185 protein-coding genes, 3 tRNA genes and 4 pseudogenes (1 of these 192 cut by a window edge) are annotated in these 230686 nt (G+C 67.5%); 113 read left to right on the plus strand and 79 right to left on the minus strand.

Annotation, left to right across the window (positions count from 1 at the left end; translation table 11 throughout):
* The 9 genes from dnaA to GAA2_RS00045 all read left to right on the plus strand — a co-directional run bounded on the left by dnaA (position 1) and on the right by GAA2_RS00045 (position 11437).
* Positions 1-1536 carry a chromosomal replication initiator protein DnaA gene (gene dnaA, locus GAA2_RS00005; protein WP_024497931.1) on the plus strand — a complete coding sequence of 512 codons (1536 nt, stop codon included), beginning with the start codon at positions 1-3 and terminating at the stop codon, positions 1534-1536.
* A 667-nt stretch (positions 1537-2203) separates the two neighbouring features.
* On the plus strand, positions 2204-3373 hold the full coding sequence (dnaN, locus tag GAA2_RS00010; RefSeq protein ID WP_006437505.1) for a DNA polymerase III subunit beta: 1170 nt from the start codon (positions 2204-2206) through the stop codon (positions 3371-3373).
* 37 nt (positions 3374-3410) lie between these two features.
* A complete protein-coding gene (gene recF, locus GAA2_RS00015) occupies positions 3411-4625 on the plus strand; it encodes a DNA replication/repair protein RecF (RefSeq protein ID WP_024497930.1) in 1215 nt (404 codons plus the stop codon).
* Positions 4618-5205 carry a DUF721 family protein gene (locus GAA2_RS00020; RefSeq protein WP_006437503.1) on the plus strand — a complete coding sequence of 196 codons (588 nt, stop codon included), beginning with the start codon at positions 4618-4620 and terminating at the stop codon, positions 5203-5205. Before recF ends, GAA2_RS00020 begins: the two co-directional genes overlap by 8 nt.
* A gap of 344 nt (positions 5206-5549) precedes the next feature.
* Positions 5550-7616: a DNA topoisomerase (ATP-hydrolyzing) subunit B gene (gyrB, locus tag GAA2_RS00025; RefSeq protein ID WP_024497929.1), complete on the plus strand. Its 2067-nt coding sequence runs from the start codon at positions 5550-5552 to the stop codon at positions 7614-7616.
* A gap of 44 nt (positions 7617-7660) precedes the next feature.
* Positions 7661-10150 (plus strand): DNA gyrase subunit A, encoded by a 2490-nt coding sequence (gene gyrA, locus GAA2_RS00030; RefSeq protein ID WP_024497928.1) that lies wholly within the window; start codon positions 7661-7663, stop codon positions 10148-10150.
* 103 nt (positions 10151-10253) lie between these two features.
* Entirely contained in the window at positions 10254-11159 is a 906-nt protein-coding gene (locus GAA2_RS00035; protein WP_024497927.1) for a DUF3566 domain-containing protein, read from the plus strand.
* Positions 11160-11226: 67 nt separating this feature from the next.
* A tRNA-Ile gene (locus GAA2_RS00040) sits at positions 11227-11300 on the plus strand.
* A 61-nt stretch (positions 11301-11361) separates the two neighbouring features.
* Positions 11362-11437, plus strand: a tRNA-Ala gene (locus GAA2_RS00045).
* 74 nt (positions 11438-11511) lie between these two features.
* Here GAA2_RS00045 and GAA2_RS00050 read toward each other — a convergent pair.
* Positions 11512-12078, minus strand: a complete 567-nt coding sequence (locus tag GAA2_RS00050; RefSeq protein ID WP_024497926.1) for a dihydrofolate reductase family protein — start codon at positions 12076-12078, stop codon at positions 11512-11514.
* Between the two features lie 75 nt (positions 12079-12153).
* On the opposite strand from GAA2_RS00050, the gene GAA2_RS00055 reads away from it, so the two are divergent.
* Positions 12154-12723 (plus strand): TetR/AcrR family transcriptional regulator, encoded by a 570-nt coding sequence (locus tag GAA2_RS00055; RefSeq protein WP_024497925.1) that lies wholly within the window; start codon positions 12154-12156, stop codon positions 12721-12723.
* 6 nt (positions 12724-12729) lie between these two features.
* Here GAA2_RS00055 and GAA2_RS00060 read toward each other — a convergent pair whose 3' ends face one another.
* The 5 genes from GAA2_RS00060 to mrf are packed head-to-tail and all read right to left on the minus strand — an operon-like array spanning position 12730 to position 16068.
* The gene (locus GAA2_RS00060) at positions 12730-13449 is read right to left on the minus strand and encodes a type 1 glutamine amidotransferase domain-containing protein (protein ID WP_024497924.1); all 720 of its coding nucleotides are present in this window, start codon (positions 13447-13449) and stop codon (positions 12730-12732) included.
* Between the two features lie 36 nt (positions 13450-13485).
* The gene (locus GAA2_RS00065; RefSeq protein WP_024497923.1) at positions 13486-14319 is read right to left on the minus strand and encodes an SDR family NAD(P)-dependent oxidoreductase; all 834 of its coding nucleotides are present in this window, start codon (positions 14317-14319) and stop codon (positions 13486-13488) included.
* The gene (locus GAA2_RS00070; RefSeq protein WP_024497922.1) at positions 14309-14557 is read right to left on the minus strand and encodes a hypothetical protein; all 249 of its coding nucleotides are present in this window, start codon (positions 14555-14557) and stop codon (positions 14309-14311) included. Before GAA2_RS00070 ends, GAA2_RS00065 begins: the two co-directional genes overlap by 11 nt.
* 31 nt (positions 14558-14588) lie before the next feature.
* Positions 14589-14768: a 50S ribosomal protein L31 gene (locus GAA2_RS00075; RefSeq protein ID WP_081712389.1), complete on the minus strand. Its 180-nt coding sequence runs from the start codon at positions 14766-14768 to the stop codon at positions 14589-14591.
* Positions 14752-16068 carry a ribosome hibernation factor-recruiting GTPase MRF gene (gene mrf, locus GAA2_RS00080; RefSeq protein ID WP_191834958.1) on the minus strand — a complete coding sequence of 439 codons (1317 nt, stop codon included), beginning with the start codon at positions 16066-16068 and terminating at the stop codon, positions 14752-14754. The genes GAA2_RS00075 and mrf overlap by 17 nt, the downstream gene beginning before the upstream one ends.
* Before the next feature lie 130 nt (positions 16069-16198).
* Here mrf and rpmB point away from each other — a divergent pair, with 130 nt between their 5' ends.
* The 3 genes and pseudogenes from rpmB to GAA2_RS00095 form a co-directional block, all read left to right on the plus strand.
* Positions 16199-16435, plus strand: coding sequence for a 50S ribosomal protein L28 (gene rpmB, locus GAA2_RS00085; RefSeq protein ID WP_191834624.1), 237 nt, complete (start codon positions 16199-16201; stop codon positions 16433-16435).
* The gene (rpmG, locus tag GAA2_RS00090) at positions 16435-16599 is read left to right on the plus strand and encodes a 50S ribosomal protein L33 (RefSeq protein ID WP_024497920.1); all 165 of its coding nucleotides are present in this window, start codon (positions 16435-16437) and stop codon (positions 16597-16599) included. The genes rpmB and rpmG overlap by 1 nt, the downstream gene beginning before the upstream one ends.
* Positions 16595-16696 (plus strand): annotated as a pseudogene (locus tag GAA2_RS00095) (30S ribosomal protein S14); the annotation flags it as partial. The gene rpmG and the pseudogene GAA2_RS00095, both read left to right, overlap by 5 nt.
* 185 nt (positions 16697-16881) lie before the next feature.
* On the opposite strand, the gene GAA2_RS00100 reads toward GAA2_RS00095, so the two are convergent.
* The 3 genes from GAA2_RS00100 to GAA2_RS00110 form a co-directional block, all read right to left on the minus strand.
* Positions 16882-22365, minus strand: coding sequence for a carboxyl transferase domain-containing protein (locus GAA2_RS00100; RefSeq protein ID WP_191834625.1), 5484 nt, complete (start codon positions 22363-22365; stop codon positions 16882-16884).
* A gap of 295 nt (positions 22366-22660) precedes the next feature.
* Entirely contained in the window at positions 22661-22900 is a 240-nt protein-coding gene (locus tag GAA2_RS00105; protein ID WP_096272625.1) for a DUF4190 domain-containing protein, read from the minus strand.
* A 900-nt stretch (positions 22901-23800) separates the two neighbouring features.
* Positions 23801-23980, minus strand: coding sequence for a hypothetical protein (locus GAA2_RS00110; protein WP_096272627.1), 180 nt, complete (start codon positions 23978-23980; stop codon positions 23801-23803).
* Between the two features lie 147 nt (positions 23981-24127).
* Between GAA2_RS00110 and GAA2_RS00115 the strand changes: the two genes are divergently transcribed.
* Together GAA2_RS00115 and GAA2_RS00120 are read left to right on the plus strand one after the other, a co-directional pair.
* Positions 24128-24649 carry a peptidylprolyl isomerase gene (locus GAA2_RS00115; protein WP_096272629.1) on the plus strand — a complete coding sequence of 174 codons (522 nt, stop codon included), beginning with the start codon at positions 24128-24130 and terminating at the stop codon, positions 24647-24649.
* A gap of 203 nt (positions 24650-24852) precedes the next feature.
* The gene (locus GAA2_RS00120) at positions 24853-25566 is read left to right on the plus strand and encodes a rhomboid family intramembrane serine protease (RefSeq protein WP_159404600.1); all 714 of its coding nucleotides are present in this window, start codon (positions 24853-24855) and stop codon (positions 25564-25566) included.
* A gap of 10 nt (positions 25567-25576) precedes the next feature.
* Here GAA2_RS00120 and GAA2_RS00125 read toward each other — a convergent pair whose 3' ends face one another.
* Both GAA2_RS00125 and crgA read right to left on the minus strand, forming a co-directional pair.
* The gene (locus tag GAA2_RS00125; protein ID WP_159404599.1) at positions 25577-26089 is read right to left on the minus strand and encodes a PH domain-containing protein; all 513 of its coding nucleotides are present in this window, start codon (positions 26087-26089) and stop codon (positions 25577-25579) included.
* 118 nt (positions 26090-26207) lie between these two features.
* Positions 26208-26498 carry a cell division protein CrgA gene (gene crgA / locus GAA2_RS00130; protein ID WP_096272635.1) on the minus strand — a complete coding sequence of 97 codons (291 nt, stop codon included), beginning with the start codon at positions 26496-26498 and terminating at the stop codon, positions 26208-26210.
* A gap of 161 nt (positions 26499-26659) precedes the next feature.
* Here crgA and GAA2_RS00135 point away from each other — a divergent pair, with 161 nt between their 5' ends.
* Positions 26660-27319: an aminodeoxychorismate/anthranilate synthase component II gene (locus GAA2_RS00135; RefSeq protein WP_159404598.1), complete on the plus strand. Its 660-nt coding sequence runs from the start codon at positions 26660-26662 to the stop codon at positions 27317-27319.
* 30 nt (positions 27320-27349) lie between these two features.
* Here the strand turns inward: GAA2_RS00135 and pknB are convergent, their stop codons facing one another.
* The 7 genes from pknB to GAA2_RS00170 all read right to left on the minus strand — a co-directional run bounded on the left by pknB (position 27350) and on the right by GAA2_RS00170 (position 37211).
* Complete coding sequence (pknB, locus tag GAA2_RS00140; protein WP_159404597.1) at positions 27350-29299, minus strand: Stk1 family PASTA domain-containing Ser/Thr kinase; 1950 nt, start codon at positions 29297-29299, stop codon at positions 27350-27352.
* A gap of 71 nt (positions 29300-29370) precedes the next feature.
* The gene (locus GAA2_RS00145) at positions 29371-30732 is read right to left on the minus strand and encodes a protein kinase domain-containing protein (RefSeq protein ID WP_159404596.1); all 1362 of its coding nucleotides are present in this window, start codon (positions 30730-30732) and stop codon (positions 29371-29373) included.
* Positions 30729-32228 (minus strand): peptidoglycan D,D-transpeptidase FtsI family protein, encoded by a 1500-nt coding sequence (locus tag GAA2_RS00150; RefSeq protein WP_191834626.1) that lies wholly within the window; start codon positions 32226-32228, stop codon positions 30729-30731. The genes GAA2_RS00145 and GAA2_RS00150 overlap by 4 nt, the downstream gene beginning before the upstream one ends.
* Positions 32225-33658, minus strand: coding sequence for an FtsW/RodA/SpoVE family cell cycle protein (locus GAA2_RS00155; RefSeq protein ID WP_024497913.1), 1434 nt, complete (start codon positions 33656-33658; stop codon positions 32225-32227). Before GAA2_RS00155 ends, GAA2_RS00150 begins: the two co-directional genes overlap by 4 nt.
* Entirely contained in the window at positions 33655-35151 is a 1497-nt protein-coding gene (locus tag GAA2_RS00160) for a PP2C family protein-serine/threonine phosphatase (protein WP_191834627.1), read from the minus strand. Before GAA2_RS00160 ends, GAA2_RS00155 begins: the two co-directional genes overlap by 4 nt.
* Positions 35148-35612: an FHA domain-containing protein gene (locus GAA2_RS00165; RefSeq protein WP_006437475.1), complete on the minus strand. Its 465-nt coding sequence runs from the start codon at positions 35610-35612 to the stop codon at positions 35148-35150. Before GAA2_RS00165 ends, GAA2_RS00160 begins: the two co-directional genes overlap by 4 nt.
* A 252-nt stretch (positions 35613-35864) precedes the next feature.
* A complete protein-coding gene (locus GAA2_RS00170) occupies positions 35865-37211 on the minus strand; it encodes a DUF3662 and FHA domain-containing protein (RefSeq protein WP_262411002.1) in 1347 nt (448 codons plus the stop codon).
* 276 nt (positions 37212-37487) lie between these two features.
* Between GAA2_RS00170 and GAA2_RS00175 the strand changes: the two genes are divergently transcribed.
* The 4 genes from GAA2_RS00175 to GAA2_RS00190 all read left to right on the plus strand — a co-directional run bounded on the left by GAA2_RS00175 (position 37488) and on the right by GAA2_RS00190 (position 44082).
* A tRNA-Leu gene (locus GAA2_RS00175) sits at positions 37488-37573 on the plus strand.
* A gap of 358 nt (positions 37574-37931) precedes the next feature.
* Complete coding sequence (locus GAA2_RS00180; protein WP_248664682.1) at positions 37932-39485, plus strand: class I SAM-dependent DNA methyltransferase; 1554 nt, start codon at positions 37932-37934, stop codon at positions 39483-39485.
* A gap of 11 nt (positions 39486-39496) precedes the next feature.
* Positions 39497-40753, plus strand: a complete 1257-nt coding sequence (locus GAA2_RS00185) for a restriction endonuclease subunit S (protein ID WP_191834629.1) — start codon at positions 39497-39499, stop codon at positions 40751-40753.
* 44 nt (positions 40754-40797) lie between these two features.
* Positions 40798-44082, plus strand: a complete 3285-nt coding sequence (locus tag GAA2_RS00190; RefSeq protein WP_248664683.1) for a type I restriction endonuclease subunit R — start codon at positions 40798-40800, stop codon at positions 44080-44082.
* Between the two features lie 72 nt (positions 44083-44154).
* Here GAA2_RS00190 and GAA2_RS00195 read toward each other — a convergent pair whose 3' ends face one another.
* Positions 44155-44835, minus strand: a complete 681-nt coding sequence (locus GAA2_RS00195; RefSeq protein WP_024500025.1) for a TIR domain-containing protein — start codon at positions 44833-44835, stop codon at positions 44155-44157.
* A 521-nt stretch (positions 44836-45356) separates the two neighbouring features.
* Entirely contained in the window at positions 45357-47024 is a 1668-nt protein-coding gene (locus tag GAA2_RS00200; RefSeq protein WP_191834630.1) for a RecQ family ATP-dependent DNA helicase, read from the minus strand.
* A gap of 147 nt (positions 47025-47171) precedes the next feature.
* On the opposite strand from GAA2_RS00200, the gene GAA2_RS00205 reads away from it, so the two are divergent.
* Both GAA2_RS00205 and GAA2_RS00210 read left to right on the plus strand, forming a co-directional pair.
* On the plus strand, positions 47172-48521 hold the full coding sequence (locus GAA2_RS00205; protein ID WP_191834631.1) for a lipase family protein: 1350 nt from the start codon (positions 47172-47174) through the stop codon (positions 48519-48521).
* 236 nt (positions 48522-48757) lie between these two features.
* Positions 48758-49411 (plus strand): hypothetical protein, encoded by a 654-nt coding sequence (locus tag GAA2_RS00210; RefSeq protein ID WP_191834632.1) that lies wholly within the window; start codon positions 48758-48760, stop codon positions 49409-49411.
* Positions 49412-49504: 93 nt separating this feature from the next.
* On the opposite strand, the gene GAA2_RS00215 is transcribed toward GAA2_RS00210, so the two are convergent.
* Positions 49505-49999, minus strand: a complete 495-nt coding sequence (locus GAA2_RS00215) for an FBP domain-containing protein (protein WP_191834633.1) — start codon at positions 49997-49999, stop codon at positions 49505-49507.
* A 369-nt stretch (positions 50000-50368) separates the two neighbouring features.
* Between GAA2_RS00215 and GAA2_RS00220 the strand changes: the two genes are divergently transcribed.
* The 4 genes from GAA2_RS00220 (at position 50369) to GAA2_RS00235 (ending at position 53324) form a co-directional block, all read left to right on the plus strand.
* On the plus strand, positions 50369-51124 hold the full coding sequence (locus tag GAA2_RS00220) for a DUF72 domain-containing protein (protein ID WP_191834634.1): 756 nt from the start codon (positions 50369-50371) through the stop codon (positions 51122-51124).
* Between the two features lie 66 nt (positions 51125-51190).
* The gene (locus GAA2_RS00225; protein ID WP_191834635.1) at positions 51191-51697 is read left to right on the plus strand and encodes an RrF2 family transcriptional regulator; all 507 of its coding nucleotides are present in this window, start codon (positions 51191-51193) and stop codon (positions 51695-51697) included.
* A gap of 14 nt (positions 51698-51711) precedes the next feature.
* Positions 51712-52893 carry a globin domain-containing protein gene (locus GAA2_RS00230; protein ID WP_191834636.1) on the plus strand — a complete coding sequence of 394 codons (1182 nt, stop codon included), beginning with the start codon at positions 51712-51714 and terminating at the stop codon, positions 52891-52893.
* Positions 52890-53324: a hypothetical protein gene (locus tag GAA2_RS00235; RefSeq protein WP_191834637.1), complete on the plus strand. Its 435-nt coding sequence runs from the start codon at positions 52890-52892 to the stop codon at positions 53322-53324. Before GAA2_RS00230 ends, GAA2_RS00235 begins: the two co-directional genes overlap by 4 nt.
* A gap of 37 nt (positions 53325-53361) precedes the next feature.
* Here the strand turns inward: GAA2_RS00235 and GAA2_RS00240 are convergent, their stop codons facing one another.
* Entirely contained in the window at positions 53362-54717 is a 1356-nt protein-coding gene (locus GAA2_RS00240) for an FAD/NAD(P)-binding protein (protein WP_191834638.1), read from the minus strand.
* Positions 54718-55135: 418 nt separating this feature from the next.
* On the opposite strand from GAA2_RS00240, the gene GAA2_RS00245 reads away from it, so the two are divergent.
* The 3 genes from GAA2_RS00245 (at position 55136) to GAA2_RS00260 (ending at position 58423) form a co-directional block, all read left to right on the plus strand.
* Positions 55136-56455 (plus strand): IS256 family transposase, encoded by a 1320-nt coding sequence (locus tag GAA2_RS00245; RefSeq protein WP_159405108.1) that lies wholly within the window; start codon positions 55136-55138, stop codon positions 56453-56455.
* 104 nt (positions 56456-56559) lie between these two features.
* The gene (locus GAA2_RS00250) at positions 56560-57075 is read left to right on the plus strand and encodes a hypothetical protein (RefSeq protein ID WP_191834639.1); all 516 of its coding nucleotides are present in this window, start codon (positions 56560-56562) and stop codon (positions 57073-57075) included.
* Positions 57076-57697: 622 nt separating this feature from the next.
* A complete protein-coding gene (locus tag GAA2_RS00260; protein WP_024500035.1) occupies positions 57698-58423 on the plus strand; it encodes a FadR/GntR family transcriptional regulator in 726 nt (241 codons plus the stop codon).
* On the opposite strand, the gene GAA2_RS00265 is transcribed toward GAA2_RS00260, so the two are convergent.
* The 3 genes from GAA2_RS00265 to GAA2_RS00275 all read right to left on the minus strand — a co-directional run bounded on the left by GAA2_RS00265 (position 58407) and on the right by GAA2_RS00275 (position 63650).
* Positions 58407-59621 carry an amidase gene (locus tag GAA2_RS00265; protein WP_191834641.1) on the minus strand — a complete coding sequence of 405 codons (1215 nt, stop codon included), beginning with the start codon at positions 59619-59621 and terminating at the stop codon, positions 58407-58409. The two genes, GAA2_RS00260 and GAA2_RS00265, sit on opposite strands and share 17 nt — an antisense overlap.
* A 128-nt stretch (positions 59622-59749) precedes the next feature.
* Entirely contained in the window at positions 59750-61570 is a 1821-nt protein-coding gene (locus GAA2_RS00270) for a hydantoinase B/oxoprolinase family protein (RefSeq protein ID WP_191834642.1), read from the minus strand.
* A gap of 1 nt (position 61571) precedes the next feature.
* Entirely contained in the window at positions 61572-63650 is a 2079-nt protein-coding gene (locus GAA2_RS00275) for a hydantoinase/oxoprolinase family protein (RefSeq protein ID WP_024500038.1), read from the minus strand.
* A 258-nt stretch (positions 63651-63908) separates the two neighbouring features.
* Between GAA2_RS00275 and GAA2_RS00280 the strand changes: the two genes are divergently transcribed.
* The 7 genes from GAA2_RS00280 to GAA2_RS00310 all read left to right on the plus strand — a co-directional run bounded on the left by GAA2_RS00280 (position 63909) and on the right by GAA2_RS00310 (position 71961).
* Entirely contained in the window at positions 63909-64469 is a 561-nt protein-coding gene (locus tag GAA2_RS00280) for a MaoC family dehydratase (protein WP_024500039.1), read from the plus strand.
* Positions 64466-65677 carry a CaiB/BaiF CoA transferase family protein gene (locus GAA2_RS00285; RefSeq protein ID WP_191834643.1) on the plus strand — a complete coding sequence of 404 codons (1212 nt, stop codon included), beginning with the start codon at positions 64466-64468 and terminating at the stop codon, positions 65675-65677. Before GAA2_RS00280 ends, GAA2_RS00285 begins: the two co-directional genes overlap by 4 nt.
* Complete coding sequence (locus GAA2_RS00290; protein ID WP_024500041.1) at positions 65674-67053, plus strand: MmgE/PrpD family protein; 1380 nt, start codon at positions 65674-65676, stop codon at positions 67051-67053. The genes GAA2_RS00285 and GAA2_RS00290 overlap by 4 nt, the downstream gene beginning before the upstream one ends.
* Positions 67054-67123: 70 nt before the next feature.
* Complete coding sequence (locus GAA2_RS00295; RefSeq protein WP_024500042.1) at positions 67124-68287, plus strand: acyl-CoA dehydrogenase family protein; 1164 nt, start codon at positions 67124-67126, stop codon at positions 68285-68287.
* Positions 68284-69120, plus strand: a complete 837-nt coding sequence (locus GAA2_RS00300) for an HpcH/HpaI aldolase/citrate lyase family protein (RefSeq protein WP_024500043.1) — start codon at positions 68284-68286, stop codon at positions 69118-69120. Before GAA2_RS00295 ends, GAA2_RS00300 begins: the two co-directional genes overlap by 4 nt.
* Positions 69121-69220: 100 nt before the next feature.
* Positions 69221-70792: a hypothetical protein gene (locus tag GAA2_RS00305; protein WP_024500044.1), complete on the plus strand. Its 1572-nt coding sequence runs from the start codon at positions 69221-69223 to the stop codon at positions 70790-70792.
* Between the two features lie 263 nt (positions 70793-71055).
* Complete coding sequence (locus tag GAA2_RS00310; RefSeq protein ID WP_024500045.1) at positions 71056-71961, plus strand: alpha/beta hydrolase family protein; 906 nt, start codon at positions 71056-71058, stop codon at positions 71959-71961.
* A gap of 335 nt (positions 71962-72296) precedes the next feature.
* Here the strand turns inward: GAA2_RS00310 and GAA2_RS00315 are convergent, their stop codons facing one another.
* The 3 genes from GAA2_RS00315 to GAA2_RS22980 all read right to left on the minus strand — a co-directional run bounded on the left by GAA2_RS00315 (position 72297) and on the right by GAA2_RS22980 (position 75734).
* A complete protein-coding gene (locus GAA2_RS00315; RefSeq protein ID WP_410471361.1) occupies positions 72297-73850 on the minus strand; it encodes a DUF222 domain-containing protein in 1554 nt (517 codons plus the stop codon).
* Between the two features lie 184 nt (positions 73851-74034).
* Entirely contained in the window at positions 74035-75198 is a 1164-nt protein-coding gene (locus GAA2_RS00320; protein ID WP_236577730.1) for an aldehyde dehydrogenase family protein, read from the minus strand.
* A gap of 14 nt (positions 75199-75212) precedes the next feature.
* Positions 75213-75734, minus strand: coding sequence for a hypothetical protein (locus GAA2_RS22980; protein WP_236577731.1), 522 nt, complete (start codon positions 75732-75734; stop codon positions 75213-75215).
* Positions 75735-75867: 133 nt separating this feature from the next.
* On the opposite strand from GAA2_RS22980, the gene GAA2_RS00325 reads away from it, so the two are divergent.
* On the plus strand, positions 75868-76665 hold the full coding sequence (locus GAA2_RS00325; RefSeq protein WP_024498923.1) for an SDR family oxidoreductase: 798 nt from the start codon (positions 75868-75870) through the stop codon (positions 76663-76665).
* A 4-nt stretch (positions 76666-76669) separates the two neighbouring features.
* Here the strand turns inward: GAA2_RS00325 and GAA2_RS00330 are convergent, their stop codons facing one another.
* Positions 76670-77629 (minus strand): phosphotriesterase, encoded by a 960-nt coding sequence (locus GAA2_RS00330; RefSeq protein WP_024498924.1) that lies wholly within the window; start codon positions 77627-77629, stop codon positions 76670-76672.
* Between the two features lie 177 nt (positions 77630-77806).
* Between GAA2_RS00330 and GAA2_RS00335 the strand changes: the two genes are divergently transcribed.
* Positions 77807-78361: a dihydrofolate reductase family protein gene (locus GAA2_RS00335; RefSeq protein WP_024498925.1), complete on the plus strand. Its 555-nt coding sequence runs from the start codon at positions 77807-77809 to the stop codon at positions 78359-78361.
* Here GAA2_RS00335 and GAA2_RS00340 read toward each other — a convergent pair.
* From GAA2_RS00340 to GAA2_RS00360, 5 genes are all read right to left on the minus strand, one after another.
* The gene (locus GAA2_RS00340) at positions 78354-79631 is read right to left on the minus strand and encodes a TY-Chap domain-containing protein (protein WP_024498926.1); all 1278 of its coding nucleotides are present in this window, start codon (positions 79629-79631) and stop codon (positions 78354-78356) included. The two genes, GAA2_RS00335 and GAA2_RS00340, sit on opposite strands and share 8 nt — an antisense overlap.
* Positions 79632-79726: 95 nt before the next feature.
* On the minus strand, positions 79727-80551 hold the full coding sequence (locus GAA2_RS00345; protein ID WP_024498927.1) for a hypothetical protein: 825 nt from the start codon (positions 80549-80551) through the stop codon (positions 79727-79729).
* Positions 80552-80706: 155 nt separating this feature from the next.
* Positions 80707-81879: a TY-Chap domain-containing protein gene (locus tag GAA2_RS00350; protein WP_191834645.1), complete on the minus strand. Its 1173-nt coding sequence runs from the start codon at positions 81877-81879 to the stop codon at positions 80707-80709.
* Between the two features lie 289 nt (positions 81880-82168).
* Positions 82169-83554, minus strand: a complete 1386-nt coding sequence (locus tag GAA2_RS00355; RefSeq protein WP_006438449.1) for a DUF6777 domain-containing protein — start codon at positions 83552-83554, stop codon at positions 82169-82171.
* 226 nt (positions 83555-83780) lie between these two features.
* A complete protein-coding gene (locus GAA2_RS00360) occupies positions 83781-85286 on the minus strand; it encodes a flavin-containing monooxygenase (protein WP_006438450.1) in 1506 nt (501 codons plus the stop codon).
* A 130-nt stretch (positions 85287-85416) separates the two neighbouring features.
* Between GAA2_RS00360 and GAA2_RS00365 the strand changes: the two genes are divergently transcribed.
* On the plus strand, positions 85417-87645 hold the full coding sequence (locus GAA2_RS00365; protein WP_006438451.1) for a molybdopterin-dependent oxidoreductase: 2229 nt from the start codon (positions 85417-85419) through the stop codon (positions 87643-87645).
* 89 nt (positions 87646-87734) lie between these two features.
* On the opposite strand, the gene GAA2_RS00370 is transcribed toward GAA2_RS00365, so the two are convergent.
* Entirely contained in the window at positions 87735-88394 is a 660-nt protein-coding gene (locus tag GAA2_RS00370; RefSeq protein ID WP_006438452.1) for a fasciclin domain-containing protein, read from the minus strand.
* 154 nt (positions 88395-88548) lie between these two features.
* Here GAA2_RS00370 and GAA2_RS00375 point away from each other — a divergent pair, with 154 nt between their 5' ends.
* A complete protein-coding gene (locus tag GAA2_RS00375) occupies positions 88549-90093 on the plus strand; it encodes a molybdopterin-dependent oxidoreductase (RefSeq protein WP_191834646.1) in 1545 nt (514 codons plus the stop codon).
* Between the two features lies 1 nt (position 90094).
* Here the strand turns inward: GAA2_RS00375 and GAA2_RS00380 are convergent.
* A pseudogene (locus GAA2_RS00380) lies at positions 90095-90665 on the minus strand (DUF664 domain-containing protein).
* Between the two features lie 159 nt (positions 90666-90824).
* Between GAA2_RS00380 and GAA2_RS00385 the strand changes: the two are divergent.
* Both GAA2_RS00385 and GAA2_RS00390 read left to right on the plus strand, forming a co-directional pair.
* Entirely contained in the window at positions 90825-91445 is a 621-nt protein-coding gene (locus GAA2_RS00385) for a pyridoxamine 5'-phosphate oxidase family protein (protein WP_006438456.1), read from the plus strand.
* The gene (locus GAA2_RS00390; RefSeq protein ID WP_006438457.1) at positions 91442-91966 is read left to right on the plus strand and encodes a hypothetical protein; all 525 of its coding nucleotides are present in this window, start codon (positions 91442-91444) and stop codon (positions 91964-91966) included. Before GAA2_RS00385 ends, GAA2_RS00390 begins: the two co-directional genes overlap by 4 nt.
* A 176-nt stretch (positions 91967-92142) precedes the next feature.
* On the opposite strand, the pseudogene GAA2_RS00395 reads toward GAA2_RS00390, so the two are convergent.
* Positions 92143-93717, minus strand: a pseudogene (locus tag GAA2_RS00395) (AMP-binding protein).
* Between the two features lie 96 nt (positions 93718-93813).
* Here GAA2_RS00395 and GAA2_RS00400 point away from each other — a divergent pair.
* Positions 93814-94617 carry a LuxR C-terminal-related transcriptional regulator gene (locus GAA2_RS00400; protein WP_006438460.1) on the plus strand — a complete coding sequence of 268 codons (804 nt, stop codon included), beginning with the start codon at positions 93814-93816 and terminating at the stop codon, positions 94615-94617.
* 88 nt (positions 94618-94705) lie between these two features.
* Entirely contained in the window at positions 94706-94837 is a 132-nt protein-coding gene (locus tag GAA2_RS22985) for a hypothetical protein (RefSeq protein WP_255219210.1), read from the plus strand.
* Between the two features lie 337 nt (positions 94838-95174).
* Here the strand turns inward: GAA2_RS22985 and GAA2_RS00410 are convergent, their stop codons facing one another.
* Complete coding sequence (locus GAA2_RS00410) at positions 95175-95474, minus strand: hypothetical protein (RefSeq protein ID WP_006438461.1); 300 nt, start codon at positions 95472-95474, stop codon at positions 95175-95177.
* 362 nt (positions 95475-95836) lie between these two features.
* On the opposite strand from GAA2_RS00410, the gene GAA2_RS00415 reads away from it, so the two are divergent.
* Positions 95837-96505 carry an MspA family porin gene (locus GAA2_RS00415; protein WP_006438462.1) on the plus strand — a complete coding sequence of 223 codons (669 nt, stop codon included), beginning with the start codon at positions 95837-95839 and terminating at the stop codon, positions 96503-96505.
* 5 nt (positions 96506-96510) lie between these two features.
* On the plus strand, positions 96511-96918 hold the full coding sequence (locus tag GAA2_RS00420; RefSeq protein WP_006438463.1) for a hypothetical protein: 408 nt from the start codon (positions 96511-96513) through the stop codon (positions 96916-96918).
* Between the two features lie 471 nt (positions 96919-97389).
* Here GAA2_RS00420 and GAA2_RS00425 read toward each other — a convergent pair whose 3' ends face one another.
* Positions 97390-97665: a Rho termination factor N-terminal domain-containing protein gene (locus GAA2_RS00425; protein ID WP_006438464.1), complete on the minus strand. Its 276-nt coding sequence runs from the start codon at positions 97663-97665 to the stop codon at positions 97390-97392.
* A gap of 256 nt (positions 97666-97921) precedes the next feature.
* On the opposite strand from GAA2_RS00425, the gene GAA2_RS00430 reads away from it, so the two are divergent.
* Both GAA2_RS00430 and GAA2_RS00435 read left to right on the plus strand, forming a co-directional pair.
* Positions 97922-99010 (plus strand): S-(hydroxymethyl)mycothiol dehydrogenase, encoded by a 1089-nt coding sequence (locus GAA2_RS00430; RefSeq protein WP_006438465.1) that lies wholly within the window; start codon positions 97922-97924, stop codon positions 99008-99010.
* A complete protein-coding gene (locus GAA2_RS00435) occupies positions 99010-99639 on the plus strand; it encodes an MBL fold metallo-hydrolase (RefSeq protein WP_006438467.1) in 630 nt (209 codons plus the stop codon). Before GAA2_RS00430 ends, GAA2_RS00435 begins: the two co-directional genes overlap by 1 nt.
* A gap of 63 nt (positions 99640-99702) precedes the next feature.
* Here the strand turns inward: GAA2_RS00435 and GAA2_RS00440 are convergent, their stop codons facing one another.
* Positions 99703-100230 (minus strand): hypothetical protein, encoded by a 528-nt coding sequence (locus GAA2_RS00440; protein ID WP_006438469.1) that lies wholly within the window; start codon positions 100228-100230, stop codon positions 99703-99705.
* A 111-nt stretch (positions 100231-100341) separates the two neighbouring features.
* On the opposite strand from GAA2_RS00440, the gene GAA2_RS00445 reads away from it, so the two are divergent.
* The 3 genes and pseudogenes from GAA2_RS00445 (at position 100342) to GAA2_RS00455 (ending at position 105126) form a co-directional block, all read left to right on the plus strand.
* Positions 100342-102120, plus strand: coding sequence for a SulP family inorganic anion transporter (locus GAA2_RS00445; protein ID WP_191834647.1), 1779 nt, complete (start codon positions 100342-100344; stop codon positions 102118-102120).
* A gap of 60 nt (positions 102121-102180) precedes the next feature.
* A pseudogene (locus GAA2_RS00450) lies at positions 102181-103546 on the plus strand (MFS transporter).
* Between the two features lie 62 nt (positions 103547-103608).
* Complete coding sequence (locus GAA2_RS00455) at positions 103609-105126, plus strand: ATP-dependent DNA ligase (protein ID WP_024498944.1); 1518 nt, start codon at positions 103609-103611, stop codon at positions 105124-105126.
* Positions 105127-105129: 3 nt separating this feature from the next.
* On the opposite strand, the gene GAA2_RS00460 is transcribed toward GAA2_RS00455, so the two are convergent.
* Both GAA2_RS00460 and GAA2_RS00465 read right to left on the minus strand, forming a co-directional pair.
* Complete coding sequence (locus GAA2_RS00460) at positions 105130-105984, minus strand: anti-sigma factor (RefSeq protein ID WP_024498945.1); 855 nt, start codon at positions 105982-105984, stop codon at positions 105130-105132.
* Between the two features lie 176 nt (positions 105985-106160).
* Positions 106161-106568, minus strand: a complete 408-nt coding sequence (locus tag GAA2_RS00465) for a YccF domain-containing protein (RefSeq protein WP_024498946.1) — start codon at positions 106566-106568, stop codon at positions 106161-106163.
* A 106-nt stretch (positions 106569-106674) separates the two neighbouring features.
* On the opposite strand from GAA2_RS00465, the gene GAA2_RS00470 reads away from it, so the two are divergent.
* Both GAA2_RS00470 and GAA2_RS00475 read left to right on the plus strand, forming a co-directional pair.
* A complete protein-coding gene (locus GAA2_RS00470) occupies positions 106675-106929 on the plus strand; it encodes a hypothetical protein (protein WP_024498947.1) in 255 nt (84 codons plus the stop codon).
* A gap of 38 nt (positions 106930-106967) precedes the next feature.
* The gene (locus tag GAA2_RS00475) at positions 106968-107618 is read left to right on the plus strand and encodes a hypothetical protein (RefSeq protein WP_035760483.1); all 651 of its coding nucleotides are present in this window, start codon (positions 106968-106970) and stop codon (positions 107616-107618) included.
* 112 nt (positions 107619-107730) lie between these two features.
* Here the strand turns inward: GAA2_RS00475 and GAA2_RS00480 are convergent, their stop codons facing one another.
* On the minus strand, positions 107731-108291 hold the full coding sequence (locus GAA2_RS00480; RefSeq protein WP_024498949.1) for a TIGR03086 family metal-binding protein: 561 nt from the start codon (positions 108289-108291) through the stop codon (positions 107731-107733).
* Positions 108292-108328: 37 nt separating this feature from the next.
* On the opposite strand from GAA2_RS00480, the gene GAA2_RS00485 reads away from it, so the two are divergent.
* The 5 genes from GAA2_RS00485 to GAA2_RS00505 all read left to right on the plus strand — a co-directional run bounded on the left by GAA2_RS00485 (position 108329) and on the right by GAA2_RS00505 (position 113576).
* Complete coding sequence (locus tag GAA2_RS00485) at positions 108329-109165, plus strand: helix-turn-helix domain-containing protein (protein WP_024498950.1); 837 nt, start codon at positions 108329-108331, stop codon at positions 109163-109165.
* 100 nt (positions 109166-109265) lie between these two features.
* Complete coding sequence (locus GAA2_RS00490) at positions 109266-110573, plus strand: GAF domain-containing protein (protein ID WP_024498951.1); 1308 nt, start codon at positions 109266-109268, stop codon at positions 110571-110573.
* 143 nt (positions 110574-110716) lie between these two features.
* A complete protein-coding gene (locus GAA2_RS00495) occupies positions 110717-112240 on the plus strand; it encodes an aldehyde dehydrogenase family protein (protein ID WP_024498952.1) in 1524 nt (507 codons plus the stop codon).
* A 269-nt stretch (positions 112241-112509) separates the two neighbouring features.
* Positions 112510-112935: a DUF779 domain-containing protein gene (locus tag GAA2_RS00500; RefSeq protein WP_024498953.1), complete on the plus strand. Its 426-nt coding sequence runs from the start codon at positions 112510-112512 to the stop codon at positions 112933-112935.
* A gap of 104 nt (positions 112936-113039) precedes the next feature.
* A complete protein-coding gene (locus GAA2_RS00505; protein ID WP_238064115.1) occupies positions 113040-113576 on the plus strand; it encodes a hypothetical protein in 537 nt (178 codons plus the stop codon).
* Here GAA2_RS00505 and GAA2_RS00510 read toward each other — a convergent pair.
* The 3 genes from GAA2_RS00510 to GAA2_RS00520 all read right to left on the minus strand — a co-directional run bounded on the left by GAA2_RS00510 (position 113545) and on the right by GAA2_RS00520 (position 120305).
* Positions 113545-115089 (minus strand): dynamin family protein, encoded by a 1545-nt coding sequence (locus tag GAA2_RS00510; RefSeq protein WP_024498955.1) that lies wholly within the window; start codon positions 115087-115089, stop codon positions 113545-113547. The two genes, GAA2_RS00505 and GAA2_RS00510, sit on opposite strands and share 32 nt — an antisense overlap.
* Positions 115089-117014 (minus strand): dynamin family protein, encoded by a 1926-nt coding sequence (locus tag GAA2_RS00515; protein WP_096272705.1) that lies wholly within the window; start codon positions 117012-117014, stop codon positions 115089-115091. Before GAA2_RS00515 ends, GAA2_RS00510 begins: the two co-directional genes overlap by 1 nt.
* A gap of 156 nt (positions 117015-117170) precedes the next feature.
* Positions 117171-120305, minus strand: a complete 3135-nt coding sequence (locus tag GAA2_RS00520; RefSeq protein ID WP_096274878.1) for an IniB N-terminal domain-containing protein — start codon at positions 120303-120305, stop codon at positions 117171-117173.
* A gap of 356 nt (positions 120306-120661) precedes the next feature.
* Here GAA2_RS00520 and GAA2_RS00525 point away from each other — a divergent pair, with 356 nt between their 5' ends.
* The 3 genes from GAA2_RS00525 to GAA2_RS00535 all read left to right on the plus strand — a co-directional run bounded on the left by GAA2_RS00525 (position 120662) and on the right by GAA2_RS00535 (position 125786).
* On the plus strand, positions 120662-122368 hold the full coding sequence (locus GAA2_RS00525) for an Hsp70 family protein (protein ID WP_096272707.1): 1707 nt from the start codon (positions 120662-120664) through the stop codon (positions 122366-122368).
* The gene (locus GAA2_RS00530) at positions 122355-124862 is read left to right on the plus strand and encodes a helix-turn-helix transcriptional regulator (RefSeq protein WP_232513044.1); all 2508 of its coding nucleotides are present in this window, start codon (positions 122355-122357) and stop codon (positions 124860-124862) included. The genes GAA2_RS00525 and GAA2_RS00530 overlap by 14 nt, the downstream gene beginning before the upstream one ends.
* 195 nt (positions 124863-125057) lie before the next feature.
* A complete protein-coding gene (locus GAA2_RS00535; RefSeq protein ID WP_407043417.1) occupies positions 125058-125786 on the plus strand; it encodes a hypothetical protein in 729 nt (242 codons plus the stop codon).
* A 189-nt stretch (positions 125787-125975) separates the two neighbouring features.
* Here GAA2_RS00535 and GAA2_RS00540 read toward each other — a convergent pair whose 3' ends face one another.
* From GAA2_RS00540 to GAA2_RS00555, 4 genes are all read right to left on the minus strand, one after another.
* The gene (locus tag GAA2_RS00540; RefSeq protein ID WP_024498961.1) at positions 125976-126440 is read right to left on the minus strand and encodes a hypothetical protein; all 465 of its coding nucleotides are present in this window, start codon (positions 126438-126440) and stop codon (positions 125976-125978) included.
* Between the two features lie 255 nt (positions 126441-126695).
* Complete coding sequence (locus GAA2_RS00545; RefSeq protein ID WP_096274879.1) at positions 126696-128012, minus strand: sensor histidine kinase; 1317 nt, start codon at positions 128010-128012, stop codon at positions 126696-126698.
* Between the two features lie 10 nt (positions 128013-128022).
* Positions 128023-128661, minus strand: coding sequence for a response regulator (locus GAA2_RS00550; protein WP_096272711.1), 639 nt, complete (start codon positions 128659-128661; stop codon positions 128023-128025).
* 2 nt (positions 128662-128663) lie between these two features.
* Positions 128664-129725 (minus strand): alpha/beta hydrolase fold domain-containing protein, encoded by a 1062-nt coding sequence (locus GAA2_RS00555; RefSeq protein ID WP_096274880.1) that lies wholly within the window; start codon positions 129723-129725, stop codon positions 128664-128666.
* A gap of 559 nt (positions 129726-130284) precedes the next feature.
* Between GAA2_RS00555 and gltB the strand changes: the two genes are divergently transcribed.
* From gltB to GAA2_RS00575, 4 genes are all read left to right on the plus strand, one after another.
* Complete coding sequence (gene gltB, locus GAA2_RS00560; RefSeq protein ID WP_006438791.1) at positions 130285-134868, plus strand: glutamate synthase large subunit; 4584 nt, start codon at positions 130285-130287, stop codon at positions 134866-134868.
* Positions 134861-136315, plus strand: coding sequence for a glutamate synthase subunit beta (locus GAA2_RS00565; protein ID WP_006438790.1), 1455 nt, complete (start codon positions 134861-134863; stop codon positions 136313-136315). Before gltB ends, GAA2_RS00565 begins: the two co-directional genes overlap by 8 nt.
* Before the next feature lie 134 nt (positions 136316-136449).
* On the plus strand, positions 136450-137337 hold the full coding sequence (locus tag GAA2_RS00570; RefSeq protein ID WP_006438789.1) for a cutinase family protein: 888 nt from the start codon (positions 136450-136452) through the stop codon (positions 137335-137337).
* A gap of 193 nt (positions 137338-137530) precedes the next feature.
* A complete protein-coding gene (locus GAA2_RS00575; RefSeq protein WP_159406073.1) occupies positions 137531-137872 on the plus strand; it encodes a hypothetical protein in 342 nt (113 codons plus the stop codon).
* A gap of 506 nt (positions 137873-138378) precedes the next feature.
* Here the strand turns inward: GAA2_RS00575 and GAA2_RS00580 are convergent.
* Positions 138379-138606, minus strand: a complete 228-nt coding sequence (locus tag GAA2_RS00580; RefSeq protein ID WP_006438786.1) for an RNA-binding S4 domain-containing protein — start codon at positions 138604-138606, stop codon at positions 138379-138381.
* Positions 138607-138732: 126 nt separating this feature from the next.
* On the opposite strand from GAA2_RS00580, the gene lysX reads away from it, so the two are divergent.
* The 8 genes from lysX to GAA2_RS00620 all read left to right on the plus strand — a co-directional run bounded on the left by lysX (position 138733) and on the right by GAA2_RS00620 (position 150430).
* The gene (gene lysX / locus GAA2_RS00585) at positions 138733-142167 is read left to right on the plus strand and encodes a bifunctional lysylphosphatidylglycerol synthetase/lysine--tRNA ligase LysX (RefSeq protein ID WP_159406074.1); all 3435 of its coding nucleotides are present in this window, start codon (positions 138733-138735) and stop codon (positions 142165-142167) included.
* 244 nt (positions 142168-142411) lie between these two features.
* A complete protein-coding gene (locus GAA2_RS00590) occupies positions 142412-143335 on the plus strand; it encodes an alpha/beta fold hydrolase (RefSeq protein WP_159406075.1) in 924 nt (307 codons plus the stop codon).
* Positions 143336-143369: 34 nt separating this feature from the next.
* Positions 143370-143858 (plus strand): ribonuclease E activity regulator RraA, encoded by a 489-nt coding sequence (gene rraA, locus GAA2_RS00595; protein ID WP_006437731.1) that lies wholly within the window; start codon positions 143370-143372, stop codon positions 143856-143858.
* A 65-nt stretch (positions 143859-143923) separates the two neighbouring features.
* On the plus strand, positions 143924-145477 hold the full coding sequence (locus GAA2_RS00600) for a succinic semialdehyde dehydrogenase (protein WP_159406076.1): 1554 nt from the start codon (positions 143924-143926) through the stop codon (positions 145475-145477).
* A 58-nt stretch (positions 145478-145535) separates the two neighbouring features.
* On the plus strand, positions 145536-146756 hold the full coding sequence (locus GAA2_RS00605) for a PQQ-dependent sugar dehydrogenase (protein ID WP_159406077.1): 1221 nt from the start codon (positions 145536-145538) through the stop codon (positions 146754-146756).
* 18 nt (positions 146757-146774) lie between these two features.
* Complete coding sequence (locus tag GAA2_RS00610; protein ID WP_236577734.1) at positions 146775-147620, plus strand: alpha/beta fold hydrolase; 846 nt, start codon at positions 146775-146777, stop codon at positions 147618-147620.
* Positions 147621-147873: 253 nt separating this feature from the next.
* Positions 147874-148971, plus strand: a complete 1098-nt coding sequence (locus GAA2_RS00615) for a ferredoxin reductase (protein WP_159406079.1) — start codon at positions 147874-147876, stop codon at positions 148969-148971.
* A gap of 58 nt (positions 148972-149029) precedes the next feature.
* Positions 149030-150430: a fatty acid desaturase family protein gene (locus GAA2_RS00620; RefSeq protein ID WP_159406080.1), complete on the plus strand. Its 1401-nt coding sequence runs from the start codon at positions 149030-149032 to the stop codon at positions 150428-150430.
* Between the two features lie 79 nt (positions 150431-150509).
* Here GAA2_RS00620 and GAA2_RS00625 read toward each other — a convergent pair whose 3' ends face one another.
* Together GAA2_RS00625 and GAA2_RS00630 are read right to left on the minus strand one after the other, a co-directional pair.
* On the minus strand, positions 150510-151130 hold the full coding sequence (locus tag GAA2_RS00625) for a hypothetical protein (protein WP_159406081.1): 621 nt from the start codon (positions 151128-151130) through the stop codon (positions 150510-150512).
* Between the two features lie 146 nt (positions 151131-151276).
* On the minus strand, positions 151277-151969 hold the full coding sequence (locus tag GAA2_RS00630; RefSeq protein WP_159406082.1) for a DUF6474 family protein: 693 nt from the start codon (positions 151967-151969) through the stop codon (positions 151277-151279).
* A 116-nt stretch (positions 151970-152085) separates the two neighbouring features.
* On the opposite strand from GAA2_RS00630, the gene GAA2_RS00635 reads away from it, so the two are divergent.
* Positions 152086-153726, plus strand: a complete 1641-nt coding sequence (locus GAA2_RS00635) for a TM0106 family RecB-like putative nuclease (RefSeq protein ID WP_159406083.1) — start codon at positions 152086-152088, stop codon at positions 153724-153726.
* A gap of 27 nt (positions 153727-153753) precedes the next feature.
* Here GAA2_RS00635 and GAA2_RS22990 read toward each other — a convergent pair whose 3' ends face one another.
* Positions 153754-154794, minus strand: coding sequence for a hypothetical protein (locus GAA2_RS22990; RefSeq protein ID WP_236577736.1), 1041 nt, complete (start codon positions 154792-154794; stop codon positions 153754-153756).
* 295 nt (positions 154795-155089) lie between these two features.
* On the opposite strand from GAA2_RS22990, the gene GAA2_RS00645 reads away from it, so the two are divergent.
* The 3 genes from GAA2_RS00645 to GAA2_RS00655 all read left to right on the plus strand — a co-directional run bounded on the left by GAA2_RS00645 (position 155090) and on the right by GAA2_RS00655 (position 157552).
* Positions 155090-155665 (plus strand): helix-turn-helix transcriptional regulator, encoded by a 576-nt coding sequence (locus GAA2_RS00645; RefSeq protein WP_006437721.1) that lies wholly within the window; start codon positions 155090-155092, stop codon positions 155663-155665.
* 181 nt (positions 155666-155846) lie between these two features.
* Positions 155847-156359, plus strand: coding sequence for a hypothetical protein (locus GAA2_RS00650; RefSeq protein WP_159406084.1), 513 nt, complete (start codon positions 155847-155849; stop codon positions 156357-156359).
* A 20-nt stretch (positions 156360-156379) separates the two neighbouring features.
* The gene (locus GAA2_RS00655; RefSeq protein WP_159406085.1) at positions 156380-157552 is read left to right on the plus strand and encodes an MAB_1171c family putative transporter; all 1173 of its coding nucleotides are present in this window, start codon (positions 156380-156382) and stop codon (positions 157550-157552) included.
* A 15-nt stretch (positions 157553-157567) separates the two neighbouring features.
* On the opposite strand, the gene GAA2_RS00660 is transcribed toward GAA2_RS00655, so the two are convergent.
* The 3 genes from GAA2_RS00660 to GAA2_RS00670 all read right to left on the minus strand — a co-directional run bounded on the left by GAA2_RS00660 (position 157568) and on the right by GAA2_RS00670 (position 159849).
* On the minus strand, positions 157568-158329 hold the full coding sequence (locus GAA2_RS00660; RefSeq protein WP_006437718.1) for an SDR family NAD(P)-dependent oxidoreductase: 762 nt from the start codon (positions 158327-158329) through the stop codon (positions 157568-157570).
* Positions 158330-158448: 119 nt separating this feature from the next.
* Complete coding sequence (locus tag GAA2_RS00665; protein WP_159406086.1) at positions 158449-159177, minus strand: TMEM165/GDT1 family protein; 729 nt, start codon at positions 159175-159177, stop codon at positions 158449-158451.
* A gap of 150 nt (positions 159178-159327) precedes the next feature.
* Positions 159328-159849 (minus strand): peptidase, encoded by a 522-nt coding sequence (locus GAA2_RS00670; protein WP_159406087.1) that lies wholly within the window; start codon positions 159847-159849, stop codon positions 159328-159330.
* 213 nt (positions 159850-160062) lie between these two features.
* Between GAA2_RS00670 and GAA2_RS00675 the strand changes: the two genes are divergently transcribed.
* Together GAA2_RS00675 and GAA2_RS00680 are read left to right on the plus strand one after the other, a co-directional pair.
* Positions 160063-162183 (plus strand): DUF2232 domain-containing protein, encoded by a 2121-nt coding sequence (locus GAA2_RS00675; RefSeq protein ID WP_223121896.1) that lies wholly within the window; start codon positions 160063-160065, stop codon positions 162181-162183.
* On the plus strand, positions 162180-162932 hold the full coding sequence (locus GAA2_RS00680; protein ID WP_159406089.1) for an energy-coupling factor transporter transmembrane component T family protein: 753 nt from the start codon (positions 162180-162182) through the stop codon (positions 162930-162932). Before GAA2_RS00675 ends, GAA2_RS00680 begins: the two co-directional genes overlap by 4 nt.
* A 258-nt stretch (positions 162933-163190) precedes the next feature.
* On the opposite strand, the gene GAA2_RS00685 is transcribed toward GAA2_RS00680, so the two are convergent.
* From GAA2_RS00685 to GAA2_RS00700, 4 genes are all read right to left on the minus strand, one after another.
* Positions 163191-164579: an IS1380 family transposase gene (locus GAA2_RS00685; RefSeq protein ID WP_191834648.1), complete on the minus strand. Its 1389-nt coding sequence runs from the start codon at positions 164577-164579 to the stop codon at positions 163191-163193.
* A gap of 136 nt (positions 164580-164715) precedes the next feature.
* Positions 164716-165792: an IS110 family transposase gene (locus tag GAA2_RS00690; RefSeq protein ID WP_159405075.1), complete on the minus strand. Its 1077-nt coding sequence runs from the start codon at positions 165790-165792 to the stop codon at positions 164716-164718.
* 321 nt (positions 165793-166113) lie between these two features.
* Entirely contained in the window at positions 166114-166743 is a 630-nt protein-coding gene (locus GAA2_RS00695; RefSeq protein ID WP_006437713.1) for a superoxide dismutase, read from the minus strand.
* 199 nt (positions 166744-166942) lie between these two features.
* Entirely contained in the window at positions 166943-167095 is a 153-nt protein-coding gene (locus GAA2_RS00700) for a hypothetical protein (protein WP_191834649.1), read from the minus strand.
* Between the two features lie 175 nt (positions 167096-167270).
* On the opposite strand from GAA2_RS00700, the gene msrA reads away from it, so the two are divergent.
* The gene (msrA, locus tag GAA2_RS00705) at positions 167271-167984 is read left to right on the plus strand and encodes a peptide-methionine (S)-S-oxide reductase MsrA (protein ID WP_159405201.1); all 714 of its coding nucleotides are present in this window, start codon (positions 167271-167273) and stop codon (positions 167982-167984) included.
* A gap of 1 nt (position 167985) precedes the next feature.
* Positions 167986-169080: a winged helix DNA-binding domain-containing protein gene (locus GAA2_RS00710; RefSeq protein ID WP_236577650.1), complete on the plus strand. Its 1095-nt coding sequence runs from the start codon at positions 167986-167988 to the stop codon at positions 169078-169080.
* On the opposite strand, the gene GAA2_RS00715 is transcribed toward GAA2_RS00710, so the two are convergent.
* Entirely contained in the window at positions 169049-169804 is a 756-nt protein-coding gene (locus tag GAA2_RS00715; RefSeq protein ID WP_159405203.1) for a VOC family protein, read from the minus strand. The two genes, GAA2_RS00710 and GAA2_RS00715, sit on opposite strands and share 32 nt — an antisense overlap.
* A 100-nt stretch (positions 169805-169904) precedes the next feature.
* Here GAA2_RS00715 and GAA2_RS00720 point away from each other — a divergent pair, with 100 nt between their 5' ends.
* The 5 genes from GAA2_RS00720 to GAA2_RS00740 all read left to right on the plus strand — a co-directional run bounded on the left by GAA2_RS00720 (position 169905) and on the right by GAA2_RS00740 (position 174349).
* A complete protein-coding gene (locus GAA2_RS00720; RefSeq protein WP_159405204.1) occupies positions 169905-170768 on the plus strand; it encodes a S49 family peptidase in 864 nt (287 codons plus the stop codon).
* A 390-nt stretch (positions 170769-171158) separates the two neighbouring features.
* Positions 171159-171536, plus strand: a complete 378-nt coding sequence (locus GAA2_RS00725) for a rhodanese-like domain-containing protein (RefSeq protein WP_236577651.1) — start codon at positions 171159-171161, stop codon at positions 171534-171536.
* A 341-nt stretch (positions 171537-171877) separates the two neighbouring features.
* The gene (locus tag GAA2_RS00730) at positions 171878-172558 is read left to right on the plus strand and encodes a DUF4328 domain-containing protein (protein WP_262411004.1); all 681 of its coding nucleotides are present in this window, start codon (positions 171878-171880) and stop codon (positions 172556-172558) included.
* Positions 172555-173364 carry a glycerophosphodiester phosphodiesterase gene (locus GAA2_RS00735; RefSeq protein ID WP_006437705.1) on the plus strand — a complete coding sequence of 270 codons (810 nt, stop codon included), beginning with the start codon at positions 172555-172557 and terminating at the stop codon, positions 173362-173364. The genes GAA2_RS00730 and GAA2_RS00735 overlap by 4 nt, the downstream gene beginning before the upstream one ends.
* A 61-nt stretch (positions 173365-173425) precedes the next feature.
* Positions 173426-174349, plus strand: coding sequence for a DUF5926 family protein (locus tag GAA2_RS00740; protein WP_159405206.1), 924 nt, complete (start codon positions 173426-173428; stop codon positions 174347-174349).
* Positions 174350-174426: 77 nt separating this feature from the next.
* On the opposite strand, the gene GAA2_RS00745 is transcribed toward GAA2_RS00740, so the two are convergent.
* Complete coding sequence (locus GAA2_RS00745) at positions 174427-174963, minus strand: ferritin (RefSeq protein WP_096272734.1); 537 nt, start codon at positions 174961-174963, stop codon at positions 174427-174429.
* A gap of 94 nt (positions 174964-175057) precedes the next feature.
* Complete coding sequence (locus tag GAA2_RS00750; RefSeq protein WP_096274882.1) at positions 175058-175957, minus strand: LCP family protein; 900 nt, start codon at positions 175955-175957, stop codon at positions 175058-175060.
* Between the two features lie 535 nt (positions 175958-176492).
* Here GAA2_RS00750 and GAA2_RS00755 point away from each other — a divergent pair.
* Positions 176493-177851, plus strand: coding sequence for an APC family permease (locus GAA2_RS00755; RefSeq protein WP_096272736.1), 1359 nt, complete (start codon positions 176493-176495; stop codon positions 177849-177851).
* Positions 177852-177863: 12 nt separating this feature from the next.
* Here GAA2_RS00755 and GAA2_RS00760 read toward each other — a convergent pair whose 3' ends face one another.
* Both GAA2_RS00760 and GAA2_RS00765 read right to left on the minus strand, forming a co-directional pair.
* Positions 177864-178661 (minus strand): CPBP family intramembrane glutamic endopeptidase, encoded by a 798-nt coding sequence (locus tag GAA2_RS00760; protein ID WP_096272739.1) that lies wholly within the window; start codon positions 178659-178661, stop codon positions 177864-177866.
* 44 nt (positions 178662-178705) lie between these two features.
* Positions 178706-179458, minus strand: coding sequence for a DUF2470 domain-containing protein (locus GAA2_RS00765; RefSeq protein WP_006437699.1), 753 nt, complete (start codon positions 179456-179458; stop codon positions 178706-178708).
* Between the two features lie 155 nt (positions 179459-179613).
* Here GAA2_RS00765 and pheA point away from each other — a divergent pair, with 155 nt between their 5' ends.
* Together pheA and GAA2_RS00775 are read left to right on the plus strand one after the other, a co-directional pair.
* Positions 179614-180585: a prephenate dehydratase gene (pheA, locus tag GAA2_RS00770; protein WP_006437698.1), complete on the plus strand. Its 972-nt coding sequence runs from the start codon at positions 179614-179616 to the stop codon at positions 180583-180585.
* Positions 180585-181244: a histidine phosphatase family protein gene (locus GAA2_RS00775; protein WP_006437697.1), complete on the plus strand. Its 660-nt coding sequence runs from the start codon at positions 180585-180587 to the stop codon at positions 181242-181244. The genes pheA and GAA2_RS00775 overlap by 1 nt, the downstream gene beginning before the upstream one ends.
* Positions 181245-181253: 9 nt before the next feature.
* Here the strand turns inward: GAA2_RS00775 and GAA2_RS00780 are convergent, their stop codons facing one another.
* From GAA2_RS00780 to GAA2_RS00790, 3 genes are all read right to left on the minus strand, one after another.
* Complete coding sequence (locus GAA2_RS00780; RefSeq protein WP_006437696.1) at positions 181254-181754, minus strand: hemerythrin domain-containing protein; 501 nt, start codon at positions 181752-181754, stop codon at positions 181254-181256.
* 95 nt (positions 181755-181849) lie between these two features.
* Positions 181850-182200: a metallopeptidase family protein gene (locus GAA2_RS00785; RefSeq protein ID WP_006437695.1), complete on the minus strand. Its 351-nt coding sequence runs from the start codon at positions 182198-182200 to the stop codon at positions 181850-181852.
* A gap of 3 nt (positions 182201-182203) precedes the next feature.
* Entirely contained in the window at positions 182204-183388 is a 1185-nt protein-coding gene (locus GAA2_RS00790; protein ID WP_006437694.1) for a septum formation family protein, read from the minus strand.
* 97 nt (positions 183389-183485) lie between these two features.
* Between GAA2_RS00790 and GAA2_RS00795 the strand changes: the two genes are divergently transcribed.
* The 4 genes from GAA2_RS00795 (at position 183486) to GAA2_RS22995 (ending at position 186443) form a co-directional block, all read left to right on the plus strand.
* The gene (locus GAA2_RS00795) at positions 183486-183905 is read left to right on the plus strand and encodes an ankyrin repeat domain-containing protein (RefSeq protein ID WP_096272741.1); all 420 of its coding nucleotides are present in this window, start codon (positions 183486-183488) and stop codon (positions 183903-183905) included.
* Positions 183906-183980: 75 nt separating this feature from the next.
* A complete protein-coding gene (gene serS / locus GAA2_RS00800) occupies positions 183981-185240 on the plus strand; it encodes a serine--tRNA ligase (RefSeq protein ID WP_159406046.1) in 1260 nt (419 codons plus the stop codon).
* A gap of 14 nt (positions 185241-185254) precedes the next feature.
* Positions 185255-186190 (plus strand): hypothetical protein, encoded by a 936-nt coding sequence (locus GAA2_RS00805; RefSeq protein ID WP_006437691.1) that lies wholly within the window; start codon positions 185255-185257, stop codon positions 186188-186190.
* A 124-nt stretch (positions 186191-186314) separates the two neighbouring features.
* Positions 186315-186443 carry an Rv1535 domain-containing protein gene (locus GAA2_RS22995; RefSeq protein ID WP_243828617.1) on the plus strand — a complete coding sequence of 43 codons (129 nt, stop codon included), beginning with the start codon at positions 186315-186317 and terminating at the stop codon, positions 186441-186443.
* A gap of 22 nt (positions 186444-186465) precedes the next feature.
* On the opposite strand, the gene GAA2_RS00810 is transcribed toward GAA2_RS22995, so the two are convergent.
* Positions 186466-191550, minus strand: coding sequence for a cation-translocating P-type ATPase (locus tag GAA2_RS00810; protein ID WP_191834650.1), 5085 nt, complete (start codon positions 191548-191550; stop codon positions 186466-186468).
* Positions 191551-191709: 159 nt separating this feature from the next.
* Between GAA2_RS00810 and GAA2_RS00815 the strand changes: the two genes are divergently transcribed.
* On the plus strand, positions 191710-192588 hold the full coding sequence (locus GAA2_RS00815; RefSeq protein WP_006437689.1) for a DMT family transporter: 879 nt from the start codon (positions 191710-191712) through the stop codon (positions 192586-192588).
* Between the two features lie 79 nt (positions 192589-192667).
* On the plus strand, positions 192668-193900 hold the full coding sequence (locus tag GAA2_RS00820; protein WP_191834651.1) for a lipase family protein: 1233 nt from the start codon (positions 192668-192670) through the stop codon (positions 193898-193900).
* Here GAA2_RS00820 and GAA2_RS00825 read toward each other — a convergent pair.
* From GAA2_RS00825 to GAA2_RS00845, 5 genes are all read right to left on the minus strand, one after another.
* Positions 193897-194106: a hypothetical protein gene (locus GAA2_RS00825; RefSeq protein WP_006437687.1), complete on the minus strand. Its 210-nt coding sequence runs from the start codon at positions 194104-194106 to the stop codon at positions 193897-193899. The genes GAA2_RS00820 and GAA2_RS00825 overlap by 4 nt on opposite strands.
* A gap of 74 nt (positions 194107-194180) precedes the next feature.
* A complete protein-coding gene (locus tag GAA2_RS00830; RefSeq protein ID WP_006437686.1) occupies positions 194181-194585 on the minus strand; it encodes a four-helix bundle copper-binding protein in 405 nt (134 codons plus the stop codon).
* Between the two features lie 104 nt (positions 194586-194689).
* Positions 194690-194833 carry a hypothetical protein gene (locus tag GAA2_RS00835; protein ID WP_157228335.1) on the minus strand — a complete coding sequence of 48 codons (144 nt, stop codon included), beginning with the start codon at positions 194831-194833 and terminating at the stop codon, positions 194690-194692.
* Positions 194834-194924: 91 nt separating this feature from the next.
* On the minus strand, positions 194925-196529 hold the full coding sequence (locus tag GAA2_RS00840) for a Rieske 2Fe-2S domain-containing protein (protein WP_006437685.1): 1605 nt from the start codon (positions 196527-196529) through the stop codon (positions 194925-194927).
* Positions 196530-196672: 143 nt separating this feature from the next.
* Positions 196673-197398, minus strand: a complete 726-nt coding sequence (locus GAA2_RS00845; protein ID WP_040004927.1) for a nuclear transport factor 2 family protein — start codon at positions 197396-197398, stop codon at positions 196673-196675.
* A gap of 70 nt (positions 197399-197468) precedes the next feature.
* On the opposite strand from GAA2_RS00845, the gene GAA2_RS00850 reads away from it, so the two are divergent.
* From GAA2_RS00850 to GAA2_RS00865, 4 genes are read left to right on the plus strand one after another with little or no spacing between them, the layout of a single operon-like run.
* Positions 197469-198083 carry a TetR/AcrR family transcriptional regulator gene (locus GAA2_RS00850; protein WP_006437683.1) on the plus strand — a complete coding sequence of 205 codons (615 nt, stop codon included), beginning with the start codon at positions 197469-197471 and terminating at the stop codon, positions 198081-198083.
* A gap of 35 nt (positions 198084-198118) precedes the next feature.
* Complete coding sequence (locus tag GAA2_RS00855) at positions 198119-198877, plus strand: lysophospholipid acyltransferase family protein (protein WP_006437682.1); 759 nt, start codon at positions 198119-198121, stop codon at positions 198875-198877.
* A 17-nt stretch (positions 198878-198894) separates the two neighbouring features.
* Positions 198895-199722 carry a lysophospholipid acyltransferase family protein gene (locus tag GAA2_RS00860; RefSeq protein WP_024498805.1) on the plus strand — a complete coding sequence of 276 codons (828 nt, stop codon included), beginning with the start codon at positions 198895-198897 and terminating at the stop codon, positions 199720-199722.
* Positions 199719-200552: a Cof-type HAD-IIB family hydrolase gene (locus GAA2_RS00865; protein WP_006437680.1), complete on the plus strand. Its 834-nt coding sequence runs from the start codon at positions 199719-199721 to the stop codon at positions 200550-200552. Before GAA2_RS00860 ends, GAA2_RS00865 begins: the two co-directional genes overlap by 4 nt.
* A gap of 19 nt (positions 200553-200571) precedes the next feature.
* On the opposite strand, the gene GAA2_RS00870 is transcribed toward GAA2_RS00865, so the two are convergent.
* Positions 200572-202197 (minus strand): peptidoglycan recognition protein, encoded by a 1626-nt coding sequence (locus GAA2_RS00870; protein WP_006437679.1) that lies wholly within the window; start codon positions 202195-202197, stop codon positions 200572-200574.
* A gap of 456 nt (positions 202198-202653) precedes the next feature.
* Between GAA2_RS00870 and GAA2_RS00875 the strand changes: the two genes are divergently transcribed.
* Positions 202654-204141, plus strand: a complete 1488-nt coding sequence (locus GAA2_RS00875; RefSeq protein WP_191834962.1) for a SpoIID/LytB domain-containing protein — start codon at positions 202654-202656, stop codon at positions 204139-204141.
* Here GAA2_RS00875 and GAA2_RS00880 read toward each other — a convergent pair.
* Both GAA2_RS00880 and GAA2_RS23335 read right to left on the minus strand, forming a co-directional pair.
* Positions 204138-204824, minus strand: coding sequence for a GAF and ANTAR domain-containing protein (locus GAA2_RS00880; RefSeq protein WP_191834652.1), 687 nt, complete (start codon positions 204822-204824; stop codon positions 204138-204140). The two genes, GAA2_RS00875 and GAA2_RS00880, sit on opposite strands and share 4 nt — an antisense overlap.
* Positions 204825-205134: 310 nt before the next feature.
* Complete coding sequence (locus tag GAA2_RS23335; protein WP_316249311.1) at positions 205135-205503, minus strand: hypothetical protein; 369 nt, start codon at positions 205501-205503, stop codon at positions 205135-205137.
* A gap of 86 nt (positions 205504-205589) precedes the next feature.
* Here GAA2_RS23335 and glf point away from each other — a divergent pair, with 86 nt between their 5' ends.
* The 13 genes from glf to GAA2_RS00950 all read left to right on the plus strand — a co-directional run bounded on the left by glf (position 205590) and on the right by GAA2_RS00950 (position 227838).
* Positions 205590-206798 (plus strand): UDP-galactopyranose mutase, encoded by a 1209-nt coding sequence (gene glf / locus GAA2_RS00890; RefSeq protein ID WP_006437672.1) that lies wholly within the window; start codon positions 205590-205592, stop codon positions 206796-206798.
* Positions 206799-208742: a glycosyltransferase gene (locus tag GAA2_RS00895; protein ID WP_191834653.1), complete on the plus strand. Its 1944-nt coding sequence runs from the start codon at positions 206799-206801 to the stop codon at positions 208740-208742. It abuts the gene before it with no gap.
* On the plus strand, positions 208723-209481 hold the full coding sequence (locus tag GAA2_RS00900) for a phosphatase PAP2 family protein (protein ID WP_191834654.1): 759 nt from the start codon (positions 208723-208725) through the stop codon (positions 209479-209481). The genes GAA2_RS00895 and GAA2_RS00900 overlap by 20 nt, the downstream gene beginning before the upstream one ends.
* Positions 209478-210404: a decaprenyl-phosphate phosphoribosyltransferase gene (locus GAA2_RS00905; protein ID WP_024498801.1), complete on the plus strand. Its 927-nt coding sequence runs from the start codon at positions 209478-209480 to the stop codon at positions 210402-210404. Before GAA2_RS00900 ends, GAA2_RS00905 begins: the two co-directional genes overlap by 4 nt.
* Positions 210391-212508, plus strand: coding sequence for a flagellar motor control protein ZomB (zomB, locus tag GAA2_RS00910; RefSeq protein WP_191834655.1), 2118 nt, complete (start codon positions 210391-210393; stop codon positions 212506-212508). The genes GAA2_RS00905 and zomB overlap by 14 nt, the downstream gene beginning before the upstream one ends.
* A gap of 395 nt (positions 212509-212903) precedes the next feature.
* Positions 212904-213893 (plus strand): alpha/beta hydrolase, encoded by a 990-nt coding sequence (locus GAA2_RS00915; RefSeq protein ID WP_191834656.1) that lies wholly within the window; start codon positions 212904-212906, stop codon positions 213891-213893.
* Positions 213894-214164: 271 nt separating this feature from the next.
* The gene (locus GAA2_RS00920) at positions 214165-215634 is read left to right on the plus strand and encodes an alpha/beta hydrolase-fold protein (protein WP_191834657.1); all 1470 of its coding nucleotides are present in this window, start codon (positions 214165-214167) and stop codon (positions 215632-215634) included.
* A gap of 230 nt (positions 215635-215864) precedes the next feature.
* Positions 215865-216413: a DUF732 domain-containing protein gene (locus tag GAA2_RS00925; protein WP_006438282.1), complete on the plus strand. Its 549-nt coding sequence runs from the start codon at positions 215865-215867 to the stop codon at positions 216411-216413.
* A 1-nt stretch (position 216414) separates the two neighbouring features.
* Positions 216415-217422 (plus strand): cutinase family protein, encoded by a 1008-nt coding sequence (locus GAA2_RS00930; RefSeq protein WP_006438283.1) that lies wholly within the window; start codon positions 216415-216417, stop codon positions 217420-217422.
* A 181-nt stretch (positions 217423-217603) separates the two neighbouring features.
* Entirely contained in the window at positions 217604-218614 is a 1011-nt protein-coding gene (locus tag GAA2_RS00935; RefSeq protein ID WP_006438284.1) for an LLM class F420-dependent oxidoreductase, read from the plus strand.
* 261 nt (positions 218615-218875) lie between these two features.
* Positions 218876-220780 (plus strand): long-chain-fatty-acid--AMP ligase FadD32, encoded by a 1905-nt coding sequence (fadD32, locus tag GAA2_RS00940; RefSeq protein WP_006438285.1) that lies wholly within the window; start codon positions 218876-218878, stop codon positions 220778-220780.
* A 100-nt stretch (positions 220781-220880) separates the two neighbouring features.
* Positions 220881-226247 (plus strand): polyketide synthase Pks13, encoded by a 5367-nt coding sequence (gene pks13 / locus GAA2_RS00945; RefSeq protein ID WP_191834658.1) that lies wholly within the window; start codon positions 220881-220883, stop codon positions 226245-226247.
* Between the two features lie 40 nt (positions 226248-226287).
* Positions 226288-227838, plus strand: a complete 1551-nt coding sequence (locus GAA2_RS00950) for an acyl-CoA carboxylase subunit beta (protein WP_006438287.1) — start codon at positions 226288-226290, stop codon at positions 227836-227838.
* A 79-nt stretch (positions 227839-227917) separates the two neighbouring features.
* Here the strand turns inward: GAA2_RS00950 and GAA2_RS00955 are convergent, their stop codons facing one another.
* On the minus strand, positions 227918-230686 hold the 3' portion of the coding sequence (locus tag GAA2_RS00955) for an arabinosyltransferase domain-containing protein (RefSeq protein WP_006438288.1). It continues 597 nt past the right edge of the window; only the last 2769 of its 3366 coding nucleotides appear in the window; its start codon lies off the right edge, out of view — the gene reads right to left on this strand; it ends in the stop codon at positions 227918-227920.

Below are 230686 nucleotides of genomic sequence, written 5' to 3' on the forward strand. Positions count from 1 at the left end.
GTGACTTCAGACCGCGACACATTCGGTGAGGTGTGGCAGCAGGTCGTCGCCGAACTCAACGACGACGAAGCCGCACGTGACCATGAACCACTGACACGCCAGCAGAAGGCGTGGCTGTCACTGGTTCGTCCCCTCACACTCACTGAGGGTTTCGCTCTTCTCACCGTGCCGACCGCTCTGGTCCAGGAGCAGATCGAGCGGAATCTGCGGGAGACCATCCGTTCGGTCCTGAGTCGTCACCTCAATGAGCCGGTCGATCTCGGTGTCCGCATCGCGACCCCGCGCAACGACGAACCCGTACCGGATCCGGCCGCTCCCGAACCCCGCGCGGTCAACGGCGCGGCGGTCGCGTCCGACTACTCCGCGGTGCCGGGTGCGGCCATCGGTGCCGGATTCCCGGCCACTCCCGGTACCGGACAGACACCGGGCGCCGACACCGGGAGGCCGTCGGGCGACTGGGCCTCGTACTTCGCCGAGCGGCCGACGACCACGCCGTCTCCCTCCGGCGCAAACCTGAACCCCAAGTACACCTTTGACACTTTCGTCATCGGTGCGTCGAACCGCTTCGCGCATGCGTCGGCGGTCGCGGTGTCCGAGGCCCCGGCCCGGGCGTACAACCCGCTGTTCATCTGGGGAGAGTCGGGGCTGGGCAAGACCCACCTGCTCCACGCGGCCGGGCACTACGCCCAGCGTCTGTTCCCCGGGATGCGCGTCAAGTACGTCTCGACCGAGGAATTCACCAACGACTTCATCAACTCGCTGCGCGACGACCGACGGGTGGCGTTCAAGCGTCGCTATCGCGACGTCGACGTGCTGCTCGTCGACGACATCCAGTTCCTGGTCGGAAAAGAAGGTATCCAGGAAGAGTTCTTCCACACCTTCAACACGCTCCACAACGCCAGCAAGCAGATTGTCATCTCGTCCGACCGTCCGCCGAAACAGCTTGCAACACTTGAAGATCGGCTACGGACCCGGTTCGAGTGGGGGCTGATCACCGACGTTCAGCCGCCGGATCTGGAGACCCGTATCGCCATCCTGCGCAAGAAGGCGCAGATGGACAACATCGCCGTGCCCGACGACGTTCTCGAGCTCATCGCGTCGAAGATCGAACGCAACATCCGCGAACTCGAGGGTGCGCTGATCCGCGTGACGGCCTTCGCCTCGCTCAACGACGCCGCTCTCGACAAGTCCCTCGCGGACGTCGTTCTCCAGGCACTGCTGCCGAACTCGGGCACCCTCGAGGTCAGTGCCGCCAGCATCCTGGCGATCACCGCCGAGTACTTCGACGTCTCGCTCGAGGAACTGCGCGGCCCCGGCAAGACCCGGTCCATCGCCCAGGCACGTCAGATCTCGATGTACCTGTGCCGCGAGCTGACCGACCTGTCGTTGCCCAAGATCGGTGAGACCTTCGACCGGGACCACACGACCGTCATGTACGCCGAGCGCAAGATCCGCAAGGAGATGGCCGAGCGGCGCAAGGTCTACGACCACGTCCAGGAGCTCACCGCGCGTATCAAGCAGCGTGCGGTGGGCTGAGCGGGCTCCTTCTCTTCTCCGCTTTCCACGCGCCTCTCGTGCCCTCGGGCCCGGGAGGCGCGTGTCGTCTGTCGGCACATGCCGAGGACTGCCCGCGAGGGATCTGTCGCCGGCTGCGTATCGAGGTCACCCCCGGCCGCTCGGAACCCCAACTCTGCTCCCCGGGTCGAGACTCGCGCGTCGTAGTTTCTGTGTCCTCCCGCACTCGACAGGCCATCACGAACGACAGATTTCGGCGTCCGAAGGCTGTGCACCGGCTTGGGATAACAGGGGCAGACTTGTGCACTGTCGGTGGACGCCGCGCGAACAACAAGTTTTCTCCACAAACTCTTGGGATTCGGCTCAACGACAGTCCACCGGTCATACACACCCGCGTACCCCGTCCGACTGGCCCGATGGCACGGTTGTCCACAGATTCCACAGTTCCTATTACTGAGATGGATCCCTCTCTAAAGAGAAATCTTTTGTAAGAAGGGCTGTGCACAACACCCATCCGCGGGCCGAGCGCCCCCGCCGTCGCGGACGGACTGACTTGGCCCCAACCATCCCGGCATCGGCGGTGGCGTTCTACAGTGGGATTCCCGGAAGTGGGACGTGATCGACCATGCCGCCGTTTCGGCTTCGGCATGCCGACGATCCGCACGAGAGAGAAGGGCAACCTCCCAGCATGAAGTTCCGTGTCGCACGTGACGAGTTCGCTGATTCCGTCGCCTGGGTCGCTCGAAGCCTGCCCTCTCGTCCGCCGGTACCGGTCCTGGGTTGCGTGGTGCTCAACGTCGGCGAGACCGGTCTGACCGTCTCCGGATTCGACTACGAGGTCTCGGCCCAGGAGAACCTGGGCGCCGAGGTCGCCGAGCCCGGCCAGGTGCTGGTGTCCGGTCGTCTGCTGGCCGACATCACCAAGGCGCTGCCCAACAAGCCCGTCGACGTGACCCTCGACGGTTCCCGCGTCGCGATCACCTGCGGTAGCGCCAAGTTCTCCCTGCCGACGATGCCGGTCGAGGACTACCCGCAGCTGCCCGACGTCCCGTCGATCACCGGCACCATCCCGTCGCAGCTGTTCGCCGAGGCGATCTCCCAGGTGGCCGTCGCGGCCGGCAAGGACGACACCCTGCCGATGCTGACCGGCGTGCGAGTGGAGATCGAGGGCAACTCAGTGGTCCTCGCGGCCACCGACCGTTTCCGCCTCGCGGTGCGCGAATTGCAGTGGGAGCCTTCGGACCCCGATACCAAGGGCGCGGTTCTCGTCCCGGCCAAGACGCTTTCGGAGAGTGCCAAGACCGCCGGCGCGGAGGGTACCGGCGTGGTCTCGCTGGCTTTCGGCGCCGGTGCCGCCATCGGATCCGACGGCATCCTGGGCATTCTGGGCGAGACCAAGAAGACCACCACGCGTCTGCTCGACGCAGAGTTCCCGAAGTTCCGTCAGCTGCTGCCCGCCAGCCACACCGCGGTGGCGACCATCGACAGCGCTCCGCTGATCGAGGCGATCCGCCGTGTCGCGTTGGTCGCCGAGCGGGGCGCCCAGGTCCGGATGGAGTTCACCGAGGGATCCGTGCTGCTCACCGCCGGTGGCGACGAAGCGGGCAAGGCCGAGGAAGAGTTGCCGGTGTCGTTCCGCGGCGAGCCGCTGACCATTGCGTTCAACCCGGGTTACCTGCAGGACGGGCTGTCGGCGATCAACGCCGACAGCGTCGACTTCGGTTTCACCACCCCGAGCCGTCCGGCGGTTCTGCGCCCGGCCAGCGGCGAGGATCCGGTCGCCGACGAATCCGGCGCCTTCGTGGCCCCCGAGAGCGCGTTCAGCTACCTGCTGATGCCGGTCCGCCTGCCGGGCTGACCCGCACCACGCACCCAGCCGATCACCGCAACCGACAGTGTTCGTTCGTGAGCTGCACCTGAGGGATTTCCGCTCGTGGCGGGCTGTGGACCTCGATCTGCGGCCCGGCCCGACGGTCTTCACCGGCCGGAACGGCTTCGGCAAGACCAACCTGCTCGAGGCGTTGTTCTACCTGGCGACCCTGCGGTCCCATCGGGTGAGTTCCGACGCCCCGCTGGTGCACTCCGGATCCGCGTCGGCTCTGGTCACCGCCACCGTCGAGAACGACGGCCGGGAACTGACGGTGGAGCTGCGCATCAACGCCGAAGGCGCCAACAAGGCGTCGATCAACCGCAGTCCGGCCCGTCGCTCCCGCGATCTGCTCGGGATCCTGCGCACCGTGCTGTTCGCCCCGGAAGATCTGTCGCTGGTCCGTGGGGATCCGAGCGATCGTCGACGCTTCATCGACGAACTCGTGGCGCAGCGCGGTCCCCGCTGGGTGGCCGCGCGTGCCGACTACGACCGGGTGCTGCGACAGCGGTCGGCACTGCTCAAGACGGCGGCCGCGGCCCTGCGTCGAGGCGGGGACCAGGCCGACTCGGTCATCAGCACCCTCGATGTCTGGGACGGCCAGCTCGCGGATCTCGGCGGTCAGGTGACCGCCGCACGGTTGCAGGTCCTGGCCGAACTGGAACCTCATTTCACCCGGTCCTACGCCTCGATCGCGCCGCATTCACGGCCGGCGACGCTGCGCTACCGGCCTGCCGGCGGGGTCGAGTTCGACACCGCCACGGCCGAGTCGATCAGTGAGGTCCTCGCCGCGCGACTGGGCGAACTGCGCGACAAAGAGATCGAGCGAGGTATGTGCCTGGTTGGACCACACCGCGACGACATCGACATCGTCCTCGGCGCTGATGTGGCGAAAGGCTTTGCCTCCCACGGTGAATCGTGGTCGTTGGCGCTGGCGTTGCGGCTCGGATCCGTCGAGTTGACGCGCGCCGAGGGCATCGAGCCGGTCATCATGCTCGACGACGTCTTCGCCGAACTCGACGTGAAGCGTCGGGAGAAGCTCGTGGAGTTCACCGCCGGCGCGGAGCAGTTGCTGATCACCGCCGCCGTCGCCGATGACATCCCGACCGAGATCGGTGGTCGCCGCATCTTCGTCGACGTCCTCGACGACGAGGACGGTCGTCGCTCCACGATCGTCGGGGACGACACGGATGCGGTGACCGAGCGGGTCGAGGAACCGGTGAGTGGGGTCTCCGATGAGTGACGAAACACACGGGTCGCGTCCCGACGCGGCGGGGGAGCCGTCGAACCGGCCGATCGAGCCGGGCGAACTCGGCGGATACGAACGTGCCCGCAAGGCCCTCGAGGAGGCGCGCGCCGCGGCGCGCGCGGCCGGGAAGTCGGTGGGACGCGGTCGAGCGTCTCCGGTCCGCCGGACACCCAGGGGTGCGCAGAGCCGTAAGCGATGGTCGGGGTCGGGGCCGGACGCGCGGGATCCCCAGCCGTTCGGTCGTCTCGTCGGCGGCCTGGCCAAGGACCGCGGCTGGCAGGAGAAGATCGGCGAGGGCACCCTGTTCGGGATGTGGGATACGATCGTGGGCGCCGACATCGCCGCACATGCGAAGCCGATTGAATTGCGGGACAACGTACTTCACGTGCAGGCCGAGTCCACCGCGTGGGCGACGCAGCTGCGGTACGTGCAGTCGCAGATCCTGGCGAAGATCGCGGCGGCGGTCGGCGACGGCGTGGTGAAGTCCCTGCGCATCAGCGGGCCCAAGGGGCCGTCGTGGCGAAAAGGCGAGCGACATGTGCGGGGGAGGGGCCCCCGTGACACCTACGGGTGAGCCGGGCCTAGCAGACTCGACCGCACATTACTAGTCGATGCGCCCCGTGAGCCGATTTTCCTCCCCAGGCCACGATCGAACCGGGCTCTGTCCAAAATAATCGATCTGAGGGCCTGTTAGCGGCCCCGGATGCACGTTCCTGGGCAAGTCAGGCAGTACACTGTGAGGAGTTGTCCCGACAGGGGACCACAAACGGCAGATCGACCGTCGCCTTCAGGCAACCCGGGAAGTCCCGGGCATTCCTGTGTGCGCATCGCCCTGCCCGCCCCCTGGTCGAGTAGATCGACGACGGATACCGGGTACCTGGGATCCGCCGATGAGCAGAACAGGAGCGGACGCACCTCGTGGCCGACACCAACGACACCGGACCCAAGAAGAGCAAGAAGAAGCCGTCAGAGTACGGCGCCGACTCGATCAACATCCTCGAAGGTTTGGAAGCCGTCCGCAAACGGCCCGGCATGTACATCGGTTCCACCGGTGAACGCGGCCTGCACCATCTGATCTGGGAGGTCGTCGACAACTCGGTCGACGAGGCGATGGCCGGCTTCGCAAGCCGCGTCGACGTCACGCTCCTCGAGGACGGCGGCGTCCAGGTCGTCGACGACGGTCGTGGCATCCCGACCGGCATGCACCGGACCGGCGTTCCCACCGTCGAGGTCGTCATGACCCAGCTGCACGCCGGCGGCAAGTTCGACTCCGATGCCTACGCGGTGTCCGGTGGTCTGCACGGCGTCGGCATCTCGGTGGTCAACGCGCTGTCGACCAAGGTCGAGCTCGAGATCGCGAACGACGGCTTCAACTGGGAGCAGACCTACTCCTACGCCAAGCCGGGTCCCCTGGAGAAGGGCGACGCCACCCGTAAGACCGGTACGACGGTGCGGTTCTGGCCGGACCCGGAGATCTTCACCGAGACCACCCGGTTCAACGCCGAGACCGTGGCGCGGCGTCTGCAGGAGATGGCCTTCCTCAACAAGGGTCTGACCATCACGCTGACCGACCAGCGACCCCAGGCCGTCGAGGCGCCGGGCGATGCCAACGGCGACGACGAGGCCGCCCCGACCACCGAGGTCGCCGAGACGGTCAAGACCGAGACCGAGAAGGCCGCGGCCGCGGCGAAGCCGAAGACGCGCACGTACCACTACCCGGACGGGCTCGTCGACTACATCAAGCACCTCAACCGCACCAAGCAGTCGATCCACACCACCGTCATCGGGTTCAACGCCAAGGGCGAGGGGCACGAGGTCGAGATCGCGATGCAGTGGAACGCCGGTTACTCGGAGTCGGTGCACACCTTCGCCAACACGATCAACACCCATGAGGGCGGCACCCACGAAGAGGGCTTCCGTGCGGCGCTGACCAGCACGGTCAACAAGTACGCGCTCGAGAAGAAGCTGATCAAGGAGAAGGACGGCAAGCTCACCGGCGACGACATCCGCGAGGGTCTCGCCGCGGTGATCTCGGTGAAGGTCGCCGATCCGCAGTTCGAGGGCCAGACGAAGACCAAGCTCGGCAACACCGAGATCAAGGGCTTCGTCCAGCGCACCTGCAACGAGCACCTGGGTCACTGGTTCGAGGCGAATCCCGCCGAGGCCAAGATCATCATCAAGAAGGCCGCCGACTCCGCACAGGCCCGCATGGCGGCGCGTCGTGCACGAGAGATGGTGCGCCGCAAGACCGCAACCGACATCGGCGGCCTCCCCGGCAAGCTCGCCGACTGCCGCAGCAACGACCCGACCAAGTGCGAGGTCTACATCGTGGAGGGCGACTCGGCCGGCGGTAGCGCCAAGTCCGGTCGCGATTCGATGTACCAGGCGATCCTCCCGCTGCGCGGCAAGATCATCAACGTCGAGAAGGCCCGTATCGATCGCGTCCTCAAGAACGCCGAGGTCCAGTCGATCATCACCGCCTTCGGCACCGGCATCCACGACGAATTCGACATCTCCAAGCTGCGCTATCACAAGATCGTGCTGATGGCCGACGCCGACGTGGACGGCCAGCACATCTCGACGCTGCTGCTGACGCTGCTGTTCCGTTTCATGCGTCCGCTCATCGAGCACGGTCACGTGTTCCTGGCGCAGCCGCCGCTGTACAAGCTCAAGTGGCAGAAGTCGGCTCCGGAGTTCGCCTACTCCGATCGCGAGCGCGACGGCCTGCTCGAGGCGGGCCGTGCGGCCGGAAAGAAGATCAACAGCGACGACGGCATCCAGCGCTACAAGGGTCTCGGCGAGATGAATGCCAAGGAACTGTGGGAGACCACCATGGATCCGGCGGTGCGCGTCCTCCGCCAGGTGACGCTCGACGACGCCGCTGCCGCCGACGAACTGTTCTCCATCCTCATGGGTGAGGACGTCGCCGCACGTCGAAGCTTCATCGCCCGTAACGCGAAAGACGTTCGTTTCCTTGATGTCTGATCACGGATCGATTGAGTTCGCAGTGATCGGAGAAAGAAACCACAATGACTGACACCACCCTGCCGCCCGCCGGCGGTGAAGGCGACCGCATCGAACCTGTCGATCTCGGCCAGGAGATGCAGAAGAGCTACATCGATTACGCGATGAGCGTGATCGTGGGCCGCGCGCTCCCCGAGGTGCGCGACGGCCTGAAGCCGGTGCATCGCCGACTTCTGTACGCATCCTTCGATGCCGGTTTCCGACCCGACCGCAGCTACGTGAAGTCGGCGAAACCCGTTGCGGAGACGATGGGTAACTACCATCCCCACGGCGACACGGCGATCTATGACGCCCTGGTGCGTCTCGCCCAGCCGTGGTCGATGCGTTATCCGCTCATCGACGGACAGGGCAACTTCGGTTCCCGCGGCAACGACGGCGCGGCCGCCATGCGTTACACCGAGGCCCGCCTGACCCCGCTCGCCATGGAGATGCTGCGTGACATCGGCGAGGAGACAGTCGATTTCACGCCGAACTATGACGGCAAGACCAATGAGCCGACGGTCCTGCCCGCGCGGATCCCCAACCTGCTGATCAATGGATCCGGCGGTATCGCCGTCGGTATGGCCACCAACATGCCGCCGCACAACCTCAATGAGGTTGCCGACGCGGTGTTCTGGGCCCTGGAGAACCACGACGCCGACGACGAGACCACCCTCGCCGCCTGCATGGAATGCATCAAGGGACCCGATTTCCCCACGGCCGGACTGATTGTCGGCAGCCAGGGGATCAAGGACGCCTACACCACCGGTCGCGGCAGCATCCGCATGCGCAGCGTCGTCGACATCGAGGAGAACAAGGGCACCACCACGCTGGTGGTCACCGAGTTGCCCTACCAGGTCAACCCGGACAACCTCATCCAGTCGATCGCCGAGCAGGTCAACGAAGGAAAGCTCAAGGGCATCAGCCGGATCGAGGACCAGTCCTCGGACCGCGTCGGCATGCGCATCGTGGTCACGCTGCGTCGTGACGCGGTGGCCAAGGTCGTGCTGAACAACCTGTACAAGCACAGCCAGCTGCAGACCAGCTTCGGCGCCAACATGCTGTCCATCGTCGACGGGGTGCCGCGCACCCTTCGTCTCGACCAGATGATCCGCTACTACGTGGCGCACCAGATCGACGTCATAGTACGGCGCACGCGGTACCGGTTGCGCAAGGCCGAGGAACGCGCACACATCCTGCGCGGTCTGGTGAAAGCCCTTGACGCGCTTGACGAAGTGATCGCCTTGATCCGCCGGTCGGCCAACACCGACACCGCGCGCACCGGCCTCATCGAGCTGCTCGACATCGACGAGATCCAGGCCGACGCCATCCTGGCGATGCAGCTGCGTCGCCTGTCGGCGTTGGAACGTCAGAAGATCGTCGACGAACTCGCCGAGATCGAGCTCGAGATCGCCGATTACAAGGACATCCTCGACAAGCCGGAGCGTCAGCGCGCCATCGTGCGTGACGAGCTCAAGGAGGTCGTGGAGAAGTACGGCGACGAGCGCCGCACCAAGATCATCGCCGCCGACGGTGATGTCAGCGACGAGGATCTGATCGCGCGCGAGGACGTCGTCGTCACGATCACCGAGACCGGCTACGCCAAGCGCACCAAGACCGACCTCTACCGCAGCCAGCGTCGCGGCGGCAAGGGCGTCCAGGGCGCGGGTCTCAAGCAGGACGACATCGTCAAGCACTTCTTCGTGTGCTCGACACACGACTGGATCCTGTTCTTCACCACCAAGGGCCGGGTCTATCGGGCGAAGGCCTACGAGCTGCCCGAGGCCAACCGCACCGCACGCGGCCAGCACGTCGCCAACCTGCTGGCCTTCCAGCCGGAGGAACGCATCGCGCAGGTCATCCAGCTCAAGACCTACGAGGACGCGCCGTACCTGGTGCTCGCCACCCGCAACGGTCTGGTGAAGAAGTCCAAGCTCGTCGACTTCGACTCCAACCGCTCCGGCGGCATCGCCGCGATCAACCTGCGCGGTGAGGACGAACTGGTCGGCGCCCAGCTGTGCAGTGCCGACGACGATCTGCTGCTCGTGTCGCAGAAGGGTCAGTCGATCCGCTTCCACGCCGACGACGAGGCCTTGCGTCCGATGGGCCGGCAGACGTCGGGTGTCCAGGGCATGCGGTTCAACGCCGACGACACCCTGTTGTCGCTCAACGTGGTTCGCGAGGACACCTACCTGCTCGTCGCGACGTCGGGTGGTTACGCCAAGCGCACCGGTATGGACGACTACCCCGTCCAGGGCCGTGGCGGCAAGGGTGTGCTCACCATCGCCCACGACCGTCGGCGCGGTGAACTCATCGGCGCGCTCATCGTCGACGACGACTCGGAGCTGTACGCGATCACCTCGGGCGGCGGTGTCATCCGCACCGCGGCGAAGCAGGTCCGCAAGGCGGGACGCCAGACCAAGGGTGTGCGTCTGATGAACCTCGACGAGGGCACCACCGTCATCGCGATCGCCCGCAACGCCGACGAGCCGGAGGAGACGGACGCCTCGGAGTAGGCGTTAGGGTTGAGAACACGTGCAGCCGACCAGTCGGTGACGGTAGAAAGTGACCCGACGCGTCGATGTCCATCGGCAGTGACGCCAGAGTGAGGGATTGCCTGTGAGCACACCGAACGAGCCGAACCAGGAAAAGAACGGGCGCCCGTCCGGTCCCGGTTCGGGCACACCGACCGGTGGGCTGGTGCCGCCGTGGCAGCGTGGACCGGTCGAGGATTCGTCGGGCTCCGCGCCGACCGAGGCGTTCGGGCGTGAGGACGACTCGCGCCCGAACGCACAGGACAATCGCGACGGCCGGCCGCAGGAGAATCGAAGCGGCCCGCCGCAGGATCACCGTGGCGGCCCGCCGCCGCGCGGCATCGTGACCAACAGCGGCACCGCCGCCGCCAGCATGAGCGGCCAGCAGGCTCCCGTCACCAAGCTCGACAGTCCACGGCGACCGGGTTCGGCCGTCGCGACCGACGAGCCCGGTTTCGTCGAGTCGCCGACGAGCACGATCGACCGGGAGAACCTGCCCGGACAGGATCTGCCCGATCTCGATCAGATCCACCACACGGCCGATCTGAAGCGTCCGCCGGAGGCGCCGCCGGCCGTTGCGCCGGCGAAGGTTCCTCCGCGGTCGGCTCCGCGTCAGGTCGGAGCCGGCACGGCTCTGCGCGCGGCGGTGCAACTGCGCCGGATCGATCCGTGGGCGACCTTCAAGATCGCCGCGGTGCTGTCGTTCGTCGGGTTCTTCATCTGGATGATCGCCATCGCCGTGCTGTACCTGATCTTCGACGGCATGGGTATCTGGGATCAGGTCAACAACAGCTTCGGAACGCTCGTGGCGGACGAATCGAGCTCCGCCGGGGATGTCATCGGAGCCGGCACCGTTTTCGGCGTGGCGGCCCTGCTGGGGGCCATCAACGCCATCCTGCTGACAGCCATCGCGACGGTCGGCAGCTACATCTACAACATCTGTGCCGACCTCGTCGGCGGCGCCGAGGTGACCCTCGCGGACCTCGACTGAGTCGAGCCCCTGACCAGCCGTTTTGGCTGGTCGGGGATCCGTCGGGTAACCTCACTTCTCGGTTCAAGGGCCTATAGCTCAGGCGGTTAGAGCGCTTCGCTGATAACGAAGAGGTCGGAGGTTCAAGTCCTCCTAGGCCCACTGCGACACCGAAGTTTTCGGACTTCCGATTCGCACCCGTCGACCTGTTCTCGGTCGGCACGGGGCCTTAGCTCAGTTGGTAGAGCGCTGCCTTTGCAAGGCAGATGTCAGGAGTTCGAATCTCCTAGGCTCCACCACTGAAAGAACCGCAACGCACCACCGGACCCCGGTGGTGCGTTTTGGTTTCGCGCACACGGAGAATGTGAGCGGGTCACGCGCGGACGTACTCCGTGAACGTCACCCCGGTCTCGAACTCCCGGCTGCTGACCCGTTCGAACCGACCCGGCGCATACGACCCCGGCGCGAACAACGGGGTGCCGTTGCCGAACAGCAGCGGTTGCTGCTTGAGCACCAGTCGGTCGATCTCGGCGGCCAACTGCGTCGCCAGGGATCCGCCGCCGCACAACCAGATGTCCTTGCCCTCCCGGGGCTTGAGTTCCCGCACCAGCTCGACGGGATCCCGGTCCGTGAATGTCACCCCGTCGACCGGTTGCATCGGGTGATGGGTGAACACGTACTGGTCGAGGTGCCGGTACGGACTCGGAGCTTCCGGCAGTCCGACGGCGTAGGTGTTGGCTCCCATGAGGACGGTGTCGAAGCCACCGCCGCTCTGGTCGATGCCGAGGGCTGATGCGTAGTCGGTGGGGATCGTGTCGGGGAAGCGCTCGTTGATGCCGGTCATGTGGTCGCCCTCGACGAGGAAGGCGTCGAACTGTCCGTCCGGTCCCGCGATGTACCCGTCGAGGCTCACCGCCACGTAGTACACGAGTTCTCGCATGCTCACTCCAATCACTTCAGATGTAGTGGTTAGGAATGTACAACAGCTGTAGTGGTTCGCGCTATCGTTTTTGCCATGGCCCGAAACGACGAACGACGCCGCGCACTCGCCGACGCCGGACTGACGGTGCTCGCGACAGCGGGCGCACGGGGACTCACGCACCGTGCAGTGGATCGGGAGGCGGGCGTTCCGCAGGGCACGACGACGAACTACTTCCGGAACCGGGCAGCGCTCCTCCACGGGCTGGTCGAGCGCATCGGTGAGCGTCTCGCGCCCAGTGACGAATTCATTGCCGAGCGCGCCGGCCGGCCGCCGAGTCAGAAGCTCTTCGCCGAGTATCTGCGCAACATCGTCGAACGGCTTCTTGCCAATCGCGACGTGACGATCGCGCTGATCGAACTACGGCTCGAGGGCATCCGACGACCCGAGGTCGCCGAGATCATCGGCACGTGGCGTCATACCGGGTTCGCCGGTGACGTGGCCTTCAACGAGCAGGCCGGCCTGCCCGGATCGGCGCGGGAGATCGCGCTCTTTCACTACGCGGTGGACGGGCTGATCCTCGATCAGCTCACCGGACCGCTCTTGCCCGACGAGCGCATCGACGACATCGTCGATGCGCTCGTCACGGGGCTGTTACCGGCCTGACCGGCGCTACGCCGACTCCTCCGCCATCTTTTTCACCCGCTGCACGACCTCGTGCGCCAGCTTCTCCGACGACGCCGGGTTCTGCCCGGTGAGCAGGTTGCCGTCGGCCTGGGTGTGCACGGTCCACGGCAGTCCGAGGGTGACCTTGAAGCCCTCGTGCGTGAGCCGGTCCTCGAGCAGCCAGGGTGCCTTGTCGGCCAACCCGGCCTGCTGCTCCTCGGCATTGCCGAAGCATGTGACGGTGCGGCCGGAGAAGACGTTCGCGCCGTCCTCGCCCTTCGCGGCCAGCAGGACCGCGGGTCCGTGACAGACGATGCCGATCGTCTTCTTGGCCTGGTCGGCGGCGATGAGGAGCGCGCCGGCATCGGCGTCCACTGCGAGATCCTCCATCGGTCCGTGGCCGCCGGGCACGAATACGGCGTCGTAATCGGCGATCTTCACGTCGGACAGCGCGATGGGTTTTTGGAGTTCGGGCGCGGTCTCGACCACATTCCGGATCTCGTCGGCGCGTTCCGCGGAGCCGACCGCGTCGGGACTGAGGCTGCCCTCGTCGACCGGTGGACGCACGCCGCCCGGCGTTGCGACGGTCACCGAGTAGCCGGCCTTGCGGAAGACCTCGAGGGGCGCCGCCGCCTCCTCGGCCCAGAATCCGGTCTTGTGACTCGATCCGTCGTTCAGCGTCCACGCATCGGCGCCGGTCATGACGAAGAGAATGTTGTGTGTCATCTTGCTCTCCTTCGGTTGGGATGACCCGTCAGCGGGTCAGGTGAGCCCGGTCAGTTCCGCCGACTTCTCCCACAGGCCGTCGATGAGCCTCTGGTCGTGTGCCTGACGGTTCTCGCGTCCGTTCGGCTTGTGGCGGCTGAAATAGACGCCGTTGACCGACGGATCCGCGCCGCGCTCGGCGAGTGCGATGAGTGGTGCGGCGCCCTGCTCCGGTGTGATGGTCACCAGCTTGGCAAGCGGGGATCGGTAGGCCAGGCCGACGAGTCGCGAGTCCCGACCGAAACTGGTCGCCGCCGGACCGGGATGCACTGCGGCGGAATAGATCTTGTCATCTGTCCAGCGCTGCGCGATGCCGCGGGTGAACAGGATGTTCATCAGCTTCGCGGTGCCGTAGGTTCGTCCGCCGAATGCCCTGCGTCGCTCGAAGTCCAGGTCGTCGAGATCCACACTCCCGGCGAGATTGCCGACGCTCGAGGTGTTCAGGACCAGCGACGGACCGCCGGCGGCCAGTCGGTCGCGCAGCAGATTGGTCAGCAGGAACGGCGCGAGGTGATTGATCTGGAAGTTCGGCTCGTGTCCGTCTGCGGTCCGCATCGACGGCGAGAACGTCCCACCGGCGTTGTTCATCAGGACGTCGATGGAGTCGACGGTGCCGACGATCTGAGTGGCCAGCTCACGCACCTCGGAGAGATCGGCGAAGTCGGCGGTGAACGGAGTCGCACCGGTTTCGGCGGCGATCGGCGCGAGTTTCCGTGGGGACCGTCCGACGATCACCAGATTCGTCGAGGGCCCGGCCAGCGCGCGGGCCGCGACGGCACCGATCCCGTCGCTGGCACCTGTCAGCACGATGGTGCGTCGTTCACTGGCCATCGGCAGTCCCCTCCGATCCGCCGACCGCATGATCCCTGCTCGAATCGGCATCGGCTGGCGCCGCGTCGTAGGTGGCCTTCTCCTCCGCGATGCGCTTGGTCTCACCGATCGGGGTGTCGTCGGCCGAGGGGAACACCGACCCCGGGCCGTCTCGTTCGCCGGGCTGCTCGGGCATGTCGGGGTCGGCCTTCAGGTCGGCTTCGGTGGTCGTCCAGTCGGGCTGCTCGTTGTCCGCCATCTCTCCACCATGCCTGAGGATCGGCGATACGTCACCGGTCCAGATGTGGATACCGGCGCCGGAACTTCTCGGCCCGCCCCCGCGACGTCGGGGATGGTGGACACCCGGTGTAGAAGGGGTGCGAGTCGCTGGTGACGTCGATGACGATGAGCGGGTACACATTTCCGTCGCTCCACGTGGTCGTGGTCGCCGGGTCAGTTGTCGGATGGATCCCCGGTCATGGGACTGTCGGCCATCGGGACAACGATGTCGTCGACGTCGTCGCAGGGGTCTGCGTGGAACCGTCCGAAAGGATCGTCGAACGTTGACCAGAACTCCTGTCCGGCAGCGAATTCGACGTCGTTCACGCAGGCGTTGCGTAATGCATCGGCGATGTCGTCCGGGACGCCGCGGTGGACGAGCACGACCAACGACGAATGGCGATCGCCGTGGTCGTCGTCCCAGCGCAGCGCGCCGAGTGCGCGCCGCTCAGGTGTGACCTGCGTGAGTTCGTCGTCGTCCATCTCGGCCAGCCAGCGTCCTCCGGGTGCGACGCGCAGACCGCCGCCGGCCGACTCCAGCCACAACGCCTCGCCGGATTGCGTGGCGAGCCACAGCCGCCCACGGGCGCAGACCACGCCGTCGAGAAGGGAATCGATCGCGTCGTGCAGGCGACCGGGATGGAGTGGCCGGTCGGCGGTGAACTCCATCCAGGTGACACCGCAATCAGGGTCGAGGGAGGGCTGATCGGCGAGGAGCGGGTCGTGTGGTCCGTCGATGCGCCCCCGGCGCGAGGATCGCGGGATCGCGGTGACCAGCTGCTCCATCAGCAGGGGACTGACCGGGCGTTCCGGCAGCTCGAACATCATCGGCGCCTGCGGTGCCAGCCGCTTGAGGACGGCCATGAGACGAGCGGATTCCCAGGCGTCCCGAGTGCTGGGATCCGTTCCGGCGACGACGAGGGCGTCCGCGAAGGCGACTTGACCGACCGCGACCTGTGCCAGTGTGCGCTCGTCGTCGGGCGGGACGGGCAATACCTCGCCGAGGATGCGGTCGCCCGTCGCGGAATCCAGCCAATCCTGTTCTGCCACAGCGGTGATCGTGGAATCGCCCCGTACGTCCAGTGCTGCCGGTGCCGCCGGGATGCCGGACATGCCGTCGACGATGACGTGCTCGATGGACCAGGCCACCCGTTCGGGCTCCAGAATCGGGTCGAGCGTGAGCACGATGCGCCGCACCGACGATCGCCGATGAAGACGCCGAAGCAGGGGAAGCAGGTCCTCCCGCAGCGTGCACGACACACAGCCGTGGGCGAGTTCGATCACGGTGACCCCGTCGCGCCGCCGACCATCGGCCTCCCGCCAGCTCAGTGTTCGCACCACCCGGCCCTCGCCGACGTGTCGCAGATCGTGATGGACCTGCACCGTTCCGGCGTCGGCCTCCAGCGCGTCGCCGATCCGCGAGAGGACGGGCCGGTCGAGGCCGGTCACCAGGACGACTGGCGTCCGGATGTCGGCCGGCAGGTGGCGCATCTGACCGTCGGCGGCGTCGGGCTCGAACACGGCAACACTCCTGGCTATTGAGAATCATTTCCATTTACGTGAGGTCGACGGTACCGTGGCCGCGACACTAATGCCAATCATTGTCAATAAGGAGGACGTCATGTCTCGACGGTGCCAGGTCACCGGCCGTGAACCGGGCTTCGGCAAACAGGTCTCGCACTCCCATCGACGTACGTCGCGTTGCTGGGACCCGAACATCCAGCGCAAGCGGTACTTCGTCCCCAGCGAGGGCCGGTACATCACCCTCCGGGTGAGTACGAAGGGGATCTCGACCATCGACAGGTACGGCATCGAGTCCGTGTTGCGCACGATGCGCGCTCGAGGAGAGAAGATCTGATGGCGCGCAACGAGATCCGGCCCATCGTCAAGCTCCGGTCCACGGCCGGTACCGGATACACCTACGTGACCCGGAAGAACCGCCGCAACGACCCGGACCGCTTGGTGCTCCGCAAGTACGACCCGATCGCCCGCGCCCACGTCGATTTCCAGGAGGACCGGTAGAACGCGCGGATACATCGGAGCCGGTCTCTCCCGTGTGCGGTTCCGCGAACTCGCTCATCGCGGAGAGTTGCCCGGTATCCACAAGTCCAGCTGGTGAACCACGACCTCAGGAGACATCCATGGCACGCAGAACACGCCGGGAGGACGAACGTCCCGCCCGCAAGAAGAACCAACTGATCACACGCCCACATACGACAATCGCCACCCCCGGGCGGTTCGCCGTCTACTGATGGCGAGTCCGCCGGAGGTGGCGATTGTGCTGAGAGTTCAGGACTCAGAGGGTCAGGAACTCACGGCATGCGAGTCCGTCTTGCCCCACGCCGGGGAGTTCTCGATCGCCCCGATGATCCGCGGACGCAGCTCCTCGGCACCGATGACCGCGTCGACCGAACCGACCTCGACGGCCCGCTGGATGCTGTGCACCTTGTCGAACTCGGCGGCGATCTCGCTGATCTTCTCGGCACGAACGGACTGCCGGATGTCGGCGAGTTCCGCGTTCAGGCTCGAGCGATCGGTACCGGACGACTCGGCGACGCTCGCCTCGAGCTCGCGGACGCGAGGATCGGCGGCGACGCGCTTGGCGACCTCACCGGCGAACACGACCGCGGCCGCGGGCGCACCGCCGAGCACGGACGCGAACGAACCGTCGATGGCCAGCACGGTCATGTTCGGGTTCAACGCCTTCGAGAACACCACGAACGCACCGCCGTGATAGCGCGAGATCACGCAGAACACGATCGGGCCGCGGAAGTTGACGATCGCTCGGCCGATCTCGGCGCCGTACTCGAGCTGCAGTTTGCGCATCGACTCCGGCGAACCGTCGAAGCCCGACAGGTTCGCGAGAACGACGAGCGGACGGTTGCCGCTGGCCACGTTGATCGCGCGGGCCGCCTTCTTCGACGACTGCGGGAACAGCGTGCCCGCGGTGTACGTGTCGGGTCCGTCGGTCGGCTTGTAGCCACGACGCGCGACCTCACGCGACTCGATGCCCAGCATGCACACCGGGATGCCGCCCAGGTGGACGTCACACACGACGGCCGTCTCGGCGTCGGCCATGCCGGCCCAGCGTTCGAGGACGACGTGATCCTGGTCGGCGACGGCGCGCATCACGGTGCGGATGTCGAAGGGCTTCTTGCGATCCGGGTTGTGTTCCCGCGAGAAGACCTGACCCACCGTGGTGAAGTCGCTGCCGGCGAGCACGTGCGGGTAATCGGAGACGTCCCGGTCCGACGGATCGGTCGTGATCGCACGACGCGGGGTGCGCTCGCCCGGAAGCACGTAGGTGTGCTCGTAGTGGGACATCAGGACATCGCGTGCCGCACCGAGATTCGGTGCCCAGTACTGCGCCTGGCCGTTCGGGCCCATCACGCGGTCGTAACCACCGATGCCGAAGTTGTCCTCGGCCGAGACACCGCCGGAGAAGTCCAGCGACTGCTTGCCGGTGAGGACCATCGCCGAATCCGGGGTCATGACCAGGATGCCCTTGGTGTGCATGAGCATCGTCGCCTCGGCGTTCCAGTACGGCTGCGCACCGACATTGATGCCCGCCACGACGATGTTGATCTCGCCACCCGCCTGGGTGTACTCGACGACACGCTTCAGCGCGCGGGCGACCCAGTCCATGTTCTCGGTGCCGGAGTCCATCGAGATCCGGGCGCCCGAGGACAGCGCGTACCACTCGAGCGGCACCTGCATCTGTTCGGCGAGATCGAGTGCGGCGATGACCCGGCTGCATTCCGGTTCCGACAGCGCACCAAGCGATTTGGTGGGATCGCCGAGCAGGACCACGCGGGTGACGCCCTCGGGGAACTTCTCGGTCGGGGTGGTGACCAGACCGGCGACCATCGCCGCGGTGTTGCGGCCCTTGGGTCGGTCGACCGGGACGAGACGATGTTCGGCGTCGAGGTCGTATTCGGTGAATGCACCGAGGATCTCGGCCAACTCGTACGGATAGACGGTGTTGCGTGCCGCGGCGCGCTTGACCTTCTGCCGGTACTCGTCGACGGGCTCGATCGGGGTCTCGGACGGTTCCCCGACCTTGACGTCGAATTCGCCGGTCGCGGTGAGCGAGAAGTGAATCGACACCTTGGTGAGATCCCTGGTCTCGGGATTGCGTCGACGAGCGATCACCTGGACCTCTTCGAGGCCGATTCCCTGTGTGACACCGCGGATGTGACCGGCGATCATGTCGAGGATCGACGCGTCGTCGTCGATGGGCGGCCACACGTAGAGGACGATGCGGTTGGTGCTCGACGGACGGGCCGCTCCGCGCTGGGCGCGGCGGATCGAGTCCGCACACGAGGCGAGCGTCGCCTCCGCGGTGGGCAGCGTCAGCAGACGTCCGCCGGGTTCGCGGACCGCCGTGAGGTCACGCACCTGAGCGAACGCGATGAGCCGTTCGTCGGACGGGTTCTCCCTTGCAACACAACGGAAGAGGTACACCTCTTCGTCGTCGGCCGAGGAGAGCCGGGTGAGGTCGAACTTGCGGAGGCGCTCCATCCGCATCCGCTGCGCGATGTGCGGGTGCAGACCGCGGATGAGTCGTTCCTCCGCCATGCCGGTCGCGGACGGCCGGAAGGTGACGTGGTGGTGCATCCGCGCATCGCCGCTGCCGGCCACGGTGATCGTGACGCGGTGGACCTGCGGGGGGAGTGAGGCGTTGGAGACGATCTCGTGCAGCGTCTCGGCCAGCACGTCGAAGTCGTTCGGCTGCTGCTCCCAGCTGAGATAGATGTCCGAGTCGACCGCAGCCGCGCCCCGGGCGAGTTTGCCGAGACCCTCCAGCACCGACGGCAGCGCCGCGAAACCGACGGCCGCGGACATCAGGCTGCCGCCCTCGCGGTCGGCGACGACGAAGGTCGTGCCGCCGGCCTCGTGGTTGCGGATGTCCGAGAGCCCCTTGTTGCCGTAGTAGCGGCGGGTCAGGACCTCGAGCATCACCCGGTTGTCGGTGCTACCCCGCTCGATGCGCTGGCCGAGGAGACGGACCAGCGGCTCGGTGCTGCGCACCATGTTGTCGATGCGCTCGTCGCGGTCCGCGGCGTTCGGGTTCTCGTCGAGGTAGCGGAGTTGCTTGCGCACGTTGCTGTAGACGCGGGCACGATCGCGGAGCAGCAGCGGCTGGCCGTACCACGCGTAGACGACGCCACGGGCGAGGTCGGCGATCGCGGGGTAGCGCATCTGGGTCGCGGCGATCAGGCGGTCGAGGGCGGGGCCCACGTCGTCGCGCAGCTCGTCGCGGGGCGTCGGCTCCTGCAGCCACTCACGCAGCAGGGTGCTGATGACGGTGACGGACCCGGTCGGGTTCTGCAGCGCCAGGAAGATGCGGAAGACCGCGGCCTCGAGCTCCGGGGTCCGGTCGAGCTCGGTGACCCCGTAGTGCCGCAGCGCCCGGCTGAGCTGATCGTGGAAGGCGGCGCGCAGGCCGTCCCGCTCCACGTCGAGGCTCTGCAGGTACGTGTGGAAGTTCTCGCGCGCACTGTGGACGTGCTCGACGCCGAGCTCGTCGCTGGACGGCCGGTTCTGGCTCAGCTCGGCGATGTCGGCGAACACGGTGATGAGTTCGAGCTCGTCGGCGAGCGGCCGGCGACCGCTGGCCATCGCGGCGCGCCGCACCGCGAGGTACTCGTCGAGGAGACGGGTGCGGTCGTGCGGGTCGACGTCGTAGCCGAGTAGCTGGGCGCGCAGGTCCTCCTGCGTACGGGTGGTGCGCTCGTCGGCCTCGACCTCGGGTTCGACGGGCAGCTCGATGTCGACGCCCGCGACTTCCTCCGGAGTTTCTTCGTCCTCGTCGGCGAGCGGTTCGAGCCGCAGCAGCGTCGCTCCGGTCTCCACCTGTGCGCCCACGGACACCGCACATTCCTTGAGACGTGAGCGGACCGGAGCGCGCAACACGGTCTCCATCTTCATGGCCTCCAGGACCAGCACCGGGGCGCCGGCCTCGACCTCGTCGCCGACCTGCAGCGGAGTGGCGACGACCAGCGCGGGTGCCGGCGAGCGGACGATGCCGCCCTCGTCGCGGCTGACGCGGTGGGTGATCCCGTCGACGTCGACGAGGTGGACGGGACCGTGGGTGTCGGTGACGAGCCGGAACCGTTCACGGTTGACCACGAGCTGGGCGGCATGGTCGTCGAAGCGCTCGAGCTCGACGTCGACGGTGCGGGTGTCGGTACCTGCCTCGATGCTCACACGGAAGCGATGCGCGCCGATCCGCGCGACGCGGACCCGGTAGGTGGCGCCGCGCAGCTTGAGGTCGAGCGGACGACCGCTGTCGTGCTGGACCTGCGGACGGCCGCCCGAGGCGGTCGACATCAGACGCTGCTGTTCGACCTGCTCCTGCTCCTCGTAGGCGTCGATCGCGGCGGCGATCAGTGCGATCGCCGAATGCTGGTTCGCGACCAGGCGGCCCTCGGCGCGGACGCGGTCGATCCAGCCGGTGTCGGCGCTGCCGTCGATCACCTCGGGCTGGTCGAGCAGCTCGAGCACGAAGGACTTGTTGGTGGCGCCACCGGCGATGATCACGCGGGTCTCGCGCATCGCCCGGCGCAGGCGGCCGAGCGCCTCGTCGCGGTCACGTCCGTAGGCGATGATCTTGGCGATCATCGAGTCGAAGTCGGCCGGGATGGTGTCGCCCTCGCTCACGCCGGTGTCGACGCGGATACCCGGGCCGGCCGGCAGTTCGAGGAGGTTGATGCGACCGGGGGCCGGTGCGAAGTCGCGGTCGGGATCCTCGGCGTTGAGGCGCGCCTCGATGGCGTGTCCGCGCTCGCGCGGCGGTTCGCCGTCGAGCTTGCCGCCGGACGCGACGTGCAGCTGGGCACGGACGAGGTCGAAGCCGTTGGTGATCTCGGTGATCGGGTGCTCGACCTGGAGTCGGGTGTTGACCTCGAGGAAGGCGAAGAGCTTCTCGCCGGGGTGGTACAGGAACTCGACGGTGGCGGCGCCGCGGTAGCCGACGGCGACGGCGAGCCGCTCGGCGGAGGCCTTGAGCTCGGCGACCTGGTCCTCGGAGAGGACGGGCGATGCCGATTCCTCGACGACCTTCTGGTTACGACGCTGGACCGAGCAGTCGCGGACGCCGAGCGCCCACGCGGTGCCCTGACCGTCGGCGATGACCTGGACCTCGACGTGGCGCGCACCGGTGACCAGACGCTCCAGGAAGACGACGCCACTGCCGAAGGCGCGGGCGGCCTCGTCGCGGGTGCGCTCGTAGGCGTCGCGCAACTCGTCGTCGTTGTTGATGACGCGGATGCCGCGCCCGCCGCCGCCGGCGGTGGCCTTCAGCATCAGCGGGTAGCCGATGTCGGCGGCCGCGGTCAGGGCCTCGTCGATGGAGTCGACGGCACCGCGGCTCCACGGTGCGACCGGCACACCGACTTCCTCGGCGATCAGCTTCGCGCCGATCTTGTCGCCCAGCTTGCGCATCGCGTCGGGCGACGGACCGACGAAGGTGACGCCGATCCGCTCACAGAGTTCGGCGAACACCGGGTCCTCGGCGACGAAGCCCCAGCCGACCCACGCCGCGTCGGCGCCGGTCTCCAGCAGGGCGCGCTCGAGCACCTTCATGTTGAGGTACGGGCGCGACGCGGCGGGACCGAGGTCGTAGGCGATGTCGGCTTCGCGCACGAAGGTGGCGGCGGCGTCGACATCGGTGTGCAGCGCGATGACCTCGATCGGCTGCCCGGTCTCGGCGGACAGGCCACGGACGGCGTGGATGAGGCGCATTGCGGCCTCGCCACGGTTGACGATGGCGATTCGGGAGAACATCACCGACTCCTTCGGTTCGTCGTGCCGAGGGTGTTTTCGGCACACGCGAGGTGGTTCAACAGATCGATAGTTGCGGACCGAAGCCATTACGCGCGAGTACGTTCACGCGCGCCGGAATCTCCTCGGCGCGACCCCGCGGCTCGCCGTGACCGGGAACACGCTGGATGGAGCCTCTTTTCCGCTATCAGATCTTCCTACCGAAACGGCGCACAATTCGGTGCCGATCCGCGATCTCGAGGAAGGCGATTCGCCCGTTTCCGCTGAGACCGATGTCATAGAGCCGCGCAGAATCGCATCAGGCGACGAACAGGATCCAGCCGTAGACGAGCAACCCGAACACCAGCACGCCGAGGTAGGCCCAGCCCAACCAGATCGCGACGTTCGCAAACGGCAGTCCGGCCTCCCGGGTGCGACGGATCTGGGCCCGCGCGCGGTAGCCGAGTACGAGACCGATCACGAAGGTGATGCCCAGCCCGGAGAGGACCAGGGCCCACACGGCCGTGCGATTGAGGCGTGGGCCGGACTGGGGAGCCACGTTGTCCTCCGGATCGTCCTCGAGTGCTGGATTGTTTGCTGAGTAGGCCTGGGAGACCGGCGCGAAGACCGTGCGGTCGTCTGAGTCGGACGTCTCGCCGTCGAGCTCCGGGCGCGGACGAGACGGTTCCGGACGAGACAGTTCCGGACGAGACAGTGGCGGTCCCGGACGGGCACCGAGCGCGTCCGGACGTGGTGCACCGGTGCGTTGCGAGGGATCAACTTGCGACGAATTACCTTGCGGCGCACCAGGAATGGGCGACTGGAGGGGGGCTCCGGGCGGCGGGTGGTGTCCGGCCGGGGGCCGGGCGCCAGGGGGCATCGGACGGGGATTGCCCTGCGGATCACCCGGAACCGGCCGCGGACGGGGCCCGGTCGTGTACGCGCCGGCCGGACGTGGGGGAGGACCCGGGTCACCGCCGGGGCGGGGACCGTTCGTGCCGGGCGGTTGCGGACGCGGACCGCCGTGCCCGCCGGGTCCGCCCGAGGGACGGGGACTGCCGGGAGGCGGACCGGGACGCTGGGCAGATGTGGGACCACCGGGCGTCGGGCCACCCGATGCGGGTGGGAAGGATCCGCCGGGCCCGGGACGGTTCGGTTCGGTCAGGTCACGACCGCGGGGCGGGGAGGGTGCACTGATGGGTGCGCTCGGAACACGCTCCCAGGGGGCGGTGCCATGGGATCCGCCGGTGGGCACCGGGCCGGCGCCGCTCGGACCGGAACGGGTCGGTTCCGGGTCGCGAGGCCTCGCGTCGTCGGACATCGACCACAGCTCGCGTGCCCGCTCGGACGCGCCACCGGGGGAGGCGGGCGTGGTCGTAGAGCGCTCGTCGTCTGAGGTCACGTGTTTCAAATTACCCGTGGACGCCGCCGACGCCCGGATCGACCGTCGGCGGTGTCGTCACGAGGCCTGTGATTCCGTGCTCTCCACGAGGGCCTGACGGACCTCTTCGACGCGGGGAACAGTCGGGGAGACCGGCGGCGGATCCTGGCGCGTACGACGCAGGATGACCGCGCCGGCACCTGCGATGAGCGCCGCTGCGAGCACGGTCACCGCGACGACGAGGTAGTTCTTCGGCATGTCGACCAGAGTGCCAGCCGGACGGCCGCCGATGCCACCTCGGATCGTGTGACCCTGCGCGCGCCGACCACGTCTGCGGAATCGGATCCATGCATTTGAGAGCCATCTCCCGACCACCCGAAAGGCCACAAGTGGTTGGATGGTGGGGTGACCACTCAGAAAACCTCCGCAGTCATCCACACCAACCGCGGCGACATCAAGGTCGACCTGTTCCCGAACCACGCGCCGAAGACCGTCGAGAACTTCGTCGGCCTGGCCGAGGGAAGCAAGGAATACAGCAAGCCGAACGCGTCCGGCGGCAACTCCGGCCCGTTCTACGACGGCTCGGTGTTCCACCGCGTGATCGCCGGATTCATGATCCAGGGCGGCGACCCGACCGGCACCGGCATGGGCGGCCCCGGCTACCAGTTCGGCGACGAGTTCCACCCCGAGCTGCAGTTCGACCGTCCGTACCTGCTGGCCATGGCGAACGCCGGTCCGGGCACCAACGGCTCGCAGTTCTTCATCACCGTCGGCCCGACCCCGCACCTCAACCGTCGCCACAGCATCTTCGGCGAGGTCACCGACCCCGCGTCGCAGCAGGTCGTCGACGCCATCGCGACCACGTCGACCGATCGTCAGGATCGTCCGCTCGACGCCGTCGTCATCGAGAAGATCGAGGTCAACTGACCACTCCGGAACACACCGCCCCCCAGCGGGCGGTGTGCTACCGGCATCCCGACCGTCCCACCGGCCTGTCCTGCAGCCGGTGTGGGCGGCCGGCGTGTCCGGAGTGTCTTCGACCGGCGTCGGTCGGCCAGCATTGTCTCGAATGTCTTCGAGGTGACGGCATCCAGCAGACGCCGGCCTTCGGCGACCGCGGGATCCGGAGGATGGCCAGGACCCGGCTGTCCGAGGGCAAGCCCTACGTCACCTACACCCTGATCGGGATCAACATCCTGGTCTTCCTCCTGTGCGCGGTGCAGGGAGGCTTCGGCGACCCCGGGGCCGCCACGATCTTCAGTTCCGGAGATCTGCTCAAGAGCGACGTCGCCGCCGGCGAGTACTGGCGACTGCTGACGTCCGGCTTCCTGCATTTCAGCGTGATGCATGTGGCCGTCAACATGCTCTCGCTCTACATCCTGGGCCGTGACCTGGAGCTCGCGCTCGGCATGGCCCGCTACCTCGCGGTGTATCTGATCGCCCTGTTGGGCGGCAGCGCCGCCGTCATGCTCTTCGAGAACGACCGCGCCCTGACCGCGGGCGCCTCGGGCGCCATCTACGGCCTCATGGGCGCGATGCTGGTGATCATCCTCAAGGCGCGGGTCTCGCCGGTGCCGGTGCTGTTGATCATCGGGTTCAACGTGGTCCTGTCGTTCTCGCTGCCCGGGATCTCCGTCCTGGGGCACCTCGGCGGTCTCGCCTTCGGTTCCGCGGCCACCGCAGCCGTCGTGTATCTCCCGGGACTGGTCCTGCCCGAGGGGCGCCGGACCCCGCAGGCGACCGGCCGGGTCGGCTGGATCGCGCTCGGCGTGCTCTTCGTCGTCGCGCTCGGCCTGGGGATCGCCGGGGGCGTCACCTACGACGGGCTGACCTACATCCGCTGACGTTCACACGTCATCTGTCGTCGTCGACGTGGAATCCCGCAGCGCGGAGTTCGTCGACGACCGAGATGAGGTCGGTGCCGAGATCCCATCGGCTGAAGACCAGCAACCGGGTGTCGTCCCGGGGTCCGTCTCTCCCGGTTCCGTCATTCGGGCGGACGGGTTCGGCGTCGTCGTCGAGGACGTCGATCTCGAGCTGTCCCACCCGACGCCCGACGCGGCGCATCGACAACAGCCGGATGCGCTCGACGCGGTCGGGCGTGTAGCTGCGTCGCCCGGTCAGACCGCGGACGGTCAGCGTGGCCGGGTATCCGGCGGTGAGTTCGAGGCGCGGCCGGACGACCAGCGTGTAGACACCCAGGCCGACCAGCAGGATGCCGGCGATTCCCATGAGCACGGAGCCGCCCGGGTCGTTGGACACCAGAACCGCGCCGCCGAGCAGGATCACTCCTCCGAGGCAGCCCGCGACTCCCGCGCCGACGGGCGTCGACCATGCGTGTGTGGATGAGTCGCCAGAGTTATCCACAGGAGTTACTCACAGTGGGGAGAACTTACACACATGTTATTTCCACACTGTGGACAACTTACACACATGTGTTTCCGCAGTTCAGAGCGATTCGTCCGGCACATGAGCGGCAATGCGATCAGCGCCACCGCATGGTCATCAACAGGCCGGCCACCATGAGCGAGAACCCGATGAGGAAGTTCCAGGAGTTGAGCTGCGCCATCCAGTGGAGGACCTGACCCTCGCCGCCGTACGCGGTGGGGGTGGCGGCGAGGTAGTAGACGACGAGCCAGGCCAGCCCCAAGAGCATCAGGCCGAGCATCACGCTCACGTAGATGGTGCTCGAAGCGCCGGCCTTGACCTTGACCGGCGTCCTGCTCGCGGTGTTGATCGTGTAGTCGGTCTTCTTCCGGACTTTTGACTTCGGCATGACATCCTCTGTTGTGCTGTACCGCGGCAGCGGTCGTATGCGTGCCCTGGCGTCCCGAACGTCGTGGCGACGAGCGGTCCGGGGTCGGAAACACTCGACTTCTACGGTATCTCACCAGGTCGCTGACGGCGGTACCCGCTTTCGGCGGTAGCCTTTTGTCCGTGAGCCGCATCCTGGTCATCGACAACTACGACAGCTTCGTCTACAACCTGGTCCAATACCTGGGTCAGCTCGGTGTCGAGGCCGTCGTGTGGCGCAACGACGACCCGCGTCTGACCCCGTTCGACGCCGAACATCTGCGTGAGGCGGTCGCCGGATTCGACGGAGTGCTGCTGAGCCCGGGACCGGGCACCCCGCAGCGTGCCGGTGCGACGATGCCGATGGTCGAGGTGGCCGCTGCCGAGGAACTCCCCCTGCTGGGCGTGTGCTTGGGGCACCAGGCGATCGGCGCTGCCTTCGGCGGGACCGTCGACCGAGCTCCGGAACTGCTGCACGGAAAGACCTCGCTGGTTTTCCACGACGACAAGGGTGTGCTCGCCGGCCTGCCGGATCCGTTCACCGCCACCCGCTACCACTCGCTGACCGTCTTGCCCGAGACGATCCCCGACGAGCTCGTCGTCACCGGACGCACCGAGTCCGGCATCGTGATGGCGATGGCCCACCGCGAGCTGCCGATCCACGGGGTGCAATTCCACCCCGAGAGCGTTCTGACCCAGGGCGGGCACCGGATGCTCGCCAACTGGCTCGAGATCTGCGGAATCGAGGTCGACGAGGCACGTGTCGCGGCGCTCGAAGCGGAGATGGCCAGCGCGGTCGGCTGACGTGATCCGACCCTGCCGACCGGGCGTCCGTCAGTTCGGCAGCAGGCTGGCCTGACCGACGACGATGGTGATCGCGCCGTTCTTGCGCGCCTTCGATCCCACCGGGGGGTCCTGCCCGATGACCCGTCCGCTGTCGGGACTGTTCAGTGGCACGTTGCGCGTCTGACGCGTCAGCGTCGACCGTTCCCACCCGGCCTGCTCGAGGGATGCCTGGGCCTCGACGGGCGTCTTGCCCCGCAGGTTCGGCACGGTGAACAGGTTGCCACGGGACACCGAGAGCTGCACCGTGCTGCCCTGCTCGGCCGTCGAACCGGGCCCGGGAGAGGTGGAGATGACCTCGCCCGCGGGCTGTTCCGAGTCGACCGCGATCACCTCGACCGTCATACCGAGCTCTTCGAGGACCGCGCGGGCGCGGTCCGCCGGCATGCCGACGACGTCGCGGACGGTGATCTCCTTGGGGCCGTTGCCCACGTTGAGGACCACCGCGCCGTTCACCGGCACCTCGGTGCCGATCTTCGGTGCGGTCGAGACGACCTTGTCCTTCATGTCGATCGTCGAGTCGACACGTTCGGTCCTGACGTTGGTGAACCCGAGCACCTTGAGGGCGTCCTGCGCCTCCGACGGGGTCTTCCCGACCAGGTCAGACGGTATCCGGTGCCGTTGTGGACCGGTCGAGATGTACAGCGCGACCTCGGATCCCTCGGCCGCCAGGACCCCTTCGCCCGGCGTCGACCTGGTGGCCAGTCCGGGCCCGACGTCGAGGCTGGGTTCCTCGAGGACCCGCACCTCGAAACCGGCGCGTTCGAGGGAGGACCGGGCGTCGTCGGAACTGAGTCCGGCGACTGCGGGCACGGTGACCTCGGGATCGGACCCCGAACTCCACGGGGACCAGAGGAACAGCGTTCCGACGAGCAGCACCACTGCGGCCATCGCGCCGGCCATCAGCCGGCGTGACCTTCGGCGTGGCGGCTCGTCGTCGGCGTCGTCCCGGTATGCGTCGTCTCGTCGATGGTTGCCGCCGGCCCGCGCGGGGACGGCGCGCCGGGGCCCGGTCGTCTCCGACCGGGTGGGGCGTCGCGGCCCGGTGTCGATGAACTCGGTGCGCTCCTCGTCGGTGAGCAGCATCGGCGCCGACGGCTTGCCGCCGGCGAGCACCCGGATCAGGTCGGCGCGCAGATCCGCGGCCGACTGATACCGGTTCTCCTTGTTCTTGCTCATCGCCTTGAGCACGACGGAGTCGAGCTCACGCGGGATGTCGGGGCGCACGTGCGACGGCCACGGCGGGTCCTCGTGCACGTGCTGGTGGGCGACCGCGACGGGTGAGTCACCGGTGAACGGCGGTTCTCCGGTGAGCAATTCGAAGAGCACACAACCCATCGAGTAGATGTCGCTGCGCGGGTCGACCTTGATGCCGCGGGCCTGCTCCGGCGACAGGTACTGGGCGGTGCCCATCACCGCGGACGTCTGCGTCATGGTCGACGTCGAGTCGCTCATCGCGCGGGCGATGCCGAAGTCCATCACCTTCACCGCGCCGGACTTGTCGATCATCACGTTCGCCGGCTTCATGTCGCGGTGCACGATGCCGTTGCGGTGTGAGAAGTCCATCGCGGCCGCGACGTCGGCCATCCACGTCATCGCCTGCCGCGGTGCGATCGGACCGTTGGCGCGCAACACGTCACGCAGGGTGTCGCCGTCGACGTACTCCATCACGATGAACGGCAGCGGACCGTCCTCGGTCTCGGCCTCACCGGTGTCGAAGACCTGGACGATCGTCGGGTGATTCAGCTTCGCCGCGTTCTGGGCCTCCCGCCGGAACCGGAGGTAGAACGACGGATCACGCGCGAGGTCGGCGCGCAGCACCTTGATCGCCACGTCCCGGTGCAACACCAGATCCCGGGCATAGTGCACCTCGGACATGCCACCGAAACCCAGCGTTTCGCCGAGTTCGTAGCGGTCGGAGAGGTGGTGTGGTGTCGTCATCTGCCTCGGGGTCAGCCTCGGATCTCAGCTCGGTGTGGTGGTCGGACGTGATGTCAGCATGGCGCGGGGGTCTAGCACAGCGGGAACGGCACGCCGGGGAAGCACGGGGTACCGGTGGCGGCACCGGTGTCCGTCGTGTCCTCGGTGGTCGTCGGCGGAGCCGGTGTCGTCGTCTCCGTCGTCTGTTCGCTGGTGGTCGTCTCCTCCCGCGTGGTGGTGCGGGTCGGGCGCCGCGTGGTCGTGGTCTCCGTCGGTTCCTCGGTCGGGGCCACAGTGGTGGTCTGGGTGACTGTCGAGGAGGTGGACGGGGCCGGCGGTGCGGCATCGCTGCCACCGCTGCTGACCAGGTAGAAGCCGATCAGGCCGATCGCACCGACCAGCAGCGCGGCGGCCACACCGGCGAGGACCTTCTGGCCGGTCGTCCAGCTGTTGTCCGGTGGCGGCGCGACCGCCGTCCGGGACGTCGGACGCGGTGTGACGGGACGCGAAGCGGTGCCCGGCGACGTCGTGGCGCGTGTCGCGACGGCGGCCCCCAGCGCCGCGGCCCCGGCAGCACCCGCTGCCGCGCCGGCGACGGCACCCGGCCGCGGGGGTCGGCGACCCGCGCGGACGGCGGCCACCGCGTCGGCGAACTCGCCACCGTTGGCGTAACGCTGGCGTGGATCCTTGGCCATCGTGATCTCGATGAGCTCACGGACACCCGAGGGCAGGTTGGACGGCAGTGGCGGCGGTGATTCGCGGATGTGTTTCATCGCCACGGTGATCGCACCGTCGCCGAGGAACGGGCGCCGGCCGGTGAGGGCCTCGTAGCCGACGACGCCGAGCGAGTACACGTCGGACGCGGCCGTCGCCTCGTCGCCGGTGGCCTGCTCGGGAGAGATGTACTGCGCGGTGCCCATGACCATCCCGGTCTTGGTGACCGGGGCGGAGTCGACGGCCTTGGCGATACCGAAGTCGGTGATCTTCACCTGGCCGGTGGGAGTGATCAGGATGTTGCCCGGCTTGACGTCGCGGTGCACCAGACCCTGACTGTGCGCGGCCTGCAGGGCACGGCCGGTCTGTTCGAGCATGTCGAGCGTGTTGGTCAGCGACAGCCGGCCGAGACGCGAGATCACCGAGTTCAGCGGCTCACCGTCGACCAGTTCCATCACCAGATAGGCCAGCGGGTCGCCACCGTTGTAATCCGGTGTCTCGCCGTAATCGAAGACGTTGGCGATGCCCGGGTTGTTGAGTTTCGCGGTCGTCTGCGCCTCCGCGCGGAACCGCGCGATGAACTCCGGGTCGCTCGTGTACTCCGCCTTGAGGACCTTCACCGCGACACGACGGTTCAGGCGTGTGTCGAGGGCTTCCCACACCTGGCCCATGCCGCCCGTCGCGATCAGACGGATGAGCCGGTAACGATCACCGATGGTGGTGCCGTTCTGCAGGGTCATCGACTGCCACCTCCCACCAGTGAGTTGATCACTTCTCGTCCGATCGGTGCGGCGACGGTCCCGCCGACCGAGTCCGCACCGAATTGTCCATTCTCCACCACGACGGCCACGGCAATCTGTGCATTCGACGACGGTCCGAACGCGATGTACCAGGCGTACGGTGTCTCGGTGCTCGAACCGCTCTCGGCGGTGCCGGTCTTCGACGCGATGGACACCGGTCCGCCGGCGCCCGCGGTGGAGCGCTCGGACTCGATCATCATCGATGTCAGCTCGGCCGCCTGCTCCGGTGTGATCGGTTTGTTGGCGGTGTTCGGCGGTGTGGTCTGCAAGGTTCGCAGATCCGCCGATTGGAGCTTATCGACCAGGTACGGCTGCATACGCACCCCTCCGTTGGCGACGGTCGCCGCGATCATGGCGTTCTGCAGCGGCGTGAGCCGTACATCCCGCTGTCCGATGGATGCCTGTGCGAGAACGTCGAGAGACGGGATCTGACCCACGGTCGAGTCGGCGACGGGGATCGGGATGTCCGGGCCGGGTTGATCGAGGCCGAACAGGCTCGCGGTCTCGGTGAACTTGGGGATCGCGTCCGACATCTTCTCCGTCACCAGTTCGGCGAACGCGGTGTTGCACGAGTACTTGAACGCCGTCTCCAGCGACACGGTTCCGCCCGAGGACCCCGGGCAGGCCTGTCCGCCGTAGTTCGGCAGGGACACGTTTGTGCCCGGCAGCGGGAAACTCGGTGACGCGGTGAGGCGGATGCCCGGGGTGATGTTGTCGCGGAGCGCGGCCGCCGAGGTGACGACCTTGAAGGTCGATCCGGGCGGATACAGCTGGTTGATTGCGCGGTTCAGCATCGGCTGAGCGGTGTCGCCGGGACGGTTCCACGCCTCCCAGCTGCTCTCACGAACTTCCTGGTCGTGGCTGGCGAGTTTGTTGGGGTCGTAGCTCGGGGTCGAGACCATCGCCAGGATCTTGCCGGTGTTGGGCTGGAGCGCCACCACCGCGCCGCGGCACGGTCCGTCGCACGGCCCGTTGAGCATGGCGCGGTACGCGGCTTGCTGGACCTTCGGGTTGATCGTCGTGACGACGTTCCCGCCACGCGGGTCGCGGCCGGAGAACATGTCCATGAACCGCTGGCCGAAGAGCCGGTCGTCGGATCCGTTGAGGATGGAATTCTCGTAGTGCTCGATCTGGCTCGCCAGGTACTGGAACGAGTAGTAGCCGGTGACCGGCGCGAATGCCTCGGCGCCTTCCCGCGGGTACTGACGCAGGAACTTCAGGCGGCTGTCGATGGGCACCGACAGGGCGATCACGGTGCCGTCGGCGGTGGTGATCAGGCCGCGCTGGCGCGAGTACTCGTCGAGCAGCACCCGGTTGTTGCGCGGGTCGGTCTTCAGGGCGTCGGCCTTGAACACCTGGACGTAGGTGGCGTTGGCGAGCAGCGCGACGATCATCACGATCACCGCGATCGACACGTTCCGGATCGGCTTGTTCATCGGCGCTTCACCACCTGGGTGGGCAGCGCGTCCACCGGCTTGGCCGCCGGACGTTTCTTGACCGGATCGGGTTCGCGGGCGGCGTTGGAGATCCGGATGAGCAGCGCGACGAGGATGTAGTTGGCCAGCAGCGACGATCCGCCGTAGGACAGGAACGGCGTCGTCAGGCCGGTCAGCGGGATGAGCTTGGTGACGCCACCGACCACGACGAAGATCTGCATGGCGATGGTGAACGCCAGGCCTGTCGCGAGAAGCTTGCCGAAGCTGTCCCGGACGGCGATGCCGGTGCGCAGGCCGCGATGGATGAACACCATGTAGAGCAGCAGGATCGCGGTGAGCCCGGCGAGCCCGAGTTCCTCACCGATGGTCGAGATGATGAAGTCGGTGTTGGCGAACGGCACGATGTTGGGTCGTCCGGAACCGAGGCCGGTGCCGAACAGACCGCCCGTGGCCAAGCCGAACAGGCTCTGACCGATCTGGTAGCCCGAGCCGTCGAAGTCCTCGAAGGGGTTGAGCCACACCGAGACACGCGTCTGCAGATGGGAGAAGATCGACCACGCCAGCACGGCGCCGATGGCGAACAGACCGATGCCGAGGACCAGCCATTCGACCCGGGACGTGGCCACGTAGAGCATCGTCAGGATGGTCGCGAAGATCAGCAGCGACGTGCCGAGGTCCTTCTGGACCACCATCACCGCGATGGCGATGGCCCAGGCGGCGATCAGTGGGCCGAGGTCGCGGGCGCGGGGGAGGTCGACGCCGAGGACGTGCGGGCCCGCGGTGATGAACAGGTCGCGCTTCGACACCAGGACCGCCGCGGCGAAGATGATGATCAGGATCTTCGAGAACTCGCTCGGCTGGATCGAGAAGAACGGCGTGATGATCCAGTTCTTGGAGCCGTTGATCTCCGAGAACGCGCTCGGCAGGATCGCCGGGATGATCAGGAAGATCAGTCCGCCGAGGCCGAGGGTGTAGGCGTACCGCGACAGGGTGCGGTGATCCCGGATGAGGATCAGCACCGCCGAGAACGCGATGATGCCCAGACCGGCCCACAGCAACTGCTGGTCGGCGTTGTTGGTCGACTCGGTCGGGTTGATCGACTCACCGGTGTTGCCGGACCCGAGGTCGAGGCGGTGGATCAGCACCAGACCCAGCCCGTTGAGCACGGCGACGACGGGGAGCAGGATCGGGTCCGCGTGCGGCGCATAGCGTCGTACGACCAGGTGGGCGATCCCGAACAGCGCCGTGTACGCGGCGACGTACTTGACGATGTCCCACGTCAGGTTCTGGCCCTGGGCGGCTTGGACGACGAGAAGGGCCACTGTCACGAGACCGATGGCGAACACCAGCAGGAGTAGCTCGGCGTTGCGGCCGGTACTCGTCGCGGGCTCGCGAGGCGGGGCATGCGGGGTGGGCGCGGCTTGAGTCATCTCACCTGCTGCCGGCAGCTGGTACCGGCGTCCTGTGGAGGTGCGGGCTTCTCGGTGGGTGCAGCGCCCGGTGCGGGCGGGGCCACCGACTCGGTGGCACCTCTCTGAGGGATGCCGGACGGGTTCGCGGAGGCACGGGGAGCGGGCGGTGCGCTCGAGGCCGGGGGCGGGATCGGCGTGGACGGCGGAGGCGGAGGAGTCGACGACGGAGCATTGTCGCAGCGGAAGGTGAGCTCCTTGGTCACCACGCCCTCGATCTCCTCGGCGCTGCGGTCGCGGATCATCACGTTCTTCACCGACTGGGCCGGTCCGGACACGAGATCGTCGACGTTGAGCGAGATCTTGCAGGTGTCGTCGTACGGGATGAAGGTGTAGGTGGGTTTCTCCTGGTCGAGATTCTCGACGCACACCCGTGTCACGGGTTCGCTCATCGACACGAAGAGGAAGTCGGCCGGCGAACCCTGATGGATCACGACGTCCCCGCCGGAGTCGGCGGCCACGTAGTAGTTTCTCTGCACGACCGCGCGGACGGCGAAGAATCCGGCGACCAGTGCGACTACGACCGCGACTGCGACACCGACGGCAAGCCACCGACGCCACGTGCTCTTGTGCTTCGGCGGCGCGTCGTCCTCGGTCAGGACCGTCGGGCGCTGCGGCTGGGCGGCCGGCGGACGCAGCGCGGCGGCGCGCCCGGCAGCGGTCGCGGGATCGGGGGTGTAGTGCTCCTCGTGGCCGCCGGCGGCTCCGCCGACGATCGGGCGAGAGTCGCCGTACTCGGTGTCGACGACGTCGGCGAGGACGACGGTCACGTTGTCCGGGCCGCCACCGCGCAGAGCGAGTTCGATCAAGCGGTCGGCGCACTCCTTCGGATCCGCGATCGAGCCGAGGGTTTCGGCGAGGGTCTCCTCGCTCACGACGTCGGACAGCCCGTCGCTGCAGAGCATGTACCGGTCGCCGGCGCGGGCCTCGCGCATGGTGAGTGTGGGTTCGACCTCGCTGCCGGTCAGCGCCCGCATGATCAGCGACCGTTGCGGGTGCGTGTGTGCCTGCTCGGCGGTGATCCGGCCTTCGTCGACGAGTGTCTGCACGAAGGTGTCGTCGCGGGTGATCTGGTTGAGTACACCGTCGCGGTACATGTAGCCGCGTGAATCGCCGATGTGGCACAGTCCGATTCGGCTGCCGGCGAAGAGGATGGCGGTGAGCGTGGTGCCCATGCCGTCGAGCTCGGGCGCCTCGTGGACCTGCGCGGCGATGGCCTCGTTGCCCGCGCGTGTGGCGCGGTCGAGCTGGCTCAGCAGATCGCCGCCGGGCTCGTCCTCGTCGAGTTCGGACAGGGCACGGATGACGAGCTGACTGGCGACCTCGCCGGCCGCGTGTCCGCCCATCCCGTCGGCGAGCGCGAGCAGGCGCGGACCGGCGTAGAAGGAGTCCTCGTTGTTGGACCGGACGAGACCGCGGTCGCTGCGCGCGATGTAACGCAACACAAGTGTCACGGGCGCAACTCGATCACGGTCTTGCCGATGCGGATCGGCGTGTTCAGCGGGACCTTCGCGGCAGTCGTCACCTTGGACCGGTCGAGATAGGTGCCGTTGGTGGAACCGAGGTCTTCGACATACCAGTCGTCACCCCGTCTGGAGAGACGTGCGTGACGTTCCGAGGCGTAGTCGTCGGTGAGGACGAGAGTCGAGTCGTCGGCGCGGCCGAGCAGCACCGGTTGCTGGCCGAGGCTGATGCGGGTGTTGGCCAAGGCGCCATGCGTGACGACGAGGTAGCGGGCCGCGCCTCGTACCCCACCGCTGCGTCGACGCTTGTCCGCGCCACCCGAGTAGCGCGGGATGCGCATGCCGCCGGCCGAGGCGATGTCGGCACGAAGAGTCCGGATCACGGCGAAGACGAACAACCACAGCAACAGCAGGAACCCGATACGGGTCAATTGCAGCACCAAGCCCTGCATCTCGTGTGTTCACCTCCAGCGCCGTCACATCTCGGTTCAGTCGTACTCGGCAAGCCGTACCGGGCGGGTGTCGATCTCGACTGCCGATCGCAACCGGCGGACCCCGTGTGCATCTTATGGGCAGTTCCGCCGAACCCGTTCATTCACATATGACAGTTCAGTATCAACCGCCCGCGCACAGTCGCCGGATCGCCTCGATCAGCGACGATCGCCGCCCGCGTTCCACGGGGCGTTCGTCGGCGGTTGCCGGGCCTACTGGAACCGGACGGTGATGTCGGAGTGACCCACGCGGATGCGGTCGCCGTCGGCGAGTTCCCAGGTGTTGACCTGCAGATCGTTGACGGTGGTGCCGTTGGTCGAGTTGAGGTCGGTGAGCATCGCGGTGGTGCCGTCCCAGCGGATCTCCACGTGGCGACGCGACACACCGGTGTCGGGCAGACGGAACTGCGCGTCCTGGCCGCGACCGATCACGTTGGAACCCTCGTGCAGCTGGAAGGTGCGGTTGCTGCCGTCCTCGAGGAGCACGGTGATCGACGTCGGGGCGTAACCGGCGGCGGGACGTCCCGCGCCGTAACCCTGGTCGTAGCCGCCCTGGTAGTCGTAGGCGGCCGGCTGCTGTCCGTAGCCCTGCTGCGAATAGCCCTGCTGGCCGTAACCCTGGTCGTAGCCGGGCTGCTGTCCGTAGCCCTGCTGTTCGTAGCCGGGCTGGCCGTAACCGGGCTGCTGTCCGTAGCCCTGCTGTTCGTAGCCGGCCGGTTGCTGGTAGCCCTGCTGCTCATAGCCCTGGCCGTAGCCGGGTTGCTGGCCGTAACCCTGCTGCTCGTAGCCGGGCTGCTGACCGTAGCCCTGCTGGCCGTAGCCGGGCTGCTGGCCGTAACCCTGCTGTTCGTAGCCGGCGGGCTGCTGACCGTAGCCTTGCTGGTCGTACCCCTGCTCGTAGCCGGGCTGCTGACCGTACTGCTCGTAGCCCTGCTGTCCGTACCCCTGCTGGTCGTAGCCCTGCTGCTCGTAGGCCTGCTGGTCGTAAGCGGGATCGGCGCCCCTGCGCTGGTCGTATCCGGGGTTCTGAGTCATCTTGGGGGCTCCTTGGTCGAGGGCGTCGGCGGGAAGGGCTTGTGCGGCCGGGCGAGGATTCGGGGCCGGGGGACCGGCCGGTGGGCGAGGGGCCTTCGGTGGTGGCGCGCCGTGTGGTTGCTCCGAACGCGGCGGCACCGGTCGGGGCCGTGCGTCCGGGTTCACCGTGCCGCGCGCACGGAAGATCCCGGTGTGTAGAGATGGCGATTGCTCGAACTCTACGACGACCTTGCCGTAGGTCTGCCACCCGTTGTCATGGATGAAGTGTTCCAAATGCTTCGAGAAAGTCTTGCGGTTCAGTTCGTATTCCGCCGCGATGTGCTCGTGATCGGTCGGACTCAACAGCAATGTGTAGCTGTTCGCCGCAAGGACCGTACCGTCGCCGAGGTTCTCCAGCGACTCCTCGGCTTCGCGCGCCAGGCCGTTCTCGATCTCCTGCGGGGCCACCTGACCACCGAAAACTCGCGCAAAGCCGTCGTCAACAGCACCTTCGAGCTTGCGTTCAATTCGTTGCAGGATCCCCACCGAGACCTCCTTCCGCGGCATTCGAGCGTGTCGCCGTGCATATGGCCTTGTTTGATGATAGCGACAAGACCGGACAACTGTGCCACCACGACAACTGGTTCACCGTGTGTAACACCTGCCCCAGGGGTATGGCCAGTCACCGGTGCCGCAGGTCACCGACGCTGCGAATGCCCGCGGAGACCCGGGTTTTGTAGTAGGGGCGCGGTGCTGTTATCGTCGTCCAGTCGCCGGACGAACCCAGTTCGACGGCATGCCCGCCGGAACTCCGGCGGCCACGGGCGAGTGGCGGAATGGCAGACGCGCTGGCTTCAGGTGCCAGTGTCCTTCGGGACGTGGGGGTTCAAGTCCCCCTTCGCCCACCACGAGCGGTAGCTCAAGGCGGTACTGAGGTCAGGTTGCAGACATGCGGCCTGACCTCTTGTTATGCACGGTCAATCGAGCTGATCTCTGAGGCGTCGTATTCGGGGACTTGCCAGCGATCGGTCCCTGGAAGCAGGTTGACAGGCGTGCAGCCATCAATTGGTGGTGCGCTGCGCCATCGTCCGCGAGTTCCCGACGCCATCCTCCGTTGCGGCGATAGGATCTACTGCGTCGAGACGGCTGAAGGCTCACACTGTTCACCGAACATGTGCACCAAATGAGACTGCATCATCGCCTTCTTATGCTTCGTATTGCGGGCGGCATAGTCGGTGTGGAGTTTCTCCCCTGAAAGAACGGAACGTGGTGAAGACGACTGACCTCGCCAAGGTGCGCAACACCCTGTGGGCCGCCGCTGACGAACTGCGAGCCAACTCGAAGTTAACGCCGGTTCAGTATCGCAATCCGGTCCTCGGCCTGGTGTTTCTTGCATACGCGGAGAACCGCTTCGAGGCCGTCCGCGGCGAGGTCGAGGCAAAGGCATCCGCCCGCAACCCCGCCACGATCGCGGACTACAAGGCCAAGTCGGTGTTGTATGTCCCGGACGAGTCGCGGCTTTCGTACCTCAACGCCTTGCCAGAGGGCGACGACATCGGCAAAGCAGTCGACGAGGCAATCAAGGCAATCGAGGCTGCTAACCCCGAACTGAAGGACATCCTGCCGCGTGGCTACCAGAAGCTGGAACGGTCGACTTTGATCGAGCTGCTGCGCTTGTTCGCGCCACTACCCACCCAGCTCGAAGGCGACGCCTTCGGCTTTATCTACGAAGACTTCCTTTCCAACTTCGCCGCCCAAGAAGGGAAGGGTGGCGGAGAATATTTCACGCCATACTCGATCGTTCGTCTGATTGTGGAGATTCTGGAGCCGTTCGAGGGCCGCGTCTTCGATCCCGCTTGTGGCTCAGGTGGCATGTTCGTCCAGTGCGCCAAATTCGTTGAGCGTCATCATGAATCAGCAACGCGCAAGCTGTCTGTCTTTGGCACCGAGAAGACCGAAGACACGGTCCCGTTGGCCAAGATGAACCTCGCGCTGCATGGTCTCTCCGGCGACATTCGGCAGGCCAACAGCTACTACGAAGACCCACACAAGGCGGTCGGTGCCTTCGACTATGTAATGGCCAACCCGCCATTCAATGTCGATAAGGTTAAGAAGGATCAGCTAGCGGGCGACAGGCGATTCCCGTTCGGAATCCCCAAGTCCGACAACGCCAACTACTTGTGGATACAGGAATTTTACGCCGCACTCGGTCCAAAGGGTCGAGCGGGATTCGTCATGGCGAACTCGGCCGGAGACGCGGGGTATTCCGAGAAGGTTATTCGCAAGCAGATCATCGAGACTGGGGCCGTCGACGTGATGGTCGCAATCAGCTCGAACTTCTTCTACACGGTGACTCTTCCGGTGACGCTTTGGTTCCTGGACAAGGCCAAGGCAGGAACGTCACGCGAAGACAGCGTGCTGTTCCTCGACGCACGGCACACGTACCGACAAATAGACCGCGCCCACCGCGACTTTATGCCGGAGCAGGTCGAGTTTCTTGCCAACGTAGTCAGGCTCTACCGAGGCGAGGCGGTCGAGACGGTTGCTGGCAGCGACGTGATGCTTAAGGAGAACTTCCCCGATGGAAAGTATGTCGATGTCGCCGGACTCTGCAGGGTAGCGACGCGGTCCGAGATCGAGGACCAGGGATGGAGCCTTAACCCCGGTCGGTACACAGGCTCTGCAGCAGTGGCTGAGAATGACGAGGAGTTCGCTGCTAGTCTCGAAGCGCTGTATGAGGAGTTCACTCGCCTTAGCGATGAGGCCGACGGTCTACGCGCCAAGGTTGATGCGATTCTACAAGGGATTCTGGACGTATGAAAGAGTGGCCGATGACGACACTCGGTCAACTGTGCCGTGAAGGTGGTGGGTTCATCCGCACCGGGCCGTTCGGATCGCAGCTTCATCGCAGTGACTACACCGACGATCCGGAAGGCATTCCCGTCGTCATGCCAAAAGACATGGCTCGCGGCCGCATCGACACATCGACAATCGCGCGAATCGACGAGTGCACTGCAAATCGTCTCAAGCAACACCTCCTCACAGCGAACGATGTTGTCCTAGCTCGCCGGGGTGACGTGGGCAGGACGGCATGGGTTTTCGCGGATGATCTACCCGCCTTCTGTGGCACCGGCTCGATGCGTGTCCACCCCGGTGCTTCTTCGACCGTGAGGCCCGCCTATCTTCGCTTCTTCTTTCATACCCGGCTGGCCTTCGACTATCTGGAGGGCCACGCGGTGGGTGCGACGATGCCTAACCTCAATGCGGGAATCGTGGAGAGGATGCCGGTACCGATTCCACCTCTTCCCATACAGGACTCGCTGATCGCTGTACTGGAGGCTTTCGACGAGCTGATCGAGAACAACCGGCGCCGGGTGGAAGTGCTGGAGGAGATGGCCCGGACCATCTACCGCGAGTGGTTCGTGAAGTTCCGCTACCCCGGCCACGAGACAGTCCCCCTCGTCGACTCCGCAGTCGGCCCGATCCCCGAGGGTTGGACGATTTCTCCACTCGCTGCCCACGCGAACATCGTGATGGGGCAGTCGCCGAAATCTGAGTTCTACAACGATGACGGGATTGGCAGGCCGTTCCATCAGGGAGTAACCGACTTCGGCCAGCACTTCCCGTCAACAAGGAAGTGGTGCAGCGTCGCTGGTCGAGCGGCGGCAGCGGGTGACATTTTGATCAGCGTCCGTGCCCCTGTCGGTCGCATCAACATTGCCGACACTGACATCACTATTGGCCGTGGCCTCTCGGCGATTCGGGCGAAGGATGGTCGCCAGGCTTTGTTGCTGGGGCACCTTCGCGAAGCGTTCGCTGAGGAAGACACGATGGGTAACGATGGCGCAATCTTTAAGTCTTTGGGGAAAGCCGAGTTGGCGGCGGTGCCCGTGATCGTTCCACCGGACGTGGTTGCTGATGCAGCTAATGCAGTTCTTGCGGACAACCTCGATATGATTCGCGCCCTCACGCAGGGGGCACAGCGCTTATCCTCGCTGCGCGATTTGCTCTTGCCGAAGCTGGTCACTAGCCAAATCGACGTGACCGCCCTCGACCTGGATGCACTCGTGGGAGATCAGGTGGCGTGATATTGGCACGGGGTCCAGAGTACGACTACGTCGAGAAGCCCAGCATGGAGTTGCTGGGTGATCTCGGCTGGACTCCCGTCGATGCTTTCCACGAAACCCTAGGGGCTGAAGGCACTCTGGGCCGTGACTCCCAGCACGATGTGATCCTCACCCACCGCCTGCGCTTGGCGATGCGCAACCTCAACGCCGAGGACGTGCCTGACCTCTCGATCAACGAAGCAATCGAGGCGTTGACCAAGGACCGTTCGGTGGTTGACCGCGTACGCGCCAACCGTGAGGCTTACGACTTGCTGCGGGATGGTTACCGAGCTGAGTGGGCCGATGAGTCCGGTGAGAAGCGAATCGAAACGCTTCGCTACTTCGACCTGAAACACCCCTCAAATAATGATCTTTTGGCCGTCCAGCAGGTATGGGTGAAAGGTCCCCTGCACAGCAGGCGCCTTGACCTGGCCCTCTTCGTGAACGGTGTGCCGCTGGTCTTGTTCGAGTTCAAGTCGCCGAGCGAGCCGATCAAGTCGGCCTACGACGGCAACTTGACGGACTACCGCGACACCATCCCTCAGCTCTTCATTCCCAACTGTTTCGTGGTGCTCGCGAACGGGAGTGAGGCGAAAGTTGGATCGACCTATGCGCCGTGGGCGTTCTTCGGCGACTGGAAAGTCATTGACGCCCTCGGCACCCGAGGCGTGATCGCCCTGGAGACTGCGCTGCGCGGCACCTGTGCCCCGGCCGTTCTACTGGACTTGTTCGAGAATTTCGTTGCCTACATGGAGCGACCAGGTGGGCTGATCAAGATCCTCGCGCGTTCCCACCAGTACCTCGGCGTCAACGCCGCGATCGAAAATCTGCACCGTGCCCGCGCCGAAAAGGACAAGCGCCTCGGAGTCTTCTGGCATACCCAGGGTTCAGGCAAGAGCCTGTCGATGCTGTGGTTCACACAGAAGGTGTTGCGGCATGTAACTGGCAAGTGGACCTTTGTCATGGTCACCGACCGCGCCGAACTCGACACCCAACTCCACGGTGAGTTCGCCGATGCCGGAGCAATGCCGCCCGAAGCGAGGGTCCACGCCGACTCCATTGCGCACCTGCGCGAACTACTGGCAGCCGACCACCGCTATGTCTTCACGCTGATTCAGAAGTTCCAACCGGCCAAGGGCCGGGGCGAGCGCGTGATGCCGGTGCTGTCGGACCGCTCGGACGTCATCGTGATCACCGACGAGGCCCACCGCAGCCAGTACGACACCCTCGCGCTCAACATGCGCCGCGCGTTGCCCAACGCCTCAATGATGGGTTTCACCGGAACGCCGCTAATCGCCGGGGAAGAACAGGCTACCCGTGAGCAATTCGGTGACTATGTCAGTATCTACAACTTCGGCGACGCCATCCAAGACGGCGCCACCGTCCCCCTCTATTACGAAAACCGCATCCCCGAACTGCAACTGACCAATGCTGAGTTCGCCGACGAGCTCGACGAACTGTTGGAAGAAGCCGAGCTCGACGACGATGCCGAGGGCGCGTTGGCTCGCCAGTTCGGTACTCAGTACACGCTGTTGACGCGACCCGAGCGACTCAAGACCCTTGCCAAGGATCTGGTTGCCCATTTCGTTGGACGCGGGTTTGCCGGCAAGGCCATGTACGTCGGCCTGGACAAAGCCGCGGCGGTGCGGATGCACGATCTGGTCAAACAGGCGTGGGCCGAGCACCTGGATGATTTGCGCCGGCAACACAATGCTTTGCCGGAACTGGAGCGGCCGTGGCTGGCGTCCAGAATCGAGCTAATGGAGACCACCGACATGGCAGTCGTCGTCTCCCAAAGCCAGAACGAACTCAAGCTGCTCGATGACCAAAACCTCGACATTCGACCTCACCGCGAACGGATGAATCGCGAGGACCTGGCCGAGAAGTTCAAAGACGCAAACGACCCGCTGCGACTGGTGTTCGTGTGCGCCATGTGGATGACCGGCTTCGATGCCCCGAGCGTGTCGACTATCTACCTCGATCGGCCGATGCGCAACCACACCCTCATGCAGACCATCGCCCGCGCCAACCGGGTTTTCCCGAACAAAGACAACGGGCTCATCGTCGACTACGTCGGCGTCTTTCGGAACCTCGAGAAGGCGCTCGCCGTCTACGGCGCAGCCAGCGCAGGGGACTCGCCGATCGAGATCATCGACGCCCTCGCCGACGAACTCGACACTGCCGTCGCCGATCTGATCGCCTTCTGCACCAGCGTTGGCGTCGATCTGATCGTGATTCGCGATGCTGAAGGCTTCGACCACGTCGCCAAACGGGATGCCGCCGTCGAGGCACTGCTCGTCGATGAGCAGACCCGCAACGACTTCACCGTCAAAGCCAGACAGGTACGAAGGCTGTTCAAGGCACTCCTTCCGAACACGAAAGCCGCCGCACAGCAGCGCAATGTTGCGGCGATTCGTGTTCTCGCGGAGCGAATCCACGAAGTGACTAAACCTCCAACGCCATACATCGGAAGTGTTGCCGATGCTGTCGACGCACTGCTGGACCGCTCGGTCGGTGCCGAGGAGTACGTCATCCGCGCGGCAGCCGAAGGAAGCGAGCCCGACCCGCTAATCGACCTGTCGCAGATAGATTTTGATGGACTCGCCGCGAAGCTGGCCGGCCGCAAGCGCGCCGAGACGGACCGGATGGCTCAGCTTCTTCGACAGCAAGCGGTCGGCGCGGCGTTGCGGAACCCGACGCGCTACGAACTTGTCGAGAGGATCGAGCAGCTGATCACGGACTACAACGCAGGCAGCGTGAACATCGACGAGTACCTGCGTCGCCTGATCGAACTGTCGAAAACGCTTACCGCAGAGGAAGAGCGCGCCGTACGCGAAGGCATGACCGAGGAGGAACTCGCGATCTTCGACCTCCTCACCCAGCCCGATCCCGTGCTGACTGAGGAAGAAAGAAGAACCGTCCAGGCAAGTGCAAGGACGCTGCTAGAGCACCTTCACGAGAAGCTCGTCCAGGATTGGCGACGCAAGGTCGACGTGATGAATGACGTCAACAGCACAATCAGACGCATCCTCGATGCAGGTCTTCCCGAGACTCCGTACACCGTCGACATCTTCCGCGAGAAGGTTCAGCTCGTCTACGACCACGTTCTGAGTGCATACGGAGACGACGGCGAGAGTGTGTACAGCAGACGCACTGACTTCGGGTTTCTACACCAGACCGTAGGGATCGAACCTTCCGGACCCATCGACGTGAACAAGATTGCCGACGACGTCGTGGCACGCATTCACGCCGACCCCGCCTTCGCCGAGCGCGTCGCTCAGCAGCTGCAGGGTCACCCAAACCCGGACTGACGAATTCCGATCCTACGAGCCTGACTCGGTCCCCGGGCGGGTCGGTGACGAGCTCGGGGGTCGTCCAGCTAGCTAGAGCGTGTTGAGGTCAATGCTCAGACCCTGGCCGTTCAGTTCTTTCGCCAACAGAACCTTCGCGTCCTCGACCGTGTCCTTGTACGGAATGTACATCAGCCCATCGATATCAGACGGGCGTTCCATAACGCCAGATGTGAGAGTCGGCATTAGAATCGCGACCTGCTCCCGGCCGAGACCGCGGAGCATCATTCCCAGCTCAAGAACCACGTTCTGACGCGCACGATACTTCTTCTCGTCGGGACGATCCTTTGGATGCCCTTCGTCATCAGGTGTCACGAGCACGATGGCGAATACCGCTTCGTCCATTGCGCGTTCAAGCTTCTCGATCAGAGTGGCGCCTTCGTTGGTCAACTGGTCGAGCAGGATCGGTTCCAGATTCCAACGGCGGATGATGGCCTCGAGTTGGGTCCGCGCGGTACTATCGTGGCCGTAGACGACGAACACCTTTCGACTCTTCGGAACGGTGCCGCCGCCAACGCCATTGAGCCGGTCCTTCAGATCGGCTATCAAGTCTGATTTCGATCCACCTGCCACAACCTTGCCGGAGTGGTAGACAACGACTTTTGGCCCTTGGCTAGTGATGAGCTGAACGCCGTTCTGGACGTCCTTCTCGCCGGATATGGTCAATCCGTAGTGACCAGTCAAGAGGTTAACTACCTCATCCTTCGTAGCCATGCGCCGATCCTAATGTGAAATACCGTGGGAATTGATGAACACGCCGAGTAGCGAGCAGGGACTAACCTGAGCTAGGCGGGGTTGCGAAGTGCTTCGTTGTCGGGTTCGGTACTGGCCGTCGCAGGTTCGCCTCCGTACCGCGCGCCTGCCGAAACGGTCCTAACAACGCTGTTCTGAGACCCACAAACTCCTCGACCATCGCCAGCCCGATACCCGGCTCAAACGCCTGAAACTGCCTGGGAGCTGCGAAAACGCCCAAACCCGCAAGGCTGCGGTCCCCACAGCGGGCGCCCACCTAGGCATCACGACGTCAGACAACGCTAGGCCAATTGGCCTTCAGAGCAGCCGAAAACTCCTCGGAGATCCGCGACAGAATCCTCGGAACCTCGCGCTCGAAACCGCCGTCAACCAGCAAAGCTGTACTGGTCACCACGAGCGGAAGCTCACACGGTGTCAGAGGCCAGACTGCGAGAACGCGGTCTGGCCTTCTTGTTTAGGTCTGGCGGTGTCGCGGTTCCCGCTCACTGCTCTCCGACGACACGTAACACCTGCGACCGCTGCACGGCGTCGAGCGACAGCGTGCGGTAACCCTGCTCGTCGAAGAGCACGGTCACTCGATCCGGTTCGACGCGGACCACCTCGCCCTCTCCCCAGTCTTCGTGCCGCACACGGTGATTGAGTGGGAACGGTACGTCGGCGTCGAGGATCGCCGAGGGTGGGGCCGCTCCCGTCAGGCAGTTGTCGCAGTTGCCGCAGGCACCCACACGGTGTTCGCCGAAGTAGCCGAGCAGGAAGCGGCGTCGGCAGTCGGCGGTCTCGGCGTAGCCGCGCATCATCTCCACGCGGGACGTGTCCATCCGGGCCCCGACGTCGGCGGCGTGCACCGCTCCGGCGACCGCGTCATCCGCCGTCGTCTGACCGACTCGGTATCCGTCGGGTCCGGACAGCACCGCGCCGGCCTGCTCGAGAAGGTTCAGCGAGTTGATCAGGGTGCGTGTCCGGAGGTCGAGTCGCCGACCCAGGTCACGCAGCGGGATCGGCTCACCCTGCGGGGGCAGCGCCGCGAACACGCGGCGGAGTACGTTCTCCACGGGATGCCGACCGGCGAAGAACCGACGCAGGGCCAGATCCTCGGGCCGATAGAACAGTAGGGCCAGGGCCGGGTCGCCGTCGCGGCCCGCACGACCGATCTCCTGGTAGTAGTCGTCCAGCGAATCGGGCACCGACTCGTGGACGACGAACCGGATGTCGTGTTTGTCGATGCCCATCCCGAACGCCGACGTCGCCACCACCACGTCGACCTCGCCGGCGCGGAAGTCGCCATGCACCTGCGACCGGTCGACCGCGCGCAGGCCCCCGTGGTATCCGGCGGCGCGGATCCCGCGCCCCCGCAACGCCGACGCGTACTCGATCGCCGCCCGATGGGTGGAGACGTAGACCAGGCCGCATCCGTCGAGTTCGGTGACACGAGCGATCAGTGCGCGTCGCTTGTCCGTGGCGTGGGCGGCGCGTCGTACCTCGAGCCGGATGTTCGGACGGTCGAAGCCGGTCGCGACTACGACCGGTTCCCGCATGCGCAGTTCGGTGATGATCTCGTCGCGGACCGGTGGCGACGCGGTTGCGGTCAGGGCCAGGACCGGTGGCCGAGGCGACCTCGGCGACGCCGCCAGGCCGGCGATCGTCGCACCCAGACGCAGATAATCGGGGCGGAAGTCGTGGCCCCACGCGGCGATGCAGTGTGCCTCGTCGACCACGACCAGCGAGACGCCCGCGTCGCGGAGACGGTCGACCACCTCGGTCTTCGCCAGCTGTTCGGGTGCGACGAACACGTACTCGGCGCCCCCGGCGGTCACGAGGTCCCACGCACGGGTCAGTGCCCGCGGACCGAGCGCGGAGTTGAGGGCGACGGCGATCGGTGCGTCGTCGGCGGCGGAGATCCCGGCCACCTGGTCGTGCTGCAGTGCGATCAACGGGGAGATGACGAGGGTGATCCCGTCGAGCATGGCGCCGGCCACCTGATAGATCGCCGACTTCCCGTATCCGGTGCGCATCGCCGCAAGCACGTCGCGGCCGTCGAGGAGCGGCTCCATCGCCTCGATCAGGCCGGGTCGCAGCGTGGTCCAGCCGAAGTCCTCGCGGGCGATCCGCCTCAGCTCCGCACGACGGCGTTCGTCGATCGATTCGGTCATCCTCGCTGTTTCTCCTTCCAGACGAACCACGGGAAGACCACGACGTGCCATCGTGGAGAGAGGGGCGTCGCCCGGAATGCCGTGAACGCGGGATCCGTTGAGTATCCGGTACAGGGCGCGGAGGCGTCCCGGAGATGAGGTTTGACGATGACCGCCGGTGTTCATCGAGGACAGCACGAGCCTGCCGACGTGCTGCTTCCTGTGCACGATCCGTTCTACGACGAGCCGGCCGATGTGGCCACCCTGGCCCCGGGAGACATCATCCGGTGCCGGCAGGTCGAGCTCAAGGACTACTGGGCCTCCCAGCACCGCACCGATGCCTGGCAACTGCTGTATCGGTCGACGGACCTCCGTGGCGTCGCCGGGGTGGCTGCCACCACGGTCGTGCTTCCGCGGCGACGGGCCGGTGAGGCGCAATTCCAGCTGCTGTCGTTCCAGTGCGCGATCGATGCCGTCACCTCGCAGAGTTTCCCGTCGTACGCGCTGCGAAAGGGTGCCCGGGCGGGGCACGCCATCGCACCCTTCGAATTCCTCGTGGTGCGTCGCGCGCTCGCGAAGGGCTGGGCGGTTTCCATCCCCGACCACGAGGGCATGCTCGGCGCCTGGGGTGCTCCACGAGAGCCCGGTTATCGCACCCTCGACGGCATCCGCGCAGCGCTGGCCTTCACCCATCATGAACTCTCACACGACACCCCGGTCGGCTTGTGGGGTTACTCCGGTGGCGGTATGGCGACGTCATGGGCTGCGGAGATGGCGCCGGAGTACGCGCCGGAACTCCGGCTGGTCGGCGCCGTCCTCGGATCACCGGTCGGTGACATGGCCTCGGCGCTACTGCGACTCAACGGGAGCCTGCATGCCGGTCTGCCCGTCATGGTGATCGCCGGTCTGCGCCGGGTGTATCCACAGCTCGACCAGGTGATCCTGCAGCACGCGACCCCGTCCGGGCGTCGGCATCTCGACGAGATCGCCCAGATGCCGACCCTGCACGCGGTGCGCCGGTTCCGCAACCACGACATCGACCGATACCTCGACATCCCGCTCGCCGACGTCCTGGCTCAGCGCGAGATCGTCGAGATGATGAGCGACGTGCAGCTCGGCACCCATCGCCCCGACATCCCGTTGCTCGTCGTGCAGGCGGTGCGCGATCCGATCATCGCTGTCGCCGACGTCGACCGGCAGGTCGCCCTCTACCGCGAGCAGGGGGTGCCCGTCACATATGTCCGGGATCAGCTCAGCGAGCACATCTCGCTGCTGCCGCTGTCCGGCCCGATGGCCGTGTCCTGGCTCGCGAACCGGCTCGCCGGCCGTCCGGCGACCGATCGCACGGTGACGACGCTCGCCGGACAGCCATCGCCCGCATGGGCGCTGCGACAGGTGACCCGACGGCTGCGCGGCTCGGTGGCCGAGCGGCGTGGCGACGCCGTCGCGTCCACTGCGGGAATCGACCCCACCACGGACGTGACGGTGCCGGTCCCGCCGTCGGAACAGACCGCGTGATCACTCGCTGAAGCTCGGCGGGGCAGGATCTGGTACCCGGATGTCCGGTGTCACCGGCGCGCGACCCACACGGAGTCGCCCGTTTGGTGATGTTTGCCGTTTTCTGCACAGCTTTTCTCCTGTTGTTCACCTACTGGCCGGCTGCCGGCCGCCTGCCTGGTTGTCCGGGGCCCCTATGGTCATGCGGTCCGAAGGTGGCCCCGGAAGTGCTGGGGCACAAAGAGAAAGCGAACTCGATGAAGTTCAACAAAGTCCTTGCCACGGCGGCAATGGTCATCGCGTCCATGGGTGTGGCTACCGGTACCGCCTACGCCGACACCGCAGGCCCGGTCAGTACCCAATGGAACGTGGCTCGGCACGACTCGAGCGTCGTCGTCTCCACCGACACCGGTTCATTCGTCAAGTCCGGTAATCAGCTCGTCCTTCGCGACCGCAACGGACACAACGTGGAATCGGTCCCGCTGACCCTGGCCGTCGACGACTTCACTCATCCCGTGAATGCCTACGTGCACGGCCGGTCGGCCACGCTGACGGTGAACACCTCGCCGCTGGCCGCCCGGCTGCAGCCGGTTCGTCACAATGTCGACCTGCAGGCCGCTGTCGCCGGCGTGAAGGACAACATCGGCCTGACCGCGAGTGTGGGAGGCTTCCTCGGCGCGGCGACGGGCCTGGTCGGTGGCTGTCTGCTCGGCGCCGTGGCTGCGGGTGTTGTTTCCGCGCCGGTGGCCCTGCTCTTCGGAGCCGGCCCCCTCGCCGGTTGCATCGGCGGCGCGATCCTGCTGGGTTCGGCTGCCTCGCTGGGCGGAACCGCTGTCGGCGGACTCGGATCGGCCATCGCCAACGCCCAGCCCTTCATCCAGTTGCTCAACGCTCCGCCGAAGAAGAAGTAGCTTCTCCAGACCGCTTGACCTCTCACATCGAGGACCCCGTTCCGCAATCGCGGAGCGGGGTCCTCGACGTCATTCAGACTCGCGGGTCGTCGTTCACGCAGACGTGCCGAGCACGCGCCCGGCGAAGCCGGAGAGGCGTGTTCGCAGCGACTCGATTCGCTGCTGCCGGACGGTTTCCGGGTCATGGCCTCCGAACATCGGCGGCGGCTTCATCCGGACGTTCCTCGAGCACTCGAAGTTCGAGCAGATCAAGGTGCCGATGGTGTCGCCCTTGCGTCCGGCGGCACCGGCGAGCTTGGCGCTGAAAAAGGCGACGTCGTTGGGCAGGAGGACGTCCTCGCAGAACGAACACAGCGGGCGTTTGCGCGGCTGGCGTCCGCCCAGCCGGAGCATGACGCCGACCGGCTCGACGTCGGTCGGGATGACGACGTAGCCGACCACCGGCTGCTTCGGATCTCGCCAGCCGACGAAATCCGTCCGCTCCCAATTCGTTTCCGTGAAATCGGGCGGGAGGATGAGTGATTTGCGTTCGCGGACGGTCGCATTGACGAAGGAAGAGCGGATCTCGGACTCGGTCAGAGCATGCATGAAGGAAAAACACCTCTGGTGTCGTGAAGGGAATGAGGGCACGCGTCGACCGGCGCGGTCCGCGGATGCGGTACTCGCGCCGGTCGGGGCAGGTCACTCAACCGTCGGCCGCACGACGCCGACGACCTCCTCACGCCCAGCGGGCGACGACACGAACGGATGCATGAACCAGATGCTCGCGTCCCGATGCGACTCTGTCAACGGAAATAACCACGATCGAGGAACCACTCTGCCGGCGGAGCCTTGCCGGCGGCGATTGGCACATGCCGAAAGCGGGTATCCGATCGTGGTGATCCCCACCACGGGCGTGCGGCCACCGGACGATCGTGTCGAGCCGACCGCGTCGGCACGCGGACAGAGGTGAGCAGCATGCTCCACATCGGTACCTCCGGCTGGCAGTACAAGGACTGGCGCGGCGCGTTCTATCCCGAGAAGCTCCCGCAGCGGCTGTGGCTGAACTACTACGCGGAACGGTTCACCACGGCGGAGGTGAACAACACCTTCTACCGGTTGCCCGAGAAGACGGCGTTCGAGCACTGGGCGGACGCGGTTCCCGCAGACTTCCGGATGGCGGCGAAGATGAGCCGCTATCTCACGCATGTGAAGCGGCTGAAAGAGCCGGCCGAACCGGTCGAACGCTTCCTCGACCGTGCCGCCGGTCTCGGGACGAAGCTGGGACCTGTGCTGTTGCAGCTTCCGCCCAACCTCCGGGCAGAGCCCGACGCCCTCGCCGACACCCTGAAGCTCTTCCCGGACAGTGTCCAGATCGCCGTGGAGCCGCGTCACGAGTCCTGGTGGACCGACGAGATCCGTGAGGTCCTCGAACGGCACAATGCCGCGCTGTGCTGGGCCGATCGCCGTAGTCGGATCCTCACCCCGCTGTGGCGGACCGCCGACTTCGGATACCTGCGCATGCATGACGGCACCGCCACACGGCCGATGAGCTACGGCGTCCGCGCCATCGACACCTGGCTGCGCCGTTTGCGCGACAGCTTCGACGCTGAGTGCGACGTCTACGTGTACTTCAACAACGACCCCGGCTGCGCCGCGATCGACAATGCGCGCACCATGATTCGGCGCGCACAGACCCTGGGGATGCCTGTGAGGACGGTCGCACCGCGGTAGCCGAGTGATAGAGAACACGTCACATAAATTGGTATCGGCGATGCCAATTTATGTTTCACTTGCCGCATGCAGCTGACACGCTTCACCGACATCGGCCTCCGGGTCGTGATGCGACTCGCCGTCGCCGGTGAAGAGTCTTCGGCTGCACCATCTCTCACCACAAAGGATCTCGCGGCGGAGCTCGCCGTCCCGTACACGCATGTCGCCAAAGTCGTCGGCAGGCTGTCGGAGATGGGTGTCGTCCATGCGCGCCGTGGCCGGGCCGGGGGTCTGACGATCACCGACCTCGGTCGCGAAGCACGCGTGGGCTGGCTCGCGCGATCCCTCGAAGGTGACGGGGAGGTCGTCGATTGCGAAGGCCCGCAGCCGTGCCCGCTGCGCCGCGGGTGCCATCTCCGGGGTGCGCTCGCCCGGGCGGCCGCCGCGTTCTACGACAGCCTCGATTCCGAAACCGTCGCCGATCTCGCCGGCGAGCCGACCACCGCGGTGCTGCTGTCGTTGTCGACGCGGCCGCCCAACGGTGACAACGACTTCCGGCCGGAGGCCGGAGACTCTCACCCAGTGAGCAAGTGAACAGAGGAGTTCTCATGCTGTCCGACACCCAACGCGCCACTCTCGCAGCGACCCTGCCCGCAGTCGAGGGAGCTCTCACCGAGATCACCCCGCGGTTCTATCGCGGACTGTTCGACGCACATCCGAACCTGCTGGACAACCTGTTCAACCGCACCCACCAGAAGAGCGGTGAACAGCTGCAGGCTCTCGCCGGTTCGGTCGCCGCCTTCGCGCGTCTCCAGCTCGAACCCGATGTTCGACGCCAGCGGTTCATCCTGGACCGGATCGCGCACAAGCACGCCTCGCTGGGTGTCACCGCCGATCAGTACAAGGTCGTCCACCAGCATCTGTTCGCGGCCATCGTCGAGGTCCTCGGCGATGCCGTCACGCCGGAGGTGGCCGACGCGTGGGACCAGTTGTACTGGGACATGGCCGATCTGCTCATCGCCTCCGAATCCGACCTGTATGCCGCTGCGGGTGTCGAGCCCGGCCAGGTGTGGCGCGAGGTCCGGGTCACCGACCGCGTCCAGGTCTCGCCCGACACGATCGCTCTCACGGTCGCCGCTGTCGACGGCGGTCTCCCGGGATTCCGTCCCGGGCAGTACATCTCGGTGCAGGTCCCGCTGAGTGACGGCGCCCAGCAGATCCGCCAGTACAGCCTGACGGGGTCTCCCGTCGACGCCCAGTGGCGCTTCAGTGTCAAACTCGCCGGCGAGGTCTCGGCCCACCTGCACGAGAACGTCTTCGAAGGCGACATCCTGCGGGTCAGCACTCCCTTCGGCGATCTCGTCCTGCCCGACGACGACGCCCCGCTGCTGCTGGCCTCGGCCGGCATCGGCTGCACGCCGGTGATCGGCCTGCTGACCGCACTGGCCGAGAAGGGCGACGCGCGCCCGGTGACGGTCCTGCACGCCGACCGGTCCCGCGACCGCCAGCCGCACCGCGGAATGCTTGCCGCGCTGGTGGACTCGCTGCCGACCGGGCGGCTCATCCAGTGGTACGAGAACACCTCGCCGCACATCGTCTCCGACTCGGTCCGGGTCGGTCAGATGTCGCTGGACAACGTCACCGTCGACCGCGATTCACATGTCATGCTCTGTGGACCCACCGGGTTCCTGTCGTCGATGCGTCAGGAGTTCCTCGGCCGCGACATCGCGGAGAGTCGGATCCACTACGAGACCTTCGGTCCGGAACTCCTGCGATCGGGTGCCCGATGAGCACCGCCGCGGCGGTGGTCACCGCGCTCACCTTCGTGTGGCTCGGCATGGTCGTCGCGATCTCTTTCCTGGAGGCGCCGCTGAAGTTCCGGGCGCCCGGCGTGACCCTGCCCATCGGTCTCGGGATCGGCCGACTGGTCTTCCGTGCTCTCAACGCCGCGGAGCTCGTCTGGGCGGTCGCCATCCTGGTCGCCGTCGTACTCGGTTCCTGGCCGGGGGCGGCCATACCGACTGCCACCGGGGTTGCGGTCGCCGCGTTGGTCGTCCAGCTCATCGCGGTCCGGCCGGCCCTCACCAAGCGGTCCGACGCCGTGCTGGCCGGACACGACGGCCCGCGTAGCTCAGCGCATCTCGTCTATGTCGGCGTCGAGGTCATCAAGGTGGCCGCGCTGGTCTGGCTCGGCACGGCGGTACTCGTCGGCGCGACCTGACGAGCTGACCCGAGCAACCCGTCGCTCATCGGTGACCTCAGTTGTCACCGATGAGCGACGCGGCCAATTCCTCTGCTTGCGTGCGGATCTCGGGTATGGCGGTGGACTCCCAGAGTTCACCGCGGCGCAGCGATCCCAGTGTCCAGATCGGGCCCGGACGGCCGGCGGCGTCGAGGACACGACCGTCGTCGGTGACCAGACCCAGACCGAGCGGGTCGGTCGTCGCCAGTCCGGCGTCGAACATCGAGTCGAGGACGGGATTGCCGAGTCGCCGCAGATCCGTCTGCGGGCCGGTGCAGTTCACGATCCAGGCATAGGTGCGCTCGTCCTCGCCGGTCGCGACGACCAGACCGCCCGGGACCGCGTCGACTCGGGTGATCCGCCCCGAGCGCACGACGAGACGACCCGTCCGTCGGGCCTCGTCGATCAGCGCACCGCTCGACGGCGGCATCCGATGACGACGCACACCCCAGTCCCCGGCGAGGTCGCGGACGAAGGTGCGGCGGTCCGTCTCGTCGAGCCGCCTCCACAATTCGGCGATCCGGTAGCGCACACCGTCGACGCCGGGTCGCCAGTTCCCAAGCAGGCGTTCGATTCTCGCTACATGGGTGGCGACCGCGGCCCGGATCTCGTCCAGGCTGTCGCCCCACGTCGAGGTGTCGGGGACGACCTCGCCGAGGTACGTGTCGGCATGACGTCGAGGCAATCGACCCCCGCGCGAGATGGCTTCCACGCGTCGGTCGTCGCCGGACTTCAGCAGGCTGATCGCCACGTCGACCATGGTGAGACCGGTACCGACCACCAGGACGTCCCCGTCGTCGGCCAGCACCGGTTCGAGGGCGTCGGGCAGCCACGGGTCGGCGATGTATCGAGGTTGTTCACTCAGGTCGCACGGCGCCCAGTCGTTGCCCACGCCGGGAAGTCCGGTCGCGAGCACCAGGCGGTCCCCGTCGAAGACTGTCCCGCCCGCCGTCTCCACGCGAACGCCGTCACCCACCGCGGTGACGATGGTGGCGTCGTCGCGCAGGTGCCGGACACTCAGCCGGTCTCCGGCGCGTTCGCAGGCCTCCGCCAGCCGGGATCGGAGGTAGCGGGCCCACTGCGCCCGCGGGGCGAAGAAGTAGTGCGCCTGTTCGCCGACGACCAGTCCCTCCGACCGGCACCAGTCCACGAAGTCGAACCGCTCGTCCGGGTCCACCGACATCCCCGATGCGGGGACGTTCAGGAGGTGGGCAGGATCCGTCGTGCCGAAGGCCGGCCCGGCGACCTGGTCGACCGCGTCGATGACCACGACCTCGAGTGTGTCTGTCCGTTCGTCCGCGGCCAGCAGTCGAGCCAGGTGGAACACGACGAGCGAGCCGGCGGCGCCGGCCCCGACCACGATGACGCGCATCACCCGGCACCTGCGCCGACGAAGCCGGAACAGACGGATCCGGCTCGTGGACGGGGACGCATTTCTGGCACCGGTACTTCTTACAGCAGACCGGTCCCGCTCGGTTGGACGAGGCGCAGCGGCAGTGTCGGCAGTCACTGGATGCGGGCCGGTGACCCCACCGCCCGAGGCAGCGCGGCCACCGTCGTCGCTCGTCCTGCTGTCGCCGCCGTCGTTGTACTTGATGCCCTTCTCGTACTACGTAAGTCCCTTTTCTGGGTTCGCGCCGCCATGTTGACTCCAGAGCAATGATCAGAACCTGTGGATGACCCTCGGTGAGGGGGCGTTGAAAGTGGGCGCACCTTCCCGAGGATGATCTGAATATCCGAAGGTCCGATCATGAGCCGGCGTTGGCGCGCTGGTTCGGGAAGGTACGCCCATGCTCACCGTAGTTCACGATGCCACCGAGGCCACTGAAAGCACCGGCGGTGCCGGTCGGTCGTTATTGGACGAGATCGTCCGCGACGGCGCCCGGCAGATGCTGGCTGCAGCACTCAAAGCCGAGGTCGCCGCCTACGTGGCCCAGTTCGCCGACCAGCTCGATGAGGACGGCCATCGGTTGGTGGTCCGCAACGGCTACCACCAGCCGCGTGAGGTGCTGACCGCGGCCGGCGCGGTCAAGGTGAAGGCGCCGCGGGTCAACGACCGCCGCGTGGACCCCGATACCGGTGTGCGGCAGCGGTTTTCCTCGGCGATCCTGCCGGCGTGGGCACGTAAGTCTCCGCAGATGAGTGAGGTGTTGCCGCTGCTGTACCTGCATGGGCTGTCCAGCGGCGACTTCACTGCGGCGTTGGAGCAGTTCCTCGGCTCGGGTGCGGGGTTGTCGGCCTCGACGATCACCCGGCTGACCGCGCAGTGGCAGGACGAAGCCGCGGCGTTCGGGCGCCGTGATCTGTCCGGTACCGACTACGTCTACCTGTGGGTCGACGGCATCCACCTCAAGGTGCGCCTGGAGCAGACCAAACTGTGCCTGCTGGTGATGATTGGCGTGCGTACTGATGGCCGCAAGGAGCTGGTGGCGATCACCGACGGGTATCGGGAGTCCACCGAGTCGTGGACCGACCTGCTACGCGACTGCAAACGCCGCGGGATGACTGCCCCGGTGCTGGCCGTGGGCGATGGCGCCCTCGGGTTCTGGAAGGCGGTCCGCGAAGTGTTCCCAGCGACCCGTGAGCAGCGGTGCTGGTTTCACAAGCAGGCCAATGTCCTTGCCGCACTGCCTAAGTCGGCACATCCGTCGGCGTTGGCGGCGATCAAGGATATCTACAACGCCGAGGACATCGACAAGGCACAGGTCGCGGTCAAGGCATTCGAGGTCGACTTCGGCGCCAAATACCCCAAGGCCGTCGCCAAGATCACCGACGACCTTGACACCCTGCTTGAGTTCTACAAGTACCCGGCCGAGCATTGGATTCACCTGCGCACGACCAACCCGATCGAAAGCACTTTCGCCACGGTGCGACTTCGGACCAAGGTCACCAAGGGGCCTGGATCACGCGCGGCCGGGATTGCCATGGCCTACAAGCTGATAGACGCCGCACAAGCCCGCTGGCGGGCCGTCAACGCCCCGCATCTGGTCGCCCTGGTCCGTGCCGGCGCGGTCTTCCACAAAGGCAAACTGCTCGAACGGCCCACCGACATCACCCCACCGCAACCGCCTTCAAACGGTGACGAGCGCACCGGAACGGAGGTCGCCTGAAACACCCCGATCCACAGGTCTTGACAATTTCTCTGACTCCAGGGGAGGCTTGGTTGTGAGTGGGCCGGGCACCGTAGTCAGAACTCCCGGTTTGGAGGCGAGCCATGTTGCGGTTCTTGTCTCGCGAGTTGCACACCTGGCGGGTCATGCATGTGTCATCGAACGAGCTGGTGCGTTCGGCCGACCGTCTCGAAAGCGTGCTGCTGGCCGTCGTCTCGTTGATGGGTCTGCTGGGAGTGTTGGTCGCACTGACCATGGGTAGTGACGCCTACGCCCGAAACAAGGTTGTCGTTGAGAACCAGCCTCCACGGCATGAGGTGACCGCGAAAGTGGTCGGCACTCCGAAGCAGGACAACGACACATCATTCGTCGTGTGGTCAGAACGCGACGGTCGCCAGATCACGGCAGCAGTTGGGCGTGAGCGACAAGACCGTGTCGGTGGAACACGAGAGATCTGGCTGGCTCCGGACGGTGAGGTGGTCGACCGGCCCGCCACTACTGCAGACGCCATGTTGCACGCCATCGCGACTGGCGGAAGAGCTGTCATCGTCACAGCGTTGGGATGGTGGCTGCTGACCAGGTCGCGCAAGACGGCGAACTCAGAGCCGGACCGAGCCTAGAACGCGCGTTGACCGGTCGCCCGAGAGGTCTTTGTCTCACCGTTCTGTCGACGGGGTGCGGATGACCACGCCTGCGAGTCGTCGAGACCGACTTGCGCCGGCAGCGGCGGTAGCTGGGTCCCGAACACTTCGTGGGTGAATTTGCTCAAGGCACGGCACTCGTCGGCCCACGCCATGCGACCGGCCGGTGTCGCCTCGTAGGTGCGACGATTTCGGCATCTCCGCATTGTGTCGTGCCGCTCGATCAGGCCCCGTCTGACGATGTCGTCGAGCGCCAGGCGTAGATCGCTTGGCTGCACGCGGTAACCGCGGCGACGCAGTTCCTCCAGGAGCCGATGCTCGGAGACGTCCGACTGCAATGTGATTCCCAAGATGTGCACACGAATTGCGGCGTGTTCGATCGTTGTCATCACTCTTCCATGCCACCCCTTCGTGCAGCTGATGCCTAGAGTCGGTCGGACCGCGACGAAGTGACAAAGGTAGTCCACGTCGAATCGTCCCAGGGACGACTGTCGACGAGGTCCTGCAGAGACTGCGCAGCCCGAGCTCGGGTCTGTCGGTAGGCGTCGATGTGTGGATGATCTGGTAGTTTGGGACAAACCCACTGAGATCGGAACATGTTGTGACAGAGGCGAATAAGTCCGGCAAGCGTCCCGCGTACGAGGTCGTCGCCGACGCGCTGCGTGTACGGATCCTCGCCGGCGAACTGACCCCGGGCACCCGTCTCCCACCGGACACCGAACTCCGGGCCGAGTTCGGCGTGGGGCAGAGCACCGTACGCGAGGCCATCCGGACGCTCGCGAGCGAGAACCTGGTCCACACCACGCGCGGGGTCACCGGCGGGACGTTCGTCGCCACCCCCGACATCGGCCAGCTCAGCGCCCATCTCGAAGCCGGGGTCACCCTGCTCGCCGCCGCCGAGGGGGTGACCGTCGACCAACTCATGGAGGTTCGTCAGCTCACCGAGGTCCCCGCGGCCGGCGTCGCCGCCTACCGGCACACCGACGCTCACCTGGAAGAGTTGCGCGACACCATCTTCGACCCATCCTCCGGCATCGGTCCCGAGGTCTACGCCAACAACCAGGAGTTTCACCGCATCCTGCTGCGCGCGGCGGACAACCCGCTCCTCGATCTCATCACCGTCCCGGTGTTCCGGGTCATCGGCAGCCGCTTCAGTCGCGACGCCGCACCGGAGGGTTTCTGGCAGTGCGTCGACGAAGACCACCGTGCGATCCTCGAGGCGGTCGAGCGCCGGGACTCGATGACGGCGATGACCCTCATGCGCCGGCACCTCGACCACCTCGGCGACGTCTACAAGCAGATGGATCTGCTCAGACGTCAGAACTGACGCGGACCGGTGGGCGTCGGAGATGCCATTCGCTGTGCTCCTGCACCTGCTCGGCCAGCGCGAGGAGGGTCCCCTCGTGCAGACGCGCCGCCGTCAGCTGTGCACCGATGGGCATTCCGGACGGATGCACGCCGACCGGCAGCGCCAGTGTCGGGCCGTCGTGCAACGACCACGGATACGTCAGCTGTCCCATCCGGCGGGCCTGCGCCACCACCGCCTCCCCGACGCCGAGCTCCGGTACGTCCACCGGCATCGCCGGCGTGAGCACGACGTCCACCTCTCGGAACAAGTCGGCCATCGCCGACCGGAAGACGTCCCGCTGTCGCACCGCAGCGTCTCGCTGTGCGTCGGAGATGCTCAGTCCCAATTGGATTCGCTCCCGGGTCGCCGGCTGGAACCGGGACGGCTCGTCCCGCAGCCGCTCGGCGTGGGTGCGCGCCAGGTCCGAGTAGATCAGGGTGTAGACCACATCCTGCGCCGACTCGCTGTGCGGCACCGGACATTCCACGACACGGTGACCCACTCTCCGGAGGAGTTCGACGGTTTCGGTGACGGCGTCGGTGATGGCGGGATCGACGTCGCCGGTGACGAACGGCCACGGGACCGCAACTCTGAGGGGACCGGTGTCCGGGGGTGCCGGGTCCGAACCGGCCAGCACCGCGAACGTCTCGCGCACCCGGGTGGCCGTGCGGGCCAGCGGTCCGACGGTGTCGAAGTCCGCACTCACGGGGAAGATCCCGGACATGTCCAGCAGGCCGATGGACGGGCGCAGACCGGTCACCCCACAGCACGCGGCGGGCAACCGGATCGAGCCGCCGGTGTCGGTGCCGAGTGCCACGTCGACGAGCCCCGCGGCGACGGCGACACCTGACCCGCCGCTCGAGCCGCCGGGCACACGGCGGGCGTTCCAGGGATTCACCGGACCGCCCGATGCCGAGTTCTGGCTCGTGACGCCGACGGCGAACTCGGCGAGGTTCAGCGTGGAGGTGATCACCGCCCCGGCGCGTTTCAGGGCGTCGACACATGCCGCGTCGTCCGCCGCCACGCGGTCGGCGAAGAACTCCGATCCACAGGTGGAGCGCACCCCACCGACCTCGATGTTGTCCTTCACGCCCACGCGGACACCCGCCAGGGGACCCCGGGCCCCGGATGGATCGACGCCCAGCTCGCCGGGCACCCAGCTGATGACCGTGTTCAAGCGCTCGGCGACGGAAACCGCTTCGGCAGAGGGACTCCCGGAGATGCCGGAGGGGCCGGCGACAGCGACACTCAGCCCGCTCGCTTCGCTCCCGGCGCTGGCATCGCCGGCCCCTCCGAGATCACTGGTCAGGACGCCACCCGCGACGAGCGCAGGGCCTCGGTGGCAGCCTCGTCGACGGTCCAGTTGTCGGTGTTCACGACCACACCGTAGTCCTGGCGCGCCTCCTCGGCGGTCAGGTACTCGTCCCACACGTCGGACAGCACGGAGAACGGGTCGCGCCGGAACGGGTCGCCGAAACCTCCACCCGACGGCATCCGGATCTCCAGGCGGTCACCCGCGTGGATGACCTCCTGGGTGACCTTCGAGAAGAGCACCTCTTCTTCCGGTGTGCCGGGATTGCGGATGAACGATCCGGAGGCGCCGTCGCCGCCGCCGAGCGCACCCGCGGGCGGGTCGGTGCGGTTGTCGGCCTCCGAGCCGAGGAAGGTGTCGGTCTCCATGTACCAGGTGCGCACACTGCCGATGCCTCCGCGCCACTGACCGGGAGCCGGCGACTCGTCGCGCAGTTCGTAACGCTCGGCGCGCATGGCGTGATTGAGCTCGAGTTCCTCGATCGGGTTGTTGCGGGTGTTGGCCATCAGGGCGTCGACGGCGTCCATGCCGTCCTTGCCGTTGCGCGCACCGTAGGAACCCTCGTTGATCTCGATGTAGACCCAGTACGACTCGCCGTCCTCGGCCAGACCCGAATAGGCGATGGCACACAGCGCCGCCGACGAACCGGCGATCGCCCGCTCGGGCAGCACCGGCGCGAGCGCCAGGTTGATCGAGTCGAAGATCCGGTTGACCTGAGAGAACCGGGCAAAACACGACGCCGGGAAATCCGGGTTGAAGATCGTCCCCTCGGGTGCGTAGGCACGCACCGGACGGAAGCACCCGTCGTTCTGCGGGACGAACTCCTCGGTGAGGTACTCATCGAGGAGGATCGTGCGGATCGCGCTCACCGCGACGGGAAGCACCGAACCCTCGAAGGGCACGTTGAACGCCGTGGGCACCTGATCGTTCGAGCCGGTGAGGTCGATGAGGACGTCCTCGTCCTCCACCTGCACGCGGACCGCGACCTTCAGCGGGACACCGCGATTCTTGCCGTCGTCGTCGAGGTAGCCGATCGGTGCTTCGTAGCTGCCGTTGGGGATCGCCCGGATGCGGCTGCGCAGCATCTCCTCCGAGTAGTCCATCCACCGGTCGGCGGCGCTCATCACGACGTCGAGACCGTACTTCTCGAGCAGTTCGACGAACCGCTTCTCGCCGATGCGGGAGCAGGCGATCAGGGCCTCGAGATCGCCGCGGTTCTGCTCCGGTGTGCGCACGTTGTCCAGGATGTGCTGGATCAGCATGTCGTTGCGGACGCCGCCGTCGTAGATTTTCATGGAGTCCATCAGCTTGCCCTCGGCCCAGACGTCGACGACGTCCATGCACAGGCCGGGGAAGTTGCCGCCGATGTCGGAGACGTGACCGGTACACCCGGCGAACCCGATGTGCTCGCCCTCCCAGAAGATCGGGATGATCACGCCGTAGTCGGGGGAGTGCGCCGCGCCGTGGTACGGGTGATTGTGCAGGATCACGTCACCCGGCTTGTAGGTCCCGGCGAGCTTACGGTTGACGCCGCGGATGTAGGCCGGGATCGAACCACAGTGCATCGGAGTCGAATCCGACTCGCACAGTTCGCGACCGTTGACGTCGAAGATGCCGGCGCCGAGGTCCTCGGACTCGCGGATCAGGCTCGAGTAGGCCATGCGGTAGAGGACCTGGGCCATCTCCTTGGCCATCGAGTTCAGCGCACCACCGATGACGCGCAGGGTGATCGGATCGACCTCGACGGTGTTCCAGGTCCGATTGGCCTCGGCGGCAAGGGAAACGCCGTCGGTGGGCATCAGGGTCTTCGCCATCTCAGGCGCTCCTCTCGATGATGATGTGGCCCACGGCGTCGACCGTGGCCTTCTGTCCGATGCCGACGATGGTCGTCGAGTCGAACTGCTGGACGATGGCGGGGCCCTCGAAGGTGTTGCCCGCCTTGAACAGTGCGCGGTCGTAGACGGGGGTCTCGACCCATTCGGGGTCGGCGGAGTCGTTCTTCCAGAACAGCGCCTGGGTGGTCGACTTGATGGCGCCCGATGCGTCGGCGCCGCCCTTCTCGATCTCGGCGATGCGGATGTGCTCGACGGCACCGACACCGGTCACGCGGATGTTGACCAGCTGTACCGGCTTGTCGTCGAAACGCTGCGAGTAGGTACGGCCGTGCACCTCGTGGAAGGTGGCCGCGGTCTGCTCGACCCATTCGGCGGTGATCTCGCCGTCGGGTGCGGGCACACGAAGCTCGTAACCCTGTCCGACATAACGGCAGTCGACGCTGCGCTCGAGGGTGATGTCGTCCTCGGCGATGCCGTCGGCCCGCAGCTGGGCGACGGCCTGCTCGGAGAGCCGGTCCATCTCGCGGGCCAGCAGTTCGAGGTCGGGTTCGGCCGACGACGTCCACACGGTGGTCGGGACCTCGTAGCGCACGTCGGTGGTCAGCAGGCCGACCGCCGACGTGATGCCCGGATGGCCGGGGACGATGACGCGCGGAATGCCCAGGTGCTCGGCGATCTGCCACGCGTACAGCGGACCGGCGCCGCCCTCGGCGACCAGCGAGAACTCGCGCGGGTCATAGCCTTTGCGCACCGAGTGCAGGGAGATGGCCTCGGTCATCGAGTGGGCGAGGATCTGGAAGATACCCATCGCGGCATGCTCGAGATCGGCGCCGAGCTTGTCGGCGATGTGGGTCTTGACCGCCTCGGTCGCCAGCTCCGGCTTGACCTCCATGGTTCCCGACAGGAAGCTGTCGGCGCCCAGCCAGCCCATGACGACCATGGCGTCGGTCGAGGTGGGTTCGGTGCCGCCGCGGTTGTAGCAGGCGGGTCCGGGCATGGCGCCCGCGCTGCGTGGTCCGACGCGGAACATGCCACCCTCGTCGATGCTGGCGATCGAGCCGCCGCCGGCGCCGATGGTGTCGACCTCGGCCATCGGGACCATCGCGTGGTAGTCACCGATCCGGGTGTCGAGGAGGTGCTTCATGCGCAGCTTGCCGTCGGGTGCGACACCGATGTCGGCCGAGGTGCCGCCCACGTCGAGGGTGATGACGCTCGGGTATCCCGAGGCCCGGCCGATGAAGCAGCCGCCGAGCAGACCGGCGACGACGCCGCTGGTCAGCAGCGACACGGGGACCTCGCTGGCGCTGCGCGAGGTCACCAGACCACCGGCCGAGGTCATCAGGTGGACGTCCTCGCCGACCTGCGCGGCCTTCGCCTTGCCGGCCAGGTTCTCGATGTAGCGGGAGGTCTTGGGTCCCACGAAGGCGTTGAGGGCGGTGGTCGAGAAGCGCTCGTATTCGCGGTACTGGCTGGCGACGTCGCTGGACAGCGACACGAAGACGCCGGGGTACTCCTCGGCGATGATCTCGCGGACCCGCTGCTCGTGGGTGGGGTTGCGGTAGGCGTGCAGGAAGGCGACGGCGATCGCCTCGACCCCGCGTTCGCGGAGAAGTGCGACCTCGCGGCGGACGGCGTCCTCGTCGAGCGGCGTCAGCACGTCACCGGCGGCGTCGATCCGCTCGGGGACGGTCCGCCGGTTGCGGCGCGGGACCAGCTGCCACTTCTGCCAGGGCAGATCCTGGTAGTTGGAGTAGTTCAGGGGGCGCTTCTTACGCGCGATGTGCAGGAGGTCGCGGAACCCGTCGGTGGTGATCATGCCGACGTCGCTGCCGTTGTGCTCGAGCACGATGTTGGTGGCCACGGTGGTCCCGTGGAAGAACATCTCGATGTCGGCGACGTCGATGCCCGCACGCTGCGCCAGCACCTCGATCCCGTCCATCGTGCCGATCGAGGGATCGTGGTTGGTCGACGGCGTCTTGTGCACCGTCACCGTCCCGTCGTCGTCCCACAGGACCAGGTCGGTGAACGTACCGCCCACATCCACGCCGATTCGCTTCATCGAAACTCGCTTCCTCTTCTCATGCCGTCACCCCGACGTCGGATCGGTGCGCCCCATCCGGTGACGGGAGTGATCTGAGCCATAGCTGCGCTCGGAAGAATGATGCAATACATCGGATGTTTCGGCAACCCATGAGCAGATTCTCGGTGAATTCAACACGTTCCCGTTGTCTTGACGACTTAAAGATCAGATGTTTATGGTGGGCCGCGTCACGGCGTGTGCTTCTCGACGACGACGCCGCACCCTTCAGGAGGACCATTGACCACCCATCCCGCCACACTCGGACGCTTCTTCGAGGACTACGTCGTGGGCGACGTCTATCAGCACCCGATGGGCCGCACGATCACCGACACCGACAACGCGTGGATCACCTGTCTGTCGATGAACACCAATCAGAACCACTTCAACGAGCACCTCGCCCGGACGAATCCCATCACCGACGGCAAGGTGATCGTTAACTCGGGGCTGACCATCGCGTTGGTGCTCGGCCTGTCGGTGATCGACATGAGTCAGAACGCCGTCGCCAACCTCCAGTTCACCGACGTCAAACTCCAGCATCCGGTGTACGTCGGCGACACGATCTACGCCGAGAGCATCTGCACCGACCTGCGCCAGTCCAAGTCTCGTCCCTACGCCGGCATCGTGTCGATGGTCACCCGCGGGATCAACCAGGACGGCGAGGTCGTGGTGTCCTGGAAGCGCTCCGTCATGGTGGCGACCCGCGAGAGCGGCATCGGACAGAACTACTTCCCCGAAGTCAAGGCGCCCTCGCTGACCGAGCTCACCGCCGCCGCACAGACCGAGGATGCGCGCTCATGAGGCCGCTCGAAGACGTCCGCATCATTGCCGTCGAGCAGTACGGCGCCGGCCCCTTTGGCAGCGTCCATCTGGCCGATCTCGGTGCCGACGTGCTGAAGATCGAGGAACCGACCTCCGGCGGCGACGTCGGGCGCTACGTTCCGCCCTACAACAAGGGCGAGGACTCGCTGTTCTTCGAGACCTTCAACCGCAACAAGCGCAGCCTGTCGCTGGACCTCGGGACGCCCGGCGGACGCAAGGTCTTCGAAGATCTGGTCCGCACCAGCGACGCGGTCTATTCGAATCTGCGCGGCGACGTCCCGGCGAAGATCAAGATCACCTACGACGACCTCAAGCACCTCAACCCGGCCATCGTCTGCTGCAGCCTGACCGGGTTCGGCATGACCGGTCCGCGGGCCAAGCAACCCGGTTACGACTACATCCTGCAGGGCCTGGCCGGATGGATGGACCTCACCGGCGATCCCGACGGTCCGCCCACCAAATCCGGTCTCTCCCTTGTCGATTTCTGTGGCGGCTATGTCGCCGCGCTCAGCCTGATGGCGGGTCTGCACGCCGCCCGGCGGGATGGGGTCGGCGGCGACTGCGACGTCTCGCTCTACGACACCGCCATCTCGATGCTCACCTACCCGGCCGCCTGGCACCTCAACGCCGGCTACCGTCCGGGCCGCACGAAGAACTCCGCGCATCCCTCGCTGGTGCCGTTCCAGGCCTTCGAGGCCTCCGACGGGTGGTTCGTCGTCGGCTGCGCCAAGGAGAAGTTCTGGGTGCGGCTGGCCGAGGCCATCGGTCTCACCGAGCTGCTCGACGACCCGCGGTTCACCGACTTCGCCGCCCGCGGTCAGCACAAGGACGAACTGCTGCCCTTGCTGGAGAAGCGATTCGCCGAGGCGACGGTCGATCACTGGGTGTCGTTGCTGACGGAGGCCGGTGTGCCGACGGGGCCGATCAACGACGTCGAGCAGGCGTTGACCGAGGAGCACACCCTGGCGCGCGGGCTCATCGCCACCACCGAACACGAGGTGTGGGGCGAGGTCCGTCAGGTCACCTCACCGGTGCGCTTCGGCAACGAGCCCGCGGAGTATCGTCGGGCACCGCGCCGCAACGAGAACTTCGACGAGGTGATGGAACTGCTCGGCTACAGCGCAGACGACGTCAGCGGTCTCGTCGAGGCCGGCGCCTTCGGATCGATCGCACAGGGCACGCCGTGACCGCCCGCCGGCTCGCGCGATGGGCCGCGGGCCTCGACATCGACGACATTCCCGAGGTCACCCGGCAGGCCGCGGTGCGACATCTGCTCGACGGGATCGGCAATGCGATCGGCGCCCGTCGACTCGATCAGGGCGGCCCCGGACTGTCCGTCGCCCGCGGGCTCGGCGGCCCGGCGCAGGCACATCCGCTCGGTGACCCCGAGGCCATCTCCGCTCCCGCGGCGGCCTTCGCCAACGGGGTTCTGATGCACGCCCTGGACTTCGACGACACGCATGCCGGTGCGCTCGTGCATCCGACGACGGTCGTGGCACCGGCCGTCCTGGCCGTCGCCGAGGAAGTCGGCGCGACCGGTGCGCGGACGGTGACCGCGCTGGTGGCCGGCCTGGAGACCGCCTGTCGACTGGGTGCGGCCGCACCGCACGGCTTCCACGCGCGCGGACTCCATGCGACCGCCGTCGTCGGCCCGCTCGCCGGTGCCGTCGCCGCCGGCCTGCTGTACGGCGCCGACGCCGACCGTCTCACCGATGCGATCGGCATCGCGGCGTCGTCGTCGGGTGGGTTGCTCGAGTTCCTCGACACCGGGGCCAACACCAAGGTCCTGCACCCGGGGAACGCGGGTTTCAGCGGTGTCCTCGCCGCGCGCCTGGCCCTGGCCGGGGCCACTGGTCCCGAATCGGTGCTGGAGGGCCGGCGCGGCCTCTACCGGGCGCTCGCCGACCGGGACGTCGATCCCGACGTGATCGTCGCCGATCTCGGAACTCGTTGGGAGAGCGCCGGTATCGGTATCAAGCCGTACCCGAGCTGTCAGCTCATGCACGCCTCGCTCGATGCGGTGGCGCAGGTCCTGGCCGATGCGGCGCAGGCGGGTGTCGCGGTGACGGCGTCGCGCGTCGCCGCCATCAGCGTCGACGTTCATCCCGACAGCGTGGACATCGTCTGCGGGCCCGGAACCGGAACCCGCAGCCCACGCAGCGTCTATGACGCGAAGTTCGACCTGCCATGGAGCGTCGCCGCACTCGTCCACGACGGAGCGGTCACGGTCGACACCTATGCCGAGGAATCGATCGTCAGACCCGACGTGGCCGCCACCGCCGGACTCGTCGAGGTCGTTCCCGTACCCGATGCCCGCCCGGCCGCCGACGCCGCCGGCCGGGCGGTCATCACCCTCGACGACTCCACCCGGCTCGTCGGCGAGGTTCCGTGCAGCCGAGGCACTTCCGGCCGGCCGATGGACGACGCCGCGGTCGCCGAGAAGTTCCGGGGCAACAGCGGCGGCGGAGCCGACGCGGATGCGCTCATCGAAGCGGTCCTCGGTTTGTGCGACGCCCCGTCCGTCGAACAGATCCCGGTGCTCGCGACCGCCCTCATCGGCTGACCGACTCTTCTCGCCGAAACCCCGGGCCGGGCCCGGAGTACCGTCCACACCTCAGATCAAGGATCACGCAATGGATTTCAGCTTCACCGAGGAACAGCGCGACTTCCGGTCGGCGCTCCGCCAGTTGGTCGACAAGGAGATCATCCCGGTCGCCAACGAGTGGGAACGTGAGGGTCGCTATCCCACGGAGATCGTCGCGCGACTGCGGGACATGGGCCTGTTCGGGATCACGACGCCCGAGGAGTACGGCGGACTCGAACTCGACATGGTGTCGTTCACCCTCGTGTACGAGGAGATCGCCCGCGGCTGGATGGGTATCGCCGGCATTCTCGGCAGTCACAACCTGGCGTGCTGGATGATCGCGCGGCACGGTACCGAGGAACAGAAGCAGCAGTGGCTGCCCCGGCTGGCCAGCGGGGAATGCCGTACCGGCATCGGCCTGACCGAACCGGGCGCGGGCACCGACCTGCAGGGCATCAAGACCACCGCCAACCGCGACGGCGACGACTACGTCATCCGCGGCACCAAGACCTGGATCACCAACGCACGCCACGCAAACGTGCTCCCCGTCCTGGTCAAGACCGATCCGTCGGCCACCCCGGCGCACAAGGGCATGAGCATCCTGCTCGTCGACACCACGACTCCCGGATTCGAGGTCCAGCGCGACCTCGGGAAGCTCGGCTACAAGGGCACCGAATCGTGCGAGATCTTCCTCGACGAGGTGCGGGTGCCGGCGTCGACGCTGCTCGGCGGGGTCGAGGGCCGCGGCATGCAGCAGGCCTTGTCCGGCCTGGAGATCGGCCGCCTCAACATCGCCGGCCGCAGCGTCGGCATCGCGCAGGCGTCGTACGACGCGGCGCTCAACTACTCCCGGGAGCGCACCGCCTTCGGCAAGCCGATCTCGGACTTCCAGGCGATCCAGCTCAAGCTCGCCGACATCGCGACCCAGCTGCAGGCCGCCCGTCTCATGACGTATTGGGCTGCCGCGAAGGCGGATTCGGGTGCGCGCGTCGACGGCGAGGCGGGCATGGCGAAGTACTTCGCCTCGGAGACCGCGATCACCGCGAGCCTCGAGGCGATGCGGATCCACGGTGGCTACGGCTACTCGACCGAGTTCAACGTCGAGCGGTACTACCGCGACGCGCCGCTGATGTCGATCGGCGAGGGCACCAACGACATCATGCGGACCGTCATCGCCAAGGCACTGGTCAACGGGACCGTCACCGTCGGATGAGTTCGGCGCTGATCTACCTGTACGTACCGGGCGACCGGCCCGAACGTTTCGGGAAGGCGACTGCCTCCGGTACCGACGCCGTGGTCCTCGACCTCGAGGACGCGGTGCCGGTGGCCGCCAAGGACGCTGCGCGTATCGCGGTGGGCGCCTGGCTCGAGAACCGCGACCGGTCCGGTGTGCCCGCGTGGGTACGGGTGAATCCGGGTGCCGAACTGCTCGACGACCTGACCATGGCGGTCCGGTGCGGGGCCGACGGCATCTGGCTGCCCAAATGCGATGATCGCGCGACCCTGGAACGCGTGGACCGGATGCTCACCGATCTCGAGACGCAGGATGATCGTCCACGGACACCGGTCTCACCGCTCATCGAGACCGGTGCCGGACTGGTGAATGCGCCGGCGATCGCCGGCGGTCCCCGGGTCGAGTTCGTGCAGATCGGCGAGGTGGACCTGGCGGCTGATCTCGGGGTGACGCCGATCGTCGGCGACGAGTTGCTCTGGGCACGATCGCAAGTCGTGGCCGCGTCGGCGGCGGCCGGAATCCGGCCACCCCTCGCGGCCGCATCGCCGGTCATCGACGATGCCGAGTCGTTCGAGACCGAGACCCGGCGGCTGGCCGGGCTCGGGTTCTTCGGTCGCGCGTGCATCCACCCGCGTCAGATCGGGCCCGCGCGTGCCGGTCTCGCACCGACCGCGTCCGAGGTGGACGCCGCGGTCGACGTGCTCGCGGCCTTCGACGCCGCCGGGCAGGGGGCGGCGACCGACAGTGCGGGCCGGCTCATCGACGAGGCGGTCGCCCGGATCGCGCGTAGGACCCTCGCTCGCCGGACCTGACACACCCGCGGACGACGTTTTCGTGACAGATCATCGACCGGGGGCCTGATTCCTCTCAGGATGTGCTCAGGGTGCCTGATTTGTCCGCTAATGTTTAGCAATGCGCAAAGGTCAGGGCCATTCCCGATGGTCGACGCGTCCGCTGGTTGCGGCGCTCGCGGTGTCAATCTCGGCGACGTTCTCGGTGGTGGGGATAGGAGCCTCCGAGGCGGCACCCGTCGTGAATCCTCAGGCCGGGAAGGTGGTCGCGCACTCGGGATTCGACGTCAAACGCGACGGCTTCTCCTTCGAGAACTGGGGAGACGACGACGCCCTGCACCGGCGCGGTCTCACCATCGACGGCATGCGTGCGGTCTTCGGCGACGAGGTATGTGCCCGGATCGTGCTCGGCGTCTGCTCACCGACCACCGTCGCCGAACTCGTGCAGAACGAGTTCAACGAGTCGATGACCGGGGGCCACTGCTACGGCATGGCGGCGCTGGCAGGTCTGTACAACACGAAGCGCCTGAGCCCGTTCCCGCTGGCGATGCCCTGGCAGACGGTCTACAGCATGCCCGCGTCGGGTCCTCTCGACGAGCTGATCGCCCGGATGTTCATCACCCAGGGCTTCCCGCCCACGGATCTCGCCATGTCCGAGGTCTCGGTGTCGCAGGCACTGACCAAGCTCCGGAACGCCTGGTCGCGCAACGACAACTACATCCTCGCCATCTTCACCGATGACGAGCAGACGGCCGGACACGCGATCAACCCGGTGGCGATTCGGGATCTCGGCGACGGCAAGCGCGGCATCGTGGTGTACGACAACAACTTCCCGGGTGTGGAGAAGATGGTGGTCGTGGATCCGGCCGCCGACACCTGGTACTACTCGACGGCGACCAAGCCGTCCGATCCGACGATGCTCTTCCAGGGCTCGCAGAAGAACAAGTTGGTGCTGGTCCCGCTGGCCACGGTCCTGGCGCGTCATCAGGATCCCGATCTCCGCACCGACGACACCGTCGTCGTGGTGACCGACACGAACGGTACGGCCAAGGGGGTCGGTGACGTCGACTGGGATGTCCGTGTCACCGATCTGTCCGGCAAGCCGATTCCCGGTGTGGAGCAGAAGATCCTGTTCAACAACGACAACACCGCGCGGTTCATCGTCCCCGCCGGCAAGCGTTTCCGCGTCGTCGTCGACGCTGTCGAGGCCGGACGTACCGCCGACATCAGCACGACGGTCCTGAGCAGCGGTGGTGCGGTGGCGGTCGGGGATCTCGAGGTTCCCGCCGGCGCGACGTCCGCGCTCGATGTCGATCCCGTTCGTCACGCGATCCGGGTGAGTTCGTCGGCACCGACGACAGCCCGGTTCGAGGTTGCGACCGAGGATTCGCTGCGTTCGGTCTCGACCCAGACCTCGCAGCTCGCCATCGGTCCGGGCTCGTCGGTCTCGGTAGGGGCCACGTCGCCCGTCGGCGTGACCGTGCAGACCGAGGGTCGTGCGCAGAAATTCCGGGTCGCGGTCGAACGCAGCGACACCATCGCCGACCGGAGCGCGGTCACACAGACTCCGGTCACACTCCGGCCGGGTGCGAAGCTCGATGTGCCGGTGGATCTCTGGACGGGGTGGACCCCGCTGACCGCAACGGTCCGCGCCGGTGGGTCGACCACCGCCGTGCCCCTGTCGGTGAAGTGATCTCGCCGGCAGTGACGCCGGCGAAGTGAAGAACAGATCCATCCGGGACATTCGACGCCGATCGCGTGGGCGGTGGCGGCGAAGCCGGCGACATCGTGGTGCCGACACTCGGGACCGGTTGCGACAGAATGCGTGATGGCCTCGTGGCCGGAAAGGCAGGCACTGAATTGTTGCCTTCGTTGACCCTGAGCGACTCCCGGCGAACCCGCTGGTCGCCTGTCCCACTTCGATTTCTGGGTGTCGCACTCGCCGCGGGACTGGGACTGACGGCGTGCAGTGCCGACGACCCGGCGGTCTCGGGTCCGGTCAAGACCCAGGCGACCGAGGAGGTGCAGTACCTCGACGACGTCACCATCCACCGGATCGAGTACCCGACACCCAGCGAGGCCGACAGCGATCAGAACTGGGCCGAGTTGTACCTCCCGAAGGGCGAGCAGCGGGTCGACTCGATCCCGCTCGTCGTTCTGATCCACGGCGGTGCCTGGCAGAGTGCGTTGGGCGCGGACATCTTCGATCCGCTGGCTCGTGATCTCGCCGAGCGCGGCATGGCGGTCTACAACGTCGAATACCGGCGGGTGGGTTCGGGCGGCGGCTGGCCGACGACCTTCCGCGATGTCGCGAGTGCGCTCGACCACGTGTCGGTGGTGGACAAGCAGTTCCCGCAGATCACCACGGATGACGAGCTCGTCGTCGGACACAGTGCCGGCGCTCAACTCGCGGTGTGGGGTGGCACCAGGCACAAGCTGGAGGACGACGAGGTCGGTGCGCGGCCGGTGTTCCGGCCGACCCGGGTGGTGTCGCTCGCCGGACCTCTCGACATGGTCTATGCCGCAACACATGGCGACGATCGGATCGTGACCGCCCTGGGTGGCTCGCCTCGTCAGGTGCCGAAGCGCTACACCATGGTCGACCCGATCCAGAACATCGATCCGACGACACCGGTGGTGGCCGTACACGGCACCAAGGACCGCATGGTCTCGCCGGTCAACTCGAGCCGCTACGTCGATGCCGTCGTGAGGCAGGGTGGTCAGGCCGAGGCGGTGCTGATCCCGGGCGGTGACCATGGCTCGGTGGTGACCTCGACCGCGCCCGAATACCCGCAGGTTCTCGACATCATCACCGGCGTCTCGGCGGCAGACCTCGATGACGTCGATGACGTGATCGACTGACGCAGCGACCACGGACCTCCGATTCGACTTCGGCCCGGTTGCATGAACTTTCGCTCGATGAGGTGCCCACCCTCGCTCTCTGAGGAGCCCACCTTTGCTCCCTGAGGTGCGAGGAGCGTTAGCGAGTGGTGCCCACTTGCTCCCTGAGGTGTGAGGAGTGTTGGCGGTGAGTGGCCACTTGCTCTCTGTGGTGTGAGGAGCGTTAGCGAGTGGTGCCCACTTGCTCCCTCAGGTGTGAGGAGTGTTGGGGGTGTTTGCCCATCTGCTCCCTGAGGTGTGAGGAGCGTTAGCGACGAGCCTCGAAGGGCCGGTGACCGTCCCTCGCCACGCTTGCTTCACACGCGCGGGTATGCGGCGGCGAGCATTATCGAGGCGAGGGTGGCTTCGGCGTCGGAGGCGTTGCGTAGGTCGATGATCTGGCGCAGCTGAAGGCGCGACTGATCGCCGGACGCCTCATCGGGCCCGTGGATTTCGGTGCGCACCTGTTCAAGGTGCTCGATGAACCGTCGGGGTATGTCGGGTCGCCGGTTCACACGTTCGGGGTTGGGTGGCGCGCCGGGTTCGGCGTTGAGCCGCCAGACGCAGCGGCCCTCATCGGGCCCTTCCCGGACCATCCGGGTGGTGAACTGTCCGGGCTGGTCGCCGACCATGCGATTGTGTTTCGGGCAGGCCGGGGCGAGGTCGGTGATGTCGGTGAGGCCACCCAGACCCCAATCGAGTTGGGCGTGGTGCATTTCCACGTGTGCGGCGGCTATGCCGCAGTCGGGTGTGGAGCAGACCTCGCCGTCGGGTCGGGCGAAGGACACCAGTCGCTGTTCGCGGGTCGCCAGCCGTTTGCCGCGGCCGAAGTAGAGCGGGACGGCGGTGGCGTCTTTGAACACCGCCAGCCAGGGTTGGGCGTCGGCGGCCATGTCGATGAGGTCGGGGATCGGGATCAGGGTGCCGGTGGCGGTGGTGGCGAACCCGGCTTCGCGGACCAGATCGTTGAGGTCGGCTTTGACGATCACCTGTATCGGCAACCCGCGGTGACTCTTGCCGAGCAGGCCGTCCTCGAACACAGCCTTCAGCAAGGCGTTGAACGCGTCGTGGTTGCGCTGCGCATCGCTGCGATCATCACGTGCGGCAGCGGCTTCGACCATCTCGGGGTCGGCATTCTCGATCGACCCGTGCGGTGATTCGGGGTCATCGGGGTTGTTCATGCCGGGTTTGGCCCACACGGCGAGCAGCATGGTGATCCGCGCGAGGAGTTCGGGTGTGAGGTCGGCGGACATCTTGGCGGTGCCGTCGGCGCGTTGCCGGTTGACCGACAGTTTGCGACGGCGTTTGCGGTCGGTGTCGTCGGCGAGTGTTCCGTCGGGGTCGAGGTGGGCCAACAGGCGGGCGCCGAGGGCGGTGATGTCGGCGGGGGTGTGGTCGACGGCGATTTCGGCCATCTGTCGTTCGGCGGCGATCTTCACGTCGTGGTCGACGGCGTGCGGGATCTGGTCGAGCACGTCGAGTACCGCCCGGATGTGGGAGGTGTTGATCTTGCCGTCGGCCAATGCCTCGGCCAGAGCGGGGTGTTCGGGTTCGAGCGGTTCGCCGGTCGGGCTGAGGTGGGTGGCGGTCGCGTGGCGTTGTTTGGTGCGGCGCATGGGGTCGGCCACGCGCAGGCGGTGGGTCATGAACTGGGTGATGCTGCGGTGCCCGGTTTTATGGGGCAGGTCGCGGTCGGCGATCTCGACGATCTGCCGGTCGCCGGCGAAAGTGAGTCGGGCGATGGCGCGTTCGGTGTCGGCGGCGACGTCGACGAGCTCGGCATCGGAGCATTGTGTCAGGTCGACGGTCTGCAGCTCGGTGGTGATCCGGTGTAGTTCTTGCACGAGTTCGGAGGCGCGGGTCGACGGCACGACGTCGGAGTTCGAGATCTCGGTCAAGACGGTCACCCCCCGATGCCGCTGGTGCGAATGTATGTTCGAACTCGACTGTACTCGCTATTGCGTTGTGGTGCAACGAGAATCCGGACGGCTCACCGCCGAAGAACTTGTCGGTGGGTTGGTGTAAAGGGATGGAATCCCGCTACCGGCCTTTACCTCAAGGAAAGAGGATCGACCGGAACACCTGCGGAATGCGCGACCATCCCGGCCGTGCCGCGTAGTGGGTGAGGGCTTCCGACGCAGAATTGTTCGACTTCGAGGTGACATAGACCGGCGACGCCGGGGCGATGGTCGATTCTCCGCCCAACCACGACCGCGGGAAGGGGCGGAAGGAACCGTAGACCACCGATCTCTCCGGGTTGGGAATCAGCAATCCGTTGTGCACCACGCCGATTCCGCTGCCCACGTCGTCCAGGGTGTTTCCCGGGTAGGCGCCCCAGCTGAGCGTCGGCGACAGAAACGCGAACGCCGCCCAGCAGTTCACCCCGATCGCTCCGTAGTGCAGCTCGGCGAGCGACTCCTCGAGACGGGGCCCGAGGTCCTTGCGATCGCGTGGGGCGATGATGACACTGGCGCCGAGCTGGCCGTCGAGCCTGGTGTTCGCGAAATGCACGGCGTCGCGCAGGAATGCGGCTCCGGTACCGGGTAACTCGGTGTGTCCCAACACCAGGGAGAAGAACTCCGTTGTGTACATGGCGTCGGATGTGGAGTCGTCGACCTGGACGAGCAGTCGGCCACCGTGGTGTTCGGCGTGCGGATACTCCTGCTCGGCGAGGCTCATCTTGCGGTCGCTGCCCGGATACCACGGTGCCCGCGGTGGGATCTTGTCGAGGAGTGAACGGATCGCGTCGAGGAACTGCGAACGTTGGGGCCACGACGAGCTCAGGATGAGCGACTGACCTGCGATGCAATTGTGTCCGGCATTGTGGATTCGTTGAGTGACAACATGTTCGGCCTGGTACCTGATGTCTGCATCGGACCACTTGCCGGGAACGACGATCATCGGTGACACGCCACCGAGTTCGCTGGTGATCGGCTTGGTCAACAGCGGGGTTCCCTCGGCTCGACGCCGTTCCCCCTCCTCCCCGGGACCCCACACGATCGCGTCATGCGCGGCACGGCTACCGGTGATGTGCACATGGCTGATGCCTGGATGTGAGGTCAGATACTCGCCGGTCTCGATGTCGCCGTTGACGATTCGCATCACGTTGGCTTCGATGAGCGGCGCGAACGCCTCGAAATAGATCCCGTGTAGATCGCGAAAGGTCGGATTGAGTTTCAGGATCGACGCCCGGTTGTACGCCACGAGTTCGTAGAGCACGTCATAGGGCCCGATCAGCGTGGCGTTTCCGGCCCCGAGGACGAGGCCGACTCCGCCGGAGTCACCCGGGGTGAGGGTGCCGAGACCGGCGCCGGCGCGGACTTCGCCGAAGCCGACCCCGGTGGCATCCAGATCTCGCCGGCCAGACCGTTGAACAGCAGTGCTTCCTGCAGTCCGAGCGGCATTGCCTTGAAGGTCAACCGCCCGCCCGGTGCGCTGCCGGTGCGGATGCCGTCCACCGGGCTCCCTCCGGCAGCGACCACGCGTAGGGTCTTCGCGAGCCTGGTCAGCCCGGCCATGATGATGTACGGACCGGACAGCCACTCCTCGCCACGCACCGATGGGGGAGTGGACTTGATGCGGATCGCGACCTCCGCCCAGCGTCGACTGACCTTGTCGACGGCCGTTCGCGTGCGTAGGAGCAGATCCGCGCGTTCTTCGAGCGGCATCGCCGTCCAGGTGGCGACGCCCTGCGCGAGCTCGTCCAGCATGCCGTCGAGTTCGGCATGCGCCGGCGGAGAAACCCCGGCCGTCATGACGTCCAGTGTCGCACCGCGCGTGGTGGGTGGCCAGACCGACGAGCGAATTCCTCGGCACGGGTCAGCCGCCGGAGACGATGCGTACGTCTGGTAGGTCTTTATCCAGACCCACCGATCGAAGGAGATCTCCATGGACGTCGCAGGCAAGGTTGCCATCGTCACCGGCGGTGGGGGTGGGATCGGTGGTGCGCTCGCGCACGCCCTGGTCGAGGCGGGCGCGAAGGTCGTGGTCACCGACCTCGACGCGGCGTCGGCGGACAGTGTCGCAGATGCACTCGGCGACTCCGCCGTCGCGATCGCCGGTGATGCCTCGAGCGACGACCACATCGATGCGGCCGTCCGCCTGGCCGAGTCCACCTTCGGGCCGGTCGACCTGTATTTCGCGAACGCCGGTATCGGACGTGGTGGCGGCCTGGACACCGACGAGGCGATGTGGGATCTGGCGCTCGACGTCAACCTGCGCAGCCACATCCGGGCGGCGCGTCGTCTCGTGCCGGAGTGGGTCGAGCGGGGCGGCGGATACTTCGTCAGCACGGCGTCGGCTGCCGGACTGCTCACCCAGATCGGCAATGCGCCGTACTCGGTCACCAAGCATGCCGCCGTTGGTTTTGCCGAGTGGCTCAACATCACCCACGGCGACGACGGTGTGCGGGTCAGCTGTCTGTGCCCGATGGGCGTCGACACCAAGCTGCTCCGGCCCGAGGACGACTCGGCCACGCCGGACCAGAAGCTGATGCAGAAGGCCGTCGAGACCGCCGGTGAGGTCCTGACCCCGGGTGCGGTCGCCGCGATCGTGCTGGAAGCCGTTGCCGACGAACGATTCCTGATCCTCCCGCACGCCGAGGTGCTGGACATGTACCGGCAGAAGGGCGCCGACTACGACCGCTGGCTGCGCGGTATGCGCCGCTACCAGCGATCCCTGGCCTGAGGCGCTACTCGAAGTACCGGCGCGGAACGTCGACGAGCATCGTCGTGATGTCGGCGTCGCTGACGCCGCGTTCACGCAGCGCGGGCAGGACGTCATCGCTGATGTGGCGATAGTTCCACTTGGGCAGCGCCTGCTTCTTCGCCTCGTGGTCGAACCAGTCGATGAAGCACGACGCGTCGTGGGCGAGTGCCATGCGGTCGGCGTAGCCGCGCTTGCACAGTTCGGCGACCGTGTTCACGCGGTCCTCGAACGGCAACAGCAGATCGAGACCGAATCGGTCCATGCCCAGGATGGAGCCGGCGTCGGCGATCTTCATCAGGTAGTCGAGGTCGACGCTGTCGCCGGAGTGGCCGATGACCACCTTCGTGAGATCGGCACCCTCCTCGGCCAGCACCCTCTGTGCCACCAGACCCGACTGGGTGTGCGGGTTGGTGTGCACGGTGATGGGTGCACCCGTCTGCGCGCTGGTCTGCCCGACGGCTCGCATCACGCGTTCGACGCCGGGCGTCAGGCCCTGCTCCTCGATGGCGCACTTGAGGAATGCGGCGCGTACGCCGGTGTCGGCGATGCCCTCGGTCAGGTCCTTGGTGAACAGATCCACCAGCGGTTCGGGTACGTCGAAGAGCAGGCCGGGACCGGCGTAGTGGAACTGGAAGGGTATGTCGTTGTAGGTGTAGAGCCCCGTCGCGACGACGATGTTGAGGTCGATCTGCTCGGCGATCCGCTGGATGCGCGGAATGTACCGGCCGAGACCGAGAACCGTGGGATCGAGGATGGTGTCGATCCCGAGTTCCTTCAGTTCGGCAAGGTCGTGAACGGCCTCGGCGACCTTCGCGTCCTCGTCCCAGTCGTCCTGGTAGTTCTGCCGGAATTCCTCGCCGACGATGAAGACGTGTTCGTGCACAAGCACTTTGCCGAGTTCGGCGGAATCGACCGGGCCTGCGGCGGTGTGGACGGTGGCCACGAGAACCTCCTCGCCGGGTCGCCTCGTTGCGCACCCGCTGGGCCGACCCTAACCGACCGACCTCGGGCCTGTACGACGTTTCGACGGCACTCGAGACGTAGAGCGATGAGTTCCGGATGGGCGGCTGGTCTGTCATCGTGACGACAACGCAGTCCCCGCGAGCACAGGAGCATTCCGATGGGAAAGATCCACGTCCACGAATTCATCACCCTCGACGGCAGTTACGAGAACCCCGGTTTCACGATGCCGTACGGGTTCACCGACCGGATGAGCGAGGTGGTGGGCGGTTTCACCGGCGCGTGCGATGGCATCCTGTTGGGCCGCAAGACGTTCGAGATGTTCGGACCCGCCTGGTCGAAACGCACCGTCGACGACGACCCCGGTGCGCCGTTCTTCAACGAGACCACGAAATACGTCGTGTCCGGCACGCTCGACGAGGCGACGGGCTGGCAGAACTCCGAGGTCATCGGGGCGTATGACCCGGAGAAGATTCTGAAGCTCAAGAACGAACACGACCTGTACATCAGCGGCAGCGGCACTCTCGTCCGAGCTCTGCTGCACGACAAGCTGATCGACGAACTCCACCTTCTCGTCTACCCGGTGGTGCTCGGCACCGGCGCACGCCTCTTCGACGGCCTCGCCGACCTACCGCTCACGCTGGTGGAGACGGAATCCTTCGACAACGGCGTGGTGCACCTGTCCTACTCGTCCACCGGCGAAGGCGTCAGGTGAGTTCCATCGCGCTGAGGAGCAGCTGCGCCACCTCGGCGTAGGCGCGGTGCTCCGCCTCGCAGAACGCGATCTCCTCGTCGCCGAGTTCGGCCTTGCGGGCCGAGGCGAGGTTGTCCATCCACTCGCGCATCTCGGCGGCGCAGATGTCGAAGAACTCGTGGACACGTTCGGGATCGCGCCGGCACGCGATGAGCACGGTGGTCGGGGACAGCTTGTTCCCGGGCTTCTGGTTGACGCGCAGCAGCGCCAGCAACGCTCCGGGAAGGCGTTCGCCGCGACACCGGTGTGCGGCTTTCCGGCCGCCCTCCAGACGGGCGATCATCTCCGCGCGGGCCGAGCCGGCGAACTCGTCCCAGCGGCGCAGCGCGGCGTCGAGATTGGCGGGGCTGAACACGGCGACGTCGAGGCGACGTTGCGCGTACACGAGGCCGTTGCGGACGACCACGGCGATCTCCGGCCAGCGCGGCGAGAACTCGGAGACGAGCATCCCGAGGACCGACGGGGCCGGCACCGCCGAACTCAGAATCGTCACGATCTCCAGCGCGCGTGCGTCGCGCGTGGGCCGGAGGAGCGACGTGCCCGACGACCGCAGGAAGATGGCCTTGCGGGGGCTGATCACCACCGGCCGGCCCGCTGCCGCCATCGCCGCCCGGACGAGCTCGACGAGATGGTCCTTGGACTGCGGCACGACCCCGGTCTCGGCCGGTGCGTCGAGCGGATGGGCCAGCGAGGCGAAGCGGATCGTGTCGGCATTGGTGGTCTCCGGGTCGAGCGCGTGCGCACCCAACTCGCGGCCGTGACCGTCGGCTCCGGAGGCGTGGTCGGTGGACTCGGCGTCGGCCGAACCCGACGTCAGTTGATGCCGGGAGTAGGACGGGTCGCCGATGCTGACGAAGGACGGGTGGATGACTCCCCAGACCTCGCGGAGCGCTCGTACCGCCGCCCGGGCGAGGTCACCGAAACGGTGGTCGGCGACCTCGTAACAGAAAGCGCTGCGACCCTCGAGCCGGCACCAGCCCCGGTCGACGATGAAGGTCGCCTGCCGCATCCAGCGGTCCTTGTCGGTCCACGTCAGATCGCCCGCGGAGATGGTGCAGCGCAACCGGTCCTCGTCGGCGACCGCAAACGTCATCCGCCTGCGCCAGCCACCGGCCGCGGCCTCGACCACGGTCAACGACTGACCGGGCGCCAGCTGCGGCACGCGGTCCGCGAGGGTGTCGGTGAAGTCCCGCCATGCCGCCTCGACGACGGCATCGAAATCGGGGGACATTCGCACTCCTCAAGCTGGGGTCCTCGTGAATGACGGCCGCCGGCGAACCCGCGGAACTCGAATATTACGACGCCTTCCTGACACCCGGGTGAGATCTACAGCCGAGAGGAATGCCTCCTCGATTCGTCCCTCGCCGCTTCGGGGCAGTCGGATTCGCGGTAGGCCGAATGCCAGGGGAGTCGACGGTCGAGGTAGTCCGCACAGGTCAGCCGCGAGTGTCGTGGTGTGAGACCGGTCAGCGACTCCCACGTCACCGAGTTGACGATCCGAACGGCGGCCGACCCCATGCGGGTCGGGTGCCACGTGTCGGCGGACTCGAGCGGACCGATCACCCGGGCGACCGCGGTGCGCGGTGGGGTGCGGGCCTGCTCTGCCCGCGAGATGTCGCAGAGGACGCAGGTACTCGCCGACGCGTGGTGGCGGCGTCGTGCCCAGGATTCGGCCCGCATCGGAATCACCGTGAGTTGCACGAGCGTTCCGCGCGGATCGGGTCCCCGGCTCGTGTGGGTCGACGGCGCGACCAGTTGCCGGTGACCGCCCGTACCCGTCCGGTACGACGCCAGGGTCTGTTGCGTGGGCACCTCGATGTAGTCGTCGGTGTCGAAGTCGGGCGTGCCGGTGAACACCTTCCCGCTGATCGCGTTGACCCCGTCCACGCCGATCATCACCAGGAACGGGTGCTGATGCGGCGAGGAGAAGTCGATCCACGTCGCTTCGGACTGCCACATCGGGATCACGGCGTCGGCGTCACCCGTCGGAGAGCCCTGCGCGAGACGCAGCGTGGTGTCGGCGGTGAGTCCGGCCCGTTCGGTCAGATCACCGGCGCGCAGTGTCCGGGGAAAGGTGACATGCAGACGGGCGTCGGATCCCAGCTCGGGGAAGGTGAAGGTCAGCGTGCCGTGATCGGTGGTGAGGGTCATGCAATGCTCCGATGGAATGCCCGGGCGGGGTCGCGCGCAGGAGACCCCCTACCGATATAGCTCACGCACCACCGTCGCGCCCGCGTACGGAACCGAAATCCTCCGGATGGACTACCCGGAATGCGCCAGGTGGGGAAGCGGTGTCGTGCGCGCGGTCACTTGGCCGTCGGGCGACTGTCGGCCGCGTCGTCGGAGAGGACGACGACACGGAGCGCGGCGCGCAGATTGTGGGTCGTCGCACGCCAGGCGTCGGCTTCATGACGGCATGCGTCGGCTTCGGCCGCATCGGAGGCCGCAGTCGCGTCGGCCGCCGAGCGTCGCCAGCTGAGGTACTGCTCCTCACAGGTGTGGATGAACGAGAGGATGTCGGCCTGGTTGTACCGGCAGATCTTCGCGACCTCGCGGGCGCTCAGCGACCGGCCGTCCGGGTCGAGTTCGAGCAGCGTCTGCAACGCATCCGGCAGGCGTTCCTCGGTCTCAGGACGAACCGGCGTCGCGCTCTGCGTGATCTGCTCGATGACGTTGGGCGCGCAGTCCGCGAGGAAGCTGAACCACTCGGCGAGCGCAGAACTCAGGTTGTGAGGGTGGAAGACCGCGCATTCGAGGGTCAGTGTCGCGAACACCTCGTTCTGGAGGAGGTGCACCCGGACCGCAGAACCCATCGTCGGCTGGGCCGCGACGATGTCGGCCGCACGTCTGCGGTCGGTGATGTCACCGGCCAGGCGCGCGAAGAACTCGAGACGGGGCGCGTCCGAACGGGGGCTCAGCCACGACGAGACGGGCTTGGTCGGAAGGGCGATGTCGCCGTCGGCGTCGGTCTGGATCCGGCAGCCGGTCAGGTCTTCGAGCGAGCCGACGAGCAGCGCACGCAGGTGATCGTCGTCGAAGGGCTGGACGGCCACCTCGATCTGCGGCTCGGCACGTGCCGCGGGAGAGTGGTCCAGGAAAGCCGGATGCACGACCTCCCAGACCTGACGCAACGTGGCCACCGTCGCGTGGGCGAGTTCGTCGACGCGTCGGCGGCCCACCTCGTAGATGTGGGTGCGGTTGCGCAGCCGACGCCAGCCGAGCGCCTCGAGCATCTCGAGATGCTCGAGGAAGTACTCCTCGGTAGGGTGCAGATCGGTGTCGTCGATGGTGCACCGCAGGCGGTTCGAACCGGTGAGGGTGAAGCGCAGTCTGCCGTGAGGACCTTCGGGGATCAGGGGGTCCAGCTGGATGGTGAGCGTCGAACCGGGGGTGAGGTTGGCCAGGCGGTCGCCGACGTGAAGCTGGAATGTGCGCCAGGCGTCATCGATGTTCGAGTCCACGGTGAAGTCGGTTGTCATGTCGACTTCCTTTCTCGTGCGCTGCGATCGAGAGCGCCCAGTGCTGCGGGGAAAACGTGCGTCGGGTTGCGGTCGGTGTCGGTGCGGGACGAGCAGTCCGGATGAGCCGGCTCAGACGATGACCGACCGCGAACCTCTTCGGCACCAGGTTAGGTGACCGGGGAGACATTGTTGGTCGGTTGATCAGACCTGATGCTGGAACCGTACCGCGCTCGGGGTCACCCGGCTGACTCAGCAGGCGGTCATGCCAGGAACGCGGGCATCACAGCAGGTCAGAGCAGGTCGACTTTCATGCGGCCGGCGACGAGTAAGGCACCTCCGCCGGCGGCTCCGGTGCCTGGCCGGACTCCTCGGGTGGCGGGACGTACTCGCTGGTGGTCGGTTCGGTGGTCGTCGGTGTCTCGGTATGGGTTTCCGCCGGTGGCGGAGCCTCGTAGGTCGACGTGTCCGCCGGCGGAGCCGACCTCGGGATCTCCGGCGGTACGGCGGTCTGGGATGCGGGGCTCTCGGATTCGGACTTCGGGGACGCGGGATTCTCGGACGAACCGGACGACGGCGCCTCGGCCGGACCCGATGCACCGGAACCCGGCTGCTCCGACGAGTCGGAGGCGGGTGCGACGGCCGGCAGGCCGTTGTCCTTTGCGGCACGCTCTACGACCGCCGGCGCGGCGGCCGGGTTGCCGGCCTCGAGCAGTCCGTTGCGTTCGGCGTCCTCGTCGGTGCCCGCCGCGAAGGGTGTGTTCAGGTCAGCCGGAGTGGGCAACAGTTCGGAAAGAGGTGGCAGTCCCGACAGATCGAGCAGTCCGCCCATCGTCCGAGGCAGGATCTCGCCGGTGAGGAAGTTCAACAGCTGCAGGACCGACCCGCTCGTCCCCGCGACCGGTGTGGGTGCGCCCGGAACGATCATCGACGTCCGGCTGCCCGCGGTGACGTTCTGGTTGTTGTAGGCGATGCGGGTGACCTCGCGGCTCTGGTAGCCGGGCCACGGCTGACCTTCGAGCCGGTAGCCGCCGAGGGGTGCCGAGACCGGTGGTGCAAGGGGATTGCCGCTCGAGCACATCGTGCGCGGAACGCCCGCTGCGTCGACGTACACCGATGTGCCGCGCTGCAGGACCGATTGGAACGGTTCTGCCCGCCCCGACGTGTAGGTGTGGTTCGTGACCCAGGTGTCGGCGGTCAGGACCACCGGGGTGAGGGTGTTGAGGTAGTGCGGGATCGCGGCGGTGCTGATCCCGAAAACGCTCGTCCAGGCGGCGGCCGTCGCCGGATCGGCCATGAGCCGGTCGCTGAGTGCCGCGGTGTCGCACGCGGAGGTGTCGCCGGTCGCGTACAGACCGGCCTCGGTGCCGTTGACCGCGCGGCCACCCATGTCAGGGGCCCCGACGCTCGCCGAGAGTGCGACGTTCCCCGGCAGGTTCCCCGCACCGGCGACGAGCACCGGGTCGGTGAACGGATCGATGCCGGGATCGTTCGCCGCGGCCAGCGTGAGGCCGGGTACGTAGATGTCACCCTTGCGGGCTTTCACGACGAAGACGATCCCGGCGGCGAGCACCAGGGCCAGGACGACGACGATCGCACCGAGAACGAGTGTGAGGGCCCGCCGGTTCTGGGGCTGTGGAGGGATCGCACCGAACGGCGTCGAGGGATGGATCGGGAAACCGGGCGGATAAGTCATCGGGGCGAACTCCTCTTGCCGACGCGCCGGCGACAACGGACGCGGTCGTGGCGGGCGGAGGCGCTCGCCGACTTCGAGTATCAGCGGCGCGTCGGACGCCAGGCAAGGCCTGACCAGCGAAGATCGGTCATCTGCGGCCAAATCTCGACCGTTCGGACCACTCGGTGTAACACCGCGATCGGCGGACCCGACAAACCGGTCTGGATCCGGGGGACAGGCGTCCCCCTCAGATCCGCCCGAACACCATCGAGTCGTCGATCTTGCTGATGCGGTGGTCGATCGCGTCGCGGTAGTAGTTGTGGCGGACCTTCCAGTGCCCGCTCGTGCCCGACTTCGGCAGCGCGTCGGGCGACCGTTCGACATAGCCGGCCTTGAGGTCCCACAGCGGTTGCGACGCCATCGGTTCCGAGCCCAGATGCGGATAGGCGTGCGTGTAGCCGTTCTCCCGCATGTACTTCACCAGGTTCGCCACCGACCGCGCCGTCATGTCGGCGCGCAGCGTCCACGAGGCGTTCGTGTAACCCACCGACCAGGCGAGATTGGGGACGTCCTCGAGCAGGTGGCTCTTGAAGACGAAGCGGTCATGTGGCTTCACCTCGTCACCGTTGACGCGCAGGCGCGTGCCGCCGAACCCGAGCAGCTGCAGACCGGTGGCCGTGACGATGATGTCGGCGTCGAGATGCCGTCCCGAGGTCAGGCGCACGCCGGTCTCGTCGAAGCGGTCGATGTGGTCGGTGATCATCTCGATCGATCCCTCGGTGATGCCGTTGAACAGGTCGGCGTCGGGAACCAGGCACATGCGTTGGTCCCACGGGTTGTAGGTCGGGTTGAAGTGGACGTCGACCGGATAGTCCTCCGGCAGGTTCGCGGCGACGTTGGCGCGGATCAGTTTCCGGCCGAGCTTCGGGAAGCGGTGGGTGAGATGCACGATCGCCGCGGTCTGCGTCGCATAGCGCAACCGGATCGCCCGGTGGGCGGCGGCGGGCGGCAGCAGTTTCTTGAGGGCCGGTGCGAGGTAGGCCTTCTGCTTCGACGAGAAGATGTACGACGGTGAGCGCTGCAGCATCGTCACGTGTGCGGCCTGGTCGGCGAGGTTCGGGATGAGGCTGACCGCCGTCGCGCCGCTGCCGATGACGACGACGCGTTTGCCGCGGTAGTCGAGATCCTCCGGCCAGTGCTGCGGATGGATGATCTGCCCGGTGAAGTCCTCGGCGCCCGCGAACCGGGGTGTGTAGGGCTGGTCATAGTCGTAGTAGCCCGTCGCGAAGACCAGGAAGCGGCAGCGGTAGGTCTCGGATCGCTTGTCCTCGCCGTCCCCGACCTCGACGCCCAGCGTCCAGGTGTCGGTCGACGAATCCCAGTCGGCGGTCAGCACATGCTGTGAGAACCGGATCTGATCGGCGATGCCGTACTTGTGCGCGGTGTGCTCGATGTACTTCCGGATGTCGGCGCCCTCGGCGAGCGCACCCGGCTTCCGCCACGGCTCGAACGGATAGCTGAGCGAGTAGATGTCGCTGTCGGAGCGGACGCCGGGATAGCGGAACAGATCCCAGGTGCCGCCCACCCGGGCTCGTCGTTCCAGGATCAGATAGTCCGCGTCCGGGTTCTGCTCACGCAGACGATAGGCGCAGTCGATGCCGGACAGTCCGGCCCCGATGATGATGACGTCGCGCACGCGGTTCTCGGTGTCGCTTGCCGATCGGGTGGCTTCGGTGGCGTCGATTTCGGTCACAGGGACCTCCTCCGTGGGATGCCTCGGGTGGTGTCATCATGCAACACTTGTCATCAAATGTGAACGGAATCACACCGACTGCCACGACGATAGGCCTTCGGCCGACAACCCGAGGCCGGGGGGACGGCACATGACGCAGGACAAGCCCACTTACTGCCGGATCTGTGAGCCGCTCTGCGGGATGATCGCCACCGTCGACGGTGATCGGCTGGTCTCGCTGCGGCCCGACAAGGACCACCCGCTGTCGAAGGGGTTCGCCTGTCCCAAGGGCATCGCTTTCGCCGAGATCGTCAACGACTCGGATCGTCTGCGTCATCCGCTGCGCCGACGCCCCGACGGCGACTTCGAACAGATCTCCTGGGACACCGCCCTGGCCGAGATCTCCGACCGTCTCCGCGAGGTCCAGCGCGCCCGGGGCAGCGACGCCGTCGGCTGGTACTTCGGCAATCCCGCGACGTTCTCCACCGGGCACGTCCTGTGGGCGGCGGTCTTCATGAACCTGCTCGGGACACCGCATGTGTACTCGGCAGGATCGCAGGACGTGAACAACCGCTTCGTGGCGAGTCACTTCCTGTACGGCAACCCCGTCGCCGCTCCCATCCCGGACATCAACCGGGTCGACTACCTGATGATCATCGGCGCCAATCCCGTTGTGTCGCACGGCTCGGTGATGAGTTCGCCACGCATCCGCGAGGGGCTCAACGCGATCACCGGGAGGGGCGGCACCGTTCTCGTGGTCGATCCTCGGCACACCGAGACCGCCCGCGAATTCGATTGGCTGCCCATCACCCCCGACACCGATGCACTGTTCCTGCTGTCGCTGCTGCAGGTGATGTTCGACGAGGGATCGGTCGACGAGGAGCGGTTGCGGCGCCGGGCGCGCGGGGTCGACGAACTGAAGGCGATGGTGGCCGGCTATGCGCCCGAGGTGACCGCGGCCCGCACCGACATCCCGCCGGCGAGGGTCCGGGAGATCGCCCGGGCCCTGGTCTCGACCGAACGTGCCGCCGTCTACGGACGCGTAGGGACGTCCCTGGGCCGGACGGGCACGCTGACGACCGCACTGCTCGACATGGTCAACCTCGTGGCCGGCAATCTCGACGTCGTCGGAGGGTCGATGTTCGGCGACCTCGGTGTCCCCGGACAACGACTGGGTGTGGCTGCACTCCAACGAATTTCGAGCTTCGCCTGGGCTGGTCGGCGCAGCCGCGTCGGGAACCTGCCCCAGGTGTTGGGTACTGCGCCGGCGTCGTTGATGGCCAAGGAGATCACCACGCCAGGAAAGGGACAGTTGCGTGCGCTGTTCGTCAGCGCGGGCAACCCGGTGCTCTCGGTACCCAACGGCGACGAACTGCGCGCTGCGCTCGACGAACTCGATCTCCTTGTGTCGCTGGACATCTACCGAAACGAGACCAATGCCCACGCCGACTACATCCTGCCGGCCACCACGATGTACGAACGCGAGGATTTCCTGCTTCCGTTCCAGGCGCTGTTCACGACGCCGTTCAAGCAGGCGACCGAGGCGGTGATCCCGCCTCAGGGCGAGGCGCGTGAGGAGTGGACGGTGATCAACGAGCTGATCGGAGTGCTGTCGAGGCGGAATCCGCTGCTCGGTGCGTTCCATCTCGTCAACGTCGTCACGCGACGTCTCGGACGGCCGGTGACCCCGCGCGTGGTGTCCGACCTGGTGATCCGGATGGGCCTGGGCGGTGATCGATTCGGTCTACGACGTGACGGGGTGACCTATCGCAAGCTCGTCGAGAGGTTCCCGCACGGGATCGTCGTGGCCGACGGTCTCGCTCCCGGGCAGCTGCGCAAAACGGTGACGTTCGCGGATCGGCGGATTCGGCTGGCGGCGCCGGAGTTGATGGACGAGGTCGAGCGGCTGACCGTCGACCCGGACGAGCAGTATCCGTTGCGGCTCATCGGTATGCGGGAGATCCGCTCGGAGAACAGTTGGCAGCACAATGCGCCGATGCTCCTGCGCGGAGGCCGGTCGCACGCGGCCCGGATGCATCCCGATGATGCGACCCCACGCGGTCTCGGAGAGGGTGACCTGGTGACCGTCGCGTCACGTCACGGCCGTATCTCGTTGCCGGTGACGATCACCGAGGACATCAAGCCGGGTGTGGTCGCGATCCCACATGGCTGGGGGCACAACGGTTCCGGCGGTTGGACCCGTGCGAACGCAGCCGCGGCGAACGACCTCGGTGCCGGCGGGGTGAATGTCAACGCCCTGATCTCCTCGGAGCCGGCCGATCTCGAACGTCTCGCGGGTATGGCCAACATGACCGGGGTGCCGATCCAGGTGTCGGCACTGACGGCCGATCGCGCCGCCGACGAGATGGCCGAATACTGAACGCACACACGACGGTTCCCTGGACGAGCGGCGTGCTCATCCAGGGAACCGGCGTGTGCTTCCTCGTACCGAACCGATGGGATCGGTGATCAGCCGGCGGCAGGCGGCGTCAGGACCGTGTCGATCATGTAGACCTGCGCGTTGGCGGTCGCGACGCCACCGCAGACCACGCTGCTCGTGTCGTTGACCTTGAGCATGTCCGGCGACCCGGTCACCGTCAGGGTCTGACCCTCGAGTGTCTTGTGTTCACCGACGACCTTGTCCGGCGTGGCCTGACCCGAAACCACATGGTAAGTAAGGATCTTGGTCAACAGTTCCGAATCGGTCTTGAGCTGCTCGACGGTTTCGGCCGGCAGCTTGGCGAAGGCGTCGTCGGTGGGTGCGAAGACGGTGTACTCACCGTTGTTGAGTGTGTCGACCAGGTTCACCTGCGGATTCAGTTGCCCGGACAAGGCCTGCGTGAGCGTCGTCAGTTCGGGGTTGTTCGATGCGGCAGTGGCGACCGGGTCCATTGCCATCCCGGAAACCGAGCCCGCGCCAGAGGGGTTGGCCGAAGCGTAGTCCGCACAGCCGGGGCCGACCGGTCCGGTGGCGGTGTCGGCGGACTCGCTGGTCATTTCCGTCATGGCACCGGTCGTGGAAGTGCTGCTGTCCGAGTCGGAGTCGCTGGAACACCCGGCAACGACGCCGACGGCCAACACCAGCCCGGACGCCGCGACCACGAGGCGCTGAATTCGTTTGATGGCCATGGCCCATCCAATCTAGTAGGTCGTGGCCCGACCGTCTGGCCGGACTCACGACGTCATTCGCTGCTCGAGTCGTTGCGGATTGCTCCGGTGCCGGATTGGTCCAATCCGAGTGCTGTCGGTGAGCGAACTCCAGTCGGAAGAAACGGAGCTGACGATGGTGCGAGTGTTTCGGGAGTCGACTGTGCGGGCAGCGGTGTCCGGTGTCGTCGCGGTGGCGGGCGGCCTGGCGGTCGGCGAACTCCTCGCGGTAAGTGTCTCGCAGTTCGCGTCCCCGTATCGCGCGGTCGCGGCGTTCCTCGTCGACCATGCGCCTGCATTTGCCCGCGAGTTCGCGATAGACCGCTTCGGAACGGCGGACAAGCCGGTGCTGCTGGCGGGCATGGCGCTGGTGATTCTGCTGATCGCCGTGACTGCCGGAGTGTTGCAGGTCAAGCGCCCGCCCGTCGGGGTGCTGATCGTCGTGGCCTTCGCGGCTGTCGGCGTGGCTGCCGCGTTGACCCGTCCCACGGTGGAGGTGTCCTACGTCGTTCCGCCGGTTGCTGCCGGCCTGGTGGCGGTAGGTGTGCTGGTGGTGCTGGGGCGCGGGAGTGCCGTCGGGAACGTGTCCGAAGAGGATGCGTCCCGCTCAGGGGGGTGGTCTCGCCGCCAGTTCGTCGGTGCGGTCGGGATCGTCGTCGTGACGGGTGCGGTGTGCGCCGGCCTGGCCCGGCGCGCCGCGGACACCGGTGGCGCTCTCGCCGAACGCGTGCGGCTTCGGTTGCCGCGCACGACTTCTGCGAGCAGGCCGGTCCCGCCGGGTACCGAGTTGCGGATCGATGGTGCGACACCGTTCATGACCGGCAACCGCGAGTTCTACCGGATCGACACCGCGCTCCAGGTCCCGCAGCTGACCACCACGGATTGGCGGTTGCGGATTCACGGGATGGTGGACCGCGAGATGACACTGAGGTGGGACGACCTGCAGTCGATGCCCGCGATCGAGCGGATCATCACGCTCACCTGCGTGTCCAACGAGGTGGGCGGCGACCTCGCCGGGAACGCACGCTGGCTCGGATACTCGATGCGCGACATCCTCGCCGAGGTCGGGGTACACGCCGACGCAGACATGCTGCTGGCCACCAGCGTCGACGGGTGGACGTCGGGAAGCCCGCTCGAGGCGATCCGGGACGGCCGCGATGCGCTGCTCGCCGTCGGCATGAACGGCGAACCGCTACCCCTCGAGCACGGATACCCCGTGCGGCAGTTGATCCCCGGTCTCTACGGTTACGTGTCGGCGTGCAAGTGGGTCGTCGACTGGGAGATCACCCGCTTCGATCGTGCCGAGGCCTATTGGACCCAGCGGGGCTGGGGCGAACGGGGACCGATCAAGACGGCGTCGCGGATCGATCGGCCCGCACCGCTGTCGACGACGCCCGCGGGACCGGTGGTCGTCGCGGGCACCGCGTGGGCGCAGCATCGGGGTATCCGTTCGGTGGAGGTCCGCGTCGACGACGGACCATGGAATCCGGCCGAGCTCGCCACCGAGTACTCGACCGACACCTGGCGGCAGTGGACATGGATCTGGGACGCCACGCCCGGCCGACACACGTTGTACTGCCGCGCGACCGACGCCACCGGCGCGACGCAGCCGGAAGAGCGGGTGCCGCCCATCCCGGAGGGCGCCACCGGTTGGCACAGTCGGGCGGTGACCATCGAGTGAGCTACTGCACCCACTCGGCGTCGGCCCAGTCCTGACCCTCGGAGATCGCGCCCATCGTGGTCTGCCCGTCGAGCGCCTCCCGGATGATGTCGGCGTGTCCGCAGTGGTGGGAGGTCTCGCGGAGCAGGTGCAGGATCATCGTGCGGATCGTGGACCACTCGCGCTCGGGTGCCCACGGTGCGGTGGGTTGAGGGATGAGTTCGTCGAGACTCTCGGCGTCGGCGATCACGCGGTCGAGTCGAGCGGCGTTACGGTTGTAGGCCTCCAGCCACCCGGCCAGGGTCTCGCCCTCGGTCAGCTCGTATTCGGTTGTCGCCCGGCTCATGTCGAACTCGGCGTTCTCGTCCCGCTCGGTGATGACGTCGGCGGCGTTCTCCTCACCGTGGGCGAGGTGCTTGATCAGGGGCACCGATCGTCAGCGTGCTGACCGTGCTCTGCTTGCGTGCCTGCTCGTCGGAGAGGTTGCGGGCGGCGATCTTGAGCAGGTTGCGCAGGTCCTGCAGGAGGGTGAGGAGTTCGCGCTTCTCTCCGTTGACATCGACGCTGAGTTCTGCGGTGGTGTAGGTGCTCATGATGCTCTCCGGTTCGTCGTGGGTGGCTCGTTCGTGCTGGTGAGAACCACGTTATGACCCATCGAGGACAACTCCGGTCCTCATTCCCACGTCTTCTGGAGCGGAGCCGGACGCCAATTTCGGTTGAGCGGATGGGGCCCGTACCCGACGATGAGCGCCATGACATCTCCCCTCGGCGCGCTCACCCGCAAACCCGATCGCGCGACTGATCGTGCCGCCCTCGACGAACTCCTCGACGAGGCGAAGGTCGGGACGCTCAGTACCGTCGTCGACGGTCTGCCGTGGTCGGTGCCGATGCTGTTCGCTCGGGACGGCGACGCCATCCTGCTCCACGGATCGACCGGGGCGGGAGCCCTGCGTCATGTCGCGGCAGGAGCGCCCGTGACGTTCACGGTCTTCGCGATGGACGGCCTCGTCATCGCCGACACCCTCTTCGATCACTCCGCCAACTACCGTTCGGCGGTGGTGCGGGGCACGCTCGAGCTGGTCGACGACGCGAAGTCGGCGCTGGAGGTGTTGTCCGACAAGCTCATTCCGGGTCGCGTTGCCGAGGTGCGAGAGACCACGCGAAAAGAACTCGCGGCCACCGTGGCTCTGCGACTACCGATCGTCGACGGCCAGTGGATCGCCAAGGCCCGCACCGGCGGACCGGGCGTCGAGTCGTCGAACTGGACCGGCGTCGTACCGATGAGAACGGTCTACGACGAACCGATCACGTATTCGGGTGCGACGCCGCCGGATTCGGTGCTGGCTCTGATCGGACGGCCGACCGGGGCATGAGTGAGTATCCATTCGACGTCATCGCGAGGTGGACGCGCCGCTGGAACACCCACGAATGGCACGGCCGGTCCCCGGTTCCACAATCGTTGTCGAGTGCGGTCGCGGCGATCGAGCGCGATCTGGGTTGTTGGGTCTCCAAGAAGCCGTTACCCGACTTCAGCGGGTACGAATGGGACATTCTCGTCGTCGGCGAGTTCGGGCTGGCACACGTCCAGCTACGTCGCTGGGATGAGTCGGGCTGGGGCGGGTACCTGAGGACCGAGAATCCCCTCGACCGGGATCTCCCCACCGCGCAGGCCACGGCTTTCCTGGCCGACGAACTGCAGGGCGATCTCACGGGGAATGCGTGGATCGATTGGCCTTCGGCAGGGTGGGACATCCTCCACGCGACCGTCGTCGACGGCACCGCGGTCTGGGTGAGAACCCGCGATCCCCACCATCCGCTCGCGCGGATCGGACACCTATGCACCGATCGTCGTACTTCGTGGGGCCCGGCCGACGGGTCACCCGGGGGTGAATGACCCGTCGGCCGTGACGGTTCGCGATGGTGCGAACCGAACTCGAGGTGACCGGGCCGGCCGGATTGCGGCAGCCGGCCACGGCACCTCGATGGTCACGCGGCCCAGCGAAAGGGGGGCACCCGCTGGGTCGCGCGTCATGGCCGCGTCGTCTTCGATCGCCGACGAACGCGGTCGGTCTATCCCTTGCGCAGCAGGAACCGCTGGATCTTGCCGCTGGGGGTCTTGGGGAGGGCGTCGACGAAGTGCACGGTGCGCGGGTACGCGTGGGCGGCGAACTCGCTCTTCACCAGCTGCTGCAGCTCCTTCTCGGGGGCTTCGGTGCCCTCGACGCCGGGGGCGAGCACGACGAACGCCTCGATGACCTCGCCGCGCAGTTCGTCGGGGCGTCCGACCACCGCGACGTCGATCACCGACGGATGCGTGATGAGCACGCTCTCCACGTCGAAGGGGCCGATGCGGTAGCCGGCCATGATGATCACATCGTCGTCGCGCGCGGTGAAGAAGTAGCGCCCTTCCTCGTCGGCGCGTCCGGTGTCGCCGGTCAGGTACCAGCGGCGGTCCTCGGTGAACCGTGCGGCGGTCTTGTCCGGGGCGTCGAGGTAGCCGGAGAACCACATGAGGGGGCTGGCGGGGACGTCGATCGCGATCTGGCCGTCGACGACGCCGGCGGCGAAGCCCGGCATCGGCTTGCCCATGGAACCGGGGACGAGCGCCTCGTGGACGTCGTCGTGCCAGTGGTTGTTGATGAACATGCCGTGCTCGGTCTGGCCGTAGTGGTCACGGACCTCGGTGCCGAGTGCCTGCTGGGCCCAGCCGATGACGTCCGGGGTCAGCGGCTCGCCGGCCGACGACGCCCGTCGCAGCGAGAAGCCGGTGATCCGCGGGTCCTTGCTCAGGGTGCGGTAGACGGTCGGTGCCGCGGCGAAGTTTGTGACGCCGAGGCCGCCGAGGATCTGCGCGGTGAGTTCGGGGCTGAAGCCGGCGTGGAGCAGCAGGTTGCGGTGTCCGGTGGCCAGCGGGCCGAGGATGCCGTAGTAGAGGCCGTACGCCCAGCCCGGGTCGGCGGCGTTCCAGAACACGTCGTCATCGCGGACGTCGAGGCCGTAGTGCATTTAGGCGACGAACGACGCGAGCGCCTTCACCGGCACCGGAACACCCTTCGGCGCACCGGTGGTGCCGCTGGTGAACAGCAGGATCAGCGTGCCCTCGCCGCCCACGGCCACCGACTCGGCGATCGGATCGTGCGAGTCCACAAGCTCCTCGAACTCGGGTCCCGCCACCACGGTCCGGATGTCTTCGAGCCCGTCGAGCTTCGACGCCTGGCTCGGTTCGGTGATCACGACCTTCGCGTTGCCGGCGCGCAGCCGCATCTCGATCGCGGGGGTGGCGAACGCGGTGAACAGCGGGATGTAGACGGCACCCAGGCGGGCGATGGCCAGCAGCGAGACGACGAGTTCCTCGCGCTTGCCCATGAGGACGCCGACGGTGTCGCCGCGGCCGACGCCCAGGTCGGCCAGTGCCGACGCGAAGCGCTTGGACCGCTCGGCGAGGTCGCCGTAGGTCACGTCCGTGGTGACCGGCACCGGTGCGGAATCGGCGTCGGCGGAGGCCTCGACCTCGATCACGGTGAACGTCACCGCGTCGGGATCATGACCGTCGACGAGGAGTGCCGCGGCGTTCGCGTCGGGCGCCCCGTAGATTGCCAACCAGCGGTCGACCATGTCGGTGGGGGTCGTCGTGGCCTGTGTCATCGTGAACCTCGCTCTTGACTGAGTAAGCTGGGTCACAGTGTGACCCGCCGTCCGTAGTCCCTGCCACCCTCCGAAGAGGGGGATAGAAGAGGTGAGATGCCCGAGCCGCTGAGCGGGATCGTCACCGACGCGTTGCGACGGGTGCGCACATCGAGCGGAGTGCCTTTGGCCTTCGCCGGCGTCGTCAACAATTCGACGAGTCTGCGTCTGCAGCATTTCGCCGGTAAGCATGCGGGTGCGCTGAGTGGGCTCTCGGTCGATGTCGGGCACGGATTGGGCGGCAAGGTGGTGGCGCTGAACCGCCCGATGGTGGTCGAGGACTACGTGCGGACCCCGCACATCACCCACCGCTACAACACCCTCATCGAACGCGAGGGCCTGCGCGCGATGATGGCCGCACCGATCATCGTCGATCGCACGCCGGTCGCGGTCATCTACGGTGCGCTGCACACCCCCGATCCGATCGGCGGGCGCATGCTCGACGTCCTGGCCGCGGAGGCCCGCGCCGTCGAACAGGAGATCGTGGCCTCCCGGACCCGGCTGGAGCAGGGTGCACAGAACGAGGACGAGTTGCGCGACCGCATGACCGCCGCGTACGCACGCCTGCGGTCACTGGCCGACACCGTCGACGACGCCCGCCTCTCCGAACAGCTCTCTGCCATCACCGAGGTCCTGCTCGCCGAGGCCGCCGCCGACTCATCCGCGGTCGAGCTCACCGGACGCGAACAGGACGTGCTGTCGCTCGCGGCCCTCGGCTACTCGAATGCCCGCATCGCCGAGGCGCTCGGCCTGACCGTGCACACGGTGAAGAGCTATATGAAGGACGCGATGCGAAAGCTGGGCGCGTCGTCGAGGCTCGAAGCCGTGGTCGTCGCGCGACAGGCAGGCCTGCTGCCCTGATCGCCCGCGTTCGGTAGAAACCGTGGGGTCATGGCGCGTTTGCCACCGGATCGGCGTATCTCCCGGCGTCCCGGGCCAACGAGTCGCGATGGCCGGCTACCACGTACACATCACCGTTGACCCGGCCTATGCGACCGCCGACTCCCGGGTGACGACGACCAACGCGCGTGACTTCTCTTCATCGTCGATTCCATTGCTGTGCACGGCAATCCGAACCTGACGTCGACGACCGCGAGTATGGGGACGACCTCGGGCCGATCTTTCGCCTCTACGTACGGGGGAGGGGCTCGGCCGGGTCGTCGGGGCCGGCCGCGGACTGTGGAACACCGGCGAGACCGCGCCGACCGCGTTCGAGTTCGCCGGGCTCATCCGCTGATCCCGACTCCGGCGATCGGTAGAGGGCGATCGGGTGGGTTGCCGAGTTGCCGAGAGCCTCGCGAAGAGTTCCGTGACCGACACAGCCAGGGCCGTCAGGTGTGCGAGCGTCGCACGCACGAACGGTGCCTGTCCTTCGGATGGAGGACAGGCACCGCCAGCGGGATCAGCGTGAACTGCTGCTACCGGGCACGGTAGGTTTCAAACTGCCAAGATCCTGGACCCTGCTGCGTGCACGGCCTGGCGAACAGCATCCCCTCTGGGTAAAGCTGCCCCGGAGCCATGTGTTCCCCGTCCATTGATTCCAAGTGTCGCTGTTTCGAGTCCTGGGTGAGCACCCAGTTCCGGAGCTGCTCGCAGGCTTCCTTGTCAGGCGCGCCGTACCATTGCGCTTGCGCCGGCGCTGCTGCGGCCGACAGTCCCATACCCACGCCGGCAATCCCGATCATCAGCACCGCAGCGCGGGTCATCATGGTCTTCATTCGTTCATACCTCCCATATACCAGCGGTCACACAACTCAGACACTGATCTACACAGTAGATTTCGTTGTGTCCGCAAAGGAGGGATATGTGTCCGCACCTGTGGGAGGTCAGACGTGCTGCGCACCTTCACATTTGGTCCGTGTCGATTCATCGAGGGATAGGCCATGTGATCTACCGGACCTAGTGCCCGATTGTGAGAGATGGTGTGTTAGCTTCAGTCTCACTGACAGGATGCAGCGAGTTTCGGGGAATCCACTGCGCTCGGGGGAAATTCATGCACGGGTTCGTGCTTGCATTCTCTGCCGTGTTTTCGGAGTCCCTGTGTTCGTGTGCGTGAACGAAGTAGGGGAGAGCCTTCACAATGCGGCGACTGACCGTTCGATTCTTGCTGGGTGCGATGGCCCTGACCACCGCGCTCGCCGTCGGTGCGCAGGGCACCGCTGACGCAGCCAGCAGCTCGCGCCACCACAAGACCCAGGACGGCATCTATCTGTCTGCCGAGCAGCGTGAGTTGCACATGCGTACCTACCAGCCGCTGGACTCCTCGATGATGAGCCGCGATGTGTACCTCGGTGGCAAGACCCGGGTCACCATCAAGGGGCCGCGCGGCACCGTGATCGAAGGGGCAATCGAGGCCGGTTACCAGGTCGGCTACCCCGTGAGCTTCGCCCCCAACGGCATCACCATCGGGATGCAGACTCCGAGCCTGTCGATCTCGGGTGGGCTCAGTGCCGGTGCACCGCTCCCCGGAATCCCGCTGCCGCTGGCCGGTGGAAGCATCACCCCGAACGTGACGATCATCCCGCCGACCACGATGACATTCAGCGTTGAGCAGGGCGGCATCGAGACTGTGCCGCTGGTGAATCGTCCGATGAACCAGTCGATCGCGTACGGCGACTTCTCGGGTGTGCAGATGACCGTCAAGGGCGCTATCGGACCGGTCACCATCCGTCAGTACACCAAGCTGAAGGTGCGCACCAGCGCCGGCCAGTCCGAGGTCGTCACCTACGGACCCGCCTGGAAGGTTTAGTAGCGATGACTGACACCACCGAGCGCGGCCGCCACCGGTTGCCGCAAAAGCAGTCTGTGTCCCCGAAGACGTTCGTGCGGTTCGGCATTCCGGTCCTGCTTGGTGCTGCGGTGATCGGCGCGGGCATCGTCTCGGGCACCACCGAGGCAGCTCCGGTGCCGCAGGCTCCGGTGACGCCGGTCGATCACACCACCACCGTGCCCACCGAACCCGCCGAACCCACCGAGCAGCCGAACTACTACATCGGCGGACCGACCTACAACACCACCGTGACCGAAGCGCCGGTCGGACCACCCGCAGCAGTGCCCCAAGGCCCCGTGGAGCCCGGCGGCGAGCAGTGGGGAGCATCGTTCGTCCTCGGCGAGCCTGCCCCGGCAGCGGTTCCCAACGCCGGATCGTTCACCCTGCCCTGACGCTGAAGCGGTCCCGCCCCCCTACGGCAAGGGGGGTCGGGAGCGCTTAGCGCCGCCCCAGGGCAGCAACCGCTCCCTGTGGCGCCTCTTACCAGGCATCCGACCTGGAAGGCGAACCTCACCTGATGATCCGCCAGGTGGTCGAACCGAGTTGGACAAAGTCCTAAGGTCTATCACCTGTTCCTTGTGCTGAAACCTACTGTGCGGGAGTTGGCTTCGTGTCTGCGACGGATCTTGTGCTATCGCCGTGGCGGAGGTCACGTGCGCGGCCCGGGAATAGATCCGGGACGCTCGCAGTTGAAGACCTCGACGGTGACGGATTCATGCCCCGGGCCTCACCCCATTTGCCGCTTCGAGCGGCCACTCGCCGAGAGGCGCACTGACCGGCATCGTCCATCAACACGCCGAAGCCGCCGACCCTTCTGGGCCGGCGGCTTCGGTGCTGTTCGGGCTGCTCCTCGAGCTGCGGTCTCAGTGGTTGCGCAGCTTTTCGACCAGCTCATCCTTCTTCAGGTCGGAGTACCCGCTGATGTCGAGTTCCTTCGCGCGCTTCTTGAGCTCGTCGACGGTCCAGTCCTCATAGGAACCGGATTTGCCGCCGCTGTGGCCCACGTCCGACCGGGAACTGTTGGCCGCGGCATTGGCGATCCGCGCGGACTTCTCCTTCGAGTTTCCCTCGTCGCGCAGCTTCTCGTAGAGCTCGTCGTCCTTGACCGATGGTCCCGGGTCACGTTTCTTCTCAGCCATCGTCTGCCTCCTCGTGGTCGACACGAATGGTTCTCCCATGTGGCGTGCCCGACGACGGATACAACCAAACCTGGCCGGTCCGAAAAGGCCTGCCCGCGACCACTCCTGGTTGACGATGTTGACCATGAGTGGACGATAGATACGCGTACCGATAAGGTTGTGGCGATGTGTCCGGTGAGGGCGAATCACGTCGTCGCGACCGGGAGCACAGCCGAGCACGAAACGCTGACAACGCAGTTGCGGAAGGAACCAACGCATGTCTCAGGCAGTCAAGGGAGTCATCTCGCGCAGCAAGAAGGCGCCGACCGAGGTCGTCGACATCGTGATCCCGGACCCGGGTGCGCGCGATGTCGTCGTGTCGATCAAGGCCTGCGGTGTCTGCCACACCGACCTCGCCTACCGCGAGGGCGGCATCAACGACGAGTACCCCTTCCTGCTCGGTCACGAAGCCGCCGGTGTCGTCGAGTCGGTCGGCTCGGATGTCACCCATGTCGAGGTCGGCGACTTCGTCGTCCTGAACTGGCGTGCGGTCTGCGGTCAGTGTCGCGCGTGTAAGCGCGGGCGTCCGTGGTACTGCTTCGACACCTTCAACGCCAGCGTCCCGATGACACTGACCGACGGCACCGAGCTGACCCCGGCGCTGGGCATCGGCGCCTTCGCCGAGAAGACCCTCATCCACGAATTGCAGTGCACCAAGGTCAATCCCGACACCGACCCGGCCGTCGCCGGTCTGCTCGGCTGTGGAGTCATGGCCGGCATCGGCGCCGCCATGAACACCGGCAACGTGGGCCGCGGCGACTCGGTCGCCGTCATCGGTTGCGGCGGTGTCGGTGACGCCGCGATCGCCGGCGCCAAGCTGGCCGGTGCGACGACGATCATCGCGATCGACCGCGATCCGTCGAAGCTCGAGTGGGCCAAGGACGTCGGCGCGACCCACACCATCGACGGCAGCAAGGTCGACGACGTGGTCACCGCGGTCCAGGACCTCACCGAGGGCAACGGCGCCGACGTCGTCATCGACGCGGTCGGCCGCCCGGAGACCTACAAGCAGGCCTTCTACGCGCGCGATCTCGCCGGCGTCGTCGTCCTGGTCGGTGTGCCGACGCCGGAGATGACCCTGGAGATGCCGCTGGTCGACTTCTTCTCGCGCGGTGGCGCACTGAAGTCGTCGTGGTACGGCGACTGCCTGCCCGAGCGCGACTTCCCGATGCTCATCGACCTCTATGAGCAGGGCCGTCTGCCGCTCGACAAGTTCGTCACCGAACGCATCGGCATCGACGACGTCGAGGCCGCGTTCTCGGCGATGGAGGCCGGCAAGGTCCTGCGTTCGGTGGTGGAACTCTGATGGCCGGACTGCGTATCGACAACGTCGTCACCTCGGGCACCTTCAGCCTCGACGGCGGAACGTGGGATGTCGACAACAATGTGTGGCTCGTCGGGAACGACGACGAGGTCATCATCATCGACGCCGCGCACTCGGCGGCCCCGATCCTCTCCGCCGTCGGAGACCGCACGGTGAAGGCGATCGTGCTGACCCACGGTCACAACGATCACGTCACCGTTGCGCCGGAGCTGTCGGAGGCCACGGGTGCGCCGATCCTCCTGCACCCCGGAGACGACATGCTCTGGAACGACACCCACCCCGGGGTGTCGCATCAGGATCTCGAGGACGGCCAGAAGATCGGTATCGCCGGCACCGAGCTGACGATCATCAACACACCCGGCCACTCGCCGGGCTCATCGGTGATCCACCTGCCCGAGGCGGGCGTGCTGTTCTCCGGTGACACCCTGTTCCAGGGCGGACCGGGAGCGACCGGACGCTCGTACTCGAGCTTCCCGACGATCATCGCCTCGATCACGGAGAAGATCTTCACTCTCGATCCCGAGACCAAGGTGTACACCGGTCACGGCGACGGCACGACCGTCGCCGCCGAGGCACCCCATCTCGAGGAATGGATCAAGCGCGGCAGCTGAGCCGCGAGGAATCGACCGGAGAGACCCGGCGCGGACGCCTGTCAGGCGCCCGCGCCGGGTTCTTCACGGGACGTCGCGAGGGGGTTGCTGCGGGTTCCTCGTCGGGTTCTCGCCGGGTAGGTGATCGCCCAACCGGTTGCCGCCTGGCTGGTTGCCGCTTGGTTGGTTGCCGCCGCGGCTGTCACCCAGTTCGTGTTTGTGGCCGGGGGTGCCCAGGTGACGATCGTCGTCGCGGCGTTCCCCCTCGGCCCGGACGTCGGGATCGAGTTTGTCGGCGTGGGCGAGCGTGCTCTGTACTTCGTCCCGCTTCTCGGCGGCGTGGCCTTCGTGGGCGCGAGCCTGTTCATTGAGTCGTCGGGCCTCGGCGGCCTTGGCATCGGCCTCGGCCTGGACCTTGCGCGCGTGCGCCTGCGCCTCTTGCGCGGTGGCCTCCCGCCGGCGCAACTCCGACATGTCGCCGGCCGCGTTCTCGCGGATGCGCTGGGCCTTCGTGCGCCGGAGTTCTCTGCGCTTCCGTAGGAAGAACAGCAGTGCGACTAGCAGGATGATCACGACGATCACGGCGATGATGATCCACAGGGCGGTGTCCACGGTGTCCTCCTCAGACGGAAAGCATGGTCGGCACCGGATACCCAGAAACCGGCGCCACGAACCGGGACAAGTGCGGTGGGAAGGCCGAGTCGGCGGGGTACGGTCTACGTCATGATCGCGCTCCATGCGCTGGTCCCGCCCGCGCTGCGCGGTTACCGGCTCGCGTGGCTGCGTGCCGACGTCGTGGCCGGGGTGACCCTCGCGGCCGTCGCGATCCCAGAATGCATGGGGTACAGCTCGATTGCGCACGTGCCGGTGTCGGCTGGGTTGTACACCATCATCCTGCCGGCGGTCGCCTTTGCGTTGCTGGGGGCCTCGCGGCTTCTCGTCGTGGGCGCGGACTCCGCAACCGCGGCGCTGCTCGCGTCGGGTATCGCCGGTATCGGCGTCGTCGGAGTGGAACCCGATTCGCAGGAGTGGTTGGCCTGGGCATCGCTGATCGCCCTGGTCACGGGGGTGTTCCTGGCGCTTGCGCGGCTGCTGAGACTGGGATTTCTCGCCGACTTCCTCTCCACCGCGGTTCTGGTGGGATTCCTCGCCGGGACCGGCCTCACGGTCATCGTCGGGCAGGTTCCCGGAATGGTCGGCCTGCCGCGAGCCGAGGGCTGGGTGTGGGAGCGGTGCGCCGCGATCGTCGACCGTCTGGGCTCGATCGACTGGGCATCGACGGCGTTCGCGGCCGCGTCGCTGGGCGTGCTGCTGGTGGCGCGGCGGGTGGTCCCTCGATCACCCGCGGCATTCGTCCTGGTGGTGGCATCCATCGTGCTGGTCGCGATGTTCGGCTGGGACGACGATCTGCCGGTCGTCGGAAACCTGCGCGGCGACATACCGCTTTTCGGTCTGCCCACCGGGTTGGGATGGGATGCCGTGCCCAAGGCGGCGACCGTCGCGTTCGGCTGCACGGTGGTGATCCTGGCCCAGAGCGCAGGCACGGCACGAGGACTCGCGCACAAGCACGGCGAGACCACCGACGTGAACCGCGACATGGTCGGCCTGGCGGCGGCCAACATCGTTGCGGGACTGAACTCTACGTTCGTGGTGAACGGAAGCCCCACCAAGACCCAGTTCCTCGAGGAGCAACGCGGCCGCACCCAGGTCGCGAACCTGACCATGGCCGCGACGGCACTGGCCGCCGTCGCCTTCCTCGGCCCGGCGCTGGCCCACCTGCCGCATGCCGTGCTCGCCGCGATCGTGTTCCTGGTCGCGATCGACCTCATCGACGTGCACTCGTTCCGCCGGATGTGGCGGATCCGCCGGATCGAGTTCGGGATCGCGGTGCTCACCGCGGTCGTCGTCGTGGTGTTCGGGGTGCAGAACGGGATTCTGGCCGCGATGGTGGTGTCGTTGCTGGAGATCATCCGCCGGCAATACCGACCGGAGAGGTTCGTCGTCGGGGTGTCCGATCACGGACGTGCGCGAGAGTATCGGCCCGCTCGGGGCGGCCAGCAGTCCATGCCGGGCCTCATCGTGTTCCGCTACGACGCAGATCTGTTCTACGCGAACGTCAATCGATTCGCCGACGACGTCGTGGCGCTCGTCGAGTCCGCCCCCGATCCGGTGCGCTGGCTGGTCCTCGACTGCACGGTGATCTCGTATGTCGACTACTCGGCAACCGGTGTGCTCGACGACCTCGTCGCGTTCGTGCATTCGCGGGACGCCCATTTCGTTCTCGCCGGCGTCGATCCCGAACTCGAGGGCATGTTGCGTGCGCAGGGACTCCTCGAGGACTTCGACCCGGCGCATGTCTTTCCGACCGTCGGCGCGGCAGTCCGGGCGTTCGAGGCCGCCTATCCCACAGGCGAGTCACGGGAGCCGCCTCCGGCGACGCCCGAGGGGCTCATGGGCGGCGAGAAAGCCGAGGATGACACCGCCGAGACGGACAACGGGTGAGTGCCTCACCGGCCCACCACTCGCCGACGTGACGTGGTTCGCAGGCGTAACCTCCCACGAATGAGCGAGTCCGCCGTCCGCAACATCGACCACCCCGAACAACCACCGGTACCCCGGAGTCGCATCGTCTTCGCGTCGATGGTCGGTACGAGCATCGAGTTCTTCGACTTCTACATCTATGCCACCGCCGCAGTGCTGGTGTTCCCGGTGCTGTTCTTCCCGTCCGGTGACGAGACCGCGGCGTTGTTGTCGTCGTTCGCGACCTTCGGACTCGCCTTCGTGGCGGCCCATCGGCTCGGTCCTGTTCGGCCACTTCGGTGACCGGGTCGGCCGCAAGGCGACGCTGGTCGGGTCATTGCTCACGATGGGTATCGCGACCTTCGTCATCGGCCTGCTGCCCACCTACGACTCGGTAGGCTATCTGGCCCCGGCGCTGCTGGCGCTGATGCGCTTCTGCCAGGGTCTCGGTCTCGGCGGGGAATGGTCCGGCGCAGCGCTTCTCGCGACCGAGACCGCCGAGAAGGGCAAGCGGGCCTGGGCCGCCATGTGGCCGCAACTGGGCGCACCGATCGGGTTCCTCTTCGCCAACGGCACCTTCCTGCTGTTGATCTACGGCCTCGACTTCGACGCCAAGACCTCCGCCTCCGACCACGCGTTCATGACATGGGGATGGCGAATCCCGTTCCTCGCCAGCGCGATCATGGTCGCCGTCGGCCTGTACGTGCGCCTGAAGCTCACCGAGACACCGGTGTTCGCCAAGGCGGTGGAAGAGGGCAAGAAGGTCAAGGCGCCGCTCGCCGAGGTGGTGAAGTCCAACTGGCGGGAGCTCGTCGCGGGCACCTTCATCATGGTCGCGACGTACACGCTCTTCTACATCGTGACCACCTGGATCATCTCCTACGGCACCGGCAAGGTCACCGACGCGTCGGGTGTGAAGCTGTCGATCGGCTACGCCGACTTCCTCGAGCTGCAACTCATCGCCGTGCTGTTCTTCGCTGCGTGCGTGCCGATCTCGGGTCGTCTCGCCGACCTGTTCGGCCGTCGCGCCTTCCTCCTCGTGGTCACGGCGGCGATCATCGTGTTCGGACTCTGCTTCGAGCTGATCCTCGACCCGTCGTCGATGACCGACGGCACGATGCTGTTCTTCCTGATCCTCGGCATGACCCTGATGGGTCTGACGTTCGGGCCGATGAGCGCGATCCTGCCGGAACTGTTCCCGACCAACGTCCGCTACACGGGTTCGGGGATCTCCTACAACGTGGCCTCGATCATCGGCGCCGCGGTCGCGCCGTTCATCGCGACGTGGATCGTTGCCGACTTCGGTGTGGGCTGGGTCGGTGTGTATCTCGCCGTCGCCGCCTGCACGACGCTGATCGCCCTCTTCAGCGTCCGGGAGACCAAGACGGTCGACCTGACCGAGGTCTGAGGTCCGGCACCGGCTGCCGCGAGGTGCCGGCCGTGTCCGACCCGCGGCGTACCGTCGGTGGCGTGAGATTGATCGACGTGGTTCAGACGTCCTCCGATGTCGCGCGCGACCGCTCACGCACCCGCAAGACCGAGGTGCTGGCCGGGTTGCTGGGCACCGCCACCGATGCCGAGCTCCCGATCGTGGTCGCCTGGCTGTCCGGCGAGATACCGCAGGGCAGGCTGGGTGTCGGCTGGCGATCACTGTCGAAGCTCGTGTCCGAACCGGCCGGGGAGCCGTCCCTCGAGGTCGCCGAGGTCGACGCCGCATTCGGCGAACTCGCTTCGGCGAGCGGACCGGGTTCGACGACCCGCCGCGCCGAGATCCTCAGCGCGATGTTCGGCGCCGCCACCGAACCGGAGCAGAAGTTCCTGGTCGCCTTGCTGACCGGCGAGTTGCGGCAGGGCGCGCTGGCCGGGGTCATGACCGACGCGATCGCGAAGGTCACCGGTGAACCGCTGACCGCGGTGCGTCGTGCGCACATGCTCACCGGATCGTTGCCGGAGACCGCGGCGCTCGCTCGCTTCGGCGCCGAGGCGCTGGCGGGAGTGGGACTCGAGGTCGGCCGCGCCGTCGAACCGATGCTCGCGACTCCCGCCGACAACCTCGACGCCGCCCTGGACCTTCTCGGCCCCGACCTCATCGTCGACTACAAACTCGACGGCGCGCGAATCCAGGTGCACCGCAAGGGCGCCGACGTCTCGGTGTACACCCGCACGCTCCGCGACGTCACCGACAACGTCCCCGACCTCGTCGAGGTCATCGCCGGACTGCCCTGCGACGCGGTCATCCTCGACGGCGAGACCCTCATGCTCAGCGACGACGGACGGCCGCGGTCGTTCCAGGACACGATGAGCCGGTTCGGTTCCGGGCCCACCGCGGCCGGCGAGCCCGAACGGCTGCTGAAGCCGTTCTTCTTCGACTGCCTGCACCTCGACGGCGTCGACCTCATCGACCGCCCGCTGTCCGAACGTCTCGCCGCGATCGACTCGATCGCCCCGCAGCTGCGGATCCCGGCGGTGACACGTCCGACCGCAGAGGAGGCCCAGCGCCACTTCGACGCCGCGATGGCCGACGGCCACGAGGGCGTGATGGTCAAGTCCCTCGACGGACTCTATGTGGCCGGCCGTCGCGGAAAGGCCTGGCAGAAGGTCAAACCCACGCACACCTTCGATCTCGTCGTGCTCGGTGCCGAGTGGGGTTCGGGCCGCCGGACCGGCTGGCTGTCGAATCTACATCTCGGCGCCCGTGACCCCGAGACCGGCGAACTCGTGATGGTGGGCAAGACGTTCAAGGGTCTCACCGACGAGATCCTCCGATGGCAGACCGAGGAGTTCCCGAAGCACGCCACGCATCGAGACGCTCACACCGTCTACCTGCGCCCGGAGATCGTCGTCGAGATCGAACTCGATGGTGCGCAACGCAGTTCGCGCTACCCCGGTGGTGTTGCACTCCGCTTCGCGCGCGTCGTGCGGTACCGGCCCGACAAAAACCCCGACCTCGCCGACAGCATCGACGCGATCCGGGCGCTGCTCAAGTAACGGTCAGCTCAACGACAGCTGGGCCACCGGAGCGCTGGTCGGTTGCGTCGAACCCCCGGGCGGTTCGACGGTGAACGCCAGGGCGTCGGCCGTGTTGATCCCGGACAGGACCGCGGTGGTGACCGGTTCGACGTCCGCGTCGGTCATGGTGCCGGCCGAACGTGTCCCGCCGGGACCCACGAGCCACATCTGGTACACCGTGCCCGGCTTCGGTGGCGGCACCGAATTCATCACCAGCACAGCGGTATCGGCGGACTGGGCCAGGTAGATGGTGGCGCTCCCGGTGGCGACCGGAGCGCTCGTGGACCGCAGGTCGCCGGCCGAGAACACCTGCTCGGCCGGTGAGGCGACGGGTGGGGTAGTAGCGGGTTCGTCCGAGTTCGACAGTCCGATGGCCCAACCGAGCGCGCCGACCGCGATCGCGGCCACGGCGGCGGCGGTGAGGTAGGTGAAGCGACGTGACCGGTCGGGGCGTCGGGCGTCGAGGTCCGCGGGCGGTTCGACGGGCACAGGTGGTGGCGCCGACTCCGGCGCCTCGACCCCGGGCTTCTCGACGATCTCGACGGACGGGCCGGGCACGCGGGCCGACGGTTCCTCGAGTCCCGCCTCGGCCCGCGCGGCAGCGAGTACCCGATCGCGCAGGGACGGTGGGGGCGGAGTCGCAGTGGCCGCGCTGATCGCGGCCATGGCCTCCCTGGTGGCCCGGACCTGCTTGGCGAACAGCTCGCGAAAGTCCCCGGGAGCGGAGGCAACCCGCGCCTCGATGTCGCGCAACTCATCGGAGGACAGTGCGTTCAGCCCGACGACCGGCGCCAACTCGAGCAATTCGGCTTCCTCGGGATCGAGATGATCAGTCATCACCTACCCCCTGCCCTCGGTCTCGTACCGCGTTCACCTTCTGCTGCTGTCCTTCCGCTGGGCGGCAGATGTCCGCCCGCAGCCGCGGACGCAGAGCCTCGACGCTCATAGTGGTCCGGGCGAGGCTCATGCCTCTTCTTCGGACTCGACGACCCACTCGGATGGGTCGGGCACCCTCACATGCGGGCGGGGACCCCGCCGGGCATCGGCTGGTCGGTGGGGACGATCTCGGCGCCCAGCGGGAGCAGCGAGATCGGCACCATCTTGAAGCTCGCGATGCCGAGCGGGATGCCGATGATGGTGATGCAGAGGGCGAGGCCGGTGGCGATATGGCCCAGGGCGAGCCACAGTCCGGCGACGATGATCCAGATGATGTTGCCGATCATCGAACCCGCGCCGGCGGTGGGTTTGCGGACGACGGTGCGGCCGAACGGCCAGAGTGCGTAGTTGGCCATCCGGAACGACGCGATGCCGAATGGGATGGTGATGATCAGGATGCAGCAGATGATTCCGGCGACGACGTAGCCAATCGCCATCCACAGGCCGCACAACAGCAGCCAGATGACGTTGAGGATGGTCTTCATCAGTCCATTGTGTACGCGTCGTGTACGCGTCGGCGCGCAGTGGGGTCAACAGCGTGACGGCGCCGGCCCGCGCCCTGACGGACGGGTCACATTACGATGGGACGTCATGGGAGCGCGGTCGGTTCGGACACGTGAAGCGGTGTGGGCGTTGGTCGCCACGCTGGTCCTCGTCATCCGCATCCTCGCGACGATCGCCCTGGTTGTGTTCGTGATCGGCTGGGCGGTCGCGGCCGTCCGCGGCTCCCTCGACAACGCCTTCCTCTGGCCGGCGATCGGCGCCGGTGCCGCGCTCCTGCTGAGCACCTATCTCTATGGCCATCTGCGGGTCCGGTATCCCCGCCACAACGGCTGGATTCCGTAGGTTCGCCCCTGCGGACCCGTGTGCGGCAGGATGCGTGCATGGGTCGACTCTGTCTGTGGTTGATGCTCGCGGGAAGTGTGATCGCGGTGCTGACGGCCGCATTGTTCGAAGGACTCTCGGGGCCGGGCTTCGGTGAGTTCTACGCGATCTCCTCACCTGCCGGAGGGCCCGTCACTGTCTCGGAACCCGGCCGATACCTCGTCGTCGCGGCCGTGGGCGCCGTGGTGGGGTTGCTGACCGGCGTGGTCCTCGGTATCGCCGGCGCGCGGATCGACGAACGACGCCGCCTGGGTGTCACCGCCGTTGCGGGCCTTGGAGGTTGTGCGGTGGGAGTTCTTCCGGCTTTGGCACCGGCGTACAACGCAGCCGACTTGCCCGGCGGGATGACGCCGATGGTGCTGTATGCGGTGAGTGGTGCCGTTGCCTACGGTCTGGCAGTGGCTGCGGTGTACTGGGTCCTGCGCGCGGGAGGTGATCCCGCAGCGCGAGCCACCGCCAGGACCACGGCTATCGTGCTGCCCGTCGGCGCGGTGGTCGCGACCTTGGCCGGTATGGGTAGCGCATGGCTTCTGGGGTTCTCCACCACCACCTCGACGTGGCTCGTGGTGGTGTCCGTGGTCCTGGTGTTCCTCACCGTCACGTTCGCGGCCGCGCGTGTGCTCGGGATTCGTTCGCACGAAACCGGGTGAGGCCGGATGCCGTCGGCTGACGTGCTGGTGGGGGCTTCGACGCGGTGCCTCGCTGCGCTCGGAACCGGCTCAGCCGGCGGGGGTGGATCGGTTCGGCCGGCGGGTCGCTGAGTCAGGCGCGCCTACCCAACCTGGCGAGCAGGGCGGTCTGGCGATCGGCGCCGGCGGGGACCTCGAGGCGTTCGCAGACCCCTTCGGAGTAGAGCGCTTCCCCGAAGCCGTCGGCGGCGGTCTCCATCTCGGTGAGCTGGTCGTCGGTGAAACGATGGTCGAGGCCGGCGGCCGTGGCGACATCCCACCGATGGGCGATGATGTCGAAACCGTAGAAGCGGATCATCGTTTCCCCGATGGTGGTCGGACCGAAATGGCCGTCGAAGGCACGGTCGGCGATGGCCGGATCGGCGAGGCGGGAGGCGACGGCGTCCCGATGAGCCTGCCAGGCCGCCGCGGGATCGTCGAACGGCGGGGTGGGACCGAGGTCGACGTCGTGTCCGGCGAAGAAGTCCCGCTGGCTGTCGACGACGTGCGCCACGACGTCGCGGACCGTCCACCCGTCACACGGCGAGGGGTTGGACCAGGCCTCGGCCGGCACGGTCGCGAGGACCTCGCCGAAGCCATGGGCGTAGGAGTTGTAGCGATTCAGCAGTGGTGAATTGTCAGTGGTGGTGGTCATGATGACAGTCAAGCGCCAGGACAGGGGACGGTGATTGATGAAACCCGACAACTCGGGATCGACGCGGCTCGACGACGTCGAACGCGCTCACCTCGTCGATCCTGCGGACGCGGGCCGCCGCCGCATCGGCCGGTGGGGTCCGAGTCCGGACCTCGACGAGATGATGCGGCGGTTCTGGGTGCCCGTCTGGTCGGTCCCGCCCGGGGCCGAGGCGCCGCAGCGCGTGCTGCAGTACCCGGTGTGCCTGCTCGTCATCAGCAAGACCTATGCCCGGTTCTACGGAGTGGTCACCGGCCTGTCGGAGACCGTGCTGACCGGCGACGGCTGGGCGGTCGGGGTGATGTTCACCCCCGGTGCCGGCGGATTGCTCGTCGGAGACGTCGCGCAGTGGACAGACCGGTTCGATGAACTGTCGGTGGTCTTCGGCGAGTCCGGCGACGGTCTGGCACGGTCGGTGCGTGCGGTGATGGAACGCGCGCCGGAGGACGAGGACACCCAGCGCGCCGCGACCGACGTCGTCGAGGACTGGTTGCGGGGATACCTCCCGATGGACGAGGACGGTCGTGTCGTCAACGCGATCGTCGACTGGGTGGAGAACGATTCGACGGTGGTCGCGGTCGCGCAGATCTGCGAGCGGTTCCACATGACCGAGCGGAGCCTGCAACGACTCACCCGGCGACGGCTCGGCCTCACCCCCAAGTGGTTGATCCAGCGTCGTCGCCTGCAGGAAGCGGCGGAACGTCTTCGCGAACCCGAGGAGACCCTCGCCGCGCTCGCCGCCGAGCTCTCCTACGCCGACGAGGCCCATTTCGTCCGCGACTTCAAAGCCGTCACCGGAATGACGCCGCGGGAGTTCTCCTCGCGGTTCGCCTGACCAGGCCGAGTAGTCTCTATACGCCGACACACCCCGATTGTTGCCGGGATCACACCTTGCCAGGCAGAATCGTCGACATATGGCGAGCGACGGAGGGCGCATGACTGACGCGGCTGCGGTGGCGACACGCATCCGCCGCGCGTATGAGGAGTTCCTCTCCGGCGTCACGCCGCCGTCGGATGCGGTCCGCTCCATCGTCCGTGATTCCTGGGCCCGTTCCCTGAGCCGTGGCATCGATCCCAGCGACGTCAACCCGGCCGACGGACTGCCGACGGGCGAATCGGTGCCGGTGATGACCGCCGACGAGTTCGCCGAATACCGGGCGGCACACCCGATCACCGCGGTCCGGCCACTGGTGCAGTCGCTGATGGTCGACGCGATCGCCGACACCGGCGTCGTCGTGGCCCTGACCGACCAGGTCGGACGGCTGCTGTGGGTCGAGGGTGACTCCGCGGCCCGCGACAAGGCCGGCGACATCAACTTCGTCGAGGGCTCCGTCTGGAGCGAAGAGGCCGTCGGGACCAACGCTCCCGGTCTCGCCCTGACCGTTGATCGGGGTGTGCAGATCGTCGGTCCCGAACACTTCGCCGGCCCGGTCCAGGAATGGAGTTGCGCCGCGGCTCCGGTACACGACCCGTTCACCGGGCACGTCATCGGTGTGATCGACGTGACCGGCGGACGCGAGGTCGCGGCACCGTTCGCGCTCGCCGCAGTGCGTTCGGTGGTCGCCGCCGTGGAGCGGGAACTGCAGTCGAGCGCCGTGGATCTCGCCGATCCGGCGACCTTCCACGCGGGACTCCCGCGGTCGAGCGCCGCCCACCTCGCGGTGCTCGGTGACGGCCCGCATCGCTGGCGTCGCACCGCCGACGGGGCGAGTGCGCGCACCGTGTCCCCACGTCATGCCGAGATTCTCGTTCTGCTGCAAGCCTTTCCCGAAGGTCTCAACACCGAGCAACTCGCGCTGAAGCTCGCCGAGGAGGGGCTCGACCCGGTGAGTGTGCGGGCCGAGATCTCCCGTCTGCGGCGCGATCTCGGTGCCGACGTCGTCGCGAGCCGCCCATACCGCCTCACCCTCGACATCTCCTCCGACATCTCCGACATCCGGGCGCGCATCGAAAGCGGGACCGACCTGCCGGCGGTGGTCGACGACCTCGGCCGCGGTGGATTGCTGGTCGAGTCGACGGCGCCCGGCATCGTCGAGATCTTCGAAGAACTGCGCGAGGATCTGCGGTCACGGCTGATCGCCGGCGGCGACGTCGCCGCGCTGCGCAAGTGGACCTCCTCCGTTCACGGTCGAGACGACCTCGTCGCCTGGCGCCGGCTCGAGCACCGACTCCCCGTCGGGCACCCCGACCGCGCCGTCGTCGGAGGTCGCATCAGGCTGCTCGACAAGCGCTACGGACTCTGACGACCGTCACGTTGCGCGCGTTGCAACCCTTGTGCAACCAGCCCGCACCTAGCGTGTGCAGCAGATCACATCGGATACCCGGGGTGTCCCATGTGACACGTTCCAGCCGCCCTCGAGAAGAGGCCGACACGCAAGGAGTGACCATGACCGTCTTCGCAAAGCCCGGTGCCGATGGCTCGGTGATGAGCTACGAGTCGCGCTACGACAACTGGATCGGCGGCCAGTGGACCCCGCCCGTCAAGGGCCAGTACTTCGAGAACCCGTCGCCGGTGGACGGCAAGACGTTCTGCGAGGTCGCCCGGTCGACCGCCGAGGACATCGACCTCGCCCTCGACGCCGCGCACAAGGCGGCGCCGGGCTGGGGCAAGACCCCCGTCGCCGAGCGTTCCCTCGCCCTGTTGCGCATCGCCGACCGCATGGAGGAGAACCTCGATAAGCTCGCGGTCGCCGAGACCTGGGACAACGGCAAGGCCGTCCGCGAGACCCTCGCCGCGGACATCCCGCTGGCCATCGACCACTTCCGTTACTTCGCCGGTGCGCTGCGTGCCCAGCAGGGTTCGATCTCCGAGATCGACGAGGACACCGTCGCCTACCACTTCCACGAGCCGCTCGGCGTCGTCGGCCAGATCATCCCGTGGAACTTCCCGATCCTCATGGCGGTCTGGAAGCTCGCGCCGGCTCTCGCCGCAGGCAACGCGGTGGTGCTCAAGCCCGCCGAGCAGACCCCGGCATCGATCCTCTACCTGGTGAGTCTCATCAGCGATCTGCTGCCCGCGGGTGTTCTCAACGTGGTCAACGGATTCGGCGTCGAGGCCGGCAAGCCGCTCGCGTCGAGCAACCGCATCCGCAAGATCGCCTTCACCGGTGAGACCACCACCGGCCGCCTCATCATGCAGTACGCGTCGGAGAACCTGATCCCGGTCACCCTCGAGCTCGGCGGCAAGAGCCCGAACATCTTCTTCAACGACGTCATGTCGTCCGACGACAGCTTCCTCGACCGTGCGCTCGAAGGCTTCTCGATGTTCGCACTCAACCAGGGCGAGGTGTGCACCTGCCCGAGCCGCGCGCTGATCCAGCAGGACATCTACGACGAGTTCATCGCCAAGGCCGTCGACCGCGTCTCGAAGATCAAGCAGGGCAACCCGCTCGACACCGACACCATGATGGGTGCCCAGGCGTCGAACGACCAGTTCGAGAAGATCTCCTCGTACCTCGCCATCGGCCGGGACGAGGGCGCCCAGGTGCTCACCGGCGGCGAGGCCGCGGATCTCGGCGGCGACCTGTCCGACGGCTACTACATCAAGCCGACCGTCTTCCAGGGCAACAACAAGATGCGCATCTTCCAGGAGGAGATCTTCGGCCCGGTCCTCGCGGTCACCACCTTCAAGGATTTCGCCGACGCCATGCACATCGCCAACGACACCCTGTACGGCCTGGGCGCCGGCGTGTGGAGCCGTGACGGTGCGACCGCATATCGGGCCGGTCGCGAGATCCAGGCCGGTCGCGTGTGGACCAACACCTACCACGACTACCCGGCACACGCGGCTTTCGGCGGCTACAAGCAGTCCGGCATCGGTCGCGAGAACCACCTGATGATGCTCGAGCACTACCAGCAGACCAAGAACCTCCTGGTCGGCTACGCGCAGAACGCGAAGGGCTTCTTCTGATCTGGACCTTCCTGCTCCTTGAGTAGCCCGGAGCTTGCGGAGGGCGTATCGAAAGGACTCGCCAACCCTTCGAGACGCTCGCAAGCTCGCTCCTCAGGGGGCGGGGGACGCTCGCAAGCTCGCTCCTCAGGGAGCGGGGGACGCTCGCAAGCTCGCTGGTTCTGCTCCTTGAGTAGCCCGGAGCTTGCGGAGGGCGTATCGAAAGGACTCGCCAACCCTTCGAGACGCTCGCAAGCTCGCTCCTCAGGGAGCGGGAAAGGTGATTGAGAATGACCACCGAACAGAGTGCTCCTGATCGGGTGGTCGCCACAGACGCCGCCGTGCAGCTCTTGACCAAGTTGTCGGAGTTGCACGGCGGACTCATGATCCACCAGTCCGGTGGGTGCTGTGACGGCTCGGCCCCGATGTGTTATCCGGTGGGGGAGTACCGGGTCGGCCAGCGCGATGTGTTGGTCGGCGAGATCGAACTCCCCGAACCCATTCCGGCCGTGCGGGTCTGGATCAACGGTGACCAGTTCGAGTTGTGGAAGCACACGCAGCTCATCCTCGACGTCGTGAAGGGTCGTGGCGCCGGGTTCAGTCTGGAAGCGCCCGAAGGCGTGCGTTTCCTCTCGCGTGCGCGGGCGTTCACCGAAGAGGAGAACGAACTCCTCGCGGCGTCACCGCCGTTGACGGGTGCCACAGTCGGCGACTGAGTGACTTTCGCAGAGTGCGTCGTGAGTGTCGAAATCCGATACTCACGACGCACTCTCGGTTCGCCGGGAAGATGTCGTCGACCGCCTACCATCGAAGGATGTCGATGCCCGGCGATACACCGCCACCTCGTCCGCGGGTTGCCGTCACGCCCATGCGCCCCCGGCAGACGACCGAACGCCCCGGGACCGTGCGCTGGGTCGTCCTGGGGTGGATCGTCACCGTCGCGCTGATGATCGTCACCGTGCTGGTGATCGCGGCGTCGCTCGACGACATCCGCGCGGTACTGGCCGCCGACCTGATCCGCGAACATCCCGAGAGCGGCACCGCCGCCGGACGCGCCGTCGACGTCTCGTTGCTGGTGGGCGCGGGTGTCGCCCTGCTCGTCGTGGTGCTCGGCGTGACCGGCGCGGTGCGGCTCTGGAGCGGCCGACGATCGGGTCGGACGCTCCTGGCGTTCGGCGCGCTGGTCGCGACGGCCGGCGCGGTGGGCTTTCACCTCACCGTCGGTCCGTCGTCAGAAGGCCTCGGCGACGCCGGGTTGCCCACGCCGGTGCTGTGGGCGCCGGCGGCCGCGGCGGTGATCGCGCTGATCGTCACCGGGGCCGCGTTCACCCGAGCGGTGAGTGCGTTCCTACGCTGAAATCCCCTGTCCCAAAGGGCGACCGCTGCTCGTCGAGTCGCGCGACGATGCCCTCGGCGCTGCGGACGGCCACCTGGCATGCGGACGCGACGTCCGGGGCGATCAGTGGGTGGCCGGCGAGGGACCGCCAGGTGCGAGCGGCCTGGATCGCCGACGCACGAAGGTCCGGTACATCGGTCCCGGTGGGCTGACCCAGGCGCGTCGCGGGATCGATCCCCGAGCCGCCGATGAGGCGGGTGAGGTCGGCGATCTGTTCCGGGGGCAGGTCGAGACCGCCGACGCGAATGGTGCTGAGCAGCCGCAGTTCCCGGAAGCCGTGTACGTCGGCGAGCTCCCGGCGGACCGACGCCCGTAGCTGCGCCGCCCGCGGCGAGGCGGACGCGGCCAGCAGGTGATCGAGGGTCACCAGCGCCGAATGGGATTTGAGCTCGTCGGCGCGCTGGGCGAACTGGGTGTCGATGATGGCGCTCAACTCCGACAAGCCGCTGCGTTCGACGAGTTCCGCGGCCAGCTCGGTCGACGACGTCGCGCCGAAGCGGATGAGGGTGACCGCCAGCCGGATGCCGAAGACACCGAAACGCTCGGCCAGCGACCGTCGGAGATCGGCGGGGATGTCGGGCAGGATGTCGGGCCGGGCGAAACGGTCCATCGTCAAAAGAGCCGCCTCGAGCTCGGCCCCGGGCGTCGAGGCGAGCTGGGCGAGTGCGCGGAACTCGACCTCGCGGAGCGTCCGTGCAGCCAGTGCGAGCAGCCCGGCGACGGGGACCACCGCCTGGCAGAGGCCGGTCCGTTCGAGTTCCCCGGCGAAGCGTCCCGCGATCTGCTGGGCGGAGATCATCGCATCCATCCGTCCGGCGCCCAGTTCGTCGGCGCGGGATACGACGCCGACCACCCCCAGCGGACCCGACGATCCGCCGATCGCGGTGCCGATGCGCCGCAGCATGGCCGTGTCCGTGGCGGTGAGGGAGCGCAGCAGATAGACGACGGCGTCGACGCCGGACCGTCCCCGGGCCTCATCGCTCCCTGACTCGCCTCGGGGCGCGAGGAGGCGAATCGTGGAGTCGGACAACTCCGTCGACAACGACGCGGTGCCCGGCGTGTCCACGATCGTCGTGGATTGCAGCGCGCGGGCGGGCCATTCGACGTCGAGATGGTCCACGCGGTCGGCGGTGAGCCGTCCGAAGTCGAAGCCCAGGCGCCCGTCGATGCGGGTCACCGGGATTCCGACGGTCCGACCGTCGTCGATGTGCGCGGTCACCGACGGCGACCGGCCGCTGCGGTACCAGGTGACGACGCGCGTGCACTCGGTGGCATCGGTCGGTGCGATGTCCTGTCCGACAAGTGCATTGAGCAACGTGGACTTGCCGGCCTTCAGCGATCCCGCCAGGGCGACCCGGACCGGCTGATACATTCGGTGTTCGCAGAGGTCGAGCTCGGCATGCGCGCGGGGGTCGTCGGCCAGGGCGCCGCGGGCGGCGTCGAGAAAGGCACGCGCACGATCGATCCCGGCCATCAGCGAGACTGCCCTGACGCGTGGCGACCGGCCTTCGGCTGCGCCGGGTCGAGATGATCCGGATCGAAGTGATCTGCGGCCTTGCGGAGGGCGGCGACCGCGGTCAGCCGGGACTCGAGTTCGGCAGCTCGACGGGCCCGCTCGGACTCGGTGGACGTCGCCGCTGACTGTGCGGCACTGAGGGATTCGGAGATGGAACGGGCGGTCTGCTCCGCGACGGAGCTGAAATGGTCGCGCAGCACGCGCTGGATGACGCGCAACCGGTCACGGGACTCCTTGCCGACCTGGAAGCTGACGTCGTCGGTGAAGGCCCGCACCGCCACCTTCGCCTTGGCGCGCCGCTCGAGCACCTTGGCCTGCTTGTCGTCACGGTATGCCTTGGTGCCCAACAGGAGTCCGGCGCCCACCGAGACCGGGTTGATCAACGCCATCCCGACCATCGTCGAGATGAGCCCGAACATCAGCACGCCGCCGTAGGACCCCCGCATCCCGATCAGCAGTTTCTGCGTCACGCCGACCTTGCCGCTGTCGAGTTCGGCGAGTTCGGCCACCGAGTCGAGCACGCCGGTCAGGTCGGCGACGTCGATGTCGGGGAGGGAACTCTGCCCGGCGGCGGCGAAATGGTCGGCGACCCGTTCGGCCAGCCAGACCGACCGCTCGTGAGCCCAGACGAAGTTGTCGCCGATCACCGCTGCCGTCTGGTCGGCCAGCCACTCGCTGAGCTGCTCCCAGTCGACGCCCGGATCGCCCTCGTCGATGGCGCGTTCGGCTTCGCGGGTGACCGCGCGCAGCCGATCGCGCAGGTCGTGGTCGATGTCGGCGGCGAGGTCGGCGACCCCGTCGGCCAATGTCTGCTGCCACTGTGCCGATTTCCGGCGCATCGCCTCGGCGTCGGCCTTGGCCTCCTGCAGCGCCCGGACGGCCTTGTTCGCGGTGTCCGGATCGCGGAGTGCGGCCAGTTCGCTGCCCAGGGTGAGGGCGAGATGTTCACTGACCACCCGGAGATCGGTGGCGACCGCCCCGCGGGCCGCTTGCTGCGCGGTCGCCACCACGCGGTCGCGCAGGTAGCGGTAGAGATCGAGGAAGCCGGCTTCGGCGTTGAGTTCTTCGTCGCCCAGGCGCAGCGCGTGCGAGCGCAGCACCGACGAGACCGGCAGTACGGGGATGTCGATGCCGGCGGTCCGCAGATGCGCGCGATCGGCATCGGCGACGGCCCGCCAGTGCGGATACAGGTCGGTCTTCGTGATCAGGCACGCGACGGTCGGGCACAGGCCGATCACCTGCTGGAGGAAGGACATCTCCGGCGCGGTGAACTCCTGGCTGGCGTCCGACAGCACCAGGACTGCGTCGGCGGCTGCCACCATGCCCAATGTGGCTGCGGCATAAGGGTGTCCGTGGCCGCCGACGCCGGGTGTGTCGACGAGGACGAGACCGTCCGCCAGCAGCGGACCGGGGGCACCGATCTCCAGCCGCAACACCTCGCGGCCGCCGGCGAGCGGGGAGTCGGGGGTGATGGCACCGATCGCGTCCATCGGGACCGGAACGCGATCGTCGTCAGACGGACCGTCGACGACGAGGTGGGCCGTCGGTTGCGGGGCATGCGAGATCACGGTCGGCACCGCGGTCGTCTCGTCGTCGCCCACCGAGCACACGTCGAGGTCGAGCAGCGCATTGACGAAGTGACTCTTGCCCTGTTTGAGCTGCCCCACCACGACGATCCGCAGGCGGGGGTCGGAGATGCGGGTCCGTGCGCCGTCGAGGCGGGTGACGAGGTCGTTTCGCCCGGCCTCGCGGGCCACCTCCGACATGGTGGTCAGCAGGTCACCGATGGTGGAGGGCGCCGACGACGGGGCGGCGGCCGCGGAGACCTGCGCGACGTCGACCGGCCGGGCGGCCGGCGGGAACTCGGCGGGGGAATTGGTCATGGTGTCCTCACGGTAGTGGTGACTCGGCGCACGCGGTCGGCATTGGGGACGTGTCCGGGTGCGCTACCCGGAGACGGGGTCGGCCCCGGCACCGCACGCGTCCAGCGAGGTGCTGGTCGTCGGGCGGCGCCGGGGCGATTCCGTCGTGTCCGGGGGTCAGCCGGCGTCCGGTCCGGCGTCGACGTCTCCGGATGCGGCCGCACCGGCATCCGAGTCGGCTCCCAGTCCATCGGTCAGCCCGCCGGTGAGACCACCGGTGAGGTCGCCGGTCAGGCCGCCGGTGAGCCCGCTCGTCGTGTCGGCCACGCCTCCGACCGTCGAGTCCAGGGCTCCGCCGAGTCCGGCGTCGGTGTGCGTGACGCCGCCGAGGTCGACGCCGCCGCCGGCCTCGCCGCCGCCGGTGAATCCGCCGGTCAGGCCGCCGGAGACGTCCCCGGGGAGATCGGTGCCGAGGTTGCCGGCGGCGTCGGTCGTCGCGCCGAGGGTGCCACCCAGGGTCGAGTCGAGCGCACCGACCGCTTCGCCGCCGACGTTCACTGCGCCGCCGGCCGCGCCGGAGACGGCGGTGGTCAGGTCGCCGGTGACCTCCGCCGGGAGTGAACTGTCGAGGCCCAGGTCGCCGCCGAGGCCGAGGCCACCGCCCAGACCCAGGTCACCGCCGAGACCCAGATCACCGCCGAGACCCGGACCGCTGTCGAGGGCCGAACCGATCCCCGTGTCCAGCGTCGTCCCGAGCCCGGCGAGTCCGCCGCCGAGTCCGGTCTCGAGGGTGCCGGTGAGATCGTCGGCGGCGGTGCCACCCAGTCCGACGGTGGTCAGGATCGGGCCGCCCACGGTGATGCTGCCCTCCGGGGAGATCACGAGACTCGGGTTGAGCACCGCGCCGAGCTCACCGGTGAGCACATCGCCGAGACCACCCGTGGCCTCCAGCGTCGAGTCGAGGGTCGCGACCAGGCCGTTGGTGGCCGACAGATCGACATCGAGTGCGTTGCTGAGCGTGCTGCTCAGGGCGCCCGCCAGGTCCGCTCCGCCCGCCAGCTCGCCGGCGAGGCTTCCGCCGAGCTCGCCGCTCAGTGCGGTGCCGAGAACCGCGCCCAGGGATGCGCCGAGGTCGGCTCCCACGTCGCCGCCGGCACCCAGGACGGTCTCCAGGGTTCCGGTGAGGTCGGTGGCCGTCTCGGTGACCAGGCCGAGGTCGGCGCCCGCCGCGAGTGCGGCGTCCAGCGCTCCGCCGAGTTGGGTGATGAGGGCGCCGTCGACGCCGAGGGCCCCGCCGAGGTCGGCGGCCAGCAGTTCGCCGACACCGAGGCCGGCTCCGGCCGCGGCGTCGAGGATGCCTTCGACACCCGTGGTCGCTCCCAGTACCCCGCCGAGCGCGGCACCGAGCTCGGCAGCGAGGTCGCCGCCGCCACCGATCGCGGCGCCGAGCTGGGCGGCCAGGTCGGTGGTGAGTCCCGCGTCGAGGAGACCGGTCAGATCGGTGCCGAGTACGCCACCGAGTTCGAGTGCCCCGCCCAGTGCGGCTCCGAGATCGGCGCCGGCGGCTGCTCCCAGGACGCCGCTGAGCACGGTGCTCAGTGCGGTGTCCAGCCCGGCGCCGGCCGACAGCAGCCCGCCCAGAGCGGCACCCAGCTCGCCGCCCAGGCCGCCGACCACGATCAGTCCGCCTTCGAGGGCGCCCCCGACGGAGCCCTCGACGACGCTGCCGAGTCCGGCGCCAAGTCCTGCCCCGAGACCCAGTCCGGTCTCGAGTGCCCCGCCGAGCCCGCTGGTCAGATCGGCCGCGAGACCACCGTCCAGCGCGGCCGCCAGGGTGCCGCCGAGTGCCGCACCCAGGGCGCCCGCGGCGTCGCCACCGGCCTCGAGACCTGCGGCGAGCGCGCCGGCGAGGGTCGCACTCAGGTCACCACCCGCAGCGAGCGCCGAGTCGAGGTCGACGAGACCGCCGGCCGCGAGCACCGATTCCAGGGTCGCCGCGAGCCCCGCCTGCGCGCCCCCGCCGACTCCCAGGGCCGCGGTCAGCGCACCGCCGAGAACCGCGTTGGCGCCCGCTGCACCGCTCAGCGCCAACCCGCCGGCCGCGGCGGCGCTCGACGTCAGAGCAACACCCAGCGCGGTCCCGAGCGACGCGGCGGCCGTGCCGCCCGCTGCCAGCGTGGAGCCGAGAGCGCTGGTCAGGGTCGCCCCGAGCTCACCGGACAGATCGGCGACGGCCTGCGCGTCGAGCAGTCCGGAGAGCGTCGCGGACAGGTCGCCGGCGACGTCGAGCGTCGAGGTGAGGGCGGCGGTCAGATCGCTCGACAGGTCGGCCCCGAGGCCGAGTGCACCGGAGAGGACCGCGGAGATGGCGCCACCCGCACCGAGTCCGGCGGCGAGCGCCGTGGAGAGGTCGGCACCGAGCGCACCGCCGGCTCCGAACGTGGCGCCGAGCATTCCGCCGAGGGTCGCGCCGAACTCGCCCGCGAGTTCGCCGCCCGCGCCGAGCGCCGCCGACAACTGGGCGGCGAGTCCGCCACCGAGGCCGAGTCCGAGGTCGGCGCCCGCGGCGAGGAGGGCGTCGAGGGATGCGCCGAGTTGACCGGCCAACGCACCTTCCGCGTCGATCGCGCCGGCCAGCGCCCCGGCGATCGCCGCCCCGGCGCCTGCACTCAGTTCGAGGCCTCCGGCGACCAGGGTGTCGAGGGCGGCACCCAGCGCGGCGCCGAACTGCGCCGCCACCTCGCCTCCGGCGCCCAGTCCGGCGGACAGAGCCGCACCGAGGGTGACAGCCAGCTGGCCGGCCAGATCGAGGTCACCGAAAGCGATTCCGCCGAGGTCCAGGTCTGCGAGCGAGAGGCCGGAGAGGTCGACGCCGCCGAGCCCGATCCCACCGATGAGCCCACCGAAGTCGATGTCGCCCAGGCCGACTCCGCCGAGACCGATGTCACCGACACCGACGTTGATGCCTCCGCCGCTGATACCTCCGACGTTGATGCCACCGAGGCCCAGTCCACCGAGACCGAACCCGATTCCGCCCCCGGCGCTCGCACCACCTCCGACGGCACCGCCGATCGCCCCGCCGCCGAGGCCACCGCCGGCCCCGGCAATGGCGCCGAGGCCACCACCGGCAGCGCCGCCGACGGCCAGTCCGGAGTCGGCGACGAGCGGCGTCGCGGCCGAGATGTGTGCGGGCGTGATCCCGGTGAGCCCGGCACGGTCGATCGCGGCCTGGGGATTGCCGCAGTAGGCGTTGAACGCGTCCTCGTCGCGAAGCAGGCCGAGGATGAAGTCGAGTACCGCATTGGTCGGCATGGCGTCGTTCCTTGCGTCGGAGAGATCGCAGTTCGATCCCGTGTCGAGTCCGACGCTAAACGCCGGTGCGGTGCGCGACATCGGGGTAAATCCCCAGTCCTGTCGCGACGGTCGATAGGGGGGCCGGCCCCCGGGGGGACAACCCGACAGGGGGCGGGGCCGATAGGGGGTAGGGGAGTTTCTCCCTAATCGTCGCCGAAGGGCTAACGGCCGGGTCATGATCGGCGACACACTCTGTGAAGTGCACGGTCGCATCGGCCGCGGCACGCGCCAACAGACGATCGCCCACGCCACGCCGGTGGCCGGCCGGCGATCGCCGTCGACCACCCCGCAGGTGGGAACAGGAGCTGACCGACATGGGGATCGCGATCGGTGTGAAGATCGGGAGCGCGAACAGTGTCGCGGTCGTCGCCTCGGAGCACTCGTGGGAGAGGTCGCTCTCCGTCGAGACCGCCGCGCTGGTGGGTTCCGGTGATTTCCTCGACCGTGTCGGTGATCCCGTCCCGGTACTCGACGACCACGGACAGAGCCGGCCTGCCGCGCAGATCCACGCCGAGGCGATCGTCGCGCTCGTCACCCGCCTCGACCTGGGCGACGACTCCGTCGCGCATCTGACCGTCGTGCATCCCGACACGTGGACATCGCAGGCGGTCGACGAAGCCCGCGCTGCACTGCTCGCGCGGGATGACGTGCTCACAGGCGAGATCAGCTGGGTGGCGGAGTCGCGGGCGACGCTGGCAGCCGTCGAACACCACGAAGGTGCCTTCGGCGAGGGTCTGGTGATCAGCTACGACCTCGGCGCATCAGCCCTGACCGTCACCGTGCTCGCGACCGGTGACGAACCGCGTGTGGTGAGTCGGCCCCTGCGCCTCGACTCGGTCAGCGGGAACGAATTCGACCGACTGCTGCTCGGGCACACGTTGCGGGTCACCGGTGTCGCCGCCGGGCTCGCCGATCCCGGCGCCGCCTCGCCGGTTCTCGACGATCTGAGCCGGCTCCGTACCGAATGCCGCCGCGCCAAGGAATCCCTGTCGGTCGACACCGACGCGGTCGTCGACGTCCGAGTGGGCGAGGTGACCACCGTCGCTCGGCTCGTCCGCGATGACGTCGAGGACCTGGTCCGCGGACCCCTCGCGGAATCGGTGGCACTGATCCGGGAGGCACTCGCGAGTGCGGGCGGCGACCAGGCGGGAGGACACCCGGCCCCCGTCTCGGCGATCGTCCTCGGCGGTGGGGGCGCGTCCATCCCGCTCGTCACCGAGATGCTGTCCTCGACCCTGCGCCTGCCGGTGATCCTCGATCCCCAACCCGAATCGGCGTCCGCGGCCGGTGGCGCACTGATCGGCATCGCCGCGATCGGTGATCGTGATTCCGCGCCGATCGTCCCGACCGCCGCGGTCCCCGGGCAGGCGCTCGCGGCGTTGCCGGAGGAACGTCCGCTGCGGGAGATCGAGCCGGCTCCCAGTACACCGGTCGCGGCTCCGGCTCCTCGCCTGTCCCGTCGCCGGCGCGGGATCCTGATCACGGCCGGTGCCGCAGCGTTGGTGCTGGTCTCGGCCACCGGTCTGTCGGTGGGGACGGGTCTGGTCGGGTCCACGGGAGAGGCGACGCCGCCTCCCGCCGGCGCGGTGACCACCACGGCCGGCCCGGCACCGGGCACCCCCGGCACACCTCCTCCGACCGTGGCCGGAGCCAACACGGGCACCCGCACCACCGACGCCGCCACCGACACGGGCACCCGAGCCGCGGGCACCGGCGCCCCGCGCCGTACGACGGCCGGCGCCCCGGCTGCCGGTACACCGGCGCCCGGGACCACAGCGCCCCGCGGCGGTCAGTCACCCGCGCCCGGCGGGCCGGCCCCCGCGCCGGCGGCTCCGCCGGCGCCGAACCCCGGTACCTCGCCCGCGCCCGTCGAGAACCCCCCGGCGGATTCTCCCGAGCCGAGTCCCGAAGAAGGTTCGGGCGGTAACGGCATCACCCCGGGCGGTGTCCTGCAGGCGCCCGGCAGGGTCCTCGACGGAACCGGTCAGGTCGTCTGTGGCGTCACCCGTGTCGTCTGCTGACGTGGGGCGAGCGGCGACCTCGCCCATCCCGACGGTCGGCGATCGCCGGGAACTCACTCCCGCGTCGACCTGGGTCGACGACATCCTCGACCGGGCCCCTGCGAAGCTCCCGCTCTGCGCGGTCGTCGTGGGCACCCCGGGAAGCGGTCGCACCGGTCTGCTGAAGGCCGTGCACGAGCGCTTGCGTGGTCTCGACGTCCCGGTCAGCGTCGGCATGTCCTCGACCGACGTCCCGGCCGGGACGATGGTGGTACTCGCCGACGACCTCCACACCTGGCCGGGTGACCTCGTCGCACGGATGGCGACGATGGTCGACGCCGGAACCATCCAGCTGGTCGCCACGACCGAACCACGCGAGACCGATCAGGTCCTCCGCCGGGTGCTGGACCTCGCCCGACGTTCCGGCACGCTCCTCGAACTCGGCGCGATGAGCACGGCGGACGTACTGACCCACGCGGCTCGGACCGGTCTCACACTGACACCGGCGACCGCATCGCAGATCCGCCGACGCTGCGGTGGAGCCCGCACCGTCGTGACGGCCGCGCTGCTCTCGATCCGGGAAGCGGCTGCGGCCGCCGCTCCCGGGGAACCGGTCGACGAGATGGCGGTCGTCGAACGCGTGGCGCGCGATCGCCACCATCGACTGCTCCGGGGTCTCGATCCGACGACGCTGTCCGTCCTGGCCCTCGCGTCGGTACGGGCCCCGCTGGACCCCGAGAGCCTCGCCGAGACCCTGGACGTCCCGCGGGACGCAGCAGTCGGGGCACTGGACCGCGCGCGGGGAAGCGGTCTGCTCCGCGGCGCCGACGTCTTTGTGTCGTCCGCACGCGAACCGCTGCACGCCGTCCTCGGGAACCGGCGACTCGATGAGCTCCGCCGTACGTCGGCCGCAGTGCGTCTGCGGGCGACCGAACTGACCGCCGACGACGCGTTGCACGCCGCGGAGTCGGGGGTCGAGGACCCGCGGCTCGTCGACGCCCTGCTGGAAGGTGCGGCCGATGCCACCGCGGCGCGCGCAGTGGTCCTTCTCCGGGCCGCCGATCGTGTCGAACCGGGACGTGACGACGTTCGTCTCCTGATGGCCCAGCGCGCGCTGGCGTCCGGTGACATCGATGGCGCCGGTGCGGTCGCGGATGCCCGGCTCGAGTCGGCCGACCCGGGCGAGAACGGGATCGAACACTGGGTGGGGGTCGCGGCTGTGGTCGCGGCACACCGGGGTCTCGGTTCCCATGCGGCGGACCTGTATCGCTGGCTCGGATCGGACAACGTTGCGGCGGAGACGCTCTCCGCGGTGACCGCACTCCTGGCGGTCGGGGACCGGACCGCTGCCTCGGCGATCGCCGCCGTGGGTGACGGGCAGCCGCCGGTGGGTGTCCGCGCCGTGCGATCGTTGGCGATCCGGGGTCTGCTCGCCTCGGTCGGCGGCACCGACGACGGCGGTCCCGGCGACGGGGTCGACCTCGTGGTCCGTGGCCTCGCGGCCGCCGTACCGAGCAGGTCGGGTCCGGCGGCCACGAGGACGTTGCACGCCGCCGTCGCGCTCGCGCTGAACAGCGGCGACGTGCATGCGGCCAGGACACTCCGGGCAGCGGCCGGTGAATCCGCCGCCGGCGCTCTGCTCGAGGCGGAGATCGCACTGTCCAGCGGCGACCTCGAGTCGGTCACCCGTCTGCTGCCGACCGCCGAATCCATCGGCATGGTCGACCGGCTCCGGGTCCACGCTATCCGCCTCGGCCTGGCGCGTCGCAACGGTGACGTCCCGGCGCTGACGGCGCTGTGGCCGGAAGGTCTGTCACTGCTCGCCGCGACCGAGGTCGACCTCTATCTCCTGCGTCCACTCGCAGAGTTCTGGCAGGCTGCCGCCCGGCTGGCCGACACCGCGTCGATCGACCGGTACATCACCGCGGCTGATCGATTGCTCGACGCCTTGGACAACCCGGTGACATGGTCGGCGCCTTGGCATTTCGCCGGAGTTCGAGCAGCCGTCATCGCCCGCGACGCCGAGTTCGCAGCCGAGCGACAACGGCGCCTCGACGCCACGACCGCGCAGCACGCGCGTGCATCGGGCCTCGCGACGGCCGCCCGCACCTGGTCGGCACTCACTTTCGAGCAGGCCGGGAACATCACCGACGACCGGGTCGCCGGCGCGGTCTCGGCCCTACGGTCGAACGGATTGATCTGGGAAGCAGTACATTTGGCGGGGATCGCGGGGTTACATGCCGCCGACCCGAGCGCCGCTGCGGACCTCCTGGAGACCGCCCGCTCGGTTGACGCGGATCGGCGACGTCCCCGACCCGTCGACGGATTGCTGACCGATAGGGAAGCCGAGGTCGCCCGAGAACTGCTGCAGGGCTTCACATATCGGGAGATCGGTGCGCGGCTGTTCATCTCGGCGAAGACCGTGGAGCACCATGTGTCCCGGATTCGACGTCGATTGGATGCCGGGTCGCGCTCCGAGCTGATGTCGGCGTTGCGGGCCGCCGGATACAGCTGATTCGCACGGCTACTTCTCCCATCGAACATTCGCGTTCCGCGAGGAACGAATACGAGAATTCGGCGCTCTGTCGGAATTGCCGTAAGTCGGCGAATTGCATTGGCGTCGTGTGAAATTGAAGGTGTGATCTATTTCTCAACAGGGGTGGTACGTTGCGTTTTCGTTTGTTACGTTCGCCGAAGTCCGTCAGCCGAAATGTATATGGAGGCAAAACATATGAAACGAAATCTCATTCGCGTTACCACTATTGGTGCAGCTCTTGGCGTTGCAGGCTTTATCGCTCCGGCCGGGGCGAATGCCGCACCGGTGTCCGACACGAACTGTGCGAAGGTGTCGACCCCGGTCGATGCGGCCGGTTGGGGAAATATGTTCGGCGATGAGCAAGGTCAGGCCGGAAAGCTTTCCGCCACGAATGTGGTGGACCGGGACGGTTCGCTGGAACTCGTGACCACCGAGCAGACCCCGCGACAGGCGTCTTATCACAGTGCCGGTGACCTCCCGCTCGCCGATCTGGTGAAGAACAACAAGGCCCTCACCTTCGAGAAGTCCGCAGGCCAGGCCAACTGGCAGATCCGCGTGACCGGCGCCAACGTCGCCGGTTCGAGCGACGGATTCCTCACGCTCGTCTGGACCGCTCCGGAGGGGGCTGGTGAGACCAATGCCGCCTCGTCCGACCAGTGGTGGGCCACCCGCGCCCTTCCGGGGATCGAGCGCGGTGCGACCGCGACTCTGAAGGACTTGCTGGCCGCGGCGAACAGCGAGGGTCACACGACCGTGGTGAACCACTACGGCATCTCGAGCCAGCCGGAGAACAAGGCCGGCAAGGTGAACGTCGACAACGTCTCGTTCAACGGCTGCACCACGAACTTCGCGGCCACAGGTGCCGGCGGTGCCTTCGGCTCGCTGGAGAACGTCTTCCCGTGATGCGTAGAGGCGAGCTCATCTCGGCGTTTCTTCCCGCCGGTCGAGTGTTTCTTCCCGCCGGTCGAGCGTTTCTTCCCGCCGGTCGAGCGTTTCTCCCCGCTGGTTGAGCTCGTCGAAACCACCACAGGCCCGCGACCATTCCGGTCGCGGGCTTGTGGTGCTTTCCAGTGATCAGCAGGCGTCCTCCACTCACCACTGGTCGAATCCGACATGAGCCTGTGGGAAGCCGGTGTCGATGTGGTTGTTCATCCAGTACTGCTGCGACTGGGGTCCCCAGATCCCGCTCATCCCGGTGTTCACGTTGAACTTGTGGTTGGTGAGCTGGTAGTTGGCGGTGGGACCGAAGAGTCCGATGCGGTACATGGCGTTGACGTCGAGATGGTTGTTGAAAGGTGCGACGGCCGTGATGGTTTCGCTGGCGCCGGGGTACAGGACCTGCTGCGGTGCGTTGACCCACTGACCGCCGTCGGCGTTGCTGCCGATCAGGTATTCGGGCTTGTTGGTGTGGTTGGTGATCGTCATCGCGACTGTCGGTTCGCCCGGGCGGGTGATCGGCATGGTGCCGGCATGGGCTGCTCCGGCGGCACCGAGTGCGATGCCGGTGGCTGCGGCGAGTCCGAGGGTTCCGGCTGCGATGCGGGACGCGATCTTCATGGGGTTCTCCGAGTCTCTGGTGAGGGCTTCTGGGTGGCTGTTCCGGGTTGCTCCGGTGACACCAATGACTTTCCTCGGAAAGGACCGCGCCGGGATTCCGTCGACCGGGTGATGGACCGGTGGATTCGCGCATCCACCGATTGGTGGACACCGGCCCGTCCGGGTAGCTGAACCGCCCCGGAAATCCGCCCTGCAGAAACTGACCGACGACGATATGTCGCCGCCGCCGCTGCACCGGGCGCATTTCCGGCGCACTTACAGGCGGTTTTCGGCTGGGCCACTGACGAGCCGGCGTGCAGGGACCTCGACGATGGCGGCGGTTCCGCCGCTCGGCCGCCTGGCCAGCGAGAACGTGCCGCCGGTGCCCTCGATCCGTACGCGTCGCGAGGCCAGGCCGATGTGGCCGGCAGCCTGGCGTCGCTGGATCAGCTCCTCGATCTCGACGTCATCGGGCAAGCCGACGCCGTCGTCGACCACCACCAGTCGCGCGACCCCGTGGTCGAATTCGGCGGTGATCTCCGCGGCGTCGGCCTCGGCGTGCTTGACGACGTTCGTCAGCAACTCCCGGGCTACGGCGAACAGCAGCGAGTCGGCGGATGTGCGCAATTCGGTCGGCCAGGCGGCGGTGTCGACGGAGATCGACGGAGCGCCGGCGCGACTGCCGTGGGACGCGGCGAGGTCGGTGAGGGCGACGGCGAGGCCCGCTTGTTCGAGGACTGCGGGGTGCAGTTCGCTCAGCGTCGACCGGAGCAGCCGGGCCGAGTCGCGCAGAGCCCCGTCGACCCGGTTCAAGATGACCGGATCGGCCGAACCACGAAGCGTCGCAAGCTCTTGCCGGGCGGCCAGCACGTACTGGAGGGCGCCGTCGTGCAGGTTGTCGGCGAGGTCGCGTCGTTCCCGCTCCTCGATCTCCATCGTGGCGTCGAGCAGCCGGGCCCGTTCGGCGGCAAGCGATCCGATCGTCGTCACCCGGGACCGTTGCAGCTGGGACAACAGGATCGCCCCGACTGCGAGTGCCGCCACGACGAGCACGCGCAACACGATGATCGACCACGGCTCGCCGTTCGCCTGCCGGGCGAGGATGTTGGCGACGGCGTAGACCACCACGGTCGCGACCACGACGATCGCGCACAGTCGCGGCTGCAGGGAGATGGCCGCGATCATCGGGACCAGGGCGAATCCGGCGAGCAGGGCGTCGGTGGTCCAACTGACCTCGTTCGACATCCCCGCGACGACGGCCAGGATCGTCAGGAGCAGCAGGTCGATCGGCAGTGCGAGCCACGAGTAGCGGACCACCCACGTGTCGTGGCGGCGCACCACGACCGCTCCGGCAACGCACCACGCCGCGTAGAGAGCGGCGGTGGCGACGCTGAACACGGCCGCATGGTCGGGCGGATCGAGACACACTGTCAGCAGCACGAAAAGCGCCAGGAACAGTCGCAGCAGCACCTGCACCCGGATACCGCGGATGGCGTGCTCGACGAGGATGCGATGGATCCGGGGCTCGTCGGCGAACTCGCCGAACCCGAGATAGACCGTCAGTCCGGCGATCTCGATGTCGGAGTTGCGCAGCACGCCGCGGCTACTCGAGAAGCCCACGACGCATCGCCTCGGCCACGGCGGCCGCGCGGTCGGAGACCCCGAGCTTCTCGTAGAGGCGCTGGGTGTGGGTCTTCACGGTCGCGGCACCGATGTACAGCTCCGCGGCGACCTGCGGAATCGATTGTCCCCGTGCGAATCCGGTGAGCACTTGGCGCTCGCGTTCGCTGAGGGCCGGGGTGCCGCGCTGGGTTTGGGCGCGGATCTCACCGACGAGGCCGGCGGCGAGCACCGGGGGCACCACCGTTTCTCCTCGGGCGACCCGCGTCACCGCACCCACGATCTCGTCGCGGTCGGCGTCCTTCGACAGGTATCCGGCGGCACCTTCCTGCAGTGCCCGGAACACGATGGGACCGTCGGTGACCGCCGACAGCAGGAGCACGCGCGTGGGCAACTGATCGCGGGTGACCGCGTGCGCCAGTTCGACACCCGTCATCCCGGGCATCTGATGGTCGACCACGGCGACGTCGGGGTTCGCGCGCCGGATGAGCTCGAGTCCGGCGACCCCGTCGGCTGCCTCGCCGACCACCCGCACCCGTCCGCTCTGCGTCAGACCCCGTGACACCCCGTCCCGGAAGAACGGGTGGTCGTCGACGACGACCGCGGTCACGAGGTCGTCCACACTCAGCTCGCCGGCTCGGTGCGCGTGGGTGCCGTCACGGTGATGAACCGCGCCGCGGTCTCCACGGCCTGTCGCGCCTCGGCGGACAGCCTCGGCATCAGCTGGAACACGTGTCCCTGATCCGGCCACGCCTGGATCACCGAAACGCCTCCGGCCCCGACGATCTCGTCGTGCGTGGCCCGGGCGTCGGCGCCCATGACCTCCAACGATCCGTACTGGATGAGGGTCTTCGGGAGGGTCATCTCCGGGGTGAGGCGGATGCGCATGCGCGGATGGTCGGGGTCAGCGGTCCGCGTGTAGAGACGAAGGATCTTGCGCGCGGTGACCGCATTGATGATCGGATCGTGGACGCCGCTGCGCTGATTGTCCACGGCCAGATCGAAAGTCGGGTCGTAGAGCGGAGAGAAGAGCACCATCGAACCCGGCTGCGGTGTACGGGTCGCGTGGTTGACGGCGAGGAGATCGAGGGCGAGGTGCCCGCCGGCCGAGTCGCCGGCCACCACGATGTCCTCGGCCCGGTAACCCTGCGTGAGCAGCCATCGGTATCCGCGGATGGCGTCGTTTCCCGCACACGGCCAGGGATGTTCGGGACCGAGCCGGTAGTCGAGGCTGAACGCCGAGAGTTCCGTCCGATTTCCCAGTCGCGCGACGAGACCGCGATGCGTGCGCGGGGAGCACACCACATATCCGCTGCCGTGCAGGTAGTAGATGATCCGGGTGCCGGGCCGGGGGGTCGCGGCTCGCCGGCCGGTCACCCATTCGCCGCGGATCTGGCCCCCGCGGAAGGTCTCCCTCACCAACTCGACCTGCGTGCCGGACGGCGGTGGACTGAGCCGTTCGATGGTGCGGTTCAGTCCCGGGCGGGTCCGCTGGATCATCTGCGCGGTCACCAGGGGATGGCTCCGGCCCGCGGCGAGCATCATCGGCCAGGTGACCCGCGCGAGGTAGGCGTTCACGGCGCGCGATCGGCGAGAACCGTGGGGGTCGACGCCGAGGCTTCCGAATGGTTTCTCGTCATCGGCGGGCGGCATGGGCGCCCCGCCCGAGGGTAAGGTGATGCTCATCACTCAGACGCTAGCCGCGCCTGGTGTCCGGTGTGCGACGAATATGCGGGTCGACACCTGACCGCGACCCCGCCGCGATCGAGTGGCCACCGCGATGGACCCGTCCCGTTACGAACAGAAGGCAGACAGCTCACGTCGGGCGGTCCGCACGGTGATGTCCGTACTCGCCCGATTTTCCTCTGACGTGCAGTATCGCGTCCATTGTGGTAGCCGGATTTCGATACTGGGCACCCCACATGGAAAAATGACCCACAATGCTCATACGGCAGCCCGCGGGCGCCCTCTGAAGTGCTGCGCGCAAAGCCGAGATGAGCATGGTGCTCGGGCCTCGACGATGCGGCCCGTGAGATTCCGTCAGCAACGGCGCTGACGGGGCCACCGCCTTGTGATTGTCGGCTCTGCCCCAGGTCAGCCCCTCGGGGGGAGGATGACGACGCTGTGGACATCGAGGTCCGCAAGGCGAACAGGCCGGCAACGGAGCCGGTTACACAGGCGGGGTGGCCCCCAGACATTGACCACTGTTAGTGCGTGCACTCTCCGCACGCAAAGTGAGGCGGATATGAAGCAGGCTCCGGGACCGGTGGGTCTCTACGACCCACGTAACGAGCACGACTCGTGCGGCGTGGCGTTCGTCGTGGACATGCACGGACGACGCAGTCGCAACATCGTCGACAAGGCGATCATGGCCCTGGTCAACCTCGAGCACCGCGGTGCCGCAGGTGCTGAACCGAACACGGGTGACGGTGCCGGGATCATGATCCAGGTTCCCGACCGCTTCCTGCGTGAGACGGTCGATTTCGAGCTCCCCGCCGAGGGCAGCTACGCGACCGGTATCGCGTTCCTCCCGCAGGGCTCCGAAGACGCTCGTCTCGCCTGCGAGGGCGTCGAGAAGGTCATCGAGTCCGAGGGTCTGACCCTGCTCGGCTGGCGCGAGGTGCCCACCAACGAGAACTCGCTCGGTGCGCTCGCCCGCGACGCGATGCCCACTTTCCGTCAGGTCTTCATCGGTGGCGCCGAAGGCATGGAACTCGAGCGCCGGGCGTACGTCGTGCGCAAACGCGTCCAGTACGAGCTGGGCAACAAGGGGGCGGGCGCCGACGGCCCCGGCCGCGAGACCGTGTACTTCCCGAGCCTGTCGGGACGCACCTTCGTCTACAAGGGCATGCTGACGACCCCCCAGCTGCGGGAGTTCTACGTCGACCTGCAGGACTCGCGTGTCGAGAGCTCGCTGGGCCTCGTCCACTCGCGCTTCTCCACCAACACCTTCCCGTCGTGGCCGCTCGCGCATCCGTTCCGCCGCGTCGCCCACAACGGTGAGATCAACACCGTCACCGGCAACGAGAACTGGATGCGTGCCCGCGAGGCGCTCATCGACACGGAGGCCTTCGGTGCCGACGCGGCGTCGAAGATCTTCCCGGTCTGCACCCCCGGTGCGTCGGACACCGCACGTTTCGACGAGGTGCTCGAACTGCTGCACCTCGGTGGCCGCAGCCTGCCGCACGCGGTCCTGATGATGATCCCGGAGGCCTGGGAGCGTCATGAGTCGATGAAGCCCGAGCACCGTGCGTTCTACCGCTATCACGCCACCATGATGGAACCCTGGGACGGCCCGGCGTCGGTGTGCTTCACCGACGGCACGGTCGTCGGAGCGGTCCTCGACCGAAACGGCCTGCGTCCCAGCCGCATCTGGGTCACCAAGGACGATCTCGTCGTGATGGCCTCCGAGGTCGGTGTCCTCGACATCGACCATGCCGACGTCGTGCAGAAGATGCGCCTGGAGCCCGGCCGGATGTTCCTCGTGGACACCGCCGCCGGCCGCATCGTCGACGACGAGGAGATCAAGGACGAGCTCGCCGCCGAGCACCCGTACCAGGAGTGGCTCGACGAGCATCTGGTCGACGTCAACGACGTGCGTGCGCTGCCGCACGAGCACATGGCCCACGACCGGGTCGCGTTGCGCCAGCAGGTCTTCGGTTACACCAGCGAGGAGCTCGACCTCCTCGTCGCGCCGATGGCCAGGACCGGCGCCGAGGCGCTCGGTTCGATGGGCACCGACACCCCGATCGCCGTGCTGTCGAAGCGTCCGCGCATGCTGTTCGACTACTTCCAGCAGCTCTTCGCGCAGGTCACCAACCCGCCGCTGGACGCCATTCGCGAAGAGGTGGTGACCGGCCTCGGCGACACGATCGGCTCCGAGGGCGATCTCCTGCATCCGGGTCCGAACAGCTGCCGCAAGATCGAGATCCCCGAACCGACCATCGACAACGACACGTTGGCGAAGCTGGTTCGGATCGAGGAGGACGGCCGCTACCCGGACCTGCGCAGCAAGCAGATCTACGGCCTGTACCCGGTTGCCGAGGGCGGCGCGGGCCTGCGCGCCGCACTGGACCGGATCCGCGCCGAGGTGAGCGCCGCGATCGACGACGGTGTGTCCATCGTGGTGCTCTCCGATCGTGAGTCGGACGAGACCAACGCACCGATCCCGTCGCTGCTGCTGACCGCGGCGGTGCACCATCACCTGGTCCGGGAGCGCAAGCGCACCCGGGTGGGCCTGGTGGTGGAGTCCGGCGACGCCCGCGAGGTCCACCACATCGCTGCGCTCGTCGGCTTCGGCGCCGGCGCGGTCAATCCGTACATGGCCTTCGAGTCGATCGAGGACATGGTCGAGCGCGGCGTGCTCGGCGACATCGACTTCGCCACCGCACGCAAGAACTACATCAAGGCCGCCAGCAAGGGTGTGCTCAAGGTGATGAGCAAGATGGGCATCTCGACCATCGCCTCGTACACCGGTGCGCAGCTCTTCCAGGTCATCGGCCTCTCCCAGGCGACCGTCGACGAGTTCTTCACCGGCCTGATCAGCCAGCTCGGCGGCATCGGTCTCGACGAGATCGCCGCCGACGTCGCCACCCGGCATGCACTGGCCTTCAGCGACCGGCCCTCGGAGCGCGCACACCGCGAGCTCGAGGTCGGCGGTGAATACCAGTGGCGCCGTGAGGGTGAGTACCACCTGTTCAACCCGGACACGGTGTTCAAGCTGCAGCACTCCACGCGCACCGGGCAGTACGGGGTGTTCAAGGAGTACACGAAGCTGGTCGACGACCAGTCGACCCGTCTCGGTACGCTGCGCGGCCTCTTCGACTTCAACTTCGGTGACCGCGACCCGATCCCGATCGAGAAGGTCGAGCCGGCCAGCGAGATCGTCAAGCGGTTCTCCACCGGCGCGATGAGCTTCGGTTCGATCTCGGCAGAGGCCCACGAGACGCTGGCCATCGCCATGAACCGTCTCGGTGGTCGCTCGAACTCCGGTGAGGGCGGCGAGGATCCGCGTCGTTTCCACCACGACGAGAACGGCGACTGGCGGCGCAGCGCGATCAAGCAGGTCGCGTCGGGACGTTTCGGTGTCACCTCGCACTACCTGTCGAACTGCACCGACATCCAGATCAAGATGGCGCAGGGTGCCAAGCCCGGTGAGGGCGGCCAGCTCCCGCCGCACAAGGTGTACCCGTGGGTCGCCGAGGTCCGCGGTTCGACGCCGGGCGTCGGCCTCATCTCGCCGCCGCCGCACCACGACATCTACTCGATCGAGGATCTCGCGCAGCTGATCCACGACCTGAAGAACGCGAACCCCAAGGCGCGCATCCACGTGAAGCTCGTCAGCGAGGTCGGCGTGGGCACCGTCGCCGCCGGTGTGTCGAAGGCACACGCGGACGTCGTGCTCATCTCGGGTCACGACGGTGGTACCGGTGCGTCGCCGCTGACGTCGCTCAAGCACGCCGGCGCGCCGTGGGAGATCGGTCTGGCCGAGACCCAGCAGACGCTGCTGCTCAACGGTCTTCGCGATCGCATCGTGGTCCAGGTCGACGGTCAGATGAAGACCGGCCGCGACGTCGTGATCGCCGCACTGCTCGGTGGTGAGGAGTTCGGTTTCGCGACCGCGCCGCTCGTCGTCTCGGGCTGCGTCATGATGCGCGTCTGCCACCTCGACACCTGCCCGGTGGGCATCGCCACCCAGAACCCGCTTCTGCGTGAGCGTTTCGCCGGCAAGCCGGAGTTCGTCGAGAACTTCTTCCTGTTCATCGCCGAAGAGGTCCGGGAACTGCTGGCACGCCTCGGTTTCCGTACGCTCCAGGAGGCCGTGGGTCACGTCGAGGCGCTCGACACCACCAAGGCGCTGGCGCACTGGAAGTCGGAGAAGGCGGGCAAGCTCGACCTGTCGTCGATCCTGACCATGCCGGAATCGCCGTTCATGAACCAGGACCTGTACTGCTCGGGCGTGCAGGACCATGCGCTCGAGAAGGCGCTCGACCAGCAGCTCATCGCGCAGAGCCGCGAGGCGATCGACCACGGCACCCGGGTGTCGTTCACGTCGAAGATCACCAACGTGAACCGCACCGTCGGCACCATGCTGGGCCACGAGGTCACCAAGACCTATGGTGCACAGGGTCTGCCGGACGGCACGATCATCGTCGACTTCACCGGTTCGGCCGGCAACAGCTTCGGCGCCTTCGTGCCCAAGGGCATCACGCTGCGGCTCGAAGGCGACGCCAACGACTTCGTGGGCAAGGGTCTCTCGGGCGGCCGCCTGGTGGTCCGTCCGGCGCGCAACGCCCCGGCCGACTTCGTCGCCGAGCACAACATCATCGCCGGCAACGTGATCGGTTTCGGTGCCACCGCGGGCAAGATCTTCCTGCGCGGCATCGTCGGTGAGCGCTTCTGCGTTCGTAACTCCGGTGCGACGGCCGTCGTCGAGGGTGTGGGTGACCACGGTTGTGAGTACATGACCGGTGGACGCGTGATCATTCTCGGCGAGACCGGCCGCAACTTCGCGGCGGGAATGTCGGGTGGTATCGCCTACGTCTACGACCCGGACGCCGAGCTGGCCGACAACCTCAACACCGAGCTCGTCGACATCGAGCCGCTCGCCGACGAGGACATCGAGTTCCTCGCCGGCATCATCGACGAGCACCGTGCCGAGACCGAATCCCCGGTCGCCGCAAAGCTGCTCGCCGATTGGGACACTGCCCAGACCAAGTTCGCCAAGGTCATGCCGCGGGACTACAAGCGCGTGCTGCTGGCCATCTCCGACGCGGAGAAGACCGGGCGAGACGTGAACGAAGCGATCATGGAGGCCGCACGTGGCTGACCCCAGAGGATTCCTCAAGCACCCCGAGCGGGAGCTGCCCGACCGTCGTCCGGTCGAACTGCGGCTGCTCGACTGGAACGAGGTCTACACCGACTTCGACAAGGGGCACCTGAAGACTCAGGCCAGCCGCTGCATGGACTGCGGCATCCCGTTCTGCCACAACGGTTGTCCGCTCGGGAACCTGATTCCCGAGTGGAATGACCTGGTCTACAAGGACCGGTGGCGTGACGGTATCGAGCGTCTGCACGCGACCAACAACTTCCCGGAGTTCACCGGTCGCCTGTGCCCGGCCCCCTGCGAGGCGTCGTGCGTGCTCGGCATCAACCAGCCGCCGGTGACCATCAAGCAGGTCGAGGTCGAGCTCATCGACAACGCCTTCGACAACGGCTGGGTCACCCCGGTCCTGCCGACGAAGAAGACCGGCAAGTCGGTAGCCGTCGTCGGTTCGGGTCCCGCCGGACTTGCCGCCGCACAACAGCTCACGCGTGCCGGGCACGACGTGACACTCTTCGAGCGGGCCGACCGCATCGGTGGTCTGCTGCGCTACGGCATCCCCGAGTTCAAGATGGAGAAGCGTCACATCGACCGCCGCCTGGCGCAGATGGAGGCCGAGGGCACCGTCTTCCGTACCGGCGTCAACGTGGGTGTCGACATCACCGTCGAGCAGCTGCGTGCCGACTTCGACGCGGTCATCCTCGCCAACGGTTCGACCATCGGTCGCGACCTGCCGATCCCGGGCCGCGAGCTCGACGGCATCCACCAGGCGATGGAGTTCCTGCCGCAGGCCAATCGGGTTCAGCTCGGCGACACCGTCGAGGGGCAGATCACCGCAAAGGGCAAGAAGGTCATCATCATCGGCGGTGGCGACACCGGCGCCGACTGCCTGGGGACCTCGTTGCGGCAGGGCGCCGAGATCGTCCACCAGTTCGAGATCATGCCGAAGCCGCCGATCGAGCGTGCCGAGTCGACCCCGTGGCCGACCTACCCGCTGATGTACCGCGTGTCGTCGGCCCACGAAGAGGGCGGCGAGCGCGTCTTCTCGGTCAACACCGAGGAGTTCATCGGGGAGAACGGCAAGGTCACCGGCCTCCGGGCCCACGAGGTGGTCATGCGTGACGGTCGCTTCGAGAAGGTCGAGGGCTCGGATTTCGAACTCGAGGCCGATCTGGTCCTGCTGGCGATGGGCTTCGTCGGCCCCGAGCGTGAGGATCTCCTCGACAAGATGGGCGTCGAGTACGACCCTCGCGGCAACGTCAAGCGCGACAGCAAGTTCGCCGCGGTCGGCCGGCCCGGCGTGTTCGTCGCCGGTGACGCCGGTCGTGGTCAGTCGCTGATCGTGTGGGCGATCGCCGAGGGCCGTTCGGCCGCCGCGGCCGCCGACGAGTACCTCACCGGTGCCTCCGATCTGCCGGCCCCGATCGTGCCGACCCAGGTCGCCCAGCGCTGACCCGTCGCCACCAGAACCGAGGACTCCCGCCCGCCGCACAAGGTTGGGCGGGAGTCCTTTTCACTCTGCTACACATCCCGGTGGCACCGCCATACACTCGGCTCATCGCGATCCATCTACCGAAGGGACAGCCCATGCGTCGAATCCTCGCCATCATGTGCACTCTGCTGTGTGCGGTCTTGGGAGGGTTCGGGCTGACGGCACCGCGCGCGGACGCGGCGCCCGCCGACTGCCCGAAGATCTATGTCCTCGCCGTTCCGGGTACCTGGGCCAACGGGGTCAGCCCGGGGGTCCTGAACGCCGTCACGTCCGGGCTGGGTCCGGAGACCAAGGTTCAGTACGTCGGCTACGACGCGACCGCGTTCCCGTGGGAGAAGGCGGTTTACGGGAAGTCGAAGGCGCAGGCCGTCGCCAACACCCGGGGCCTGGCACTGCAGATGCTGCAGCATTGCCCGGGAACCCGGATCGCGCTCGTCGGTTACAGCCAGGGCGCCGACGCGGCCGGCGACCTCGCGTCGGAGATCGGCACCGGGCGTGCGGCGATCCGCCCCCGTCAGGTTGCCGGCGTCGTGCTGATCTCCGATCCCCGACGGTCGCGCAAGGACAACCTCGTCGGTCCGGCCCTGCGCGGCGAGGGCAGCGGCGGTCCCCGCCTCGACGGCATGGGGTGGGTGCTGCCCCGGGCTTTCACTCTCTGCGAGCCGTCGGACATGTACTGCAACGTGCCGCGAGACTTCTACATCACCCGCATCGCCGGCTACCTGGCCGAAACCAGCGATCCGACGCCGAGCCAGATCCTCCAGTACCAGGCCGAGGCTGCCGTGATCGTCCGTGAGCTGCTCACGCTCGGCGGACCCGGAGCCATCGTCGAGGAGCTCGGCAACAAGCGTGCCCGCGAGCAGATCACCTCGTTCAACCGGTTCCTGAAGTCCGGCTCACACGGCACCTACGGCGATTTCCAGGTGAATCCCGGTGTCAGCGCCGTCACCTGGGCCAATCGATTCCTCGCCGGCCTCGCCTGAGGTCATCCGGCGCGATCGGGCTTTCGGCCGATGAGGGCTCCGGTCGATTACCTGATGGTGTGGAACTCGACCGACGTGAATCCCTGGCGGGTCAGGTCCGGGGTGTAGCGCCTGACATCGAGGGCGTCGACCGGATCGGTGTGGCCGGCGACCTGGTCGCCGGTGCGCCGGGCGGCACGTCCTCGCGGTTCCGTTGCCCCTGGACCCGGCGGCGCCTCCGGACAGTGAACGTCTGGCGCCGGTTCATCGACTACTCGTACTCGCGGAGCAGTACCCCGAGGTCTATCGAATCCTCGTCGGCCGTTCGACGGGCGGGATGGTGCTGCGGTCCACGCGGGATCTCGTCGAGCGACTGCTCACCGAGCAGATGGCCGGACGACTCGAGGTCGCCGAACAGGATTTCGCCGCGACCATCGCGTTCCTGTCCTGGGGTGTCGTCGGGATGCAGGCGGCCATCGCCGATTCCGGCGGCGCTCTGACGGCCCGGCGTGCCTACGACATCGTCGCCGGATTGCTGGCGCCCGCCGAGCCGTAGAACGAATTTTGGTCCGAGTGGATGGCATACGCCGCAGCATTCGCTGCGTAGCATTGGTGCTGGTAGATGCCGCGTCGCTACCCGGAACGTAACGCCCTGCGTGTCATGATCGATCTAGTCGACATGTACGGCAGTCACGAATCCGGGACACCGGAGACGTGGACTCTCACATGTCGACGGGGCTCGGGGTGAGTGGTGCAAACCACGAAAAACCTTGGCGACAACGATGAGTACTGTCGCTACAGTAGGTCAAAGTCAGAGTCCGTTGTAACGAATGTGAATGCACCAGGAAGTGATTGGTCATGAAGTTGGCTGACACATTTCACTCACCCCGCCGGGGTTCATTGCTGAATTCGCTCACCGGGGGGCGACTCGGCGGACGTCGTGTCAACTCATCGACGTTTCCCGCGGAGGCAGAACGTCTCATCACGCCGGCCGAGCTCCGGCGCCTCGGCGTAGGTTCCTGATCCCCGCGGTGATCAGGCCGCAGTGATCACTCGTCGTGATCACTCGTCCCGGGCCACCCGGGCGCCCATTCCGCCGATCTCGATCACATCGCCGATGGCCAGTTGCCGTCCGCGTCGGGTCTCGACCTCGCCGTTGACGGTCACCAGGCCGTCGGCGATGACCTCTTTGGCCTCGGCGCCGGATTCGATGAGGTTGGCCAGTTTCAGGAACTGGCCGAGTCGGATTGAGTCGTCCCGGATCGTCACGTCGTACACGGTCCCGATCATGCCCCGTGTCCGCACACCCGGCCACACCGGCACGACCACGCAGATATGTGCCGGGTTGTGTGCCGCCGCTTGATCGAATCAGCGTGGAGTGCAGAGCGCACCCGCGCATACGACTACCGTCGACGCATGGCCACCGACACCCCCCTTGCGCCGGTCGACCCGTCCAGCCCCGACGAACATCCCGAGGCGCCCCGGCGGACCCCCACCGCGGCGGACCGACGTTCCCTCGTCCTCCTCGACAAGATCAGGCGCCCTACCGGATTCGGCCGCAATGCGCCGCACATCGCGGGCACCGTCGTCGGTGTCCTGGCGACGATCGCGTTGCTGTCCAGCCTGTTGCCGGCTCTCCGGCATCTGATCCACGACCCCCGGCGCTACGTCGACGACTACATCATCACGCTGCCCGACACGAGCTTCGCGTGGGCGTTCGTCCTCGCCCTCATCGCGGTCGCCCTGTCGGCGCGCAAGCGGATCGCCTGGTGGATCAGCGTGATCTACCTCGTACTCTTCATGGTCGGCAACGTGCTGTACCTGATCCCGGCACTCGAGGACGACCTCGACGTGACGGCCTGGGACCGGACCAACATCTACATCGGACTGGTCATCGATCTCGCCGCGCTGGTCTTCCTCGTGGCCACGTATCGCCAGTTCCACACCCGCGTCCGCCGAGGCGCGATCCCGGCCGCGATCGCGACCCTGATCGTGGGACTCGGGATCGCCACGTTGCTCGGTTGGGCGCTGGTGTGGGCGTTCCCTCACACTCTGACCCGTGGCGACCGGCTGCCGTACGCGTTCAACCGGGTGGTCGCCTTCAGCGCCATCGATCAGGACGCCTCCTTCGACGGTCGCCACACGCACGTCTTCGTCAACGGTCTGCTGGGCTTGTTCGGGGCCCTCGCACTGATCGCCGCGGCTATCGTGTTGTTCCGGTCGCAACGCCTGCGGTGGCTCATGACCGCCGAGGACGAAGCACTCATCCGTGCCCTCATCACGAGGTTCAACGACGACGACTCGCTCGCCTACTTCTCGACGCGCCGAGACAAGGCGGTCGTGTTCTCGTCCGACGGTCGGGCAGCGATCACCTACCGGGTGGAGATGGGCGTCGGGATCGCCGGCGGTGACCCGATCGGCGATCCCGATTCGTGGCCCGACGCCATCGCCGAGTTCCTCACTCTCTGTGAGAAATACGGATGGCATCCGGCGTCCATCGGATCGAGCACGCGCGGTGCGGCCGCCTACGATGCCGCGGGCTTCATGTCGCTCACCATCGGTGACGAGGCCATTCTGCACACGCGTGAGTTCAGCCTCAGCGGTCCGACGATGAAGGCCGTGCGCCAGGCCGTGACCCGCACCCGCCGTGCAGGCGTGACGGTACGCATCCGCCGGCACGGCGAGATCTCGACAAGCTCGATCGGCGGAAGGCCGTCCGAGATGGAGAAGGTCGTCGCGCGTGCCGACGACTGGCGCGACACCGACGAGGAACGCGGTTTCGCGATGGCGTTGTCGCGCATCGGCGATCGCGCCGACGACAACTGCCTGCTGGTCGAAGCCGTCGTCGGTGAAGGCACCGCCGACGAGGAGGTCGTGGGCATGCTCTCGTTCGTCCCCTGGGGACGACGCGGTGTGTCCCTCGATCTGATGCGTCGGGACCGGCAGGGACCGAACGGTGTCGTGGAGACGATGGTCGCCGAGTTGTGCCGCAACTCCGAGCAATTGGGCATCACCGAGGTCTCGCTCAACTTCGCCGCCTTCCGCGCGTTCTTCGAGCAGGGGCCGCAGATCGGTGCCGGCCCGATCATGCGCATGGGTTACTCGGTGCTGATGTTCGGCTCCCGGTTCTTCCAGATGGAGTCGCTGTACAAGTCGAACGCCAAGTACCTGCCGGACTGGGAGTCGAGGTACCTGTGCTTCGAGGACAATCGCATCCTGCCGCGCGTCGGTCTGGCCGCGATTCTCGCCGAGGGGTTCATCACGCTCCCGAAGTTCGGACGGGCCAAGCACTACACCGAAGGGGAGCCGTCGATCCCGGCCGGCGTCGACGCACCTGCGTTGATCGCCGAACTGGAAGCCGAGGCGGCGACCCCCGAGGGCGCGGTCGTGCACCGTCCCGAACAGGTGCGGGTCCGCCTCGACAAGATGGACCGGCTCGTCGAGCGCGGATTCGATCCGTATCCGCCCGCCGACCAGCCCACGCACACCGTCGCGCAGGCGAGGACCGAACCCGCGGGCAGTGTCGTGACCATCGCCGGCCGCGTCACGCGCCTGCGAGACTTCGGCAAGGTCGTGTTCGCCGACATACACGACTGGTCGGGCGAGGTGCAGGTGCTCGTCGAGGATTCGCGGGTCATCCCGGGAACACCCGACTTCGGGACCGACGTCGACCTCGGCGACCTCATCCAGGCCCGCGGGGTCGTCGGCACCAGTCGTTCCGGTGAACTGTCGATCCTCATCGACGCCTGGCGGATCAACGGCAAGTGCCTGCGACCTCTGCCGGACAAGTGGGCGGGACTGACCGACCCCGAGGCGCGCGTGCGTCAGCGCTACGTCGACCTCGCGATCAACGAGGAGAGCCGGAAGAACCTCGCGATCCGCAGCCTGGTGGTGAAGTCGATGCGCGACTTCCTCGCCGCGCGCGGCTTCCTGGAGGTCGAGACGCCGATGCTGCAACAGATCCACGGCGGCGCCAACGCGACCCCGTTCCAGACGCACATCAACGCCTACAACCTCGACCTCTATCTGCGGATCGCGCCGGAGCTCTACCTGAAGCGTCTGTGTGTCGGCGGAGTGGAGAAGGTGTTCGAGATCGGCCGCAACTTCCGCAACGAGGGCGTCGACTTCAGTCACAATCCGGAGTTCACGAGCCTGGAAGCCTATGAGGCGCACAGTGATTACCTGAAGATGTTGGACCTGACCCGCGAGATGATCCAGAATGCGGCCACCGCGGCCTACGGTGAACCGGTCATCATCCGCACCGACGCCGACGGAAACGAAGTCCGCGTGGACATCTCGGGGGAGTGGCCGGTAAAGACCGTCCACGGGGTCGTCTCCGAGGGTGCCGGTGAGGAGATCACCCCCGAGACCCCGGTCGAGACGTTGCGGGCCGTGTGCCACCGCCTCGACATCAACTACCGCCCGGATTGGGATGCCGGCCAGATCGTCCTCGAGCTCTACGAGCATCTCGGCGAGGACCGCACGACCTTCCCGACGTTCTACACCGACTTCCCGACGTCGACCTCGCCGCTGACCCGCGCGCACCGCAGCAAGCCGGGCGTTGCCGAACGCTGGGACCTGGTGGCGTGGGGTGTGGAGCTCGGCACCGCGTACACCGAACTGACCGATCCGGTGGAGCAGCGCAAGCGTCTCACCGAGCAGTCGATCCTGGCGGCGGGCGGCGACCCGGAGGCGATGGAACTCGACGAGGACTTCCTGCAGGCGCTCGAGTACGCGATGCCGCCGACGGGCGGGCTCGGGGTGGGCGTCGACCGTGTGGTCATGCTCATCACCGGTCAGTCGATCCGCGAATCGCTCGCGTTCCCGCTGGCCAAGCCGCAGGACACCTGAGCCGCGGCTTCTGCTGGCGAGCCCGTACTGAGCGGGTTTCGACGCGACGCCTCGCTTCGCTCGGTGTCGGCTCAACCGGCGGGGGGTGGCTCGGTGGGTTTCGACGCGACGCCTCGCCTCGCTCGGTGTCGGCTCAACCGGCGTGGGTGGCTCGGTGTCGGCTCAACCGGCGTGGGCTTTTGCTGGTTGAGCCGGTAGCGAGCGGAGCGAGCCACCGTGTCGAAACCTCGGGCACACTGGTCAGGTGCACGAGACGACGCCGGACCCCGGCGATGACACAGCTCCGGGGGAGTACGTCACCGTCGGCGGGCACCGTCTCCACGTGCTCGACGAGGGATCGGGACCTCCGCTGCTGTTGATGGCGGCGTTGGGCAGCAACTGGTTCGACCTCGACCCGCTCGTCGCTCGTCTTGCGGCGTCGTGGCGGGTGATCCGGTACGACCGGCCGGGCTACGGGTTGTCGAGTCCGGTCGACCGTCGGCACCATCCGACGCTTCTCGGCGAGATCGAGCGGATGGTCGCGGTACTCGACGCCCGTGGGATCGACGAACCCGTTGTCGTGGTGGGCCATTCACTCGCGTCGCTGTACGTGGAGGCTTTCGCCCGGCAGTACCCCGGCCGCACCGCGGCCGTAGTGGTGCTCGACGGCTCGTATGTGCTCGTCCCCTGGCGCCTGGTCCCGCTGTCCTTCCGGGTCGGCAACGCGCACCGGGCGGTCGGTGCGGCGCGTGCGGTGACCAGTCGCGTCGGCATCCGACGATGGCCGAGCGTGCAGGTGTGGACACGGGTCGTGCCGGCACCTCCGGAGGGGCTCGGTGAACAGCAACGGAGATGGAGCAAGCGGGTCTTCGGGCAACCGCCGTTCCTGCTCGCGATGCTCGTCGAGAACGCGGCCTTCGGCGCGATGAACAGGACCCTGCGGGGTCTACGCCGCAGCAATCCGATGCCCCGGGTACCGATCGTCGTCGTGGTCGCGTCATCGCGGCTGCTCGGCTGGCGGGCGTTCTGGGAGTGGAAGCAACGCCGTTACTCGGACACCCTGGGCGCCGACGAGATCGTCGTGTTACCTCGGGCCAAGCACTTTCTGGTCTCCGAGCGCCCAGACGACGTCGCGGAGATCATCGACGGTCTGCGTGGAGCGGTTCGAACCGAACCTACCCGCGAGTAACCAGCTACTTGCGGTAACACCTAAACTGGTCGGCATGAGCGAGCTGACCTTCACCCCGACGGCCGATCTCGTGGACGAGATCGGGGCCGATGTCCGTAGTTGCGACACCCAGTTCACGCAGTACGGCGGCAACCGCGAGTTTGTCGGACGCGTCACCACGGTCAAGTGTTTCCAGGACAACGCCCTGCTCAAATCCATCCTGAGCGAGTCCAACCCGGGCGGCGTGCTCGTGATCGACGGTGATGCGTCGGTGCACACCGCGCTGGTCGGTGACATCATCGCCGAGCTCGGCCGTTCCAACGGCTGGGTGGGCATCATCGCCAACGGCGCCATCCGCGACGCCAAGACCATCGGCGGGATGGCGATCGGCGTCAAGGCGCTGGGCACCAACCCGCGCAAGTCCACCAAGACCGGCGCCGGCGAGCGTGACGTTCCGCTGACCATCGGCGGCGAGACCTTCAACCCGGGCGACATCGTCTACTCCGACGACGATGGCATCGTGCTGGTCGCCCCCGACAGCTGATCGTCCGGATCTCGACCGAACACCCACCAACCGCCCAGAGCCGGCACTTCACCGAGGAGCCCGACATGCCGAAGCCCACCGCCGATTATTTCGCCCGTCTCGGTGCTCTCGTCGCGATCGACGACGCCGCGAGCCGTCCCACCCGGCCGGTGCTGGAGGCATTCAGCGGCACCGAGATGGCCACCATCCCGGTCGCGACGGCCGAGGATCTCGAGTCCGCGGTCGACCGTGCCCGGCAGGCCCAGCAGGGATGGGCCGCCCGGACCCCGGCCGAGCGTGCCCAGGTCATCGACAAGTTCTCCGCTCTGGTCTATCGCAACGCCGAGTCGCTGATGGACATCGCGCAGGCCGAGACGGGCAAAGCCCGGATCTACGCGCAGGAAGAAGTGCTCGACGTCGCGATCACCGCGCGTCACTACGCGACCAACGGCCCGAAGCTGCTCGCCGATCGCAAGGTCAAGGGCATGCTGCCCGGCGCCACCAGCGTCCGGGTGCGTCATCTGCCCAAGGGCGTCATCGGCGTCATCAGTCCGTGGAACTACCCGCTGACGCTGGCCGTGTCCGATGCGGTCGCGGCCCTCGTCGCCGGCAACGGTGTGGTGATCAAGCCCGACAGCCAGACGCCGTACTGTGCTCTCGCGCTCGCGGAGTTGCTGTACCAGGCGGGTCTTCCGCGTGAGCTGTACGCCGTGGTACCGGGACCCGGCGGCGTAGTCGGGCAGGCGATCATGGCCTCGACCGACTACGTGATGTTCACCGGCTCGTCGGCGACCGGGGCAACCCTCGCCGAACAGGCGGGCCGGCGCCTCATCGGGTTCTCCGCCGAGCTGGGCGGCAAGAACCCCATGGTCGTCACCGCGAACGCCGACATCGCGAACGCCGTGCAGGGGGCTGCACGCGCGGCGTTCTCCAACTCCGGCCAGCTGTGCATCTCCATCGAGCGGATCTACGTCGACAAGCAGATCGCGGACGAGTTCGCTGAGCGGTTCGCCGCATTTGTCTCGATGATGAAGCTCTCGGGCACTTACGATTTCACCGCCGACATGGGCTCGCTCGCGTCGGCGGCGCAGATCGACACCGCCGAGGCGCACGTCCAGGACGCCGTCGCCAAAGGTGCGAAGGTCCTCGCCGGCGGCAAGCGCCGCCCCGACCTCGGCCCGTTCTTCTTCGAGCCGACTGTGCTCACCGACGTCACCGACGACATGGTCTGCTACGGCAACGAGACCTTCGGACCGGTCGTCTCGATCTATCCGGTCGACTCCACCGACGAGGCCGTCAAGCTCGCCAACGACACCGAATACGGGCTCAACGCAAGCGTTTTCGCGGGCAGCAGCGCCGAGGCGCAGGCCGTCGCCGAGCGGCTGCGGGCCGGCACCGTCAACATCAACGAGGGCTACGCCGCCGCCTGGGCCTCGACCGCCGCACCGATGGGTGGCATGGGCATCTCCGGAATGGGCCGACGCCACGGCGAAGAGGGCCTGCTCAAGTACACCGAGGCACAGACGATCGCCGAGCAGCGCTTCATCGGCATCGATCGCGCGCCGCTGGTGCCCAAGAGCATCTACCGGGCGATCACGCCGACGGCGGTCCGCGCGCTGAAGTACCTACCCGGCCGCTAGATCTCGATCTCGCCGTTTTGCCACGACCCGGCCCCGGGTCGTGGTTACGGTGGCCCCTGTGACCCCGATTCGTCGTGAACGCAGGACATTCATCCGGACATCGGCCCGCGGGCTTGTGGCGATCACCGCGTCGGCGGCCGCGGTCGCCGGGATGTTCGTCGCCGGCGCTGCAGCCCGTGCCGCCGCGCCGCTGCAGGTCACGACTGTCGCCGGCGGACTGACCATACCGTGGGGTGCGGTCGTCGCGCCCGATGGCACGGTGCTCACCGGTGAACGCGCGGGACGATTCGTCGCGGTGCGCCCCGGCGGACAGCGGGTGAACGTCAAGGCCAACCTGTCGAAGATCTTCGCGGTCAACGAGGCCGGCCTGATGGGACTCGCCCTCGATCCTCGCTTCTCCGACAACCGGCGCGTGTACTCCTGTCAGGCGGAGTACATGGTGCCCGGCGCGTTCACCGTGCCCGAACCGCTTGCCGGGGCGCCCATTCCGGCGCCGCAGACGGGCCAGACCACCAGGGTGGTCTCGTGGCGCGTCAGCGCGGACTGGACGCGGATGGTTCGGGAACGGACCCTGCTCAGCGGTATCCCGGTCAATTCCTCGGGCAGTCGTGCCGGTTGTGGCCTGGCCGTGACCGCCGACAGTATCTGGGTCGGTACCGGTGACTCCGGTATCCCGTCGGTAGCGCAGGACCGGAAGTCGCTGGGCGGCAAGGTCTTGCACATCGGCCTCGACGGGAGGCCGGCGCCGGGGAATCCGGATCCGCGCAGCCCGGTGTACAGCCTCGGTCATCGGAACGTGCAGGGCGTCGCGGTCGCTCCGGGCAGCGGTCGGGTCTATGGGATCGAACAGGGCACGAGTCGGGACGACGAGCTGAACCTCATCCTCGCGGGAGGCAACTACGGTTACCGCCCGGACCGCACCCCCCTGATCTACGACGAGTCGGTGCCCATGACCGACACCGTCCGGGTCCCCGGCGCCATCGGTCCGGTGTGGAGTTCGGGTGCGCCGACGATCGCGACGCCGGGCATCGCGTTCCTGCCGGACAGCGGTTGGGGACCCTACAGCGGCGGGCTGGTGGTGACTGCACTGAAGGGGCAGCGGCTGGTCTTCCTCAAGCTCTCCGAAGACGGACGCCGCGTGGTCTCGAAGACCGAGGCGCTCGAGAAAGTGCACGGCCGGTTGCGCGGGGCGGCCGTGGCGCCCGATGGTTCGCTGGTCTTGACCACGAGCGACGGGGACGGGTCGGATCGGATCCTGCGGGTGCGCTGGGCGGGCTGACACGTGCGAACGACGCGGTTGACCACCTTCCAGCGCGGTCCATACACCTTCGACGTGATCGACGCCGGTCCGCTCGAGGGGGAGCCGATCGTCTTGCTGCACGGCTTCCCGCAACGTGCCGGTTCGTGGGACCTCGTCGCTCCGCTCCTGCACCGCAGAGGTTTTCGCACGATCGCCCCGGATCAGCGCGGCTACTCGCCGGGGGCTCGACCCACCCGGCGGCGCGACTACATGCAGGCCGAGCTGGTGGCAGACATCGTGGCCATGCTCGACGCCGCGGAGGTCCGTGACGCGCACATCGTCGGACATGACTGGGGCGCGGCGGTGGCGTGGACACTCGCGGCTCATCACCCCGATCGCGTGCGAACGCTGACCGCGCTGTCGGTTCCGCATCCAGGGGCGTTCATGCAGGCGATGCCGCGCGGTCAGATTCTCCGTTCCTGGTACATGCTGGTGTTCCAGATCCCGGCCCTGCCCGAGAAGGTACTCGGCCGGCTGATGACCACGCGGCCGGATTTCGGTGTGCAGATGGGGCTTCCGGAACCATTCGCCTCGCGGGTCGCCGCCGAGATCGCGGAGTACGGCGCGCTGCCCGGAGCGTTGGGTTGGTATCGGGCGATGTTCCTGCCGGACAAGCGGTCGGCACCCGCGCGGGTGAAGGTGCCCACGACATACGTCTGGGGCGACCACGACCCGGCTCTGGGCGACGTCGGCGCCCGGCTCTGCTCGGGGTGGGTCGATGCGCCGTACGACTTTCTGGTCCTTCCCGGCGCCGACCACTGGCTGCCGGAATCCTGGCCTGACCAGGTCGCGGCGGCGATCATGTCCCGGGCGAACACCGCCGCCGTACGCGACGGGGCATAACCATCCGTCACTGTTCGCATCCGGGATGTTGCCGAAGTGAACAACCGACATCGCAGCGACCTGCACCTTTGGTGACCGACAATCCAGCACAGACCGGATCCGAGCGACCCGCCCCTCCGGTGATGCCCGACGCCGTATGGTCGAAACAGACAGCTCGAACGGTGACTATGTAGCAGCGCGTAGGCACAAGAGACGACCGACGACCCCTTGTGAGGTCTCGTGACACTGATCGATTCCCGACCCACCCCATCCCATGGCTGAACGCGGCGCGACTCCCCGGGTGTCGCCGTTGCGACGAGGGTTTCTCGGCGCGATCCGGCACCTGTTCAATCCCCTGCACCCCGACGACTACCTGGAGCTGATCAACCCGCTCTGGACCACTCGGGAACTCCGCGGCCGGGTCGTCGAGGTACGACCCGAAGGTGCGGACGCGGCCACGGTGTGGATCAAACCGGGTTATGAGTGGCCGGGGCATCAACCGGGACAGTATGTACGTCTCGGGGTGGTCATCGACGGGGTGTTCCATTGGCGCGCTTACTCGTTGACCTCCGACCCGCATCCGCGCGACGGCCTGATCAGCGTGACGCCGAAGCTGGTCGAGGAGGGAAAGGTCTCGCCCTACCTCGTCCATGGCATCCGGCCGGGTGAGATCGTCCGCCTCGGCGAGATCGAAGGCGTGTTCACACTGCCCGATCCGCTGCCGGAGAAGATGTTGTTCATCAGCGCCGGCAGCGGCATCACCCCGATCATGAGCATGCTGCGCGACCTCGATCATCGCGATCGGGTCGACGACGTGGTGGCCATCCACTCGGCGCACAGTGACGACCAGGTGATGTTCCGGGCCGACCTCGAGTCGATGGACGACCGGCACGACGGGTTCGACCTGACGTTGCGCATCACCGGTCGGGACGGGCGGATCAAGGCCACCGACCTCGACGAACTCTGCCCGGACTGGCGCGAGCGAGAGGCGATGTGTTCGGGTCCGCGAGAGCTGCTCGACAGTCTCGTCGAACACTGGGAAGCCGAAGGCGTCGGGGACCGAATCCACCTCGAACGTTTCCAGCCGATCATCGGTGGGAATGCAGGTGAGGGTGAGGGCGGCACCGTCCGGTTCACCCGCAGTGACACCGAGGTCACCTGTGAGCCGGGTATGCCGATCCTCGTCGCGGGGGAGGAGAACGGTCTGGAGCTGAAGTTCGGCTGCCGGATCGGTATCTGCCACACCTGCACCGGGGTTCTCAAACAGGGGAACATCCGCGATCTGCGCACCGGTGAGGTGAGCTCGCCGGAAGGGCAGAGCATCCGCATCTGTGTGAACACCGCCGAGGGAGACGTCGACGTCGAACTCTGACCGAAGGTCAGACCCCAGACGCCAGACCTCTGACCTCTGACCGGGAGGACCGAAATACATGACAACCACCGATTCCGGACAGCGCGTGACCAGCCCGTTGGCGCACCTCGATCAAGAAACGATCGATCGACTGGCCGAAGAGTTCGACGCCATCCACGACGAGGTCTACGGCGACCTCGGGGACCGCGATCGTCGCTACATCAAGACCGTCATCGCCACCCAGCGGCAACTCGCCGCCCTCGGGCGCATCGTGTTGCTCAACTCGCGCTCGCGGGGAGCCTGGGTCGCGGGTACCGCATGCCTCGGTATGGCCAAGATCCTCGAGAACATGGAGATCGGCCACAACGTGATGCACGGGCAGTGGGATTGGATGAACGACCCCTACATCCACTCGTCGGTGTGGGACTGGGACACCGCGTCCACTGCCGAGGCATGGAAGCACTCCCACAACTACATCCACCACACCTTCACCAACATCCGTGGCAAGGACAAGGATCTCGGCTACGAGATCATGAGGATCGATCCGAACCAGAAGTGGCATCCGGTCTATCTGCTGCAGCCGTTCTACAACGTTCTGCTCACGGCGTTCTTCGAGTGGGGCGTCGCGCTGCACGATCTCGATCTCGAGGCGATCCGGCGCGGTGAGAAGCCGATGTCCGAGCTGGTCGAGGATCTCAAGGGGATCGCGGGCAAGATGCGCCGCCAGATCGTGAAGGACTACCTCGGCTGGCCGGCGATCAGCGCGGGCGCATTCCTGCTCAGCCAGGCAGCGACGGGCGGCGCCATCCGGCAGCCGTCGACCTCGCGGATCGGCAACGTGATCCGACGACGAGGTGGCCGGCGGGCGCGTGCGGCCGCGAAGCTCGCCGACCAGGTGCTCCCGGGTGCGGAGAGCACATTCCTGCGTACCCTGGCCGCGAACTTCACCGCGAACATCATCCGGAACGTGTGGGCACACGCGATCATCTTCTGCGGCCACTTCCCGGACCAGACGTACACATTCAGCCAGGAAGAGGTCGAGAACGAGACGCGGGGCGGCTGGTATGTCCGGCAGCTCGTCGGTGCGGCCAACATCGACGGCAGCCCTCTGTTCCACATCATCAGCGGCAACCTCGGCTACCAGGTGGAGCACCACCTGTACCCGGACATGCCGAGTACCCGGTACTCGGAGGTCGCCCCCAAGGTGAAGGACATCTGCGAGCGCTACGGATTGCCTTACAACACAGGACCTTTCGGTCAACAGTGGGGCCAGGTGCACCGGACCATCGCGCGTCTGGCACTTCCCGGTGGCAAACCGCGCCCGAAGCCGGGTCCGTACCACCGGCCGCCGCACTCGAAGGGTGGAGAGCCCGCCGTCAGCGAAGCCGCGCGCTTCCGCGGCCGGCTGCCCGCCGACCATCCCAACGCCGGACCCGAGCACGAGTCGGGTGGCGTGGAGGTCTCGCCGCCGCCGCGGTAGCGGCTTGACTCTGCCGCCGCGGTAGCGGCTTGACTCTGCCGCCGCGGTAGCGGCTTTGACTGTGCTGCCGCGGTGGCGATCAGCGCAGGATGCGACGCAGGATGACGAACACCAGCATCGCCACGACCGCCGCCAGTCCCGCGTAGGCGGGGGTGAGGTTGGTCGTCGGCGGTTCGGTGGGCGCGCCGGACCGCAATTGCGCGAAAGTGGCTCGTGCAGCATCGGATTCGGCGACGACATCGACCGGCGGGTGCGCCGGGACGGACGTCGGAGGCGGTGTGGAGGTGACCGGCGGAGCAGGAGGCGTGGCCGGGGCGTCGGCGGCAGGCGCCTCGGCGACGGGGGGTGCCGACCTCGGTGGTGCCTTCTTGGTCGGCGCCTTCTTCGCAGGTGACTTCTTGGCGGGACCGGCACCCGAGGCCTTCTTGGCCGCCGGGGTCTTCTTCGCGGGAGCCTTCTTGGCGGCCTTCTTCGATGGCAGTCTGTCGCCACCGGACTCGGCTGCGGCTCGCTCCGGCGCCGCCTTCTTGCCCGGCGTCTTCTTGGGTGCGGGCTTCTTCGGGGGCGCCTTCTCGGCCGGGGCCGGTGACGATTCGGCAGCCCCGGAGTCGGCCTCCGGGGTAGTCATGGGAAACAGGGTCGGCTCGTCGTTGTTCGCGTCGCCGTCGGACGGCGTGACGTTCGGCTCCTGCTCGGTCATACGGCGCTCCCTTGCGTGTGTCCCGGCTCTGCGTGTGTTCCGGGGCGTGCGCGCAAGGAAAACCCCCCCACGCGACGCGTGGAACCCATCCTAGTGGGTGCGCACCCGCCTCCGGCGAGGGTCGAAGGCCACCGCCTCGGCCTGCGTCAGGAACGAACGCCCAACCGCGCGAGGATGTCGGCGTCGATGGCAACCAGTTCGTCGTCGATGGACTGGTGGGCCGTCCGGCGCTGTGCGGCGGACATGGTCTCGGCGGTGCCGACCGCGATGTCGAGGTTGTCGAGGCGCTGGGTCATCGCGGCGACGAAGTCCTTGGCATCGGCGCTGGTGTCCTGCGCGACGACCTTCTCCAGCGCGGTCCGTGTAGTCGCGATCCGGGCGGACAGCGCCGCGCCGTGACCGCTGAACTGACGCAACACTTCTGGCGAAACGCCTGCGCGGCCGGCCTGCAGCGCCGAGATCTGCGCACGACCGGCGACCGCGGCGCGATAGGCGATGGGGACTGCGATGGGGGCCACGAGACGCGCGACCGTGAGGTAGCGCTTGACGCTGGCCGGGCTGAGGATCTTGGCGTCCGCGGCCGCCTTGGCCTCGGCACTCACCTTCTTGGTCTCGGCCTTGACCACCTTCTCCTGAGCCTTCGCCAACTGCCGGGCGGTCTTGCGTTCGGCCTTCAAGTCCTTCTGGAGGTACTTGTGCTCGGTCTTTCGACGAGCTTTCTGTTCCTTCCGCCGGTGCTTGGCGTCGAACTTCGCCTCGATCTTGGCTTTTGCCTTGAGAGCCTTGGCCTCTGCGCGGCGCTGAGCCCGCGACCTACCGTCGGAGGAGAACAAACCCATCGAATGACCTTTCGCTGCTGCCGAGTGGACCGCTGCGGGCGTGGTAACAAGTACAAGCATGACACGTGGTCCGGTGGGGCCACGCGTCCGACCGCTCGAGCCGAGAAAGGGATGGCGTGGCCTCTGTGGTGTTGTCGCCGCGCGATCTCGCGGGTTGCGAGCACCGGGTCGCCCTCGACTTCGGTCACGAGGGGCGTCCCGGCTCCGAACCCGACCCGCCCGGCGTGCAGCGACGCAAGGAGGCCGCGGCCGATCATCGGGCCGCGGTCCGCGAACTCCTCCGCGGCATCCACAGTGATCAGCCCGGCGCGTTCGTGGTGATCGACGCGGAGTCGAGGGCGGCGGAGCGGGTCGCGGCCACCCTGAAGGCGTGCGACGCGAACGTCGCGTGGATCTGGAATGCGGCGCTGCCCACCGACATCGAACACGGGCGACGCGGTCACGCCGAACTCCTGGTGAGAGTGGGCGACGGCTACGTCCCCGTCATCGTCGTCAACCACCGGATCACCCAGCCCGCGAGGTCCGCCCCCGACCCGGGCCGGCCGCCGTCGCTGGTCACCAGCCCGTTGTGGGGGTGGGCGCCCACACCCGACCCGTACCGCACCGCACGGCCCAACCGTCGCGACAACCTGCGCCTCGCCCAGCTGACCGCGATGCTGGTCGAGATCGGTCGCGCCCCGTCGTCGCAGACCGGCGACCTGCGCGGCGGGGTGATCGGCGTCGACGCCGACTGCATCGTCGTGCACGACACCGGTGGCATGCTCGACGATTACACCGAGGTCCTCGACCGGCGTCGGGCCATTGCCGCGCAGCAGGTGCCGACCGAACCACGACGCGTCGCCGAGTGCCGCTCGTGCCCCTGGTGGGTGAAGTGCGGTCCGGAACTCGAGGCCCGCCGCGACGTCTCGCTCGTCGCCACGGGTAATCAGGGGACCGCACTCGTCGAGGCGGGCATCACCACGATCGACCAGCTCGCCGCACAACGCGGGGCCCCGCCGGAGAACTGGCCGGGCAGTGCACGTTTCGACGATGCGGTGATCGGTGCGATCGCCTGGCTGACCGGAACCGAACTCGTCCGGCGCCGCGACACCCCGCGGGTGCATCGCGCCGACATCGAGGTCGACGTCGACATGGAGAGCTTCGGCGAACACGGCGCCTACCTCTGGGGCACGCTGCGTACCGACACCACCGCGCCCGACGAACCGGTGGTCTACCGGCCGTTCGTCACCTGGGACCCGCTGCCCACGCGCGACGAGGCGAGGTCGTTCGCGGAGTTCTGGGCGTGGCTGACCGCCGAACGGGTGGCCGCCCGCGAGACCGGGAAGACGTTCGCGGCGTACTGCTACTCACAGCAGGCCGAGAATCGCTGGCTGCTGGGTTCGGCCGACCGATTCGCCGGCGAACCCGGTATCCCGACCCGGCGGGAGGTGGAGGCGTTCATCGCATCCGAGGAGTGGGTCGACATCTACGAGGCGGTCGGCGACAACTTCATCTGTCCCCGCGGCAAAGGGCTGAAGCGCGTCGCTCCCGTCGCCGGATTCGCCTGGCGCGACGACGACGCCAGCGGTGAGGCGTCGATGGAGTGGTATCGCGCCGCGGTCGCGCTCGGCGGCGGACGTCCCGACGTCGGTCAGCGGCAGCGGCTCCTCGAGTACAACGAGGACGACGTCCGGGCCACGAAGGTGCTCCGCGAGTGGATCTCCGGACGTGCCGTCGACGAGATCCCGCACGAGCGGGACCTGCTGGCCCGGTACTGATATCTCGGAACCGAGGACCGGGCGGCGTCAGGAGCGCAGTGACCGCAGCGAGTCCAGGAACGATCCGCTGCCGAACAGCGCGACCGCCCCGAGCAGCAACAATCCACCGGGGGCGACACCGATCAGGAACTTCTTCACGCCGGTCAGGACGGTGTCGGGCGATTCGCCGGGCAGGGCCTGAGGACCGGACGGACCCTGCGGGCTCGCCATGAGGACGGCTGACTCGTCGGCGGCAGAAGCGTCGGAAGCGCCGGATTCGGCGCGGGACTCCGCTGCGGACCCGCCGGTTGCGGGCGCACCAGGCGCCGGGGGAGGACCCGGAACCGAGGCGGCAGGTGTCGTCGGCGCGGGTGATCCGCTGGGCGCGGGAACTGTCGGGACCTGAGCGGGGGCGGGCAGGTTCCCCTCGCCGGAGCGGGGAGGGTTCGACACGACCGGCGGCAGGGTCGGGGCCGGTACGTTCGGCCGACCGGTCACCGGCGGAAACGGTACCCAGACCCCGGTTGTGGAGGTCTCGGTCTCCGCGCTGGTCGTCGACGAGCTCTCGGTCGACGAGCTCTCGGTGGACGTGCTCGGGCTGGTGGAGGTGCCCGGGTCGGTGGACGTGCTCGGGCTGGTGGAGGTGCCCGGGTCGGTGGAGGTGCTCGGGCTGGTGGAGGTGCCGGTTCCCGATGGGGTCGGTCCGTGCCCGTGGTGGCCGTGCCCATGCCCGTCACCGTGATGCCAGGGACCTCCGGGTCCCCGATTGCCCGACGGCGTCGAGTCGGCGTCACCATCCGCAGCGTCATCATCCGCGTCGGCGGTGGTGTCGGTGTCACCGCTGGTGTCGGTGCCGAAGCCGCCCACACCGGTACTCCCGGATCCGACCGAGTCCTGCCCCGCTGAGTCCGATCCCGCTGAGTCCGATTCCGTGGCGTCCGATTCGGTGCCTCCCGACCCGACCGGGCTGGTCGACGCGACGCCGGGCGCAAGCGCGACGAGCGCGATCACCGCGATGGCGGCGAGCAGGGATGCGAGGGAGCGGCGCCGTCGGCGGTCGCGTCGGGGGGTCGGCAGGCGGTGGGTCATCGTGGTTTCCCAGGCGTACAGTCGGTGGAGAGGTTCGCGGGTGCGACAGCCGGCGTCAGTGGGTCATGTGGATCGCAGCGAGGACAAACATTCATCTGCCGTGAGCGTGTCGGCAACCTGGGACCCCCAAGAATGTGAAGAACGCCACACTAACGTTCGTTACAGCATCACCACAGGTGATACGCATCGTGGGCCGCGTTCCGGTACCTTCTGACCGTACCGGTCATTGCGATAGCCGTGTACAGCGGGCTTTAATGTTTGCAAATTCAAGTTTTGCGTCTCGGAGAAGATGGTCATGACTGCAGGAGGGGCGGAGAAGCCTATGGGCGACACCGGACGCACCGACTCCGATCGTTCGAGAACGAAGGAATCGGATGCACTCGATCCGGGGCTGTTCGCCCGGCGACTCGAGGAGCTGTTTCGGACCGTTCCCGGTCCGAACGGGAGGGCATACAGTGCCAAGGCGATCGCGGCGAGGTCGACGGAGCGGGGATTCCGTCTCGGCGAGTCGTATTTGAGTCAGCTGCGATCGGGGAAAGCGAAGTCCCCGTCGTTCCGAACCGTCGAGGGAATCGCGGCCGCATTCGGTGTCGACGTGCATTACTTCCTCGAGGATCGGGCCGCGCAGCGCACTCGCGACGAGATCGATCTCATGCGGCTGCAGGCGGACACCAACGTTCAGTTGGCGGCATTCCGTCTGGCGGGGCTGTCGAGCGATTCGGTGACCGTGGTGAACGAACTGATCAAGGTCCTGCGCGAGCAGCAGGGTCTGCCGAAGGATCCGCCGGACGTCATCGCGGCAGGGCTCAGCGACGAGAAGCCGTCGGCCGACTCGCGTCTGCGGGTGGTGGGAGACTCGGGCGAGGACTGAGATCGTCTGGAGGATCCGCAGATCCGGGTTCTCACCGATCACGAGTGTCACTGACGATCACGGGCCGTGGGGTGTCGGCCTGGAGAGTTCGGACGCCGTGTGAACTGGGAAAACGCAGCGGGCCCTTGGTTTCGTGGACACGAATCGCCTCGGTGTGCGCGCTCATGGTTCGATTGACGGCATGCGTCGATCAGAACGCGCATTACGGGCGCTGTGTCGCACCTCGTTGAAGGGGCTCGATCTCGATCTCCCGCTCGACGTCACACAGCTGTGTGACCGGTACGGCGAGCGTCGGGGACGTCCGATTCGCCTGATCGCCCACCCTCTGCCGACCGGGGTTCCCAACGGCATCTGGCTGGCCGCGGCCGACGCGGACTACTTCTTCCATCAGGCAAACACGTCCAGACTCCACCGGGACCAGATCGTCATCCACGAGTTCGGTCATCTCATCGCCGGCCATCAGATCCTCGGCGAGGTGTCGGCCGAAGGTCTGGCATCGCTCACCCGCGACGAGTCCGCCGCGGCGCTTCGCCGTACCTGCTACTCGGACGATCGCGAGTGGGAAGCGGAGATGCTCGCGTCGATGATCCTGGCGTGGGCAGAGGAGGCCGGCACCGGCGTCGGCAGCACGGCGTCGCACGATGAACTACGCGGACTTCAGCGACTCCTGGGCGGTCACCGCGGGTGGTTGTGATCAGTGCGGGTGAAAGCGCCGTGACGTTCACTGCCTTCTCCCAGAACATCGACGTCGGCGTCGGGGTGGTCAACGCGATCGCCGCGGCCGTCTTCGCCTTCGCCTTCTGCTGGCGCCTGGATCAGATCCGGCGTGCCGGCTGGGGGCTTCAGCCGCTCGCGATGATGGTGGCGGTCGCCTCGCTGACGCTGGCGTTCGTCGTCGTCGACGAGTCGGTGTCGGCCGCTCTCGACGACAACGGCTTCCCGGGTCTGTCGCGGGTGGCGTTCTACGCACTTCTGGCGATCGGTGTGGCCGCACTCGTCATCGTGTTCTTCTTCCCGGATCGCGTGAGCCGCGAGCGCCGCGCCGGGTGGGAGGCCCTGCCTCTGGTCGCCTCGCTCGTCGGGCTACAGGTCACCATGCTGGTCATCCCGGTCGAGATCCGTACCGCGACCATCAGTGAGTGGACGGTGCAGAACTGGGGTTTCGCCCTCTTCATGCTGATCGCCAGCGGATATCTCACCTACGGATTCGCCGCGTGCGTCAACAGCGTCCGCAAGTTCTACGCCACAGCCGACGGCTATCTGCGTGTCTCACTGGGTCTGCTGATCGGCGGGCTGGGACTGCTGGCGCTCAGCGCCGTGGGGCAGATCGTGTTCGTGATCGTGTCGGCGACCAACGTGGTGCGCTCACCGTGGCTGGTGACGACCAACCGTGTCGTCGCGATCCTGGGAATCGTCGTCTTCCTCTCCGGGATCAGCTACCCCATGGTCTACGCGCGGGTGCAGACCTTCCTCGCGAACCGGCGTCGCCGACGACTCGACATCGAACTCCTGCCCCTGTGGCGCCTGGTGACCGAGGCGGTACCCGAGGTCGTCCTTCCCGATCCCGGTCCGCTGTCGCCGACGACGCGACTGCACCGGCGGGTCGTCGAGACCCGAGACGCGCTGACCCAGATCAGCCCGCACCTGTCGGTGGCGTTCGACTACGCGGAGGTCGGGGTCCAGGCCAGGATGCTGCGCGCGGCCGTCGACGGGATGACGTCGCCCGCGGTCGCAGAAAAAACCAGCGGCGCGGTCCGCGACCTCGCCCCCGCCGACGGCGAGGGTCTGGAAGCGGATGCCGCACCGCTGATCAGGTTGTCCACTGCGCTTGGGCTCTCGGAGGCCACCCACGTTCCCGCAGGTGGTCACCCGGAGCCGGCCGCCTAGTGCAAGGCCTCCGGACTAGCGCGGAGCCATCCGGATCGCGCCGTCCATCCGGATGGTCTCGCCGTTGAGGTAGTTGTGCTCGACGATGAACTCGGCGAGCTGTGCGTACTCGTCGGGCTCGCCGAGACGCTGCGGGAACGGGATCGCCTCGGCCAGGGTCTTCTGGAACTCGGGGGTGACGCCGGCGAGCATCGGGGTGCTGATCGTGCCGGGTGCGATGGTGCAGACGCGCACGCCGATGCGGGCGAGGTCGCGTGCAGCCGAGATGGTCATCGCGTGGACGCCACCCTTCGACGCGGCGTATGCGATCTGACCGATCTGGCCCTCGAAGGCCGCCACCGATGCCGTGTTGATGATGACGCCGCGCTGGCCGTCACCGTCGATCGTGGATTCCTCCGACATGCGGTTGGCGGCCAGCCGCATGACGTTGAAGGTGCCGACCAGGTTGATGTCGATGACCTTGCGGAACAGGCCGAGGTCGTGCGGGCCGTCCTTGCCGAGGATGCGTGCGGCCCAGCCGACGCCTGCGCAGTTGACGGCGACGCGCAGCGGTGCGCCCGACTCGGCGATGGTGTCGATCGCGCCCTGGACCTGTGCTTCGTCGGTGACGTCGGCGGGGATCAGGGTGACGCCGTCGGTGGGGGCCGCCTTGTCGATCGAGTCCTGCAGGTCGAGGCCGAAGACCTGAGCGCCTGCGGCGGCGAAGCGACGGGCGGTGGCTGCGCCGAGGCCCGATGCCCCGCCGGTGACCAGAACGGAAGCGCCTGAAACGTCCATGGGTTGATAGTCCTTTCGCGGTACCGATTGCCGCCGGACCCGTGTCCCGGTGAAGTGGACGACGTGCACCGGCGCAGGGTGCACGTTCACGATAGTCAGAGGTTGTGGAGCCCCCGCGCTCAGCCCTCGTGACGACCGAGCGAACGCTCGGGAGTGGCTGGTTCGGCGTTCTCGTCGTCGGCGCCGCGGAGCCGACGGTCGCGCTGGATGAGGAACGCGCCCACACCGGTGATGCCGACCGCGGCGGTGATCGTCGCGGCGATCATCGGAGTCGACGCACCGACGAGACCGGATGCGGTGAGCCACACCGCGAAACCGAAGAACAGCACGGCCGCGCCGATCGCGATGACGCGTTCGGGGAGGTGCTTGCCGAGAAGTACGCCCACGCCGATCGCCAGGGCATCCGCAGCGACCATGCCGACCGTCGAACCGATCCACACGCCGAGCCAATCGTGGTCGGTGGCGATCGTGATGGTGGCCAGCATCGTCTTGTCGCCGAGTTCGGCGAGGAAGAAGGCCGACATCACGGCGAGGAACACCGACGCACCGACCCGGCTCGCACGGTTCCGCTCCTCGTCGTCGAGGCGGTCGCCGTAGACGGTCCACAGTCCGAAGGCGAGCATGGCGAGGCCGGCCAGGACCGACATCAGATCGGTGGGCAGAGACATTCCGAGGAAATGACCGAAGAACACCGAGACGGCATGGACCGCGGTGGTGGCGACGGTGATGGCGAGGATGACGACCCACCAGCGGTATCGCAGGGCGTAGGTCATGGCCATCAGCTGTGATTTGTCGCCCAGTTCGGCGACGAAGATCACGCCGAAACTCAGGAGCAGGGCAGCAATCACGAACGCCAGGTTAGTGAGACCTAACTGGCGAATGCAACTCCTCAGTAACCCGTATCTGTGCAGGTCGGGGGCACAAAAAGAATTGTTCGGCGACCCGGAAACCAGCGTGCGGGAGCCCTGTCGGAGAACCTTCGGGGTGCCTCGGGGTGCCTAAGCTGCGAGAAGCATGGCGAGCACGGCGGTGTCGGGATCGGCATTGGGGTCGATACCGACCTCGTTGCGGAGATTCACGACCGTCCCGTCGGCCTCCGCCTCCGCCCACCCGGCTCGATGCTCGAGTCCGAGTTCGGGGAGTCCGGGCAGCAGGACGCAGCCGGACGCGACCTCCGAGCATTCCGGAAGTGACGGACGTGTCTGCGACGGCGGGTGCAGCATCACCAGGGCCGGGGGATTGTTCAGGAACCTGCCCGCTTCGACGAAGCTGTCGTCGATGACGTTCCCGATCGCGACCATCATCCCGACCGTGTTCTCGCCGCCCTGGGCCGGGCGCTGCTCGACGACGCCGAAGATCGTCGTCGTCGGGAGGAAACCCGGCCGGCAAGCGATCCGCACCGAGCCGACGAGGGTCTGGGTCCATTCGAGGGTGGATTCCGGCCAGCGACCGGAGATGAGGATGCCGTTCAGCTTGCCTTCGTGCTGGAACGGGGTGAGTCCGATCGGAATCGGCTGCATCGTGTCCTCCCTCCGATTCGGGTGGGGGACCTGGTCATCGGGACCCAGGTCCGTCGAAGACCACCGGTGTGAAAAGAATCCACCGCGGGCGCGAAACGGACAACCCGAACCACCGTCTTGTGACGGTTCGTTTACATGCGATCGACCGACGGCCAGGTGCCGTCGCCGATGGCCGCGCCCGGGGCAGGGATGGACACCAGGCACACTGGACCGGTGAAGAACTCGCCTGCGCTGCGGCCCATGGAGTTCGCGTCCGTCGCGATCTTCGGTGGCCTGACTGTTGCCGCGGTGGTCATCGCCTCGGTCATCCCGCTGGCGCAGGCGGCCGGTCTGCTCGCGCCGGTTCCTCTTGCCCTCATCGCAGCCCGCACCCGGCCGCGGGCACTTCTCACCGCCACGGTGGCGACGACGGCGGTCGCCTTCGCCATGGCGGGCACGGGTGCGATGGCCACCGTCCTCGGTTCGGCACTGGTCGGCGGGATCGTCGGGGACATCAAACGCCGTGGTCGTGGGGTCGGAGCACTCGGACTGGCCACCCTCGTGGCCTCGCCGATCCTCGGCGGTGTCTCCGTGCTGGTGCTCCTCGTGCTGGTGCCCCTGCGCGAACTGACCATCGAGGCGATGACCAACTCCATCCACGGCGTCGCCAAATGGCTGCACGGTTGGGGGCCCACCGACGGCGTGGGCGACGCCCTCGACGCGATGAGCCGCAGCATCGCCAGTCATTGGTGGGCGTGGATCTGGATCTCCGGGACAGTGGGCACCGCGATCTCACTCCTCGCGGCCTGGTGGATCCTCGGCGGGGTCATCGCCCGGCTGCGCGACGTGCCCAGCGAGGACACGCTCACCTCCGACGGTCCGGGATCCACGGCGACCGAGGTCGCGCCGCTCCCGGTCACTGCCGAAGGCGTCGGTTTCGCGTACAGCCCGGAGGCGAGGCCGGTCCTCCACGACATCGACCTGCGCATCGACCCCGGCGAGTTCGTCGCCGTCGTCGGCGCCAACGGCTCGGGCAAGTCGACGCTGGCGAAGATCCTGGCCGGTCGCGCCCCGACCAGCGGCGTCGTCCACCGTCCGGGCCTGGCCGGGCTCGGCGTCCACGGCGGCACCGCGCTCGTCCTGCAGCGGCCGGAGATCCAGATGCTCGGGTCACGAGTTGCCGACGACGTGGTGTGGGGTCTGCCGCCGGATGCCGACGTGGACGTCGAAGCGCTCCTCGCCGAGGTCGGGCTGAGTGGTCTCGGCGACCGCGAGACCACCGATCTGTCCGGCGGGCAGCAGCAGCGCCTCGCCATCGCCGCGGCCCTCGCCCGGGATCCGCAACTGCTCATCGCCGACGAGGTCACCTCGATGGTCGACCCGGAGGGGCGCGGGCAACTCCTCCACCTGCTTGCGTCGTTGCCTGCCCGACGCGGGATCGCGGTCGTGCTGATCACCCACCGCGGCAGCGAGGCCGCGGCCGCCGACCGTGTCATCCACCTCGAGGCCGGTCGCGTGGTTCCTCATCCGCCGCACTGGATGCCGGACCCGCACGCCGACCTCGACCATCCCTCACCGACCGAGTCCGCGACATCTCTCGCGGCGCCCGGACCACACATCGGTGGGCCGCTGCTGGTGCTCGATCACGTGGGCTACGCGCACCTGCCCGGATCGCCCTGGGAGGTCGTCGCCCTCACCGACATCACCCTGACCGTGTACCGCGGCGAGGGGTTGCTCATCGTCGGCGGCAACGGGTCGGGCAAGACGACCCTCGCGTGGATCATGACGGGACTCCTGTCACCGCGAACCGGCACCTGCCACCTGCTCGGCACAGCCGGAAAATTCACTCCGGCAGCCGGTTTCGACGCCGGAGAGCCCGTCAGTGAGCACGTCGGCGCGATCGGACTCGGGTTCCAGCACGCACGTCTGCAGCTACAGAAGGTCACGGTTGCCGACGAGATCATGGCGGCTGGTGGCGAGAAGGTCGGCACCGCAGAGGTCGCCCGTGTCCTCGAACTCGTCGGGTTGCCACGGCAGATGGCGGCCACCAAGGTCGATTCCCTGTCGGGCGGCCAGATGCGTCGCGTCGTGCTGGCCGGACTCATCGCGCGCCACCCCGACATGCTCGTGCTCGACGAGCCCCTCGCCGGTCTCGATCCGTTGGCCCGTGAAGAGATCGTCGCCCTCCTCGCCCGTCTGCGCGCCGAGGGCATGACGATCGTGATCATCTCGCACGACTTCGAATCACTGGACTCGGTGTGCACCCGCCGGGTTCGGCTCGTCGACGGACGGTTGCTGCCCGACACCCATCAGAACGCGGATCAGCCGTCCGGCTGGGACGGAGGTGCCCAATGACGATGCGCACGGTCCCGTTGCGGCAGGTCCCCGGCGATTCCTTCGTCCACAGACTGTGGGCGGGAACCAAGCTGGTGATCGTGCTGATCCTCGGCGTCATGACCTGGGTGCTGCCGTCGTGGCCGGCACTGGGGATGGTGGCCGCGATCGTCGTCCTCACCGCTCTGGTCGCCGGGATCCCGTTGGGTGCCATCCCGCGTCCGCCCTGGTGGTTCTGGGGCCTGATCGGTATCGGCGTCGCGTTCAACGTCTCCTTCGCCGGCCTGCACGGGGCGCTGATCTTCCTGCGTGCCGTCACCCTCGCGCTCGTCCTCGTCGCGAGTTCGATCCTCGTCATCTGGACCACCCCGATGGCCGACGTCGCGCCCGCGCTCGCGCGGCTGATGGGCCCACTGCGTCGCCTCCGGCTACCGGTTGACGAATGGGCGGTCGCGATCGCGTTGTGTCTCAGGGGTCTTCCGCTGTTGATCGAGGAGTTGCGCATGTTGCGCGCGGCTCACAAGCTGCGCCCGACGGCGAAGGGGCGCAGCGACCACCCGTCGGCGGAGATGGGGATCATAGATCTCATCACCGCGGCCATGTCGTCGGCGCTCCGCCGCAGCGCGGAGATGGCCGAGGCGATCACCGCGCGCGGTGGCACCGGCCGGCTCACGGCTCATCCGGCGCGGCCGGGACGCGCAGATCTGTTGGCGCTCATCGTGATCGCCGCCGCCTGCGGCGTGGCCGTCGCGGTGACGCTGATTCTCTAGACCCCGCTCCCTGAGGTGCGAGCGAAGCCAACCCCTCGTTCCCTGAGGTGCGAGCGAAGCCAACCCGTCGCTCCCTGAGGTGCGAGCGAAGCCAACCCGTCGCTCCCTGAGCCTGGATCCGTGGAGGGGTTGCTTGGAGTTGTAGTCGGGGGCGGGTGAGTAGTTGATCGTGTTGTGGGCGTGGGGTATTCGCTGATCTTGGGTCAGCTTCTTCACTGGGGTTCCTGGTCGTGGGTGGACGGGTTGGGGGTGCTGGGCTCAGGTGGTGTTCACCGCGGTCCACAGGGTGGTGAATGCGTGTTGTGATGGCCAGTGTCGGGGTAGGTGCAGGATGGGTGTTCGTGCTGGTCGGGCCAGTCGGGCGGGCACGGCGATGAGGGTGCGTCGTAGTGTTGCCCCGCGCGCGGCCCGCAATCGGGGGGCGGCGCTGAGCGCGGCAAGGGTGCGCATGAGGTTGTGGCTGATGGCGGTCAGGGCCAGCCAGGCGGCGTTGGCACCGAACACGCCGGAGGGTAGATGTGCCAGTGGTCCGTCGATGAGGTCGGCGAACACGGTCTCGATGACGGCGTGGGCGCGGTGATTGATGTCGGCGGTGATGGTGTCGTCGGTGGTGTTGGTGAAAAACGAGTGATATCGCCATGCCGGCATCAGGGTGTCGGTGTCGGCGGGGTGGTGTGCTTTGACTCGCCGCACGATGAGTCGGGCGGTGATCGGTTGTGGCGAGATTGGTTTGACCGTGTAGGTGGTTTCGGCGACTTCGGCATCAGAGATCAACGCGCCGGTGTCGGGGTCGGTGAGAGCCCCGGGATAGTGCACCGGGGCCCAGGCATCGTCGTCGATGGCTGAGATCGCGCGGGTGATCGCGGTGTTGGTCCGCAGGACCAGCGAGAACGTGGCTCCCGCACGTTGGCAGGTAGCCATCACTTCGGCCGATCCGTAGGCCGCATCAGCGCGCACGGTGATCTCACCGGCGGCTCCGCAACGCCGGGCGGTGGCGATGGTTTGCGCGATCATCGTTGCTGCCCCGGCGCCGGAGGCGGCGCGGCCGGCGCGCAGCCAGGCGTTGGCGATCACCGGTGGGTGCTCGGGTGCGCTGAGGGTGGCGATCAGCGGCGACAGACCCCGACGAAGCAGTTCACGTCCGGCGATCTTGGCGTGTCCGTAGGAGGCGCCGGTCTTCTGGTAGCCATAGACAGGACGCAGCAGGGAATCGATATCGACAAACACTCGGGCACCGTTAGTAGGCAACAACCCTGCCCGGGAGCACATCGCCGGCAGTGAGCGGGTCATTACGGCGTTGAGTTGTCGGGCATGTCCGGGGGTGAACTCACGCAGGGTTTGTCCGATCGTGGCCGGGGCGTACACGCGGTCGAACAGGCGGGTGTGCCCACCGGCCCGGACGATGCCGAGGTCATCGATACTGTCTGCGCCGCAACACAACCCGGCGATCACGGTCAGCAGTTTCGCCTCCAGGTTGGCTCCGGCTGAGGCGACCCGGGTGGTGCCCAGATCGACCCGCTCGGCCAGCAGCGCGGACACCCCGGTCGAGCGCGCCAATTCCATCACCGGCACCAGCCCGGCATGCGACACGAGATTGTCGTCGTCAAAGAGTGCGGACGTGGCCGAGAAGCTGTGTGATACTTTCACTGAAAGTGCCTTCTGAGCTGGGATGTTTTGTGTCTCAACACCACCAATCATCCCAGCTCAGAGGGCATTTTTATGTCACCGACACCCCACGCGCCTCCACGGATCCAGGCTGAGGTGCGAGCGAAGCGAGACGGTCCTATAGCTTGTCAAGGGTTCCGAGGTCGGTGGTGAGGTCGCGGAACACTTCGCGGGCGATGTAGCGCTTGAGACAGCGGATGATGTCTTTTTTCGTTTTGTGTTCCGCGGAACGCCGCTCGACGTAGGCGCGGGTGGGTGCGTGGGATTTCATCCGGCCGACCGCGATCATGTGCAGAGCACTGTTGGCTTGCCGGTCTCCACCCCGATTGAGTCGGTGACGGCTGGTCTTGCCCGAGGATGCCGGTAGCGGTGCGGCGCCGACGAGTTTGGCAAACGTCGCCTCGGTGCGCATCCGCTCAACGTTGTCACCAGCGGTGATCACCAGTCGTGCGGCGGTGACCGGCCCGATCTGCGGTCGGGACAACAGGGTCGGCACCACCGTGGCCAACAGCCTCTCGAGTTCGCGGGTCAACGAACGGACCTCGCGTTGGGCGAGTCGGTGACGCTCGAGCAGTGAACGCGCGGCACGCACGAACGCCGCGGCCGGCCCGGACAGATCACCCTGGTCAGCCGGCACCGGTAGACCCGCGATGAACGCTGTCCGCGCAGTGATGGTGCGTGCCTGGCGGGCCTGGTCGGCGAACTCCACTGGTGCGGTGGTGCACAGGTCGCGGATCTGGTTACCGATCCGGGTGGCCTCTTCCACCGCCGAAGTCCGTGCCACGGTGAGCATTCGGACCGATTCGACCGCGCCGCGGGTGTCTTTGGCGACCGCGGTGGCGCGGCCGGTGATGACCGCCATCGCCGCGGCATAAGCGTCGAGTTGATCGGTCTTCCCGTGGGCGTAACGGCGCGGTAGGTCCGGGGCGTTGACCTCGATCACCGCGACCCCCTGATCGGTGAGCATGCGGGTCAATCCGGCCCCGTAGGAGGCGCTCGACTCCACCGCGGCGTACTCGATCCGGCCGAAACCACAGGCCCACTGCCACATCTCGGTGTAGCCGGCAGCGGTGGTCGGGAACTCCCGATCGGCCAGCGGACGGCCGTCGGCGGCGACAATGGCGGCGTGGTGGGTGCGTTGATGGGTATCCACGCCCAGCACCACCACTTGCGTATCGATCGTGGTTGGGGTCATCGTGGTGATGTCTCCTTCACACTCGTGTGCTGGATGACCTCACCGGGGCGGGTGGACAGGACAGTGAAGAGTCACGGCCCACCAGCCAGACAGGGTCCTAATCAAGTCACACCCGCCCCGGCCCTCAGGTCTCATGGCGCGGGTAGCCGACCGGCGGTTCCGGGCCGACACATCTCGCTCATGACAGCAACCGTCAGCCTCGAAGTAAGTCAGACCCAGACCCGGTCGACCACCCACACCCATTCTCACTGCCTCGAAGGGCAAGAAACGGCGCCGGCCACCCGAAGGTGACCGGCGCCGTTGATGTCTGGCGAACCAGTATCAGGCAGGCACGACGAGTCCGCTGCCCTGGGTCTTCGCGCGACCGTAACGCTCACCGGCGTCGGCCCAGTTGACCACGTTCCACCAAGCCTTGACGTAGTCCGGCTTGACGTTCTGGTAGTCGAGGTAGAAGGCGTGCTCCCACATGTCGAGCATGACGACCGGGATGATCGCGGCGGGGATGTTGCCGCTCTGATCGGTCAGCTGCAGGATGACCAGCTTGCCGCCGATGGTGTCGTAGCCCAGGATCGCCCAGCCCGAACCCTGCAGAGTGGTGGCGGCGGCGGTGAAGTGCGCCTTGAACTTGTCGAAGCCACCGAACTGCTCGGTGATCGCCGCGGCGAGGTCACCCTCGGGCTCGCCACCGCCGTTGGGCGACAGGTTCTTCCAGAAGATCGAGTGGTTGGTGTGGCCGCCCAGGTGGAAGGACAGCGTGGCCGAGAGCCCGTAGACCTTGCCGGCGATGCTGTCGTCCTCGCGGGCCGCGGCCAGCTTCTCCAGGGTGTCGTTGGCGCCCTTGACGTAGGTCGCGTGGTGCTTGCTGTGGTGGAGCTCCATGATCCTGCCGGAGATGTGCGGCTCCAGTGCCGCGTAGTCGTAATCCAGATCCGGCAAGGTGTATTCAGCCACGATGTTCCTCTCTGAGGTGCTTTCGTTTCCCTGTTTCACACGTGGGTGCGCCGACCGGGTCGGCGCCACGCGGATGCTTCCACCCTTCCGCACACCATGGGTGATTGCAACAAAGAGGCCACAAGAAATATCAAGTGCGGTTGAAGGTCAACCGTGCTGCGGCGGCACCGTTGTGCGCGGGCGAGATGTCCGAATCCGCTCAGATCAGCATGAGTGCGACGAAGACCGCGAGCAGGGCGACGATGCTCAACCCGATCGCCCGGCAGCGTCTCGCCACGTCGTAATTGACGCGCGGGGCGCCGCGGGGAGTCCGGCCTGCGCTCCGGAAGTCTCCGGTCGCGTGCGTCGCCATTGTCGCCCCTCGTCAGCGGATCGGCTTCACCATCGGCGTCTCGGGGGTCCGGCGGACCGTGGACCGACAGTGACGGGTATCACAAATCAGGATGTGATCGCCATCATAGTCAGACTGGGACGGTTGACTCAACTCGGAGAACTCGGACAGGGTCGGCGGCGCGTAGACTTGCCGCATGTCTTGGCTTGACCAGCTCTTTGCTGCCAGTTCGCACAAGCAGGAACTCATCGCGGCCGATTCCGCACTACCTGGGCGCGACACCGAGATCACTGTTCCCGGCGACCATCTGGTCCTGCACACTCCGATGCGCGGACGACCGGAGGCCGACGGCTCGTACGCCAATGGCGGCATCGGTGCCTTCGACGGCCGGCTGTCCGCGGTGATCCTGGCGGGCGGCTGTTTCTGGGGGATCGAGGAGATCTTCTGGCAGGTCCCGGGTGTGTACACCACCGCGGTCGGCTACGCCGGCGGCCACACCCCGAACCCGACGTACGAGGAGACCTGCACCGCGCGGACCGGCCACACCGAGTCGGCACTCGTCGTCTTCGATCCGGCGGTCATCGACCTCGAGGGCATCCTCAAGATCTTCTGGGAGTCCCACGATCCCACCCAGGAGATGCGCCAGGGCAACGACATCGGCACCCAGTACCGGTCGGCGGTGTACACCCTTTCCGACGAGGACGCCGCGATCGTCGCGCAGTCCGCGGCCAAGTTCCAGTCCGCGCTCGACGCGGCCGGAGAGGGACGGATCGCGACCGAGATCAAGCCGCTCCAGGCTGCCGGCGACGGGCGTTTCTACTACGCGGAGGACTACCACCAGCAGTATCTGGCCAAGAACCCGCACGGCTATCGCTGCCATGCGGCGACCGGAATCAGCTACCCCGCTTGAGGTGACCGGCGAGACGATCACCCTGAGGCAGTGGAACCGAACCCTGCTGTCCCGCCAGCACCTGCTCGACCGCGTCGACGAGGACGCCATCGAGGTGCTGGACCGGTGCGTGGGGATGCAGTCCCAGGACCCGCGCGCCGCCTTCTTCGGATTGTGGTCGCGCGTCGAGGGATTCGACTCGTCCGAACTCGACGAGCTCCTCACGGCGCGGGAGGTCGTGCGAATCGCGTTGCTGCGGTCCACGGTGTTCCTCATCGATGCCGAGGACGCCCGGTGGATCCGGCCCCTCGCCGAACCGATTCTGCGGCGCGAACTCACCGAGGCGCACATGCCGCGACTCGTGGATGCGGATCCGTCGCAGGTTCTCGCCGACGCCGCCCGACTTCTCACCGGCGGTGAACTCAGTGGTGCCGACCTGGGAAAGCAGCTGGCCGTTCGGCATCCGGCGGAGAACCCGTCCACACTCACCGGGATCGCCCGGTGCGGGCTGCCTCTGGTCCAGGTGCCGCCGCGTGGTCTCTGGCGGGGACGCGCGGCACCGACCTACCGGTTGTTCGACGAATGGGTCGGCCCGGGCGAGCCGGCGGTCGAGGGTGACGACGCGCGCGCGGACCTGATCCGCCTGTACCTCCGCGGCTTCGGTCCCGCCACCGTCAAGGCCATCCAGACGTGGTCCGGGCTCACCGGGCTGCGGCCGCTCGTCGAAAAGCTCGAAGCCGACTGGGAACTCGTCCGACTGGCCGGCCCGCACGGCGAGGTCCTCTACGACCTCGACGGACTCGGTTTCGCCGATCCGGACACACCCGCGCCGGCCCGCCTCGTGGCGCCCTTCGATCACGTCATCGGGGTCTCGGCCGACCGCGTCCGCGTCGCCGACCCGGAGTTGTTCCGCCGGACCGTGACACCCAACGGCCGCTCACCCGGTTTCGTCTTCGCCGACGGATTCCTCGCCGGCACATGGCATCTCGACGGTGAAGGCGGGGTGCGCGTCGAGATGCTGCGTGAGGTCACCAAGGCCGAGAAGCGTGAGATCGATGCCGAGGTCGAGAGGTTGCGCGAGTTCCTCAGGCCCCGGTACGCGGATTGCGTGACGTGATGCAGTACGGGCGCCCCATCGGGTCGACCATCGTCGTCCACTTCGGATACTGGCCGACCGCGCGGGCGCCCCATCCCTCGTGACGCGCCACTTCGTCGGGTACCGAATTCGTCGCGAGGTCGAGGTGCCCGGTCGCGGGTGTCGAGTCGTCGGTCGTCCCGGCCTCCCTGCGCTGCAACAGGATTCCGATCGTGATCGACGGATCTCGACGCAGCGCGACGAGTTCGGGTCGGGTGCCGGGCGGATTCAGCGGCCAACCGGTCAGGTTCGTCCAGAACGCGACCTCTGCGTCGAAGTCAGGGGCCGGGATGTCGATGCACAACTGGTCGATGATGCTGATGGCATCGCCGGGCCACCGGATCGGTCGCGACCGGGTGGTCTCGCCCTCCCACGGCACCAGGCAGAACACGAAGCCCGCCGGTGAACGGAGGACCAGGTGGGTGTCGGCATCGTGGATCATGGTCGCCCCGAGGCCGGCGGCCTCCTCGGCTGCCGCGTGCGGATCGTCGGTGTGGATGTCGAGGTGGACCCCGCCCGGGCCCTCATCGACCCGCTGCACACGCAGGTGCGGATCGCCGTGGAACGGTTCGAGGGAGGCGAATTCTCGGTGTTCGCCGCGCGGCGGCGACACCGTGCTGCCCGAGATCGCGCGCCAGAAGGTCACCTCGCCGCCGAACTCGTCGGCGGGGAAATCGAGGAATGCGCTGAGCCACCTGACCTGCACGCGGGAGAGTCTACGGTGCGAGTGCCGCTTGCACCCCGGAGACAACGCGGGCGTGCCCGCCGGAAACCTGCTGTGGTGATCCGCCACTAGACTCGGGCAGATGACTGCAGGACCGCTGGCGGCGGTGGGCAAGAAGTTCGCGAGATCGCGTGCCGAGCACGTCGCGGTGGTTCGACTCGACGGTCCGATCGGCGGCGCCGGCATGGGCAGGCACGGTCTGACGACCGACACGGTCGAACCGGTACTCAAGCGGGCGTTCGACACCGATCGGCTCAAGGCCGTGGTGGTCGTGGTCAATTCGCCCGGAGGTTCGCCCGCCCAGTCGGAGTACATCGCCGAGCGCATCCGACAGCTGTCCGCCGAGAAGGGCGTGCCGGTCCTGGCGTTCTGTGAGGACGTCGCGGCGTCCGGTGGCTACTGGATGGCCTGTGCGGCGGACGAGATCTACGCCGCGCACACCTCGATCGTCGGTTCCATCGGGGTGGTGTCCTCGGGTTTCGGCTTCTCGGCACTGCTCGACCGGTTCGGCGTGCAGCGTCGTCTCTACGCGACGGGGGAGAACAAGGCCCGGCTCGACACCTTCTCGCCGGAGGTGCCCGAGGACGTCGAATGGCTCAAGGGTCTCCAAGGGCAGCTGCACGAGGCTTTCATCGCGTGGGTGCGTCAGCGTCGTGGCAAGAAGCTGACAGCATCCGACGAGGAGCTGTTCAACGGCGATGTGTGGGTCGGGCACCGCGCCGCCGAACTCGGTCTGGTCGACGGCATCGGCGTGATGCGTTCGGTGGTGGCCGAGCGCTACCCCGACGCCGAGATCACGGTCATCGAGGCGCCCAAGCCTCTGCTGGCACGTCTGGTCGGCAACCAGATGTCGGTGTCGGGTCTCGCCGAGAGCGTCACGGCGGGTGTACTCGCCGCCTTCGACCGCGCCCCGGCGGTGCGGACCGCGTTTGTACACCGAGACTGAGGGGTAATACCAGACCCAGTTCGGGGGTTTTCCCCAAGGGTTTGTCCCCACGTTATCCACAGGTGTGTGCATGGAAAGAAAATGCACCACCCGTCGACCCCTGCAGTTTGGTGAATTTCCTGCGCGCACATTGGGTCGAACTAGTGACACCAGTCACATCGACAGGCCGGTTGGCCAGGGTTTTTCCACAGTTTCCACAGTCTCATCCCCAGGTTGACGGTGAGATGGGGACACCGGACAGGTGTCCGGTCTGTGCATGTGGATAAAACTATGATGATCAGCATAGGAGGCATTTAGGCAATCTGCGTGATGCTGAATGCGATGTTCATCGGGCTGCCGGAAACGTCCGTCAAGATGACCTGACACGCCTTGTGCCATGACTGTGCCACCATGGAAATCGTGACCATGGGCGACATCACGCAGGTGCCGGTGACCGATTTGCCGGACGACTTCACCGGGACGGCCGAGGCGGTGATCCTCGACGTCCGTGAACCCGAAGAATGGGCGAACGGGCACATCCGCGGCGCCGTCCACATCCCGATGGCCGAGATCCCCGGCCGGCTCGGCGAGATCGACCCGGATGCGGACCTCTATGTGGTGTGTCATTCGAGCGGCCGGTCGATGCGGGTTCTGCAGTACCTCGCACAGGTGGGATACGACGGCATCTGCGTCCGCGGCGGGATGCTCGCCTGGCAGGAGCACGGCAAGCCCGTCGAATTCGGCGGCGGGAACGGCCAGGGCAACGGTGGGGGCGACGCCGTCCGATGATCGACCTCTGTCCGAGGTGCCGCATCCAGGCGCCGCACCGTCCCGGGCGGGAGCACTGTCCTCGCTGTGGTGGCCCGCTGAGCGTCGTCGACGATGTCGCGCATGCGATGGCGGCGAAGGCACATCCGGCGGCGCCCGCGCCGACACGTCCCGCGGCACCCGCCCCGACACGCCGCGCTCCCGTGCCGACCGGCCGTTTCTACCGGGGTCGCAACGTCCGGTGGGTCGCTCGGCGTCCTCCCGAGGCCATTCCCATCCGTCGCGGGCCGTCGGGTTCGCGCGGCCCGCGGCTCATCCCGCGGTACGTGTACATCCCTACATGGGGTTTGCGCGACGAACCGGTGAAGCCGGACCCGACCCACGACCGGATCGAGACCTCGCGGGCACGCCTGCTGTTCGTGCTCGTCGTGGCGGGGACCGCACTCGCGGCCTCCGCGGTCATCCATCTGGTGCGCTACCTCCTACTGGCCGTCAACCGCACCCAGCCGCTGCCCGACCCGCTGATCGTGGTCTCCGACTGGCTGATCATCTTCGGAGGTGTCGCCGCCTTCCTCGCCTACGTCTGGGCGACCCTCGCGTTCATGCGCTGGGTGATGGACCTGCGGGCCGGTGCCTATGAGGACGCCCGCCTGCTCGACCCGAGACGGCCGGTGTGGGTCGGGGTGCTGGTGGGAGTGCCGCTGGTCAACCTGATCGGCGCGCCATTGGTGCTGGGCGAGGTCGCGGCCCTGCGTGTGGCCCATGACCCGTCCCTCGACGCGGAACGCGTCGGACGCCGGGTCCGCCGGCTGTGGGTCGCGTGGGTGATCGTCAACGTCACCGCGGTACTGGCACTGATCGCACGTGCCGTCGCGTGGGGTTCGGACTCGGTGCAGACCGGGGCCAACGCACTGGCCATGGTGATCATCAGCGCAGCCGTCTCGGCGGCCTTCGCCTTCTGGCTGACGCGCCGCGTGCCGGTGCTGTTCGACGCCGTCACGGCGGTTCCGGTCCCGAAGAGAAGGTGGGTGGCGGTCGGATGAACGCAGGTGTGAACGTGGGTGCGGTCGAGAAGGTGTCGCGTTCGGGAAAGCCGGCGGTGGTCGCACACCGCGGTGCCTCCGGGGACCGTCCGGAACACACGCTGGCCGCGTACGAACTCGCCCTCGCGCAGGGCGCGGACGGACTCGAGTGCGACGTCCGGCTGACCGCCGACCACGAGCTCGTCTGCGTGCACGACCGTACCGTCGACCGCACGTCGAACGGGTCCGGCATCGTCAGCGAGATGACCCTGGACCAGCTCCGCGAACTCGACTTCGGCAGTTGGCATTCCGCCGGCGACCCCGCATCGATCCTGACTCTGCGTGAGCTGCTCACGCTCACCCTGGACTGGCGGCGGCCGGTCCGGTTGTTCATCGAGACCAAACATCCCGTGCGATTCGGCAGCCTCGTCGAGCAGAAGCTCCTCGAGATCCTGCACGAGTTCGGGGTCGCGACGCCGCCGTCGGCCGATCACAGTCGCGCGGTGGTCATCTCGTTCTCCTCCGCCGGGGTCTGGCGTATCCGCCGCCATGCCCCGATGCTCCCGACCATCCTGCTGGGCGACACCGCCCGGGTGCTCGGCGGAAGCGCGGCGACCGCCGTCGGGGCGACGGGGATCGGACCGTCGGTGATGACGTTGAGGCAGTACCCGGACCTCGTCGACCGGGCCGCCGCGGCCGGGCGCGTGACCTACTGCTGGACCGTCGACGAACTCGTGGACGTCCAGCTCTGCGCCGACCTGGGCGTGCGCTGGCTGGCCACGAACCATCCGGCCCGGGTGCGCGATTGGCTGGTGACCGTCGACTGACCGGTCTTCTCGCCGCCCCGGTCATCTGGGTGCTGAGGCCTGCTCATGAGAGAGTGGACCGATGGGCAAGAAGAGCAAGCGGGGCAGTGGACCCCGTCCGGGAAGCAATCGCGCCGAGCGGGTCGCCGCTCGTAAGGCTCGGCAGGCGGCGTCGATGGCACCGCCGCCGCGTCCCTTCGCAGGGTTGGCCGCCGAATGCGACTTCGTCGCGCTGCGGACGTTCGTCGCGTCGGCGACCGCACGACTCGAACTGGTCGAGCCCGCCGAGTCGCGCAACGACGTCTTCGTCGTGACGATCCTGCCCGGTGCCGGTCCCGCGCTCACGCGTGAATCAGGCGGCGCCACAGAAGGTTTGGTCGGTCTGCAGACCGAGCCGGATCGTCAGACGCCGGCCGTCGAGCTGGCCGCGGCCATCGCGTGGGCCGCTCACGCCGATGCGGGTGGCGAGTTCGATCTGGAGTCCGCCGACGAATCCCCCTCGCTCGACGAGGTGCTGAAGACCGACGCGACCCTGGACATCACCGTGCACCAGGACTTCTCGTGGTGGTTCCCGGAAGGCACCGAGGTGCCCGCGGAGATCGCGCCGATGTTCGAGCGCGCCAACGATTCCGTGCTGCCGACCGCACGCCTCGTCGTCGACAGCGGTTCGGGCGCCCCGTGGTGGGTCGACGCCGGGGAGCGGGCCCACCTGCGGTGGATCCGTCCGGAACCGGAGGACGACCTGATGGCGGCCATGGCCCGGCTCCACGCGGCCGGCCGACTGACGATGGGTGAGGGTTCGCGCTTCGCCGGGTCGTTCCGCACCCACGGCCTGCTGGTCCCGGTGTTCGACCTCGACAACGAGATGCACCACGAGGAGTGGCAGGCGGGTCTCAATCAGCTCGATCAGTGGCTGGGCGAGGCGCTCGCCGACACCTCGGAGCTGACGATCGCCGAGCGGAGCTCGCGCGACGGCATCCGCGGCCGCCAGGTGACGCTGCGCTAGACAGAGGCTGAGAAATACCTCGGCGGCGCGACTTCGAGTGAAGTCGCGCCGCCGAGTTCATGTCTGCCCGGTGGTGCCTAGATGTTGCCGCCGGCGACGGGAGGTGCGGTCGGGTCGTCGGCCGCGGGACCGTTGAACTCGCGCTCGACGAAGTTCTCCAGGTCGAACAGGTTGCCCTTGCAGCGCTCGGCGATGGTCTGCAGGGTCGTCATGATGGCGACCTCCTCGACCTGCTCCTTGATGAACCACTGCACGAACTGCTCGCCGAGGTAGTCCCCGGTGTCCCGTGCGGACTTCGCGAGGTCGACGACCTGCTGGGTGACCGTCTTCTCCTGCTCGAGGGCCAGATTGATCGGGGCCTTGTAATCCTCGAACTTGTTGTTGGGGGCCGGGATACCGGGGATCTCGACGTCCATGTCCCGGTCGAGGAAGTACTGCACGATCATCATCGCGTGGGTGCGTTCCTCGACTGCCTGGCGGTAGAAGAGCTTGGCCAGCTGTGGCATGTCGTGGTTGTCGTAGTACGTGGCGACCGCGATGTACTGCTGCGAGGCGTAGAACTCGTTGCCGATCTGGTCGTGCAGCAGCTGATGGAACTTGGTGAATTCGGTCATGTGCCCATGGTAGGTGCCGAAAAGTGGCTTCTACCAGCAAGTTCAGGCTAACTAAGGCTAGTCTGACCTGTCTTTGGGCAGGCTCGCCACCTCGTCACCCGGCGTCGACGAGCAACTCGTCGGGGATGGGCTGACCTGCACGCAGACGGCCGAAGAACTCCTCGGTCGTCTCGGTGACCGGCAGTGCCAGACCGTCATCGGTGTAAACGCTTTCACCCGTGGGTGTGGTGGTCGTCACCGGGTCACGGAGGGCGAACATCAGCGAGGCGAGGTTCCAGATGTGATCGCGCTCGTCGACGGTGAGCGAGTCGATCGCACCGCCGATGAAGCCGAACAGCCGGAACGGGTTGAGCAACACGGCCGGGCTCGTGGCGCGGGAGACCAATGCGGCCAGGAACTTCCGTTGATTGATCACGCGTTCGAGGTCGGCGCGGGGGAACGCGCGCGTCCGTACGAGCCCCAGTGCCTGGCGGCCGTTCAGGTGATGACAGCCCTTGGACAGTCTGAGTCCGGCCAGCGGGTCGTTGAGCGGCTGATCGATGCACATGTCGACACCGCCGACCGCGTCCACGAGCGTGTCGAAGCCGCCGAAGCCGATCTCGGCGTAGTGGTCGATGTGGATGCCGGTCAGGTTCTCGACGGTCTGCACCAGCAACGCCGGTCCGCCGATGTTGTACGACGCGTTGACTTTCAGGCTGCCGTGGCCGGGGATCTCGACGAAGAGGTCGCGCGGGATGCTGACGACCGTCGCCTTCCCGGTTCCGGGTGGATTGTGGACCAGCATGATCGTGTCGGTGCGGGAGCCGTCGGCGTCACCGGTGGACAGATTGGTGCGCTGCGCGTCGGAGAGGTCGGATCGATTGTCGGTGCCGACGATGAGCCAGTTGGTGCCGGGCGTGTCCGACGGCCGGCCGGCGTAGGCGGGCAGCGCGTCGATGCGGTCGAGTCTCGAGTCGTAGTAGAAGAGCAGTCCGATGCTGCCGAGCACGAACACGAGCAGCAGGATCAGCACGATCTTGCCGACCCGCACCGAACGGCGGCGGCGACGGCGTGGCGGCGTGGGGGCGGGCGGGGTGCCCGCCGGCGGAGCGGGCGGTCTCGTCGACGACCGACCGTGATCGACGCGCCGGTCGCTGCGCGGCGGCCGGTGTTCGCGCGACCGGTCGCCCACCGGGATCGGTTCGGGTTTCTGGGTGGGCGCGTACTGTCCGGGGCCCGCGCCGGCGGGAACGGCCGACCGCCTCGGTGGAGGACCCTGCGCCGGAATCCGCGGCATCGCCTGGGGATGTGCGGCGGGAGCCGGACCCTGCGGGTGAGGGCGTCCAGGTGCACCGGGCGGTGGTCCCTGACGTGGCGGTGTGCCTCCCGCCGGCCGCCCGGGCGGTACCTGAGGCCCCGGACGACCGCGCCGAATGATCGGCGGGTCCTGCTCGTTCATCCCAACCAATGTACGCATGCACGGCCGGCCGCCACGGATCCGACGCAGATCACAGGACTCGATCGGCACGCGTCGGGGTATCCGGGACGCCATGACCGACGATGTGGCCGCACGGCCCGACACCGAAACGGGTGATGACCAGCGCAGTCCGCTCCGGCGCGCGATCACCGGCAAGTTGCTGTTCCTGTTCATCCTCGGCGACGTGCTCGGCGCCGGGATCTATGCGCTCGTGGGGGAGATCGCCGGCGAGGTGGGCGGTGCCATCTGGGTGCCGCTCGTGGTGGCCCTCGTGATGGCGCTGTTGACGGCGGGGTCGTATGCGGAACTCGTCACCAAGTATCCGCACGCCGGCGGCGCCGCGGTCTTCGCGCAGCACGCCTACCGGTCGTCGCTGGTCTCGTTCCTGGTGGGGTTCTGCATGCTGGCCGCCGGGGTGACCAGCGCAGCCGGTCTCGCGCTGGCGTTCGCCGGGGACTACCTCAAGTCCTTCCTGGACGTGCCGACCACCGCCGCCGCGCTCGTCTTCCTGTTCGCGATCGCGGCACTCAACGCCCGTGGCATCAGCGAGTCGGTGCGGGCCAACGTCGTGATGACCGTGATCGAGGTGTCGGGTCTGGTGCTCGTCGTCGTCCTGGCCGGGATCGTCCTCGGGCGGGGAGACGGCGAAGCGCATCGCGTGCTCGAGTTCGACAGTTCGGCGACGCCCGCGCTCGCGGTGCTCAGCGGGGCCTTGCTCGCCTACTACTCCTTCGTGGGGTTCGAGACGTCGGCCAACGTCGCCGAGGAGGTTCGCGACGTGCGACGGGTCTACCCGAAGGCGCTGTTCGGCGCGCTGATCACCGCGGGCGTCGTGTACGTGATGGTGGGCCTCGCGGTCTCGGTGGTGGTGTCGCCGGACCAGCTCGCCGGCTCGTCCGGTCCGCTGCTCGAGGTGGTCTCGATCGCCGATGCCGGCGTACCCGATCGGCTGTTCTCGCTGATCGCTCTGATCGCCGTCGCCAACGGCGCGCTGCTCACGATGATCATGGCGTCTCGTCTGACGTTCGGGATGGCCCGCGACGGACTGCTGCCTGCCGCGCTGGCGAAGGTCCTGCCCGGTCGTCGCACCCCGTGGGCATCGATCATCGCCACGACGGCGATCGCGATGGTCCTGTCGGCGACCGGTTCGGTGGCGGCACTCGCCGAGACCGTCGTGCTGCTGTTGCTGTTCGTCTTCCTCAGCACCAACATCGCGGTCCTGGTGCTTCGGCGCGAGCGGGCCGACACCGATCATTTCCGGGCGTGGACGATCGTGCCGGTGCTGGCGATCGGGACGTGCATCGTCCTGCTGACGCAGCAGAGCGCGGAGACCTGGCTGCGCGCCGGCATCCTGATGGTCGTCGGGCTGGCGCTCTTCGGGCTGGCCCGGGCCACCGGATCCGGGGGCAAGCACTCGAAGGCTCGCGGGTGATCTGTCCCGGCGTCAGCCGACCCAGGACAGGTGGTCGCGTAGCAGCGCATAGCCGATGAAGGCGACGACGTCGATGACGCCGTGCGCCACGACAAGCGGCCACGCACGACCGGTGACCTGGTAGAACCGGCCGTAGACGACGCCCATCACCACGTTCCCGAGGCCGGCGCCGAACCCCTGATAGAGGTGGTAGCCACCGCGCAGGACGGCGCTCGCGGCGAGCGACCGGGCGTCCGAGACGCCGAGTTGCCGGAGCCGGGTGATGAAGTAGGCGACCACCACGATCTCCTCGGCGGCCGCGTTCCCGATCGCGATGAGGATGAGCACCGGCCATTCCCACCAGGTGTCGGCCTGGCTGGGGACGAGGCTCGCGTTGAGGCCGAATGCGCGGGCCACCGCGACCAGCACCAGCCCGGGTATCCCGATGACGGCGGCGAGGACGAGTCCGGTGGGGACGTCGCGTCGGGGCGTGAAGCGTCCGAGGCCGACTCGCGACAGTCCGAGCCCGCTCCGCCACAGCAGGTAGACGCCGAGCGCGCCGATGGCGAAGAGTCTCAGGACGCTCATCACCTGACGCGCGGCGTCGATGAGGGCGAGGTCGGAGCGGCTCGGGTTGAGGGCGACCGTCGTCTCGCCGATGCCCCCGGCGAGTTGGGCCTCGAGGAGTGCGAGCGCAGCCGACACCGCGGAGAAGGCGAACGTCAGGACGCCGACGATGACGAGTTCGGCGATCAGACCGCGACGCTCGACACGGTCGGTGACGACCGGGATGCCGTGGGGTGACGGCCGCAGGTACTCGCGCAGGGACATGCCGGTCAGCCTAGGACCCCTCGCTCCCCGGGGTACGAGCGAAGTCAGTCGGGCATGGAGTTCATGAACGGGCAGCCCGCGAGGTTGCGCAGCGCTCGGGACAGTTCGACGACGTCCGACACCGGGCGGGGGAAGGGCACGCGCACGTCGGAGTCGCCGTCGACGCCCTCGATGCGGAAGCGGATGCCGAACCGGTCGAGGCCGAGCGGGCGTACACGGCCCTGGCGCAGGTCGGTGGGCACCTTGCGTGCGAGCTGGCCGACGAGATCGGCATGGTCGAGGTCGAGGTGTTCCAGCCAACCCGCCTCGCATTCCCAGAACGGGTCGGGGTCGGCGTCGGCCAGTTCGGCGGCCGAGACCGACGATGCACCGGCGCCGGACGCGATCACCGCGGAACCGACCTGGAGGCGCAGCATCGACGCCCCGTGGCCGATGTCGAGGAGGCCGTCGTCGGGGTGCTCGCCCGCGATCTCGATGGCCAGGTCGCGTTCGAGGTCGCGGGGGACCGCGTGCAGGGTGCCGTTGAGCCAGATGACCGATCGGACCCGTTCACGCAGGTCGACGGGTGCCCAGTCGGTGACCTCGAGCATCGCGGGCGTCCCCTCGGCGTCGTCCACGGCGGCCATCGCCTCACCGTGGGTGGGGACGAGCACGAAGGCCTGGGATTCGAAGAGGTGGACGACGTGGATCGGTGTCGTGTCGGCGCCCTCGATGGCGAGGATGGCCGAGCCCACCCGGCGGCAAGCCGTCTGGATCATCTCGGCATCCGTCGGTCGGTCGGTCGTCGTACGCGTCATGTCTGTCTCTCCGGTCGGCGCGGGAGGCTGCGGTGGAGCCTTGGAAGGTAACCCTAACCTAAATACATGAGCCCTCTTCGTCAATGGGTCCTTGGGCTTCTCGTCCCCCGGGGAGCGCCCGGCCCGGAGTGGTCGCCCGCGTCCACTAGGCTCGTGTGGTGCCTGTGATCGCCTACTTCGGCCCGCCCGGAACCTTCACCGAGATGGCACTCGACGCGGTTCTCGCCGCCCACGACCCCGCCCTCGGGGGTCTCGACCTCTCGGGTGACGTCACCAAGGTGGATGCCTCGAGTCCGGCTGCCACCATCGCGATGATCCGTAGTGGCGAGGCCGACTACGGCTGTGTGCCCATCGAGAGCTCGCTCGAGGGATCGGTGCCGGCGACGATGGACGCCCTCGTGCCGCCGACGAGGTCGGGCGCCGGTGCACGTGTGCAGGCGTTCGCCGAGACCGTGGTCGACATCGCGTTCGCGATCGCCGCGGCCACACCCCTCGCCCCGGAGGACGTCCGAACCATCGCCGCATACCCGGTGGCGGCCGCCCAGGTGCGGCAGTCGGTGGCGAAGCTCTTCCCGAACGCCGAGTTCATCACGTCCGGGTCGAATGCCGCTGCCGCCATGGACGTCGCGTCCGGCAAGGCCGACGCCGCCGTCACGACCGGTCTCGCGGCGGGCCTGTCGGATCTGACGGTCATCGCCGACGGTGTCTGCGACGCGCGGGAGGCCACCACGCGGTTCCTCGTCCTCGGTCGTCCCGCGGTACCCACGCGGCGTACCGGCACCGACCGCACGTCGGTGATCCTCGACCTACCCAACGAGCCCGGCAGCCTGATGGCCGCCATGAACGAGTTCGCCTCCCGCGGAATCGATCTCACGCGTATCGAATCCCGGCCGCAGCGCGACGAGGCGGAGGGCCGGGCCATCGCCGGTCGCTACCGGTTCTTCCTCGACGCCGTGGGCCACATCGACGACGCGGCGGTCGCCGAAGCCCTTGCGGCACTCCATCGTCGGTGCGAGCGGGTCGTCTATCTCGGTTCGTGGCCCGCGGTGCGGACCACCGGGACGACGCCGCCCGACCACGCCGAGTCGCTGGCCTGGATCGATGCGATGCGACAGGGGGAGGTGTGATGGCGCGCCTGCATCTGGTCCGTCACGGCGAGACCACCGCGAACGTCATGCGCCGCCTCGACACCGCGCTCCCGGGCGCGGCGCTCACCGATTTCGGTGCGCGACAAGGCGTCCGGTTCGGACTCGAGAACCGTCCGGAGCAGGAGGCCGTGCTGGTCAGCTCGGAGGCCAGGCGTGCCCGGCAGACCGCGGAGTTGATCGGCTCGGTGTGGGAGGTCGCCACCGAGTCCGTCGAGGGCGTGCACGAGGTCCAGGCCGGCGAGCTCGAGGACCGCACCGACCGCGAGGCCCACGACGTCTTCCACGACGTCATGGAGAAGTGGCACGCCGGCGACCTCGACGTGCGCATCCCCGGCGGTGAGTCGCTCGCGATGGTCTACGAGCGCTACATCCCGACCGTCGAAGACCTCGCGCGTTCATACCTGACGGGAACCGACCCGCGGGACGTGTTCCTGGTCAGCCACGGTGCGGCGATCCGCCTCATCGCGGCGCGCCTGGCCGGCATCGACTCCCGCTTCGCCGCGGCGACGCACCTCGGGAACACCGGTTCGATCGAACTTGAGTACGTCGACGGCGTCTGGGTCTGCCATCGCTGGGGCGCGAAGACCGCGCCGTTCGAGCGAGTCGACGAGCCGCTGGTGGACGACCCGATGGGCTAGCCCTGCTCCCTACTTGAGGATCGCGTCGACCGTCTTCTTCAGTGCCGACGGCTGCGACGGACGACGCGGGGCCTTCTCCTTGAGACGCAACATCTCTTCGCCGATCTCCTGAAGGTCCTTGCGCCCGAGCGCCTCCCGCACCTTGGGGAACCACTCGTCCTCTTCCTCTTCGATGTGGTGTTCCACGTTCTCGATGAGCACGGTGGTCTTGGCGTCGAACCGCTCGGAGTCCGGTTTCAACGCGGCCAGCTCGACGACGAGCACGTCGGCGACGTGGTGCTCCTCGTAGGACTCCAGGATGTCGTCCTCGAGATCGGGGACACGCTTACGGATCTCGGGGTACATGCATTCGTTCTCGATGTAGGTGTGCACGGTCAGGGCCTCGATGATCTGGTCGACGATCTTGCCCTTGGTCTTGGTGGCGTTCGGACCCTGGGACTTGAAGTCGCGGAACAGCTTGCGGATCTCCTTGTGGTCGTCTTTCAAGATGACGATGGCATCAGTGGACATGCGGACTCCTGGATGTGGGCTGGACATCGGTGCCTCGGTATTCCGCATTCCGCGGGAGATGAAACATGCGGTGTGGGCCGGGATTCGGTGGGTCCCTAGCCCCACCCGTTGGCGTGCAGCCAGGCGTCGTCGATGCCGAAGTGGTGGGCGATCTCGTGCATGACGGTGACCGCGACCTCGCGCACCACCTCGTCGCGGGAGCTGCACATCGCCAGGATCGGGTCCCGGTAGATGGTGATCGTGTCCGGCAGGAACCCGCCGTATTCGTGATCGCGCAGGGTCAGCGCGACGCCCTGGTAGAGCCCGAGGATGCCGGGTTCCTCCGGGTTGTGCGGCTCGACGAGGATCACCACGTTGTTCATCGCGCCGGTGAGCTCCGACGGGATGGTGTCCAGTGCGTCGGAGACCAGCCCGTCGAACTCGTCGTCGGACATGGGAACGGCCATGCGTCAGCCCGCCGGGGCGGGGGCTTCGTCGGGGTTCGGCGCGATGCCCGGGGGAAGCGGCACCGGCGTGGGCAGCGCGCGGCCGGGCGGGGCCGCGGGCGGCGGGACGGGCGCCTTCCCGTTGATCAGCAGTGCGCCGCCCTTGGCGTCGCCGACGAGGGTCGCGAATCCGCCCCGCTTGTCGGGGAGACCAAGGTAGCAGACCACTTTGCGGCTCCCGGCCAGCCAGCTCGGCTCGCTGAGGACCGACCACTGCACGTTCAGCGTGGTCGCGTCGAGGGCGGGCGCGCCGCCGACGAAACGTTCCGCCTGCTTCGGGCAGATCGACGAGAGGTAGTTGTTCTGGGCGCCGGTCGCCGGCCACGGCTTGTTCGACATCCGGTCGCCGAAGCGGATCGCGAGGTCGACGATGCCGGTCGTCTGGAAGGCGTGCGGTTCGGCGCAGTTCACCGGGAAACCGGTGGGGGTGCGGTTCTCGGGGTCGATGCCGATGCAGGTTCCCTCGGGCCAAACGTAGGACTGGTTCTGGTCGGCGACGCGCCCGGAGAACTGCGCGGGCTGACCGTCGGCGCCGTTCTCCTGGATTCCGCATCGCAACTGGCGGGCGCCCTTGTCCCACTGGGCCTGCGACGGGTACATCATGCCGACCGAGAAGCGTCCCTGCGGATCCAGCCGACCCTCGAGGTACTGATCGACGGCGACCGGGCACTGTTCGTCGCGGATGGCGGCGAAGCGCTCGGGTCCCGGCCACAGTGCGTCCTCACCGAACTCGACGCCGGGGATGAGGGAGGTGTCGATGCCGCCGGCCACCTCGAAGCGGTGCTTCTGTGCACAGTCGACCGCTGTCGGCTGACCGGGGTTCCCCGCCGGCCAATCGAGGCAGTCCCCGGCGACCGACCGGGTGAAAGCGTTCTGGACGAGTCGTTCGCCCTCACCGATGTCGCTGCCGCCGACGCTGCCGGAGTCGTCGAAGACACCCATCGCGAAGGCGATACCGCCCGCGGCGAGTGCGCCGACGACGATCGCGGCGAGAACCACGAAGACGGGGTTGCGCGGGGCGCGTCGGGCGGGTCGTCCGGCGACCGGCTCGTCGTGCCGTTCGACCGGGTCGACGGCGGTGAAGTCGTCGTCGGTGAGGTCGCGGGCGTCGGGGCCGGGCTTGTCGCGGCCAGGGTCGGGCTCGTTCATCGGGATCCATCATGCCTGGTCGATCCGACCAGGCACACCCGCATCAGCCGATGCGGGGACGGGGGTCACGCGACGGACGCTGCCTACACTCGCGGGAGTGTCCGCCGATTCCCCTCAGTCCGCGCCCGGCCCGGGTCCGTCACCCGACCCGGAGGTCGTCGAACTGGCCACCCGGCTGTTCGACATGGCCCGTTCCGGCGACGCTGCCACGCTGGGCGGCTACGTCGACGCCGGCGTACCGGTGAACCTGCGCAATCAGTCCGGCGACTCGCTGCTCATGCTCGCGGCCTATCACGGGCATGCGTCGGCGGTCTCGGCTCTGCTGTCCCGCGGCGCCGATCCCGACCTCGCCAACGACCGGGGACAGACCCCACTGGCCGGGGCGGTGTTCAAGGGATTCGACGACGTGGTCCGGGTGCTCGTCGACGCCGGGGCCGATCCACAGGCCGGCACCCCCTCGGCGGCCGATGCCGCCGCGATGTTCGGCCGGGACGATCTGCGGGCGCTCTGGAGCTGACGGCCCGGCCCCGGCGGGCGTCTCGTCGATAGCGTGATCGGATTCGCATCGCACGCTCAAGTAGGGTTTGAAGGCGTGATCGACCTGAAGATTGTTCGTGACGACCCGGATCTGGTCCGTACTTCGCAGCGCACGCGCGGCGAGGACCCCGGCCTGGTGGATGCTCTGCTCGATGCCGATGCGGCCCGTCGTGCGGCCATCGTCGACGCCGACACGTTGCGATCCGAGCAGAAGGCTCTCGGCAAACAGGTCGGCAAGGCGCAGGGCGACGAGAAGCAGGCGCTGCTCGCCAAGGGCAAGGAGCTCGCCGAGCAGGTGAAGGCCGCGGTTGCGCGCCAGTCCGCGGCCGACGAGGCCGCCGCCGAGGCCCATCGTGCGATCTCCAACATCGTCGCCCCGGAGGCACCCGCCGGCGGCGAGGACGATTACGTGGTCCTCGAGCACGTGGGTAAACCCCGCGAGATCGAGAACCCGAAGGATCACCTCGAACTGGGCGAGTCACTCGGCCTGCTCGACATGGAGCGCGGCGCCAAGGTGTCGGGCTCGCGGTTCTACTTCCTCACCGGGCAGGGCGCCTTCCTGCAGTTGGGCCTGCTCAACATGGCCGCGCAGAAGGCGGCGGCCAACGGCTTCACGCTTATGGTCCCGCCCGTTCTGGTGCGTCCCGAGGTCATGGAGGGGACCGGCTTCCTCGGCTCGCACGCCGACGAGGTCTACCACCTCGACAAGGACGACGACCTGTACCTCGTCGGGACCTCGGAGGTGCCGCTCGCCGGCTACCACATGGACGAGATCCTCGACCTGTCCGACGGCCCGAAGCGGTACGCCGGCTGGTCGACGTGCTTCCGCCGGGAGGCCGGCAGCTACGGCAAGGACACCCGCGGAATCATCCGCGTGCACCAGTTCGACAAGGTCGAGGGCTTCATCTACTGCAAGCCCGAGGACGCCGAGGCCGAGCACCGGCGGCTGCTGGGCTGGGAGAAGGACATGCTGGCCGCGATCGACGTGCCGTACCGCGTCATCGATGTCGCCGGTGGCGACCTCGGGTCGTCGGCGTCGCGCAAGTTCGACTGTGAGGCATGGGTTCCCACGCAGAACACCTACCGGGAACTCACCTCGACGTCGAACTGCACCACCTTCCAGGCCCGCCGTCTCTCGATTCGCTACCGCGACGAGAACGGGAAGCCGCAGATCGCGGCGACGCTCAACGGCACGCTGGCCACCACGCGCTGGCTGGTGGCCATCCTGGAGAACCACCAGCAGCCCGATGGTTCGGTGAAGCTGCCCGCCGAGCTCGCGAAATACGTCGGTACCGACGTCCTCACCCCTCGCTGATCTGAGCCTGCGCCGTGACCAGCGGAATCGTCATCGCGGTGATCGGTGCGCTGGCGTTCGCCGCGGCCGCGGTTCTCCAGGCGCTCGGCGCCGAACAGGTCGCGCAGCGCGCCGCCATCCGGGAGGAACGTCGACGGTCCGCGGCGGCGCACCCGTCGTTGAAGTCCACCGCGCTGACGATGCTCACGGTCCCGTTCCTGATCGGATTCGTCTTCGACATCATCGGGTTCATCGCGACGATCGCGTCCGCCCGGCTGATCCCGCTGTTCCTGTCGCAGACGATCATCTCGGCGCGCCTGGTCGCCACTGCGCTCCTCGCCATGGTGGTGCTGAAAGTCGGCCTGACGCTGCGTGACTGGATCGCCGGTGCGGTCGTCGTGGCGTCGCTGATCCTGCTCGCGGCGTCGGCCGGTCGCGAGGGTGTGGAGCACACCGCGTGGATGCATTGGGCGGTCCTCGTCTCCGGTCCGGCGCTCTTCCTGATCGGTCTGATCGTGATGCGGCGCTTGAAGACCCACATCGCCACGGTCACCGGACTCATCGCCGGTGCGGTGTTCGGCGTGATGGCGGTGGCGTCCCGAATCCTCGACGGCCTCGACCCCCTCGACCTCACCGTGCTGTTCACCGACCCCGCCCTGTACGGGTTGCTGCTCAGCGGGATCGGCGGCTTCTACCTGTTCACCGTGGCGCTACAGACCGGCTCGGTGAACGGCGCCGCCGCGGCGCTCGTCGTCGGCCAGACGGTGCTGCCGGGTGCGGTCGGCATCGCCTTCCTCGGCGACGTCACGCGCGCGGGTTGGGGCCCGGCCGCGATCGTCGCCTTCGTCGCCGCCGTCGGCGGGGGAGTGGTACTCGCGTCGTCGGGAGCGGTGACGGCGGTCGAAACGGCCGACGCCACGAACGCGCCGCGGGGATACGGGCATCCGCCGCGGGTGGAGCACCGGGACTGACGGAATCGTGGCAGTGGAGCTGCGGGCGACGCGCCGGCAGCATTGTTCGGGACGTGAAGTGTTCAGCTGACGTTCGCCCGTCTGCCATTGTCTGGTCGGGCACGGCGCAATTAGCCTGACCTTCATGAGTGAGATCGCTCGGTCGCTCGGACCCGACGCCCTGGTGGCGTCCGGGGTTCGGCTGCTCACCCCGCCTGTTCGCGGGTTCTACGCTTTGCTCTTGCGAGCAGGCGTCCTCGTCATCGACGACTGACGCCGCACGTCCGGTCCGGCCGTCAGCCGTTCGACGGCTTCTTCGGTGCACCCTTCTTGGTCGGCGTCTTCTTGGCGGTTGTTTTTCTGGCAGCCGTTTTCTTGGCGGCCGTCTTCTTCGCCGGTGCCTTGGTGGCCCCCGCCCTGGTTGCCGTCTTGGTGGTCCCTGTCTTCTTGGGGGCGCTCTTCCGCGGGGCCGCTTTCCTGGCCGGCGCTTTCGCGGTGGCAGCCGGCGCGGCAGGCAGCGCATGCTGCTCGGTCGCCTCTTCGAAAGCTTCCTCGACAGCCTCGTCGACGACTTCGCGCACATGGTGCTCTGCCTTTTCTGCACGATGCTCGAGCTGACCGGTGGTGACCGCGTGGCCGATGCCGAGGGCAACGGCGACCGGCCAGTCGATGATCTCGACGGCGGCGAGCAGGCCGAGTGCGCCATAGAAGGCGAGCTTCTCCGGCGGCGGAACACCCACCCGTCCGACCACCGGAAGCTGAATCGAGAAGCTTTCGGCTTCTTCGACGAGCTTTGACACGTCGCGATGGGAATCCACGAAGGACTTCACCGATGTCAACATTTCCGACTCCAATCGGCTGTGCTCCATTGCTTGCCCAAGGGCTCTTCGGTTAGGCTTCCCTACATGACTGAGATCGCCCGGTCGTTTGACACCGACAGCCTCATCTCGACCGGTGTCCGGGTTCTGACCCCGCCCATCCGCGGGCTCTATGCCCTGCTGGTGCGTGCCGGTGTCCTCGTCATCGACGCCTGAACCCTGCTCATCGACGCCGCCTTCGGCGGCCGCTGACCCGAACGTCCCTCGGTACCACTCGCCGAGCTTCACGGTCACGGTCGGTGCAACCCTGGACACCGCCATCGCGGCGCCGGCGCCCACCGCTGCCTGACCCCATCCGATCGGCCCCAGCGGTCTACATCCGAACAACTGGCTCACACCCGGGGTGCTGATCACTCCGACCAGCACCGCGAAGGTTCCGATGCTGGTGGCGACGACCAGCGGCCCGTGCGATTCGGAGACGATCTCGGCGACCTGTGTCAGCACCAGACCGGCCAATCCCACTGTCGCCGCGCGCCTCTGCGTCCCGATCGGGCGAGCCAGAAGCCAGGCCAGGGTGGCACCTGTGACCGTCGAAACGCAGTGCGTGTAGGTCGCTCGCCACAGCGCGGCTTCGTCGAAGTCGGCCAGACCGCCGGCCACCTGGGGGCTCACGGCCAGGGCCGCGGCCGGGAAGGCGTCGGTGAGCATGTTGACAAGCAGGATCTGACGCGCGGACATCGCCGGACGTCCGGTCACCGCGCTGGTGATGAGGGAGAAGGTGACCTCGCCGAGATTGTGGCCGACCAGCATCGACACCGCGGCGTGCACGCGACGCCACAGCTGGTGCCCTTCGTCGATCGCAGTGATGAGCGCACCGATCTGGCCGTCGAGCAGCAGCACGTCCGCCGCCGTGCTCGCCGGGTCACTGCCGGTTGCGATCAGGCCGACGCCCACGGTCGCGGCACGGATGGCCGCGGCGTCGTTGGCGCCGTCGCCGACCATCGCACTCACCAGGTCGGCGGCCTCCAGCGCTTCCACCACCTGCACCTTGTGCTCGGGGGCCATGCGCGCGAAGACCTGGAAACGCTGCACGGCGTCGATACGTGCATCTGCGGTGAGCGAATCCCACACCGGCCCGGTCATCACGTCGTCGAGCGTCACCGGCAGGCCGAGATCTCGCGCAGCCACCGCGGCGGTGAGCGGGTGATCCCCGGTGATCAGCCGGACGCCGATGCCGCGCCGGCGGAGCTCTGCGAGCAGTGGGCGTGCGCTGGGGCGCGGCGTGTCGGCGATCCCGATCGCTCCGACCGGGATCAGGTCCCGGTCGCACAACGCCTCCAGCGCCGACTGGTCGTCGCGAGCGGCGGCGGCCTGCTCCGACGTCAGCTCACGCCCGGCCACCGCCAGCACCCGTAGGCCCGATGCGGCCATCTCCTCGATGAGTTCATCGAGTCCGTCGTCCACCACGGTCAGACGAGCGCTGAGGATCTCGGGAGCGCCCTTGATGGACAGCGTCGTACCGACCAGAGCGGCCGCGTAGGGGCGATCCGACTGGAACGGCAGGTGCGCGTCGGCGTCGTCCAGTGTCATCCCACGTTCCTGAGCGGCGACGTGTATCGCCTCGTCCGTGGCGTGCTCCACCTTCCCGACGGTGGCCTTGACGGTCCGGGCCGCCGCGGCCAGCACGTCGTCGTCGGCGACACCGCTCACGCCACGGTGCGCGACGACCCTCAGGTGGTTCTCCGAGAGGGTGCCGGTCTTGTCGAAGCAGACGATGTCCAACCGCGCAAAGGCTTCCACGGCGCGGGGATTGCGGACCAGCACGTCGTCGCTGGTCAGTTGTCTCGCAGTGGCGAGCTGGGCGAGCGTCACGACCAGGGGCAGGCCTTCAGGGACCGCGGCCGCCGCGATCGCTACGCCCGTGCCCGCGGACTGGCGCAGCGGGGTTCCCCGCAGCAGGCTCAACACGCCGACGGCGACGCCGCCGGCGATGCTCCACGGCAGTGCCCTCCCGGTGATGTGCGCGAGCTGGGCCTGGAGACCGACCTTGCGGGCCTTTCGGGCGGTCATCGCCGACGCCCGGTTCATCTGGGTGCCGGCGCCGACCGTGGTGACCACGGCCACGGCGCGACCGGCGACCATGGTCGTCCCGGCGTGCAACATGCCGGTCCGGTCGGCCAGCGGCGCACCCGGCGTCGGATCGGTGGCCTTGCTGACGGGTAGTGATTCGCCGGTGAGCGCCGACTCGTCCACCTCGGCCCCATCGGCGACGATGATCCGCGCGTCGGCCGGGATGACCTTGCCCGGACCCACCCTGATGAGGTCGCCGGGCTGCAGGTCCCCGGCCGGCACCCGCTCGACGTCGGCGTCGTCTGTGGCTCCGGTCACGCGATGGGCCAGCGGTTCCTGAGCGGCCAGCAGACCGCCGAGGACCTTCTCGGCGTGCAGGGATTGTTGGGTGGAGGTCGCCGTGTTCACCAGCAGCACACTCGCGACGAGGACGGCGTCGAACGGGGATCCCAGCAGCGCGGTGGCCAGGGCGCCGGTGGCCAGAATGGGGGTGATCGGTTCGTCGAGATCCTCCCGGAAGGCTTCGAAGTACTCTCCGACGATGCGCCACGTGGCTGCCAGCGGGCCGGTCACCGGGGCCAGGAACCCGGGGAAGCGGCGCTCGTCGGTGCCGGCGGTCTTCGTCGTCCGCGGCTCCGGTCGGGGCAGCAGCGCACGCACTTCCTCGACGGGGAGCGCGTGCCAGTCGTGACCCGGCTCGGGGTGCGGGAGTGGGTCATCGAAGACACCGTCGGCGAGGCGGTACCCCGACCACAGCGCGCCCACCGCGGTCATGTTCACCGAGGTCGGACCGTTGCCGACGACCTCGGGCAACAGCATGACGGCACCGATCACCGACGCGCTCGCCGACAGTTCGATGCCCTTGGTCGCCGACTTCTTGGCTGCGGGGACGGCGTGCAGGATTCGCCACACGGCGCGCAGGTCCGGCACCAGTAGATCCGCACCCCACGGCGGGATCGAATTGTCCTGCCACACACCGACAACCACCTCCGCAGGCAGCGTTGCCGATTCGGTCGAACCGGTGACGAGGAGCACCTGCCGGCCGTCGGCGTGCAATTGTGTGAGCGCCCTCGCCAGCTCCCGGTCGATCCCGTCGTCGGTGGGCAACAGGTCATCGAACCCCTGACCGAGGGAGCGCAGGCCGTCGTGGTCGAGCGAGATCACGCGTATCCCGACGCGCCGCGACTCGGTGACCACCGCCGACGCGAACGGGTCGCGCAGGGCGCTGATGAGGGCCTCGCCGTCACCACCTGCGCCGGGAATGTCCGACAGCTTGTGCCATCCGGGCGCGAGCAAGCCCTCGTGCAGGGCCTCCCGGGCCGCCGACCATGCCGTAGAGCGCACCTCCGGCGGCACCCCTTCGATGCGCGTCACCGTGAGCTCGTCGGTGAACAGCACGCGCGGATCGATGAGGACCGTGGTGACCGCCTCGAGGGAGCGCAGCGCATCCGGGCGCATCACCACGGTGCGGTGGTGGAGCATCAGGCCGCGACCGAGGGCGACGCCGAACGACTCCCGGATGCTGCGGACGGGTTTGGGGACCAGGGCGAGTGCCGCCGAACCGGCGGTCGCGGTCTTCCCGGAGGCGATGCCGGAGATCGCGGCGGCTCCGATCCCCGCGAGAGTCGAGCGGTCGGCGTAGGAATCGGCGGCACCGACCGACCGGTGGGCCGCTCTCGGGCTGACACCCACGAGCCCCGCGGACTTGCACGCCTGCCGGGTCAACTCGGGCTCGAAACGCTCCCAGTTGCGTCGGGCGTTGATCGTCTCGGCCACGAGCAACGCCTGCACGGCACTGTCGGCAAGCAGCGCGCCGGGCGACACGGTCAGCACACTCATGCCGGCGCTGAGAGCGGAGAAGAACACCTGCGCGGCGTCGGGTCCGAGGCGCGCTTCGACGCGGCGTCGGATCGAGGGGGAGTTCTGCGCCATCGACACCGGTGCGGCCAACGCAGACGTGACCCCGGTGACCCGCAAGGCGGCCGCCCCGGTTGCGAGGATCAGCCCCGTCCCGGCCGCGTAGGCGCTCAGCAGTCGCGCAGCAAGGGCAGTGTCGTCGCCGGGCAGGCTCGCCGACGGTCGCCGGGGGGCGTCCGGGGATGCGGCAACCCGACTCTCGGCCTGTTCGACGACCTCGACGAGTTCCTCGACGGTCGGTCCGTTCGACTCGACCGTCACCACGACCCGGGACAGGGCTTCGTTCAGGACCGCGTCCCGGACGCCGGGCGTGTTCAGCAGATCGGCCACGATGGTGGTGCCGATCGTGTGGGCTGCGGAGCCATCGAGACCCCGCACCTCGATCCACCGGTTGTCGCCGTGCGAACTGCTTCGACGCACCGGGGGACCAGCGAAGGATTCGGCGACCAAACCTGCGGCCGTGCGCGCCAGGCCCGCGACGCCGCGCGTGGTCCCGACCGCGGCCTCACCGCTGATCAGTGCGGCGGCGCCGATCGCGAAGTGGGTTATCTGCAGCGGGATGTGGAACAGACCCATCTATCGTGTCCCCGTCTTTCGCCGGTCGTGCCGCGGCGACCTCGCCCGCACCTCGCGGATCTGCGGGAAACGGCCGGCCACAGCGGCCGGGGGCTGGACATCGGCATCGGTCAAAGTCTACGTCTGGTCGCGCGACGCCGCGGTGACTACTGTTCGATCATGCTGATCGGTATTCTCGCCGCGGTGTTCGCCGCGCTGGCCTACGGCACGGCGTCGGTGCTGCAGGCCCGAGGCGCGCAGAGCGTCGACGACACCGGTGCCGGGCCGGGTGAGGCGCCGTCCCTGCGGTCGACCATCGCCGCCATGCTGACCGTGGCGTTCATCGCGGGAATGGCGTTGGACGGCATCGGCTTCCTCGGCAACCTCGTGGCCGCGCGGATGATCCCGCTGTTCCTTGCGCAGCCGATCGTCAGCGCCAACCTCGTCGTGACGGTGGTGCTGGCCACCATTGTGTTGAAAGCGCGACTGTCCCAGCGTGATTGGACCGCGATCGGTGTCGTCGTGGTGGCGCTCGTCCTGCTCGGGTTCGCTGCCGGTGACGAGGGACGCAAACACGAATGGTGGCTGCACTGGGCGGTTCTCGTCGCGGCCGTCGTCATCCTCGGGCTCGGCGCCGCGATCCTGCCGCGAATGCAGAGCCGGGTCGCGGTGCTGGCGGGTCTCTCCGGCGGCGTCCTGTTCGGCGTGCTCGCAGTCGCGGTCCGAGTGCTCGACGGTCTCGACCCCTTCGACCTCGGCGAACTCTTCACCGACCCGGCACTGTACGCGATCATCCTCAGCGGTCCAGGTGGTTTCTACATGTTCACCGTGGCCCTGCAGAAGGGTGCGGTGAGCGCGGCGTCGGCCTCCCTGGTGGTCGGCGAGACGGTGGTGCCGGGTGTGGTCGGCATCGTGGTCCTCGACGACACCGTCCGTGCCGGCTGGGGACCGGTCGCGGTGATCGCCTTCATCGCCGCAGTCGTCGGCGCGGTCGTGGTGGCGATGTCGCCGGTGGTGGAAGAGGTGGAGCGGGCAGGAGAGAACGCCCCCGTGGCTTGAAAACCGTCTCGCGAGCAATCCGTGCCCACCTTGCTCGGATCCCACCGCGAGCGAGGCAAACCGGGCATGATCACTGCTCATGCGCCAGATCTCGCGACCCCTCACCACGCTGATCGCCGTGATCGGGGTCGCGGCCTCCCTGTGTGTTCTCACGCCTACGGCGTCGCCGACCCCGCTCCCGGCGCCCGTCGCGGCACCGGCGCTGCTGCCGACGCAAGACCCGTTCTACGAGCCTCCACGCGACTACGAGAAGCGTGCCCCGGGCGCCATCCTGCGCACGCGTCAGGTCGGATTGGGATGGCGCGGAACTGATGTGCCGATCACCGCGACTCAGATCCTGTACCGGAGTACCAACAACTCCGGTCATCCGACTTCGACGGTGACCACGGTGATCTCACCGCCCGTCGTAGGCCCGGGCGCGCCGCGTCGGATGGTGTCGTACCACTCCTTCTACGACGCGTTGGGCGCGCAGTGCGATCCGTCGTACACGCTGCGGGGCGGCAACATGTCCGAGCGGCCCATCGATCTGGCCCTGATCACCGGACTGATGGCGGCCGGCTACACGGTCGCGGTCCCCGACTATGAGGGTCGCGGGTTGCGATGGACGATCGCGAGGGAATCCGGCTATGCCGCCCTGGACGGGCTCCGTGCCGCGCTCAGGCAGCTCCGTGCACCAGCCCGCACCCCGATCGCCTTGTACGGATACTCGGGCGGGTCGGTACCCACCGGCTTCGGCGCCGAACTGGCGCCCACCTATTCGCCGGAACTCAACATCGTCGGCGCGGCGGCGGGCGGGATTCCGGTGGATCCCGCACACAACCTCGGCTACGTCAACGGCAAACCCGAATGGACGGGAGTCATCCCCGCTTTGATGGCGGTCTATGCCGAGACCTACGACATCGACCTCGCGAGCTATCTGTCCCCGAAGGGCGAGCGAATTCTGCGCCAGGTCGCGGGGGAGTGCATCGAACAGTTCGCCGACGAATATCCGGGACTCACCGACCACCAACTCCTCAAACCATCGGTGGGTGGCGTGCTCGACGTACCCGGTGTGCGGCAGGCGATCTCGGAGAACGTGATGGGAACACTCGGCACCCCGCGGGTTCCGATGATGCTCGGCGTCGGCAATTCCGACGGCATCGGCGACGGTGTGATGATCGCCGCCGACGTCGCCGGTCTCGCCGAGAGCTACCGCAGTCGAGGTGTGCCGACGACCTTCACCGAATACCGCGGGCAGACGCACACGGCGGCATTCATCCCGTGGAGTGTCGAGGCCCTGACCTTCTTGAACGGCCGTTTCGCCGGACGTTAGGCGTCCGCGGACGGATTCTTGTTGGTGCCGCCGTCGGACACCTCGAAGTTCTTCCACTCGCCGTTGTCGTGGACCTGCATGACGGTGCCGAGGCTGTCATCGGGCGCGGCGACGGTCTTGAACCAGTCGTAGGCACTGGTTGCGTCATCGAAACCCTTTTCCTCGATGACTGTTTCGTCGGAATCCACCACGCGGTACTGAGCCATGATCTTCTCTCCTCATTGTCGGGTTCGACTTCGGCGGTTGTGCCGAAGCATCCTGGGCCGAGCGCAGGGTCGTGCTAGCCGAGCACCTCGAGCAGCGTCCGGCAGGCCTCCTCGCAGCGCCGGCACGCGTCCGCGCAGATCCTGCAGTGCTGGTGCATGTCCGCGTGCCGGTCACATTCCTCGGCACAGACACGGCATGCGGTTGCGCACGCTTCCAACGTCTCCCGCACCACCGTGACGTTGGCTTCGGTGCGTCGGAGGAGCACTCGCTCGGTGACCGAACACAGGTCGGCGCAGTCCAGATCGGCGCGGATGCACTCGACGAGCTGGTCGACGCCGCTCTCTCCGAGACATGCGTCCGCACATGAGGTGCAGGCCTGAGTGCACTCCGCACACGCTTCGATGCAGGCCGCGAGCGCGGCGTTGTCGATGTCGTCGTGTACAGGATGGGACTCGAGTATCTCGGTCACGATGGTCACTGGACTTCCTCCTGTGGATTGCACATGGAAATCGCGTACCCGGCGTCCATCGGAATGAAACCGCCGCCGATGGGTATCCGTCGGGACGTGGCCAGCTGCGACCGTCAGCAGTCCTCGGCGTCGTCGGTGTAGCGGTCTCCCCGCAACCGACGCAGATGAATGCGCCTGCGCAGACGAAAAACCGGACGCGCCAGGAGCTGGACCAGTTCCTCGCGGCCGATGGTGACCGTCAGATCGTTGTGGGTCATGGAACTCCCGCCTGTACGTCGGTGCGACCGCAGTGCAGCGTCGCCTCGACGTCCGGGCGGTGACCCGTCCCGCGGTCACATCCGGGACGGTTCAGTTCCCCAGACGCTCCGCGCGCAGTTCGTGACCCTTCGACGTCAGGCATCGCCCCGACGTCAGGTCCCACTGCCAGCCGTGGAGATTGCAGGTGAGCTTCTCGCCCTCGATCACTCCGAATTTGCCGAGATCGGCCTTCAGGTGCGGGCAGCGGCGCTGGATCTCCCAACCGTCCCTGGTGATCGACGCCGAGTCGTCGTGGGCCTCGGCGAACCAGCCGTCGGCGTAGGCGATGCGCTCGTCGGTCAGGCATTTGAAGAAGGTGTAGAGGAACTCGTTGTACCCGCCGATGCGCCACGTGGTGAAGCGCGTGGACAGGAAGATGGTGTTCACCCAGTCCGGCTCGTTGTCGCGGAGGACGGTGCGCACGAGTTCCGTGGCGATGCGGAAGCCGTAGCGGTACTTGCCTTCTCCTTCCTTCGGCTCCCGCACGATGCGGTTGGGGAAGTCGAGCACGACGGTCTCGGTGGCGTCGTTCGCGGGACCGCCGCCCGGGGTCATCACGAGGCCGACGGGATAGCCGATGCCGTCGCAGATGAGATCCGACTGGGCCATGATCGGCTCGAAGAGCTCGCGCAGTGCGCCGATCAGCGGCTCGCCCTCGGCCGGCGCCCAGGTGGCCTTGTCCGCGGCGATGACCGGCGCGAACTTCTCCTTCATCCGCTCGAGGTAGGCCCTCTTGTTCTCGCCGAAGACGTCGGCGGGTGCATAGGGGTGGGTGACCTCGTTCAGCGTCGAACCGCTGAAGTCGGCAACCGAACCCGACACCATCATCAGGCCGCGATGCTTCTCGCCGTCGTCGGTGCCGTGGATGCGCATCTGCTCCAGGAAGGTCTCCTGGTCCGGGAAGATCGAGGTGTCGTCTGCGGTTTCGCCCGAGCCGAAGTCGTTGAGATGGAACAGTTCTTCGTCGAGGAACATCGGCGGACCGGCGGACGGCACGACCCAGGTCGCGCCGACCTGCTCGATGTAGGAACGTGCACGGTCCATTCCGCGCTGACGTTTCTGAGATGCGAAGTTGGCCTTGGACTTCCGTGGGATGTCGTAGACCATCGGGTACCAGATGGCGCCCGAGTACTGGAGCAGGTGGACGTCGACGTGACCGAAGGCCTCGTCGATGACGTCGAGGTCGATCGGGCGGGCGTCGTTCATGTTGAAGCAGACGGTCTCGCCGTCGGAGACGACCAACCCGCTGTCGCCGATCGGCCCGTCGGCCGGGGCGCGCAGCGCGATGATCATCACGTCGAGCGAGCCCTTGTCGCCCGTCACCGTCGTCTTCACCGAGTCGGTGGTCTCGACGAACTTGGTGAAGCCGAGCTTCTCGAGTTCACGGCGCAGGTCCGGCACCGGGTAGTCGGGGAGCAGGACGGTCGCGTCCTTGTTGACGTTCTCGCGTAGGTTGCGCTCGTCGAAGTGGTCGCGGTGCAGATGAGAGACGTAGAGGTAGTCGCAGTCGCCGAGCGTCTTCCAGTCGAGCTCGGAGTTGTCGGGGAACGGCACCCATGAGGCGAAGTAGGTCGGGTTGACCCACGGGTCGCAGAGGATCGATCCGGCGGTGGTCTGGATGTGGAAACCGGCATGACCGATGCTGGTGATCTGCACGTAGGGGCCTCTCCTGGTGTGCGCGGGGCTGCCGCGGCGAGCACTTCAGGCCTCCAGGGTATCGAGCCGCCTTTTCCCGTGGCGTGGGCCATGAGTCCCGACGAGGCGCCCGCGTGACGGGTCTCACCACCTCCCGAGCCGGTTCAGGCGCCGCGGGCGAGGACCGGCAGCTTCGACGCGGCGAAGAGGGAGCGGACCAGCCTGCTGTCGTCGCGGGGCATGATCCCGGCACGCTGGACGGCGTCGATGAAGTCGTAGAGCGTCTCGCCCTCTTCCATCAGACCGTCGGCGTTGAAGTGGTACCGGTCCACCGCGGGTGCCTGGATGAACCGTCCGTCGCCGTAGATGGTCGGCGCCGACTCGTCGTAGGGATACATCCGCAACCCGCCGCTGAAGTGGCCGCTGCCGGTGTACCGGATGACCGTGCGCACGGTTCCGTCCGGCTGGACGTCGACGTAGACCTGGTCGGGGAGGGGGTCGTAGCGCCAGTCGGGGATGGCGTCGAAGAAGGCGAAGTTGTAGGTCACGAAGTCGTCGATGCCGACGATCGTGCGCCCGAAGGTCGTGACGTCGGTGTATCGGAGATCGGGTGCGTAGAGCTCGTCGTTCACGCTCATGTCGCGTACCAGGAAGCTCCACCAGTACTTCTTGGCCCACGTCATGATCCATGACAGGTCGGTGCCGTGGACGTCGCTCAGGTGGACGAGTTTCTTGTCGAAGGCGTCGAACCACTCGATGGTCGACCGCTGCAGCTCCTGTTCGGAGATGGCCCGGATCGGGACGCCGCGGTTGGCGTCGAGGTATTCGGGTGCGGGCTTGGCGAGGCGTGGTCGGGCCAGCGCTTCCTGGAATGCTTGTTCATCGAACATGAATCGCATGATTCATGTTGAATCAGGTGATGTCAATGGAGACCACGCCGCGGGATGCGACGATGTTCAGATGAGTTCGGGGAAGCGGTGGCGCGGGCAGACGCTCGAGGACCGGTCCACCGACCGGCGCGAGCAGATGCTGGCCGTCGCCGAGACCCTGCTGGGAAACGGTGGCACCGGCGCCGTGACGATGCGGGCGGTCGTGCGCGAGGCCAACCTGAGTCCGCGGTACTTCTACGAGAGTTTCGAGTCGACCGAGCAGCTGGTCACCGCGGTGTACGACCGCGTCACCGAACAGCTCCTCGCCCAGATCGCCGGCATCGAGCGGCCCGCCGACCTCCGGGGGAGCGTGCGCGCGCTGCTGGAGGTCTTCCGCGAGTTCTTCCAGGACAACCCGGGCCGGGCCCGCATCCTGTTGCGCGAACCGCTCGCCGACGACGTCCTCCGCGCACATCGCGCGGCCACCGTTCCCGGATTCGTCGAAACCGTCCTGGGCATGGTCGCCGACGAGAACTCGCTCGCCCCCGAACGCGTCGCGGTGATCTCCTCGGCGCTCACCGGTGCCCTCGTGGCCCTCTACCTCGACCACATCGACGGCCGGCTCGCCCTGACGCCCGCACAGCTCTCCGACGCCGCCGTCGACCTGGTGTTCGCCGTCACCCGGATCGGTGCGACCGACGCCTGACCTGTACCGGGAGCGCGATCGCTAAGCTTTGCGGCATGGAACCCGTCTACGACGCCGTGATCACCACCGCGCGCCTGCTCTGGCTCGCCGAAGGTCTCAAGTTCAAGGTGTCGGGCGTCGAGCACGTCCCGGCCGAAGGGCCCGGCGTCGTCGCGATCAACCACACCGGCTACCTCGACTTCACCTACGCCGGCATCCCGGCACACCTGCAGGGTCGTCGCAAGGTGCGGTTCATGGCGAAGAAGGAGGTCTTCGACAACAAGATCTCCGGCCCGATCATGCGCTCGCTCAAGCACATTCCCGTCGACCGGACCGCGGGTGCGGACAGCTACCGGGCGGCGGTCGACTATCTCAAGCGCGGCGAACTGGTCGGCGTCTACCCGGAGGCGACGATCAGCCGCAGCTTCGAGCTCAAGGCGTTCAAGTCGGGTGCCGCGCGGATGGCACTCGAATCCGGTGCACCGATCATCCCGACCGTCATCTGGGGCGCCCAGCGCGTGTGGACCAAGGGGCATCCGAAGAGGCTCGGCCGCACCGGTTACCCGATCTCGATCGGGGTCTGCGAACCGCTCGAGCCCACCGGAGACCCCGACGCCCTCACCGCGAAGCTGCACGAGGTCATGAGTGCCAAGCTGCTCGAACTGCAGGACGCCTACGGCGAACACCCCAAGGGGGAGTTCTGGGTGCCCGCACGCCTCGGCGGGTCGGCGCCCACCCTCGAGGAGGCCAACCGCATGGACGCCGAGGAACAGGCCGAACGGGCCGCGAAGCGCGCTCAGCGCGACAACCCCTGACCGTTAACCTTGCAGGCATGAGCAGCGGGGCGCGTCGACACCGGGAGCCGGTCTACCGGACCCTGGAGATCATCGCGAACACGCTCGTCCGCGCCCAGGGTCTCGACCTGCATTTCACCGGGGTCCAGAACATCCCGGAGACCGGCGGTGCCGTGCTGTGCGTCAACCACACCGGGTACGTCGACTTCATCCCCGCCGCGCTCGGCGTCCAGCGTGCGGGCCGGCGCACGCGGTTCCTCATCAAGTCCGAGGTCATGGACGTCGCGATCATGCGATTCCTGGTCAACCACACGATGACGGTTCCGGTGGACCGATCCCGCGGTGCCGACGCCTACCGTGCGGCGCTCGGGCGCCTGCGTGACGGCCACATCGTCGCGGTCTACCCCGAGGCGACGATCAGCCGCAGCTTCGAGCTCAAGGAGTTCAAGAGCGGGGCGGTGCGGATGGCCGCCGAGGCCGGCGTCCCGGTCGTCCCGGCGATCGTGTGGGGCGCCCACCGGCAGTGGACCAAGGGCGGTGCGCGGAACATGGGTCGCAGCCGGCTACCGGTGCACGTTCGGTACGGTTTGCCGTTCACCGTCGACGCCGCCGGGGAGCCCGAACGCGAAACGTTGCGGTTGCGCGACACGATGGACTCCATGCTCCTCGAGGTCCAGGACGCCTACGGCCCGCATCCGGCGGGTGAGTTCTGGGTGCCGTCACGGCTCGGAGGCTCGGCCCCGACGCCGCAGGAGGCCGCCGTCATCGAAGCAGACGAAGCGCTTCTCAAGGCCGAGGCCCGCGCCCGCAAGGCCGCCCGACGACAACGCGAGACCGCACAACCCCGAGACAGAGGAAACAGATGACATTCGGTCCACCCACCCTGATCGCCAGCGACGTGGACGGAACGCTCATCGACGACGAGAACCGGGTGTCGTCGCGGACCGTGTCCGTGTTGTCGGCGGCCCGCGCGGCCGGTGTCGAGTTCGTGCTGGCGACCGGACGTCCGCCCCGGTGGATCGCCGAGATCACCGACCAGTTCGCCGGAACAGATGCGTTCGTCCGATATGCGGTGTGCGCCAACGGCGCCATCATCTACGACGCCGAGCACGACCGGGTGCTGTGGTCGGCCAATCTCGAACCAGACGTCCTGGGAAAGCTGGGGGAGATCGCCTACCAGCAGATCCCGGGATGCGGGATCGCCGCCGAACGTGCCGGCCGATCCGCGCACGACGCCGCGACGGCCCCGTTCGTCGCGAGTGCCGGCTACGAACACGCCTGGCTCAACCCGGACCACGTCGAGGTCGGCGACGACGAGGTCTTCAGCCAATCTGCGGTGAAGTTGCTCGTACGCAAACCGGATATGCCGAGCGGCGAGATGGCCGAACGGCTGCAGCCGTTCGTCGGCGACCTCGCCCAGGTCACGTTCTCCACCGACAACGGCCTCGTCGAACTGTCGGTGCCCGGTACGCACAAGGCGTCCGGACTCGCGCGCCTCTGTGAGGCCACCGGTCTGCCGGACAACGGACTGATCGCCTTCGGCGACATGCCCAATGACGTCGAGATGCTCAGCTGGGCGAGTCACGGTGTCGCCATGGGACACAGCCACCAGGCCGCGCTCGACGCCGCCGACGAGGTCACCGTCGGCAACAACGACGACGGCGTCGCCAGGGTCCTCGAACGCTGGTTCGCCTGAATCGTTCGGTTCGCGCTGGTCAGGCTGCCGGCGGTGCCGCCTCGGGGGCGGGTGCGGGTGCCTGTTCGGGGGCCGGTGCGGGTGCCTGATCGGGGGCGGGCGCGGGTGCCTGATCGGGTGCTCCCGGTTCGGCGGGCGGCGTCGACTCCGGTGCCGGTGCGGCAGCACCACCGGCGAGCGCACGGACCTGGGCGAGTGCCGCGTACCCGTGCACGCCGGGGCAGCTGGTGCTGTTGTAGTCGCGGTGGCCGGAGATCATCGGCAGGCTGGACTGTGTTCCGGCCGCGAACTTGGTGCCGGCGAATCCCTCTGACATCAGGGTCGCGGTGCCGGCGGGGTTGAGACCGGCTTTGCCGAGGCGCCAGCGCAGGAAGCGTCCGGCCGCGGCGACCGCCGCGGCGGTCGGCGGTACCTCCTCGAGATTGCCGATGAACGACAAGCCGACCGTGTCCTTGTTGAACCCCCCGGTGTGAGTGCCCTGCACGTTGCGGTCCAGTCCGCCGAACGCACCCTCGAAGATCTGTCCGTACTTGTCGACGAGCACGTTGTAGCCGATGTCGCACCAGTTGAGGCTCTGTGCGTGATACGCGTAGATGCCGCGCACGATCTCGATCGACTGCGCCGGGGTGTAGTCGTTGCTGCCGGCGGTGTGGTGCACGATCGCGCCCTTCAGCTGCGGGGAGTACACCGGCTGCGAGCAACGGATGCCCTCGTCGGCGCCCCACTGGGGACGCGCGACCACCTGCGGTCCGCCGGTCAGCGGGGAGAGCAGCGACGAACCCAGGGACAGCAGACCCTCCGGGCTGATCAGGGTCGCCTTCAGAGTGTTGAGAGCGGTCTCGGCCAGCTTCGTCACGACTTCGCTCGCCGAGCCGACGGCCAGCTGGGCCAGGTCGCCGCCCTGTGTCTCGGCGGCCGGAATTGCGAGACCGTCCTTGGACGCGGCGACCTGTACCTCACGCGCGTCGCCGACCCACACCGGTTCGGTGCCCGCCGGCTTGTCCGCGGTCGGTACACCGCCCTTCGAGATCTGCTCCAGGACCGTCCACGGGCTCCAGGTCCCGTCGGGTTGCCGCGCACGCAGCTTCAGGTCGACGTCGACGGGGCGGTCCCAGGTGAAGGCGACCATCTTGATGGGGTCCTCGCGCACGATGTGCGTCACCGCAGCGCCGACCTCGCGCCCGTCCCGCATGGTCGTGACCGCTGGCGGGGTGGTGCTCGTCGGGGCGGGGCCGGGGACCGACCTCGTCTTCGTCCGTGAGGGTGAGTCGGGGGAGGTGGTCGTCGCCTCCGGTGTCCTCGACCCGGAAGCGCTCGGTGCCGACGACTCGCCCGCGGTGGGCACGAGTCCCTTGGGCAGCGGGACCGTGAGGTCCGGCACGGGGAAGGCGTCGGGGTCGATCGGCGGGAGCTTCACGCCTGCGGCTCCGAGACCCGAGGACGCGACGTCGACGATGGCGGCCGGCAGTTCACGCAGCGGCACCTGCTCGATCTCGGTGTTCGCGATCTTCTGCTTGTTGTCCACGAGTCGGGTGTCACCGGCCGGTGGGCCGGCATTGCTCGCGATCACCGCGAACGGGCTCGCGACGACCGCCGCGGCGATGGCCGCGAGAGCGATCGAATGCTTCGGTCGGGGGTAGCGCACAGGGGATCTCCTCGCCCGGGTGTCCGGTCATCGGTGCGACGTGCGCAGCCTCGTGCGCCGGGCGGCGTCGAGGCGTGCTCGGTGTCGGCCGCCATCGTGGTGCGGATCGGAGCTCGGCGACACGACACACGCCGACGGCGGGGCACTCGTGACATTCTTGTTACCTCTGAGGCTGGTGTTACTGGTGATATGCATGAGGTCACGATCGCGGTCACAACTCGTGATCCGGTTGTGATCAGCTCGGCTTGGTGAACGCGAAGGAGGTTCACTAGTGTCACTTATGTCCCAATCGTCACATCAGTCACGGAAGTGCGGGAGTTGCGGTTTCGCTGGAACTCCCGGGGCTGTTGTCGTCGCGACCGAAGGATGTGTTCTGCAGTGAACAAAGCCCGATCCAGACGGCTCCTGCCGGGAAGGCCGGCGACCGGTTCCCGGCCCGCACGGACCCACGGAAAGTTGCTGACCTGGGCTGCGGCCGGGCTCGCGCCCGCACTGCTGGCCGGTGGACTCGTAGCTGCGGGTTCAACGGAATCGACCCCCGGGGTCGAACTCTCGGTCGGGTCGACGGTGACGCTGATCGGACATGGTCATGGCCACGGCCGCGGAATGGGGCAATGGGGTGCGTACGGCTACGCCCGTAAGGGCTGGTCGGCACAGCAGATCCTGCGCCACTTCTACGGTGGAACCACCGCGGGGAAGGTGGACAGGCCCGAGATCAACGTGGCCCTCACGGGTCAGAACTCGGTGAATGTGCATGCGGACGCCGGAATGCGCGTCGGAGGTCAGACGGTGGCTCCCGGACAGGCGGTCAGCCTGTCCGGGGGCACCGCCACCATCCGCAGCGGCTGCGGCGGTGGCACGATCCGCTCCGTTCCGGCATCGTTCGTCGAACCGCTGAGCATGCTGCCGAACCGGCCCGCGGCCGAGTTCCTCAAGTTCTGTGGTTCCGAGAAGGCTTACCGAGGTGCACTCGGCCTCGAAGGTGGACGTGTGGTCAACCGCATCCACATCGACGACTACGTCAAGGGCGTCATCCCGCGGGAGAGCCTGCCGGCCTGGGCCGACTCCGGCGGCGCCGCGGCTCTGCAGGCGCAGGCCGTCGCCGCGCGGACCTATGCGCTCGCCGCGATCGCCGGCGGCAAGAAGATCGACGACACCCAGAACTCCCAGGTCTACGGCGGCGTGGCCGGCGAGGACCGCCGGACGAATGTCGCGGCCGACGCGACCGCCGGCCAGATCCTGTTGCAGAACGGGCAGCCGGCGTTCACCGAGTTCTCCGCCTCGACGGGTGGCTTCTCGGCCGGCGGCCGGTTCCCGGCCGTGCCCGACGAGGGCGACACGGTCTCGCCCAACCACAATTGGACCGCGACCGTGTCGGCCGGCAGCATCGGCGCCGCCTTCGGCGTCGGGGCTCTCCGGAGCTTCGAGGTGGTCGAGGCCAACGGACTCGGAGCCGAACACGGCCGCGCTCTCAAGGTGCGCGCGGTGGGTTCCGGCGGGACCGCCGAGGTCACCGGCGAAGAGGCGCGCACCAAGCTGAAACTGAAGTCGTCCTGGTTCACGGTGCAGGGGCAACCGGCGCCGCGCGTCGTCAAGCCGCCCACCGGGCCTTCCGGGCCATCCCAGGGACTCGACTTCGGCAGCTTCGGCCAGTTCGTCGAGCAGATCATCCCCGGAACGTCACAGTTCCTCGAGCTCGCCACGTCGGCGATGGACGGCAAGGTGACCGACCTCGGCGGGATCACCGGACCGCTGGGACAGGCGATCGGACTCCCGACCCTGACCCCCGACGCCGCGGGCGTCACGCAGATCTTCGAGAAGGGCATGATGTTCTTCACGCCCGCGACGGGGCCACGCGCCCTCGCCGGCAAGGGTCTCGAGCGATTCCAGGAACGCGGCGGCATCCCGGTGCTGGGATTCCCGGCGGAAGACGAACTGCGCTAGGAGGTCTCCGGACCCGCCACGACGATCTGGGCCGCCACGTCGACCAGTTTGGTGTTGGTGTCCTGAGACAGGCGGGCGAGTAGTGCGAAGGCCTCGTTCGCGTCGAGCTTGTAGCGCTCCATGATCATGCCCTTGGCCTGACCGATGATGTCGCGCGAGCTGAGTGCTGCTCGAAGCTGCTGCTTCTCCTGGATGGCGCCGAACGCGGTGGCGGCGTGAGCGGCGAACAGCTCGCCGAGGAGTCGTGCTTCGGACGTGAACGCATGAGGTCGGGTGCTGTGCAGGTTCAGCGCGCCGAAGTCGTCACCATCCATGTAGAGGAAGAAGCACGCCATCGAGCGGATTCCGATGTCGGCTGCGGCGGCGGCGAACCGCGGCCAGCGCTCGTCGGTGTGCAAGTCGTCGATCCACACGGTCACGTCGTCGATCGCTGCGCGGATGCACGGACCCTCGCCGAGCCGGCGCTGCAGATCGTCGGCTTCACCGCCCAGGTCGCCCACGATCACGGGTGTCTCGATCACACCGCCGGACACCAGCGTGACCGACGCGTATTCGGCGCCGGGGATCGCATCGACCGCATACTTGGTCATCGCACGCACTGCAGTCTCGGTGTCGTCACTCTGTTTACGCATCTCGCCGGCGATGCGCGTCATCTGCGCTCCGAAATCCGCCAACTCGGTCACTCCTGCCTCCTAGTGAGACCGCGTTCCACGCGTCTCAGCTGGACCGACAGCTGAGCGCAGGAAAGAAAACACCCATTGTCGAGGTACTCATTATGCCGGATCGTATAACTCCGTGGAATCGACGAGTCCTTCTCGTTGCGCAACCGACCGTTCGGGTGACGATCGGAGAACATCGAGTCGGAAGCCGGCGTCCGAGTATGACGTCGAGGCGATCAGCGGCGATCTGGCGAGAGCTGCATGGACGTCGTCGCCGAACTGCGGATACTCCTCGACGCACCCGCCGGGCTGATCGCCCGGCTTCCCGCCGCACTCACCCCGGACGGCGAAGTGATCGCCGTTCACTGGCGGTGGCCAGCTCCCGGGCGGCGTAGGCGCTCGCACGCACCCCCAGGTTCGCTCCGTGCACGTTCTGGTGCCCGGGCCGGGCGTCGTAGCCGCGGGCGAACGTCGTCGCGGTGCCCGGCGGCCATCCGTCGAAGCCGTCCGGCGTGATGATGCCGACGAAAGCGTCGGCACCCGACCCGGCGGAGTCGTCGTCACAGGAGTCGAGCACGACGATGACCTGCACCGATACTCGAATTCCCGCGACCGCGGCGTCGAGTGCGGTGAGGCAAGAGGGGAGGAGTGCCCGCTCGTTGTGGGCGGGCACCACCGCCACGATGTCGGTGATGTCGGGCACCGCGGCACGCGGCGGTACCCGGCAACGGAACGCCGTCCCCCGTGGCTCGGCGAATCCTCAGGGTGGGTCCGTTACCCTGAGGACCCGTGGCAACCAGTAGCAGATATGACCTGATCGTCGTCGGCTCCGGATTCTTCGGTCTCACCGTCGCCGAGCGGGCGGCCACCCAGCTGGGCAAACGAGTCCTCGTGCTCGAACGGCGCAACCACATCGGTGGCAACGCGTACTCCGAGGCCGAGCCGACGACCGGTATCGAGGTCCACAAGTACGGCGCACACCTGTTCCACACCTCCAACGACCGGGTGTGGGAGTACGTGAACCAGTTCACCGACTTCACCAACTACCAGCACCGCGTCTTCGCGCTGCACAACGGTCAGGCCTACCAGTTCCCGATGGGGCTCGGCCTCATCAGCCAGTTCTTCGGCCGCTACTTCTCGCCCGACGAGGCGCGCAAGCTCATCGCCGAGCAGGCCGGCGAGATCGACACCGCCGACGCCAAGAACCTCGAGGAGAAGGCGATCAGCCTCATCGGGCGGCCGCTCTACGAGGCGTTCATCAAGCACTACACCGCCAAGCAGTGGCAGACCGATCCCACCGAACTGCCCGCGGGCAACATCACCCGCCTCCCGGTGCGGTACACCTTTGACAACCGGTACTTCAACGACAAGTACGAGGGCCTGCCGGTCGACGGGTACACCGCGTGGCTGGAGAACATGGCCGCCGACGAGCGCATCGAGGTGCGCCTGTCGACCGACTGGTTCGCCGTCCGCGACGAACTGCGCGCGCAGAACCCCGACGCGCCGGTCGTCTACACGGGGCCGCTGGACCGCTACTTCGAGTACTCCGCTGGCCGACTCGGTTGGCGCACACTCGATTTCGAGACCGAGGTGCTCGACACCGGCGACTTCCAGGGGACCCCGGTGATGAACTACAACGACGCCGACGTGCCGTACACCCGAATCCACGAATTCCGTCATTTCCATCCCGAACGGGACTCGTACCCCACGGACAAGACGGTCATCATGCGCGAGTTCAGCCGCTTCGCGAAGGATGACGACGAGCCGTACTACCCGATCAACACCGCCGAGGACCGGGCGATGCTGTCCGCCTACCGCGAGCTCGCCCGCACCGAGACCGCCGCCGCCAACGTCCTGTTCGGTGGTCGTCTCGGCACCTACCAGTACCTCGACATGCACATGGCGATCGCCAGCGCGCTCACCATGTTCGACAACACCCTGGCGCCGCATCTGCGAGACGGTGCGCCGCTGGTGGCCGACCCCGCAGGAGCCGAATAGATGACGGTGACCCCCGTGAACCAGTCCGAGATCCCCGAGGCGGGCACCGGGCCGTCGAAGGCGAAATCCCTTCTGCAGCGCGTCATCTTCCCGCGCCCGGGTGAGCCGCTCGACGTGCGGTCGCTGTACCTGCTCGAGTCGGACTCCAATCACCGGCGGGCGCACGCGCCGAGCCGGACGTCGGTGCTGCTCGGCGGCGAATCCGAGGTCAGCTTCGAGACCTACTTCAACGCCTTCGCGGCCGCCTACTGGCGACGCTGGAGCATCCTGGATTCGGTGGTGCTGCGCGTCGAGGTGGTCGGCACCGCTCGCGTCGACCTCTACCGCTCCAAGATCGACGGTTCGCGCATCGGCATCGGTGGCGACCTGATCGCCACCGACGAGAACGGCCGCGGTGTCGCCGAGTTCGAGCTCGACCTCGGCCCCTTCGAGGACGGTGGCTGGATCTGGTTCGACATCACCACCGACACCGACACCGAGATCGTCTCCGCCGGTTGGTTTTCGCCGATCGATGCACCGACCTCCGACGCCGACACCAAGCGGGTGACCGTCGGCATCCCGACCTTCAACCGTCCCACCGACGCGGTGAATGCGTTGGCCGCCTTGACCTCCGACCCGATGGTCGACGAGGTCATCGACGCGGTCATGATGCCCGACCAGGGCACCAAGAAGGTGGTCGACGAGCCCGGATACTCTGAGGCCGCAGCGGCTCTCGGAGATCGTCTCCACATCTTCGACCAGGGCAACCTGGGCGGTTCCGGCGGCTACGCGCGCATCATGTACGAGGCGCTGCGACTCACCGATTCGCCGTACATCCTCTACATGGACGACGACATCGCCATCGAGCCGGACTCGATCCTGCGCGCGCTCGCGATGTCGCGATTCGCGAAGTCCCCCATGCTCGTCGGCGGGCAGATGCTCAACCTGCAGGACCGCAGTCATCTGCACTGCATGGGTGAGGTGATCCGCCGCGACACCTTCATGTGGACCGCGGCGCCGTTCGTCGAGTACGACCACAACTTCTCCGAACACCCGCTGCGTGACCGGAAGAACTCGAAGAACCTGCATCGCCGGATCGATGTCGAGGGCAACGGCTGGTGGATGTGCATGATCCCCCGGGAGTGCGCCGAGACCGTCGGCCTGCCGATGCCGCTGTTCATCAAGTGGGACGACTGGGAGTTCGCGCTCCGCGCGGCTCGGGCCGGCTACCCGACGGCCACCATCCCGGGCATCGCGATCTGGCACATGGCGTGGAGCGACAAGGACGACGCCATCGACTGGCAGGCGTACTTCCACCTGCGCAACCGTCTCGTCGTCGCGTCGATCCACCATGACGGACCCATCAAGGGCATCCTGCGGTCGATGACCAAAGCGACCGCGAAACATCTTCTGTGCCTTGAGTATTCGACCGTCGCAATCCAGAACGAGGCGATCCGCGACTTCCTCGCCGGTCCAGAGCACATCCGCAGCCTGCTGCCGACCGCGCTGCCCAAGGTCGCGGCGATGCGCAAGGAGTACCCGGACGCGGTGGTGTTGCCGTCGGCGACCGAGCTGCCGCGGACGTCCGGCGAGGCGACGCATCTGGGTACGGCGATCCCCCTGAACCCGATCAGCAAGGTCAAGGCGCTGACCGCCGCGGTGGTCAACAACGCCCGGCCCGCCGACCCCCGGCATCATGAGGTGCCGCAGGCGAACTACCCGCCGATCGAGGCGCGCTGGTTCTCGCTCGGACGCGTCGACGGTGTCACCGTCACCACGGCCGACGGCCGGGGAGTGGTGTACCGGCAGCGTGATCGCGAGAAGATGATCGCTCTCGCACGTGAGCATTTCGCGCTGATCAAGGAGCTTCAGGAGAAGTTCGGCGACATGAAGCAGCAGTACCGTGCCGCACATCGTGAGTTGACCAGTAAGGAGAGCTGGGCGGTTGTCTTCGGAATCGAGTAGTCCCGAGGTGGAGGTCGACGAGTCGATGAAGCTCCCGGCCGACCACGCCCCCAGACCCCTCGCGGGTGAAGAGAAGGTCCTCGTCGCCATCCAGTCGGGCATCGGTTCCCGTCCGGGTGTGCGATCGGCGGCGCGTGGTCTGTCGCACTTCGGCGAGCACGCGCTGGGATGGCTGGCCATCTCCGGGGCCGGCTGGACGCTGGCGCGTGCCCGCGGCGACGTGCGCTCCCAGCAGCTGTGGATCGAAGCCGGCGTGGGTGCCTTCGGCGCGCATGCGGCGTCGGTGATCATCAAGCGCATCGTGCGCCGGCCGCGGCCGGCACATCCCGCGATCGACATCGGGGTGTCCACGCCGAGCAAGCTGAGCTTCCCGTCGTCGCACGCCACCTCGACCACCGCGGCCGCGATCCTCATCGGCCGGGCGGCGGGCTGGGACGCCAGGGTGCTGCCCGCCGCACTCGTGCCGCCGATGCTCCTGTCACGCCTGGTGCTCGGTGTTCACTACCCGACGGACGTCACCGCGGGCGCCGCGATCGGTGCCGCGGGCGCAGCGGCCGTCATCGCGGGCGATAAGGTGCTGCTCGAACCCACCCGGAATGCTCCGGCCTCAGGACGTGCCCGTCGCGCGGCGCGCGTCCTGACGCGGCTCGGCCTCACGGCCGCAGTGCCCGGCGGGCCGCTGCGACTCGCCGCGTCCCCCGTCATCGCGCGGGTGACACGACACAGGGAGAGTGCATGAGCGAGGAGCCGATCGAGCACGGGAAGGTCGCCGGGCCGCCGAAGAACCTGACCACCGGGCTGATCAAGGCGATCCGTCCGCGGCAGTGGGTGAAGAACGTCCTGGTGCTCGCCGCACCGCTGGCGGCCGGCAACATCACCGAGCTGTCGGTGCTGGCCGACGCCGGCATCGCCTTCATCGCGTTCTGCCTCGCCGCGTCGAGCATCTACCTGGTCAACGACGCCATGGATGTCGAGTCCGATCGCAATCACCCGACCAAGCGGTTCCGGCCGATCGCGGCCGGGGTGGTCCCGGTCCCGCTGGCCTACGCGCTCGCGTCGGTGCTGCTCGCCGGCTCGATCGGCGTCGCGTTCCTCGCGAACTGGCAGACCGCGGTCGTCATCGCGATCTATCTCGTCATCCAGCTCGGCTACTGCTTCGGTCTGAAGAACCAGGCAGTCATCGACATCTGCATCGTGTCGTCGGGCTTCCTGCTGCGCGCGATCGCCGGTGGCGTGGCCGCCGAGATCGAGCTCTCGCAGTGGTTCCTGCTGGTCATGGCCTTCGGTTCGCTGTTCATGGCCGCGGGTAAGCGGTACGCCGAACTGCAACTCGCCGAGCGCACCGGCGCCAAGATCCGCAAGGCGCTGCAGTACTACACCACGACCTACCTGCGCTTCGTCTGGACACTGTCGGCCACGGCCGTGGTCATCTTCTACGGACTCTGGGCGTTCGACAAGGGCGGTGACAACGGCCACGACAGCAACGTCGCCTACGCGGTGTCGATGGTGCCGTTCACGGTCGCGATCCTGCGCTACGCCGTCGACGTCGACGGTGGCGCGGCGGGCGAACCCGAGGAGATCGCCCTCGGCGACCGTGTACTGCAGCTGCTGGCCGTGGCCTGGTTAGTATGCGTGGGTGTCGCGGTCTATGCAGTCAATTGACGGTCTGCAGTCCACTGACGGTGTCCGGTCAGAAGGTGGAACCGACACCGTCGTAGATCCCCGCACCACGGATCGTCCGCAGTCGTCGGTGGGTCTCGGCCGGCGTCGTCTCGCCGCGGTCAGCTTCCTGATCGGCGCCGTCGCCGTCACGACGTTCTTCGCGATCGGCGCCTGGCAGCGCCGGTGGATCGCCGACGACGGCCTGATCGTGTTGCGTACCCTGCGCAACCTCTTCGCCGGCAACGGACCGGTGTTCAACGCGGGTGAGCGCGTGGAGGCCAACACCTCGACCGCGTGGACCTATCTGCTGTGGTTCTGGGCCTGGATCACCGACGGACAGCTCGAGTACGTCGCGCTCTGGGTGGCGCTGGTCTGCTCGGTCGCCGCCATCCCGATCGCCATGTACGGCAGCGCACGCCTCTACGGCAAGCGTCTGGGAGGTATCACCGGTGACGGTTGGACCCTGCTCCTCCCGTTCGGCGCCATCATCTACGTCGCCATCCCGCCGGCCCGCGACTTCGCGACGAGCGGCCTGGAGAACGGTCTCTGCATCTTCTGGGCCGCCGTGCTGTGGTGTCAGCTGGTGGCCTGGGCGAGGCGCGGTCCCCACACCGGACCCCGCGCAGCGGCGGCGACGCTCGCCCTGGCCTTCACCGCCGGCCTGGCGCCGCTGATCCGTCCCGAGCTCGCCGTGTTCGGCGGTCTCGTGCTGGTCCTGGTCTTCTTCGCGCCCCTGGGCTGGAAGATGCGCCTCGGCGTGGTCCTCGTCGCCGGCGCCCTACCGGTGGGCTACCAGATCTTCCGGATGGGCTACTACGCCCTGCTGGTCCCCAACCCCGCTGTGGCGAAGGACGCCAGCGGCGCCAAGTGGGAGCAGGGCTTCTCCTATCTGACCAACCTGTTCGGCCCCTACGTGCTGGTGCTGCCGGTCGTGATGGCCGTCGTCGCCGGGGTGATCCTGGTCGTCGGTGCCCGTCTGCGCGCGGACGCCAAGCGAAACGCGGACGCGGCCGACGAGACCCCGACCGTCTCCCTGGAGGCGGTGACGTGGCGCTCGCGTCTGGCCGCGTTGTCGGCTCGGCTGCAGTCGTCGACCGCGGTCGTGTCCGTCGTGGTGGTCGCCGGTCTCATCCTGGTCGTCTACTGGATACGTCAGGGCGGCGACTTCATGCACGGTCGGGTGCTGCTCGTGCCGCTCTTCGTGACGTTGCTGCCGCTGATGGTCGTGCCGCTCACGGTCCCCGCGCACCTCGGTGCCGTGTTCGGGCGTCGTGCCTCACAGAAGTCCGTCATCGACGACGATCCGGAACCCGTCACCGTGTCCGCGGCCGAACGCCGTCGCATCCGCGCCGGTCTGGCCGGCGCGGTCGCGATGGCCGGACTGTGGGTCACAGTCCTGATCTGGGGTATCAGCACGTACGCCAACGTGCTGCCCAACGCCGGCATCGACATCGGGCGCAGCGGCATCGTCGACGAACGTCGCTTCTATGTGACGAACATGGGCAACGAGAACCCGGTGACCGCCGAGGACTACCTCGCCTACCCGCGCATGAGTGCGATGGTCGAGAAGATCGACAAGTACCACGAGGACGGCGGCGTCATCCTGCCGTCGTTCAACTACGACGAGTGGTACGTCGCGCAACTTCCCGCCGTCATGCCGCAGGGCGCCAAGCGTCAGGTGACCGTCTACTTCCTCAACCTCGGCATGACGAGCATGAACGCGCCGCTCGACGTCCGCGTCATCGACCAGATGGGGCTGGCGTACCCGCTCGCCGCTCATACCGAGCGACTCGAGGACGGCCGCATCGGACACGACAAGATCCTGCCGAGCGAATGGGTCGTCGCCGAGGCCGGGGCGTACCCGCGCAAGCCGGTCCTGCCGGGATACCTCGACGAGGATCTCGTCCGTCAGGCGCAGGTGGCCCTCCAGTGCCCCGAGACCAAGGACCGGTTCGCCTCCTTCGAGGCGCCGTGGTCGTTCAGCCGCTTCAAGCACAACCTGAAGCAGGCGTTCACGTTCAACAGCTACCGGATTCAGCGCGAGCCGGAGTACGAGATCGCCCGGTGCGGTCTGGAGATGCCCCCGCCGGTCAACCCGGGATAGTCGGACATCCGTCTTCACGCGGGTGCGCGCGACCTTGGCACACGAACCCAAGTAAATGCACAGAGAACACGTGTTCTGTGCTGAGGACTTGCCACCGAACATCTCGGATCGGTAACGTCCCGGGCTCAGGGGCCGATAGTTCGTTCGTGACCGAGGTGTCCGGGAGTGCCGCGACACCGTCGGTGACGGGGTTGTGATCGCAATCACATGGTTTGTCACGCCGGGGGGCATCGCATAGGCTCGCCGACGGCGAATCGCATGCGAGATCGGCTCGGTAACCATCGTCGCGCCGGCACTGTGCCGGCGCCGAGAGATGTGAGACGCACTAGAACCGGACGGGACCGGCGGGATACGAGAATCCGCAGCTCGACCGGCTGAAGAGGGAGATTCTGTACATGCGTGAAGCTGCCACCCAGGCGAGCAGGCCAGCGCGCGGCCGGATCGGTAACCGGCTCATCGCCGCACTGGTCGCCGTGCTGACAGTTGTCGGGCTGACCGGAGTCGTCGCCGGACAGGCCAGCGCCCGCATCGGCGGGACGCAGGTCGGTAAGCAGGAGTTCTGGGTCAACGGCTGCGGGATGCCGAATGTGAAGGTCCGCGCGTGGAAGCGGCCCGGCAACTACAAGACCGTCATCATGCTCGACGGCATGCGCGCCCAGTACGACTACAGCGGCTGGGAGATCAACACCAACATCCAGGAGATGGTGAAGTCCGGCGTCAACGTCGTCGAGCCCATCGGTGGACCCGCCAGCTTCTACACGGACTGGGATGCGCCCAGCAATTTCAACGGTCAGCCCTACCGGTACCGCTGGAACTGCGTGATCACCAACACTCTGGTCCGCGAGCTCGACCGGCGCGGTTACCGCGTCGGGCCGTCGAAGCGCTACGCCATCATGGGCCTGTCGATGGGCGGTAATGCCGCCCTCGTGATCGGCGCGCAGAACCGTCAGAACTTCGACCGTGCCGGCTCCCTGTCGGGCTACAACTTCTTGAGCGCCCCCGGTATGCGTACCGCGCTGCGGCTGGCCATGTTCGACGTCGATCCCAAGCCGTGGAACATCGACGCGATGTGGGGCCCGCCGTGGAGCATCCGCTGGTTCCAGAACGATCCCTTCTGGAACATCGGCAACATGCGTGGCATGAAGCTCTTCGTCGGATCCGGCAACGGACTCTTCGGTCGGTACAACGCGCTGCCGAACGTCTTCGACGACCTGTTCAAGGGTTCGACGCTGGAGCTGCTGGCGTTCACCCAGTCGAAGGCCTTCGAGGCCGCCGCATTCGTCCAGGGCGTGCCGCTCATGACGTACTACGCCAACGGCACCCATGCCTGGGGTTACTGGCAGGACATGGTCTGGAACGCCAAGAACCGCGGATTCTTCCGCTGATCGGCACCGGTCCGGCCTGACACGGCCATCACGACGCCCCGTCCGGGAATCCCGGGCGGGGCGTCGTCGTGTCATGCAGAGCTCCCCGCGCCGTCGGTATCAACTGTCACACAAATCCCATGAGTCACAGCGTGGCGTTCGGACACCGGGCATCAATCCCGTGTAAGAAACTCCTGAGGCGTTTGGTATTGATGATGCAGTTGTGACTGACGGGGAATCGGTCAGGATGTGCGGACGCCGTTGTACTTGGGCGAAGGAGTTCTGGAGAGTGATGCGGCGAAACAGTGGTTCACGACCGTTCGGTGTCGGAGTGGCCTGGCGAACGGCGATGGCCGTCGTGGTGGCCATCGTGGCCGTGCTGACGCTTGTCGTCGGCCAGGGCCTCGCGGGCGCCGAGCCGGCCCCGGCCCCGGCTCCGGCTTCTCCGGCCGCACCTCCCACCTCGGCGGCGCCGGCACCCCCGGCCTCGCCCCGTGCGCCGGCTCCGGCTCCGGCGGCGGCCCCGGTCCCGCCCGGCAAGGTGACCAACACCTACTGGTACACCGACCGCCGGGTCGCCCTGTGGGTGTATTCGCCGTCGATGAACACCAACATCCAGGTGCAGATCCTCCTGGCGCGTGACTGGCACGCCAAGCCCAAGGAGAAGTTCCCCCAGCTGACGATGCTCGACGGTCTGCGTGCGCAGGACGACCAGAGCGGCTGGATCATCAACACCAAGATCGTCGACTTCTACAAGGACAAGAACGTCAACGTGATCCTGCCGATCGGCGGTGAGTCGAGCTTCTACACCGACTGGAAGGAACCCGACCGCGGCAAGAACTACAAGTGGGAGACGTTCCTGATGCGGGAACTGCCGCCCGTCCTCGAGAACGACTGGCGATCCACGGACGTCCGCGGCATCGAGGGTCTGTCGATGGGTGGTTCGGCGGCGATGATGCTCGCCGCACGTAACCCCGGGTTCTACAAGTTCGCGGCGTCGTTCTCCGGCATCCTGCAGTTCAGCTCCTTCGGCATGCCGCAGGCCATCCAGTTCGCGGTGCGCGACGGCGGCGGCTACGACTCGATGAAGATGTTCGGACCGCCCTCGGACCCGGCCTGGAAGGAACACGACCCGTACGTGCTGGCCGAGAAGTTGCAGGGCACGAGCCTGTACGTCTCCTCGGGCAACGGCATGGTCGGCCCGCACGACAAGCCGTCGGACATCCCGATGCTGGCGACCAACTACTCCGGCGTGGGCCTGGAGATGCTCAGCCGCGTCACGTCCCAGCAGTTCGCAATCCAGTTGAACCGCAAGGGAATTCCGGGTCAGGCGGTCTACCGTCCGTCCGGGACGCACACCTGGCCGTACTGGGAGTTCGAGATGATGCAGGCATGGCCGCAGGCTGCGGCTGCCCTCGGCCTCTCGCGTGATGCGGTCGCCTGCCGCGTCGACGGTGCATTCCGCAAGCTCTGGGACGCCAACAAGGGCGATCTGGGTGGCTGCCTGACCCCGTCCTACGGTGTGCCCGGTGGCAAGGCCCAGGACTTCGCCAACGGCCGCATCTTCACCGGTCCGAAGGGTCCGAAGATCGTCACCGGCGCCATCGGCGGTGCCTATGTGGCCGCGGGCGGCCCCGGGGGCCGTCTCGGCAAGCCGCTGAGCAACGAGGAGCCGACCCGCGACGGCAAGGGTCGGGTCAACTACTTCGAGCACGGCCGCATCACCTGGACGGCCAAGGACGGCAGCAAGGTTCTGAAGTGATGGGTTCTGAGGTGATGGGTTCTGGAGTGATCGGGGCCTCAAGTGCGGGTCGAACCTCGACCGCACGTGTGCACCTGCTGAGACTTCGCTGAGGAATCGAGGGGTTCGTGCAGGTCGCGCCCGTGAGCGGGATCGTCGGGGTGTGCGGGGACGGTAGCCTGACGGGGCGTGCGATGCAGTGTCCGACTGCGTCGCGTCCGGCTGGATAGAAGGTTCGACAGGAAGTGGCGATGACAACGAAGTGTGCTCGGCTGGTGCTGGCCGTGACGGGCCTCGCTCTCGCGCTCGGCTCGGTCTCGGCCTGTTCGGACGACTCGACGGCCAGTGCACCGATCACCAACAACCCGGTCACCACCACGTCGCTGTACTCGGCCGCGGGATCGTCCGCGAGTGCGCCGGGTTCGGCATCGGCCGAGTCGCCCAGCAAGGCCGTGTCAGACGCGCCGTCGGGCACCTCGAAGCTGCCCGAGACCGGACCCAACCCGAGCACCAAGGTCCCGGACAGCTTCCCCGGTCCCAGCGGAGCGCCGCTCGACGACAAGGCGCGTGCCTACCTCGGTGCGCTCAAGGCGGCGAACGTGACCTTCATGGGGGACAACGACAACTCCGTCGCGCTCACCATGGCGAAGTACGTCTGCGGCGCCCGGCAGAAGGGCACCGATCCGGGCATGGTGAAGGCTTTCGTCACCGCCTCGGTCGGGCCGGGCACCAAAACCGTCGAAGAGGCGAACATCAAGGCGGACAAGGTGATCCGCGCGGCAGAACAGCACTACTGCTGACGTGATGGCCAAACGCACCGCGGGCCGCGCTCGGCAGAGCCCCGCCCGGCGGTTGGGTAAGTTCTCCCTGTTGCTGCTCGCGCTCGCGGTCATCGCGATCGTGCTCATCGTCCTGCTCGTCCTGGTCTGGCTGAAGCCGGGACCGACGCCGCCGATCGGTCCCGGGAAGCCGTCGACTCCGACGAAGGAACGTCCCGAGGCGCAGCCCGCGGACTGTCCCGATGTGCTGACGGTGGTGATCCCCGGAACCTGGGAGTCGAGCGCCGGAGACGACCCGTACACGCCGACGGCCAATCCGAATTCGCTGATGTTGCGAATCTCACGGGGGCTGTCCGAGCAGTTCGATTCGTCGCGGACCGAGATCTACACGGTGCCGTACACCGCGCAGTTCCGGAATCCGACGAATCTCGCCGACCGTCAGGCCGATTACAACGTCTCGCGCACCCAGGGCTACAAGCGTGCGGCCGGAAAGATCATCAACACCAACAAACGCTGCCCGCTCACGAACTACGTGCTGATGGGGTTCAGTCAGGGGGCGGTGATCGCGGGCGATCTCGCCAGCAACATCGGCAACGGCCGGGGTGTGCTCGCCGACGGTGACCAGGATCTCGTTCTCGGGGTCGGGCTCATCGCCGACGGGCGTCGCCAGCCCGGCAAGCAGAACGACGTGGATCCCAGCCCCGACGGTGTCGGTGCCGAGATCGCGCTCGGCGGCATGGGCAACATCGTCCCGGGCATCACGATGACCGGTCCACGCGACGGGGGATTCGGCGATCTCGAGGACCGTGTGGAGTCCATATGTGCGCCAGGTGATCTCATCTGCGATTCGCCGACGGTCCTCAATCCGCTCGCCGCCGTGTCGAAGTTGGCGAACGTCGCGAACAACCCGATCCACGCCATGTACGCCACGCCACGGCACTGGGAGAACGACGGTCAGACCGCGACACAGTGGATGTACTCGTGGGCCAAGGGCCTCATCGACGACGCCCCGCGTCCGAAGCACAGCTGACCCCTCGGTGTCCCGCAGTCCGTCAACTTGCTGTAACCCTGCTGCCGACACCACCGATTCGTTTTGCGGGGCCGTCACGCTGCATTAACGTGTTGGGCTGGCCCGGCGTTCGTCCGGGCGATCGACACAGGAGATGCCACACGGCGTCCCTCGACGGCCGGAACACGAGGAGAGGACAGCGATGACGCAACCCCCGAACGATGCGGGTGGCAGCTCCTCCGGTCTGCGTCCATTCCGATTCGGTGCGGGTGGTGAGGGCAACAAGGACGAGGGTGGTGCCCGCAAGTTCGTCAAGCTGGCCCAGACCGCCGAGGAATACGGCTACGACACGTTCGCGGTGCCGGATCACCTGGGCAACCAGGTCGGTCCGCTGGCCGCGCTCGGTGCGCTGACTCAGGCCACCAGCACCATCCGCCTGGCGACCTCGGTGCTGGCCAACGGCTGGCGTCACCCGGCGTTGCTGGCCAAGGAGGCCACCACGATCGACGTGCTGAGCAAGGGGCGACTCGAACTCGGCATCGGCGCAGGCTGGATGAAGGAAGAATTCGACAAGGCGGGGATCGAGTTCGAGTCCCCGGGTGTCCGTATCCGTCGGCTCGGCGAGGCACTCGTCATCCTCGACGGGCTGATGCGCGGCGAGACCGTCGACTTCGACGGCGAGTTCTACAAGATCAAGGGCCTCGAGGGCAGCCCGCGACCCCGTCAGGGACCGCGGCCGCCGATCGCGGTCGGCGGTGGCGGACCCAAGATGCTGGCGCTCGCCGCCAAGCACGCCGACATCATCTCCGTCGCCCCGGGCACCACGCCCGACGGCAAGATGAAGTTGTCGGACATGACCATCGAGAAGACGGCCGAGCGCGTCGACCGCATCCGCCAGGCCGCGGGTGACCGTTTCGACGACATCGAGCTGAACTGGACCATCGCCGTCACCGTGATCACCGACGATCGCGTGGCAACCGCCGGGATGGCGCTGAAGGCCCTGGAGCAGGGCTATCCGCCGAACATCGCGCACGACACCGAGTTCACCGTCGACGACGTGCTGTCCTCGCCGTACATCGCGATCGGCAGTTTCGAGGAGATCGCGGATCAGATCCGTGAGGTCCGCCGCCGCACGACCATGTCCTACGTCGGGGTCTTCCCGACCCAGATGGACGCCTTTGCGCCCGTTCTGGCCCAGTTGAAGGGGGAGTAGGATGACCGTCTGTCTCGCCGGTGAACCGCGAGGTGGTGGGTCGTCAACCCGCGGGTGTGCGTCACCGAGCCGACGTACGCTTTTTCAAAGCTGAGCATGACGATCACAATTTTTTCGTTGGGTAACTGGACGTGCGCTACCGTATCCCGCGGTCGGCACAGGACGTGGATGGCAGAAACGCCGGGTGTTGTCGCCGAAGGACGTCACCGGGGAACTGCACTCGCGTGGGGGGAGTCCACGAGGGGGCCACAGGAGTAATGAATGCTGAAGACTGAACTCGAAGACTTTCTCGACGAAACGGGCAACATCTCGTTCACCGAGGAAGCGACGCTTGTCGACTACGTCGAGCAGAACGTACGCGAGCAGGCCGATACGCTGGCCTACCGGTTCATCGACTACAGCCGTGAGCGTGACGGTGAAGCCCAGGACCTGACCTGGGCGCAGTTCGGCAAGCGCCTGCGCGCTGTCGCCGCACGCCTGCAGCAGGTGACGAAGCCCGGCGATCGTGTCGCGATCCTCGCGCCCCAGTCGCTCGAGTACGTGATCGGCTTCTTCTCCGCGCTGTACGCCAGCACCGTCGCGGTGCCGCTGTTCTCGCCCGACGAGCCCGGCCACACCGATCGTCTGCACGCCGTCCTCGACGACTGCAAGCCGACCGCGATCCTCACCTCCACCAAGTCCGCCGAGGCGGTCCGCGACTTCTTCGCGCCGCTGCCGGCCAAGGAGCGCCCGCGCGTCATCGCCGTCGACGCGGTGCCTGACTCGGTGGGGTCGAGCTGGGTCGCCCCGGTCGCGGGCCAGGACCACAACAAGGACACCGTCGCGTACCTGCAGTACACGTCCGGTTCGACCCGCGTCCCCGCAGGCGTGGAGATCACCTACCAGGCGGTCGCCGCGAACGTCCTGCAGATCTCCGACACCATCCAGATCGACCGCAACGCGCGTGGCGTCACCTGGCTGCCGATGTTCCACGACATGGGTCTGCTGACCGTGATCCTGCCCGCGCTCGGCGGCCGCTACATCACGATCATGAGCCCGCAGGCGTTCGTCCGCCGGCCCGGCCGCTGGATCAAGGAACTCGCCGCGGCCGCCGACGGCGCGGAGACCTACGCCGCGGCCCCGAACTTCGCCTTCGAGCACGCCGCCGCGCGCGGTCTGCCCAAGGAGGGCGAGACCCTCGACCTGTCGAACGTCATCGGCCTGATCAACGGCTCGGAGCCGGTCACGGTCAGCTCGATGAAGAAGTTCAACGAGGCCTTCGCGCCCCACGGCCTGCCGAAGACCGCCATCAAACCCTGCTACGGCATGGCCGAGGCCACCCTCTTCGTCTCCGCGACCCAGCGCGACAACGAGGCGAAGGTCATCTACGTCGACCGTGACGATCTCAACGCGGGCAAGCTCACCGTCGTCGACGAGGGTGCGCCGAACGCGGTCGCCCAGGTGTCGTGCGGTCAGGTCGCGGTGAGCCAATGGGCCACCATCGTCGACCCGGAGACGGCGACGGAGCAGCCCGACGGACACGTCGGCGAGATCTGGCTGCACGGGCTCAACATCGGTGCCGGCTACTGGAACAAGCCGAAGGAGACCGAGGAGACCTTCCACAACAAGCTCGTCTCGCCGCTGGCGGAGAACAGCCATGCCGAGGGTGCCCCGGCCGACGCCCTGTGGATGCGGACCGGCGACTACGGTGTCTGGCTCGACGGCGAGCTCTACATCACCGGCCGCGTCAAGGACCTGGTCATCGTCGACGGACGCAACCACTACCCGCAGGACCTCGAGTACAGCGCCCAGGAAGCCAGCACCGCGCTGCGTCCGGGCTTCGTCGCCGCCTTCTCGGTACCGGCGAACCAGCTGCCCGCCGTGGTCTTCGAGTTCGCCGGCAGCGGCCTCACTCCCGACCCCGACGACGCCTCCGAGCAGCTGGTCATCGTCGCCGAGCGCGGCCCGGGTCGCAAGGCCGATCCGCAGGAGGTCGCCGACACCGTGCGTGCCGCCATCGCGCAGCGTCACGGCGTCATGGCGCGCGACGTCCTGCTGGTTCCCGCCGGCTCGATCCCGCGCACCTCGTCGGGCAAGATCGCCCGCCGGGCCACCCGCGCCGCCTACATCGACGGCAGCCTGCGCGGCGGCTACAAGCAGACGGCGTTCCCGGACGCGGCGGAATAGCGCGCCGGGCACCCGTTCACGGCCGCGGTGTCGGTGATCGTCCACAACAGTCACCCGGCACCCGGTTTCGGGTGCCGACGAGAGCAGTAGTCTGGAAACGATGTCTGAACTGAACACCGACGAGTCGCGCAGCACCGATCTGCCCGACGATTCGTCCCTCGAAACCCCCGGTTCGGTAGACGGAGCGACCGCCGACGCGAGCACTGCACCCTCGACCGGTCAGGCCACCCCCGGAGAGACCGCCGGTGACCTCACCGTCGATGAACTGCGTGACTGGCTGCGCGACTGGGTGTCGCAGTCGACCGGTGTGCCGGTCGGCCAGATCGACGTCGACCGGCCGATGGAAGAGCTGGGACTGTCCTCGCGCGATGCGGTGGCGCTCGCCGCCGACGTCGAGGACAAGACCGGGGTCATCCTGACCGCGACGGTGGTCTACAACCATCCGACGATCGCATCCCTGGCCCAGCGCATCATCGAGGGCGATCCCGACGAGGGCCTCGACGACACCGCCGACACGTTCTGGCGGCGTGATCGCAGCGCGGACGACGACATCGCGGTCGTCGGCTTGTCGACCCGTTTCCCCAAGTCCGGCACCACCCCGGAGTCGACCTGGGAGGCGCTCATCGGTGGCGTCGACGGCATCTCCGACCTGCCGGAGGGCCGCTGGACCGAGTTCACCTCCGATCCGCGTTTCGCCGAGATCCTGGAGTCGTCGAACATCAAGGGCGGCTACCTCGACGACGTGCGGTCGTTCGACGCCGACTTCTTCCAGATGAGTCCGCGTGAGGTCGAGATGGTCGACCCGCAGCAGCGGCTCGCCCTGGAACTCACCTGGGAGGCGCTCGAGCACGCGCACATCCCGCCGAGCGACCTCAAGGGTGCGCCGGTGGGAGTGTTCATCGGTACGTCGACCAACGACTATCAGCTGCTGGCGACCCTCGGCCTCGGTGAGGGCGCCGAGGACACCGCGGCCTACGCGCTGACCGGTACCTCCACGGCCATCGTCGCCAACCGCGTCTCCTACTTCTACGACTTCCGTGGACCGTCGATCGCGATCGACACCGCGTGTTCGTCGTCGCTCGTGGCGATCCACCAGGCGGTCCGCAGCCTGCGTACCGGCGAGTCCGACGTCGCCCTCGCCGGTGGCGTGAACATGCTGATCACGCCTGCTGCGACCCTCGGTTTCGACCGGATCGGCGCGCAGGCCAAGGACGGCCACATCAAGGCCTTCTCCGCCGACGCCGACGGCATGATCCGCGCCGAGGGCGGCGGTCTCGTCGTGCTCAAGCGGATGGCCGACGCCCGCCGCGACGGCGACGAGGCCCTCGCGGTCATCGCCGGTTCGGCCGTCAACTCCGACGGTCGATCGAACGGTCTGCCGGCCCCGAATCCCGAGGCCCAGGTCGAGGTGCTGCGCTCGGCCTACACCGACGCGTCGATCGATCCGCGCTCGGTGGACTATGTCGAGGCCCACGGCACCGGCACCATTCTGGGTGACCCGATCGAGGCGGACGCTCTCGGGCGCGTCGTCGGACGCGGCCGCGCCGCCGACAAGCCGATGCTCCTCGGTTCGGTCAAGACCAACTACGGCCACATGGAGTCGGCGGCCGGGGCCGGCGCGATCGCCAAGGTCGTGCTCGCGCTGAAGCACGGGGTCATTCCGGGTTCGCGCAACTACAGCGGCCCCAACCCGTACATCCAGTTCGACGCCAACAACCTCAAGGTGATCCCGGAGTCCACCGAGTGGCCCCGCTACTCGGGCCACGCCGTCGCCGGCGTCTCCGGCTTCGGCTTCGGCGGCACCAACGCGCACGTCGTCGTCCGCGAGGTGCTGCCGAGCGACCTGCAGCCGGAGGCGGCTCCGGTCGATGCCTCGGCTTCCGAACTCCCGGCCACCGAATCGTTGCCCGGGAACTCTTCGCTGGTTGAGCCGTCTTCTCCGCTGGTTGAGCCTGTCGAAACCGAGGACGAGTACCTGACCGAGGCGGAACGGGCCATCCTCGCCGCTCAGGCGTCGAACACCGAGCCGGCGGTCGAGGAGACCGCCGTCGATCCGGCCGAGGGTTTCGCACCGTGCGCGGTCGAGGGTTCGGTTGTGCCGCTGGTGATCTCCGGCTTCCTCCCGTCGCGGCGTCGCAAGACCGCGGCCGACCTGCTCGAGTGGCTCGAGTCCGACGAGGGGCGGGCGACCCCGCTCGCCGACATCGGTCGTGCCCTCGCACACCGCAACCACGGCCGCTCTCGGTCCGTCGTGATGGCCCGCTCGCACGAGGATGCCATCACCGGTGTCCGGGCGATCGCCGACGGCAAGGGCAATCCCCTCGTGTACTCGGCGGATTCGCCGGACGCCGCCTCGGCGGTCTGGCTGCTGTCGGGTTTCGGGTCACAGCACCGCAAGATGGCCAAGCAGCTCTACACCGAGAACCCGGTCTTCGCGAAGTACGTCGACCGCGTCGACGGGTACATCCAGAACGAACTGGGTTACTCGATCGCCGAGATGTTCCTCGACGACGAGCAGACCTACGGCATCGAGACCAGCCAGGTCGGCATCTACACCATCCAGGTCGCGCTGGCCGACACTCTCCGCCACCATGGTGCGGAACCCGGTGTGCTGGTGCCGCATTCGATGGGTGAGGCGTCGGCCTCCTACATCAGCGGCGGACTGTCGCTGGAGGACGCGACCCGCGTCATCTGCCAGCGTTCGCGCCTGATGGGCGAGGGCGAGTCGATGCTGCAAGGCGACGACATCCGCCTGATGGCGCTGGTCGAGTACAGCGCCGAGGACATCAACGACGTCCTCGTCGACTACCCCGACCTCGAGATCTGTGTCTACGCGGCACCGACGCACACCGTCATCGGCGGCCCGGAGGCGCAGGTCGACGCGATCGTCGAACGCGCCGAGGGCGAAGGCAAGCTCGGACGCAAGCTGGCCACGAAGGGCGCGAGCCACACCTCGCAGATGGACCCGATCCTGGGCGAGCTCGCCTACGAGCTCACCGGTATCGAGCCGCAGCGCCTCACCACCGGTTTCTACAGCTCGGTCGACCGCGAGGTGTTCTACCGTGCGGGACACGGGCCGGTCCACACCATCGACTACTTCCTCAAGGGTCTGCGCCACAGCGTGTGGTTCAGTCAGGCCATCTCGAAGGCCGTGGAGAACGGTCACCGCACCTTCCTGGAGCTGTCGCCGAATCCGGCGGTCCTGATCTCCGTTGCGGCCGTGACCTTCTCGGCCGGCCTGCACGACGCCGAGCTCATCGAGACGCTGCGTCGCAAGGAGGACGAGAGCTTCGGCCTGGTCAACGCGCTGATGAAGCTGTACGTGCACGGCCACCCGGTCGACGTCGCGTCGCTGTTCGGCACCGGCGACTATGCGGCGGTCCCGCGAACCCGCTTCGAGCGCAAGGAGTTCTGGCTCAAGGCGCAGATCTCCTCGGGCGGCTCGGCCGGCTCCGTCCCGGGTTCGCATGTCGCGCTGCCCGACGGACGCCACGCGTGGGAGGTCAACGCCGCAGCCGTCACCGACCTGCGTGCGCTGGTGCACGCCGCCGCCGCTCAGGTGCTGACCAACGCCTCCGTCGGTGCGGCGGTCTCGCACGGCGAGATGCCCACGACCGGCACCGTCACCACCACGCTGAGCCCGCATCCGGGCGGCGCGTCGGTGAGCGTGCACGTCAAGGCGGACAAGAACTTCCGTCTGCTCTTCGAAGCCGTCGTGACCGGCGACCTCGACGAGGCCGCGGGTTCGGTGTCCACCGCGCCGGCGGCGTCCACGGAGTCCGGTCCGGCCGGCTTCGCCGACGACAAGGTGGTCGTCGAGGACGAGGTCGTCGACGACATCGGCAACAGGTGGAATCCGGATTCCGGTGAGAGCGTGGGGGATCGCCTCGCGATCATCGTCGGCGAGTCGATGGGTTACGACCCCGAGGACCTGCCGCGCGAGATCCCGCTGATCGAGCTGGGCCTCGATTCGCTGATGGCCGTGCGGATCAAGAACCGCGTCGAGTACGAGTTCGACATCCCGCAGCTGCAGCTGCAGGCGATGCGCCAGGCGAACCTGGCCGATGTCCAGAAGTTCGTCGAGTTCGCGGTCACCCATCGCGACCAGCTCGACGACCTCGCCGAGAACGCTTCCGGCGGAGGTGAACTCGACACCGCAGCGCTCAACGCCTACATCGACGAGCAGAACGCCAAGGACGAGGCCCCCGTGCCGGCCACCGAGGAGTCCCCGGAACCGAAGCAAGAGGTCGCCGAGGACGTCGCGGACGTGGAGGTCGCGGTCGCGACCTCACCCGGCACCAATCCCGAACCGGTGAAGGCGCCCACCGACATCACCTCGCAGAAGGCGGTCGCGGAGGCCGCCGGTTCGGATGTCCCGCCGCGCGATGCGGCCGAGCGGCTGACGTTCGGCACCTACGCGGTCGTGACCAAGAAGTCCGCCGGCGGCATCTTCAACAAGCTGCCGGTGCTGTCGGAGGAACTGGCCCAGCAGCTGACCGATCGTCTCAACGAGCGGACCGGTGGCGACATCGACGTCGAGGACATCCTCGACTCGGAGACCATCGAGGAGATGTCGAACTACGTTCGCGATCACCTCGATGCCGGGGCGTCGACCGACGGATTCCTGCGCTACCTGCGTCTGGTTCCCGAGGGCAAGAAGGTCTACGACCCGTCCGCGGGCGACCCGACCCCGATCCTGCTCTTCCACCCCGCGGGCGGCAACACCTCGGCCTACGAGGCACTGCTCAAGCGCCTGCCCGACGACCAGCCGGTCATCGGTTTCGACCGCGGTGTCGAGGGAACCATCGAAGACCGTGTGCGCGAGTACATCCCGCGTCTGCGTGAACTCCAGCCGCACGGCCCGTACGTGCTCGTGGGCTGGTCGTTCGGCGGTGCCCTCGCCTACGGCGTCGCCCAGGTTCTCCGGGAAGCCGGTGAGGACGTGGCCTTCGTCGGTCTCATCGACGTCGTGCGTCCGCGTGAGGACATGACCGAGACGCCGGAGACCAAGCGGGCCCGCCTGGAACGGTGGAAGGACTTCGCGATCCGCAACTACGACCTCGACCCGGATGTGCCGATCCCGATGGAGCGGCTCGTCGAGACCGACGACGAGGGACAGTTCGCGATCATCATGGAGATGATGTCGATGTCGGGCACCAAGATCCCCGGCGGCATCATCGAACACCAGCGGACCTCGTTCATCGAGAACCGGGTGCTCAGCAACATCGCGCCGGAACCCTACGACGGCAAGGTCGTGCTGTACCGCGCGGACAAGATGCATGCGGGTGCGATCGAGCTGGAACCGCAGTGGGCCGAGATCGACGAGGACGGCCGGTGGGGTGAGGTCGTCGACGACCTGGAGATCATCCACATCGGCGGCGACCACCTGTCGATCGTCGACGAGCCCTACATCGCCAAGATCGGCGCAGATCTGGCCACGCGTCTCGGCGAGCTTGGTAAGAAGTAGTTTCAACGAGACATCGTGGTCGCGTAGAAAGTGAAGGACCGTGACTGACACCACCGCAGGCAAGCTCGCCGACCTCCGGCAGAAACTGAAGGCTGCTCGCGAACCGGGAGGGGAGAAGGCACTCGCCAAGCGTGCCGCGAAGGGGATCTGCTCCCCACGCGAACGTCTGGCGATGCTGTTCGACCCGGGGACGTTCGTCGAGATCGGCGCGCTCGCCAAGATGCCGGGTGCCGCGGAGAGCGGCTACGGCGACGGTGTGGTCACCGGCCACGGCCTCGTTCACGGTCGCCCCGTCGCTGCGTTCTCGCACGACCAGAACGTCTTCGGCGGCACCGTCGGCGAGATTTTCGGCCGCAAGGTGGCCTCGCTGATGGAGTGGGCGGGCAAGATCGGCTGCCCGATGGTCGGCATCAACGACTCGGCCGGCGCCCGTATCCAGGACGCGGTCACCTCGCTCGCCTGGTACGCCGAGATGGGTCGCCGCAACGACCTGCTCTCCGGTCTCGCCCCGCAGATCTCGGTCATCCTCGGCAAGTGTGCGGGCGGTGCCGTGTACACCCCCGCCAACACCGACATCCTCGTCGCCGTCGAGGACAAGTCGTACATGTTCGTCACCGGCCCTGATGTGCTCAAGCAGGTCAACGGCGAGGAGATCTCCGCCGAGGACCTGGGCAGCGCGCACAACCAGGCCCGCTGGGGCAACATCCACCACATCGCGCCCGACGAGAAGGGCGCCTTCGAGTGGGTCCGCGAGTACCTGCAGTACATGCCGTCGAGCGCGTATGAGGAACCGCCGGTGATCAATCCGGGCCTCGAGCCGGAGATCACCGAGTCGGACCTGTCGCTCAACGACTTCATGCCGGACAACGACAACGCCGGTTATGACATGAAGGACATCATCATCCGGCTGTTCGACGACGGTGCCTTCCACGAGGTGGGAGAACTGTTCGCGCCCAACATCATCACCGGGTACGCGCGCGTCGACGGCCGCTCGGTGGGCATCGTGGCCAACCAGCCGAGCGTCATGTCCGGTGTGCTGGACACCGATTCGTCGGAGAAGGCAACGCGTTTCGTCCGGATCTGCAACGCCTACAACATCCCGCTGGTCTTCCTGGTGGACACCCCGGGCATCCTCCCCGGCCTGGCCGAGGAGCAGAAGGGCACCATCCGGCGGTCCGGACGCTTCCTCTACGCCTACGTGGAGGCCGACGTACCCAAGGTCACCGTCGTGCTGCGCAAGGCCTACGGCGGCGCCTACGCGGTGATGGGCTCCAAGCACCTCGGTGCCGACATCAACTTCGCGTGGCCGACCGCCAAGATCGCCGTCATGGGCGCCGAATCGGCGGCCGCGGTGCTGACCCGTCGTCAGACCGAGGGACTCTCGGCCGCGGAGGCCGACAAGGTCCGCCGCGAGTTCATCGACTTCTACAACACGATGATGGCCACGCCCTACCTCGCGGCCGAACGCGGCTACGTCGACGCGGTCATCGAGCCCGCCGAGACCCGGCTGCAACTCCGGAAGGCCTTGGCGCAGTTGCGCGACAAGCAGGTCCTCAAGACCCCGCGCAAGCACTTACTGATGCCGATCTAGCGCAGGCCCACCCCTTTTCGGCAAACCCAGCACCTCTCGGGGTGCTGGGTTTGCCCATTTGTGGTGGATCTACGGACCCCTAGTTGCCGATCGCCCGCATCGGGCCCGGCGTCCAGAGCCCGTTGTGGGTCTCGGTGGACAGGGTCAGCTCGGCGTCGGTCTGCGGCAGGATCGGGGTGAGGGCCTGGAGCGAGCCCCAGTCCTTCGCCCAGTCGTTGCGCAGATACGACGGGTAGACGCGACCGCGCATCTCGTTCTCGATGATGCCCAGCGGACCACCGGCGTCGCCGGACATCCAGCGCTGCGAGTTCACCCGCTCGCCCTCACGGTCCGGGGAGATCCGCCAGGCCGGTGTCTCGAGGACGCCGTGCTTGACCTGAGCCGGCCGCTGGCACGGGAACGCGAGTCCGGCCTCCCAGTCGATGAGGACCGGATCCTCGCTGCCCACGAGCGAATCGAGCGTCTCCATCGACGAGACCCGCGGCGGCGTCACCGCGAGCCACTGATCGCGCAGCGGCGAGGTGTCCTCGGCGAGCACCCGGACGACCGTGGCGCCCGGAGGTGCCTGGTCCAGCGGGAAGCGCAGGTTGCGCCACTCGGGAGCGCCGCCGATGTCCAGCGGGACCATCTGGCCGGCGGGGGCGACCGTGCCGTCCGGCGCGACGCGGCCGAACTGCAGCCTGACCTTCTGGCCCGGCCGGACCACCGCGAGGTCGTCGATGTACTCGACGTAACCCGCGACGGACATGGTGATCAGCGGCTGGTCGTCGGAACGCTTCCCGGGCAGCTGATACCACTCGGAGGTGAGGCTGCCGGTTCCGGTGGGGGAGTTGTAGGTACCCAGCACCGGGGTCTTGGCCGGTGACAGTCCGAACGGCAGCTTCACCGTCGAACCGTTGACGCCCGCCTGAGCGGTGCGTCCGCCACTGGTGTCGCTCGACGCCGTGGTGTCGTCGGAGCTGCTGCTGCTGTCCTCGGTCGGATCGGACTGTGTGCGATCGACTTCGGCGGTCGACGTGCCGGCGGAGTCGTCGGACTCTGCCTCGGTGTCCTCGGAGAGGTCCGAGGCGACGCCGTTGGGATCGAAGCCCACCGCGCCGGCGCCCGTGAGTGCGGAACCGGGCGACGGGTTGTTCTGTCCGGCAACGCGTGCCGGAGCCAGTAGCCCGGCGGTCGGATCGCCCTCCACCAGCACGGCGTCGGCGAGCGCACACGGCTCACCCTTCAGGGCGTTCACGTTGGAACTGAGCCACGACCATGAATTGCGCTGCGTCCAGTCGGCTTTCGCGAACGAGACCAGGGTGAAGCCCAGCATGATGGTCGACACGACGATGATCGACGGGCTGCGCAGGCGCGCGAACAGCGACGTCGACGCACCCGCGCGGACGGTCTCGTCGACGTAGTCGTCGCGGAAGTGCTGCCACAGGCCCAGCAGCGTCAATGCGACGGCAACGGCGAGGATGCCGGTCCACAGCGGGATTCCCTTGACGTCGGGAACCGCGTCGCGCCAAGGGATTCCGTAGCTGCCGACGTACCACCACTGGTTGCGTCCGGAGAACGCCAGCGCGAGGACGTAGGCGCAGGCGGCGGCGAACAGCGTGCGGTTGCGGCGGCGCCGCATGATCGTCCGGTCCGCGCAGGCGGTGGCCACCGCGGCCAGCGCACCGCCGATTGCCGCATACACACCCATCTGGTGGGTCCACTTGGTCGGCAGGAACGCCATAAGGACCGCCGACCCGGCCACCATTGCGAGCAGGCGCCAGGTGGGCGCGGTGGCGATCCCGGGCAGCCGTCGGCGGTTGAGCAGCATGATCACCACGAGGATGAAGCAGGTGAACACGATCAGGACGCCGAATCGCCGCGCGATGCCGCCGTCGGCGGTCGGGTTCATCAGCATGTAGTAGCGCATCGGCTCTTCCCACCACTTGTTGGTGGGACCGACCTGGCCGTTGACCGACACCGCTTCCAGGATCGGTGCGAGCGGCTGGTCGGCGAAGATCTCGAACATCACTGCCAGACCGGCGGCCAGGATCGGGAGCAGCAGGGGCAGGACGCCGTCGCGCTTGCGGCGCACCACGAACCGCTTGAGCAGCGGGCGGATACCGGCGACGAGTGCGATCGCCGCGATGACGCCGGTGGGATGGATCGTCAGCGTGAACGCCGCCAAGATGATGGCGACGGTCAGCGGGAAGAACCGGCCGGTGGCGATGGCGCGTTCGACGCAGACCCACGTGAAGAGAGTGCCGAGCGCGATCAGCGGTTCGACGCGCAGGCCGTTGTTGTAGGGCATCCACACGGCGAGGAAGACCAGCGCGGCTGCCCAGATCGCGGGTGTTGATTCGCGGACCGCACGTCCCAGCCGGGGGATCGCGGCACGGGAGATCAGCCACCACGACGCCATGGCGAATCCGAAGGGCAGCAGGCGGAGCCACGGAGTGGCGGTGCTGATGTCCATCCAGACCGACAGGTACTGGTAGTGCCAGCCGAACGGATCCTGCGGCACACCGAAGTAGCGGTAGTAGTTGTCGAGATAGCCGGCCTCCCGGGCGATCCGGCCCACCGTCACCTGATATCCGTCGTCGGCGGTGTTACCGCCGACGAACAACCAGATCAGCAGGATGAGGGCAACGAACCCGTCGACCGGACGCACTCGCCACCAACCGGCCGGGAAGACCTTGTGGTGTCCACGCGCATCCCGGGCGTCGAGGACGGCGAGGGCGACGAGCGACAGGATGGTCGACGCCACGCCCAGCACCAGCAGCCAGAACTTGAGAGTCGTGGGGGTGGAGACGAATCGGGTGTCGATGGTCGACCGGAAGGACAGGCCCTCGGTGGACACATTCGACGG

Origin of the sequence: Gordonia ajococcus, from assembly GCF_012974285.1 — a bacterium.
Taxonomy (GTDB): Bacteria; Actinomycetota; Actinomycetes; order Mycobacteriales; family Mycobacteriaceae; genus Gordonia; species Gordonia amicalis.

What these genes read in the sequence shown, in the direction of transcription:
- dnaN (WP_006437505.1), top strand. Translation starts at nt 2,204, where the DNA reads ATGAAGTTCCGTGTCGCACGTGACGAGTTCGCTGATTCCGTCGCCTGG.
- GAA2_RS00020 (WP_006437503.1), top strand. Translation starts at nt 4,618, where the DNA reads ATGAGTGACGAAACACACGGGTCGCGTCCCGACGCGGCGGGGGAGCCG.
- gyrA (WP_024497928.1), top strand. Translation starts at nt 7,661, where the DNA reads ATGACTGACACCACCCTGCCGCCCGCCGGCGGTGAAGGCGACCGCATC.
- GAA2_RS00050 (WP_024497926.1), bottom strand. Translation starts at nt 12,078, where the DNA reads ATGCGAGAACTCGTGTACTACGTGGCGGTGAGCCTCGACGGGTACATC.
- GAA2_RS00055 (WP_024497925.1), top strand. Translation starts at nt 12,154, where the DNA reads ATGGCCCGAAACGACGAACGACGCCGCGCACTCGCCGACGCCGGACTG.
- GAA2_RS00060 (WP_024497924.1), bottom strand. Translation starts at nt 13,449, where the DNA reads ATGACACACAACATTCTCTTCGTCATGACCGGCGCCGATGCGTGGACG.
- GAA2_RS00065 (WP_024497923.1), bottom strand. Translation starts at nt 14,319, where the DNA reads ATGGCCAGTGAACGACGCACCATCGTGCTGACAGGTGCCAGCGACGGG.
- GAA2_RS00070 (WP_024497922.1), bottom strand. Translation starts at nt 14,557, where the DNA reads ATGGCGGACAACGAGCAGCCCGACTGGACGACCACCGAAGCCGACCTG.
- mrf (WP_191834958.1), bottom strand. Translation starts at nt 16,068, where the DNA reads ATGCGCCACCTGCCGGCCGACATCCGGACGCCAGTCGTCCTGGTGACC.
- rpmB (WP_191834624.1), top strand. Translation starts at nt 16,199, where the DNA reads ATGTCTCGACGGTGCCAGGTCACCGGCCGTGAACCGGGCTTCGGCAAA.
- rpmG (WP_024497920.1), top strand. Translation starts at nt 16,435, where the DNA reads ATGGCGCGCAACGAGATCCGGCCCATCGTCAAGCTCCGGTCCACGGCC.
- GAA2_RS00100 (WP_191834625.1), bottom strand. Translation starts at nt 22,365, where the DNA reads ATGTTCTCCCGAATCGCCATCGTCAACCGTGGCGAGGCCGCAATGCGC.
- GAA2_RS00110 (WP_096272627.1), bottom strand. Translation starts at nt 23,980, where the DNA reads ATGCCGAAGAACTACCTCGTCGTCGCGGTGACCGTGCTCGCAGCGGCG.
- GAA2_RS00120 (WP_159404600.1), top strand. Translation starts at nt 24,853, where the DNA reads ATGGCCAGGACCCGGCTGTCCGAGGGCAAGCCCTACGTCACCTACACC.
- crgA (WP_096272635.1), bottom strand. Translation starts at nt 26,498, where the DNA reads ATGCCGAAGTCAAAAGTCCGGAAGAAGACCGACTACACGATCAACACC.
- pknB (WP_159404597.1), bottom strand. Translation starts at nt 29,299, where the DNA reads ATGACGACACCACACCACCTCTCCGACCGCTACGAACTCGGCGAAACG.
- GAA2_RS00145 (WP_159404596.1), bottom strand. Translation starts at nt 30,732, where the DNA reads ATGACCCTGCAGAACGGCACCACCATCGGTGATCGTTACCGGCTCATC.
- GAA2_RS00150 (WP_191834626.1), bottom strand. Translation starts at nt 32,228, where the DNA reads ATGAACAAGCCGATCCGGAACGTGTCGATCGCGGTGATCGTGATGATC.
- GAA2_RS00155 (WP_024497913.1), bottom strand. Translation starts at nt 33,658, where the DNA reads ATGACTCAAGCCGCGCCCACCCCGCATGCCCCGCCTCGCGAGCCCGCG.
- GAA2_RS00165 (WP_006437475.1), bottom strand. Translation starts at nt 35,612, where the DNA reads ATGCAGGGCTTGGTGCTGCAATTGACCCGTATCGGGTTCCTGCTGTTG.
- GAA2_RS00185 (WP_191834629.1), top strand. Translation starts at nt 39,497, where the DNA reads ATGACGACACTCGGTCAACTGTGCCGTGAAGGTGGTGGGTTCATCCGC.
- GAA2_RS00190 (WP_248664683.1), top strand. Translation starts at nt 40,798, where the DNA reads ATGGAGTTGCTGGGTGATCTCGGCTGGACTCCCGTCGATGCTTTCCAC.
- GAA2_RS00195 (WP_024500025.1), bottom strand. Translation starts at nt 44,835, where the DNA reads ATGGCTACGAAGGATGAGGTAGTTAACCTCTTGACTGGTCACTACGGA.
- GAA2_RS00200 (WP_191834630.1), bottom strand. Translation starts at nt 47,024, where the DNA reads ATGACCGAATCGATCGACGAACGCCGTCGTGCGGAGCTGAGGCGGATC.
- GAA2_RS00205 (WP_191834631.1), top strand. Translation starts at nt 47,172, where the DNA reads ATGACCGCCGGTGTTCATCGAGGACAGCACGAGCCTGCCGACGTGCTG.
- GAA2_RS00210 (WP_191834632.1), top strand. Translation starts at nt 48,758, where the DNA reads ATGAAGTTCAACAAAGTCCTTGCCACGGCGGCAATGGTCATCGCGTCC.
- GAA2_RS00215 (WP_191834633.1), bottom strand. Translation starts at nt 49,999, where the DNA reads ATGCATGCTCTGACCGAGTCCGAGATCCGCTCTTCCTTCGTCAATGCG.
- GAA2_RS00220 (WP_191834634.1), top strand. Translation starts at nt 50,369, where the DNA reads ATGCTCCACATCGGTACCTCCGGCTGGCAGTACAAGGACTGGCGCGGC.
- GAA2_RS00225 (WP_191834635.1), top strand. Translation starts at nt 51,191, where the DNA reads ATGCAGCTGACACGCTTCACCGACATCGGCCTCCGGGTCGTGATGCGA.
- GAA2_RS00230 (WP_191834636.1), top strand. Translation starts at nt 51,712, where the DNA reads ATGCTGTCCGACACCCAACGCGCCACTCTCGCAGCGACCCTGCCCGCA.
- GAA2_RS00235 (WP_191834637.1), top strand. Translation starts at nt 52,890, where the DNA reads ATGAGCACCGCCGCGGCGGTGGTCACCGCGCTCACCTTCGTGTGGCTC.
- GAA2_RS00240 (WP_191834638.1), bottom strand. Translation starts at nt 54,717, where the DNA reads ATGCGCGTCATCGTGGTCGGGGCCGGCGCCGCCGGCTCGCTCGTCGTG.
- GAA2_RS00245 (WP_159405108.1), top strand. Translation starts at nt 55,136, where the DNA reads ATGCTCACCGTAGTTCACGATGCCACCGAGGCCACTGAAAGCACCGGC.
- GAA2_RS00250 (WP_191834639.1), top strand. Translation starts at nt 56,560, where the DNA reads ATGTTGCGGTTCTTGTCTCGCGAGTTGCACACCTGGCGGGTCATGCAT.
- GAA2_RS00270 (WP_191834642.1), bottom strand. Translation starts at nt 61,570, where the DNA reads ATGGCGAAGACCCTGATGCCCACCGACGGCGTTTCCCTTGCCGCCGAG.
- GAA2_RS00275 (WP_024500038.1), bottom strand. Translation starts at nt 63,650, where the DNA reads ATGAAGCGAATCGGCGTGGATGTGGGCGGTACGTTCACCGACCTGGTC.
- GAA2_RS00285 (WP_191834643.1), top strand. Translation starts at nt 64,466, where the DNA reads ATGAGGCCGCTCGAAGACGTCCGCATCATTGCCGTCGAGCAGTACGGC.
- GAA2_RS00295 (WP_024500042.1), top strand. Translation starts at nt 67,124, where the DNA reads ATGGATTTCAGCTTCACCGAGGAACAGCGCGACTTCCGGTCGGCGCTC.
- GAA2_RS00300 (WP_024500043.1), top strand. Translation starts at nt 68,284, where the DNA reads ATGAGTTCGGCGCTGATCTACCTGTACGTACCGGGCGACCGGCCCGAA.
- GAA2_RS00305 (WP_024500044.1), top strand. Translation starts at nt 69,221, where the DNA reads ATGCGCAAAGGTCAGGGCCATTCCCGATGGTCGACGCGTCCGCTGGTT.
- GAA2_RS22980 (WP_236577731.1), bottom strand. Translation starts at nt 75,734, where the DNA reads ATGACGGCCGGGGTTTCTCCGCCGGCGCATGCCGAACTCGACGGCATG.
- GAA2_RS00325 (WP_024498923.1), top strand. Translation starts at nt 75,868, where the DNA reads ATGGACGTCGCAGGCAAGGTTGCCATCGTCACCGGCGGTGGGGGTGGG.
- GAA2_RS00335 (WP_024498925.1), top strand. Translation starts at nt 77,807, where the DNA reads ATGGGAAAGATCCACGTCCACGAATTCATCACCCTCGACGGCAGTTAC.
- GAA2_RS00340 (WP_024498926.1), bottom strand. Translation starts at nt 79,631, where the DNA reads ATGTCCCCCGATTTCGATGCCGTCGTCGAGGCGGCATGGCGGGACTTC.
- GAA2_RS00345 (WP_024498927.1), bottom strand. Translation starts at nt 80,551, where the DNA reads ATGACCCTCACCACCGATCACGGCACGCTGACCTTCACCTTCCCCGAG.
- GAA2_RS00350 (WP_191834645.1), bottom strand. Translation starts at nt 81,879, where the DNA reads ATGACAACCGACTTCACCGTGGACTCGAACATCGATGACGCCTGGCGC.
- GAA2_RS00355 (WP_006438449.1), bottom strand. Translation starts at nt 83,554, where the DNA reads ATGACTTATCCGCCCGGTTTCCCGATCCATCCCTCGACGCCGTTCGGT.
- GAA2_RS00365 (WP_006438451.1), top strand. Translation starts at nt 85,417, where the DNA reads ATGACGCAGGACAAGCCCACTTACTGCCGGATCTGTGAGCCGCTCTGC.
- GAA2_RS00370 (WP_006438452.1), bottom strand. Translation starts at nt 88,394, where the DNA reads ATGGCCATCAAACGAATTCAGCGCCTCGTGGTCGCGGCGTCCGGGCTG.
- GAA2_RS00375 (WP_191834646.1), top strand. Translation starts at nt 88,549, where the DNA reads ATGGTGCGAGTGTTTCGGGAGTCGACTGTGCGGGCAGCGGTGTCCGGT.
- GAA2_RS00385 (WP_006438456.1), top strand. Translation starts at nt 90,825, where the DNA reads ATGACATCTCCCCTCGGCGCGCTCACCCGCAAACCCGATCGCGCGACT.
- GAA2_RS00390 (WP_006438457.1), top strand. Translation starts at nt 91,442, where the DNA reads ATGAGTGAGTATCCATTCGACGTCATCGCGAGGTGGACGCGCCGCTGG.
- GAA2_RS00400 (WP_006438460.1), top strand. Translation starts at nt 93,814, where the DNA reads ATGCCCGAGCCGCTGAGCGGGATCGTCACCGACGCGTTGCGACGGGTG.
- GAA2_RS22985 (WP_255219210.1), top strand. Translation starts at nt 94,706, where the DNA reads ATGGCCGGCTACCACGTACACATCACCGTTGACCCGGCCTATGCGACC.
- GAA2_RS00410 (WP_006438461.1), bottom strand. Translation starts at nt 95,474, where the DNA reads ATGAAGACCATGATGACCCGCGCTGCGGTGCTGATGATCGGGATTGCC.
- GAA2_RS00415 (WP_006438462.1), top strand. Translation starts at nt 95,837, where the DNA reads ATGCGGCGACTGACCGTTCGATTCTTGCTGGGTGCGATGGCCCTGACC.
- GAA2_RS00420 (WP_006438463.1), top strand. Translation starts at nt 96,511, where the DNA reads ATGACTGACACCACCGAGCGCGGCCGCCACCGGTTGCCGCAAAAGCAG.
- GAA2_RS00425 (WP_006438464.1), bottom strand. Translation starts at nt 97,665, where the DNA reads ATGGCTGAGAAGAAACGTGACCCGGGACCATCGGTCAAGGACGACGAG.
- GAA2_RS00430 (WP_006438465.1), top strand. Translation starts at nt 97,922, where the DNA reads ATGTCTCAGGCAGTCAAGGGAGTCATCTCGCGCAGCAAGAAGGCGCCG.
- GAA2_RS00435 (WP_006438467.1), top strand. Translation starts at nt 99,010, where the DNA reads ATGGCCGGACTGCGTATCGACAACGTCGTCACCTCGGGCACCTTCAGC.
- GAA2_RS00445 (WP_191834647.1), top strand. Translation starts at nt 100,342, where the DNA reads ATGATCGCGCTCCATGCGCTGGTCCCGCCCGCGCTGCGCGGTTACCGG.
- GAA2_RS00460 (WP_024498945.1), bottom strand. Translation starts at nt 105,984, where the DNA reads ATGACTGATCATCTCGATCCCGAGGAAGCCGAATTGCTCGAGTTGGCG.
- GAA2_RS00465 (WP_024498946.1), bottom strand. Translation starts at nt 106,568, where the DNA reads ATGAAGACCATCCTCAACGTCATCTGGCTGCTGTTGTGCGGCCTGTGG.
- GAA2_RS00470 (WP_024498947.1), top strand. Translation starts at nt 106,675, where the DNA reads ATGGGAGCGCGGTCGGTTCGGACACGTGAAGCGGTGTGGGCGTTGGTC.
- GAA2_RS00475 (WP_035760483.1), top strand. Translation starts at nt 106,968, where the DNA reads ATGGGTCGACTCTGTCTGTGGTTGATGCTCGCGGGAAGTGTGATCGCG.
- GAA2_RS00480 (WP_024498949.1), bottom strand. Translation starts at nt 108,291, where the DNA reads ATGACCACCACCACTGACAATTCACCACTGCTGAATCGCTACAACTCC.
- GAA2_RS00485 (WP_024498950.1), top strand. Translation starts at nt 108,329, where the DNA reads ATGAAACCCGACAACTCGGGATCGACGCGGCTCGACGACGTCGAACGC.
- GAA2_RS00490 (WP_024498951.1), top strand. Translation starts at nt 109,266, where the DNA reads ATGACTGACGCGGCTGCGGTGGCGACACGCATCCGCCGCGCGTATGAG.
- GAA2_RS00495 (WP_024498952.1), top strand. Translation starts at nt 110,717, where the DNA reads ATGACCGTCTTCGCAAAGCCCGGTGCCGATGGCTCGGTGATGAGCTAC.
- GAA2_RS00500 (WP_024498953.1), top strand. Translation starts at nt 112,510, where the DNA reads ATGACCACCGAACAGAGTGCTCCTGATCGGGTGGTCGCCACAGACGCC.
- GAA2_RS00505 (WP_238064115.1), top strand. Translation starts at nt 113,040, where the DNA reads ATGCCCGGCGATACACCGCCACCTCGTCCGCGGGTTGCCGTCACGCCC.
- GAA2_RS00510 (WP_024498955.1), bottom strand. Translation starts at nt 115,089, where the DNA reads ATGGCCGGGATCGATCGTGCGCGTGCCTTTCTCGACGCCGCCCGCGGC.
- GAA2_RS00515 (WP_096272705.1), bottom strand. Translation starts at nt 117,014, where the DNA reads ATGACCAATTCCCCCGCCGAGTTCCCGCCGGCCGCCCGGCCGGTCGAC.
- GAA2_RS00520 (WP_096274878.1), bottom strand. Translation starts at nt 120,305, where the DNA reads ATGCCGACCAATGCGGTACTCGACTTCATCCTCGGCCTGCTTCGCGAC.
- GAA2_RS00525 (WP_096272707.1), top strand. Translation starts at nt 120,662, where the DNA reads ATGGGGATCGCGATCGGTGTGAAGATCGGGAGCGCGAACAGTGTCGCG.
- GAA2_RS00535 (WP_407043417.1), top strand. Translation starts at nt 125,058, where the DNA reads ATGTATATGGAGGCAAAACATATGAAACGAAATCTCATTCGCGTTACC.
- GAA2_RS00540 (WP_024498961.1), bottom strand. Translation starts at nt 126,440, where the DNA reads ATGAAGATCGCGTCCCGCATCGCAGCCGGAACCCTCGGACTCGCCGCA.
- GAA2_RS00555 (WP_096274880.1), bottom strand. Translation starts at nt 129,725, where the DNA reads ATGAGCATCACCTTACCCTCGGGCGGGGCGCCCATGCCGCCCGCCGAT.
- gltB (WP_006438791.1), top strand. Translation starts at nt 130,285, where the DNA reads ATGAAGCAGGCTCCGGGACCGGTGGGTCTCTACGACCCACGTAACGAG.
- GAA2_RS00570 (WP_006438789.1), top strand. Translation starts at nt 136,450, where the DNA reads ATGCGTCGAATCCTCGCCATCATGTGCACTCTGCTGTGTGCGGTCTTG.
- GAA2_RS00580 (WP_006438786.1), bottom strand. Translation starts at nt 138,606, where the DNA reads ATGATCGGGACCGTGTACGACGTGACGATCCGGGACGACTCAATCCGA.
- lysX (WP_159406074.1), top strand. Translation starts at nt 138,733, where the DNA reads ATGGCCACCGACACCCCCCTTGCGCCGGTCGACCCGTCCAGCCCCGAC.
- rraA (WP_006437731.1), top strand. Translation starts at nt 143,370, where the DNA reads ATGAGCGAGCTGACCTTCACCCCGACGGCCGATCTCGTGGACGAGATC.
- GAA2_RS00600 (WP_159406076.1), top strand. Translation starts at nt 143,924, where the DNA reads ATGCCGAAGCCCACCGCCGATTATTTCGCCCGTCTCGGTGCTCTCGTC.
- GAA2_RS00615 (WP_159406079.1), top strand. Translation starts at nt 147,874, where the DNA reads ATGGCTGAACGCGGCGCGACTCCCCGGGTGTCGCCGTTGCGACGAGGG.
- GAA2_RS00620 (WP_159406080.1), top strand. Translation starts at nt 149,030, where the DNA reads ATGACAACCACCGATTCCGGACAGCGCGTGACCAGCCCGTTGGCGCAC.
- GAA2_RS00625 (WP_159406081.1), bottom strand. Translation starts at nt 151,130, where the DNA reads ATGACCGAGCAGGAGCCGAACGTCACGCCGTCCGACGGCGACGCGAAC.
- GAA2_RS00630 (WP_159406082.1), bottom strand. Translation starts at nt 151,969, where the DNA reads ATGGGTTTGTTCTCCTCCGACGGTAGGTCGCGGGCTCAGCGCCGCGCA.
- GAA2_RS22990 (WP_236577736.1), bottom strand. Translation starts at nt 154,794, where the DNA reads ATGACCCACCGCCTGCCGACCCCCCGACGCGACCGCCGACGGCGCCGC.
- GAA2_RS00645 (WP_006437721.1), top strand. Translation starts at nt 155,090, where the DNA reads ATGACTGCAGGAGGGGCGGAGAAGCCTATGGGCGACACCGGACGCACC.
- GAA2_RS00650 (WP_159406084.1), top strand. Translation starts at nt 155,847, where the DNA reads ATGCGTCGATCAGAACGCGCATTACGGGCGCTGTGTCGCACCTCGTTG.
- GAA2_RS00660 (WP_006437718.1), bottom strand. Translation starts at nt 158,329, where the DNA reads ATGGACGTTTCAGGCGCTTCCGTTCTGGTCACCGGCGGGGCATCGGGC.
- GAA2_RS00670 (WP_159406087.1), bottom strand. Translation starts at nt 159,849, where the DNA reads ATGCAGCCGATTCCGATCGGACTCACCCCGTTCCAGCACGAAGGCAAG.
- GAA2_RS00680 (WP_159406089.1), top strand. Translation starts at nt 162,180, where the DNA reads ATGACGATGCGCACGGTCCCGTTGCGGCAGGTCCCCGGCGATTCCTTC.
- GAA2_RS00690 (WP_159405075.1), bottom strand. Translation starts at nt 165,792, where the DNA reads ATGACCCCAACCACGATCGATACGCAAGTGGTGGTGCTGGGCGTGGAT.
- GAA2_RS00700 (WP_191834649.1), bottom strand. Translation starts at nt 167,095, where the DNA reads ATGGCGACGCACGCGACCGGAGACTTCCGGAGCGCAGGCCGGACTCCC.
- msrA (WP_159405201.1), top strand. Translation starts at nt 167,271, where the DNA reads ATGTCTTGGCTTGACCAGCTCTTTGCTGCCAGTTCGCACAAGCAGGAA.
- GAA2_RS00720 (WP_159405204.1), top strand. Translation starts at nt 169,905, where the DNA reads ATGACTGCAGGACCGCTGGCGGCGGTGGGCAAGAAGTTCGCGAGATCG.
- GAA2_RS00725 (WP_236577651.1), top strand. Translation starts at nt 171,159, where the DNA reads ATGGAAATCGTGACCATGGGCGACATCACGCAGGTGCCGGTGACCGAT.
- GAA2_RS00735 (WP_006437705.1), top strand. Translation starts at nt 172,555, where the DNA reads ATGAACGCAGGTGTGAACGTGGGTGCGGTCGAGAAGGTGTCGCGTTCG.
- GAA2_RS00740 (WP_159405206.1), top strand. Translation starts at nt 173,426, where the DNA reads ATGGGCAAGAAGAGCAAGCGGGGCAGTGGACCCCGTCCGGGAAGCAAT.
- GAA2_RS00745 (WP_096272734.1), bottom strand. Translation starts at nt 174,963, where the DNA reads ATGACCGAATTCACCAAGTTCCATCAGCTGCTGCACGACCAGATCGGC.
- GAA2_RS00755 (WP_096272736.1), top strand. Translation starts at nt 176,493, where the DNA reads ATGACCGACGATGTGGCCGCACGGCCCGACACCGAAACGGGTGATGAC.
- GAA2_RS00760 (WP_096272739.1), bottom strand. Translation starts at nt 178,661, where the DNA reads ATGTCCCTGCGCGAGTACCTGCGGCCGTCACCCCACGGCATCCCGGTC.
- GAA2_RS00765 (WP_006437699.1), bottom strand. Translation starts at nt 179,458, where the DNA reads ATGACGCGTACGACGACCGACCGACCGACGGATGCCGAGATGATCCAG.
- GAA2_RS00775 (WP_006437697.1), top strand. Translation starts at nt 180,585, where the DNA reads ATGGCGCGCCTGCATCTGGTCCGTCACGGCGAGACCACCGCGAACGTC.
- GAA2_RS00780 (WP_006437696.1), bottom strand. Translation starts at nt 181,754, where the DNA reads ATGTCCACTGATGCCATCGTCATCTTGAAAGACGACCACAAGGAGATC.
- GAA2_RS00785 (WP_006437695.1), bottom strand. Translation starts at nt 182,200, where the DNA reads ATGGCCGTTCCCATGTCCGACGACGAGTTCGACGGGCTGGTCTCCGAC.
- GAA2_RS00790 (WP_006437694.1), bottom strand. Translation starts at nt 183,388, where the DNA reads ATGAACGAGCCCGACCCTGGCCGCGACAAGCCCGGCCCCGACGCCCGC.
- GAA2_RS22995 (WP_243828617.1), top strand. Translation starts at nt 186,315, where the DNA reads ATGAGTGAGATCGCTCGGTCGCTCGGACCCGACGCCCTGGTGGCGTCC.
- GAA2_RS00810 (WP_191834650.1), bottom strand. Translation starts at nt 191,550, where the DNA reads ATGGGTCTGTTCCACATCCCGCTGCAGATAACCCACTTCGCGATCGGC.
- GAA2_RS00815 (WP_006437689.1), top strand. Translation starts at nt 191,710, where the DNA reads ATGCTGATCGGTATTCTCGCCGCGGTGTTCGCCGCGCTGGCCTACGGC.
- GAA2_RS00820 (WP_191834651.1), top strand. Translation starts at nt 192,668, where the DNA reads ATGCGCCAGATCTCGCGACCCCTCACCACGCTGATCGCCGTGATCGGG.
- GAA2_RS00825 (WP_006437687.1), bottom strand. Translation starts at nt 194,106, where the DNA reads ATGGCTCAGTACCGCGTGGTGGATTCCGACGAAACAGTCATCGAGGAA.
- GAA2_RS00835 (WP_157228335.1), bottom strand. Translation starts at nt 194,833, where the DNA reads ATGACCCACAACGATCTGACGGTCACCATCGGCCGCGAGGAACTGGTC.
- GAA2_RS00845 (WP_040004927.1), bottom strand. Translation starts at nt 197,398, where the DNA reads ATGTTCGATGAACAAGCATTCCAGGAAGCGCTGGCCCGACCACGCCTC.
- GAA2_RS00850 (WP_006437683.1), top strand. Translation starts at nt 197,469, where the DNA reads ATGAGTTCGGGGAAGCGGTGGCGCGGGCAGACGCTCGAGGACCGGTCC.
- GAA2_RS00855 (WP_006437682.1), top strand. Translation starts at nt 198,119, where the DNA reads ATGGAACCCGTCTACGACGCCGTGATCACCACCGCGCGCCTGCTCTGG.
- GAA2_RS00860 (WP_024498805.1), top strand. Translation starts at nt 198,895, where the DNA reads ATGAGCAGCGGGGCGCGTCGACACCGGGAGCCGGTCTACCGGACCCTG.
- GAA2_RS00865 (WP_006437680.1), top strand. Translation starts at nt 199,719, where the DNA reads ATGACATTCGGTCCACCCACCCTGATCGCCAGCGACGTGGACGGAACG.
- GAA2_RS00895 (WP_191834653.1), top strand. Translation starts at nt 206,799, where the DNA reads ATGACGGTGACCCCCGTGAACCAGTCCGAGATCCCCGAGGCGGGCACC.
- GAA2_RS00905 (WP_024498801.1), top strand. Translation starts at nt 209,478, where the DNA reads ATGAGCGAGGAGCCGATCGAGCACGGGAAGGTCGCCGGGCCGCCGAAG.
- zomB (WP_191834655.1), top strand. Translation starts at nt 210,391, where the DNA reads ATGCAGTCAATTGACGGTCTGCAGTCCACTGACGGTGTCCGGTCAGAA.
- GAA2_RS00915 (WP_191834656.1), top strand. Translation starts at nt 212,904, where the DNA reads ATGCGTGAAGCTGCCACCCAGGCGAGCAGGCCAGCGCGCGGCCGGATC.
- GAA2_RS00920 (WP_191834657.1), top strand. Translation starts at nt 214,165, where the DNA reads ATGCGGCGAAACAGTGGTTCACGACCGTTCGGTGTCGGAGTGGCCTGG.
- GAA2_RS00925 (WP_006438282.1), top strand. Translation starts at nt 215,865, where the DNA reads ATGACAACGAAGTGTGCTCGGCTGGTGCTGGCCGTGACGGGCCTCGCT.
- GAA2_RS00935 (WP_006438284.1), top strand. Translation starts at nt 217,604, where the DNA reads ATGACGCAACCCCCGAACGATGCGGGTGGCAGCTCCTCCGGTCTGCGT.
- fadD32 (WP_006438285.1), top strand. Translation starts at nt 218,876, where the DNA reads ATGCTGAAGACTGAACTCGAAGACTTTCTCGACGAAACGGGCAACATC.
- pks13 (WP_191834658.1), top strand. Translation starts at nt 220,881, where the DNA reads ATGTCTGAACTGAACACCGACGAGTCGCGCAGCACCGATCTGCCCGAC.